Origin of the sequence: Salinimicrobium maris (assembly GCF_049680855.1) — a bacterium.
GTDB lineage: Bacteria > Bacteroidota > Bacteroidia > Flavobacteriales > Flavobacteriaceae > Salinimicrobium.
Genome location: NZ_JBMPGS010000003.1, coordinates 229,812 through 394,055, shown reverse-complemented (window position 1 = coordinate 394,055; position 164,244 = coordinate 229,812). Strand labels below are relative to the sequence as shown.

Here is a 164,244-nt window from a genome sequence, read left to right as displayed (position 1 = left end):
CCGAGGCGGTGTTTAACAGTGAAACAGCCTCAGGCTGGCAGGAGGTATCATTTGCTTCTCCTGTGCCTGTTACGGCCAATACTACATATGTGATTTCATACCACAGTAATAACGGCTTTTATTCCGCAAGTAATTTCTCATTTAGTAATAGCTTTGAAAATTCTCCGCTTACCGGCCTGCGATCAGGACTTGACGGAAACAACGGATTATATAAATACTCGGGAGCACCTGCTTTTCCAGAACAGTCCTATCAAAGCAGCAATTATTGGGTGGATGTAGTGTTCAACACTGTATCATATTCAGGAAATCAGAAACCTCAGATATCTCTTATCTCTCCTTCTGAAAATGCCAGTTTTACCATACCTTCCACCATTAACTTACAAGCTGTTACAAATGATCCGGATGGATCATTGTCAAAAGTTGAGTTTTTCGCGGGAACAGAGAAGCTAGGGGAAGCCCTTAGCAGCCCATTCCATTTAGGCTGGACGGTTACAAAGGGTGGAGCTTATACGTTAACTGCAAGGGCTACAGACAACGAAGGCGCCACAACTACCTCGTCTGTAGTAAATATCTTGGTTTCTGATCCCCAGAACCAGCCTCCAACGATCCAAATTACTGCACCTGGTGACGGGACCGCAATTTCGGCTGGGGAAAATTTAACCATTGCTGCAGAGGCCTATGATGTTAATGGAAATGTCACTAAGGTGGAATTTTTCAGGGAAAATCAGAAGTTGGGTGAAGATCTTACCATTCCCTATACCTACAATTGGAATAATATTCCTGCTGGTACACATTCCATAACTGCCAGGGCCACAGATGACGAAGGAGCCACGACTACATCTCCTATTGTTCTACTCCAGGCGGAGGATTTGGGCTCAGAATGTCCCTGCACCGTATTTGGACCCAGTGATGCCCCTGGCAGTCCGCTGTATAACGATGGCTTGGGCCTCCAGGTGGGAATGAAATTTAGAGCAATAGAAGATGGGGTAATACTGGGGGCGCGTTTTTATAAACAAAGCGGAACAACAGGTACGCACACTGCCCAATTATATACTAGGTCTGGTAATCTTCTGGCGGAGTCTATGTTTCAAAATGAAACTGCTTCGGGATGGCAGGAGGTTTACTTTACGCTACCGGTTTCTATTACCGCCAATACCACTTATGTCATATCGTACCACAGCAGTAATGGCTATTATTCCTCAGACAATCCTTATTTTAATAATCCTGTAATCAATGGTTCTCTGGTAGGGCTGCAAAGTGGGTCTGATGGACCTAATGGAGTATATCGTTACTCCAGTACTCCAACATTTCCAGATCTCAATTTTCAAACCAGCAATTATTGGGTAGATGTTATTTTTGACATACCTGAGGCCATTAAAAATTCTATGGGTCTTACCTTCTCTAATCAAGCCAAACCAGATTTTCAGAAAAGTCTCAATCCTGTAGAGAATCAGTTGAAAATATTTCCTAATCCATTTGAGGACTTTGCTACCCTTTCTTTTGTTCCTAAGGATGAAGGAGAATATATGGTTAGGCTCTATGATTCAAAAGGAACTTTCTTAAGGATAATTGAGCAGGGAAAATCTTTTCCAGGTGTTGAAAAACAAGTAGCGATCAATGGAGAAGGACTCCCTGAAGGTATTTATCTGGTACAGCTTCAAAACTCCAATATACTACAGATGTTTAGGTTGGTTCTAAATAGAAAAATGCAATTCTGAAAGGGCCGGTGAGGTGCCGGCTAATAAATATAAGTAAACATTATTTAATTAATTAAAAATATTTCTTGTGAATGGAATTTTCACGTCTCCCTACACAACAAACTTGTTCAATTTTAAAAGCTTAATTATGAAACGCACTTCATCATTAATTGCACTTTCTACCCTTTTTCACCTGCTGGTAGTAGACGTGACCTTTTTTCTAAACTCGACCAAAGAACCTGGGGTTCTAGTGGCTCTGGCTCTTTACAACCTTATCTGGTTATGGATGTTATTTACTGTTGTCAACCATACTTATAGTACAAAAAAATAAATCAGGTTCTATGAAAATTTCCATTATTACCATAGTTTACAATCGTAAGCACTGTATAGCCGATTGCATCCAGTCTGTTTTAGATCAAACCTACCATGACATTGAACATATTATTATTGATGGTGGTTCAACAGACGGAACCCAGGAAGTGATTGAAAAATTCAGGGATAAAATAGCCTTTTATATTTCTGAAAAGGATGAGGGGGTTTTTGATGCCTATAACAAAGGAATTAAAAATGCTACCGGAGATGTGATCGGGGTACTGAACTCAGATGACTTTTTTTTTGAACCGGAGACGATTCAGAAAATAGCAGAGGCCTTTTCCTTTTCTGGTGCAGATCTGGTATATGCCAAAGGACTTTTTGTAGATCAGGAAGATCTTTCCAAAGTAAGAAGAACATATCCATCCAAGCCTTTTCGAAAGCGGTACCTCTCTTATGGATGGATTCCACTACACACGACCATTTTTGTTCGAAAGGAAGTTTTTAGCAAGAACGGCTTTTATAATCATGGTTATAGAATAGCGAGCGATTATGAAATATCACTTCGCTGGTTCAAAAATGATGATATAAAGAAGTTTTTCTTAAATGAATGGGTGGTCAAAATGAGACTGGGTGGACTTAGCACTTCCGCCAAGTTGCAGCTAAGAAAATCGAGAGAAGATCTCAGAATAATAAAACTTTACCGGTTAGGGGGGCTATTTACCCTCGCGTGTAAGATAGGTAGAAAAATCCCACAATACTTGATTCCGCAGTCAAAGCAATTGATCAGGTTTGAGTGGTTGAAACGGCCTGTTTCTATTAAACATCTTTAGAGAAACAATGATCTATGAAAGGAGATTATTTCATAATACCATTTTCTGTACTGGCTCATGTGGTCACTATAAATGTTACGCTGTACCTGCTCACTCCAGAAACTTACCTCAACCTAGTGGCCGTGATAGGGTATAACGCAGCCTGGTTATTAGCGGCATTGGGGCTTAATTTTTATACCATAGAAAGAAAGGAGCGGTTCATTACCAAATTTCATAAGTTTCTCAAGCATTACTTTATCTTCATTTTAGCTTATTTTGCAGTATTTGCCTTTACAAAAACTCCTTTCTCTACAGGCTATCAGCTCTTTGTATTATCATTCCTCCTCTTTCTGCTTATCTTTTATCGGTGGTTTTTTTTCATAACGAGGAGGTTGTACAGAATTGAGGGAGGTAATTTCGTTAATGTAGTCATAGTTGGCAAGGATAAGAACAGCAAAGCTATCCAGAAGATTTTTGAGGAACCTGACTATGGCTACCGGTACAAAGGGTATTTTAATAACAATAGAGTTGAGGGAGATAAAGATTGTCTGGGAGAAGTTAAGGACTCTTTTGCTTACATTCGGGACAATAGAGTAGAGGAGATCTATTGTATCGCTTCACAGCTCACCAAGAGTGAACTTCACCAGCTCATTGCTTTTGCAGATAACAATCTGTCCCGGCTAAAAATTGTTCCAGATAACAAAGAGATCTTCACTAGGGCTATGCATGTGGACCTCTATGGATCAATTCCGGTTATTAACTTAAGGAACTCTCCACTGGAAAGAAATTATGCTAAATACGGTAAAAGGGTTTTTGATATAATTTTCTCCTCTTTTGTTATCTTGTTTATTCTATCGTGGTCCGTTCCGCTCCTGTTCATCCTCACCCGTTACGAATCTAAAGGAGGACTGTTTTTTCGCCAACTTCGGCATGGATATAATAAAAAATCATTTTACTGCTATAAATTCCGTTCCATGGCCGTAAATCCTGAAGCAAACAGTAAAATGTGTACGAGGAATGATTCAAGGATTACCAAAATTGGAAGAATCCTACGGAAAACGAGTATTGATGAACTGCCACAGTTTTTTAATGTCTTAAGAGGAGAAATGAGTGTGGTTGGGCCGAGACCTCATATGGAGGCGCATACTTTGGAGTATGCTGAAACAGTCGATAAATATCTCGTAAGGCATTTTGCTAAACCGGGAATAACCGGCCTGGCCCAGATTAAAGGGTACCGTGGTGAAATTACCAACAAGTCTGATATAATTAATCGTACCAGGCTGGACATTTTTTACTTAGAAAAGTGGGGTCCTCTCCTCGATATAAAGATTATCTACTATACCATTTATAATGTTCTGTCGGGGGAAAAAAAAGCCTTTTAACCAACAGTCCGATCCTTTCTAATATTAACAACCTAAATCGCTTTTTATGATCTGTTCAATTCTTAACAGAAAGTTTTTGTTCTTTATTTTACTGGTAGTAACTCTGTCTTCCTGTGTGTCCCGAAAAAATATGGTGTATTTCAGAAATGTGGACCAATTGAGAGAAAGTGTGGAGCGCAATCGAAATGATAACCTTCAAATCCAGGCAGATGATGAGCTAACCATAAGGGTTTCGGCTCCTGAACAGGATGCAGCCATTCCATTTAACCTCACGAAATCCATTGCCTCTCAAATGGGAATGGGGGGGGCGGTCGAATTGGAAACCTACCTGGTATCAGACAATGGGACAATTGAATTCCCTGTTATTGGGACGTTAGAAGTAAGCGGACTCACTACTATAGAACTGGCAGAAAAAATTAGAGGACTTATTTTAGAATATGTGAAGGATCCGCTGGTGAACGTCCGTATTCTTAACTTTCAGGTGAGTGTTCTTGGAGAGGTAAACAGGCCGGGAACCTTTTCTATTGATGATGATCATATCAACTTATCCAAAGCCATTGCGATGGCTGGAGATTTAACAATTTTCGGAAAGCGGGAAAACATCTTGATCATGGGAGAAGAGGAGGGGGTGAAAACTTACGCCTATCTTGATCTTACTGATGCCAATGTGGTAAATTCCCCTTATTACAATCTTCGGCAAAACGACGTGATTTACGTGGAGCCAAGGGCTTCCCGTAGACAGTCGGCAGGTTCTACAGGCATAGCAGCTACCTATCTCTCTTTGGCGTCGGTTCTTGCTTCATTAGTTATTCTTTTTACAAAATAAAGTCATGGCCTACAATAACAACAACAACGTTACGAAAAGTGGATTTGAAAAAATAAACTTTAAACAGGAACTTGAAAAATACTTTAGATACTGGCCATGGTTCATTCTTTCCCTGGGTCTGTTTTTATCTCTCGGTTTTTTTTACTTAAGATATACTACGCCCATCTACAGTGCGAAAGCAAGTATTATTATAAAGGATGAATCCTCGGGTAGTGGTGTAGGTACAGCCATCTACAATGAACTTGGAATTGGAGGGATGGGAGCGAACAACTTTGATACCGAATTAGGCATTTTGAAATCAAGAAGCTTAATGGAGGAGGTGGTAAAGTCTCTGAATCTTCAAATACAGTACTTTAAGGAAGGAAAGTTGCGAACTGTAGAAATCTATGATGAAATTCCTTTCAACCTACAGGTGATGCGTTTAAACGAAACTGCCCTAAAAAAGCTGGGCGGTGCGAGCTACGAGATTTTAAAAACAAGTTCCGGATTTCAGGTAAGGAATCTTGAAGAACTTACCGGCAAAAAGGTTCAATCTGGTGCCGTTGTGAACCTTGGCTTTACAGATATCGTACTTTCAGAAAATTCCGTTCCTGAATATGAGAATCTATCCAAAAAAACGATTGTAACCTTTTCTACCATAGAAAATATGGCCACCCGGTATCGCGGCAGTATTCAGGTGGTGCAGGAGGCGAAATCATCTGGTCTGATAAACCTGGAACTAAAGGATCCAGTAAAGCAAAAGGCCAGTGATATACTGGACCAGTTGATCTTTGAATACAACAGAGATGCGATTGAAGATCGAAACCTAATTGCCAGGAATACTGCAAATTTTGTCAATGAGCGTCTGGCCATTATTAACGGGGAACTGGACTCCGTGGAAACTGGAAAGGAAACCTTTAAAGAAAACCACCTTTTAACAGATATTGAGGCGCAATCCCAGATCTTTATTCAAAATGCCAATGACTATAATAAGCAACGTCAGGAGGTGGGCACACAGCTCGAACTGGCAGAAGCAATGCTGGATTATATTGCGTCCAATTCAAAGTCAGATCTATTACCGGCCAACCTGGGCATTGCTGAAAGCGGAGTGAATCAACAGATAAGTGAATACAACAATCTTGTCCTTGAAAGAAACCGAATATTCAGGGGCTCAAGCGAAAAAAACCCGGTCGTGATCAGGTTAAATAATAATATTGATCAGATAAAAAATAATGTGGTGCAGAGTCTTAAAACTATGCATTCTAATCTCGAGATCAGCCAGGAAGATCTGAGGAGACAGGCATTAAGCATTGGACACCAGATTTATGCTGTACCGTCTAAGGAGCGGGAATACAGAGGGATAGAGCGGCAACAGAATATTAAGGAAACGCTATACCTGTTTTTATTACAGAAAAGAGAGGAAAACTCCCTTTCGTTGGCTGTAACAGAACCAAAGGCTAAAATTGTGGACCGGGCTTATTATCAGGATTTTCCGGTGGCACCAAGTTCAAGAAATATCTATTTAGGAACTTTTATTTTAGGTTTTTTCCTGCCCCTTTCTGCTATATATATTAAAGACATGTTCAATGATAAAGTAACTAAAAAAGGAGATATTGAAGGTGAAATCAGGGAAATACCTCTTGCGGGTATGATTCCAAAAATTAAATCAAAAGGAGATGAAATCATTAGAAATAATGATCGTTCAGTCTTAGCGGAATCCTTTAGAATCCTAATTACCAATTTACAGTATCTATTGATCAATACAAAGAATAAGGCCGGAGGTGTGGTTCTCTTCATTACTTCAACTAAAAAAGGAGAGGGAAAGACTTTTACCGCAGTGAATTTAGCTATTACCCTTGCTAATACTGGAAAAAAAGTACTTCTGTTAGGGGCAGATCTCAGAAACCCAAGACTTCAAGCATATAAGGCAAATAACGACAGTCTTTTAGGAGTTAGTGACTATTTGTTAAACGATGACCTTAAGCTTCAATATCTTATAGGTCCTTCCAACCTTCATCAAAAACTGGATGTTCTCAGTTCAGGATCCATTCCGCCCAATCCATATGAGTTGCTGAAGCAGGATAAAGTGGCCCATATGTTTAATGAAGTCGAAGCTATGTATGACTACATTATTGTAGATACTGCTCCGGCTATGCTTGTGGCCGATACTTTTTTAATTGCAAAATTCGCCGATGCAGTTTTATTCCTGTTAAGATCGGGATATACAGAGAAAGAATTACTTGAATTTCCTTTAAGCTCAAAAGAAGAAGGAAAATTGACCAATGTAAGTTTTGTGCTGAATGATATGAAACCAGAAAATTTAGGCTACGGAAGAAAATATGGATATGGATATGGTGAATATAAAAAAAGCAGCTGGGAGAAAAGGAAGAGTCGAAAGCTGTTTCCAGTTTAGAATAGAATAATAAAGACCAAAAAATCCCGCTACAAAAGTTGTAATGGGATTTTTAAATATATGTGCTTAACAATCTAATCCTTAAACCTTCTGTATTTCGCCATCAAGAACATATAAAGTGCATATGCAACTAGTCCCGCAGCGACTAACCCCATTAGCCAGGCACCGTATGAAGAATCCTGAATAAAGGAAAACGCTTCCGAAGTTGATTTTATTTCCGACGGATCGGAACTTATAGCTGCCTGTAGAGCGAAATATCCAATAATTAGTAAAAGAACTCCTCTCGCGCTTAATCCAAATTTAGCTGTTTTGGAAATACTTTCCCTTCGTTTTTCCTCACTCAATGAAGATAGATCAAATTTCTTGGTGTAGTCATTCTTATAAGCTTTATAAAATTGAAAAAAACCAACAATTGCTACTGCGGCACCGCCAATTCCAATAAGAATCAACCCGGTTTCACTCGCAAGAAAAGAGGAGCTTTTTGCGGAAGATCCCGATGAACCCCCAGAACCCCTGGATCCAAACACCCGCAAAATAGAAAGGACTGCAAGTCCTAGATAAAGAAGGCCGCTAATAAAAAATGCTGCCCGCTTCACTTTAGCTTTTGCGTCAGAACCTATGTCTTCGGGGTCTGACACAGATTGAATAAACCTCCACGCGGCATAACATGCTAGACCGAGACCCATGAGGATCAAAAGAGCATTACCAAACGTTTGCTTATCCAAAAACTGCAGAACCTGGAGTTTACCTGCTTTTTGCCCGCCCAGGTTAAATGCTGCCATAAAAGTCAAGATTCCTGTAATTCCATAAACTGTTCCTTTGGCAACAAATCCAGTTCTTGCCATATTTTTTGTTTTACTGTCCACTTTCTTCTATTTTTTGGTTGTTTTACTTAAAAGTAGAAGAAATGAAGCAAAAACCCCAAGCAATTATTAAACCTTTAAGTTTTGATTGGGTAGATCAAAATTTTATTTTAAAATAGTATAAAAACAATTTATTTTAGTTTATCAGCTAAAGCCCTGTTCTCCTTCATCACGGCATAAGCGTGTGCTGTGTTCCCTTTGGAATCTGTAATTTCCTTATCGGCACCGTTTTTTAGCAGTAAATCCACAAATTCTTGTTGATCAAACATAGCAGCAAAGATTAGAGCAGTAGCACCCGTCGAGTTTTGAGCATTCACATCGGCATCGTTATTTAAGAGCAATTCTGCAATGGCCGTATAACCTTTAAAGCTAATTCCCATCAAAGCTGTGTTACCTGCAGCATCCCGGGCATTGACCTCAGCACCATTTTTGATCAAAATATGGGTGACATCATAATGGTTATTATAACTGGCAAGCACTAAAGCAGGGAAACCCTTAGCGTTCTTTTGATGAACCAGTGAAGGTTCTGCTGCAAGAGAACTTTGTATATCTTCTGTTCTACCGAGTCGTATGTTTTCGAAAAAGTCCATTGATTTAATTTTTTTGTTAGTTAATGAAAAGCCAGTTTCCCGATTTTTTTGATTCTTCTAAATCGAAATTTATAGAGTTTAAAGTTACAGTATTTGTAAAGGTTGGTTTTTTACTTTCAAAAGAATTTTTCTAATTAAAAATAGAAAATGTCGATGAGGATGAAATTTTAACTTTTCTGATGATCCCTTTAAAACCATTTGCAATTAATGTAGTTTTTTCTGAAGAAGCTTTTTATTTTTATCCTTTAGAAGACTGGAGAGCAGAAAATATTGGTCAAATGAGAAAGAAAAGTTACGGATTTACTTCCGAAGGGGAAGAAATATTTCAATACACGCTAAAAAGCGTAGCTGGAGCAGAAATTGAAATTATAACTTTTGGTGCACGCATTACCTCCTGCAAAGTGCCCGATAAAAACAAGCGATTTAAAAAAGTGGTTTTGGGCTTTGATTCTTTGAGTGATTACCTGAAGGAAAACCCATATTTTGGAGCCATTGTGGGAAGATTTGGCAACAGGATTGCCAATGGTACCTTTTCTTTGGACGGAAAAGAGTACAGCCTGGCACAAAACAACGGTGGAAATCATCTGCATGGAGGAAATAAAGGCTTTGATAATGTCATTTGGGAAGTTGACGAAGCAAACAGCAGTTCGAATGAGCTGAAACTTAGCTATTTTAGTTACGATATGGAAGAGGGATACCCTGGTAACCTTGAAGTCGATGTAACCTACAGTCTCAAAAATGATAATTCTTTGGAAGTTTCTTATGAAGCCGTTACCGATAAAAAAACTATTGTAAACCTTACCCAGCACTCTTATTTCAATCTCTCCGGAAATTTTTCCGAAGATATTCTGGGTCACGAAGTGAAAATCAATGCAGATAAATTTCTTCCGGTAGACCAGACTCAAATTCCAACAGGAGAAATTCGGGAAGTGGAAAATACCCCTTTTGATTTTAGAAAAGCTAAACTAATAGGAGAAAATATTGAGGACGAAAATGAACAATTAAAAAGGAGCTTTGGTTTTGACCATTGCTGGATACTCAAAAAAGCGGAAAACACTGCTCATTTTGCAGCTTCTTCCTATCACAAGGAAAGTGGCCGATTGTTAGAAGTTTTTACTACAGAACCCGGAGTGCAATTTTACTCCGGAAACTTTTTAGACGGGACCTTGCCTCAAAAAGGTGGAAAAGGGACGTATACCAGGAGAAGCGGATTTTGTTTTGAGACACAACATTTCCCAGATTCCCCAAACCAGCGGCATTTTCCTTCTGTAGAGCTCAACCCGGGAGAAAAATTTTCCTCGAAAACTATCTTTAAATTTTCTGTAAAGTAAAAAACAAATCTTAAAATGTGGATTGGAAAAATAAATTTAAAGGAAAGGTCAGTTCATTTTCCTTTCTAGCTATAGAATGAAATTACAGGTTTATAACCCGGGAATAGTCCCGCTGCTGCTATCTTTGCGTTTCACGGAACCTTGTGGAGGATATGGAGTTTTATTTTTGATCCTGTCGATTTGTTCGGGGTCGAACTGCGGAAGTTGCAGTTCACCTTTTTCTCGCCATTGCTTGACTTTTTCTTCTGCTTTTTGAGATTTTTCTTTTGAAAGTCCGCTGTCCCGTCCAAAATAAATAGTTTGTGAAGGAAATGCAAAGCCGGTACCGCTCTCTTCCACCACGTCCATCATTTGCAGAAGCAGGTCTTCTTTGACTTCGAGAAATTCATCATAAGTGGAGACTAGGATATACGCGAAAACTTCAAGGTTTATGGAGTCGGCTCCCAAACCTCCAAAACGTACCCTGGCAGGATCTGGTGAAACCATTGGATGCGCATATAACACAGCTCTTAATTCTACCAGTAAATATCTTATTTGCTCAGGAGTTGTTTCGTATCTAAGACCAAAAACAGGATGAAACCAAAATTTATCCCGATGAGCATAATTTTCAATGCTTTCTGAAGAAAACTGTCCATTAGGAATGGTAACAATGGTCCTGTCCAGGGTTCTAATCCGCGTAGAACGCATTCCTATTCTTTCTACTGTTCCCAGCGTATTGCCCACCCTGCAAAAATCTCCTACTCTTACCGGTTGATCTGTAACGACGGTTACGCTTCCTACAAAATTCTCTATGGTTTTTTGAGCACCCAATGCGAGAGCAATACCACCAATTCCCAGTGCGGCAAGTCCCGTGGTGACATCTACTCCTATAGCGCCCAAAATGGCAATTATTCCAAATATTACAATTGCAATCTTGGCAGCTCTTTGCAGAAAAAGTACAATTGAAACACCCGAAAGGTGGCCCCGCAAGCTCATTCGTTCTTTACTAAAGGAACTAATAAAATCTGTAAGGCGCCAAAGAAGGATCAAAAATGCCAATAAGCCTAAAATAATAACGACCCCACTAAAACGTTGACGCAAAATAATGGAGATCCCTATTTCCTGGGAAATGGTAACAAATAAAAGTACTGCAAAATAAAGCCGAAAAGGTAAACCCAGAGCATTTATAATTCCGGCAGTAGGTTCAGTAGTAGCTTTTTTCCAAAACTGCCGAATCAAAAATCTTAATATGAAAATGAGGGTCCAGGCTAAAAAATAGGAGAAAACAGCTAAAAATATTGCTGCAATCCATTGCCCTACAGCCACTCCTCCCCATATTATTTCACTTAGGATAGGAGGTAGAACTCTTTCCACCAGCAAAGTGTCTTCCACATTAATGGAAGCTATAATTTCTACGGTTCCTGAAGAAATAAGCCACACCGGGCCGCCTTCCGGACCTTCAGTTCGCTGTAAAAAAAGGTCGATTTCTTCACCATTAGAGGTAACCGAACCTATACGGTCAAATTCAGGTGGCAGGTCATCATCGTCTCGTCCTGTTATTTCATTACTAATCCAGGAATAAGGCATAATGTCTCCACTCCGGTCCAGCAATCTTTGTAGAGTAAGTGCCAGTTCTTCGCCTTCTTCATTAGAGATATTGTCATCCAGGGCAAGAAACCTGCTGGCTTTAGAATAATCCCTGTCTGCTACTGCGCCTATAAACCCACTAAAGGTGCCACGGGGAGTTCTTCGGTCTAAAGGATCCTCAGGCCATTGCGGTTCTGGTTCTTCTGTAGTTTCAGGTTGTGTAGTGGGGAGAATTTGAGCATGGACGCTGATAGAAGATGTCAGGAAAATGATGCAGATAATTATTATCCAATGATACTTTAAAATTGTGTGGTTTATAAATCCTCCCATGACACTAAGATAAAATTTTTTTGATTTCACTTCGGGTTTATAAGACGCGTTTGCTCAAAACCATACGTTAAATAAACCTGTTTTCGTCAGTAATTTGATCACCTTATAAAACCTGAAAGTGTAATGCTAATGTAAAAGCTTCCAAAAAAGGCATTTTGAAATCTCTTTCGTATTTGCGTCTTCAGAAGAGATTAGAATTCCGAAGTTCTTGGGCTGGAAGATACAGTCTCTCCTTTTCGGATTAATAAACTTATGTCTTCCAAAATAAGATAGAGGCAGGGAACGATAACAAGAATAATTGAGGTTGCGAAGACAATTCCAAACCCCAGGGAAATAGCCATTGGAATGAGGTATTGCGCCTGTCCCGAAGTTTCCAGGATGATTGGTGTAAGGCCACCAAAAGTGGTGAGGGTAGTGAGCATGATTGGCCTAAAACGTCTAAGGCCGGCCTCATGAATGGCTTCATAAACCGAAAGTTCCTCACGTTTTTTATTTGCATAATCAATCATGATCAATGAATCATTGACCACAACTCCAGAAAGAGCAATTACACCCATTAAACTCACCAGAGAAAGATCGTAGCCAAGCAAAATATGCCCAATAACCGCTCCTACGATACCAAAAGGAATAGCAGAGAGAACAATGATGGGTTGAGTGTAACTGCTAAAAGCCATTGCTAGCAGTGCATATATGAGAAGCATTGCAATCGAAAATCCGCTCCACAGGGAATTTGTAGATTCCCTCATGTCAGCCTGGCTACCTTCAAAGGTCCAGGTGATACCAGGAAAATCGGCTTTTATTTGTGGCAGTACATCCTGCTGCACAGAAGCAAGAACTCTTGTGACTGCGTTTGAGGGTTCCACATCCATCCCTACATTCACCACCCGCCGGCCATCGCGGCGGTTAATACTGGTAAAAGCTTCCCTTTGTTCCACTTCTACCACATCCATAAGCGGGACTTCTATTCCCTCCGGAGTACGAATTAAGAAGTTTTCGAGGTTCTGGATGTCGCGACGTTCTTCAAGAGGAAGTTTAACACGTATCTCAATTTCATTTGTACCTCGCAATTGTCTCATCGCCAATGCTCCAAAAAAGGCATCCCGCACCTGTCTTCCCACCTCATTTGACGTTAGTCCAAGATTTCGGCCCTCGGGCAACAGTTTAAAATCATACTGCATTTTACCCCTGTTGTAGTTGTCATTTATATCCCGGGTATTTTCATAGGTTTCCATTCGTTCCATAAAGGCTTTGCTGGCTCTTTCAAGGGTATTGATATTAGAATGACTCAGGTCTACACTAATATCCTGTTGGTAGCCACCAGGACCTCTTTCTGCTTCAAAGGTAATTTGATCAACTCCTTCAATGTCACCTATATTATCCCGCCAGAGTGCGATAAGCTCCCGTGCCGTCATATCCCGTTGATCTGGAGGGAGCATTACGATTTCCACATCTATAAAATTCTGTCCGCGCACATTTGTTTTAATTCCCTCAGCGACTTCGTACAGGTTATTTTCTTCAAACATTCGTTGCGTGGATCGTGTAATCTCTTTAGCTACCTTTGCGGCCTGTACGGGTGTGGTTCCCACAGGTAGTCTCACTCCTGCCTCTATTTCATCTGCAGCCACTTCGGGCATCATAATCATTCCCATATGATCACTATAGCCATAGCCACCTACCATAAGAAGAAGTGCGATGGCAGCGCTTAAAGTGATGTAACGGTACTTGAGGCATAGGTCAAGCATTGGCCGATAATACGTGTCGATCATTCTATTAAACCAATCCGCAAAGCCTTCCTGCCAGCTTTCGAGCTTAGCAACCCAGCCTTTTTTCTTTTTTTCAGAAAGATGCGCTAAATGCGCCGGTAGAATAAATAGTGCTTCTAATAGTGATACGGCCAGTATGAGAATCACTACGGCAGGAAGTGGCCACCAGAACTTACCTGTTTCTCCTGGCATAAAAAGTAAGGGAACAAAAGCAATTATCGTGGTTAAAATACTAAAAACGACGGGTTTTGATACGTCTTTGGTTCCCGCTATGGCTGCATCAAGGAATCCTAATCCTTTTTGTCGATGTTCAAACACATTTTCTCCCACTACAATTGCGTCATCTACTACGATCCCAAGCACCACCAGAAATCCGAACATTGAGATCATATTGATACTTACGCCAATAAGTGGCAGAAGGATGACTCCGCCAATAAAGGAAATAGTCATTCCCATCATCACCCAAAACGCCAGCCGGTATTCAAGGAAGAGTGTTAGGATTATTAAAACAATACCAATAGCCATTAAACCATTTTCGGTAAGTAAGGAGAGCCGTTCCCTGTAATCTTCGGCCTGGTTGCTGTCAATTCGGTAATTCACCCCGGGTGGCAGTTGGAAATCTTCAATGATCCCTTTTACGGTCTCCTCAATTTCTAAAGGTGATTGATCACCTACTCTAAAGATCTCAAGACCAATGGAAGTCATTTGGTTAAATTGTCCATAAAAGCCTACTTCCTCAAAACCATCGGTAATCTTGGCGATGTCCCCGAGATTCACCTTGGCACCGGAGGCTGAAGTAATAATAGTAATGTCAGCAAATTCCTCTGCCCATTGTTTTCTTTCCTGCATTCTCAGTAAAATCTCTCCAGCATTTGTTTCAACTGCTCCGGCTGGAACATCTTCGCTGGATACGGCTATGATATCTGCCACCTCACCGAGGGTGAGACCGTACTTCCTCAGGTTGTCTCGCGGAATTTCAATATGTGTCATATAATCTGGTACATAACCAAATTCCACTACAGTAACATTGGGATTGCTAAGAAGTTCATTGCGAAGTCTTTCGGCTACGTTTCGCATGGTCCAGAAATCTACTTCTCCATAGAGCGAGACTTCCATGACATCCCGCTGTCGTACCTGTAAATTTACTTCGGGCTCTTCGATGTCATCGGGAAAGGTGCGAATGCGGCCAACTGCCTGGTCTATATCCTGAAAAACCTGCATCCTGTTGGTGCCGGAGACCAGTTCGATAAGAATATTTCCCGACCCCTCGCTGGCGGTGGATGTTATTTCCTTTATTCCCTGTATTCCTCTTACCGCTTCTTCCACGGGCAACAGAATTCCCTGTTCTACCTCTGCCGGGGCTGCACCTGGATAAACCACATTGACCTCTACATAATCGAGCTGAAATTCAGGAAATACTTCTTTCTGAATACTGAACATGGTATAGATGCCGCCTGCAATCAGGATGATCATAAGGAGATTTGCAGCAATAGAATTGCGTGCCATATATCCAATGGCTCCCTCTCTGCGCGGCTTTTTTTCTTTCGGCTCTTCCATAGCAGTTATTCATGATTTTCCTGCTCCCGGTTTGCAGGTGCTGTTTCCTCTTTACTCTGGCTTGCAGAACCTGTCCTCAGAGCAATACCATTGGTGACGGTACTTAAATTCGTGGTTATCACCTGGTCTCCATCTTCAAGTCCGGTGTTTATATAAGCATAATTTGTATCCGTAAGTAGTATTTCTACATCGCGAATGGAAAGTTTTCCTTCTTCCATCACCCAAACGGTATTATTACTGCGAACATAGTCCCGGTTCAATCGTACCACCTCTTTCACTTCCCGCGCCGGTATATGTCCTTCCACAAAAGTTCCTATCATAAGCTCAGGTTTATCCTCATCTTCCTGTGCCAGAGGATCGGGTAGGCGCACCACTATACGTGCCAGCCGCGTCTGTTCATCCAGTGCACCAACGCGGCTGTCGAGATAGCCTTGGCGAAAGGTGTTTTGCGGCCAGGCGGAGTTATTTCTTATCTTGACTTCTGTACCCTGTTCTTCCCCATTTTTCGGAAAAGTGAGCCATTGAAGTTTGGAAACCGGCAAGGTAAGAATGGCCCAGTAGCTGTTCGTCCCTACGAGGCGCCCTAGATCGTCACCGGGAGAAACCTGTGATCCTACGGTAACATTTTGCAAAAGTACATGGGCGTCAAAAGGAGCTCGTACAGTAGTGCGGGCGAGGTTTATTTCAGCCTGTCTTACGGCCGCTTCTGCGGCACGCACCATACCTTTGGCTGCTTCCAGTTGCGGTTGGCGAAGTACAAGTGATTTATTTTGTTCTGAAAGAGTATCACCTCCTACCAATGCTAAATCCTGTTCTGCAACCGTTTGTCTTCCCATTTCCATGTCTAGATCGGTTTGTGCCTGGAGAAGCTCACTTCTTCTAAGCTCTAAAGTATTCCGATAATCAGAGGGATCAATCTGAAGCAGTACATCCCCTTTTTGAACAAAACCTCCCGGCACAAATCCGGAAGCACGGCGTACCACCTGGCCACCTACCTGTGCACTCAACATAACATCTTCTACAGGCTGCACTGTTCCGTTTGCTACAATAGTGGGCCGGTAGTTCCCACTTTTAACCTGTTCTACATTTACGAGCATGGCAGTTTGTCGTGTTGCAGATTCAGATTGAGCTGTAGGTTCTGTCATAAAAATGAGGGCAGTAATTGTTCCGGCTATTACGAGGATACCGATACAAATCCAAACAATTTTTTTGGTACTCATTTATTTTTTCATTTATGGGGTTGCAGATCGTTCTGTCTCAAAACCGCCGGCCAGTGCACGGTACAGTCCAATCCTTATTTCCAGTTGTACTTGTTTGGCTTCAATTAGTTCTCTTTGTAATTGCTGTTCCTGGTCCAGGGAAAGCAGCACGTCCAGATATTCAGAAATGCCATTTAAAAATTCATTTTTTAATTGTCTGTTAGTCTTCTCAAAAAGCTCTAGTCTTCGTTCCAGTAATTCTATTCTTTCCTGTTGTTTTTCGGCTCTTATCATGGCATCTTCTACTTCCTGAAAGGAAATTAGAACAGTCTGTCCATAATTATAAAGCAGTTGATTTTTAAAAGCCTCTGCCTGATCTATCTGCGCCCGAATCCGCGCGCCGTAGAGCAGTGGTGCGATGATGTTTCCTGCCAGGGAATATGCCCAGTCCTGGAACAAGGAATTGTAATTATTTGATCTCATCTGTCCCGAAAGTTCCAGGGAAATAACCGGATACTTGCTGCGAACTGCCTCTGCCATATCCCGGTCTGCAGCCAAAACCAGTTGATATGCCTGCTGTACATCTGGGCGTCGCCGAATAAGTTCCAGTGGTAATCCTGTTTGCGGTAAGGGTGGAAGCTTGGGAAAATAGATTTCAGGAAAATCAACCATATTTTGTGGTGGTCTTCCCAGTAGAACAGCCAGCTGGTTTTCCAGTAATGCTACCTGAGTTTCGAAGAAGATTCGTTCATTGCGTGTGCTTTCCAATAGTTGTTCCTGCCTAAGGATATCCACGGCACGAATTTGCCCGCTGGTAAATCTGGCTCTTATGAGCCTCATAATATCTTCATTAGTATTTATCTGTTCATCGACGAGCTGAAGTTGCTTCTTAGCTGTTACCAGCTGGTACCAGGTTACACTTATTTCTGCGGAAAGAGACATGGCGGCGGCCTGGTAATCAAAAAATGTCGCCTGCGCCCTGAACTCTTCAGCTTCCACACCTGCGCGAATACGTCCCCAGAGATCCAGCTCATAGGATGCGGATAGACCCAATTGCAGGTTTTCACCTCCTGCAAAATCTGGTTGTGGCCTGCTTCTCGCAGTTTGGGCAGAAGCACCTATCTGCGGCCAAAGAAATGAGGATTGAATTCTTACCGCTGCCAATGCTGCCTGAAATTGCTCCCAGTTTGCCGCCAAATTCAAATTGGTGTCGAGTCCTCTTTCAACTAAGCTGTCCAGTGTAGGATCCTCAAAAGCGGTCCACCATTCTTCGGGTAGAATTGCACTGCCGGTATAATTGAAGGGTTCCGGTTCCTCAATAGGAGCATTAACATGATCCATTTTTGGTGCACAACCTTTTAGAAGAAACAATGAAATGGACAAAAAGGACAGCAAATAAATGCGTCTAAAAAAAGATCTGCCGGCTACTGCCAAATTATTTGATGATGGATAAATGGTCTTATAATATTAAAAACAGGTGATGAATCCTTACTGCGATTACATGCTTGTGTTAACCTGTTAAAGTTTCAACAGTCTCATTCTTAGCACTTCTTTAAAGTTACTTTTTTTTTGGAAACCTGCAACCAGGATATTATTCTTATAATGCAACCTGTTTCAAATGGAGCTTTCTCATTATGGCTTATACAATGAGTAAGAAGATTCAAGCATTGCCAGAAAGTATATCCGAAAATGCTATTTTTGACGTCTTTTTTTTATTTCAGAAAGATTGCTACATTTGTATCCCTAACACTGTTAGGGAAAATTTATAAATGGGAATAGTAGAACGCAAAGAACGAAAGAAAGCAGAGATGCGTAAGGCAATCCTGGAGGCTTCGTGGGAGCTGGTGCTCCGGCAGGGCTGGCAGGCGCTTTCCATTCGTAAAATTGCGGATGCTATTGAGTACAGCGTACCGGTAATTTACGATCACTTCGCAAACAAAGAAGCAATTTTGCTTGAGCTAACGAGAAGAGGTTTTCAAAACCTGAACGACCGACTCCTGGAAGCACGTGCGAAAAGTGAGACTCCCGAAGGACAAATTGAAGCTATGGCTGCAGCATACTGGAAATTTGCCTTTGAGAATGAAGCTTATTATCAGGTGATGTATGGTCTTGGTATACCCTCCTGTGAAACAGTCAATAGGATAGCGGAGCTAGGAGTGTTTACAGACCTTATTCTTGAACCTATTAAAAAGCTGATCAACGCCGGCTCAAAACCCCAAACAGATCCTTTTTTGAAGCTGCATACTTTTTGGTCTATGCTTCACGGGCTGGTTTCCATCAACATGATGGGCACCGGGGAGAAGAAAGAAGAAATGAACCAGAGAGTGCTTCAGGATTTTATCTGTAGTTTTTTGTTGGGCTTTAAAGGCTAAAAAAATTTGTCTTTATCGCTAACAGTGTTAGAATTAATAACAATGTAAATAACTGAAATTAAAAATTTAAATTTATGGCTACAACAAAGTGGGTACTGGACCCAACACACAGTGAACTAGGATTCAAGATCAGACACCTTATGATCTCAAACGTAACTGGAAAATTTAAAACTTTTGATGCGCAGGCAGAAACTGAAGGGGATGATTTTTCAAACGCAAATCTCTCTGCAGAAGTTGAAGTGGCGTCTATTGATACCAACAACATTGACCGGGATGCACACCTTAAAAATGCCGATTTCTTTGAAGTGGAATCTTATCCTAAAATGCATTTTCAGTCAACCGAAGTAGAAAAGGTGGATGATGATGAATTCATTATTCATGGAAATCTAACCATCAAAGAAACTACAAAACCGGTAAAACTGAAATCAGAATTTAACGGAATCGTGCAGGATCCTTACGGAAACACGAAAGCCGGATTTTCTTTAGGCGGAAAGATCAACCGCAAAGACTGGGGCATCAATTATAATGCAGCGCTGGAAACAGGCGGTGTAATGTTGGGAGAGGAATTAAAGATCCAGGGAGAGGTACAGCTGGTAAAGCAGTAGTATTTTAGAAAAATTTGGTTAGTAGAGGCTGTCTGCGAAGTATGTTTACGTCAACCTGAACTTGTTTCAGGTTCTTATAAATTCTGAACATCGGATTACAAGATTCTGAAATAATTTCAGAATGACGCTTTCATTCACTTTGTAGGCAGCCTCTTTTTTATACCTTTCATCCAAAATCCATTCTGCTTATTATCAAATTTTTTAAAAGTAGTTTTTCCTTTCCCCGATTAAGATTACCTTTGCAAGGTGAAATTTCTTGCCGTTATATTATCAATCTACTTCCTGGCCTTAAATTTAATGCCTTGTGAAGACAATTCTGTGTCACAACAGGAAACGGCAGAATTTGAACAAATACAGCAGGGGGAGCAGCATGCTCCAGCAGAGGCAGATAGTTGCACGCCCTTTTGCCAGTGCCACTGCTGTCATGTACACGTAGTGAATATAAATTTGGAAAATTTCACTGCTATTGAACCTGCAATTTCTACTTTAATTATTCAAAAAGGGGAAATATCTGGTGAAGAAATTCCCGATTTCCACTTTCAGCCACCGCGCGTTTAATTCAGAAATGAGGATAGCTATGTCCTCTCGTCAGTGACTTTTAAGTCATTCATTTTTTTTCTGAATTAATTACAAATTTATGTTAGACAAAATCATTGATTTTTCGATCAATAATAAATTTATTATTGGTCTGCTCACTGTGGTCCTAATTGGAGCCGGAATCTGGAGTATGACCAAAGTTCCGGTTGATGCACAACCGGATATTACCAATAACCAGGTGCAGGTGATCACCCAGGCGCCTAATCTTGCGACTGAAGATATTGAACAATTTGTGACCTATCCCGTAGAGGTCGCGATGAGTAATCTTCCCGGCGTGCTGGAAATTCGTTCCGTATCCCGTTTCGGACTTTCAGTAGTGACCATCGTTTTTGAAGACGATATGGGAACATATCTTCCGCGGCAATTGGTTTCTGAAAAATTACAGGCCGTGGAGGAGGAAATTCCCGAAGGATTTGGGGACACTTTTATGGGCCCTATTTCCACCGGACTGGGGGAAATTTACCAGTACACTTTAGAGGTGGAAGATGAGTACAAAGAGGAGTATAGCCTTACCGAACTTAGAACCATTCAGGATTGGATTGTGCGCCGGCAAATGGCCATGGTTCCAGGTGTTGTTGAAGTGAACGGCGTTGGCGGAAGGATTAAACAGTACGAAGTTGCCGTCGATCCCGATGAACTCCGCGCAATCGGTCTCAGTATTTCGGATGTTTTTAACGCGCTGGAGAGGAATAATCAGAATACAGGAGGTGCTTATATAGAAAAAGACCATCAGGCGAATTTTATTCGAGGGGAAGGTCTTGCAAGGAGTGTAGAAGATATTGAAGACATTGTTATAACCACTACTAATGGTATTCCTGTCACCATAGAAGACGTTGCAACTGTACAAACCGGAAGCGCAGTAAGCTACGGAGCTTTAACCAAGGATGGAGAAGGCGAAGCCGTGGGAGGAATGGTTATGATGCTTAAAGGTGCTAACTCCAATGAAGTCATAGAAAATGTAAAAGGTAGAATTTCGGAAATACAGAAATCTCTTCCCGAAGGCGTCTCTATAGTACCTTTTTTAGACAGGAGCAAATTAATTGCTGAAACCACCGGCACCATTACAGAGAATCTAATGATTGGGGGGCTAATCGTAATTTTTGTCCTGGTCTTACTGCTTGGGAATTGGCGCGGCGGCCTAATTGTTGCCTCCACCATCCCGTTGTCACTGCTTTTCGCCTTTATTTTAATGAACGTCTTCGACGTATGGGCCAACTTAATGAGCCTTGGAGCGATTGACTTTGGGATTATTGTAGATGGAGCGGTAATTATAGTTGAAAGTACCGTATATACTATACATCAACGCATGAAGAAAAGACGTGAGTTGGGAGCTGTTGAAAAAGATGAAATCGCTTCCTCTTCTGCCAAAAAGATGATGAATTCTGCATTTTTTGGGCAGCTTATCATTTTGATCGTGTTTCTACCAATTCTGGCCCTGGAAGGGGTCGAAGGAAAGATGTTCAAGCCAATGGCCCTCACCTTTATCTTCGCAATGCTGGGCGCAATGATCCTGTGTCTTACCTATGTACCAATGATCTCGGCTTTATTTCTGAAGGCTCCCAAAAAGGAGAGCAAGACCTGGGGCGACAAAATAGTACTCTGGCTTCAGGATAAATATGAACCCCTGCTGAACAGATCTCTCAAAAAGGGTAAATATGTGATCGGTTTTGGAGTGGCCCTTTTTGCACTTGCTGTATTCGCTTTCGCCCGAATGGGAGGGGAATTCGTACCGCAGCTCGATGAAGGAGAAATTGCCTTCCATATTATCATGAAGCCCGGGAGTTCCCTTACTGAAGGTACAGAAACAGCGACAAAGATTGAGCGCCTCTTGTTAAGCGAATACCCGGAGATTCTCCAGGTCGTGAGCCGCTTTGGAGTTTCAGATGTGCCTACAGATCCAATGCCAATGGATCTTGCCGATAGTTTTGTGATCCTGAAACCTCGTTCTGAATGGACTTCTGCCGATTCAAAAGAAGAATTGATCGAGAAGATGAAGGAGACCTTAAGCATTATTCCGGGAGTGGGTTATGAATTTACGCAGCCGGTAGAGATGAGGTTCAATGAATTGCTTACCGGTGTACGAGAGGATGTCGCCATTAAGTTATATGGAGAGGATCTTGATCTTCTTGCCAGTAAGGCAGAGGAGCTGGGAAGCATCATTGCTGATGTTCCCGGCGTAGCAGATATGAAAGTGGAGGCCACGGCAGGATTGCCTCAAATCACTGTAAATTACAACCGGAACAAGATCGCCCAGTATGGCCTAAGCGTTAGCGAACTCAATTCATTGATCCAGTCGGCATTTGCAGGAGGTAAGGCCGGAGTGATCTTTGAAGGAGAGCGAAGATTTGATCTGGTAGTGCGGCTTGAGGAGGAACATCGTACAAATATTGATAACCTTAGAAACCTATACGTGACGCTGCCTTCAGGGGCGCAAATTCCGCTGCGAGAAGTCGCTGAGGTGAGTTATGAACCTGGCCCGATGCAGATTAGCCGGGACAATACCAACAGAAGAGTGAACGTGGGAGTGAACATCAGGAACCGCGATGTGAAGTCGGTAGTGGAAGATATTCAGAACAAACTGGACGCAGAATTTGATCTTCCTGCAGGATACTATATCAGGTACGGTGGAGCCTTTGAAAATCTCGAAAGAGCCAGCAGCCGATTAAAAATTGTAGTCCCCATTGCTTTGCTGCTCATCTTTATCTTAATCTTTTTTGCACTAAAATCATTTAAGCAAACCACAATGATCTACGTCGCCATTCCGTTGGCGACTATTGGTGGAGTTTATGCGCTCTGGTTGAGAGATATGCCATTCAGCATTTCGGCAGGCGTTGGTTTTATTGTACTTTTTGGAGTGGCAGTATTAAACGGGCTGGTTTTGATAAGTGGGTTTAATGAGTTAAAAGAAGAAGGAGTGACGAATTTACAGGAAAGGATCAGCCGCGGAACACGAAGAAGAATACGACCTATCCTCCTCACAGCCCTTACAGATGTACTCGGATTTCTTCCCATGGCCATTTCTACATCGGCGGGAGCCGAGGTACAGCGGCCACTGGCAACAGTAGTTATTGGAGGCTTGCTCACGTCTACTTTCTTAACCTTATTTGTACTGCCAATCCTTTATAAATGGACAGAAGAACGTGCAGGTGGTAGCTTCGGAAGAAAAACCATAACAGCTACAGCTTTTCTTGCACTGCTTATAGGCTTACCGGCAACGACTTTCGCTCAGGAAACCGAACCTATGAATACGCTCCATCGAGAAGAGGCCGTTGCCATGGCAAAGGAGTATTTTCCATTGCTGAAAAATAAGCAACTGCAGGTCGAGCAGCAGGAAGCTTTGAAAAAGACAGCCTGGGATTTTGGTACTTCAGGGATCTATACTTCCGGCGAGGAAATTAACGATGAAAGGGGAATCTATACCACCTTTGGAGTGCAACAGGATGGGATTGATCTTTTCGGGATCATTCCAGGGCGGCGATTGCAGAAGAAAAGAATCCGGTTGGCGGAAGAAGCTTTTGATCTTTCAGAACTGGAACTGGTGCAGGAGGTAAATTCTGCCTGGACCGAAGCTTTTATCGCGAAGAGAGAATTTCAGCTTTTTTCGGAATTAGATTCGATTTACAAAGGATTTGAACGCGCTGTTTCCCTGCGCTATGAAGTGGAAGCGATTTCCCGATTACAGATGTTGACAGCTCAAAGCGAAGTGAGCCAGATTGAACTTCAGAAGCAGCAGGCGCAAAGCCAATATATAGTAGCCCTTCAGAAATTGAACCTGTGGTTGGGGCAGCAGGAATTTTATACTGTTCCTTCGGAAGCAACTTCAGAAATCCTTTTGCCTGAACTACTACTACCGGAAGAACTTCAGGAACACCCTGCTTTAAACCTTATTGAACAGCAGACAGAAGTAGCCGTAGCAGAATATAAAGTTGCAAAAGCAGAATTTCTTCCGAAGTTGAACTTGAAATATGGAATGCAGGAAGTGAATGGAAGCACCGGTTTTTACAGCTACCAGGCGGGATTAAGTATTCCCATACTTTCAGGAGAAACCTATGGCCGCGCAAAAGCTGCCAGGATAGATGTTGAAATAGCAGAACGCACAGCAGAGTTCCAAAAAAGGGAGTTACAGAGCGAATTTTTAAGAGCTGTAGAAAACTACAAAAAGTGGAAAACTTCCTGGGAATACTACGAAGCAAAGGCCTTGCCTTTAACTGCAGAACAAAGAACGGGAGCGCTTCTTGCCTTTAACGAAGGTGCAATAGAATATGTCGCATTCATTCAAATCCTGGATGACGTGGTGCAAACAGAACTGAAGGCGCTTGAGGCGCTTCATCAAACCCTCGAAGCTGCGAACCGGCTTCAATTTTTCCTTAACAATAAATAAAACAAGATGAAAATAAGATCAAAAATTATAATATATGGCCTGGCGCTTTTCACTTTTGCCGGTTTTGTTTCCTGTAAAGATGCAGAAAATGAGGACGCACATACAGATGAACATGGAACTCATGAGGAAGAAGGGCACGAGGAAGAAGAAGGACACGGAGAGGAGGCAATGCTCACACAGCAGCAGTATGAAGCCCTGGATATGAAAATTGATAGTCTGCAGCAACGCAACATGTCGGGCTTTGTAGAAGCAAACGGGCAACTGGAAGTGCCGCCGCAAAATGAGGCTACAATTACTACAGTGATTGGTGCAAATGTTGTGGATATTAGGGTAATTGAAGGAGATCAGGTTCAAAAAGGGCAGGTTTTAGCATACATTTCCCATCCTGACATTGTAAGGATGCAGACAGAATTCTTGAATGCTTCCAATCAACTCAATTTTCAGGAAAAGGAATTCAACCGCCAGGAGAAATTGTATAATGCAGGAGTTGGTTCCGGAGAAACTTTTCAAAGAGCCGAAGCTGAGCTCCAGAATGCAAAAGGAAACTTACAGGGCCTACGTTCTCAACTACAACTTTTGAACGTGAATCCCGAAAATGTCCTTAATGGCAATGTCACAGAGCGAATCCCGGTGAGAAGTCCCATTGCAGGAGCTGTTGAGGATGTAAATGTTAAGACAGGACAGTTTGTACAGGCCCAGGATGTTATGTTTGAGATCGTAAATACAGAGCATGTTCACGCAGATCTAATGGTGTTTGAAAAAGATGTTTCTAAAGTAAAGGTAGGTCAGAACGTAAATTTTAGTGTAGAATCTTTGCCGGGAACCGAGCTTAAAGCTAAAATTATTTCTGTAAGCCAGACTTTTGAACGGGATCCAAAAGCAGTACATGTGCATGCTGAAATTGATGAGAAACCAGAAAATCTTATTCCCGGGATGTATGTTAGAGGAAAAATTTTAGTTGATGAAACAAAGATGAAGGCTTTGCCACAAGACGCTGTTGGCAGAGACGGAGATAAATTTTATGTTTTTAGAGCAGAAAGAGAAGGGGAAGGCTGGAGTTTTAAACCAGTAGAGGTAAGTACCGGTGCCAGTGACGGGGAATGGATCGCCATTAATTTCCTGGGTGAAGCTCAACCTGCAGATCTTTTTGCTTACAATAACGCCTATTATCTTATGGCTCAAATGAAAAAAGGGGAAGGCGGACACGCACATTAATCATTATTAAAATCTACTTTTATGGAAACGGAAACACATACCATGACCAGTCAAAGATCAAAAAAGTTATTGCATTACGCTTTGATTTTAAGCGCGATCACTGTGGGTTACAATATCATAGAAGGAGTTGTTTCGGTGTTTTTTGGTGCCAGTGATGAAACTTTGGCATTGTTTGGTTTTGGCCTTGACAGCTTTGCCGAAGTGCTTTCGGGAATTGGTATAGCGCATATGATCTTTCGTATGAAGGGAAACGCCGTCAATGAACGAGATAAATTTGAAATTACTGCTTTAAAGATCACAGGAACTGCTTTATATATCTTAACCGCCGGACTTATAATGGGCGCCGGAATTGCCATTTTTAATAAATCCAATCCCCATACAACTGTCGCCGGAATTGTCATAGCAGCGATCTCCATCTTGACGATGTACTTTCTTTACCAACAAAAGCTGAAGGTAGGAAATGAAATGGGAAGTAAACCAATCATTTTAGATGCGAAATGTACCAAGACCTGCTTTTATCTTTCTTTTATTCTCCTTGCTTCCAGTTTGATCTATGAATTATGGGAAATCCCGTACATCGACGCCATTGGTAGTCTTGGAATTGCCTGGTACGCCTGGAAAGAAGGCAAAGAAGCTTTTGAAAATGCCAGGTCGAAGAGCCTTTCCTGTGCAAGCGATTGTTGTTAAAATTGGCCAGGTGTTCTTCCAAATAAAAAGACGTATAAAGATTACCTACGGAATATTCAAAAATGGGATCTTTTGCCTTCTTTCTATACGTGAAACTGTTTTTACTGGTCATCACTCCCTGCCTCTGTAACCTGCACCTGAGTGGTTGGGGTAGGGGTGCTTTCTGGTTGAAGCTGTACCAGTACATTTTTATCACTGGCTTGTACCATTTTAAACATTTCTTTGACTTGTGGAGAGAAATTTTCCCAAATTTCAAACACGCCTTTCTTACTCTTTACGACCATTTTTACAATGCCATGGTCAATTTTGGTGCTAACATCCTTTACTCCCTTCATTTCTTTCAGCTCATTGAATACAAGAGAAAGTTTTTCATCACCAAATTGAAGTCCGGCGAAAGCAATAACCGTTTCTTTCTTATTCTTCCCGCTTCCAAAAATGCCTCCAAAGGTGTTTTTTAGAGTATTTACAGTATTCTGTGTAGTTTTAATGGTTGTATCTAAGGCCATTGCCTGTTCATTCATTTCAGTCGCTTCGGCATTGGCTTTTTTCACATCTTCTGCCTGGGCAAAAGTGTGAAAACCTATAAATAATACCCCTGCCAAAAAAATGTTTTTTAAAATTTTCATAATCTCATGTTTTATGGGTTTAACAAATTTACGAGAGGAGCTGGCAATTTTTAAAAAGGGGGAGTCAAGCTTAAAAATATGAAGCTTTATTCTTCTTTGCCAATGCTTTTTATTTACTGCGTTCTTCCATTATTTAATGTAAAGAATCAATTATTTGTTGAAAAATTCTTAATTTCATGATCTCCCTAAAATTTCTCTTTCCCCTGTAGGAGAATAAGTTACCCTCACTGGTAATTGCTTCAGAAGAAGCTATCTCTGAATATCTGTTTGTACAACTAGAGCGGACAGTGATAGAAAAATTCGTTGAAACACTTTTTTCATGATTAGAGCAATCATCATAGATGACGAAGAACCATCCATTGACCGATTAAAGAGTTTTATGGAAAGCAGTGCACTACCCATTGAGCTATATGGAAGCTTTGCCTTGATCAATGACGCCATAAAGAAATTAGACGAACTTCAAGTAGATGTTGTATTTCTAGATATAGAAGTAGGGGAGGAAAATAGTTTTGATTTTCTGAAGAAGATGAAAAACAGGAATTTCGAAGTCATTTTTACAACGGCTTTTCTAAAGTACGCTATTCAGGCTTTAAAGATTAGTGCGGTAGATTACCTGTTGAAGCCGGTGAAGCGAGAGGATTTTGATGAGGCCATCTTTAGACTGCAGGAAAGATTGTCTCTAAAAGGAAATGCAGAAAAGATTGAAATGCTGCTACATAACTTGGCCAGTCAAAATCTTCACAAAAAAATAAGCCTTCCTACTGCTGAAGGCTATACCTTTCTTGATATCCAGGACATTGTTCGCTGTGAAGCCGATGTCAATTACACTCACATCTTTTTAATTACAGGGCAAAGGATCACCGTGTCAAAAAGTCTCAAATATTTTGATGGACTTCTTAGCAATTTCAACTTTTCGAGGATCCACAATTCTCACCTTATCAATTTATCTTATGTCAAAAAATATACAAAGGGTAAAGGAGGTTACGTTACTATGACAGATAATTCTAAAATCATGGTTTCCACTCGTAGAAAGGAAAAGTTCCTGAACCTATTAAAGTAAACCATTCAAAAAAGGTATTTTTGAGAGTCAAAATAAACTACAATTAAATGAGCGTAAAAACCTCTTTTTCCAACTACAGAAGACAAGGACCTTTTCTATAGATAAGACATTGCCCCTCTTCCCGGTTCTTCACTAAAAATCTTATCTTGCAAGCGTAAACCGTGGCCCACAGCAGCAGAAAAAGAACAGCTTATCAAACTTCAAAATTTCAAACAACTCTTTCCCTTCGGAAAAAAATATCCTTACCATGTAGGAATCACATTAAGTGGAGGCAGTGCACGTGGCTACGCCCATGTGGGTGTTTTGCAGGCCTTGCATGAATATGGTATTGAGCCGCAGATAATTTCAGGAACCAGTATGGGTGCCGTGGTGGGCGTTTTGTACGCAGCAGGTCATTCTCCTGAAGAAATCAAAGAAATACTCGTAAAAGAAACTTTTAAAAAAATGACCGGCTTTTCCTGGCGCCGCACAGGGCTTTATAAACTTGAAAAAATGAAGCTGGCCCTTCAAAAGTATATTCCGGAAGATGATTTTTCGGGCCTGGAAAAGCCATTTTTTCTTGGTCTTTCCAATCTTAATGATGCTTGTGGCGAGATTCGCAGCAGCGGGAATTTGTTTGATTATGTAGTTGCAAGCTGCTCGGTTCCCGGTTTTTTTGCTCCCATCGTCCTGGATGAAATAAGTTGGGTTGACGGCGGACTCCTTTGCAATTTACCTGCTTCGGCTATAAGGGATAAATGCAAGTTTCTTATTGGTTCTCACGTGAATTTCCCCGGAAAAAAGTCTGATTTTACAGGTCCTAAAGGTATCATGGAACGTTCTATAAACCTGGGGATCACACAAAACACCAAGCCTGAAATGGAATTGTGCGATTTTGTTATTGATCCTCCGGGAATGCAGCAATATTCTTTATTTGATTTCCGCAGGATTGAAGAAATCATTAATGTAGGATATGAACATACTGTGCACATGATTAAAGCAGGTGAGCTGCCGGTACATAAACTTTCAGGCAAAAAGTAGTACGAAAAATGCCATTTTTCAATGGTGATTATTTCAATAGTTAATTAATAATCCATCAAGAAACTTCTGTCTGCTAAGAGGCTGAGATGGATTTGAAAAAATAGAATTTTCTCTTTTCCCATATAAACTATAAATTTTTTTCTTTCCATCTATTGATTTTTCCAATGGTATCAGGAAAGTCATAAGTGTTAATTATTGTATTTTTATGTAAATTATTCATCAAAAATTTTTTACAATGGAAAATAATAACCCTCACGAAAAGCCCGGAAATCATAAGGTCTGGGAAGTAAACGAATCCAGCAGATGTCCTTTTATGGGTGGCGCACTCGATAAAACTGCCGGCAGCGGTACTTCTAACCGTGACTGGTGGCCAAACATGCTCAATTTGAGTATTCTGCGGCAACATTCTAATCTCTCCGATCCCATGGATGAAGGATTTGATTATGCTGAAGAATTTAAAAGTCTTGATCTTGCCGCTGTAAAGAAAGATCTTCATGAACTTATGACTGATTCCCAGGATTGGTGGCCGGCAGATTACGGTCATTATGGAGGATTGTTCATTCGTATGGCCTGGCACAGTGCAGGAACTTATCGTATTGGCGATGGTCGTGGTGGGGCCAGTACAGCCGGACAAAGATTTGCCCCGTTGAACAGCTGGCCAGATAACGCGAACCTGGATAAGGCACGCCTTCTCCTTTGGCCTATCAAACAAAAATATGGACGAAAGATATCCTGGGCAGATCTTTTGATCCTTACAGGAAATGTGGCTCTGGAATCTATGGGACTAAAGCCGTTTGGATTTGCAGGTGGCCGTGAAGATATTTGGGAGCCTGAGGAAGATATCTATTGGGGTTCTGAAGGTGAATGGTTGGGAAATAAAGAACGCTACGCAGAAGGTGATAGCCTTGAGCAACCGCTGGGAGCTTCTCACATGGGGCTCATCTACGTAAATCCGGAAGGCCCTAATGGTAACCCAGATCCCATTGGATCTGCACGTGACATACGGGAAACCTTTGGCCGTATGGCGATGAATGATTATGAAACGGTAGCACTTATCGCGGGAGGACATACCTTTGGAAAAACCCACGGTGCTGCAGATCCTATAGAGAATGTAGGAGCAGAACCTGCAGGCGCATCTATTGAAGAAATGGGATTGGGCTGGAAAAACAAGTTTGGTACGGGTAATGCCGGCAGCACCATTACAAGTGGTATTGAAGGAGCATGGACCAATACACCAACAAAATGGAGTAATGGCTTTTTTGATAACTTATTCGGTTACGAATGGGAATGCCATAAGGGTCCCGGTGGCGCCTATCAATGGAGACCGAAAAATGGTGCAGGAGAGGAGACTATCCCAGATGCACATGATCCCGAGAAGAAACACGCTCCTTTTATGCTGACTTCTGATATTGCTTTGAGAGAAGATCCCGAATACGGAAAAATCTCCAAGCATTTTCATGAAAATCCTGAAGAATTCGCAGAGGCCTTTTCCAGAGCATGGTATAAATTAACACATAGAGATATGGGCCCTGTTTCCCGTTATCTTGGGCCTGAAGTACCTTCAGAAGAACTTATTTGGCAGGATCCAATTCCTAAAGTAGATCATGAATTGATTGATCGTGATGATATCGCCGTTCTGGAGAAAATGATCTTCAATGAAGATCTTTCCGTTTCACAGCTGGTCAAAACTGCTTGGGGATCTGCCGTGACCTTCCGTAATTCAGATAAGCGTGGTGGAGCTAATGGTGCCCGCATTCGGCTGGAGCCACAAAGGCATTGGGAAGTAAACAATCCATCACAATTGCAGGAGGTTTTGATGAAATTGGAAAAGGTTCAGAAAGAGTTTAATGATGCTCAAAAAGGGAATAAAAGAGTATCACTTGCAGATCTTATTGTGCTTGGAGGATCTTTAGCCGTTAAAAAAGCAGCCAAAGATGCAGGTTTTGATATAGGTGTACCATTCGCGCCAGGACGTATGGATGCGACGGAAGAGCAAACCGATGCCGAAATGTTTGATCCGTTAGAGCCCATCGGTGACGGATTCAGAAATTACGTGAAAAAAGGGAACAGCCTGGCGGCTTCGGCTGAAGAGTTGCTGGTAGACAGAGCACAATTGCTAAGCCTTACACCTCCAGAAATGACGGTTTTAATCGGGGGTATGCGTGCATTGGCAGCCAATTATGACGGTTCTAAACATGGAGTATTTACAGATCGTCCAGGGCAGCTAACCAACGATTTCTTTGTGAATCTGCTGGATATGAATACCACGTGGAAAGCAACTTCTGAAGCTCAGGATGAGTTTGAGGGTCGTGATCGCGCTACAAATGAAGTGAAGTGGACTGCAACGAGGGTAGATCTTATTTTTGGTTCGAATTCCGAATTACGTGCACTTGCTGAGGTATATGCCTGCAGCGATTCTAAAGAGAAGTTTGTGAAGGATTTTGTAAAAGCCTGGGATAAGGTGATGAATCTGGACCGGTTTGATCTTAAAAATTAAAATTTAAATATCTTAATCTAAAAGAGGTTGTCTCAATGACAGCCTCTTTTTTCATTTAAAATATTTAAGCCTGCCATTTTTACTTCTGAAAATTTTAAGAACAGGAGGGAAAAATGCCATTTCTGAAGATCTTTTTTAGTTGTAATTTTTTAGCAGGTTTTAGTTCTTTAGGAATTGGCGGAATCTTTTTTCATTGGAGTTTCCTGCATAACCAAAAGTAAATTCACCTGTTCTGCTACAGCAAAAGATGTTAGTTGAGGTGAATATCACCCGTCACTCTATCCATGCTTCGCCAATTTTTGGTTCCCGGAGATATAGGATGCATTTCCTGTCCCACAAATATATTTTTCTTCTGTATCTAAGGATGGGCGTGGGCATAAATTACACATATCAGTGTTTTATAAATTAAACCCTCAGGAGCCCCCTAAATCCTCTTACAGCGTAGTAGGAATCAGCACCGTTGTGATAAATGAACATCTGCCCGTAGCGGAAATCTCCAAAAATGGCCCCTCCCAGTTCTCTTATTTCGGTGGGCGTTTTAATCCAGCTGGAAGTTTTCGTGTCAAAATTACCGAGCTGTTGCAATTGCCGGTACTGTTGCTCGCTAAGCAGCTCAATTCCCATGGCAGCAGCCGTGTCTAATACATTATTCTCGGGTTTATATTTTTTCCTGGATTCCAGCGCCTCTCGGTCATAACAGGTGCTTCTGCGACCTTTAGGACTTTCGGGAGAACAGTCGTAAAAAATATATTCTTCAGTCTTCTTATCAAAGTCAACTACATCGGGTTCCCCATGGGTTCTTTCCATCTCGTTAAGAGAAAATAGTTTTTCATCATTTGTTTCCAACTTTGCCTGAATTTTATCCCATTCCAGATTTTTGTGACGGTTCATATGTTTTTCAAAACGATCTTTAAGGGTATTTAGCAGTAGTTGGCGTTGATCTTTAGAGAGGGTTCTATTTTTACTTATAAACGAATTTTTTGAGGATCCTATACATATAGTTTGTTCAAATAATTATGCATCAATCCTTGTGATGTTGTATTTATTGCGGTACTGCACAGGAGAGATACCAGTGACTTTTCGAAAGGTGCTCCGGAAAGCTTTTTCATCTGAATAGCCTACATCATACATTACCTCGCTCACATTTTGACGGGAAGTTTCAAACTTCCGTTTTGCGGCCTCTATCTTTACCCGTTGCAGGTATTCAATAATGGTATTGTTTGTAGCCTTTTTAAAGCGCCGTTCCAGGCTCCTGCGGCTAATGGCAAATTTTTCGGCTATCTGCGCTACTACAATGGAGTTTTCAAAATGCTGCTCAAGAAACTCCTGCACTTGTTTTATTAAAAGATCCTCGTGATCTTTTTGTCCGCGGAACATGATAAACTGTGATTGGCTGTATTTGTCAATATCGTTCATAAAGGTTTTGGCGCTTATTATTGCCATTTCCCTACCGGCATATTTTTCCACGAGATACAACAGGAGATTGAGATAGGAATAGGCGCCGCCGCTGGTGTAAATTCCATCATCCTCGGTCATTATCTGGTCGTCCACCAGGTTGACTTTTGGAAACATTCTGCGAAACTCTGAAGCATGGATCCAGTGAGTAGAGCACTGCTTCCCGTTCAAAAGACCTGTGGAAGCAAGGTAAAAGGCGGCGACGCAAAGACTGGCGATTTCGGCGCCTTGCTTATACTGCTTTTGAAGCCAGGGTGTAAATTCCTGATTTTGCTGAAAAGTCCTCTTGAAATCATCATGTATGGCAGGAATTATAATAAGATGGGTGTGTGAAATCTCATCAATATGTTTTTCTGGATTGACAGAAAAGAGTCCGTTGGTTTGGAGGGTAGGCTTTTCCAGCCCTACCAGCTCCACCTTAAAAATGGGAGGCTTTCCCTGTTCCTTTAAAAAGCCATTCACCTGATTGAATAATTGATGTGTCCCCACAATATTTACCAGGCTGCTATGCCCTTTCGGTATTAATATAGAAACGTGCTTTTCCATAAGCCGGGAATTAAGAGAAACTAAAAATACAGAATTTTAATAAATTAGGGGTTTTGACCTTAGAAATATCTCTATGCGTATTGGTCTTCAAAAAAGGATTTTGGCGTAATTGCCCCCATGGCTTGTCGTATTCAACCCTCACCAAAATCTGCCAGTTGTACTAAATTTACAATATGTCTATGACAAAGGTTTCAAAGGTTCATAAAATGGATTTAATGAATGATGGGAAAAACGGAATTTTGTGAAAAGTTCAATGTGGCTTAGCCCGGAATGGCCTGGATTTTATCCTGGAAAATGTTACCGGCGCTGTTCAATGGTAAAATAAAAGCAAAGAAACCTTCAGGTAAATTAAAATCCTTTGTCTTTTGCGAAATCTATGAATCTCAAAGCACAACAACCAAAAAGATCAAGGAAATAGCTTTGTATGTAATGTCCTTGAAGTAAACATGCATTTTAATATTCAGGTTATGAAAAATAATATTCAGAAGATCATTCCCCACCTGTGGTTTGATAGCCAGGCAGAGGAAGCAGTTCAATTCTACACATCTATATTTAAAAATTCTGCGATGGGTGCCCGTACACACTATTCCGAAGCCGGTAAAGAATTTCATCAAAGAGAACCCGGTTCACTAATGACCCTTGGCTTTCAACTTGAAGATTTTAAATTAATTGCTTTGAATGGCGGACCTCATTTTCAGTTTAATCCTTCTGTTTCTCTTTTGGTACGCTGTGAAACTGAAGAAGAAACCGAACGGCTGTGGAAATTACTATCCAAAAATGCCAAAATAATGATGCCTTTAAACTCTTATGACTGGAGCCCAAAATATGGGTGGCTGCAGGATCGCTACGGATTGAGCTGGCAAATTATGTTTGAAAAATCATCAAGCTCCCATAAGATTGTGCCGCTGCTGTTCTTTACAGGAGAAAGGCATGGAAAGGCGGAAGAGGCTATGAACTTTTATACTTCCATCTTCAAAAATTCCCGTACAGAAGGAATTACATATTATGGAGAAGAAAACCAGTATGCGCAGGGAATGGTCATGCATGCACATTTTGAGCTAGACGGGCAAAAAATGATGGTAATGGATAGTGGAGTGGAAAATGACTTTCCCTTTAACGAAGCAGTTTCGTTTATAGTGGAGTGTAAGGATCAAGCGGAGATCGATTATTACTGGAATAAACTAACTGCAGGAGGAGATCCTGCTGCACAGCAATGCGGTTGGCTAAAAGATAAATTTGGAGTCTCGTGGCAGGTGGTGCCTCATGGAATGGAGGAAATGTTGAATGCTACCGATAAGAGAAAGTCCCTGAAGGCGATGGAAGCTATGATGCAGATGAAGAAAATCAATTTGGCAAAACTGGAGAAAGCTTTCCAGGCAGAGCCACTAAAATCCTAGAGAATGAAAAAATTGAAATTTATTTTCTGGCTTACAACAGGATTTTTATTCCTGTTTCAGGGAGTGATGCCGGCTTTAACCGGCCATACAGAAATGGCTAAAGAAGGGATAAGGCATTTAGGTTATCCTGAATACTTTGGAATGGCCTTAACCATTTTTAAGGTATTAGGTGCGCTAATACTCATTTTACCGCAAATTCCAAAGCGCCTGAAGGAATGGGGCTATGCCGGTTTCACCTTTGACTTTATTTTTGCATTTATCAGTTTATGGGCCGTAGATGGTTTTGGATTAAATATTCTGCCACCCATAATATTAATGGCAATTCTGGCGATTTCCTATTTCAGTTTTCACAAGTTAAGCAACTGGGAACCCACGGGAACTTTTGAGCGCAAAGCCCGACCTGTTTAAATCTTTCAGTCTCTGGATACAGGTAGTTTTATAAGTTAGGTATGAACAATAATCACGTTTCCTCTTTTGTGCCCTGTTTCTATATATTGATGTGCTTCTGAAAGTAATTCTAAGGGAAACTGCCGGTCAATAACGGTTTTGAGCTTTCCCGATTTATAAATGTCAAGAACAGCATTTAATAGGAAGCGCAGCTTATCATCACTCTTTGTTCCAGTGGCCTGAAAAATGGCTTTTTTCTTATGATATTTTGAGGTTTTCAGCATTTGGATAAGGAGAGATAATTTTAGCACCGGGGAAAGATAAACACCATTATCAGAAAGAACTTTACGGCATTTCCCGAAAGAGCTTTTTCCTACGCTATCATAGATAATATCATATTTTAATTTAGATTTTGTGAAATCTTCCTGATTATAATCTATAACTTTATCTGCACCCAAAGATTTCACCAATTCAGCGTTTTTGCCACTACATACTGCGGTGACATAACTTCCAAAATATTTGGCTAATTGTATTGCAGAAGTGCCTAAAGCTCCAGAAGCACCATTTATCAAAATTTTATCGCCAGCCCGTATTTTTGCTACTTCTTTGAGAAAGTTAAAAGAGGTTAAATGACCATCACCGAAGCTTGCAGCTTCTGTGTATTCCATTGCTTTGGGCATAGAAAGAATTACCCCATTTTGAGGAACCGTTAGAAATTCGGCATTGGCACTAAAACCCAGAGTGGTTTCTCCAAAAACGCGCTCTCCAACTGTAAATCTGGAGACTTTAGAACCCACCTCTTCGACTGTACCGGCAAACCCCGTTCCTGGTACGGGATGTTTGGGCCTCTTTAACCCCAGAAATAACCTGGCGAAGTAAGGCTTTCCCTGCCGCATCAAAGTGTCTGCAGTTGTAGCCGAAGAAACCTTTATTTTAACCAGTACTTCATCAGCACCGGGTTTGGGAATTTCTATCTCTTTAAGCTCAAGCACACTTGGTGCACCGTATCCTTTTGTAATCATTGCTTTCATTCCTTAATCTTTTATTTATTATTCTGATATTATAACACATGGATGAAATAGATAGGAATGGGGAAAAAATACACAAAAAAATTTATGGTCTACGACAACACCTAATACTATGCTTAAGTTGGTGTGCACCTATATTTCAAAACTGAAGGAGCAGATATGTCTTTCACGCTAATTATAATATAAATAGAATCAGAAAGATATTATGATCTGCAAAGGTCATACAGGAAAAAATCGATTCAGGAACCTAAAATACTTTTTGTTAGAGAAAAAACAAGACTCTAATAAATCAAAACAATTTATAATGAATTCAAGGGCAATGGTTTGCGAAAGTGTTTCTATTGATACTTTGAAGTGGAGGGAGTAAGTTAAATTAAATGCAGGCTTAGAACAATATTGATTAACTGTGGATTTGTTCTTGCACCAAACTCTTCCCTTAGATCTTTAAGTTTCTTTTCTATCGAGCTTTTGCTGAATGGAGCCATTCCTTTTGTTCTAAAATGATTGCTTATCTCTTCCTGTGTACAGCCTTGGGCCAAATGTTTTAAAAGTGATAAATCATATACAGATAATTCTGTGATATTTTTATTTTGAAGTGTTTGCTGAATATCCGGAGACAGATAAGTTTTTCCCTCGTAAACAGTTTCTACAGCTTGTTTCAGGTAATTCATACCGTTACGTCCTTTACAAACGTAGGCATCTACATAAGCCATTATTTTCTTAACACGTGCAGGTTGATCCTCTATGGAGTGAATGATAACTTTAACGGTTGGCATTTCTCTTTTTATAATAAATGCAAGTTCTTCTCCAGAGGCAATCTTTTCAGTCCTGTGATCCTGTCGGAATGAGAGATCGCAAATAAGCAGATCATATGGGGTGTTTTCCAAAGCGGCCTTCTTACTTTTCACATAAGCTTCATCACAATACTGCGAATAAACCACTTCCTTGACACCCATTTTTAAAAGGAATCCCGGTAATGCAGTATTTACAGCATCTACATCTTCTGCGATAAGAACTTTTTTGAACATTCTAGAAAGGAATTAATAGTTGTATGGAAATACCGGTGCTTTTTTCAATGGGGAAATTAAAAGAACCTCCAATAGAAACAATACGGTTTTCCACATTTTTGAGTCCGTTGCCATTTTTTAATTCAGTTGAAGAGAATCCTCTGCCATTGTCGTTGTAGTTAACTTGCAGTATAGAAGATTGCTCCTGGAAATTTAAGCTAACCATAGAGGCATTACTGTGTTTCTTCATGTTTACCATCAATTCCTGCAGGATACGGTGGAGGACTATTTTAGATTCCGAACTTATTTCTAACCAGGAAATGCTGTCATATCCAACCAGGTACAGCTTTACATCCTTTGGGACGCTTTGAGATAACATGTTATGTAGATCATCTTTAAAATTCACACCTGTCAGTTTTTCTTCAATGTTTTCTGTTTCTTTACTCTTCTCGTAAAGATAAGTGGCATGATCCTTTCCCTGTTCCCTGATTTCTTTTTCCGGATTATTTTGACAAGAGATAAGAAGAATCACCAGTCCAAGTACTTGAAAAAGGTTCTTTATCATGGCGCAAAAATAGGAAACCCTGTCAATTTCAGTGAATTTCAAAAAAGTAAAATTATCTGCCGTTGCTTATTAGGCATTTTTGAAATTTCCGGTTTTGCTGAAAAGGGTCTACCATCAAAAAATGCCATTTTTGAAGATGGTTATTGTAGAAAAGAATATCCCAGATAAGTTTCTTTTTTTGAAGCAAATGCATTTCGTTTATGGCAAGAATTCAAATCTAAATGGGTGGAGAAGATTTTCAGAAATATAATTTTCATGTGAAATGTGAAATTCTGGTGGAAAGATTGAATACTGTTTTTAAAATATACCTAAAAAAGGGGATTTCTTTAGGTTGTTTTGGTTTATACATTTCCAAAGTTATTCAGAAGCCATAGAAAAGCTTTCTGAACATAATTAAATTCAATTTTTAAACCTGACTTATGAAATGTAATTTCTTCAATTCCAACAGAACAAGAAAAAATTTTAATTTTCTGTCACTCCTGTTTTTGGCTTCGCTATTATTTAGCTGTTCGCCGGAGGATGACGACACGCCAGTTGACCCGGGGGGAGAGGAGACTGTACAAACTGGAGTCTTCATAGATTCGGAAGTGGCAGGATTAAATTATACCACTCCTACTCAATCGGGAACTACGAATTCTAAAGGAGAATTTAAATATTTGGATGGGGAGTTGGTAACCTTTTCTGTAGGTGATATTGCATTGGGGAGTGCCGAAGCATCTTCAGTGATGAGTCCTGTCAAGATTGCTTCCACATCAAATGCTTCTGTAGCTTCTTTGGAAGTTTTAAATATTGCTGCATTTTTACAAAGTCTTGATGCAGACAATGACCCCTCTAATGGAATCACCATTGAAGCTGGGGTAGCCGATGCAATATCGGTGGCACAAATTGATTTCACTCAGTCCATTACAAAGATTCTGGGCGATATTGTGGCTGAGGTCAATGAAGCAACCGGTTCAAATCTCGTACCTGTTTACCCCAACGATGCAGGAGAGCATCTTTCCGAATCTTTAGGAGAACCGTATGAATCTCAGGATTTCGCATTTGAATATTTTATTCCCACCCTGGAGACCTACAATAGTATTCCAAGAACAGCAATATACTGGGTGCATGAAACTGATGAGTCAGGAAAACTTTTAAAGTCATACAAGTATGAAAGACGCCCCAACAGGTTAATTCATGAGATTACTTACCACACCTATAATGAATTTGGCCAGCCTACAAGTTTTGATCGTGTCTATTCAGAAAACGGAGTCATAATTCAATCTGTTCGGGTTCAGGTAGCCTATGCTGAAGATCACCAGATCGAGGCGTTTTCCTATCATGCTCCTGCCGACGGACCTGCCTCATCTACAGAAGAATTTGTGGCCTTTGATGAAGAAAACAGGGTGACAGAAATGCATTACTATGACCATAATGGAAATTTTATTTTGAGAGAAGTATATGTCTTAAATGAAGCAGGAAACAAAATTTCCGAAACTCGCTACAGTACTAAAACGGGTACGAATGAGGAGGACGTTTTGGTTCATATGCAATATGAATACAATGAGGCAGGGGAGATTAAAAAGCAATATGGAACGGACGCACGAGGATATCAGGAATTTGACTTTTTCTACCGGGCAGATCATACCCTCGAGAAATCTGTTCGAATTCTGGTAAAAAACGATGGAAACCAAAGGGAAGATATTTATTTTTATGATGAAAATGAAGAGGTTACCCGACTTGAAATAACTGAAGGCGATTACGTTAGCGAGTATATTTCCTTTTTCGAAAATGGAGATCCTCATGTGGTAGAAACTTATTATAAAGAATTTTTATATGAAATAATCACCTTTTCTGAAGATGGATCTTCCATTTGGAAAACCATTTCAGAAGATGACAATTCTTATAAACTGGAATACAAAGATGCAGACGGGAATATCTATAAAACCGAATTTTATGATGCCAATGGCAATCTCTTAAGCACTACGTAAACTCAGGTAGCTTGAAAAATGGGCCGCCTAAGGTGTCAAAAATGGCATTTCTAGGCGGCTTTTTAAATCAATTTATTCTTCTTGAGCTAAAATTGGGATTGGAAAGATTTCGAAGGCTTTTTTATAAGTATGAGAAGCAAAAAATAATTGGTAAGAGGCTTCAAAAAGTCATTTTTGGTGAAGAAAGCTATTCTTTTCTGTTGAAAATGTGAAAATGCACACAAATTTTGCTTTTTACCTGCTGTTCATTTGTTTAACCCCAACAATTTTATTTTCACTATCAAAAATGATCTTCAAATACTCTTTTTCAAATTCCGAACTGTCGGTTTTATAACCCAGGGTGAAAGTTGCCCAGCCGCTTCCGTCAGGTCCGGGATAATTATTTATGGACATGATGCCAGTCTCGTGGGTGCTGTCCAGGTTGTTCATTAATGTCTTTACCTGTTTGTCTGTCAACATTCTTCGGACTGAATCTGAGAAGAAGAATTTTGCATCCTCCATGTTTCCTTCCTTTAATACCTGCAAAAATTCGTATGATAGGTTATATAAAATGTCGAATCTATTCTCCTCTTGCTTTTTGGAAGGATTCCACATGTGAAGCCGCATTTTTTGAGACGGCTCTATCTTTAATAATCCCGTTCGTTTCAATAGTTCTGTAGATAAAATGATTTTGGTACTGTCATTTGGATGCCACTCAATTTTCTTTTTATAAGCCGCTTTGGCACCTGATTGAATGTGCCGGGAGAGCTTTTCTTCCACATCGGGTTCTCCATATAATGCTGTCATTGATTTTTCCAGATCCTTAAACTTTTCTATAATAACCTTTTGAAAGCTCTTGCGCTTTCTTTCATTAAAAGTCGCTTTTTTAGAATGTCTCATTTCATCCCATTCATAAATAACATCGGTCAACGTAGAGTCACTGGCTCTATAAGAATAAGTTGAAAGTATTTCAAGGCCGCTTTTGTCTTCTCGAAGAAACTGGATTGGAGGTGCATGTCCTGTAATACTAACGAATTTAAAAGGTTCAGGGATTCTTACGCTTTCCATTTCTTCTTCTGCCTGAATATATTCTGCTAAAGAGGTATGATGAATATCTAATAATTCCTGCCCAAAGATAGAAGATCCAAGAAGTAACAATAAAAGGTGCATTTTTCGTCTCATGAAATTTTTTTGAAAAAGAAATGTATGTAAATATAATTTATACAATTTGGTTGTGCCTACCTTTTTGTTGTTTCTTCCTGATCTTCTGAAATTTCAGGATTTGTAGATTACCTAAAAGATATGCTTTCTGTGCAGGAAATGGCCGTTATAGAGATGAATAAGGGGCAAGGTTCTGGGATATGAATTCAGCATTTATTTTCGTGATTTTTTTCATGATATGACTGGGGTTTAAATCCTAAAACCTGTTAAAGCACTTTCTGGGATTACTCAATTTATTAATCTTTGTAATTGGTTTTGTTTGATTTTCAGAAGAAGTAGCAGGACAATTGTCTTTGGTTAAGCCTGAATCTCTCACATAATACAGAAAACATCCTCATGTTTGGAATAAGTGATATCCCCAAGTTTTTTCTTGCCTTTTTTCTGGTAATGCCGTTGATCTCTATTCTTCATGAAGGGGGGCACGTATTCTTTGCCTGGCTAATGGGTGGCAAAAATATAAAGGTAAGTATTGGTACAGGAAAACCAATTTTCAGCTGGGGAATGCTCGAGGTGCGTAAATATTATTTTTGGTATGGACTCTGTACTTTTGAAAACCTTAAAGTAAAAAGAAAATGGGCAAATATACTTATTTTTGGAGGTGGTAGCCTTTTTAACTTGATAAGCGTACTTGCTGTAATGATGCTGGTGGAACAACAATTAATAGAAACAAATATTTTCACCTATCAATTCACTTATTTTTCCCTCTATTACATTTTTTTTGCACTTCTCCCCATGCCATATCCAGATGGTAATTACAGCGATGGAAAAATTATGCTCGATTTATTAAGGGGTAAACATTCCATTATCACCGAAAAAACCTTCCGCGTGCAATGGAATGCTGAAAAAGAAGAATGGCATGTTCTTAATCACGAAAGTGAATTTATCCAGGGCTTCCGGGATGAGGAGGAAGCTTTTGATAAAGCGAAAGAAATTGCTCAGTACTCAAGGCCCAGTAGAATTATAAATATTAAGGACGGAAAGGAAAGGGAAGTGCATAATTACCCCAGAATTCCACTTTAGTTCTATTTTGTTACCCACAAAGGCACCCCAAAGTTTGCATTAAAGATTTCTTCTGTAACGCTTCCAACCGCAAAAGGGGAGAAGGTATTACCACCTTTATCTGATATCACTAGCAGGTCTGCATCTGATTTTTTGATGTTGGCAATCAATTTTTGTGCAGCACCAGACTCTCTTCCTAAGAATGTCAAAGGTTCAATAGGTCCTGTGTAGTTCACTTTTTTAATATACTTTTCTATTTTCTCTTTCACATGTTTTTCTACTCTGGGAGCCATCGACTCAGGTGAAACATATGGAGAGAATTGCACCGGTACACTGTAAACATGAGCTAATTTCAATGATGTACCGTCTTGTTCCTGCAAGACCCTGGTAACATTAAAAACCTTTCGAGATTCGGGAGAAAAATCTGTTCCTGCCCAGATTTCTTCAATTCTTGGCTTCGCGGCTCGTGGCACTGCTAAAAGATCACACCTCAAAAGGCGTAGTAGCTTGCTGCTTACTAAACCTGTACCTTTTTCATGTTTTTTATTTCCAACTATGGCTAGTTGAATGAGGTATTTATCAACTACATATTTGATCAGGGATTCACTGTATGGATCTTCAGAAATTAAAACTTCCCATTCTACATTAGCTTTAAAATGCTCCTGAACCTTTTCATTAAGCTCATCACCTATGGCTTCATCAAGATTAACGTCCTTAAGTTGTTCTTCAAAAAGTTCTGAAATTTCATATTTTTTGATGTTATGGACAAAATATACTTTTTCGGCTTTTAATCTATCTGCAATGAAAGAAGCATATTTAATGAGTACTTCATCAAGATCTGAAAGGTCTAGTGCAACAAGTATGTTTTTATATGTTTTCATAGGTGTAAATTATTGATTAGGATTGGATTTTCCGGTGCCACGTTTTTTGATGATGTCTGCCACCCTTTCCTCGTAACTTTCCCATTCCTTTTGGGCTTTACGTTCTTCAAATTGCTGATGTTCGTCCCGCAGGGCAGTATAAAGGGAGTAACACATGAACAGAAGAATAAAGGCAAAGGGAAGTCCTGTTGCTATAGAGGCCGTCTGCAAAGCCTGTAGACCTCCGCCAATGAGCAAAACCGCCGCCACCGTACCTTCGGCAACAGCCCAGAATATTCTTTGTCCTACAGGTGCATCGATTTTCCCTCCAGAAGTAAGACTATCCACCACCAGCGAACCGGAATCTGAGGAGGTAACGAAAAATCCTGCGATAAGAATCACCCCTATAACATTAAGTACCACGGCAAAAGGATAATCTTCAAGAAAAACGAACAAGGCCGTCGCTACATTATCATCTACTGCATTAAATACAGCCTGATCTCCTAATAAAGCCTGTTGAATTGAAGTACTTCCGAAGGCAGTAATCCAGAAAAAAGTGATAAGAGAAGGGACGATAAGCACCCCGAGGATAAATTCTTTAATGCTGCGTCCTTTTGAAATACGGGCAATGAACATTCCCACAAATGGAGACCAGGCGATCCACCAGCCCCAGTAAAAAACTGTCCACGCATTTTGCCAGTTATCCCCAGTATAACTTTCTGTCCAGGTCGAAATTTGCAAAAAGCTATAAAAGTAATTCCCTGTGTTTTGAACAAAGGACTGAAATATAAATATAGTAGGTCCCAGAAGAACTACCAGTAGCAATAATAATACTGCTATTCGCATATTCCATTCACTTAAAAACTTTACCCCTTTATCTACACCCAGTACTACTGAAGCTGTGGCAATTAGAGTAATTCCCGCTATTAAAGAGACTTGTGTGACAATTCCACTGCTTAGGCCAAAAACATGGGCCAGACCTGCGGCTATTTGCTGTACTCCCAGCCCCAGCGATGTTGCTAATCCAAAAAGGGTTGCCAGAACTGCAAAAATATCAATAATGTCTCCTCTCTTCCCGTAGATCTTATCGCCGAGGAGTGGATAGAATACCGAACGAATGGTCAATGGGAGTCCGTGGGAGTAAGTGAAATAAGCAAGGGAAAGACCGACAAGAGCATAAACTCCCCAGGCGTGAAATCCCCAATGCAAAAAGGTGAAATTCATGGCCTCCTGCGCTGCAAGAGGAGTTCCTCCCTCTGTTAAAGGTGGATTCATAAAATGCGTTACCGGTTCTGCTATACTCCAAAACAATAATCCAATTCCCATTCCCGCACTAAAAAGCATCGCAAACCACGAGAGGGTTTTAAATTCCGGGCGAGCGTCTTTTCCGCCTATCCTAATATTGCCATACTTGCTAAACGCGAGATAAAGAACGAATATGAGAAAGACATTTACACACAGCACGAAGAACCAGCCCACTGTGTTAGAAATGAAATCCTGAATTTCATTGAAGTAATTTTCAGCCTGTTCCTCGAAAATAAGAGTGAGAGCAATACTAATTATTATGAAAATGGAAGAAGTAAAGAACACCGGTCCATTCACATCCAATCCCATGATGGATTTTCTTTCGTCGCTTCTAACAATTTTTTTGGCCATAAAATGTGTTTTTAATTCTAAGTAGTTCTTTGTGATTTTTAAAAATAATACCCAATATTAATATTGAACCTTGCCTCCCAATTCGCACCTGGAGTTCCACGGCTAAAATCATCCACATAATTTCCGCCCAACCAGGAATGGTTAAAACCGGCAGCATAATCAATATAAGTGTATATATTCCCTGCAGTTACAAGTATGCCGGTCACATTCATCGCAGAATCTTCAAAATCTTCTACTTCTTTCTGCATATATCCAAAATCATTGTAAAACTGCAGCGCTGAAACCGGACCCCACTTTACAGGTACAGCTCTTGAAAGAGTAAGAGTATACATATTGAAGTCTGCTGCAACTTCATAGGGTGCTCCATAAGCTGCCATTAAAATTACCTCCCGGGAAGCGCCGGTTGTATTAATGGGATTGTGGGCGATGTTCATAAATTCCGCTTTAAGATTCCATTTTTGATAAGTAGCTTCGTAGTGCAGAGCTAATCCATGGTGGTCCCCCTTTTCTTTAGTATCGAGGTTGTAAAGGCTTCCGTATTGACCGGAAATTCCTAATCTTTGCTGGAAGTTTTCCCCGAATTTGAAAATAAACTTTCCATTAAATTGATTAATCTCTTTATTTCTGCCTGCCACGTCATAAGAATATCTGGCAGGAGAAATTTCTGAAATATTCCCAAAACTCAATTCTTCTGCATTTTTGAAAAAGCCCAGGTGGTATTCTGTTTTTTCTCCCAGGTGAATATATTTGATCCCCATATCGTGATCATCCTCCAGCCCTACATAATAGGAGAGATTAAAAAACCAGTTATTGGAATTATACTGCTGAATTCCAAATGGCACCTGCGTAAGCCCCAGTTGTATTTCATCAATTTCGCTAAAGCGATATCCAAACCAGCCCTGTTTTAGCATTCCTCCACCAAAAGCCTCAGAATAGAAACGGTATTCAGCGTTCAGGTAAATCCCTTGATAAGCTGCATTGGCATTGATCCTAAACATATCATATCCAAAGTCTCCACCTCTTGTTTTCTGCTCCGGCTTCCAGGAGGAAAGGTTATAGTTAAAGCGAAGGGCACCACCAACCGAAACTTGTGGGGCTTCCTGAGCATTGACCTCATCTATAAATACTGCTCCTGTAATAAGAAGGAATAAGATAAGCAGATGTTTAATTTCTAAATCCATACCTAATCAATTGGTATTTTAAAATTAGGATTTAAGAATGGGAAGTCATTTTATATTGTGATAAAATAATGTTAAGTGGTTTTGCCCATCTTGTCAAGTATTCAAAACTTAACCTTTAATTCGCTTTGGCTCTTAAAAATTCAAGGTTGAAAATTTGGACATGAAAACCGTGATTTAGCAAGAAACACGGTAAAAATTATGGAAAATTTAAGAAAATAGCCTAATGAGCATTTGAAATGTTAAAGGAGTTATAAGATTGGTTGGTCTCTTCATAAAATGGAAATTTGATGTTCTATCTTTAATCTTTGGATTCAAGATTTTAAGTTAATAGTTAGGATTATTTATTCCGTTCTGTATAGAAAATAATGGAAAAGGATATGAAACAAGTAGCGGGGAAAAGGGAAAGTAGACATGTTAACTTTAAGCAAATGTTTGAAGATTCTCCTGTTGCATTTTACACTTGTGAAGCCGATGGTATCATAACCTACTATAATAAAGCGGCAGCGGAACTTTGGGGCAGGAAGCCCATTGTAGGTAAGGAACTTTGGTGTGGCTCCTGGAAAATGTATTATCCCGATGGTACTCCCATGCCCGTGGAAGAAAGTCCCGTGGCTAAGACTTTGAAAACTGGAATTGCTCAGAAAAATATCTCTATTCGAATTGAGAAATCCGGCGGTGGTTTTAGAACCCTTCTGGTTTTTCCGCAACCACAGTTTAATGAGAGGCATGAATTAACCGGTAGCTGCAACACTCTTGTAGATATAACCGAGCAACAGCAGGATTATGTGAAGCAGGCTACACTTTCAGCTATCGTGGAATCTTCAGATGATGCCATTATAAGTAAAAATTTAAATGGAATTATTACCAGCTGGAATCATGGAGCCGAACGCATCTTCGGCTATTCCGAATGTGAAGCACTTGGTCAACATATCACTCTCTTAATTCCAAAAAACCGTTTGGGTGAAGAAAAGGATATTATTTCCAACATTAGAAATGGGAAAAGGGTAGATCATATAGATACTATTCGTATTGACAAAAGTGGCCGGGAAATTCCTATTTCTGTAAGCGTATCACCTATCAAAGATGCTCATGGGAAGATCGTGGGAGCATCAAAGGTAGCAAGAGATATTACAGACAGGTTAAATGTAGAAGAAAAGCAGGCGATGCTTTCGGCTATAGTTGAATCGTCGGATGATGCCATCGTTAGTAAAAATTTAGAAGGTATCATCATGAGTTGGAACCGAGGAGCGGAACAGATATTTGGCTATTCTGAAGAAGAAGCTATAGGAAGATCTATTACGATGCTTATTCCCGAGGAAAGACTGATGGAAGAAGATGTAATTCTCGGCCGAATAAGGAGTGGAAGTAAAATTGATCATTTTGAAACGATCCGACGTCATAAATCTGGTAAAGAAATACCTGTTTCCATCACTGTTTCTCCAATAAAAGATAGGCGGGGTAATATCATTGGTGCCTCAAAAGTAGCCAGGGATATTTCAGCACAGGTGGAATCACAGATTGCTATGGAAAGTTATATTAAAAACCTGGAGACTTTAAATACCATAGGGAAAAGTATTTCTGAGCATCTGGATGTTAAAGGAATTCTACAACGGGTGACAGATGCCACTACTACATTAACCGGTGCAGCTTATGGTGCTTTTTATTATAACAATGTAGATGATAATGGAGACAGCTTTGAGCTATTCACACTTGCCGGGTTGCCGCCTGAGACTATTGCGAATATGAAAAAGCTCGGTCAAACTGAAGTAATTAGACGCACACTGGTAGATAAGCAGGTAATTCGCCTAAGTGATATTACAAAAACTTCGAGTCCTGATGAGAATAATATCTACGATGGAACGCCAAAAGAATCTTCCGGTATGAGGAGTTATCTGGCCGTACCAGTAGTTTCAAAGTCTGGAGCGGTCATTGGAGGACTAGTATATGAACATCCTGATCAAGGAATGTTCACTGAAGAACACGAATTAATGGTTGTGAACATTGCTGCGCAAGCCGCAGTTTCTCTTGATAATTCCAGGCTTTTTGAGCAGGTAAAGTCCCTAAGTGATAAAAAAGATGAATTTATAGCACTGGCGAGCCATGAGCTAAAAACACCTCTTACGACAATCAAAGGTTATTTGCAGGTGCTGGCGAAAACAGAAAAGGAAAAGATGTCGGCACTTTTTCTAAAAAAATCACTTTATCAAGTCGATAAATTAAATACTCTTGTAGAAGATTTGCTCAATATGTCCAGAATAGAAGCCGGAAGATTGGACTTTTCTCTGGAGGTGTTTGATCTTAAAGAAATGCTACAGGAGATTATTGAAACTTTCAGGTACTCCACAAAAACCCACAAAATCGTAGAAACTTTAGGAGGCACCACTGCTTATATTGAAGGAGATAAGCAGCGTATTGAACAGGCGATCTTGAATTTCTTAACCAATGCGATAAAGTATTCCCCCAAAGCAGATGCAATTTATGTCAATTTAGAAGTAGTAGGTAATAACGTGACTGTGCGTGTAAGAGACAAGGGGATAGGTCTTACAGAGGAGCAAAAGAACCAGCTGTTCACTCGGTTTTATCGTGCAGAAAATACTCAGGGGATAAGTGGGTTAGGATTGGGATTATATCTTACCAAGCAAATCATTGATCGTCATAACGGGGTTATTGAAGTGAGCAGTGAATATGGCAAGGGATCTGAATTCTATTTCACCCTACCTATGAGCGCAGAAAAGCATAAAGAAATAAAAGGCAATCTAGAAGTATCAGGGTAGGGGGTGTGACAATTCAAAAATAATTATATGAAAGAAATTTTTATAGTTGAAGATGATGAGGGAATTCGGGAATTGATAGAGTTCCTGCTGGTGAGTCATAATTATTCAGTAAAAACTTTCCCCTCTGCCAGGTCTTTTCAGAAAATAGTTCCTCAAGAAATTCCCGACCTGTTTTTGCTAGACATAATGCTGCCCGACGGCAACGGACTGGATCTTTGCAAAGACCTGAAGAAAAAAGAAGTCACCAAAAAAATTCCGGTGCTACTAATGTCTGCCCATGCAAATATTAATAAATTAGAAGGAGCCGATGATTTTATAGCCAAACCCTTTGATATTGAAGAATTACTGCAGCGTATAAGGAAACAATTAGATTAATTATTACGCAAAGAAAATCCTTTTGAATTTTGAAAGATTGAGCTTCAATTTTTTATAATGAGAAAGCTCCTTGAAATCCTGATTACAAAATAAATTAAAAGTAAGGGTAAAAGGAATAGGAAGGGCAATAGTAGTGACAAAATAAGATTTCATAGCTACCGCATTGGTCTCGCTTCAATTTTTAACTTTGGATTAGAAGCAAAATGGTTGCGATGGATTATAATTCAATTTGTTGCCCATTTAGAGAGGACTGGTTCAATTTTTCAATATAGCAGAATTCACCTCCGTTAGTGTTATCTTACCTTATAAAGCGTAGTTACTAACACTCCTTTAAAACCAAAAGATGGAACAGATAGTAATTGTTTTTCTTCTTTGACTTTGAAGTTAAATGGTGAAGCGTTAAGAATTACTCCACTTTGCTTTTTTAGTCGGGTACCCTGTCCGGAAATAATATCCTTATTGGGTTCAAAATCTTCTGTCGGCAAATGTTCGGTTAAAATTACATACCTAAAATCATACAATTTTTCCACTACTCTTTGAATTTCCACGTTGGATAGATGTTGCAAAACCTGCCTTATCAATGCGCAATCACCAGAAGGCAATTTATCCTTTGAAATGTCTAAAGCATAGAATTCCAAATTGGCGGCTCTAAATTTTTTTCGATTATGCGCTATAAGATTTGGAACTATATCTAGTGCGATGTATTTATTAGCGTACTTTACCAGTTCTTTGCCAATGTTGAAATCTCCACAACCCAAATCGCAAACTACCGGGGGAGTTTTAAAATTTCTTAAAAAATCGGATATTACAGCTATATATGGATTTACTGTTTCAGGATGATGTGAGCCAAGGCCAGAGTAAAATTGAGATTTTTTACCACCCCACAGGTTATTTTCATATATCTGCACCATAGCATCTTTAGTCGGCCACGGCTTCTTTAATTGTCTGTTTTTTGTCATCTTTTATGAGGAGGGTGTAAGATAAAGCCCCTATGAAACAAAAACAAATCATCAAGAACAAAAATATATCTGCTCATTACTACTGTTTAAAATCCATTTTATCCACTTTGCAATATTTCGGTGCTCAAAATAATTATAAAAATATAAACCCGGAAGATCAAAAAGTAAATCTAGCCGAAAAGTGGGTGCCAGAAATGCCATTTTTTAAGGGTATTATTGAAAAAAATTAATTCGTGACTTTGTCTCCAAGGAAAGCAGAAATGCTTTTACTCAAGAAGAGAAATCCCAACTTTGAGGACCATTCCTTTAGGGAAATTGAATGGTATTCTACCGGAAAAGGAAAAAAATCTTACTTTCAGGAGTAAATTTGTTTTCCCTGTGAAAAAAGCGAAGAAGAAGTACATCAAATATTTTCCTATTCTGGGTTGTATTTCCACCGGCCTCATTTATATGGCCATAGGTGTAATTGCTATTCTTTCCCTGTTAAGACTTAAAGAGGGCGGCGCTTCCAAAAACAGCCTACTAGCCTATGTACAGGAACTGCCGGGGGGTGAAATTATCATCTGGGCCATACTGTTGGGAATGCTCTGTTATATTGCCTGGCGAATCTATGAATCATTTAGCGATCCCTACCAATATGGAAATAGCTGGAAAGGAATTACCCGTCGTACCGGGATAGGTCTCAGCTCTTTTGCCGATGCACTTATCGCATACTCTGCGCTGGTAGTTTTATTGGGGACAGCAAATTATTCTGAACAGTCCTGAGCAGAAGAGGGAAATGACGGCTAACATTTTAAATTACGGTTGGGGCAAATGGCTAATTGTGGGGGTAGGTGCTTTCATAGCTTTGATTGCTGCAGTGCAATTATTTTACGGAATTACCCGTGGGTATCGGGAGCGTTTAGATATTGTAGAATTTGGCAGGAAAAAAAAGTCCGTCATCTTTTTTCTTGGATTCACCGGCTATGTTGCCCGTGGGGTGATTTTAGGTATTATTGGCTTCTTTTTTATCAAATCGGGTATACTTAAAGATCCTAGTTATGTCGTTAATACAGATAAAGCCTTTAATTTTATAGGCGATCACATTGGAAAGATTCCCTTTGCCATAGTTGCCTTCGGAATTATTTGCTACGGACTTTTTATGTTCGTCCTCGGTATCACCTATGATTTAGATAATGATCCTTCAGATCCGAATTTCCATCCGCAGAAAGGTTAAAGTTAATCACAATATGATTCTGCTTTGTCGTGGAAAAAGCTGTTCCTCGAAAAGGGCAAATAAACTTTATAAAAAATGAAAAACCCCGTAAATCCTAGGATTCCGGGGTTTTTGATTGAGTTTGATACTCAAAAAGTGGAGTCGGAGGGGTTCGAACCCTCGTCCAAACAAGCAACTCAATTGCTTTCTACACGTTTAGTTTTCACTTGGTTGTCGATGCAAAGCCGGCCGAAAACCACCAACTTTACACGTATCCTCGCTTAAAGTTCAGAATCTTATCAAGGCCCTAAGATCCCTATATTTACTTTACCGGTGCCTCTGGTGTGGACGCCGTAAATCAAGGCTTCCACGAGACATCTTGGCTCCCTGCCTTGCAGGGACTAAGTATAACCTACTATAATTCGGTTATGCAGCCAAGGCGTAGTTATTCTCGCCGTTTAAAAAAGTGTGAAAAATGAGATTTACGAGCTGTTTCCCAGCGCTCGACGTGCTTACAACTCAGTTAGACTCGCTGTCAAAACCAAGTCGACCCCATTATGTAAAGAACTTATATATTTAATTATTTCCGCGAAGATTGTATTGCATTTTTCATGCCAGGTTTGTAGGCGTTCCCACTTCAGTCAAAACTTCAAATTCAATCAATCCCCACCGCAAAAATACTTCAAAAAAGTAGCAGCCGTTCAGGGCTGCCAAAACAAAGATACAGTTTTAAATTCATATCTTTGAAAGACAACAAATAAAAAGTAAACGCTGTTCCCATATGATCAAATTTGGAATTATTAAAGAGAGAAAAAGTCCGCCGGACAAAAGAGTGGTGTTCTCCCCGGAAAAGCTGAAGGAAGCTGCAAAAAGATTTCCGGAGGCCCAATTCAAAGTAGAAAGTTCAGACATCAGGATCTTTTCTGATAAAGCCTATGAAGAAGCCGGTTTTGAAGTTTCCGAAGATATGTCAGATTGTGATGTACTATTAGGAGTAAAAGAAGTGCCGGTTCCTTTTTTAATTCCAAATAAAAAATATTTCTTCTTTTCACACACCATAAAAAAGCAGCCTTACAATCGGGATCTTTTAAGGGAAATTCTTGAAAAGAACATAGAACTATATGATCATGAGGTTATTGTAAATGAACGAGGAGGCAGGTTGATTGGTTTTGGAAGATATGCAGGCCTTGTAGGGACTTACAATGGGTTAAGGGGGATTGGCTTGAAAGAAGGGACTTTTTCGCTGCCAAAAGCCAGTGAACTGCCAGATCTTGATTTTATGCTTAGGGAACTTGACAAAATAGAAGTTCCGCCAATTAAGATAGTCCTTACCGGAAGCGGAAAAGTCGCTGGTGGTGCAAAAGAGATCCTGGATCACCTCAAGATCAAAAAGCTGCCCGTAAATGCCTTTTTGGAGGGTTCGTATGATGAGCCCGTATATTGCCACATAGATGTGCTGGATTACAACAAGCGTAAAGATGGAAAACCGGGAACGGTGCAGGATTTTTTCGATAATCCGCAGGATTATGAATCAAATTTTGCCAGGTTTGCCAAAATAGCAGATCTTTTCGTGGCAGGCCATTTTTACGGCCAGGGAGCACCTAATTTCTACACTTCTGAAGAATTAAAATCACCCGATTTCAGAATAAAATATGTAGCTGATATTTCCTGTGATATCAATGGTCCTGTGGCAACCACTATTCGGCCTTCTACTATTGCAGAACCTTTTTATGGAATCGATCCTCAAAAAGGTATAGAAGTAGATTTTAGGGAAAAAAATGCCATACTTGTCATGGCTGTAGACAATCTGCCATGTGAATTACCTAAAGATGCCAGTGAAGGTTTTGGAGAAATGTTCCTGGAAAATGTTCTGTCTGCCTTTTTTAATGATGACAAAGATGCTGTTCTTGAAAGGGCCAGGATGACCAAAAATGGCAAATTGACGCCTCGTTTTAATTATCTGCAGGAATATGTAACCAAAAGTAAGCTTCATGAAAACAGTTAATTTCTACCTTTTAATACTCTTTTTCACTATGACAAGTGTTACAATGATGGCGCAAATGAGTGTCATGTCCTATAATATCAAGTATGCAAATGAGAAGGATGGAGAAAATTCCTGGTCTCAACGAAAAGAACATTTGACGAACCAAATAAAGTTTTATGAACCTGATATCTTTGGTGTTCAGGAGGCTGTACTTAAACAGTTGGAGCATTTTCAGCAAAATTTAGAAGGTTATGATTATGTGGGAGTAGGACGTGATGATGGCAAGAAAAAGGGAGAATTTAGTGCTGTTTTTTATAAGAAAGATCAGTTTGAGCTTCTGGAAGAAGACACTTTCTGGCTTTCTGAAACTCCCCGGAAACCTTCTAAAGGCTGGGATGCCGCTTACCCAAGAGTTTGTACCCTGGCCTTGTTTGAAAAAAAGGATTCCGGAGAGAAGTTTTATGTTTTTAACACGCATTTCGATCACGTGGGGGAGGAAGCGAGGGAGCAGAGTGCTCAATTAATTATCAAGGAAATAGAGAGGATCAATGACGAGGATCTTCCTGTGGTTTTAATGGGAGATTTGAACCTGGAACCGGAGGCAAAACCAATTCAGTACCTTTCAGGTCAAATGAATGATAGTAAAAAAACTGCTGAAAAATTAGTTTTTGGGCCTGAAGGCACCTTTAATGGGTATAATTTCAAGGAGCCGGTAAACCGCCGGATAGATTATATTTTTACGACCGATGACTTTCAGGTGCAAAAATATGCTGTGTTGAGCGACTCAAAAAATTTAAAATATCCTTCAGATCATTTACCTGTCCTGGTAACGCTTCATTTGAAAAATTAAAGCAGTTATTTCCGAAGAAAAGTAACAGGAAGATAATTTAGAAATTTATGGCTGCTGAAAAGTCCGCATTCCAGGTGATGTCTTATAACATCAAGTTTGCGACCGAAGAGGATGGCGAGAATTCCTGGTCCAGGCGAAAAAGTCATTTAAAAGATTTAATTGCCTCTTACACTCCCGATGTCCTTGGGGTGCAGGAGGCACGGTTAGAGCAACTGCAATTCCTGAAAAATAAGCTAAAGATCTACGAATATTTTGGGACAGGCAGAGATGGCGGTAAAAAAGGACTTTATAACGCTATTTTTTATAAAGCAGCGATATTCTCAATTTCGGAAGAATCTACTTTCTGGTTATCAGAAACTCCGGGAGAACCTTCAATGGGTTGGGATGCGGCTTATCCACGCGTCTGTACTTATGCGCTGTTTACTAATAAGCAAACCGGGAAAAAGTGCTGGATATTTAATACCCACTTTGATCACCAGGGAGAGGAGGCGGTGGAAAAGAGTGCTGCGCTTATTTTACAACGCATTAAAGCGGTTAATGATGAATATTATCCGGTAATTTTAATGGGAGATTTTAATCTTGAGCCTGAAGATCGACCCATTCAGTTTCTGGCAAAGAATTTAAACGATAGCAGGAAAATAGCAGCAAAAGTTGCTGCAGGTCCCGAAGAAACTTTCAATGCTTACGAATTTCAAGAACCGCCCATAGGGAGATTTGATTACATTTTTGTAAATGATAGTGTGGAGGTATTGAGATATGCTGTCCTTACCGATTCAAGAGAAGAGAAATATCCCTCAGATCATTTTCCGGTGCTTGTAGAAATTAGGTTGTAAAATACCTTTTTTAAGACTTTATAAGTCGGCTACAGCACCCTTTCAATATATTCAATTTTTTTTCTGTTTTTGCTGCTTAAAAAGTTTTTAGACCTTGAAAAATTCTAAAAAATGATCTTGATTCAAGGCTAACAAAAGGACGAGGAGAAATGTTAAATCTCAATTAATTTTTTCAACATGCATTAGTTAATAAGAATCGTATTCCAAAGGTTTAAAAAGTGAAATATTGAAATAACTTTACACTTCTTTCTTATTAAAAAATATTAGCTGCCATGGTTGAAGAACTATTTAGTACCCAGACGTATACCTATGATGAAGTGTTGAAGGAATCCCTCAAATACTTTAAGAATGATGAACTTGCTGCCACTACCTGGATCAATAAATATGCGGTCAAGGACAAAGATGGAAACTACCTTGAATTGACGCCGAACGATATGCACCGCAGGATGGCAAAAGAATTTGCTCGTGTGGAAGCAAAATATGCCGACAGGTCTTCGGGAGTAGAAAATTTATCGGAGTACGGGCAGGTGCGTGAATCACTTACAGAAGAGCGTATCTATGAATTGTTCAAAGACTTCAAGTATAGCATTCCGCAGGGAAGTGTCATGGCCGCTTTGGGGAATGAGCAAATGATCGCCTCTTTATCGAACTGTGTGGTTGTGCCACCGGTTTACGATTCTTACGGCGGAATTCTTTATACAGATCAACAACTTGTACAACTCTTCAAAAGACGTTGTGGAGTGGGAGTGGATCTTAGCGGACTTCGACCAAAAGACGCGCTGGTTTCTAATGCTGCAGGAACCACTACCGGGGCGGTTTCTTTTATGGAGCGTTTTTCCAACACCACGCGTGAAGTTGCTCAAAACGGAAGAAGAGGTGCATTAATGCTAACTATTGACATAGCGCATCCAGATGTAGAAGATTTTATCACCATTAAGCAGGATCTTAAAAAAGTGACCGGTGCAAACATTTCTGTACGTCTTTCAGATGAATTTATGCAAGCGGTCGTTGAAGACAATGATTTTACATTACGTTGGCCAATTGAAAGCCCAGAGCCAAAATACACCAAAACCGTTCGCGCAAAAGAGCTTTGGGAAAGCATCATAAAATGTGCGCATAATACAGCCGAGCCCGGATTGATCTTCTGGGACAAGCAGCATACGTATTCCACTTCCTCGTATTATCCAGGGTTTAAGAACAGTTCGACGAATCCTTGCTCAGAAATTGCGATGCAGGGAGGAGATTCCTGTCGCTTGATTGCAGTGAATCTGTACAGTTTCGTGGATGAACCATTCACCGAAAATGCCACTTTTAACCATGAAAAATTCTACAAAGTGATCTACGAAACCCAGCGTTTGATGGATGACCTTGTAGATCTTGAACTGGAAGCTGTTGATCGCATCCTCGGAAAAATTTCCAACGATAAGGAACCGGATTTTATCAAAAAGAATGAAATTGATACCTGGAAGCTTCTTGCTGAAAATGGTAAGAACGGAAGGCGTACCGGCTTAGGTTTTACTGCCCTTGCCGATGCTGTTGCTGCACTTGGGATCAAATTAGATACCGATGAAGCTCTTACGGAAATCGACAAGATCATGCAGACCAAACTTAAAGGTGAGTTTGACAGTAGTATTGATATGGCCATCACCCGCGAACCGTTCAAAGTTTTTGATCCCGCAATTGAGGAACAATCAGATTTTGTGCAAATGCTGAAAAATGAATTTCCGGAGATCTATGGAAGAATGATGCAGCACGGGCGAAGAAATATTTCCATTAGTACTGTGGCACCAACCGGAAGCTTGAGCATGCTTGCGCAAACTTCTTCAGGAATTGAGCCGGTTTTCATGCTATCCTATAAAAGAAGAAGAAAAGTAAACCCTTCAGAAAAGAATGCGAAAGTGGCATTTGTGGATGATACGGGAGATGCTTTTGAAGAATTCACCGTGTACCATCCAAAGGTGAAGACCTGGATGCAAGCTACCGGTAAAGAAGATATCAGCCAAAGCGCCTATGCCGGCGCGACCGCTTCAGAAATTAACTGGCAAAAACGAGTTGAAATGCAGGCCCTGGTGCAAAAATACACCACGCACTCTATTAGCTCGACCATTAACCTTGCAAGCGATGTGACTACAGATAAGGTCAGCGATATCTATATTGAATCCTGGAGACAGGGACTAAAAGGAATCACCGTTTATCGCGACGGATCGAGAAGCGGAATTCTTGTTTCCTCTGAAGATAAAAAGGAGAAGAAGGAAGGAAGTCCGGCAACACAGGAATCTGTTTTTTCTGAAACTTTTGCTCCAAAACGACCTAAGAAATTGGAAGCTAAGATCGTTCGCTTCAACAACGAAAAAGAGAAATGGCTGGCAGTAGTTGGATTGCTTCATAACCGTCCATACGAGATCTTCACCGGGAAAATGGAAGATGTGTTTAATCTTCCAAACTGGGTAGCCGATGGCTGGGTGCTTAAAAATCGTGATGAAGACGGCAGGTCAAGATATGATTTCCAGTTCTGTGATAAACATGGATATAAAGTTACCATTGAAGGGCTATCAAGATCTTTCAATGAAGAATACTGGAACTATGCGAAACTGATCTCCGGAGTACTTCGCCACGGAATGCCGATTCCTTACGTGGTTGACCTGATCAACAACCTGAACCTGCTCGATGAAAATATCAACACCTGGAAAGCGGGAGTAGTTCGTGCTTTAAAACAGTTCGTTCCAAATGGAACACCTGCAGCCGACAAGAAATGTGAAGAATGTGGTGATCCTGAAGGAATACACTTTTCTGAAGGTTGCCTGGAGTGTAAAAGCTGTGGGTATTCTAAATGTGGATAAAAAAGAGCTAGTTCGTGACTCAAAAAAAACCGCCGGTCTCACCGGCGGGTTTTTTGTTTTTGAGGAATCGAAAAAAACTTTATTTATTCGACGTTTATTTTTCCTCCTTATGCAGCCACGAAACCTTTTGTTCCGGATTATTTTCTTTAGACAGTATCTCTCTGTACAGGTTAGGTCTCCTGGCCTTGGTATATCTGTTCCCTCCGGCTTGTTTCAAATGCTGAGGGAAAAGCATGGTTGAGGTGATATCATTACCCAGTGTCCTGCATTCTGCAATGACATCTCCAAAAGGATCAACGATCATGGAACAGCCATTTTTTAGTTGGTCATCATCCATGCCTATGGGATTGGAGAAGACAGCATAAACAGCATTGTCATAAGCTCTCGCAGGCAGCCATTTCATTAACCATTGCCTTCCTTTCATCCCGTCAAATTCCAGCCTTAATGAAGTGGGATCTTCCTCCTTATTTTTCCAAAGTTGAGGATCAACAAATCCCGCGCCGGGACGGGTAGAGGGAGTACACATGGTGACATGGGGCATAAAAATGATATCTGCACCCAATAGTTTTGTGGCCCGTACATTTTCAATAACGTTATTGTCATAGCATATCAGGATTCCGCATTTCCATCCGTAGAGATCAAAGATGCAATATTCGTTTCCCGGGAGGATGTGAGGATTGATGAACGGATGTAATTTTCTGAATTTAGCTACAATACCAGTATTGTCAACGCATACGTGGGCTTTAAAAAGATTGTCATCCTCATCTTTTTCAAAAAGTCCGGCGAGGATTGCAATTTCATATCGGCCTGCAATTTCAATCAACTTTTGAATACTGGCACTTTCAGGAATATATTCAGCGACTTCCAGTAACTGTTCTCTGGAAAGGTGGCGGGCGAAGGAATATCCGGTTATGGAACATTCATGGAAGGCGATCACCTGGCATCCTTCCGCGGCGGCTTTCGCTGTCAATTTTTCTATAACAGAGAGGTTGTATTCTTTGTCGTTACTTCTATTCTCGAACTGGGCAGTGGCTATTTTTAATTTTTCCATGTAATAGATGAACTGTTTTCACCATCAAGATAGAAATTTTTCAAGATAACCAATGAAACTTTCAAACGGGCCGTGGTGAAGATAGTCAAAAGTAGTCAGCAGTAATCGTTCGGAAATAAAAAGCCTTCACCCATGCTGCCATGGATGAAGGCTTAATTCTCGTAATTTTAGCCTAGTGCTTTAGAATTGATTTATTGTTTTTCTAATGGCTGTCAAATTACTTAGTAAATTCTCTAAATATTTTATATCCAACATGTTGGCGGCATCACTTTTAGCAATGGAAAGGTCAAAATGAGTTTCAATGAAAATTCCGTCTGCTCCTGCTGCAATTCCGGCGCGTGCGATGGTACCTATCATGTCTGGTCTTCCTCCCGTAACTCCGCTGCTTTGGTTAGGTTGCTGCAAAGAATGTGTTACATCTAAAACTGTGGGGGCAAACTGTTTCATGGTAGGAATTCCTCTAAAGTCTACTATCATATCCTGGTAGCCGAACATCGTTCCGCGGTCCGTAACCATCACCTGTTCGTTATTGCACTCCTCGACTTTATTTACGGCGTGCTTCATACTCTCTGGACTCATGAACTGTCCTTTTTTCAGGTTCACGACTTTTCCGGTTTCGGCGGCAGCGACCACAAGATCTGTCTGGCGTACCAGGAAAGCTGGAATCTGCAGTACATCTACATATTCTGCAGCCATAGAAGCATCGCTTACTTCATGAATATCTGTTACTGTTGGGATATTGAAGGTTTCTGAAACCTTCCGAAGTATTTTTAGTGCTTTTTCATCTCCAATGCCGGTGAAACTGTCCATGCGGCTTCTGTTGGCTTTTTTGAAAGAGCCTTTAAAGATGTAAGGAATTTCCAGTTTATTCGTAATCTCTACAACGGTTTCAGCAATGCGCAGTGCCATATCTTCGCCTTCAATAGCGCAGGGGCCTGCTAGTAGGAAAAAGTTGTTGGAATCTAAATGTTTTAACTGTGGTATTTTCTTCAGGTTCATAAAAGCAATATTTGGAGCAAAGATACCTATTTTCTATTTCGGAAATTCCTTTGCCACAAATTGTATCCAAAAATGCCATTTTTAATAGCCCTCATCGGGATCTAATTCGTTTTCCTCGTCCTCGTCCTCTACCGGCGGACTGATAGCATAACCCAGTGCTCTTATAATTTTCATATTGTCATAATAGAAATGAACTTCGCTTACAAGGTTGTTTTCTAATTTCATGGACACGTGAAAGGGAAAGCTAATGTTTTCACCATTCTTATAGGTAAGCGTATTGTTTCCCCAATACAAAACCCAATTTCCCGCTTTAGGTCCTTCACTAAAAGAAACCGGAAGCCAGATGCCATTTTTCGATAGGGTAGGAGCGGCATCATCGCGGCCACGGCTCCAATAAGTGATGGTCTCGTCAACATCAAGGCTGTCTGTATTCCCCAGGCCGTAGATCTTTGCATCTGGAGATAACATAGATCTAAGCTCGTCCCAGTCTCCGGCTTCATAAGCCATTACCGTTGCTTCTGCAATTTCTAGATCATCTTCAGCGGCGGGATAATTAATATTCGCGCTGTTGTTGGTTTGTGCATAGGACGTAAAGTGGAGGAACAGTAATATCATCCCTGTTAATGCAAAAACCGCTGTGTTTTTAAATGCCCTGGTTTTCATGCTTTATGATATTAAGGATTAACTGTAAAATGTTGTGAATGAAATATTTAAATATACAAAAAACATGACCTTCTTTAGCCTTATCGCTTGATTTTATTTAAAAGGTTCTAAAAATGTCATTTTTGAAGCTCTTTTACAGCCTTTGCTGGAACTGTAGAAGCATAAAAAGATTATAAGTATTCAATGAATTGAAAATCAATAAGATAAATTTAATTTTTGTTTCAAAAGATTTCAGTAAGGGGTTGTTTTTTTCGAAAAAAATAAACGTACCTTTGCAGCCTTAAAAATCAGGCGTTTATATGACATCTATTAAAAACATTGCGATTATCGCACACGTTGACCACGGAAAAACCACATTGGTAGATAAGATAATGTACCATTGTCAGCTTTTCAGGGAAAACGAAAATACCGGAGACTTGATCCTTGACAACAATGACCTGGAAAGGGAAAGAGGGATCACCATTACATCTAAGAACGTTTCCGTAGTTTACAAAGACACAAAAATTAATATCATTGATACTCCCGGTCACGCCGACTTTGGTGGTGAAGTAGAGCGGGTATTGAATATGGCAGATGGGGTTCTTCTTTTGGTAGATGCTTTTGAAGGTCCCATGCCGCAAACGCGATTTGTACTGCAAAAGGCGATTGACCTTGGGTTGAAGCCTTGCGTGGTGGTAAATAAAGTAGATAAGGAGAACTGTACTCCTGAAGAAGTTCACGAAAAGGTATTTGACCTTATGTTTGAACTTGGTGCCGAAGAGTGGCAGCTTGATTTTCCTACCGTCTATGGTTCTGCAAAGAACAACTGGATGAGCGACGACTGGAGAAACCAGACAGAGAATATTGAGCCGCTACTGGATATGGTTATCGAGCACATTCCATCGCCTAAGATTGAGCAGGGAAGTCCGCAGATGTTAATCACTTCTTTAGACTTTTCTTCTTTTACAGGAAGGATCGCTATTGGACGTCTTCAAAGAGGAACGCTTAAAGAAAATATGCAGGTGTCACTTGTAAAAAGAGACGGTACTGTTAAGAAAACAAGGATTAAGGAACTTCATACCTTTGAAGGTCTTGGTCGTAGAAAGATCGAAGAAGTTCAGGCAGGAGATATATGTGCGATCGTAGGTCTTGAAGGATTTGAAATTGGTGATACTGTTGCCGATATCGAGAATCCTGAAGGACTTAAGACCATCGCGATTGACGAACCTACCATGAGCATGTTGTTCACGATTAACGATTCACCTTTCTTCGGAAAAGACGGAAAGTTCGTTACTTCCCGTCACATTAAGGATCGTTTAATGAAGGAGCTTGAAAAGAACCTGGCGCTTCGAGTAAATGAAACTGACAGTGCCGATAAATTCCTGGTTTTTGGACGGGGTGTACTTCACCTTTCGGTTTTGATCGAAACGATGAGAAGAGAAGGTTACGAACTTCAAATCGGGCAGCCACAGGTAATCATCAAGGAAATTGATGGTGTGAAATGTGAGCCGGTAGAAGAATTGACCATTGACCTTCCTGAAGATGTTTCAGGAAAGGCGGTTGAGATGGTGACCATGCGAAAAGGTGAAATGTTGAGCATGGAAGGAAAAGGAGATAGAATGGTGATACAGTTCATGATCCCTTCCCGCGGAATTATTGGTCTTCGTAACCAGTTATTGACGGCAACAGCTGGTGAAGCTATTATGGCCCACAGGTTTAAAGAGTACCAGCCGCTTAAAGGAGGAATTCCAGAGCGCCAAAACGGTTCTTTAGTTTCTATGGAAAAAGGAAAAGCAATTCCTTATTCTATTGATAAACTTCAGGACAGAGGGAAGTTCTTTGTAGATCCGGGAGAAGATATTTATGAAGGTCAGGTAATTGGTGAGAATTCACGCCAGGATGATATGGTGGTGAACATTACCAAAACCAAGAAACTTTCTAACGTACGTTCTTCGGGGGCAGATGACAAAGCTAAAATTGTTCCTGCAATTAAATTCTCTCTTGAAGAGGCGTTGGAATATATTCAGAAAGACGAATACGTGGAGGTTACACCAAACCATCTTCGCCTTCGTAAGATCTATCTTACCGAAAACGACCGAAAGAGAAATAAAATAATGTAATTTCTTATAATATCATTAATAAGCTGCCTCGAAGATTATTTTGAGGCAGCTTTTTTGTGTGGGAAAGTCATATGTTTTAAAATTATCTTCTTCATTTTCACCTGTTGCTGGTCATTGGCCTATACTTGCCTGTAGAATGTAGCGATAAAATTTTAAGAGCATAATGGAAAATAGAGATCCATGTCAACACCCAAAAAATGTATAGGAAATGGACATTTCCATTATTTAATTTTTCACAAAACAATTATTACCTAAGAATTTTGCTATGAATAAATCTGTGTTCAAAGGTGCCATTCTGGTTGCTATTGGCGCCAGTAGCTACGGAATGCTGACCACTTTTGTTAAAATGGCTTATGCTGAAGGTTATACTTCTTACGAGGTAACTTTTTCTCAAATGCTACTGGGGCTGCTGGGTCTTTTGTTTATCAACATTTTCTTCGGAAAAAAGAAAACAAAAAAAGACGTTAAGCCGGGTTCAATGAGTAAATTGAAACTCATTGCTGCCGGTACAACGCTGGGACTCACCAGCACATTTTACTATCTCGCGGTGAAGTATATCCCAGTTTCCATTGGGATTGTATTATTAATGCAAAGTGTATGGATGGGCGTGGTTTTGGAAGCTGTGCTGCAACAAAAGAGGCCGGGTTTAAAAAAGATCCTGGCAGTCTTAGCTATCTTTGCCGGTACTATTATGGCTACCAATGTGCTGAATGATGCCTTCGTTCTGGACTGGAGAGGAATTGGTTGGGGAATGCTGGCAGCCATGTCATATACAGGTACTATTTACTGCTCGAACACAGTTTCCCTTGATATGCCTTCGCTGCGGCGGAGTTTTTGGATGATGCTGGGCGGTTTTTTAGTAGTAAGTGCAATTTCCCTGCCTCATCTTATCAATGAATTTCGATTTGATATTCTTATCAAATGGGGATTGATTCTTGCTCTTTTTGGGACAATTTTGCCGCCGCTGTTGTACACTGCCGGGATGCCTAAAATTGAAGTGGGCCTTGGAGCTATAATCTCTTCAATTGAGTTGCCTGCCGCTGTCCTCATGGCGTACTTCCTGCTGAATGAACAGGTGGATATCATGCAATGGCTGGGAATTGCTCTAATTCTTTTGGCGGTAGTTCAAATGAATCTAAAGAAAAGAAAACGAACTGCGAAGGTGTGATCCGTAAACTCTGATACTTCTTCTTGCAAAGCGTCCTGAATTTTTTGGAAGAAGTATGATAATTGAAATATAAAATAAAGAGAGCCTCAAAAATGTCATATTTGAGGCTCTATCTATTCGTATGCCACTCTAAAATTTATAGAAAGGCGCTGATAAACGAAATACTGAAAGCTTCGTTCTGCACAGCATGGCTTAATTACGGATTTTTAAACGGTTTTCTGCACCACCTCAAATACTTTTTGGCCATCGCATTTCAAAGTTTTTGAAGGGTATTTTAAAAGTAAGGCGTAGTCATGGGTGGCCATTAGAATGGTTTTGCCGTTGTTGCTAATGTTTTGAAGTACTTCCATCACCTCTACAGACGTTTGGGGATCCAGGTTTCCGGTAGGTTCATCTGCTAAAATAAGCTCGGGGTCGTTCAAAAGGGCACGTGCAATGGCAATTCGCTGTTGTTCTCCTCCCGAAAGCTGGAACGGGTTTTTAAATCCTTTGGTAGACATTCCCACTTTTTTAAGCACTTCCTCGATCTTCTGGTCCATCGCGGCTTTATCTTTCCAGCCGGTGGCTTTTAATACAAAAAGCAGGTTTTCGTTGACATTTCGATCATTCAGTAATTTAAAATCCTGAAACACCACGCCCAGTTTCCGGCGAAGAAAAGGAATGTCTTTTTCCTTCAATTTCCGAAGATCATAATCCACAATGGAGCCTTCACCTTCGGTTAAAGGAAGGTCGCCATAAAGGGTTTTCATAAAACTACTTTTCCCTGTTCCGGTTTTCCCAATAAGATAAACGAATTCCCCTTTTTTGATCTCTATATCAACTTCAGAAAGAATAAGGGTCTCCCGTTGATAAATGGAAGCGTCTTTTAAGCGTAGTACCGTCTCGGCCATGAAGTATCTTTTTGTGAGGTAAAAGTAAGAAAGTGAACGAAAATATATCCGTTTGTGTTGTCTTTCTTTAGGAAAAATTATCCTCAAAAATGTCATTTTTGGAATTTTATCTCACGTATAATTTATTCAGTAGGAGAGACGTTATAAGAGAGAGTTTCTTTTATCTTTGAATCATCAACAAATCCAACCACGAATGAAACATAGCAAAACCTTCTTATTTGTTGCTTTTATCTTCTTTTCGATTTCGGTTTTTCCACAACAATCTGCCATTCATACCAATGAGCTGGTAGATTACAACAGGGCACTTGAGCTTTACAATAACCGCCAGTACCTGGCGGCTCAAAAGCTGTTTGAAGATGTTCTGGAGGAAGTGAATGATGAAAAGATCAAAGCGAACGCTGCTTATTATATTGCAAATGCGGCCATTAGGCTTAACCAGCGTGGTGCCGATGCACTTATGGAAGACTTTGTAGAGCAATACCCTACCAGTACAAAGAGAAATTCTGCCTTTTCTGATGTGGCAAATTTCTATTTTGATAAAGGCAGTTACTCTCTTGCCCGCAAGTGGTATGATATGGTAGATCAAAGCAGTTTGAGTCGAAAGGAACTCCGCCGGTTCTACTTCAATAATGGTTACGCCTATTTTAAAGGAAATGATTACGACCAGGCACGCAATTATCTAAATCGGGTAAAGGATTCTGAAGAATACGGTTCGCAGGCAACTTATTATTTAGGATTTATGGCCTATGAGGGCGATAATTATTTTGAAGCAAAAGAGCTTTTTGAAGAGGTGAAAGAAGATTCGCGTTACCAGGAAGACATGTCTTACTTCCAGAGTGACATGAATTTTAAGAGCGGAAATTTCCAGGAAGCCATTAATTCTGCTTTGGAGCAACTGCCGCGTGCCAACCGACTAGAAAAATCTGAATTGAATAAGATCATTGGCGAAAGTTATTTTAACCTTGGTCAGTACGAAGAAGCCATTCCTTATTTAAAGGAATACAACGGCCAGCGCGGCAAATGGAACAACACCGATTATTACCAGCTGGGTTATGCTTATTTCCAACAGGGAAATTATGAAGGCGCTATTTCTGAATTCAACAAGATCATAGACGGGAAAGATGAAGTTGCCCAAAATGCATATTACCACCTGGCGCAGTCTTACCTTAAAATGGATCAAAAGCAACAGGCGCTGAATGCATTTAAAAATGCCAGTGAAATGGAGTTTAACCAGGATATCAAGGCAGATGCAGCTTTAAATTATGCAAAATTGAGCTACGAGATAGGGAATAGTTATGCCAGCGTGCCGCAGGTACTTATGGATTATATGGAGGATTATCCCAACTCGCCTGCAAATGATGAGATAAGAGAATTATTGATCGACTCTTTTATTACTACCCGAAATTTTGAGGAGGCCATGCGCCTGCTCCAGGGGAACAGAGATTTTCAGAACAATGTAGTGTATCAAAAAGTGGCTTTTTACCGCGGGCTTGAGCTTTTCGAAGAAGGAGATTATCGGGCCGCAAATGATATGTTCGAGAAATCTTTAAGTCAGCGACGAGATCCAAAATTCACAGCGCTGGCTACTTTCTGGAAAGCCGAAAGTGATTTCAATTTGAACCGCCACCAGGAGGCGCTTATTGGTTACCGCGAATTCGCCGGAATGAGCGGGGCACAGGGCGTTTCAGAAAAACAAAATCTTGATTATAACATTGGTTACGCATATTTCAAACAGCGCGATTATGATCGTGCCATTGAATATTTCAAAAGATATGCTGAAAATGCTTCAAATGATAAAAATCGTAGAAACGATGCTTTTGTAAGGTTGGGAGACAGCTATTTTGTAAACAGTAGTTACTGGCCGGCAATGGAGGCATATAACCAGGCGGTATCAATGGGAGGTGCAGACAGTGATTATGCAGCTTTTCAAAAAGCCATTAGTTACGGATTCGTAGATCGTACAGAAACGAAAATTGAAGCACTGCAGCAGTTCATGAATAATTTCCCGAGATCGCCTTATCGCGATGACGCTTTGTATGAGTTGGGGAACACATATGTGGCCATGAATCGTACAGCGGAAGGATTGCAAGCCTATGACAAGCTTATTAGTCAGGTTCCCGGCAGCTCTTATGTGCCTAAAGCTTTGTTGAAACAGGGGCTTATTTACTACAATACGGACAGGGGAAACCAGGCGCTTGAAAAAATGAAGCGTGTGGTAAGCGAATATCCCAATTCTCCTGAAGCAGTTCAAGGGGTAGAGACCGCTAGACTCATCTATATAGATCTTGAACGTACCGATGAGTACGCAGCCTGGGTGAAAAACATCGATTTTGTAGAGGTGACCGATGCAGACCTTGATAATACCACTTATGAAGCTGCCGAAAACCAATACCTGCAAAATAACAACGACCAGGCGATCCGCGGATTTGAAAAATATCTTTCTTCTTTCCCTAATGGAATACACGCACTAAAGGGCAATTTCTATTTGGCGCAGCTTTATTTCAGGGAAGGAAATAAGCAGGAGGCAATTCCTCATTACAAATTTGTTGTCAACAAAGAAAGAAGCGAGTATACAGAAAAGGCTTTGGCAAAACTTTCGCAGATTTATCTTGAAGACAGAAAATATTCCGAAGCGCTTCCTGTGCTGGAGAAGCTGGCATCCCAGGCTGAAAATCAGCAGAACAGAATTTTTGCTCTTTCCAACCTCATGAAAGCTAACCTGGAATTGAATAATCTTGCGCAGGCTGAAAAATATGCGCAACAGGTGCTTCAAAATCCTCAAACAGAGGCAGCAGTTAAAAATGATGCACAGGTGATCATTGCCCGTGTGGCAATAAAATCGGGTAACGAGGCCAAAGCCCGAAATGCCTATGCCGAGATAAGAAAAACAGCCACTGGAGAACTGGCGGCAGAAGCTTTGTATTACGATGCTTATTTTAAGAATAAAGATGCCAATTACGAGGCTTCTAATGAGGCGATCCAAAAACTCACAAAGGAATATTCAGGATATAAACAATATGGTGTAAAAGGGCTGTTGCTTATGGCAAAGAATTTTTACCAGCTGGGAGATGCTTACCAGGCCACTTACATCCTTGAAAATGTCATCCAGAACTTTAAATCTTATCCAGATGTGGTAGCCGAAGCCAGGCAGGAACTAGCCAGGATCAAAGCCGAGGAGGCAAAAACCAATGCTTCTGTACAACAAAATAACTAATCAATTTTCTGTAAAAATTAAGTCTAACCCTATGCGAAATATGTCAATAAGGAACAGCGTATTTTTAGTGCTTTTTATGATCACGGGAGCTGTTTTTTCTCAGGATCTGGGCAGCGAAACGGTGGTGGTGGTCAAGCCTTATACCCCCAGTGTAAACGATGCCTTCAAAATAAGAGAAACTCCGGTAATCAATGATTCTCTAAGTCTCGAGAAAAAACCGGTGCAATACAGCATATTTTCGGTGCCTGTGGCATCCACTTTTTCACCAGCAAAAGGTCGCGCGACATCCGTAGAGCGGGAGCGCCTGCCCGAGGTGTATGAAAATTATGCAACTCTGGCCTTTGGAAGCTACACAAATGCGCTGGCCGAGTTCTACAGCAATCTTGAAGTAAACCGTACAGATAACTTCGGAATTTTTCTCACTCATAATTCTTCCCAGGGAGGAATTGAAGAAGTAAATTTTGATGATAAATATTATGAAACCCAGGTAGACCTCAATTATTCCTCCAGGCAAAGAAATATGAGCTGGAATACAGATTTTGGACTGGAACACCGGCTGTTTAACTGGTATGGAATTCCTGTAGGTTATCAAGCTCAAACTTTGGGAGAGGATTTCACCCAGAATTACTTTAGCGCCTATCTTGGTGGTGAAATGAACTTTGAAGACTCCTTCTTTGACGGGATGAAGGCTAAATACAGGTACTTTGGAGATTCTTTCAGCTCTGCTGAACATCATTTGACTGCACGTCCGGAATTGGAACTTCCTATCGCGGGAGAAATCTTTAAGACAAACATCATTTTTGACTATGTTACGGGCAGTTTTGAAAAAGGTTTTTCTTCAGAAGAAGAGATCAATTATGGTTTCATGAATATTGGGCTGAGTTCGGGCTTAGTGGTTCTAAGAGACGATCTAACTTTAAATTTAGGCGCTGCGCTTTATTACAGTCACGATACGAACGGCGATAACAGTGGAGTATATTTGTACCCAAGAATCAATGCTAGTTATCGTTTGGCCGGGGAATATTTTGTCGCTTACGCAGGACTTGAAGGGGAATTAAAACAGAATTCTTACTACAGCCTTTCGCAAGAGAACTGGTTTGTTTCACCTACCTTGGAAATCCAGCCCACAGATCAGCAATTTGATCTATATGTGGGAGGAAAAGGGAAGCTATCCAATTCGGTTGGCTACGATGTAAGGGCGCGATATATAGCAGAAAATTACAAGCCGTTGTTTATAAAAAACCCTGTAGTGATAGGTGCCGATGAAATGGAAGATTACGCCTATGGAAATTCTTTTGGAGTGGTTTACGACCGCGTGAATACGATTTCAGGATTCGGGGAACTTAACTTAGACCTTAGCCGTAAGTTCAACCTAAGGATTAATGGTGAGTATTACATTTATGATACAGATGAGCAGGAGGAAGCCTGGAACCTCCCGGACTTTAAAGTTTCCTTACTGGGGGATTACCAGATTACCGAAAAATGGTATGCAGGGGCTAATTTCTTTATAGTTGGTGAGCGCAAAGATTTTTTCTCATTGTATTCTGAAGCACTTATTCAGCAGACGTCAGAAGAGGTAACTCTTGATGGTTTTGTAGATCTAAATGCCAACCTTGGCTATCGCTTTAATGAACAACTTTCTGCCTTTGTAAGGGGGAACAACCTTCTGGGGAATAATTATGAACGTTATATGGATTTTCCTGTGTTAGGTTTACAGGTGATGGGCGGGATTACCTACAAGTTCAATTATTAGATCAGGTCAGGATATAAATTAAAAAGCTGCTTGAAAATGACATTTTCAAGCAGCTTTTTAATTATGGGGATTACATTTCTTTACCTCAAGTTTTTCATTTCTTAATGTAGACTTAACAATAAAACAATGTTGTATGTCTTAATAATAAAATAAAAGTATTTATTATTGCTGCCCTTAAAATGAGGTTGAAGAACCTGATTTTCAATAATTATTAAATTGTTTTACATCTAGAATTAATGGCAAAACCTAAGAAGTTTACACGAATTAAAAGGAACAGGCCTTATTTGAACGTCCTGGATTTCATGGTCCAGGAAAAAACTTTCCTCGCAATTGTTATTGTGGGTCTTGTTTTGGCGGGAGTTTTAACGGGTTACGGACAGGCCGGGATGTGGCTCGGCTTCTTCTTTGCAGCCTACGCTACTGTGGCCAATGACAGTATCCAATCCTTGGGAACTTTTATTGAAAGTAATAAAACGAAGAAATGGTGGACCATGTGGTTGTTTATTGGCTCCATTTTTCTTGCGGTAGTCACCTTTAGCTGGTTTTATTTTGACGGGGATGTGACGTATCAGCGACTGCTCAATCCCGATGGTACAACCAAATATCCTCATCCTGAGAATTTTAGTTTCTTCCAGATTATAGCGCCGCTCGTGCTCTTGATCCTCACCAGGATGAGAATGCCGGTTTCCACTACTTTTTTGATCCTGAGTGTTTTTAGTGCAGATACCTCCGGAATCACTTCTGTAGTATTTAAGAGTTGGACGGGTTACATCATGGCCTTTATTCTTTCATTCCTGGTGTGGTACTTCTCCTATAATCTTATAAAGAAATACTTTAAAAGCCGAAAGTTTAATAAGAGCTGGAACATTGTCCAATGGATAGTGAGTGGTACCTTGTGGGGTGTATGGGTGATGCAGGATGGAGCCAACATTGCCGTATTCCTTCCGAGGCAGCTGGACGTTTTTCAATTCATCATTTTTGCTGTAACTATTTTCGTTGGTCTGGGACTATTGTTTTACTTGAGAGGTGACAAGATCCAGGAAGTAGTAAGCGAAAAGGCCAGAATATCTGATGTACGGGCAGCCACTTTAATTGATGCTACTTATGTAATCCTTCTTATTTATAAACTCTTCATAAGCACAGTTCCCATGAGTACCACCTGGGTATTCCTTGGGGTGATAGGTGGACGGGAGATTGCCGTGAGCCTTGCAAGAACCAAGAAAGGAAAGAAACACCGTAAGAAAGCCGGGAAAATGATCTTTAGGGATTTTGCTTATGCCATGATTGGTCTGTTTGTTTCCATTGCACTTGCTGCCGGAGCCAACAGAGACATACGTGCGGCTATTGGTGACGCAGTGATGGGCTGGTTCTAAAATTTTATAAAATGATATATCAAAAATGCGCCTGTAGTTAGGGCGCATTTTCTATTTTTGAATATCTTAAAATAATAATGATGAAAAATTTCTTTTTTGCACTCCTGGCTGTTCTTATGCTTTCTTCCTGTGAAGAGCGTGAGGAGATCGACCTCCTGGTTTTAAATGCAAATGTTTATACAGTTGACAGTACTTTTTCTCAAGCCGAAGCTTTTGCGGTACATAAAGGCCGATTTGTGGCGGTGGGATCTATAGATGAACTGAAGGAGAAATATGATGCTGCCCGTACTTTGGATGCCGAAGGAAAAACAATTGTTCCTGGTTTGATCGATGCGCATGCACATTTTTACCGTTATGGATTGCAACTGCAAACAGTAGATCTTACCGGTACCAAAAGTTTTGAAGAAGTAGTGAAGCGTATTGTGGAATTCCAAAAGGAAAAGAATGCAGATTTTATCACAGGCCGGGGCTGGGATCAGAATGATTGGGAAGTGAAAGAATTTCCTGTAAAGGATACCTTAGACGTTCTTTTTCCTGATACTCCAGTGGCCATGACGAGAATAGACGGGCATGCCCTTTTGGTAAATCAGGCTGCGCTAGATGCTGCAAATATCACTGCTGAAACTCCTGTGGAAGGTGGCGATATAGAAGTCAAAAATGGCAAATTGACCGGTATTTTAATTGACAACCCTATGGAGCTTATCAGTAAGATAATTCCTGAACCTACTTTGGAAGAACAGGTCACTGCTCTTTTAGATGCTCAAAAAGAGGCTTTTAGTTATGGTCTTACTACTATAAACGATGCCGGTATTGATAGGGCAACTATTGAATTGATCGACAGTCTTCATCGAGATGGAAATCTTGATATTAGGCTGTACGCCATGATAAGTAATAACAAGGAAAATCTGGATTATTATCTTGAAAAAGGGCCCTATAAGACCGACAAGTTGAACGTTCGTTCGGTTAAGTTTTATGGAGATGGTGCGCTTGGGTCACGAGGCGCGGCATTAAAAGAACCATACTCCGACAGGCATGGACATTATGGGGCTTTATTATCTTCTGTAGAAGATTTCAAGGAGACAGCAGCAAGAATAGCAGCTTCAGAATTTCAAATGAATACTCACGCGATTGGGGATTCTGCAAATGTAGTTGTTCTGAAAACTTACGATTCCCTCATAGGTGATGCTGATGATCGCCGTTGGAAAGTGGAGCATTCTCAGATCATCGATGAGCAGGATTTCAAATATTTTAGTAAGAATATTATTCCGTCTGTACAGCCAACTCATGCAACCAGTGATATGTACTGGGCCGGAGATAGGTTGGGCGAAGAAAGAGAAAAAGGCGCTTATGCTTATAAGAAATTACTTGATCAAGCCGGAATTATCGCGCTGGGAACAGATTTCCCGGTAGAACAGGTGAGTCCGTTCTTGACTTTTCATGCAGCAGTGGCCAGGAAAGATACAGAGAATTTTCCTGAAGGAGGTTATATGAAAGAACAGGCGTTATCTCGTGAAGAAACCCTTCGTGGAATGACCATTTGGGCTGCATACAGTAATTTCGAAGATGCTGAAAAAGGAAGTATAGAAGCCGGTAAATTTGCCGATTTTATTATTCTCGACCACAATATAATGGAAGTTCCTGAAGAACAGATTCCGGAAATTAAAGTTCTTGAAACCTATTTAGGCGGAAAAAAGGTTTATTAGAAATGATTGATTGTTAATGTCCGGCCAAAAACCGGGTTTTTCCCTCTGTTTATCCTGGAAAAGACCATTCAAAAGGATTGTACATGAAATAGATTTTAAATTGTATGTTTGGACTATTAATATTTATGTCAATTGTTTACTTCTTCGCTCTTTAGATTTAAAGTTCTGGTTCTATTCTGGACTTGTGGGATACTAATTCCAAATTCAGGGTATGGACAGAGTAACAATGCTGAGGCCGCACTGTACAATATAGGTATTGGATCTGTCTTCAGTGGTATTTGTGCATTATTCAATAAAGAACCTGAAGAAAGGTTTGGCAGGGTATTATTAAAAGGAATAGCGCAAGGAGCTTTAGGAGGTTATATAGTGTACGAAAGTAAAATTCTGGTTGGTGAAATTGCAAAACAAGAAAGACAGGAAATTAATTGGGCGGCAAAACTGGTGAATTCTGCAGGAATTTCGATTATTGAAAATGCAAGTTCCAATCGCAATTTTTGGGAACAATGGAATCTGTGTATTGGCTTTAATAGGATCGAATTTCATACCAATAAAGACTTCAAAATTAAGTACAGAATTATGCCCACTGCATTTCTCTTGACAGCTTATTCTGCAATAGGAAATAAGTTTGAAATCAAAAAAAGCCTCCAAACAGGAGAATTTATCTTCTCCGGTTACCAAATACCTTATCGAAATGATGGATTTAGTGCAGGCTCAGCTGTTGGCCCGGCAATAATATTAAACCCTCACTCCCTTAACGACTATCGTTTGTTTTCTCATGAATTAATACATGTCTATCAATATCAGGACTATAACTTTATTAATGCGTATTTCAAAAAACCATTGAATGAATTGGGTAAAAAATCTGCTTTTCTAAATAAATTGAATAATATTTTTTATTACGATGTGCAGGCTCCATTCGGAAGAGGATTATATTTACTGGAGAATCTTTCAGGAGATAATTACTATGACAACTTCATTGAGCATGAAGCATACTATTACAGTAATTGATGTAATTTACCTTCCGCCGTTTGCCTGAAGATCTTTTCTGCAGCTGGCATCAAATCCTGTAACCGCTTGCTTTTGCATCATTTTCACGGCACCAGATCCAAATTCAATGGCGGCGACCATGAGGCAGCCTTCCACATTACAATGAGATTTACTCTCCCCGTCCTCATGTTGAGATTGTGCAGGAGAACCATTATCTACAAGGCCGAAAAGATGCCCGAATTCATGTTTTATGGTAGTGGCTTCAATTTCATCTTTAGAAATCCCAGTGGTTTCAGCCAGGTGTGAGGTGGTTTGGGAAAAGATCACCATAGAAGTATTCTTATAAGCCGTTCCTAAAATTAGTTTATTGTTTTTCTGATTCTCACTTTTTCCATCCACAAAAAGTATTAGAACCGAAATTTCGTCACCGGCATTAAAACTGCTTCGATAGTCCGTTTCTATTTTTTTAACTTCCGAAATGGTGAAGATATCTTTATCTATGGGGTCTATCATTCTTGGAGAAATCGAAATTCCATTAGGTTTAAATGTATGTTCTTTCAGAAATTTCTTTACCTCCTGAAGCGTTGCAGCTGCGGGTTCTGCATTCGGGGTATAAAGCACTTCCACTTGCATAGAAGTAAATTTCTCCTCACTTAATAAGTCATTGGCCGACATCCCAAGAGAGAGGTTATTACCTGTATTTTTTGAATCGTCATCATTGGTATCTTGGGAACAGCCTGTAAGGACCAGGAGTATCAGCAATATCCAAAAAGGCTTTATTTGTAGACTAATTTTCATTTACCGCAGAATTCAGACTAAGTTTTGCCAGGTAATCATAGTGTGCTCCTTCTTCAATAAGGTCACATGCGAAACCGTTTTTAGAAGCTGCTAAAGATAATGAATTAAAATCCAGGTACAACCAATCAAAAGTTTCTGAGGACTCGCCGCCATAGCTTAATTTATATTGAAGTTCACCATAGTATCCATTTGCGGCATCAACCCAGATTCCGCCATCTTCATCGGGATCAAAAAGATAACTTAAGTCTGAGGAATCTATCAAAACCTGTCCGTTTGGGTTTAGAAGCTCTTTCAATTTGGAAAAGAAGTCGTCCAGCCGGTTGAGGCGCCCCACAATTCCGGTGCCGTTCATAAGAAGAATGATGGTGTCATACTTTTCATCATTAAGCTCATGAAATGCCATTTTTCGAACATCTTTCAGTCCCCTCAACCTGCAGACTTCTACAGCACCTTCAGAAGTGTCTATCGCAGTAACCTTTAGTTTTTTCTCTTCCTGCAGGTACAGCGAATGACTCCCGGCACCGCAACCAACATCCAGGATCTTTCCGCGGCACAAATGGAGCGCCTTTTTTTCCAGCGCAGGCATTTCTTTATAATTTCGGAATAAATAAGGGACCGGGATGACATCATCATCAAAATCTGGAGAATGTACAATGATCTCTTCTTCATGACCCTTTAGAAAATAGGCTCTCATGGCATTCCCGAAGACATCTGCATTGTTTTTATCGTTGTTCACGCGTTTGTTCTTTTTATCTTTGCGGCATGCAGGAAGAAATAAATGGGCTCCCGCAAAGGGCCAAAGATAGGCATAAGGAAAATAAAAAGTTTTTTTCAAAGCTTAAAAAGAAGCCGCCCCGGCATTTAGACCGGGAAATGCAGGAATTGCATGAGGAAGAGTTTGAACGCACCAACTGCCTTAAATGTGCCAATTGTTGTAAAACTACAGGCCCTTTATTTACGAATAAAGATATTGAAAGAATATCCAAATATTTCAGGCTGAAGCCACAGCAGTTCATTGATCAATACCTAAGGATCGATGAAGAAAATGACTATGTGCTGCAGGAGGTGCCCTGTACTTTTTTAGGTGCAGATAATTATTGCAGTATTTACGATGTGCGACCAAAAGCCTGTGCAGAATTCCCGCACACTAATCGAAAAAATTTCCACAAGATATCAAATCTCACCTTAAAAAATGTAGCTATCTGCCCGGCAGCATTTAATATTGTGGAAGAAATGAAGAAGAGGATCTCTTTGCGGTAATTGTAAATGTTCCACGTTGCGCGTTCCCTGTTCTTCTATGAAAATAGAATAACCTTTAGTTCATTCCATTGTAATAAAGATTAACTTGTAACCCGCAATCTGCTACCAGGAATTCGCAACATTTATTCGTACATCAAATAGTTCTCTCTGACCGCTGCGTATTCTTCCAGCCCTTCTTGCCAGGTGGCTCTTATTTCTTCGGAAGACATTCCCGCTTCTATTTGCTTCTGAAGTTTTGCTGTTCCTGCAAGTTTCGTGAAGAAGGCATTGAAAAATGTGTTTTTATCAGCAGTATTTTCATAAGCTTCAATGAGCCATTCCAAGTTGATTTGCGAAAGTCTCGGCGCATCTGTAAGATTTTTTCCGAAGCAGGTTTTTCCAAGGTGTTTTGGATTTTTAGCGCCTTCATTTGACTGCGGAACATAGGAATAACTAAATTGATCTTTGTCAAGAAAGGGAGAGCCAAAAACCTGAAACTGGTGATGTGTACCACGACCGGCATTTACATTGGTTCCTTCAAAGAAACACAGGCTCGGGTAAAGGTTAATAGCTGTTAAATTTGGAAGGTTTGGCGAGGGTTTTATTGGAAGATCATAGGGGAGGTTGTGGTTGTAATTTTCCATTTCCACCACCGTAAGATCTACCTGAATTCCATTTTCCAGAAAGTGCTCTCCATTTATCATTTTTGCGTATTCCCCAATGGTAAGTCCGTGTACTACGGGGATCTCGTGCATGCCCACAAAACTTTTGTTCTCCGGTTCAAGGATTGGGCCATCAATATAATGTCCGTTTGGATTGGGACGGTCCAGAACGATAACTTGAATATCGTTTTCGGCACTGGCTTCCATGACATAATGCAGCGTGGAAATATAGGTGTAGAACCTGGTTCCCACATCCTGTATGTCAAATATGAGAACATCTATATCCTTAAGTTGGTCTGGAGATGGTTTTTTATTGCTTCCGTAGAGCGAAATAATGGGAAGTCCCGTTTTAAGATCTTTTCCGTCTTTAATTACTTCCCCTGCATCTGCAGTTCCACGAAAACCATGTTCGGGAGCAAAAACTTTTACTACATTAACACCCAAAGATACCAGGGAATCTACTAAATGAATTTTTTTAGTATTGGATGTATCGTCTGTGTACGTAGTAGTGATAATACTGGTTTGGTTTCCTACGATTCCCACTCTTTTATTTTCCAGCATGGGAAGGTAAATATCTGTACGTGCTGCACCAAGAATAATGTCTTCCTGTATCTCAATTTCAGGGGCATGACTTTCTTGGTTTAAAGATTGTGGTTTTTCCTGGCGGGAATTGTTTCCGCAGGAAACAATCGCTATAAGTACGAATAATAATGTACTTTTGAATAATTTAAAAATCATAAGCTACTCTTGAATTTAGAATTTTTTATTGCCCGACGTCTTATAGGTGCAAAACAGCACAAAAGTAGCATTTCGGCTCCAATAATTAAAATTGCCATTATAGCCATTGCCATAGGTGTTATCATGATGTTAATAGCATTTGCTACAGGTATTGGTTTGCAGGAAAAGATACGGGAAAAAATGTCTGCTTTTACGGGGCATATTAGTATCACCAATTACGATAATAATAATTCTGAAGTTTCTTTAGTGCCAGTTTCCAAAAATCAGGATTTTTATCCAGATTTTTCTATGGTAGAAGGAGTGCGGCATGTGCAGGCAACCGCTTATAAAGCAGGGGTGATTCGAACTGCTACAGATTTTGAAGGAGTAGTGGTAAAAGGCGTGGGTGAGGATTATGACTGGAGCTATTTTGATGAATTTCTTGTTGCGGGTGAGCTGCCAAATTTTTCAGAAGATTTAAATGCCCAGGTTCTAATTTCTGAATATTTAGCCAACAGGCTTGGCTTTAAAATAGGAGATAAGGTAATCACCTATTTTCTACGGCAGGAAAACTATGAAAGAACGCGTCTGGTGGCTTTTGAGGTGGCAGGGATTTATAGCTCAGGTTTTCAGGAATTTGATGAATTGTACATGCTGGCAGATCTTCGCCAAATTCAAAGGCTCAATAATTGGAAAAGTGATGAAGTGGGCGGTTTTGAGGTGTTTATTGATGATTTTGGCCAACTGGAGGAAAAGGGGCAGGAAATTTATGAAAACACCAGTTCCTTCCTCGATACACAAACGATAAAACAGAAATACTTCAACATTTTTGAATGGTTGTCCCTGTTCGATTTTAATATCGCATTAATCATTGGGATCATGATCCTGGTGGCAGGAATTAACATGATTACAGCTCTGCTCGTTTTGATCCTTGAGCGTACCCAAATGATTGGGATTCTTAAGGCCTTAGGCAGTGTGGACTGGAGCGTTCGTAAAATTTTTCTATACAACGCAGGTTATCTTATCATGCTTGGATTGTTTTGGGGAAATCTTATTGGTCTCGGACTTTTATTCGCTCAAAAATACCTGAAATTAATTCCTTTAAATCCGGAAACCTATTATGTTACCGAGGCTCCGGTTTTTATTGGCTGGGAGTACATTCTTGCCGTGAATCTTGGAACGCTCATTCTCTGTATGATCATGTTGATCGTTCCTTCTTATATTATTACCAAGATTTCTCCTGTTAAAGCTATGAAATTTGAATAAAATGCAGCTTTAAAGCTATTGTAAAGAGCTATGGGCTTAAAAGGCCGGGCGGATTTTTTTCTTACCTTTGCAGCCTTAAAATTTTGATATGGAATACGCTGAAAATATATTAGGTACAATAGGAAATACGCCGCTGGTTAAGATCAATAAATTAGCAGAGGAGATTGATGCGCTGGTGCTGGCAAAGTACGAAACATTCAACCCCGGGAATTCGGTTAAAGATCGTATGGCGCTTAAGATGATAGAAGATGCCGAAGAACGTGGCTTAATAAAACCGGGAGGAACCATTATCGAAGGAACTTCAGGGAACACAGGAATGGGGCTTGCCCTGGCTGCCATTGTTAAAGGTTACAAAATGGTTTGTGTACTGTCTGACAAACAATCGAAGGAGAAAATGGATATTTTAAGGGCTGTTGGAAGTGAAGTAGTGGTTTGCCCTACAGACGTTGCGCCCGATGATCCAAAAAGTTACTATTCTACCTCCAAAAGACTTTCAGAAGAAACACCGAATTCCTGGTATGTGAATCAATACGACAATTTAGCCAATACAAAAGCACATTATGAGACTACGGGGCCTGAAATCTGGAAACAAACAGACGGAAAGGTGACTCATTTTGTAGTAGGAGTTGGAACCGGAGGCACAATTTCTGGGGTTGGGAAGTATCTTAAGGAGCAAAACCCCGATATTAAAGTTTGGGGTATTGATACCTATGGTTCTGTTTTTAAAAAATACCATGAAACTGGCATTTTTGACGAGAAAGAAATTTATCCATACGTTACAGAAGGAATTGGAGAAGATATACTTCCAAAAAATGTGAATTTTGATGTTATTGACGGTTTTACAAAAGTGACAGATAAAGATGCGGCTATTTACACGCAGCGACTGGCCAAGGAAGAAGGAATGTTTCTTGGGAACAGCGCAGGTGCAGCCATGAAAGGTCTTTTGCAATTGAAAGATAAATTTAAAAAAGACGATGTCGTAGTTGTTTTATTTCACGACCATGGTAGTCGATACGTTGGGAAAATGTTTAACGATGAATGGATGCGAAAAATGGGATATATTGAATAAATTTTTGTAACATAATATAATAAGAACCGGCGAAAGCCGGTTTTTTTGTTCCAGCTTGGTTGTATTTTCAGAATGCTCTCCTGAAATGAATTTAAAATTTATTCGTTGAAAATTTTTTTTTCCTGGACAAGGTAAAAAAGCAGTGCACCTGAAAAATACATGAGCACATCAAGAAAATCTGCTGTATATCGGGAGTGAAATTCAGGTAAAATGGTTTCAAAGTATAAGGAGTAAAACGTGGTAAGCGAGAAAACTGTAATAATAGACAACCTGATGTTTGGATCTTTCTTTAAAAACTGCATTACCACTAAACAGATTGTTAGTACCATTGGCATACAGATGAAATCTTTGCCATAGAACAACATCCATTGGGGAAGATCAATTCCCAGAACGCTGCGGAACTCTATAAGCAGGAAAACCGTGGTGAAGATCACGAAAAGGACCTGTAAGATTTTCATAAAAGCAAGATTGAAGCAATAAATGCCAGCGCCGCACCAACTATCATAACCCCCAGCCACACTGAAAATCCAATCTTCTTAAGCTTTTTTAAAAAAGGAGAATCTTGTTTCTCCTCCTCATTTTTGTTCGGTTTAGGTTGTAATTTATCATTCCCATCTTCCTGCGGCTGTTCATTAGAAGTTTTTCTGTTTTCGGAATTTGGTTCCCTGTTAGTTTTCATTTGTACTTCATTTAATCACTTGATTTTCCCAAAAGTTAAATAATTTGACCGATAATTTTTCCTGAAAGCTTTAATTTAACCGGGAATTAGGAAATACCTTCAGAAGAAAAATTGAAATGGGGAATACAGGAGAAGGGCTCTTTCCTTCCAAATTCTGGTAGAATTAGTTACATTAGATTTAAAGTTTCAAAAATGATGAAAATTACTTCCTTTCTACTGCTATTTTTAATTGTGATAGGCTGCAATAGCTCTTCGGAAAAAACTGTTCCCGATGAAATGACACCCGATGTACCCGATTTGACGTACCTGGCGCTCGGTGATTCCTATACAATAGGAGAAAGCGTAGAGGAAATGGGGCGATGGCCGGTGCAGCTTGTTGATAGTCTAAGAAAGCAGGGGTTTGAAATGGAGGATGCCAAGATCATTGCGCGTACAGGCTGGACGACAGGAAACCTTTTGCAGGCGATGGATGATCAACTATCGGGAAATGAGCAATATGATCTTGTTTCTGTGCTAATAGGTGTGAATAATCAGTACCAGGGCAGATCTATTGACGATTTCGAAGAAGATCTTAATACGATTTTTACACGCGCGATTGCGCTTTCAAAAGAGGGGAGTGAGGATGTTTTCGTAGTAAGCATTCCTGATTATGGGGTTACTCCTTTTGGAGCTTCAAATAGTGAAGAAATAAGCCGGCAGATAGTTGAATTCAATGATGTTTTAAAGCGGGTGGCCGCAGCGTATGATCTCGATTTTTATAATATTACTCCCATTTCAAAACGGGCAAAAGATGAACCAGATCTTATAGCTGATGACGGACTTCACCCCAGCGAAGAGATGTACCGCCTATGGGTGCAGGAATTTTTTGAAGAGATAGCCCAAAAATTAGAAGAATAATCTCGTAAAATTCACTTTAATTTTAACTTTTTAATCTTCTGTCGTTCAGAAATGTAAGTGGTTTTGTACTACTTTTATTTCATGCAAGAAGATTTTCTCCATTATGTATGGCAGTTCAAGAAATTCAATCTCAGCAGTGCTGAGACGGTTTCTGGTTTACCCTTAAATATTCTTCACTTTGGAACACCTAATGCACTTTCCGGCCCCGATTTTTTTAACGCGCGACTGGAAATCGGCGAACAGCAGTGGGCGGGAAATGTGGAAATTCACATCAATTCTTCGGACTGGTACGTGCATGGCCATGAAGTCGATCCTGCTTATGACAACGTCATCTTACATGTAGTTTGGAACCATGATATAGAGGTTTTTAGGAAAGATAATACCGTGGTACCCGTACTGGAGCTTAAAAATATTGTTCACAATTGCTCTTTTTCAAAGTATGAGAGTCTTATGAACGGGAAATCGACAAAATGGATTAACTGTGAAAGAGATTTTTCTGCTTTTTCAGATTTTGAGATGGATCATTGGCTCGAACGGTTGTATGTGGAGCGACTGCAGGAAAGATCGGATATTATCCATAAAATGCTACAGGTTTCTAGTAATAACTGGGAGGAAGTGCTTTTTAGGATGATTGCAAAGAGTTTTGGGCTCAATGTCAACGCAGGTTCGTTTCTCGATATGGCTAATTCACTCCCGTTTTCTGTACTTAGAAAGCTAAGAGATCAAAAGAAGCTGGAAGCATTGTTTCTGGGGCAGGTTGGTTTGCTGGAGCAGGAATCAGAGGATGTTTATTACCAGGAATTAAAGCAGGAATACGCTTTTTTGAAACATAAATATCATTTGGACAGGAGCGGCGTAGCTCCGGTTAAATTCTTCAGGCTGCGGCCAGATAATTTTCCCACCATAAGACTGGCGCAGCTGGCAGCTCTGTACACGCGAAGGGAACATCTTTTTTCAGAAGTAATTAATACCAGAAGCCTGCATGAAATGTATGATCTCTTCCATGTGCAGCTAAGTGAATTTTGGGAAACACACTATACTTTTCAGAAAGTTCATAAGAGAAGGAAAAAGCAGCTAACCAGGAATTTTATTGATCTATTGGTAATTAACACCTTGATTCCTTTAAAATTTTGTTTTGCTCAAAAGCAGGGGCAGGAAAATCTTGAGGAGGTTTTTGAGTTAATTTCAAATATTGAAAAGGAGGCAAATCAAACCATTCATCACTTTGAGATGCTAAGGCCCATGGTGGCAAGTAATGCGTTGAAGTCACAGGCGTTGCTTCATTTAAAAAGGGAGTTTTGCGATAAAAACAAATGTCTTAAATGTGGTTTGGGAATCAAATTACTACAGGGAAAAGTATAAAATTCATATCTTTGAACATGCTTAATACAATTCATAAAATAAGACACTTTTTTGAGCGTCACGGTTTTTATGTTTCTTCACGTTTTGCAGATAAGCTAGGTATGCGGGCTAAAAATGTGCGGTTATTTTTTATATATCTCTCTTTTGCGACTTTTGGAATCGGATTTGTGTTTTACCTTATTCTGGCATTCTTGCTGAAATTTAAAGATATGGTGTATGCAAAGAGAACATCTGTCTTTGATCTTTAAAATGGGCAGCAGGAACCGTCAAAATTCTTCTTAACTCGCTTGTGGCTTAACGTTTTGTTTACAATTTAACTTCATAAAATTTGAAAACGTTAATATTTTTAGCATCTTGCTTCGCCGAATATAATCCTTACTAAAACAATTAATCCAAACTTATGAGAAAGTACTTGCTTTCATTTTTATTTACTATTTCATTTTTCACAATATATGCGCAGGAGTTGCAGGTGAATGCAGACGTAGTAAACCCTTCCAATATAATTAATAATGGATATGTTGAATTAAATGTTGAAGGAGGAACGCCTCCTTATATGTACAAGTGGTCTAACCAGAACACTCCTTTAGATTCTCCAAGATCTGAAGGCCTCGTGGAAGGTGTAGAATATTCGGTTACAGTGACAGATGCCGCCGGGAATGAATTTAGAGAAGTTTATACTGTACCAGCAGAAGCTATTACAGAACATTTCAATGGAACGTTTGCACCTATCGTTGAAAGTATGGGATCTGTACTGTTCTGGGATCCTTTTTCTGCCGTGGGAATTTATGATCCAGTAGTTTATGCCGATCTTAAAAGAGTGCCTGCACCGGGATGGTCTGCTACTGAAGAAGCAAAATATACCCTTCAGGAATGGATGCTTCCGGAAGGGAGCAGTGTTAATGAAGGAGATCTTATAGCTGTTATTTCTAAAGATGGCGAGGAAATCAATGCCTATGCAAATGCAAATGGTACCCTTGAATATCTTGTGGAAGAAGGTGGCGTGATCTACAACTCTGAAAATAAGGAGCATGTGATCGAGCAAGGAGCGCAATACCTGGCGGCAATTGCTTATGAACAGCCGGTCCCGCTGGTGCATCCTAATGGTGATCCACAGACCAAAGATATTCCTTTTATTGTTGTGTGGCTTGTGCTTGGTGCATTGTTCTTTACGCTACGATTAGGTTTTATAAATATCCGAGGATTTAAACATTCTCTTGAACTTGCCCGTGGAAAATATGATGATCCCAACGCTCCAGGGCAGGTTACTCACTTCCAGGCTTTGGCAACAGCAGTTTCAGGAACTGTAGGACTTGGAAATATTGCCGGGGTGGCAGTAGCGGTTTCTCTTGGAGGTGCCGGTGCTACTTTGTGGATGATCATTGCCGGACTGTTAGGTATGTCTTCAAAATTTGTGGAATGTACTTTAGGAGTAAAGTATAGATTCATTAATAGTGAAGGCCGTGTTTTTGGAGGTCCAATGAACTACCTGCGATATGGTCTTGAAAAAAGAGGTAAAGGAGGTTTAGGAAAAGTCCTTGCGGTTCTTTTTGCAATCCTGGCTATTGGTGCTTCTTTTGGTGGTGGGAACATGTTTCAGGCCAACCAGTCGTTCGTAATTCTTGCCGGTGAATTTCCTGCACTTGTAGGAAATGGTTTTTGGTTTGGATTGGTTGTGGCTGTTCTTGTTGGAGTTGTGATCATTGGAGGAATTAGCAGTATTGCTAAAGTGACTGGTAAAATAGTCCCAATTATGGCTGCAGTTTATATTGTTGGTGCTTTGGTTGTAATTGGTGTGAACATTGAAAATATTGGTCCTGCTTTTGCTGCCATCTGGGATGGAGCTTTTAGTCCAAGTGCATTGAAAGGTGGAGTTATAGGGGTACTAATTGTAGGTTTCCAGAGAGCTGCTTTCTCAAATGAGGCCGGGGTTGGTTCTGCAGCAATTGCGCACAGTGCGGCTAAAACTAACAATCCGCCATCTGAAGGTTTTGTTGCGTTATTGGAGCCATTTATTGACACCGTAGTGGTTTGTACATTGACAGCCTTAGTGCTTATATTTACAGGAATGCATGAGGTGCAGGGAGTTGGAGGAGTGGAACTTACTTCAAGTGCCTTTGAGAGTGTGATTTCCTGGTTCCCTTATGTTCTTGCAACAGCAGTATTTCTATTTGCTTTTTCTACGATGATCTCTTGGTCTTACTACGGAATGAGAGCCTGGACTTACCTTTTTGGAAAAAGTAAAAAAATTGAAGTAGCTTATAAGATCTTGTTCCTTGTTTTTGTTGTGGTTGGTGCTTCCGTGAGCCTTGGAGCGGTTCTGGATTTCTCAGATATGATGATCCTGGCCATGTCTTTCCCTAATATCATTGGATTATATATAATGTCTGGCGAAGTCAAGTCAGATCTTAAGGAATATATTAGAAAATTAAAAGCGGGCGAATTATTTCACAAATCAGGTAAAAATGATGTGAAGAAAGCTTCTTAGATCCCGGAAAAAATGACCGGTTTTAAATCCCATTTCGTTTTCAGTAGAAGTCAGCGGAATGGGATTTTTCTTTTGGTACTCATCATAATTTTTCTTCAAATAGGCTATTTCTTTGTAGAATTTTCTGGTAATTCAACTATTTCTGTAGAAGAGCAGGAAAGAATAGCTGCCTTTCAGAAAAAAATTGATTCTATTAAAAACAGTACAACCATAAAGGAAACTGTACAGCCTCCTTTTAACCCGAATTATATTACCGATTTTAATGGATACACCCTTGGATTAACCCTGGAAGAGATCGACCGGTTGCACGCTTATCGTTCGCAGGATAAATGGATAAATTCTGCTGAAGAATTCCAGCAGGTAACGCAGGTTTCAGATTCTTTGCTTCAGGAAATCTCGCCACTATTTCGTTTTCCGGAATGGGTGCATAGCAGGCCTGCTGCCAGAGATTATGAAATTCAGAAGCCTGAGGTTTATGAGAAACAAGATCTTAATATTGCCACCTCAGAAGAGCTTCGGGAAGTAAAGGGAATAGGCGAAGTTCTTTCTTCCCGAATTATTAAATATCGCAGCAGCCTTAAAGGCTTTAATCACGAAATTCAGCTTAAAGATGTCTATGGACTCTCTCCAGAAGTGCTGGAAAGATTGTTGAAAAAGTATCATGTACCGCAACCTTCGCGTCAAAAAGAGGATTTAAACAGTATTTCTTTAATGGGCTTATCTGAGCTGCCCTATATGAATTACGAGCTTGCCCGAAAGATAATTTCCTATAGGGAAAAGAATCAGAGAATACATACTTTTGAGGAATTGCTGGAGATAAAGGGATTTGAGGAAGAGAAATTAGATAGAATTAAATTATATTTGAGCATTAAATAATTATTAGGAATAATTGGATCGTTTGTTGTTATTTTTCGATTCTATTATTCGCAGAAAAAGTGAAAAAAGATATACAATATATGAGCAATAGGTATTTTACAGAGGAGCATGAACTTTTTAGAAAGAGTTTTCAGGAATTCCTGCAGAAAGAAGTTGTGCCACATATCGAAAAATGGGAAAAAACAGGGACAATTGAGAGGTTCATCTGGAAGAAGTTTGGAAAAATGGGGTATTTTGGATTGAATTATCCCGAGCAATACGGTGGCATGGGACTGGATATATTTTATACAGTCATTTTTCTTGAAGAACTTCAGAAGATAAACTCCGGCGGATTCGCTGCAGCCATGTGGGCGCATTCTTATTTAGCAATGACACATTTAAATGCTGAAGGAGATGAAAGGATCAAAGAGGAATATTTGGCGCCAAGTATTGAAGGAGATAAAATAGGATGCTTGTGTATTACAGAGCCTTTTGGAGGAAGCGATGTTGCGGGAATGAAAACTACAGCAGTAAAAAAGGGCGATAAATATGTCATTAATGGGTCTAAAACCTTTATTACCAATGGTGTCTATTCCGATTATTTAGTGGTTGCGGCCAAAACTAATCCAGAGAAGCATAATAAAGGAATGAGTATTTTTGTCATGGATAGGGATACTCCCGGAATATCGGCAACGAAACTGAATAAACTGGGCTGGAGAGCTTCAGATACTGCAGAGATTGCCTTTGATAATGTTGAGATCCCGACGGATAATTTAATGGGAGAAGAAGGGAAAGGGTTTCCTTATATCATGCAGCATTTCGCGTTCGAGCGGTTGATTATGGGAATTAATGGCCATGCTCGTTCTGAATATGCGCTTGATTATACGATGAACTACATGTCTGAAAGAGTTGCTTTTGGAAAAACCATTGATAAATTCCAGGCGTTAAGACATTCAGTAGCAGATATGGCGAGTGAAGTGGAAATGTGCAAGGAATTCAATTATTCGGTAGCCGATAGATTAGGAAAAGGGGAGTACGTGGTGAAAGAAGCCAGTATGTCAAAATTACTTTCCACAAAGATCGCCGATAACGTCATTTATCAATGTCTACAATTCCTGGGCGGTTACGGCTATATGGAGGATTATCCATTAGCAAGGATGTCCAGAGATAGCAGACTGGGGCCTATTGGAGGCGGAACTTCAGAAATTTTGCGAGAGGTGATCGCAAAAATGGTGATTGATAAAAAAGAGTATAAGCCGGCGGCCCAGTAGTTCCGGAAAAATAAAATAATTGAAATAAAGAGAAATAAGTTGTGAGATTGAAGAATTGATCTATCTTTGCAGCTCGAAAATAATTTTTAAAGAAAGGAGGTGACACTATGTTAATTATACCAGTTAAAGACGGAGAGAATATTGATAGAGCGCTGAAGCGTTTCAAGCGTAAATTTGATCGCACAGGAACAATGCGTCAGTTGAGAGATCGTCAAGCATTTACAAAACCGTCAGTAGAACGTAGAGCTCAAGTCCAAAAAGCGCAGTACATTCAGCACTTAAGAGATCAGGAAGAGATCTAAAATCTATTCCTAAGCATACGTTCTTAGGTATACAATATATTAACTGTTGGTAAGCTAAAGTTTAATAACTTTGTTTATCAACAGTTTTTTTATGCCCTTATCTCACTTTTTGGAATACCTAAAATATGAAAAGAAATGTTCTGCTCATACTTTTAAAGCTTACCAGGCAGATCTTTCAGCATTTTCAGCATTTATTCTTTCTGAATACGAGCAGGAAGAAATTGCAACGGTGCATTATCCACAAATTCGCACCTGGATCATTCGACTAGTTGAAAAAGGGATTTCTAATAGGAGTATTAACCGCAAGATATCTTCCCTTAAAGCTTACTACAACTTTCTTCAGAAGACAAAGCAGCTGGAGATCTCACCTTTGGCAAAACACACCTCCTTAAAAACCTCAAAGGAGGTGCAGGTTCCTTTTTCTGAAAAGGAAGTAGAGCAGGTACTCGAAAATTTTGAATCCAATACTTTTGAAGGGCTTCGGGATCGTCTTATTATTGAATTATTCTATTCTACCGGCATTCGGCGTCGTGAACTAATTGAAATAAAACTTCAAAACCTGGATTTACCTGCAAATTTGCTTAAAGTGAAGGGAAAGAGGAATAAAGAACGCTATGTTCCGCTTCTTGAATCCGTGAAGGAGACATTAAAGAAATACCTGCAGGATAGAAAGGCAGTCGAAAATGCCATTTCTGAAGACTATTTATTTTTGACCCTGAAAGGCGTTAAAATGAACGAAACTTTTGTGTATAGGCTAATTAATAATTATTTTAGAGGGGTCTCGAGTAAGGTAAAGAAGAGTCCGCACATCCTTCGGCACTCTTTTGCCACTCACTTGTTGAACCAGGGAGCAGACCTTAATGCGGTTAAAGAACTTTTAGGGCATTCCAGTCTTGCTGCTACGCAAATTTATACGCATAGCAGCATGGCAGAACTTAGCAAGGTTTATAAAAACGCACATCCCCGGAGCAAGAAGAAATGATGCTGAAATTATTGTTCAATTAAACTTCAATTATTATGAAAGTGAATTTTCAATCCGTCAACTTTAGCGCAGATCAAAAGCTCGTTAATTTTATTCAGGAAAAACTCAACAAGCTTGAAAGCCATTATGACAATGTGATCCATGCCAATGTCTATTTAAAAGTTGATAATACGAGTGGTAAAGAGAATAAGATTTCAGAAATTTTACTTAGTATTCCAGGGGAAGGGGTGATATGTAAAAAAAGGGCTAAACGTTTTGAAGTAGGTGTGGATGAATGTGTTAGTTCTTTGGAGCGACAGCTTCAAAAAAGGAAGAAAAAATTTAATGCTGAAGTTGCCTGATTTTTTTATTTAAAAAGTTTTGCAAACTAAAATTAATTTATACATTTGCAGTCCGTTTGAAAAGGCGGACTTTTTTGTAAGAAAAAGTGAGGTTTAGGCCGATGTAGCTCAGCTGGCTAGAGCAGCTGATTTGTAATCAGCAGGTCGTGGGTTCGAGTCCCTCCATCGGCTCTGAAATATTGAAATGAAAAGTTTTTTTTTGTTGTGGCATATTGATTTCTAGAGCTTTAAAAAATAATTTCAAAAATGTGAAAAAATGCTTTGGATGGCGCTGTAATTTTCAGTTAATTTGCAGCCGTTAAAATCATCATAAAGCAAGTTGTCATTAAGACAGCGGTTCTATGAAATATTGAAACAAAACCAAGGGGAGATACTCAAGCGGCCAACGAGGACAGACTGTAAATCTGTTGTTTTTTAACTTCGCAGGTTCGAATCCTGCTCTCCCCACCAAAGAAATTCCAAAATACAAATTCCAAATACCAGGTTGGGGTTTGGTGCTTGAAAATGGAATTTTGATTTGCGGGAGTAGCTCAGTTGGTAGAGCGTCAGCCTTCCAAGCTGAATGTCGCCGGTTCGAACCCGGTCTCCCGCTCTAAGTCTTTCCAAAATAATAGTGTGAAATAAATTTTATTCTGTTAAGTGTTTGAAAGGCTATTGAGTGCCAGCTTTGGTTGGAGGAAATTGGGTGTAGGGCTTGACTTTGAATTTGAGTCTCATCTTGCTTAATCAAATATCGTTAAAATATAACGAATATTCTAATTAAATATCATGTCCATTGATGTGGTATTGGATTTTAGAAGTGCAGTGGAATTGTTCTCTGCGAACCTCTCCGGAAAGCCTGGCTTTTTAGGAGAAAACTTTTTTGCCGACGTAGCTCAGGGGTAGAGCGTTTCCTTGGTAAGGAAGAGGTCACGAGTTCAATTCTCGTCGTTGGCTCTAGTTTTGTATAAAATTGAACACTAATATATAACTAAGATTAAATAAGTATTAATTATGGCAAAGGAAACTTATGATCGTTCCAAACCGCACCTTAACATAGGTACAATTGGACACGTAGATCACGGAAAAACAACTTTAACAGCAGCGATTACTAAGGTGATGGCTGATGCCGGTTATTCAGCAGCGAGTGCTTTTGATCAAATTGACAATGCTCCTGAGGAGAAGGAAAGAGGTATTACTATTAACTCTTCGCACGTAGAGTATGCGACGGCTAACCGTCACTACGCACACGTTGACTGTCCAGGTCACGCCGATTACGTGAAGAACATGGTTACTGGTGCTGCTCAAATGGACGGTGCTATCCTTGTGGTTGCAGCGACCGATGGTCCAATGCCGCAAACTCGTGAGCACATCCTATTAGGGCGTCAGGTTGGTATTCCAAGAATCGTTGTGTTCTTGAACAAAGTTGACCTTGTTGATGATGAGGAATTGTTGGAACTTGTTGAAATGGAAGTAAGAGATCTTCTTTCTTTCTATGAATATGATGGTGACAATGGTCCTGTTATTTCTGGTTCTGCACTTGGAGCTTTAGAAGGTGATGATAAATGGACTCAGTCTGTTCTTGATTTGATGGAAGCTGTTGATAACTGGATCGAATTACCAGAGCGTGATGTTGATAAGCCTTTCTTGATGCCAATTGAGGACGTATTCTCTATTACTGGTCGTGGTACTGTTGCTACTGGTCGTATTGAAACTGGTGTTGCTAATACTGGAGATCCTGTAGAGATCATTGGTATGGGTGCTGGTAAATTGACTTCTACTATTACAGGGGTTGAGATGTTCCGTAAGATATTAGATAGAGGAGAAGCTGGTGATAACGTTGGTATCCTTCTTAGAGGTATTGAGAAAACTCAAATCTCAAGAGGTATGGTAATTACTAAGCCAGGTTCTGTAACTCCACACGCTAAATTCAAAGCTGAGGTATATATCCTTAAGAAAGAAGAAGGTGGACGTCACACTCCATTCCATAATAACTACCGTCCACAGTTCTACGTACGTACAACTGATGTAACAGGTACTATCAACCTTCCTGAAGGAGTTGAGATGGTAATGCCAGGTGATAACCTTACTATTACTGTAGATCTTATCCAGCCTATCGCAATGAATGTAGGTCTTCGTTTTGCTATTCGTGAAGGTGGTAGAACAGTTGGAGCTGGTCAGGTAACTGAAATTCTTGACTAAGAATAAAAGTAGTTTTTAAGTTAAGGTGTTCTGTAAGGAGCACCTTGACTTATATTTACGGGTTTAGCTCAGTTGGTAGAGCACTGGTCTCCAAAACCAGGTGTCGGGAGTTCGAGTCTCTCAACCCGTGCTTTAATCGGGAAATGCTTTAAAAATGGCATTTTTCAAACAATATTAAAATGGCAGGATTAGCAAATTACGTATCAGAGTCCTATAATGAATTAAAAAATCATGTTACCTGGCCAACCTGGCCAGAGGCTCAGAGATTGACAGTGATAGTAGCTGTTTTCTCTATTATATTCTCACTTGTTATATGGGGTGTGGATACTGTCTTTAGTTCTGTGATAGAGCAATATTTTGAATGGATTAAATCATAAAGAGTATTGCAATGGCAGAGGTGAAAGATAAAAAATGGTATGTGGTTCGTGCCGTTAGCGGGCAAGAAAATAAGGTTAAGGAATATATTGAGCGCGAAATTGCTCATGAAGGTCTGGAAGACTTTATAGATCAGGTTCTGGTTCCTACAGAGAAGGTCATTCAAATTAGAAATGGCAAAAAGGTGAATAAGGAGCGTGTTTATTTCCCTGGATATGTTATGATTCTTGCGAACATTGGAGGTGAGGTGACTCATATTATAAAGTCTATAAATGGTGTCATAGGATTCTTAGGAGAGACAAAAGGAGGAGATCCTGTGCCTCTTCGAAGATCTGAAGTGAACCGTATGTTAGGAAAAGTGGATGAATTATCGGTGAAAGCAGATAATGTTGCGATTCCTTTTACCATTGGTGAAACAATAAAAGTGATTGATGGACCTTTTAATGGTTTTAATGGAACTGTTGAAAAAATAAATGAAGAAAAGCGTAAGCTGGAAGTAATGGTAAAGATCTTCGGAAGAAAGACTCCATTGGAGCTCAGCTATATGCAGGTTGAAAAAGTATAATAACTGTTACACACATATTTTCGATAGTTTTAAGTAAGCTTCCACTAACAAAACTATCAACTTAAAATTAGAAAAATGGCAAAAGAAGTAAGTAAGGTTGTTAAGTTACAAGTTCGCGGAGGTGCTGCTAACCCTTCACCACCAGTTGGACCAGCTTTGGGTGCCGCCGGGGTGAATATCATGGAATTCTGTAAGCAGTTTAATGGGAGAACCCAGGATAAGCAAGGTAAGGTTTTGCCTGTTGCTATCACTGTTTATAAAGATAAATCTTTTGATTTCATAATCAAAACTCCACCGGCTGCAGTGCAAATATTGGAAGCTGCAAAAGCTAAAAAAGGATCAGGTGAGCCTAACCGGAAAAAAGTTGCTACTGTTTCTTGGGATCAGGTAAGAGCCATTGCTGAAGATAAGATGCAGGATCTTAATGCATTTACTGTAGAGTCTGCAATGAAAATGGTTGCTGGTACAGCGAGATCTATGGGAATTACTGTAAAAGGACAAGCACCTTTTTAATCCAAAAAGAAATTAGAAATGGCAAAATTGACTAAAAAGCAAAAGGAAGCAGAATCTAAAATTGAAAAGGGTAAGACTTATTCGGTGGCAGACGCTTCAGCTTTAATAAAAGATATTACAAATGTAAACTTTGATGCGTCTGTAGATCTGGCGGTTCGTTTGAACGTAGATCCTCGTAAGGCAAATCAAATGGTACGTGGTGTAGTTACTTTACCACACGGTACAGGTAAAGATGTAAAAGTTTTGGCACTTGTTACTCCAGATAAGGAAGAAGAGGCTAAGAATGCTGGTGCAGATTATGTTGGGCTGGATGAATACCTTGATAAAATTAAAGGAGGATGGACAGATGTTGATGTGATCATCACGATGCCTAGTGTTATGGGTAAGCTTGGACCTTTAGGACGTGTTCTTGGACCAAGAGGTTTAATGCCTAACCCAAAGACCGGTACAGTAACTATGGATGTTGCAAAAGCAGTTTCAGATGTTAAAGCTGGTAAAATTGATTTCAAAGTAGACAAAACTGGTATTGTTCATGCAGGGATAGGGAAAGCATCATTTGATGCAGACAAGATCGCTGGTAATGCGAGAGAATTGTTGACTACTCTGGTTAAACTGAAGCCTCAGGCTGCTAAAGGTGTATATATTAAAAGTATCTACATGTCGAGCACAATGAGTCCCGGTGTAGAAATAGATACTAAAAGGTTCACTGAGCAATAATAATATTAGATTATGACAAGAGAAGAAAAATCAAGAGTAATTGAAGATTTAACTGCCCAGTTAGCTGAAACGAATACTATTTATTTAGCAGATATTTCAGGATTAAATGCCGGAAATACTTCAAACTTACGTCGGGCTTGTTACAAGGCAAACGTAAAGCTTGCGGTAGTTAAAAATACTTTATTGGCAAAAGCCATGGAAAGTTCAGAAAAGGATTTTGGAGAACTTCCTTCTGTTTTGAAAGGAAACACTTCCATTATGTTATCTGAAACCGGGAATGCGCCGGCCAAAGTAATAAAAGAATTCAGAAAAAAGTCTGATAAACCCCTTCTTAAAGGTGCTTTTGTAGAAGAAGCAGTATATGTGGGAGATGATTACCTGGATACCCTGGTGAACATTAAGTCTAAAGAAGAAGTAATTGGGGATATTATTGGATTGTTACAATCACCTGCGAAGAATGTTGTTTCTGCGCTTAAATCTGGTGGCGGTAAAATTGCGGGAATTCTTAAAACTCTTTCTGAAAAGGAGGGATAATCCAAGTACGCACTTTTTAACAAATATAAATTACATTACATTTTAAAAACGATAGAAAATGGCAGATTTAAAAGATTTCGCAGAACAATTGGTTAACTTAACAGTAAAAGAAGTTAATGAGTTAGCTGATATTTTGAAAGAAGAATATGGTATTGAGCCTGCTGCTGCAGCTGTAGCTGTAGCTGGTGGTGCTGCCGGAGGTGGTGAAGATGCTGCTGAAGAGCAAACTGAATTTGACGTAATTCTTAAAGCTCCGGGTGGATCTAAGCTAGCCGTAGTAAAACTAGTAAAAGAACTTACCGGTTTAGGTCTTAAAGACGCTAAAGAATTGGTAGATGGTGCTCCTAAACCAGTAAAAGAAGGAGTTGCAAAAGACGAAGCTGAAGCATTAAAAGCACAGTTAGAAGAAGCAGGAGCTGAGGTTGAGCTTAAGTAAGCGGAACCTACACACTTATATAGGTTTAGACCCGGAGATTAGGTTCTCTGAGGTCTAAACCCTTTTGCGTATATAAACATTTCCTGTTTATTTCGCATCCATTTTTTTATAATAACATAATTCCGTCCATTGATGTTAGCAACGCAAACTGAAAGATTGAATTTCTCTTCTGTAAAGAACAGACCTGATTACCCTGACTTTCTGGATATCCAGATCAAGTCATTTCAGGATTTCTTTCAATTAGAAACGAAATCAGAAGAAAGAGGAAATGAAGGGTTATACAATACCTTCATGGAAAACTTTCCAATTACGGATACCCGTAATCAATTCGTACTAGAATTCTTAGACTATTTTGTGGACCCACCAAGGTATTCCATTCAGGAATGTATTGAGCGTGGTTTAACTTATAGCGTACCGCTTAAAGCACGGTTAAAGCTTTATTGTACAGACCCGGAGCATGAAGATTTTGAAACCATCGTGCAGGACGTATATTTAGGAACCATTCCATACATGACCCCAAGCGGGACATTTTGTATCAATGGTGCAGAACGAGTAGTAGTTTCTCAATTACACCGTTCCCCGGGGGTATTTTTTGGACAGTCTTTCCATGCCAACGGAACTAAGCTTTATTCAGCCCGTGTAATTCCTTTCAAGGGATCATGGATTGAATTTGCAACCGATATCAATAGCGTTATGTACGCTTATATCGACAGAAAGAAAAAGTTACCTGTTACGACTCTTTTCCGTGCCATTGGATTTGAGCGTGATAAAGATATTTTGGAGATCTTCGACCTGGCGGAAGAAGTAAAAGTTTCCAAAACAGGATTGAAGAAAATCCTTGGCCGTAGATTGGCTGCACGTGTATTGAATACCTGGTATGAAGATTTCGTTGATGAGGATACAGGAGAGGTAGTTTCAATTGAACGTAATGAGATCGTTTTGGATCGTGATACTGTTCTTGAAAAGGAACATATTGAAGAAATTGTAGAAACCGGATCTAAGACCATTCTGCTTCACAAGGAGGATAATCAGACTGGAGATTATGCGATTATCCACAACACATTACAAAAAGATCCAACCAACTCCGAAAAAGAGGCGGTTGAGCACATATATCGTCAACTTCGTAATGCAGAACCGCCAGATGAAGAAACTGCACGCGGAATTATTGACAAATTGTTTTTTTCAGATCAGCGTTACAATTTAGGTGAAGTTGGACGTTACAGAATGAACAAAAAATTAGGTCTTGATATCGCTATGGATAAGCAGGTGCTTACCCGGGAGGATATCATTACCATCGTAAAATATCTTATTGAGCTTATCAACTCTAAGGCAGAGATCGATGATATCGACCACTTGTCTAACCGTCGTGTTAGAACAGTAGGAGAGCAGCTTTCTCAGCAGTTTGGTGTTGGTTTGGCTCGTATGGCGCGTACGATTCGTGAGCGTATGAACGTTCGTGATAATGAAGTGTTTACCCCAATTGATTTGATCAACGCGAAGACGTTATCTTCTGTGATCAATTCTTTCTTCGGAACAAACCAGTTGTCTCAGTTCATGGACCAAACGAATCCACTTGCTGAAATTACTCACAAGCGTCGTCTTTCGGCTCTTGGACCTGGCGGACTTTCAAGAGAGAGAGCAGGGTTTGAGGTGCGTGACGTTCACTATACACACTACGGAAGGTTGTGTCCTATTGAAACTCCTGAAGGACCAAATATTGGTTTGATCTCTTCGCTTTCTGTTTATGCAAAAGTAAACGGAATGGGATTCATTGAGACTCCTTATCGTGAGGTTCTTAACGGGAAAGTGAATATTGACGAAGAGCCAAGGTATCTAAGTGCCGAAGAGGAAGAAGAAAAGATGATTGCTCAGGCCAACATTGCAATGGGTGAAGACGGAACCATTCAATCTGACCGGGTTATCGCTAGGGAAGAAGGGGATTTTCCTGTTGTTGAGCCATCGCAGGTTCACTATATGGATGTGGCACCAAACCAAATCGCTTCAATATCGGCCTCATTAATTCCATTTTTGGAACATGATGATGCCAACCGTGCGTTGATGGGATCAAACATGATGCGCCAGGCTGTACCTTTGTTGAGAGTAGACTCTCCAATTGTTGGTACCGGACTGGAAAGACAGGTTGCTACAGATTCCAGAGTATTGATCAATGCTGAAGGAGAAGGAACTGTAGAATATGTAGACGCTCAAAAGATTACTATCAAGTATGACAGAACTGAAGAAGAGCGAATGGTAAGCTTCGATTCAGATTCTAAAACTTATGAGCTTGTAAAATTCAGAAAAACCAACCAGGGTACTTCCATTAACTTAAAGCCTATCGTAAGAGTAGGTGACAGAGTTTCTAAAGGACAGGTACTTTGTCAGGGATATGCTACCGAGGCAGGTGAACTTGCTTTAGGTAGAAACATGAAGGTTGCCTTCATGCCTTGGAAAGGGTATAACTTTGAGGATGCGATCGTGATTTCTGAAAAAGTGGTTAGAGATGATATTTTCACTTCTATTCATATTGACGAATATTCACTGGAAGTAAGGGATACTAAATTGGGTAATGAAGAATTGACCAATGATATTCCAAACGTATCCGAAGAGGCGACTAAAGATCTTGATGAGAATGGAATGATTCGCGTTGGGGCAGAAGTGAAGCCTGGTGATATTTTGATTGGAAAAATTACTCCAAAAGGAGAAAGTGATCCAACTCCTGAAGAAAAACTTCTTAGAGCAATCTTTGGTGATAAGGCGGGTGATGTAAAAGATGCTTCTTTAAAAGCTTCTCCTTCATTGAGCGGAGTGGTAATTAACAAAAAGTTATTTGCCCGTGCAATTAAAGATAAGCGTAAAAGAGCTCAGGATAAAGAAGATGTAGCAGCTCTTGAGAAGAAATATGAAGCAAAATTCGCTGTTCTTAAATCTGAATTGGTTGAAAAGTTATTTGCCATTATTGGAGGAAAAACAGCTCAGGGTGTTCAGAATGATCTAGGAGAAGAAGTTCTTCCAAAAGGTAAGAAGTATACTCAAAAGATGTTACATGCTGTAGATGATTATGCGCATTTAACTCAGGGTACATGGACTACCGATGATCATTTAAATGCTTTGGTTGCAGATCTTCTTCATAATTATAAAATTAAGGAGAATGATCTTCAGGGTAACTTAAGAAGAGAGAAATTTACTATTTCTGTAGGAGATGAATTGCCATCCGGAATTATAAAACTTGCTAAGATCTATATCGCCAAGAAGCGTAAGCTAAAAGTGGGAGATAAAATGGCAGGACGTCACGGGAACAAAGGTATTGTGGCACGTATTGTGCGACAGGAAGATATGCCGTTCCTTGAAGATGGTACTCCTGTTGATATCGTGTTGAACCCTCTTGGGGTACCTTCACGTATGAACATTGGTCAGATTTATGAAACCGTTCTTGGATGGGCCGGTCAAAAATTAGGGAAGAAATACGCGACTCCAATTTTTGATGGTGCTACTATTGACCAGATCAATGAATTGACAGATAGTGCTGGTATCCCTAGATTCGGACATACTCATTTATATGATGGTGGAACTGGAGATAGATTTGACCAGGCGGCAACTGTTGGTGTGATCTACATGCTTAAACTAGGGCATATGATTGACGATAAGATGCACGCACGTTCTATTGGGCCGTACTCATTGATCACACAGCAGCCACTTGGTGGTAAAGCGCAATTTGGTGGTCAACGTTTTGGTGAGATGGAGGTTTGGGCACTTGAAGCATACGGTGCTTCTGCTACCCTGCGTGAAATCTTAACTGTGAAGTCTGATGATGTTATAGGAAGGGCTAAAACTTACGAATCTATCGTAAAAGGAGAGCCTATGCCAGAGCCGGGACTACCTGAATCTTTCAACGTACTTATGCACGAACTGAAAGGTCTGGGATTAGATATTAGATTAGAAGAATAAAAATTCTGCGGTGCGTTGTTCACGCGACGCACTGCAAAATTTACAATAATTAGATAGCACCATTATTATGGCTAGAAACAATGATAAGAATACAGTACAGAGGTTTAACAAGATCTCTATTGGTTTAGCTTCACCTGAGTCTATTTTGGCTGAGTCTCGTGGGGAAGTTTTAAAGCCGGAAACTATCAATTATCGTACACATAAACCTGAGCGTGACGGACTTTTCTGTGAGCGTATTTTTGGTCCTGTAAAGGATTATGAATGTGCTTGTGGTAAATATAAAAGAATCCGTTATAAGGGGATCGTTTGCGATAGGTGTGGTGTAGAGGTAACCGAAAAGAAAGTACGTAGAGACCGCGTGGGGCATATCAACCTGGTAGTTCCTGTTGCGCACATCTGGTATTTCCGTTCGTTACCAAACAAGATTGGATACCTGCTTGGTCTTCCTTCCAAAAAGTTGGATATGATCATATACTACGAAAGATATGTAGTAATTCAGCCGGGTATTGCCAAGAATGAAGAGGGAGAACCTTTAAAGAAAATGGATTTCCTTACTGAAGAAGAATACCTGAATATCCTGGATACTCTTCCGCAGGAAAACCTTTATTTGGATGACAACGATCCAAATAAATTTATCGCAAAAATGGGGGCAGAATGTCTTATTGAAATTCTGCAACGTATAGATCTTGATTCACTTTCTTATGAATTAAGACACAAAGCAAATAACGAAACTTCAAAACAACGTAAGACTGAAGCTCTTAAGAGACTTCAGGTTGTAGAGGCGCTTCGTGATGCAAACAAGAACCGCGAGAACCGTCCGGAATGGATGATTATGAAAGTAATCCCAATCATTCCGCCGGAATTACGTCCTTTGGTGCCACTTGATGGTGGACGTTTCGCAACTTCAGATTTGAACGATCTTTACCGTCGTGTAATTATTCGTAACAACCGTTTGAAGAGATTAATGGAGATCAAAGCTCCTGAAGTAATTCTTCGTAACGAAAAACGTATGCTGCAGGAATCTGTGGATTCGTTGTTCGACAACACAAGAAAATCTTCAGCAGTAAAAACAGATTCAAACAGGCCGCTTAAATCACTTTCAGATTCATTGAAAGGTAAGCAGGGACGTTTCCGTCAAAACTTACTTGGTAAGCGTGTGGATTATTCTGCTCGTTCGGTAATTGTTGTTGGTCCGGAATTAAAATTGTTTGAATGTGGTCTTCCAAAGAACATGGCAGCCGAGCTTTACAAGCCTTTCGTGATCAGAAAGTTGATCGAAAGAGGTATTGTGAAAACTGTAAAATCTGCTAAAAAGATTATAGATAAAAAAGAGCCTGTAGTATGGGATATTCTTGAAAATGTTTTAAAAGGACACCCTGTATTGCTTAACCGTGCTCCTACGCTTCACCGATTGGGTATACAGGCATTCCAGCCTAAACTTATTGAAGGGAAAGCGATACAGTTGCATCCATTGGTTTGTACTGCATTCAACGCCGATTTCGATGGTGACCAGATGGCAGTTCACTTACCTCTTGGACCTGAAGCAATTTTGGAAGCACAGCTTCTAATGTTGGCTTCTCACAACATTTTGAACCCTGCAAACGGATCTCCGGTTACAGTACCATCTCAGGATATGGTTTTGGGTCTTTATTATATGACCAAACCTAGAAAATCTACTCCAGAAGTTCCTGTGAAAGGTGAAGGATTGACTTTTTATTCTGCGGAAGAAGTGAACATCGCTTACAACCAGAAGAAAGTAGATCTTAATGCTATTATCAAGATACGCGCAAAAGATTTTAACGAAGCAGGTGAGCTTGTATATCAAATCATTGAAACTACTGTAGGTAGAGTATTGTTCAACCAGACAGTTCCTGAAAAAGCAGGTTACATTAATGAGGTACTAACCAAAAAGTCACTTCGTGATATTATTGGTAATATCCTGAAAGTAACCAGCGTACCTGAAACTGCAGAATTCCTTGATCAGATCAAAGGACTTGGATATGGATTCGCATTTAGAGGTGGACTGTCTTTCAGCTTAGGTGATATTATTATTCCTGAAGAGAAGCAGTCTATGATTGCTGAAGCCAACGAGCAGGTGGAAGGTATTATAGGAAACTATAATATGGGTCTTATTACCAACAACGAGCGTTACAACCAGGTAATTGATATCTGGACGTCTACCAATGCCGGTCTAACCGAATTGGCAATGAAGCGTATTCGTGAGGATAACCAAGGGTTCAACTCTGTGTATATGATGCTTGACTCCGGTGCGAGGGGATCTAAAGAACAGATCCGTCAGTTAACCGGTATGCGAGGATTGATGGCGAAGCCTAAAAAATCCAACTCTGGTGGAGGGGAAATTATTGAGAACCCGATTCTTTCCAACTTTAAGGAAGGTCTTTCGATTCTTGAATACTTTATCTCTACTCACGGTGCACGTAAAGGTCTTGCCGATACGGCTCTTAAAACTGCCGATGCAGGTTATTTGACCCGTCGTCTCGTAGATGTTTCACAGGATGTAATTGTAAATGAAGAAGATTGTGGAACTTTAAGAGGAGTAGATGTTGCTCCATTGAAAAAGAATGAAGAGATCGTGGAATCTCTTGGAGAGAGAATTCTTGGTAGAACGGCGTTACACGATGTGTACGATCCTATCACCAATGAATTACTTGTTTCTTCGGGAGAGGAGATCGATGAAGATTGTGTTAAGAAAATTACCAACGCCCCAATTGAAAGCGTGGAAGTACGTTCAGCACTTGCATGTGAAGCCAAAAAGGGTATTTGTGTGAAATGTTATGGCCGTAACCTTGCAACCGGTAAAACGGTTCAGAAAGGTGAAGCGGTTGGAGTTGTAGCTGCCCAGTCTATTGGAGAACCGGGTACACAGCTTACCTTGCGTACCTTCCACGTGGGTGGTATTGCAGGAAACATTTCTGAAGAAAATAAATTGATCGCCAAGTTCAACGGGGTTGCAGAGATTGAAGATCTTAAAACCGTTCAGGGAGAAGCTCCCGACGGTGGTGAGGCAGAAATCGTGATCTCCAGGACTTCAGAATTAAAACTGAAAGATCCTAAATCTGGAATCGTGCTGAGTACAAGCAACATTCCATATGGTTCACAACTATTCATCAAGAATGGAGATACTATTTCCAAAGATGACGTTGTTTGCCAATGGGATCCATATAACGGGGTGATCATTTCAGAATTTGCCGGTAAGATCCGTTACGAGAATATCGAACAGGGTGTTACTTACCAGGTAGAAATTGATGAGCAGACAGGATTCCAGGAAAAAGTGATTTCTGAATCTAGAAACAAAAAGCTTATCCCAACTTTACAGATCTTAGGTAAGAAGGATGAAGTGATTCGTTCTTATAACCTTCCGGTTGGAGCTCACCTTATGGTAGACAACGACGAGAAGATCAAGGTAGGGAAGATCCTTGTGAAGATTCCGCGTAAATCATCTAAGTCTGGTGACATTACCGGTGGTCTTCCACGTGTAACCGAGCTATTCGAAGCGCGTAACCCGTCTAACCCTGCTGTAGTAAGTGAAATTGATGGTGTTGTTTCCTTCGGAAAAATCAAGCGTGGTAACCGTGAGATCATCGTTGAATCTAAACTGGGAGAAGTTAAGAAGTATCTTGTGAAACTTTCTAACCAGATCCTGGTTCAGGAGAACGATTATGTTCGTGCAGGTATGCCGCTTTCTGATGGTTCTGTAACTCCTGAAGATATTTTGAGTATCAAAGGACCAAGTGCTGTACAACAGTATCTTGTGAATGAAGTGCAGGAAGTTTACCGACTACAAGGGGTGAAGATCAATGATAAGCACTTTGAAGTAGTGGTGAGACAAATGATGCGTAAAGTAAGAGTGGTAGATCCGGGAGATACTATTTTCCTCGAGAACCAGCTGGTTCATAAATCAGATTTCATCGAAGAAAATGATGCAATTTTTGGAATGAAAGTGGTAGATGACGCCGGTGACTCCGAAAATTTAAAACCTGGACAAATTGTTTCTCCTAGAGAACTAAGAGATGAAAACTCTCTGTTAAGAAGGGAAGACAAGAATCTTGTAACTGCAAGAGACGTGACTGCCGCAACTGCGACACCGGTTCTTCAGGGTATTACAAGAGCGTCACTTCAAACCAAGTCATTTATCTCGGCAGCTTCCTTCCAGGAAACTACAAAAGTACTGAACGAAGCAGCGGTAAGTGGTAAAGTTGATACACTTGAAGGACTTAAAGAAAATGTTATTGTAGGACATAGAATTCCTGCCGGTACCGGTATGAGAGAATATGATGACATCATTGTAGGTTCTAAAGAAGAATTTGACGAAATGCTTGAGAAAAAGCAGGAAGTAAATTATAACTAAGAATAAATCTCAGGGCTGCAATTGTGGCCCTGATTTTTATTAAGGCCTTTAAATCCCGATAATCATCGGGATTTTTCTATTTTTATGAATGAATAAAATATTATACTATTATGAGTGAAGAGAAAAAATCCAAAAAAGGACAGATAAATATAGAACTGGATGAAAAAGTGGCCGAAGGCACCTATTCCAATCTGGCGATCATTAACCATTCAGTTTCCGAATTCGTAGTTGACTTTGTAAGCATCATGCCAGGCACTCCCAAGAGCAAAGTGAAGTCCAGGATCATTCTTACCCCGCAGCACGCCAAAAGGTTGCTAAAAGCCCTTGGGGACAACGTTAAACGTTTTGAAAAAGCACATGGCGAGATAAAAGATTACGAACAGGCTCCATTGCCGTTAAATTTTGGACCTACAGGACAGGCCTAATCTTTCAAAAATGACATTTCACGACTATTTTTTGAAATGTATTTGAAAAGTGACCAGCAACAAACCCGGAAATCTATTTTCGGGTTTTTTCATCTGATTCTGTATGAAAATAAGAAAATACGAAGCTAAAGACCGGCAGGCATTAATAAATATCCTGAGACTAAATACGCCTGAATTCTTTGTTCCTTCCGAAGAACAGGATTTCTTGCAATATTTAGAGCGTGATTCGCAGAATTATTTTATTATTGAAGAAGCTAAGACGATAATTGGTTCAGGCGGATTCAATTACGGCTTTGAAAATGGGAAAACAGCGAGAATTTCCTGGGGAATGATTCATCCCGAATGGCATGGCAAAGGCGTGGGTACAAAACTTACACGTTATAGAATTGGAGAAATAAAAAAGAATTGGGAGATAAGCAAGATCCAGGTAAGAACAACGCAGGTGGTGTACAGGTTCTATGAAAAGCAGGGTTTCCTACTTGAAAAGATTGAAAAAGATTACTGGGCACCGGGATTTGATCTTTATCAAATGAAAATCGATATAGAAAGATCCGAAAGTGCAGAAAATAGATTTTTATAACCATATTTTAAACTAAAACGAAACCAACAAGCCTTATGAAAATTTTTATCAGATTATTTTTTGCTATGTTTCTGCTTTTACAAAGTTGCGCAACCGATCAGGAATGCGAGGATTTGTCATGTACTACCCCGCCAGTTTCTTTCATTTTTGAATTAGTTGACAGTGCTACAGGTGAAAATCTATTTACCAATGGAACCTATACACCCTCACAGATAGAAATCAATAATTTAAATGATGATGACAATATAGCCTATACTTTTATTGATGAAAATGAGGTGAATTTAATTCAAATTGCTTCCATAGGATGGGAATCAGGAGTGACAAATATTGCACTTGAACTGGATTCTGAAAGAATGGTTACATTATACGTTGATGCAGAAAGGGTAACCGACGATTGCTGTAATTTTACGAGATATAATGAGGTAAGAATCGAGACAGAATTTGGACTTGATGAGCAGGATGGGGTTTATAGAATTCTCGTAGATTAAGATGGTACTTTTTATTCGGTGAAATATATATTTTTAGGTTTAGCGTTAATTTTTTGCGGTGGTGCTGTAAATGGCCAATCCATCAAAAACCACTCTTTACAGGATACTGTTCAGTCTGGTGAAATTACGGGATCAAATGAAAAGGATGAGGCTCAAATCATCTTGCATTACAATAACGGCAGAAGATTTGATCAGGCTGAAAAGTACAAGGATGCCATTGCAGAGTATTCAAAAAGCATTGATCACGACACCTTGTTTGTTCAGGGATATTTTGCCAGGGGAACGGCAAAAATAAACGATTCTCAATACGGGTCCGCAATTCAAGATTTTGACAAAGTACTTGAGCTAAAACCTAAGTACGGCAAAGCCTATGTCTACAGGTCCTTTGCCAGGATGAAGAAATATCGAAATTCGAAATCACCTTCAAACACAACTGCGGTTACATTTAAAACAGAATTATACAGAACACCACCCATCGCGTCATACCATGGAAGAAAGCTGACAAAAGCCGAGAAGAAAAAAGTCTGTAAGGATTACGAAAAAGGGCTTTTATTAAGCAAAGAAAAATCTTCTTTGGAGGAAATTCTTCAAGCTCTCTGTTTAGAAGAATGATCAGCAGAAGAAAAACTTCGAAATACTTCTTATTCTGAACAAAAAAGCAAGAAAAGAAGGAGTTTTAAGAAATTGGACAATATTCCTGTATTTATTAGGTTAAATAGAAAGAGTATTTAAAAAATCTATAATTTCAACGCCGCATTAACTTTTTCTAAAATGGCAGATCGCATAAAAACCTACAGCGAATTCTACAAGTTCTACCTCACCGAGCATCAGAATAAAATCAGCCGAATATTACATTTTACAGGAACATTTCTCGTTTTTGTGCTGTTGTTCCTGGCAATTTTTTACGGCTGGGGATGGGAATGGATCTTTTTTCCGCTTGTAGGTTACGGCTTCGCCTGGATAGGTCATGCTTTCTTTGAGAAGAACAAACCTGCCACCTTCCAATATCCACTTTGGAGCCTCATTTCAGATTTTAAATTATTTTTCGAACTCCTCTTCGGAAGGAAAAGTTTTGACTCCCGAAAGGATTAGAAAATGATCAAAAAAGCTTTTCTTCTTTTCTTCCTTGTAGGTAGTATACCATCATTTGCTCAGGAAACCGCGCTTCTAAAGGGAAAAATTCATTCAGATTCTGACCTTTCTGATATTTACATCAATATCATAAATATTACCCGCGAAACCGGAACCGTAAATGCTCCTTCGGGGGAATTTGAAATCGAGGCGGCGGTGAATGACAGTCTGCTGTTTTCTTCGGTGCAGTACGAATCTGTAAAAGTAACAGTTTCAGAAGAAGTCTTTAAAAACGGCTTTTTGAATATCTGGTTGAAGGAGAATGTCAACGAACTGGCTGAAGTAAAGATCAGTAATATTGATCTTTCAGGAAATTTAAAGGAAGATATTTCCAATATTCCTACATTTACGCAGGCAGATATGGGTTTTGGTATGTCTGATAAACCTTTGCCAACTTCCATTGAGCGAAAACTGTTCACAGCTGGCGGGGTACAAAAACGAGGTCAGGTGACGGTAAGCCTTGATGGGATTTTAAATACCCTTAACGGAAAGATCAAGATGCTGCAAAAAGCAAAAGAGAACCAGGATCTGGACAATCTTGTAATTGACGGGATGAATGCTTTACCTGAAAAATTCTTTGTGATAGACCTCAAGATTCCGCAGACAGAAATCAAGAATTTTGTCTATTTCTGTACAGAAACTTCCGGTTTTAAGAACCTGCTTCGGAAGGAAAAACTCCTCGAGCTTATTGAATTTTACCAAAGAAAAGCTCCTGTTTTTCTTGAGGAAAGAATGGGAAAATAAATCCCAAAAATGTCATTTTTGGGACTTATTCCATAAATTATTATAATTATTCCTGTTTAAAATTCTGAAGTAAAATGGAATTTAATAGATGGATATTTCTGTTGCGTCATTTGAAGCGAAAAAGCAGAATCTGCCAAAAATACCAACTGTCCCTGTTTGTCTTTTGCTAAAAATTTGGATTTTACTCTTTTAAAATCTAAAAATTCTTCGTTTTTCGGGTCATTTGGTTCCACCCAGCAGGCTTTATGAACGTTCAGGTTTTCGTAGGTACATTTTGCGCCATATTCGTGCTCCAGCCTGTACTGAATTACCTCAAACTGCAGGGCGCCTACAGTTCCAATCACCTTTCGGCCATTCAATTCCAGAGTAAAAAGCTGCGCGACTCCTTCATCCATTAATTGATCGATCCCTTTTTCCAGTTGTTTGGACTTCATGGGATCGGCGTTGTTAATGTACCGGAAATGTTCCGGTGAAAAACTTGGAATTCCGCGGTATTGCAAATTTTCTCCTTCGGTAAGCGTATCGCCAATTTTAAAGTTACCGGTATCGTGAAGCCCCACGATATCTCCGGGATAAGATACATCTACAATTTCCTTTTTTTCAGCAAAAAAGGCATTTGGGCTGGAGAATTTTAATTTTTTATTGTGACGTACGTGCAGGTAAGGCGTGTTTCTTTCAAATTTTCCGGAAACAATTTTTATAAAAGCCAGCCTGTCCCGGTGTTTAGGATCCATATTTGCGTGGATCTTGAAAACAAAACCGGTAAAATCTTTTTCATCGGGTTGTACCTTTCTCGTGTCACTGTCTTTAGCCCGTGGAGTGGGTGCAATCTTAATGAAGCAATCCAGCAACTCACGTACTCCAAAATTATTAAGCGCAGATCCGAAGAATACCGGTTGCAGATTTCCGTCGAGGTACGCCTGTTTATCAAATTCAGGATAAACTCCCTGCGCCAGCTCCAATTCGTCCCGCAAGGTATCGGCAGCTTTGTTGCCAATCAGCTCATCGAGTTCTTCTGAAGACAGATCTGAAATTTCCACCGTTTCCTCAATATCTTTTCTCGGGTCTCCGGTAAAAAGGTTCACGTTCTGTTCCCAGATGTTGTAGATCCCTTTAAAATCATAACCCATTCCAATTGGGAAGCTTAAAGGAGTAACCGTAAGATTTAATTTTTGTTCTATTTCGTCCAGCAATTCAAAAGCATCTTTTCCCTCACGGTCAAGCTTATTGATAAAAACGATCATGGGAATATTCCGCATGCGGCAGACTTCCACGAGCTTTTCGGTTTGCTCTTCAACCCCTTTTGCAACGTCAATTACCACAATAACGCTGTCAACTGCAGTTAAGGTTCTAAAAGTATCTTCAGCAAAATCCTTGTGACCGGGAGTATCGAGAATGTTGATCTTAATATCCTTGTATTCAAAACCAAGCACCGAAGTTGCAACAGAAATCCCTCTTTGGCGTTCAATCTCCATAAAGTCACTGGTCGCGCCTTTTTTGATCTTGTTAGATTTTACGGCGCCGGCTTCCTGGATCGCCCCTCCAAAGAGCAACAGCTTTTCGGTAAGGGTGGTTTTACCGGCATCAGGGTGAGAGATGATTCCGAAGGTTCGTCTTCGCTTGATTTCTTCTGAAAATTTCATAGTACAATTTAAGGCTGCAAAGATAATTAAATGTAATTGATTTAAGGGTTTCCGTTTAACCGAGATTAGATGGTTTTCATGAATGCCCGTGTGTATAATTCGGCCATGTTTTCGTACTTTTGAGCTTCAAAATTTGAAATGGAAGAAGAAAAAGTTATACTGGTCAACGAGAAAGATGAGCAAATAGGATTAATGCCCAAGATGGAAGCTCATGAAAAGGCGCTGCTGCACAGGGCTTTTTCGGTTTTTGTGTTTAATGAGAATAACGAGCTTATGATCCAGCAAAGGGCGTTGGGGAAATATCATTCCCCCGGCCTCTGGACCAACACCTGCTGCAGCCATCAGCGGGAAGGAGAGAGCAATATTGCTGCCGGAAAAAGAAGGCTGCAGGAAGAAATGGGCTTTTCAACAGATCTTAAGGACACCATTTCCTTTATTTATAAAGCTCCTTTTGATAATGGCCTTACCGAACATGAGTTTGATCACATTCTCGTAGGTAATTTTACCGGGGAACCAAATCTTAATCCCGATGAAGTAGCAGCCTGGAAATGGGTTTCTTTAGAAGACCTGCAGAAGGATATGGCTGAGAATCCTGAGATTTATACCGAATGGTTTAAAATCATTTTTGATAAGTACTATAAACACATTAGCTAATGAAGGTCACCGTAAACAGAAAAGCTCATTTTAATGCCGCGCATCGGCTCTTCCAAAAGGACTGGAGTGATGAAAAGAATATGGAAGTGTTTGGAAAATGCAGTAATCCAAATTATCATGGGCATAATTATGAACTTATAGTTGCTGTTACCGGTGAAATTGATGAGGAAACAGGTTTTGTAATGGATCTAAAGAAGTTAAAAGATCTTATTTACGAAGAGGTGGAAGTTCCTTTTGATCATAAAAACCTGAATGTGGAGGTGCCTGAATTTAGAAATCTTAATCCCACGGCAGAGAATATTTCCATCGTGATTTGGAGAAAGCTAAGGGAAAAGCTGGCAGCACGCCTTGAGCTTGAGGTAACATTATATGAAACGCCACGAAATTTTGTCACTTTTAAAGGCTGAAAAAATTTTTTCCTGAAAGTGTTGTTGAGTCGGGAAAAAACGTAAATTCGCAGCTGATAAAATCTTGCATTGAAAATGGCAAACAGAAGAACACTTAAAAGGGATATCAATTACGTAATGGGTGATATTATTGAAGCAGCTTACCTGCATCAGGTTGCAAACCCAGACGAAGATCCCACAAAATCTGAAGCGATTGTTGATGAAGCAATTTCAGATTTTGATGAGTTGATCGCAAAAATGAATCAAAAAGATGTTGAAAATAAGCAACAACATTTTAAATCAATACAAAAGGAACTGGAAGCTAAAGCCACTGTTTTAGTAGAGAAAGTGAATTCTTTGTAAATAATACTGGCCGATGTAGCTCAGCTGGCTAGAGCAGCTGATTTGTAATCAGCAGGTCGTGGGTTCGAGTCCCTCCATCGGCTCTAAATTAAAAGCTTCCCTTTGGAAGCTTTTTTGTTGACCTGAAACGAGGGACAAGAAGCCAGCAAAAACCCCATTCAAAATACCCTTTTTGGAACCCTGTACATATTCCTCCGCCTCGAGGAAGAATTAGGGTTTGTCTTGTGGATTAGGCCTGTATGTGCTAATGCACGGCCTCCAGCTGTAAAATTTGTGAAGTATCCTTTTGAACGGCAAGAAATTCCTCTTTGTGATTTTCGACATCCTTATTCCAGAAAGGTATCATGTCAGAAAGTTTTTCTTCCCAGTCTTTGCTTTTTAATTTTTCCGGAAACACGATTTCCAGTACGTCCAGCATAATTTTTACTGCTACTGATGCTCCCGGTGAGGCACCAAGAAGTGCTGTTATAGAGCCATCTTTATTATGAATCACATCTGTTCCAAATTCCAGGACACCGCCCTGTTCTTTGTCCCTTTTAATGATTTGTACCCGTTGCCCTGCTACCTGTAGTTCCCAGTCTTCAGGTTTGGCATCTTTAATAAATGCCCGTAGCTCTTCAACCCTGTCTGAGTGGCTCATACTTACCTGCTCAATGAGGTACTTTGTAAGATCAAGATTGTGCCAAAAGACACCCCACATTGAAGGGATGTTCTTTAAATTAATAGATTTTGGAAGATCTGTGCGGGAGCCTTCTTTTAAAAATTTCGTGCTAAAGCCCGCAAAAGGGCCAAACATAAGCTCTTTTTTGCCATTGATGTAGCGAGTATCAAGGTGCGGCACAGACATTGGCGGAGTGCCAACGCCAGCTTTGCTGTAGACCTTTCCGTCGTGCTGCTTTATAATTTCCTCATTCTTGCAGAATAACCACTGTCCGCTAATAGGAAATCCGCCGTAACCGTCTTTTTCGTTGATTTCCACCTTTTGAAGCAGGGGTAGTGCGCCGCCACCGGCACCTATGAATACATGCTCTGCATCATAATACTTTTTATCTCCTGTGTTGCGATCCCTCACTTCCATAAGCCATTCAGCCTGCCTTCCGGGATCAACATCAAGTACTTCGTGCTGAGTTAAAACAGGAACATCAAATTCATTTTTTAATATCTCCAGGTATTGCTTTGTGAGGCTGCCAAAATTGACGCTGGTTCCCAGTTCCATTCGGGTGGCTGCCATTCTTTCACCGCCATCACGATTTTCCATGATGAGTGGAAACCACTTTTTCAGAATTTCATGATCTTCGGAAAATTCCATGTTTTCGAACATAAAATGAGAAGTCATGGCTTCATATCTCTTCTTCAGAAAAATTGAATTTCTTTCTCCCGGAACCCATGCGTGATGCGGATTTGTATGGATAAACGACTGCGGATCCTTGATCATTCCGTTTTTTACCAGGTACGACCAGAATTGTTTTGAAATTTCAAATTCTTCAAAGATCCTTTTTGCCTTGGAGATATCAATACTGCCGTCTTCTTTTTCGGGAGTGTAATTGAGCTCGCAAAAAGCCGAATGTCCCGTTCCTGCATTATTTGGTGCAGCCGAGCTTTCCTGCGCCACTTCATCCAGTCTTTCAAAAATGATGATTTTAAGATTGGGGTCAAGTAGTTTCAGCATTAAAGAAAGCGTGGCACTCATGATGCCACCACCTACGCAAATAAAATCGTATTCCTTATCAATTTTTACTTTTTTGGACATATGCTGGTTTTTTCCCAAATTAGAAAAATCCTCTCCCATATGCTCCTAAGAAAATATTAAACCTTTAGACGGCTGGCATTTGAAAAAAATTATCCCGCGCAAAGGCGGGATATGAAAGTCGCCAAAAATGGCATTTTTTAAAGGTTTTCTTCGGAAGACTCGCTGGAAACTTCATTTAATTTCTCCATCTTCCTTCTTTCCTTCAGGAACTCTGAAAGGCTTTGCCCGTATTTAGAATCTTTAATTTCGGGAGAGAGCGATTTGTAAATGGTGTCCAGGTATTTGATGTTTGCATCGTAAACTTCAGAAATAGCGAGGTATGGAGCTACTTCCATGTCTTTGTTGTTGATGGCAAAATTTACAGTGTATAAATATCTTCTCTTGATGAGGCCTTCATATTCCTCATTTGCGGCCTGCATGGCTTCTTCGTTTTCTTCCTGTTGTGCCTGGAGGTTGGCCTGGATAAGCTCCAGATTCCTGTCGTTGAACCTTTTCATCATTTTGCGGTAATCTGCCAGCTTCTCCTGGTTTTTTGAACCCTCTATAACAGCATCGGCTTCAAAATTCTTTAAGGAAGTATTAATGGTCATCTCATCCGGTTCAGCGAAAAAGGTGATGCGGTCATTATATTCTGATCCATCTACTTTATCGAGGTAAAGGTAATACACCTGCGGACTTTCAATATATGTTTCAAAGTTAAAAACAGGATCTCCTTCCACCTTAACAGAGTCTATTGAAACCAGGGTGGTATCTTCAATTTTTTGAAGGTACAAAGTCCCTTTTTTAAGACCTTCTACTTTTCCATTGATGCTAAGATTTGTCTCTTCGCTTGAACATGCGGCAAGACATAAAATACTAATTAAAAATAAGCTGAATTTTTTCATTTTTTTGAGATAGGTAATCGGGGGCAAATATGACAAAAAAATCTCTTTTTTCACTATGCAGCCGAAGCCATTTGCATTAAAATAGTACATAAGATAGCGCCATAAGTTCCCACGACGTATCCAAATACTGCAAGGAGAACTCCCACGGTGGCGAGAGAAGGGTGAAAAGCTGCTGCTACCACTGGAGCCGAAGCAGCCCCTCCCACGTTGGCCTGGCTTCCCACTGCCAGGAAAAAATAAGGAGCTTTAATAAGCTTGGCAACTCCTATTAGAAGTCCGGCGTGAATGGCCATCCAAACCAAACCTATGGCAATCAAGCCCGGGTTTTCAAAAACCATCTCAAGATCCATTTTCATACCAATGGTGGCGACAAGAATGTATATGAAAATGCTTCCCAGTTTACTGGCACCGGCGCCTTCGTATTCTTTTGCTTTTGTAAAAGAAAGTGCGATCCCAATGGCTGTCGCTATGGTGATCATCCAGAAAAAGGTTGAAGAAAAGGATGACATTGCAGACTTGCTGTCATTGATTGCATCAAAATTAGCAGAAAGGAATGCAGATATAACTTCGGAACCCCAATGTGCGATTCCCACGGCACCAAAAGCAATAGCCAGCATGATCATATAATCTGCAAGGGAGGGATTCCTGGTAACACTTTCAGCATAGGCTGAAACTTTTTCTTTTAATTTTGTAATTGCACTGGTGTCAGATCTTAACCAGTTATCAATTCGATCACTTTTTCCTATTCCCATTAAAACAATGGCCATCCACAGGTTGGCTACTACGATATCTACGAGTACCATACCACCATACCTTTCAGGATTATATTCGTAGATTTCAAGCATGGCTGCCTGGTTGGCACCACCGCCAATCCAGCTTCCGGCAAGGGTAGACAAGCCACGCCATATAGCATTAGGACCAACGCCACCTACTGTTTCAGGAGAAATGGCCGAAATGAGAAGAATGGCTAACGGGCCGCCTATTACGATTCCAATTGTTCCTGTAAAGAACATAATAAGTGCTTTTGGCCCAAGATTGAAAATGGCTTTAAGATCGATACTCAAAGTCATAAGCACCAAAGATGCCGGTAAAAGATAACGACTGGCAACAAAATAAAGTTGAGAAGTAGAATCTGAAATTATGCCAAGGGAATTAAGAATGGCAGGAAGGAGGTAGCACATTAATAGTGCAGGTACGACCTTGTAAAATTTACTCCAGAATCCTGTTTTTTTGGATGATGTGAGAAATACGAAACCCAGTGACAACATTAATAGTCCGAAGACGATTGCATCATTGGTGAATACAGGGGTGCTTTCCATGTTTAATAGCTTAAGAGCGGCAAAATACAATTTTTCTTAAACTCTTATAAGAGGACGGAAAGGTTTAAGAAAGGTCGAATAACTTTTGAAGGCTTTTTGCTACCCCGTCTTCTTTTCCGTGCTGCGTAATCTCTTTGGCAATTTCAAGAATTTCAGGTTTTGCATTTTCAACAGCAATTCCCATTCCCACTGCTTTTAGCATTTCGTAATCATTAAAGTTATCCCCAAAAGCAATAACGTCTTCCAGGTTAAGGTGAAAATGATCATTTAGAAGAATATTTATACCGGTAAGTTTGGAAACTTCTTTGCTGGCAATTTCAAGATATGTAGGTTTGGAGCGGTATAAATGTAATTTTTCGCCGAAATTTTCAGAAAGATAGCGCGAGATTTTGTCTACCTGGTGTTCTTCGCCCATGCACATGATTTTATGAGCGCCCTTTGTTTCCTTTTGCCATTTATCAATTACCTCTACGGCAGGTCGAACTGTGGGAGCAACTTTGGTGTTATTTTTCTCCCGTTCTGCCCAATGATCCATTTTTGGGACATACCATTCATCATTGTGATATAAGCTCACATGACATTCCCCATTTTCATTGAATTTATGAAGCATTTCTACGGTAGACAGAGGAATTTCAGTAGAGTGCACCGTTTGGCCGTTTACTATGACGAGGCCGCCATTGTAACAAATGAGAGGCTGGTGCGCAATTTTAAGCTCATCCTGAAGGTGCCGCATGGCCTTGGGCATCCTGGAGGAGATCAATATAACCGGGACTTCTTTATCTAGTTGGTGAAAGACTTCTTTTGTAAGGGAGGACAGCTCTCTTTCTTTATTGAGTAAAGTACCGTCTATATCAGAAAATATGATTTTGTAACTCATTTTATAGCTGCTGAAGATTTTGAAGCAGAAAAGGACAAAAAAAACAAAATTAAATTATATTTCATGGGCGGTATGATCGTTTTTCCTGTAGCGGCTTATTACTTTTTTGGCTTCATCGGTTTTTTGAGTTCCTATGAGGAATTTTTCTCCACTTTTTAGAACCACCTGGATGCCTTTGTTTCCCGCGACATTGTAGGCTTTGTTGTTACCGCCAATACCCCGAAATCCCCATCCTCCATATTCTGTTAAAGGATCGTAGGTTCTCACATAGATATCTACAATTTCATTCCAGTTGTAATATTTCCTGGTAAAACCGAAAGGCCGGAACCGGGTAAAGACACCTTTTTCATCAATACGTGTTTCCAGTCGTAAAGATAATAATGCAAATACAAGTGGCACAGTAATGATTAAGCTTACGATAGAAACAATGACTGCCGTAGCTTCTTCAGCATTTATTGTAGCATAGTACGCAGTCCCCACTCCAACAACTATTATTGCCAGAATAAACATAAATAGCCACCATCTTTTCACAAATTGTTTTTCAAGGAAGATATCCATAAAGGCAGAATTTGGTTTTATATCAAAAAGAATGGCCTCCAGTAAGATAAAAGCCATTCCTTTTTTAGTTTCTTTTAAAGTTACAAATTTCTTTTTGCTTTAAAAATTGTTCCTCAAAAAGAACGATGGAATAACTTTTGACCGCTCATGTAACGGAGAAAGAAATATAATTGATTCGTTTTATATCTTTGCCGCTCAAAATCTTGAAAAAAATGAAAAATCTGTTTTTAGTTGTTGCCATTCTTATTTCATCATTTTCTTTTGCTTCGGAAGAAGACTGGGGAAGAACCGGCCATCGTGCCACCGGTGAAATTGCTCAACAATACCTTTCAAAAAAGGCCAAAAAGAAGATCAATGAGATTCTTGACGGTGAAAGTCTTGCTTTGGTATCCACCTTTGCCGATGATATTAAGAGCGATCCCCGCTACAGGGAATTCAATCCCTGGCACTATGTGAACCTTGAAAAAGGAGAAACTGAATATTCTAAAGAAAAAGCGAATCCCGCAGGTGACCTGGTACAGGCAATTAAGAAATCAATATCAGTGCTTGAGGATGAAAAATCTTCTAAGGAAGACAAGGCTTTCTATCTAAAGATGCTCGTGCATTTTATTGGAGACCTGCACCAGCCTTTTCATGCTGGCAGGGGAGAAGATAAAGGAGGAAACGACATCCAGGTTCGCTGGTTTGGTGACGGTTCTAACATTCACCGCGTTTGGGACAGTGAAATGATCAATGATTTCCAAATGAGCTATACCGAACTTGCAGAAAATGCAGAGGATCTTTCCAAAAGTGAAGTGAAAGAAATTGCATCAGGTACTATATTGGACTGGATGTATGAATCTAAGGAATTAAGCAAAAAAACCTATGCCTCTGTAGAGATTGGAGAAAAATTGGGGTATGAGTATATGTATGAGTGGTTTCCGGTAGTTCGGGAACAATTGCAGAAAGGTGGAATTAGACTCGCGACAGTTTTAAACGAAGCATTAAAATAATTAGAGTTTTCGAAATGTCAAATTTATTCTCGGCTCCAGTGGCCGGGAAGTTTTAGGGACCTGGTGCAACCAATGGTGTTGCGTAGGTCCTTTCATTAGTAAAAGGCTTCCTGAGGGAAGCCTTATTTTGTAGCGTTCGTTTTTGTCCTTACGGTGTTTGAGGTGAAAGAAGCGTTCCGCGCCCAGGCTCACAGAAGCTATGGCGGGATTTCGACCGAGTTCTTTTTCATCATCTGCATGCCAGCCCATACTGTCCTTCCCCGTGCGGTAAAGATTTGCGAGGCAGGTAGTAAATTCTTCTTCTGTCTCTATTTCAAGTTTTTGTTTTAAGGCCAAAAGATCCTTCGGAAAATCCTGTGGGTACATCGTAATATTTGAATAAGTATATGCTTTTCCATTATTTGAAAATAAGGCAGTAAGTCGTGGCTGTAAATGTGTTTTTCCAAAGATTTTAATGGAATCCTGCTGCCATGGAATATTATTTAGGAGGAAGTTGAAATATGTTTCTGCCACTTCAGCAGCGAGAAAATGAGGATAAAAATATATTTCTGCATCCTTCAGCGGAAGAAGAGCTCTTTTTTCTGATATTATAATTTCCTTCATAGTCGAATGTAAATGTCCGAATCTAAAAAATCCATAAATCTTAAATATTTGGTAAAATTAACTTCTAAAAAATTAAAAATATTTCGGGACTTGCTTTAGATTCGCGAATTGATATACATTAATGTTGTGGATAAATTAAGAAATCATTAACTTTCCCTTCGCCTGTACCCCTGGGCTTGAACTTAATAGTACAAGATTGAGTAAAAAAATTCCTATTCTGCTATGGAGCATCTATTGCTCTTGCCTTGGCTTTTCCCAATCTCAGGAAGCCGGTTACAAAGATAGTATTGTCCATCTTTTTGATCTCTCCACAGAAGCCTTGTATGATTATAAATACCACGAGTCTATTCAATATAGCCTCGATATGATTGATCTGGCAGCACATAATGATGACTACTATCATCTATATCATGGTTACAACAATTTGGGCATTAACTATGATGATTTATATGATACCCTAAGAGCAAAAGATAGTTATGAGAATGCACTTCGCTACGCCAAGCTGAGCGGGAATGATACCCTTCTTTGGTGGGCGTACAATAATTTGGGGAATATGTTTACTGCCAATGATGCTACCATAGAAAGAGGCTTTGAATTCTATGATAAAGCGATACAGATTTCTTCCAATTTAGAAAATCCTCAAAGTAGCGCTACTCCTCTTCTCAACAAAGGCTGGACGCATTTATACCTGGAGGAATATGAAGAGGCTTACCCTTATCTTCTGAAAGTGAAGCATTTTTCAGAAGATATGGATGATAAATATCTTGAGGCACAACTCGCTTCCCTCTTTGGAATGTATTACTCAGGGAAGGGAAAATATGAGGAAGCCAAAAAGCATTTTAAAGAATCCATTGAAATAGCCGAAAAAGATTCCCTGCTCATTGAAGCTGCCACTGCTTATGATGGTTATGCCACTGCGCTCTTCAAAAATGGCGAATTTGAAGAGGCTTATAATGCCTTAAATAAGTATATACTCCTGGATGCCGAGTTGTATGAGAAGGAGAAGCTGGAACAAATGGAAACGGCACAGGCTCGTTTTCAAACAAAGCAGTACCGGGAAAATCTTGAAATTGCTAGGAGGGAACAACACTACAAAGATGCAGTAATTGAAAAGTCCCAGCAAATAACTACCCTAATGGTGATTTCTCTTGTGGTGCTTTTACTGTTCATTTTTCTTCTAATTGGGATTAGCCGAAGCAGGAAACAGCTCATCAGGAAATTAAAAGAGAATAACCAGGAACTTTTACGCTCAAAGGAGGAAGCGGAAAGATTGTCTATGCTAAAAAGTCGTTTTTTCTCTACCGTAAGCCACGAATTAAGAACCCCCCTTTATGGAGTTGTAGGTCTTACTTCTTTGTTGCTGGAAGACAATAAAAACAAAAAGCAGGAAGAAGATTTAAAATCACTTAAATTTTCGGCAGATTATCTCTTGGCACTTATTAACGATGTACTGCAAATGAATAAAATGGAATCCAAACTTGTTCAGTTGGAAAATACTCCATTTAATATAAAAGTTCTTTTGAAAGGGATCATCAAATCATTTGAATTTTCGCGTCATCAAAATAATAATTCTATAGACCTGGAAATTGATGAAAATATTCCAAAGAAGTTAATTGGCGATTCTGTTCGGCTTTCTCAAATTATCATGAACCTGATAGGGAATGCTGTGAAGTTTACTGAAAGAGGGAAGGTTTGGATCAAAGTTAGCTGTAAAACCTGCAGTGACGACAAATGTCTTATTTATTTTGAAGTGGGAGACACAGGAATGGGAATTCCTGAAAGTAAGCAACAGGAGATCTTTGAAGAATTTTCCCAGCTAAAGGCAAACAACTATAATTATCAGGGAACCGGGCTTGGGTTGCCTATTGTGAAGAACCTGCTGCATCTTTTTGGTTCAGAAGTTCAACTGAAAAGTAAGGAAGGTGAGGGTTCGGTCTTTAGCTTTGAGATATGGTTTGAAAAAGGGGAAATAGAGGAAGATTTTTCAGAAGCTGCAGGGGCAAATGTTTCTGAAGAAAATGCTCTAAAGAAAGCTCTTATTGTAGATGATAACAGGATCAACCAGGTGGTGACAAGGAGAATTCTTGAAAAAAGAGATTTCATATGCGATGTTGCCAGCGATGGGTATGAAGCTATTGAAAAGCTGAAAAATGAAGCATTTGGTCTTGTTCTAATGGATGTCAATATGCCCGGAATGAGTGGAATGGAAACTACGCAAAAGATTAGGGAATTTAACCAGGAAGTGCCTGTTATTGCTCTAACAGCGGTCGAAATTCAGGAAATGCGGGAAGAAATCATTTCTTCGGGAATGAATGATATTATTGTTAAACCATATGATATTCCTACTTTCTTTAATACGATCTTCAGGAACATTCTTGCCCCTTCAAGCTAAAAATTCTAATGAATAATTAGCTTTTCCTGAAAATTACTTGCCGGAGTTCCAAAAATGAGGTTTAAGAAGAACTTTCTTAGATAAAAAAACCGCTTCACAATAATGTAGTGAAGCGGTTTTCTAATTAAACAATGGAAACTTATTATTATTTTACCATTTCAAAGCTTCGCTTAATAAAGGCGGTTAACTCTTCTCCTTTCAGAAGATTTTGAGAAAGCCTTGCAAGATCCAGGGACTGCTTAATTAAACGTTCCTGTTTCTTTTCGGTTTTGGTATTTAGAATTTCTGAAATCAGCGCATGATTGGTATTTACTACCAGATTATACATTTCGGGCATGTTACCCATTCCAAACATTCCGCCGCCTCCGGTTTGCTGCATTTCTTTCATTCTGCGCATAAATTCCGGCTGAGTGATGATCAATGGCGCGGCATCGCTGTCCATAGCTTCAAGTTGTACGGTATATTTTTCCTTCGGAACAACTTTTTCAAAATCAGCTTTCAGTTTCTCTTTTTCTTCATCGCTAAGTTTTGAAATTTCCTCGTCTTCTTTCTTGATGAGGTTGTTCACATGATCTGAATCTACCCGAACAAAAGAAAGTTTCTCTTTGGAAGTCTCCAGTTTCTGAAGCAGGTGAGAGACAATTGGTGAATCCAAAAGAAGCACTTTATAACCTTTATCTTTCGCTGCCTGTATGTAACTGTGCTGCTCATCTTCATTAGAAGCGTAAAGCATTACCAGGTTGCCATCTTTATCTGTCTGGTTTTCCTTGATCTTTTCTTCAAGCTCTTCATACGTGTAATATTCTTTATCTACAGTTGGATAAAGGGCAAACTTTTGGGCTTTGTCAAAGAATTTGTCTTCAGAAAGCATTCCGTATTCAATAACGATCTTGATGTCATTCCATTTCTTTTCAAAATCCTCGCGATTATTGTTGAACAATGTGCTTAGCTTATCTGCAACTTTACGCGTGATGTAGCTGGATATCTTTTTTACCGCACCATCGGCCTGAAGGTATGATCTTGAAACGTTCAGCGGAATATCGGGAGAATCAATGACTCCGCGTAGCATGGTAAGGAATTCAGGAACGATTCCTTCTACATTATCGGTCACGAAAACCTGGTTTTGATAAAGCTGGATCTTATCCTTCTGGATGTTCATATCCTGCGTCATCTTTGGGAAGTAAAGAATTCCCGTAAGATTGAAAGGATAATCTACGTTGAGATGTATATGGAATAATGGTTCCTCAAACTGCATAGGGTAAAGTTCCCTGTAGAAGTCTTTGTAATCCTGTTCCTCAAGATCTGTTGGCTGCTTTGTCCATGCAGGATTTGGGTTGTTTATGATGTTATCAACCGTCTTTTTCTCTGGTTCGGCATCTTCAGGCGCATCTTCTGGAAGTGGTAATTCTTCTTCTCTTGTTCCGAATTTGATTGGAACGGGCATGAACTTGTTGTACTTGGTCAAAAGTTCTCTAATACGGCCTTCCTCCAAGAATTCTTTGTCATCTTCATTGATGTGAAGAATCACTTCTGTACCTCTCTCCTGCTTATCGGCTTCTTCCAGGGTAAACTCGGTAGTACCTTCACAAATCCAGTGTGCTGCCGGTTCATCTTTGAAAGATTTTGTGATGATCTCTACTTTGTTGGCCACCATAAAGGCAGAATAAAACCCAAGTCCAAAATGCCCAATGATCCCGCTGTCCTTAGCTGAATCTTTGTACTTTTCAAGGAATTCCTCGGCACCCGAAAATGCCACCTGGTTGATATATTTTTCAACCTCTTCTTTGGTCATCCCAATTCCCTGGTCGCTAATGTGAAGTTTCTTTCCTTCTTTATCGATTTTTACTTCAATAACAGGATTTCCATATTCTACAGAAGCTTCGCCAATACTGGTGAGGTGCTTTAATTTTAAAGTTGCGTCGGTCGCGTTAGAAATAAGTTCACGAAGAAAAATTTCGTGATCACTGTAAAGAAACTTTTTTATAAGAGGAAAAATATTCTCTACAGATACATTAATGTTTCCGGTTGCCATATGATGTATGTGTTTAAATTAATTTTTTATTCTGTACACTCCACAGGTCAAAAAAAATACCAAGTCTGCCCCGCTGACAAACTGACATAATTTTGTAAGGGAATAAAAAATTTTACGTCTAATCGTGAAATGTCAAAAATGATATTTTAATCAACTATTTCTAGTAAATAAATAAAATATGGCCACAGTAAAGCAAAAAGCAGGAGAAAGTGCAAATTTAGATAAGGAGAAACTTATTAGCCTGTACATGGAATATGTGCTGGAGCATGATGCTGCGCCAAACACGATCTATAAATTTTGTAAGGACAATAAAATAAGCGAGGAGGAATTTTATAATTTCTTCGGAAGCTTTGAAGGATTGAAAAAAGGCATTTGGTCTCGGTTTTTTGATCACAGCTTAGAAGTAATTCAAAAAAGCCCCGATTATAATTCCTTCCATACCCGCGAAAAGCTACTTACCTTCTATTTTACCTTTTTTGAAGTGCTTACAGCGAACAGGAGTTATGTTCTTTTTACACTCCAAGAAGAAAACCAGCCTTTACGAAACCTGGAGCAATTAAAAGTACTTCGGAAGAAGATGAAATCTTATGCTTCCCAATTGATTCGTGAAGATAATGAGGAGAAGTCGGCAAAATTTTTAAAGAATTCGGAAATGATATTTTCCGAAGCTGCCTGGGTACAGCTCTTGTTTTTGATCAAATTTTGGAGAGATGATAATTCGCCACGTTTTGAAAGGACAGATGTTGCTATAGAAAAATCGGTAAACACGGCCTTTGATCTTCTTGATAATTCCCCATTAGAACGGGTTCTCGATCTCGGGAAATTTCTTTGGAAAGAGAAAATGGCGTAAGCCACCGTTCAATTCCCGCAGCAGGACGCCCCCTACATCGTTCGCTGCGGGATATTAATTTAAAAACTTCTCATGAAAACAATAGATAAAATCCCCACAGGTAAGATTGGGCGTACCGGTAAAATGGTGCAAACGGGTTTTAAAGTAGGTGGGAATTACCTCAAATATTACAGTAAAAAAGCATTGAATTCTGAACTTACCCGGGAAGAACTGGACCAGGATAATGCGGAAGATATCTACAACGGACTCAAAAGCCTAAAAGGAAGTGCCCTTAAGGTGGCTCAAATGTTAAGTATGGAGAAAAGCCTGCTTCCCGGTGCCTACGTTGAAAAATTTAGCCTGGCACAGTTTAGTGTACCGCCACTTTCGGGGCCGCTGGTACGAAAAACTTTTAAAAAATACCATGGCAAGTTTCCTGAGGAGCTGTACGATACTTTTTCAGCAGAATCTGTAAATGCGGCGAGTATAGGACAGGTGCACAGGGCGACGAAAGACGGGAAAGACCTGGCTATAAAAATCCAGTATCCGGGAGTTGCAGAGAGCATTAGCTCAGATCTTGCGATGGTTAAGCCCATAGCCCTTAAAATGTTCAACCTTCAGGGGAAAGATTCTGAAAAATTTTTTAAGGAAGTTGAAGGGAAGTTGCTGGAAGAGACAGATTATAGACTCGAAGTACAGCAAAGCAAAGAAATTTCCGAAGCCTGCGCGCAACTTCCAAATCTTAGATTTCCCAAATATTACGAGGAGCTGTCTAGTGAAAAGATCATTACGATGGATTGGATGCAAGGCAAACACCTCAGCGAGTTTGCAAAGCAGAATCAGGATCAGGAGAAAGCTAATAAAATAGGACAAACTTTATGGGATTTTTATATGTACCAGATGCATGTGCTAAAAGCGGTGCATGCAGATCCGCACCCTGGAAATTTCCTGGTCAATGAAGAAAATGAATTAATCGCTCTTGATTTTGGTTGCATAAAAAGGCTGCCTCAAGATTTCTACATTCCTTATTTTGAGCTTACTAAAAAGGAAAATTTTGAAGATGAGGATTTCTTCCGAAGCAAACTTTATGAACTGGAAATTTTAAAGAAGAAGGACTCTGAAGGTGAGGTTGCTTATTTTTCAGAATTATATTATCAAATGCTGAGTTTATTTTCGGCACCCCTCAATTCAAAGTATTTTGATTTTGGTGATGATGCATTTCTAGCTTCCATTTCAGAACTGAGCGAAAAATACAGCAGGGATCGCGATCTTAGAAAAATGAATGTGAACCGCGGGAGCGAGCATTTTATCTATATAAGTCGAAGCTTTATGGGGCTTTACACACTACTCAATTCCCTGAATTCAAAAGTAGAGATTAACAATTATAAGGATTTTAAAAGCTTTTCAGAATAGGTTGTGTTATTAAAATCCCAATTTGCGATCGCGTGCTGTTAATAACATTAAAATGCTTTAAATGAGGTATTTGAAGTTTTATATTTGATGGTGTTTATGGATCTAATAAAGAATAAAATGCTGTAAATCCATAAAAGATTGTATAACCAAAAAAAAATAAAACTATGAAAACTTTAAAAAGGAGTCTTGCAATGCTATTTTTGATGATCACATCTTTGGCGTTTTCCCAGGCTTATGATGATTTTGATACAAATATGGATGGTGCAATGGACAAGAATGAATTCAATGATACCTTCTCCAATAATTATGACAACTGGGATCGAAACCAGGATGGTGTAGTTGATGACCGGGAATTCTATGACAACAATTATGACAGGCTGGATACCAATAGAGACGATTCTTTGGATGCCGATGAGTGGGGACGCGGATATAATGATATTTATTCTCCTTATTTGAGCAGCAGCGGTTATGATGATTTTGATACCGACGCTAATAATGAAGTTTCCAGGGATGAGTATTATTCAGGAATGAGAGATACAGATCTTTATAATGAATTTGATGCTGATGGAGATTCTTATATCAATTCCGATGAAATGAACGAAGGTGTATTTAATAGTATGGACGAAAATCGGGATGACAGGATAGATGAAGACGAATACAATAAATTTGGTTCTTATTATCTTGATGCAGAATATTAAGAAATAATATCATTTTTTGAAACCCTGCCGTTCATTTGTATCAGGATGAGTTTAATCCAAAGTACTACATAATAATAACTAGCAGAGATTCGATTAATGGTTCAAGCATAAGAAAGCCCGCAATTTGCGGGCTTTCTTAATAATATGTTTTTCCTAGTTCTTCAGCTCGGTGCCCGATTTTTCCACCGTGCCTTCCGTTTCTTTGTTCTTAACATACTGTTCAAGCCATTGGTCTTGTTCCCATAGTACATGTAAAACAGATTCTTTTGCGCTGTAACCGTGACTTTCCTTAGGTAGCATAACCAGGCGGGCAGTAGCTCCCAAACCTTTAAGCGCGTTGAAGTAGCGTTCGCTTTGCATAGGGTAGGTTCCGGAGTTGTTATCTGCTTCCCCGTGGATCAATAGCAAAGGTGATTTCATTTTATCGGCATGCATGAAAGGAGACATGTTGTAGTAAACTTCAGGTGCTTCCCAATAGCTTCGCTCTTCACTTTGAAAACCAAAGGGGGTGAGAGTACGATTGTAAGCACCACTGCGTGCAATTCCTGCGGCAAAATCATCTGAGTGAGATAAGAGGTTTGCTACCATAAAAGCGCCGTAACTGTGTCCGCCAACAGCAACACGATCGCGGTCCACATAACCTAATTCATCAACAGCATCTATGGCTGCTTTCCCATTGGCTACCAATTGTTTTCTAAAGGAATCATTAGGTTCTTCTTCACCTTCTCCAACGATAGGAAATGAAGCGTCATCCAGCACTACATAACCTCTGGTTACCCAGTATACTGGAGAGCCATAATAAGGATAGGTAAAGTCATTTGCGTTGGAAGTATTCTGTGAAGCAGAACTCTTGTCCTTGTATTCCCTTGGATATGCCCAAACGATCATAGGTAGCTTTTCAGGATTTTCTTTATCATATCCTTCCGGAAGATAGAGGGTGGCATTTAATTCCAAACCGTCTTCACGCTCGTATGTGATTATTTCTTTAGAAACACCTTCCAGGCTTTTAAATGGATTTTCAAAAGAGGTAATTTGATTAAGATCTTCGTCGTTGTCAATATCTCTTATGTAATAATTAGGATATTCTGCCGAAGATTCGATGCGCACCAGGAGTTCCCCTTCTTCCATATCCAAAGCTTCTACAAGAGTTTCTTTTTTATTATTGTACTTAGACTGGTAAAGTCGTTCGGTATCGCCGCTTTCCAAATCTATTTTATCAGCAAAAGGATACTGTCCTTCTTCCGTAAATCCTGCACCAAGCAGGTAAGCGGTATCGCCGTCTAACTGTAGTACATTTTCTCCATATTTGTTTTTAGTGGTAACGAAGTTTCCGGGATCGCTATACCTGTCCTGGTAATTTCGGTCAAAGATGACTTTAGGCTCTTCATCCGGATTTGAGGGGTTGAAGACATAGGTTCTTGTGTTACGGTTGTTCCACCAGTAATCTCGGGCAATGGCAGTATTTTCGTCTCCCCATGTAATCCCGGAATATCGATCTTTTGTTTTAAGGATAGATCTTCCTTCCCCCTTAAATGGTGCGTCAAGTAAAAAAATCTCATCTCGGTATTCTGCTTCATTTTCAGGGTCGCCACCGTCCAGTGCTACTGCATAGACCAGTGTGGCAGGAGCATCGTCCCTCCAGTTCATGCTGCGTTTTCCTTCACGCTCTGCCATAAATCCCTTTGGAAGATCTTCAGTAAGCGGAACATCGTTCACCATGGCTACGCGCTCACCGCCGGCAGTATAAATAACGCTTTCTGAAGGAAACCTGTAATAAGGAACCAGGTAAGAAAAAGGCTTTTTGATGCTTTCTACCATCACGTATTTTCCATCTGGCGAAAAGGAGATATCACTGTACATTTTAGCTTCCATCCATTTTTGGGTGGTACCGTCAAGATTGACCTTTACAATCTCAGATCTTGCGAGTTGCTCAAAATTATACTCATCATTTGGGTCTTTTAATAGATCCTGGTAAGTTCTGTTCTGGGCTTCTTTACCATCACTTACAGATACTGTGGGGCCTGAAGGGATTGCAGTTTCTTCATCTATGAGCTCCTTGCGGTCAGCCGGCAGCATATTGACCAGTAAAGCCGAATTATCTTTGAACCAGTTGGTAGGATTTCCCATATTGGCATTTAAAGTAGCATCTGTAAGTTTTCGCGCCTGTGCAGTTTTAAAATCTACCACCCATAGTTCCACGCCTTTTTCTGTAGTGTGAGTAAAAGCCATCTTAGATTCATCTGGAGACCAGTTGAAATTAGTTAAGCGTGGTGTGGCAGGCAGACCTTTTATCTGCGTGGCTTCTTTATCTCCAATCATCTTCATTTGGAGATTGTTGTAATAGGTCGCGCGGCTGCTAATGTTGGTTACGGGGTTAATACGAAGTCCGCCAAGACGCATTTCTTCTTCGCTTAATTCAGCGATAGATTTAAACTGGTCGCGGTACAGAAAGACCATCATTTCTCCCTTATCATCAATCAATGTGGAAGGAGCCAGGGGAACATCAACTAATTCCAATATTTCCCCGGGTGGTTTCTGGTACGTAAGGTTTTCCTGTGCATAACTATTGGTTATCATAGAAACCAAGAGTAAGATCCAAAAAGTGTTTTTCATATGTGAATTTTAGTGATTAATGAATTCCAGAATTAAAAAAATTAAAGAGTGTTAATCTTTCTTATATTGCGCATCAATTTTTTATTAATTTATTAAATTGAGAAAGTAGAATAAAGAGCTTAAATATAATAAAATGTACCAAACAAAAATAGCCGGGCTTGGAAGTTATGTTCCCGAAAATATAGTTACGAATAATGATCTGTCTAAAGTCATGGATACGAATGATGCCTGGATACAGGAGCGAACAGGTATTAAGGAAAGAAGACATATCAAAAAAGGGGACGGCAATTCTACGGCTGTCATGGGAACAAAAGCGGCAAAAATTGCGCTGGAAAGATCTGGTATTTCTAAAGATGATATTGAATTAATTGTTTTTGCAACTCTTAGCCCAGATTACTATTTTCCCGGTGGTGGGGTGCAGGTGCAGGAAATGCTGGACATTCATACCTGTCCCGCACTTGATGTTAGAAATCAGTGTAGTGGCTTTATCTATGCACTCTCTGTAGCCGATCAATTCATCAAAACCGGAATGTACAAAAACGTGCTGGTGATTGGAAGTGAAAATCATAGTGGCGGACTCGATTTTACGACCCGTGGCCGCGGAGTGTCAGTAATATTTGGAGACGGTGCTGGTGCTGCCGTCCTTACACGCAGCGATCATAACGGGCAGGGTATTCTTTCCACACATCTTCATTCTGAAGGGAAACATGCGCTGGAACTATCATTAAAAGGACCAAGTACCATGCACTGGGTGCCCGAAATCATTGAAGAAAACCCACAGGGAGATGACATTCCGTATTATCCTTATATGAACGGGCAGTTCGTGTTCAAAAATGCAGTGGTTCGATTTTCTGAAGTCATTATGGAAGGACTGCAGGCAAACGGGCTGGAAGTAAAAGATATTGATATGTTGATTCCGCACCAGGCAAACCTCAGGATTTCGCAGTTTATTCAGCAGAAGTTCAAACTTGAGGATGACCAGGTGTACAACAATATCCAGAAATATGGAAATACCACGGCTGCATCTATTCCTATTGCCTTGACCGAAGCCTGGGAAGAAGGAAAAATTAAGGAAGGCAACACGGTGGTGCTTGCAGCATTTGGTAGCGGATTTACCTGGGCAAGTGCGGTACTAAAATGGTAGTCAAAAATGCCATTTTGCAGGGATCATTACAAACAGATTTTCTGACGGCTAAAAAATAATATTACATTAACCTGATCTTGTTTTTAAATTTCCGGGATCTATAGGTTTATATAAAAAAGGTTTCAAAATGTCATTTTTGAAACCTTTTTTACTTTCAGATATAAAATGAAAACCCGCAACGGTTCTCGTCGCGGTTTTTCTGGCTAAACAAACAAAGTGTTAAAACATTCCGCCACCACCGGCAGTATTGTCATCACGTTGTTTTCTTTGAAGGGCTTTGTTCTTTCCTCCCCCAAAGCGGTAGGTGAAAGCTATATTTACTTGCTGCGAATCGGGGTTGAAGTAGGCTGTTTGCCTTACAGGACGATCTGTAGTGATATGCTGCTCGTTTGTATTGAAGACATCGTTAAAGTTTAGGCTTAAAGATGCTTTGTCCTTCAGGAATGAATATCTCACCCCTGTGTTCATGAAATAGAATTCTTCAATGTCAAACTGCAATGTTTTTTGCGGACTTACATACATTCCGAAGAGCTGAAATCTCAGGTTTTTGGTCAGCTTGAATGTGTGGTTCGTCTGGATGCGATAGGTTTCGTTATCTTCTTCAACATAGGTAGTGCCTATATAACCCTCCAGCACCTGACTGTATAAATTAAAATTTGCATTAAAATCCCAGAAGCTCGCAGGTTTTACATTCGCAGAAATTTCTACTCCCGAAGAAGTACTTGTTCCCGCATTGTCAAAACTGAGAATAATTCTTTCTGAATTTAAAGGGTCCTGTTCCATGACCTGCGTAATATTGTCATTGATCATTCTGTGGAAGATTCCTGCAGTAATAGAATTTTTTCCGAGTTTACGGGTGTAGTTTAGTTCAACGGAATTTGTAAACTGCGGCTCCAGTTCAGGATTTCCAATAACAGATAGCCTGGGAGTGGAAATTTGGCGTACAGGATTCACCTGATTAAAGGAAGGACGATCCACGCGGCGGCTGTAACTCAGCTGAAAGCTGTTGTTTTCTCCGGGAGTGTACGAAAGAAAAGCAGAAGGATAGAGCGTGAGGTAATCATCTTCATAATTTTCACTTCCTTCCTGAAGGGCTTCTACATTAAATTTTTCGAGCCTGGCGCCTAGTTGGTAAGCCCATTTGTCAAAATTTTGTCCAAAGGTGGTGTAAAAGGAATGGATGTCACGGTCATAGTCATACAACACATCTTCCAGTGCTGCATTGGTGGATAAATAACTGTTTTCACTTCGTAAAATACGGCTTTCAGCACCCAGTTCAAGTTTTGAACCTTTAGAAAGCGGGAGTACGTAATCCAGGTTTGCAATGGTCTGGCTTCGGGTTTTATCCACGTCATCTGCATAAGGTTGAGCGTTTGTTGCACCTGTATAGGTGAAGTTGGTAATTTCATCATTGCTGTAACGATTGTGATCTACTTCCAGCTCAAGAGTATGATCATCTTCTTCTGAAAAGCTGTGGCGGTACACAACATTATAGGTAGAAGACAGATTTTCTTCTTCTGTATCTGCAAACTGAGTGAAATCAAGCGATTCCTGTTTCGGATAGCGGATGCTCAGACTTCCATCTGCATGCTCATAAAACAAATTCTGTCGGGTGAAAAAGGAGAGGGTATTGCGGTCATTGATATAATAATCCAACCCGATTTTTGCAAGGTAACTTTCATTTCCTCCCAGCATATCAATATACTCACCAGAATTGAGTTCATGGTTGAAAATTTCGCCTTTAAAAACATTTCGGCGCCGGTTGGCTCCCAGGCTTGCGTACAGGTTCATTTTGCCCTCTCGATAGTTAAGGTTGAGGTTCGAGTTTCCACTTAGCTCGCGGCCAAAAGTGAGTCCGCCACTAAAATCTCCGTTGAAACCAAGATTGGTATTTTTATGTAATATGATATTAATGATACCGCTCATTCCTTCAGGATTATATTTGGCCGAAGGATTGGTAATAAGTTCTATTTGTTTGATGGAAGTAGAAGGGATCTGCTTTAATAGCGTTGCAGCATCCATGTTAGTAGGCTGGCCGTCAAGAAGTACCCTTACATTTGAATTTCCGCGTAATGCAATATTTCCATCCTGGTCTACACTCACAGAAGGAACATTGTTCATAATGTCACTGGCAGTAGCACCCATCGTGGTGAGATCTTTTCCAACATTAATGACTTTTCGGTCAATACGCTGTTCGATCGTAGATCGTTCTGCAACCACTTCCACACTATCCAGCTGGGCCACTTCAGCCTCCAGGAAAACTGTTCCAATGTTTATTTTGTTGTTACTGTTAGAGATTTCCACTTCTTTCGAGAACCGCTTATAACCCATAAACTGCACTTCAAAGAGGTAAGTTCCGTCTCTAAGTTTATCAAGAGTAAAAGTCCCATCTATCGTGCTCACGGTTCCTGATACCAGATCTCCTTCCGGAGTTTTTATGGAAATCGTGGCATAAGGGATTGGCTCCTGAAATTCTTTGTCCATTACAGTTCCCGTAATGGAACCCAAATCTGATGGTTTTACTGCATTTGACGCCAGGAGAGGCCCTGCGGCAAATAAAAAGATTAAAATTAACTGTTTCATTTTTTGATTGATTTGATGCTCGCTTTTTATTGCATAATACCTTGTAATACATAACTCAAATGCAAAAGCTTTCCATATTAAAAAGGTCTTATGCTATAAAGACGGAACAGAATCGCCATTGTTACAGGGAAACCTCAAAAAATTCTATAAAAAAGGCCCACATTTTTCATGTGGGCCGGCATTATGACCTTTTAGACACTAACCATCAATGAACGTAAAAAGCCACAATGCGGGAAATATTTCTTATTTTAATGACCATCAATTTTTAGTTTTGTTACACTTATAGAAAAAAGAAAAATGAAGAAGAAAAAAACTTTGGTACTTGGAGCCTCAGAGAATCCCTCCAGATATTCAAACATTGCAATAAACCGGCTGGTTTCTCATAAGCAACCTGTGGTGGCAGTAGGACTTCGCGAAGGAAATGTGGCCGGGGTACCAATACATAAAGGTCCTCAACAGTTCGAGGATGTAGATACGGTAACCTTATACCTGGGGCCGCCCCGGCAGGAGCAATATTATGATTACATCATCTCACTTTCTCCCGAAAGGGTTATTTTCAATCCCGGCACCGAAAACCCAGAATTTTACCGGCTTTTACAACGTGAGAATATTGAAGTAGAGGTGGCGTGTACCCTCGTTCTACTTTCTACGAATCAATATTAATCCCAGGAAAGTAAAAGCTCCGTTAAGAATAAGGAGTTCATAATTAAACACATAACCTCCTAAAAATTCCGGAGGTAAATTTCCAATGGTAAAGGTGATGATGACCGAAAGAATGGCAACCAGCCACACCCAGCGATCCTTGATTTGCATCTTTGTGAAAATTCCGAAGGCGAATAGTCCTAACAATGGTCCGTAAGTGTAAGTTGCAGCTGTGAGCAGCAGGTCAATTACGTTGCTGTCGAGCAGGTATTTAAAAGCAATAATTACAGCGATCAAAAGCACGCTTACGCCCACGTGAACCCGCTGGCGCAGGTTCTTCTGGTTTGCCAATTCCCTTTTTTCGATATTGAGGAAATCAACACAAAAGCTGGTGGTGAGGGAGGTGAGGGCACTGTCTGCACTGGAATAGGCGGCGGCAATAAGCCCCAGGATAAAAATTACCGGCAGTGCCATTCCCATACTTCCGCTAAGGGCAATTTCCGGGAAGAGTAGATCGGTCTTTGCACTTCCATCCATAATGGGAACTGCAATATTGTTTTCTCCGGCGTAAATAAAAAGTAAAGCTCCAAGGAAGAGGAATAGCAGGTTGACAGGGATGAAAACAAAGCTATAAGAGAGCATGTTCTTTTGCGCGTCCTTCAGGTTCTTACAGGTGAGGTTTTTCTGCATCATGTCCTGGTCAAGGCCTGTCATACAAATGGTGATGAACATCCCTCCAAAAAAGGCTTTCCAGAAGTAATTTCTGTCAAGGACACTGTCGAAAAAGAAAGTTTTTGTGTAAGGCTCCAGTCTGGGAGCAGTAAAGAGATCTGCAAATTCCCAGTTTAGTTCTTCGGAAACAAAATAAATTGCCACAGCTACAGAGCCTAGCATGAAAAGGGTTTGAAGCGTATCTGTCCAGACAATGGTTTTAATTCCGGCTCGAGCCGTGTAGAGCCAAATTAATAATATGGAAAGAGTAACGGTTACAAAGAACGGTACATTCCAGGCGTCAAATACGAAGTACTGAAGCACAGTTGCCACCAGGAAAAGCCGGAAAGAAGCTCCCAAAACCCGGGAAATAAAGAAAAAGAAAGCTCCCGTACGATAACTTACATTTCCAAAGCGCTGCTGCAGGTATTGATAGATGGAGGTCACGTTAAGCCTGTAATAGATGGGGAGCAGAATGAAGGTGATCACAAGATAACCTGCAAGATATCCCAGAACCACCTGCATATAACTGAACTGCGAATCTCTTACCCAGCCCGGTACGGAAATAAATGTAACTCCGGAAAGAGAGGCTCCCACCATTCCAAAAGCTACGATGTACCATGGCGATTCTTTATTGGCCTTGAAAAAAGTTTCGTTACTGGCATTCTTACCGGTGAAGTAGGAAATGAGAAGTAGTACACCAAAATAAGCGGCTATAAGGAGCAGGATCGTTAAAGGTTCCATTCAGGATTGAATTGAAGTCGGAGCAATTGGTTGCTTCGGATTAGTGTCTGCTAAACTATAAAATTTGTTGAAACTTCTCTCTTGAATAATTGTACTTTTGCAGCATGGATTTTTCGTCAAAATTATTGGAACAGGCGGTGAATGAAATGTCTCAGCTCCCCGGAATTGGAAAGCGAACAGCTTTACGCCTGGTGTTGCATCTTTTGAAGCAGCCAGAGTCGCAGACGGTGGCTTTGTCCCAATCTTTGGTAGATCTCAAGACCGAAGTGAAATTCTGTAAAAATTGCCATAACATAAGCGATACCGAATTATGTGAGATCTGTGCCAATCCTAACCGGCAAAGTGAAATTGTATGCGTGGTGGAGGACATTCGCGATGTGATGGCCATTGAAAATACGAGCCAGTACAGAGGTTTGTATCACGTGTTAGGCGGAAAAATCAGTCCGATGGATGGAATTGGACCTTCGCAGCTTACTATAAGGGCGCTGGTGGAAAAAGCGAAAGCCGGCGAAATTCAAGAAATTATCTTTGCACTGAGTAGTACTTTGGAAGGAGATACCACAAATTTCTATATTTTTAAGCAGCTTGAAGGAACGGGTATAAAAACCAGCACAATTGCCCGCGGAATTGCAGTAGGTGATGAGCTTGAGTATGCAGATGAGGTGACCCTGGGGAGAAGTATCACCAACAGGATTCCTTTTGAGAATTCACTAAAAAACTGATCTTTAATTTTGCAGAAGTTCTAAAAATGTGCTTTTCGACAGGAATTTTGGAGAGGCGCGGTTCCAAAAAAATTGCTAATACTTTTAGATTGAAGCGGTGAAATTGTAATTTTACGAAGCTTCGGAAAAACAACTGGAGCAAAATAGAAAAGCACCGCTGAAAGTGCGCAATGAACATTTTTTACTCAAAGAGCCGAATTTTTAGTAAATTCGCAGTCAAGACATAATATAAGACCTTCTAGATAAGAATATGGCAAAATTTGAACTTAAATTACCCAAAATGGGGGAAAGTGTTGCGGAAGCAACCATTACAAACTGGTTAAAGGAAGTTGGAGAAACCATTGAAGCGGACGAGCCGGTACTGGAGATCGCTACAGATAAGGTAGACAGTGAAGTGCCCAGTGAAGTGGATGGTGTTTTGGTGGAAAAGCTTTTTGAGGCAGATGATGTAGTACAGGTAGGCCAAACTATTGCTATTATTGAAACTGAAGGTGATGAAGCGCCCCGTGAAACTGCTTTAGACGAAGAAATTCCTTCAGAAGAAGTGCAGGAAGCGGTAGAGGAAGCAGAGAAAAGAGTGACTGAAGCAAAAGAAATTTCCAGCCAGGATTTTTCAGATAGCAGCAGGTTCTATTCTCCGCTGGTAAAGAATATTGCGAAAGAAGAAGGAGTTTCTTTTGATGAACTTGAAAAAATAGAAGGAAGCGGCAAGGATGGAAGAGTGACCAAAAATGACATTTTAGACTACCTTGAGAACAGGACTTCTCAGCCACAGGCCGATAAGCAGCAGGCTGCACCGCAAAAATCAGTTCAGCCGTCTCAGCCTCAGGCTGCGTCAAAAGCGCCGAAAACTATTAGTGTTGGCGGGGAAGATGAGATCATTGAGATGAGCAGGATGGGGAAAATGATCGCCCATCACATGGTAGAAAGCGTTCAAACTTCACCGCACGTACAGTCTTTTATTGAAGTAGATGTTACCAACATCTGGAACTGGAGAAAGAAACACAAAGATGCTTTTGCGAAGCGGGAGGGTGAAAAATTAACTTTTACACCTATCTTTATGGAAGCTGTTGCCAAGGCCATTAAAGATTTCCCACTCATCAATATTTCATTTGATGGTGAAAAGATCATTAAAAGAAAAAATATAAACCTTGGAATGGCGGCCGCTTTACCCGATGGCAACCTTATTGTCCCGGTGATCAAAAACGCCGATCAATTAAACCTTGTGGGGATGGCAAAAGCAGTGAACGATCTCGCTTCAAGAGCGCGTGCCAACAAGCTGAAGCCCGATGATATACAGGGCGGAACCTATACGGTAACCAATGTGGGTACTTTTGGAAGTATCATGGGAACCCCAATTATCAATCAGCCGCAGGTAGCGATTCTTGCCCTTGGTGCTATTAGAAAAGTGCCGGCAGTGATCGAAACACCTGATGGTGATTTCATTGGGATCCGCTATAAAATGATACTTTCTCATAGTTACGATCACCGCGTGGTGAACGGCGCTTTAGGAGGACAATTTGTGCAAAGAGTGGCGCAATACCTTGAAAGTTTTGACAAAGACAGGGACCTGTAAATAACAGCGGCGTTTAAGTAAAACGTTTCAAGCCATAGATCTTCAAAAAGGGGATTTATGGCTTTGATTTTTTACTGTAGGACCGAAGCAAAATACCAAATAAAGACCCAAAATTGTGGAGCACCTGAAGCTCATAAATTATGCTATCTTTACAAAAAATGATTAAGAATTCATGGAGTTAAACCTCAAGAAACCTATCTGTTTTTTTGATCTCGAAACCACCGGGACCAATGTGGCAAAGGACAGGATCGTGGAAATTTCTATTTTAAAAGTTTTTCCAAACGGTAACAGGGAAAGTAAGACCTGGCTGGTAAATCCCGAAATGAATATTCCCAAAGAAGTGATAGCCATTCACGGGATATCCAATGAAAAAGTGGCCAATGAACCTACTTTTAAGCAATTGTCATCGGTAATTTATGACATGATCAAAGGTTGTGATCTTGCGGGTTATAATTCCAACCGTTTTGATATTCCATTACTGGCAGAAGAAATGCTGAGGGCCGATGTTGATTTTGATATGAAGAATATGCTGGCAGTAGATGTGCAGACCATCTTTCATAAAATGGAACAGAGAACGCTTTCTGCAGCCTATAAATTCTACTGCGGAAAAGAACTCGAAGGGGCTCATGGCGCCGAAGCTGATACGATGGCCACCTATGAGGTTTTAAAATCTCAATTGGACCGCTACTCTGAGGATCTTCAGAATGATACCAAATTCTTAGCTGAATTCAGTGCGCGAAAAAATTGTGCAGATTTTGCAGGTTTTATCTCTTTTGATAAAAGTGGTCGCGAGATCTTCTCCTTCGGAAAGCATAAAGGTAAATGTGTGGAGGAGATCCTGGAGCAGGAGCCCGGCTATTTTGGCTGGATTCAGAATTCAGATTTTCCGCTGTACACCAAAAAGGTGCTTACGGCAATCAAACTTAGAAAGCTAAATACAAAACTCAAATAACAACTCTTCGGGACTATGAAGATCATTTGTATAGGCAGAAATTACACCGAGCATATAGCCGAACTGGAGAATGAAAAACCTGAAGATCCGGTAATATTTCTAAAGCCAGATACTTCAGTTTTACTTAAGAAACAGCCGTTTTTTATTCCGCCATTTTCCGAAGATGTGCATTATGAAGTAGAATTGCTGGTGCGAATCAATCGGGTTGGAAAGCACATTCAGCCAAAGTTCGCGCACAAATATTATGAAGAGATTGGGCTGGGGATAGATTTTACGGCGCGTGACCTTCAGAAGAAATTAAAGGAAAAAGGATTGCCCTGGGAAAAAGCAAAATCTTTTGACGGGGCGGCAGTCATTGGCGAAAAATGGCTTAAGAAAGACATTTTTCAGGATGTTAATAATATTCCTTTTTCACTGGAAAGGAACGGTGAGAAAGTGCAGGAAGGGAATACTTCACACATGTTGTGGAAGATTGATGAATTGATCGCTTATATTTCAACTTTTTTCACATTGAAAATTGGCGATATCATTTTTACGGGAACGCCCGCGGGGGTTGGTGCTGTCGCAATTGACGATCAACTTACCGGATTTATAGAAGACAAAGAAATTTTTTCAATACACGTAAAGTAGATGAGCACTTACAACTTAGAAAGCGTAGAAGAAATGGCTGGCGGTGACCAGGACTTTCTTAAAGTCGTGGTACAAACATTTATAGAAGAAATCCCGCCAGACCTGGAGGCTATGAATGAGGCTGTGGCGGCAGACAATGCCGGGATGGCTTACCAGTATGCGCATAAAATGAAACCCAACCTTCAAATGTTTGGACTGGAGTTAATGCCGCAGATCAAGGTCATTGAAGAATGGTCAAAATCTGGAACAGCTAAGGCAGAAGTGGAGGAAGCAGCAGGAATTATTTCTAATAAAGTACGTGCTGCAGAGAGTGAATTAAAGAAAGATTTTGAGCTGTAATGAATGCAGAGATCATAACCATTGGGGATGAGATCCTCATAGGGCAGATTGTGGACAGCAACTCTGCTTTTATGGCGAAAGAATTGAGTGAGATTGGGATTTCGGTGTATCAAATCACTTCGATCCAGGATGACCGGGAACACATTCTTACCGCTTTAAAAGAAGCCTCGCAAAGAGCAGATATTGTGCTCATTACCGGCGGACTTGGACCCACCAAAGACGATGTTACGAAATACACATTTTGTGAATATTTCGAGGACGAACTCGTACTTGACCAGGAAGTTCTAGATCATATTGAGGATCTTTTTTCCAGGTTGAAGAATACACCAATGTCTGACCTTAACAGGGAACAGGCGATGGTGCCATCCAAAGCTCATGTACTTTTCAACGAGTTTGGTACAGCCCCAGGCCTGTGGATGGAGAAAGAGGGGAAAGTGTATGTCGCCATGCCGGGCGTGCCGCATGAAATGAAATCTCTCATGGAGAAAAAAGTGGTGCCAAAGCTGCAGGAGAAGTTCAAGCGTCCTTACATCTACCATAAAACCATTCTTACCAAAGGAATGGGCGAAAGTGCCATTGCCAATAAACTGGCAGACTGGGAAGAGGAACTGCCGGCTTTTTTAAAATTTGCTTACCTGCCAGACCTTGGAACGGTAAGGTTGCGGCTCTCGGCGAAAGGGGAGAATGAAGAAAAATTAAAGTCTGCCGTAGAGCAGGAATTCGAAAAGCTTTATGATATCCTTGGAGATATTATTGCAGATGAACAGGAAGAAGACGAAAAGATTGCTGTACAGATAAGTAAATTACTCACCTCGGAAAAGAAATTCCTTTCTGCAGCCGAAAGTTGTACCGGTGGTGCGCTTGCTGCAGAATTTACCACGCATCCCGGGGCTTCTTCCTGCTTTAAAGGTGGAATTGTTTCCTATGCCACCCAAACAAAAAAGGAAGTATTGAAGATTCCCGAAGAAATAATTGAAAAATATAGTGTGGTAAGTGCTGAGGTAGCCGAAGCTATGGCAAAAAATGCACGGGAGATGTTTAAGACAGATTACGCTCTTTCTACTACCGGAAATGCAGGCCCAACAAAGGGGGACAGTGATGCTGAAGTGGGAACGGTTTATGTTGGCCTCGCCACTCCGGAAAAAGTCTTTTCTAAAAAGTTCCTTTTTGGAAACCAGAGAGACCAGGTAGTCAAAGATGCTGTTTACAAGGCTTTTGAGATGATCCTGCGGGAGATTACTTCAAACAATGAACAGTAAACAATAAACAATTAGCAATAAACAATAAACAGGAAATTAAGACCGCTTCGCTGAAAGAAACAAGAAACAAGACAAGCTTATGGCTTACAGCGTAAAGCCTACAGCCAACAGCCTAAAGCGAAACAAAAAAGTGCTCTTTTTCAGGCGAAGGGATTCTTTTTCTCTACTCATTTTAGGAAACCTGCTCTTTTTCAGAAGAAAGAAAGAACAATATTAATTTCCACATTTCAAAAAAAGGCAAGTTTAAAGAAGTGGGGCTTTAGAAAAAGCTTTAAAACACAAGGGCAGCCGCTGCAAACAAAAAAATGTGCTGCAGGAAAAAATATTTTATCCAGACTGTTGGCAATTAGGTAAAAAAATCGTTAATTTGCAGCCTGTTTTGAAATAACGAGTTAAAGTATAGAGCAATGTCAAGAGTTTGTGAACTTACAGGTAAAAAAGCGATGGTAGGAAACAATGTTTCCCACGCGATGAACAAAACAAAGCGTAAATTTGACGCCAACTTGGTGAAGAAACGTTTTTATATTCCTGAAGAAGATAGATGGATAACTTTAAAAGTTTCTACTTCTGCAATCAAGAACATCAATAAAAAAGGAATCTCTGCTGTTATCAAAGAAGCAAGAGAAAAAGGATTTTTGAATAAGTAATTATCCTCACAATAAAGACGCGGTAAAATGGCAAAGAAAGGAAATAGAGTTCAGGTAATTTTAGAATGTACAGAGCACAAGACCTCTGGAAAACCTGGTACATCAAGATATATTACAACTAAGAATAAAAAGAACACGCCAGATAGAATGGAGTTGAAGAAATTCAACCCTATCCTAAAGAAAATGACGGTTCATAAAGAAATAAAATAATAAGTCATGGCAAAGAAATCAGTAGCATCATTACAGACAGGATCAAAGAGATTAACCAAAGCTATCAAAATGGTGAAATCTCCTAAGAGCGGCGCCTATACTTTTGAGGAAAAAATCATGGCTCCAGAACAGGTAAATGACTTTTTGAATAAGAAATAAGTTATTTCAATAGCATATATATGAGCCGTCTCGATGACAAATCGGGACGGCTTTTTCTTTTTGTGTATATTTACACGCGTAAGAGCTGCATAAGTGCTCTTCAGGATGTGATCAATTCAATAGCATTAGAAAATGAGTTTATTCAAAAGAATTTTTTCCAAAGAGAAGAAGGAGACTTTGGACAAAGGATTAGAGAAATCTAAAAAGAATTTCTTTTCAGAACTGGGAAAAGCGGTTGCCGGAAAGTCTAAAGTAGATGATGAGGTTCTTGATGACCTGGAAAACGTTTTGGTGGCGAGTGATGTGGGAGTTACAACCACCGTTAAGATTATAAATCGCATTGAAGACCGGGTGGCAAAAGACCGCTATTTGGGTACAGATGAGCTGAACAAAATCCTTCGGGAGGAAATCGCTGCTCTTTTGGCTGAAACTAACACGGGGGAAGCGACAGATTTTTATGTTCCTACAGATAAAAAGCCTTACGTGATTATGGTGGTAGGCGTAAATGGCGTGGGAAAAACCACGACCATTGGGAAGCTTGCTTACCAGTTCAAAAAAGAAGGAAAAAAAGTAGTGCTTGGCGCTGCCGATACCTTCAGGGCTGCGGCTATAGACCAGCTGCAGGTTTGGGCAGACAGGGTAGACGTGCCTATCGTAAAGCAACAAATGGGGAGCGATCCTGCTTCCGTGGCTTTTGACAGCGTACAGAGTGCGGTAAAACAGGATGCCGATGTAGTGATCATTGATACCGCCGGCCGTTTGCACAATAAGGTAAACCTCATGAATGAGCTTTCCAAGGTGAAGCGGGTGATGCAGAAAGTCATTGATGATGCGCCTCACGAGGTTTTACTGGTGTTGGATGGTTCTACAGGCCAAAATGCTTTTGAACAGGCGAAACAGTTTACAGCGGCTACCGAGGTGACTTCCCTGGCGGTTACCAAACTTGACGGTACTGCAAAAGGTGGTGTTGTCATAGGAATTAGCGACCAGTTCAAAGTACCGGTGAAGTATATAGGAGTCGGTGAAGGCATTGAAGACCTCCAGGTTTTCAACAAATATGAATTCGTAGATTCCTTTTTCAAATAAAAACAACTTATTCTTTATCTTTTTATGAAGAGAATTTTCCTTCTTTCCGTTATCTCTGTACTTGGATTTTCCTGTAACAATTCTGAAGAAAAAGCCGTCGAACCGGCTGTAATCTGGGAACCTTATGATGAAACTGCCGAGCTTGAGGAGCAGGCTTTGAATGAAAATGAGCGGCTTCAGTTTAAGCTGATCAATTCAAAATTTCTTGATAAGAACACCATCTGGAATGCTTTTGAAGCCGATTTAGCTGAATTTTCTGAAGAAAAATACAATCAGTTGAAGCCTTTGATCCTGGAAAAGAACATTCCGCAGCTTCAGCAAAGTATTAAGGAAGGAAATTTAACTTATACAGATCTTACGTTGTTTTACATTTATCGAATCAGGAAATTCGAGAGCGATAACGATCTTTCGCTAAATGCCGTGATCGCTTTGAATCCAGACGTGGTAAACCAGGCAAGAAAGCTGGATGAAAACGGCATTTCTGAAGAGAATTCTCATTCCATCTATGGAATGCCTGTACTCTTAAAAGACAACATTGATTTTTCGGGAATGAATACAACAGCAGGCGCCATTGCTTTTGCTGAAAATCAGCCGCAGGCAGATGCTTTTATAGTTGATAAACTTCAGGAGAACAATGCCCTTATCCTTGGGAAGGTGAACCTGAGCGAGTGGGCGTATTATTTCTGTGACGGCTGCCCTTTAGGCTACAGCGCGGTAGGCGGACAGACTTTAAATCCCTACGGCAGGAAAGAATTTGAAACCGGCGGTTCCAGCTCCGGAAGTGGCGTAGCCGTGGCTGCCAATTATGCCGTGGCTGCCGTAGGAACCGAAACTGCAGGATCCATCCTTTCCCCGGCCAGTTTGAATTCGGTAGTGGGATTAAAACCCACTGTCGGACTTTTAAGCCGCAGCGGAATTGTCCCTATTTCCAGCACGCTCGATACGCCCGGGCCAATGACAAAGTCGGTGATCGATAATGCTATTTTCCTGAATGCCATGACAGGAAGGGACAGCCGCGATGCTGTTTCTGTGGAAGCAAATAAAGATTATATAAAAGGTCTCGAAAATGCCACTTTGGAAGGCAAAAGAGTAGGAGTAATGAAGAGTTTGCTGCAAGATTCGCTTTACACTGCAGCGGTGGAAAAAATGAAATTGGCCGGCGCGACCGTGATAGAATTTGAGCCACCACAGGTTCCTTTGAATGGTTTTATAACTCTACTCGATGCCGATATGAAACGCGATCTGCCAAACTACATCACCGCCAGTGGAGATAAAGACCTGGAATTTAAAAATGTGAAGGATATTGTGGATTTCAACCTGCAGGACAGCATTGTTCGGGCGCCTTACGGACAGGCCCTTTTCGACGGAATTGTACAGGATACCACTTCTAATGAGGAGCTGGACGAACTGCGAAGCCGACTTAAAGAAAACGGAAGAAGGTTTTTTGATACGCCTATGAACGAGCACGATCTTGACGTGGTCCTTTCCATCAACAACTATCATGCTGCCTATGCGGCCGTGGCAAAATATCCCGCGCTTACGGTGCCTATGGGTTACCAGGCAAGCGGAGAGCCCAAAAGTGCCACTTTTATCGCCAAACCTTTTGAGGAAGATAAGCTACTGCAGCTGGGTGCTGCCTTTGAAAAGGAAACAAAGCAGCGAAGCGCTCCCGTAAACTACAATTAGGTCTATGTCTGAAAGAAATTTGATCATTCTTACCAAGATCGTGCTGTTCTACAGCATTTTCTTTATAGGACTTAAGATCTTTGTCATTTTTGGCGACGGCTGGCTCGTTCCGAATCTTTTACTGGCTCTACCTTTTCTAATTCTGGCCATTCTCGGTGGAATAAGCGTCAAAAAAGGCTCTTTCTCATGGTTTTTTGTAGCTGTAGGCGCAGCCATAATCATCCTGATGCGTATCTACGAAACCCGCTTGCTGTACTGGCTGCAGGAGCAGGTGGGGAGTTAATTTTCTTTATTCTTCTATTCCCTTTTTAAAAAATCTCTTTTCAAAAAAGCTTCGAAAATGCCATTTTGAAGCATTATCTTATACTGTCTTTATTTTCAGTATTTTGTTGATAAAGCTGTGAGTTTCTTTACGCCTTTCCAGAAACTTCTTTAACAAAATTTTAGTAGGTTTACTGAAGCAGCGAAAGCTGTTGTTATCCTGTTGAAATAATGATGAACAATGGTTTTTGTAGTAAAGTAATGGTTGGTTATAACTAAAATAGTAATGAGAAAAAGTAAGATTAAATTTTTTAAAATAAATGGATTATTTGGTGATCGAGATATTGCAATTCCATTTGATAGTGATGTCAAAATATTGATAGGTGAGAACGGACTGGGTAAAACTACGGTCTTGAACATTTTATACTATACCCTAACTAATAAATTATATAAGTTAAATGATTTCGATTTTAAATCAATAGAAATCAAATTTGGGAATAAAAAAACATTACAATTACCTAAGGAAAAGCTTTCAGATATTGAAGAAGACTTTAGTGCTCCAACAGCTATTGTCGATGAATTAAGCCGAACCTTAACTTCTAAACAAATAAGCAATATTTCTAACTTATTCGAAGTAGGTGCTTCTATTGGAGAAATAATTGATCAAGTAAGATTTAGCGGCTTTGGTTATAGAAATGCTATTGGTCGAAAATATCCATCAAGATATTTATATAATTCTTTGAAAATGATTTGTGGATATGGAGAAAGTGATGAACAAATAAAGACAGCTAAGGAATATATTAACGATATAATTTCTGATACTGAAATTTTATATTTTCCTACATTTAGACGTATTGAAGAAGATTTAATTAATCTTGGTTTTAACGAAGACAAATTTGAAATAAGTGATAACGATTCAAGGTTAATTCAATTTGGAATGCGAGATGTAAAGCATAAACTGAATGAAATTAAGAAAGAAATTAATCAACTTTCGAGTAAAGGTTTATCTCAAATTTCAAGTGAAATTCTCAGTCAACTAGTAAAAGGAGTTCCTTCTTTGAAACCCAGTGCTATAGCGAAAATTTCAGTAAAAGATATAGAAATTATTTTAGCTAGGGTTGGGGAAGCAATATCAAAAGCTGATAAAGATAAAATCTTAGAGATTGTATCAGAGAAAGAATTTAAGGAAACTGACGACAAATACCTAGTTTATTTCTTACATAAATTGGTTCAAATATATGAACAACAGAGGTCAATAGATTCTTCAATAGAGAATTTCGTTTCAGTCTGCAACAAATATTTACATAAATCTAATAAGGAAATCCAGTATGAAGCTAGCGAAGTAGAATTCTACTTAGCTTCTACCCTTACAGAAAAAAGAGTTTTATTAAGTAGATTACTTAGTAAATTATCTTCTGGTGAAAAGCAAATAATTTCCCTTTTTTCTAGAATCTATCTGTCTGGAGATACAAATTTCATTGTATTATTTGATGAACCCGAATTGTCTTTATCTATCTTTTGGCAAAAAATGTTACTACCCCATATAGTGGAATCTGATAAATGCAAATTTTTATTGGCCGTTACTCACTCACCTTTCATTTTTGAAAATCACTTAGAAAAAAATGCTATCGGCTTGAACCAATACATTAAAAACTATTAAAAAATGACTGTTGAAGATTTAATTAAAGCAAAAGAGGAAGCCTCTTCTGTTTCATATCAGTCGTTTGTATTGCTTACGAGTACTTCCCCTGATGCTTTATTTTGTTTTTTTGAAGGTAAAGACGCTCCGTATTATCATTTTAGGATTAAGACATTTTGTACAAAACAAACTGAATATATAAGTTGTGGAGGCAAAAAGCAAGTTTTAAAAACAAAGGAAATTATTGATAGTCATCAAGAATATAGGAATTATGCGAAATCTTTTTTTATAGATCTAGATTTTGATGAAAGTCAGAAAGATTTGGACAATTTTCTGTACGAAACTCCCTGCTACTCTATTGAAAATTTTTACTGCTCACCAGATAGCTTCGCTGATATTTTAAAAAGTGAGTTTCTACTTATTAAAGAAGATGAAGGCTATAAAACTGCTTTAGCTCTTTACAAAAAAAGATTAAATGAATTTTCAGACAGTATTCTACTTTTTAATTCTTGGTATTCTTTACAAAAAGAAAAGCAAAGAAAATTAGGAATAAATAATAATGTGAATTTAAGTGACAAACCGCCAAAAGATTTTATCAATATTGAATTAGGTCAAATTAGGGCGAACTATGATCTAAATAAGATCAGACAAAAATTTGACGAAAGCATTCCAGTTATAGATGAGGATGTTGAAAAGCGGATGACTGAATTAAAAAAGGATTGTTTACATCAGAGATTAAGAGGTAAATATTATTTCCATTTTTTGATTCATTTTTTAAGATCAATAATTGATGATGCCAATAATAAAGACAAGCAGAATTATTTAAAGAAGAAAGTGAAATTTAATATTGATCAGATTTCAGCATTATCAACATTATCGTCATATGCAGAAACTCCAAATTGTCTTAGAGAATATTTAATGAGTTTAAATTAATTTGAATAATGCCAAATAATTTAATGTAGTATGGCCGTTACGATAGAAAATTAGCATTTCTTTAAATGAACCGGCTGTTGGTTCCAGTGGGTCTGTCAGGTGTAGGATTCCAGAAAGAAATTCAGATAATTTTAAATTTAATTCCAATTCAAAAATGCCTTCCGTAAATTCGGGAGGCTTTTTTGCAGCAATTATGAAGAACAAGAAGACCTATCCTGCCGAAGTATATTTTAATGATCAATGGCTTAAACCCGAAGAAGCTTTAGTGTCAGTTTTTGACCGTTCTTTTATGTTTGGGGACGGGATCTATGAGGTTACACCGTTTTACAACGGGAAAGCTTTCCGGCTGCAGGATCATGTGGCGCGGGTGAAATACTGCCTGCAGGAAATGAACATAGATTTTGATGCGTCTATCCTGGAAAACCTGATGCTCGAAGCAGTGGAGCGATCCTCTTTTTCCAAAGAAGATGCCGCAGTTTATCTGCAGATCTCCCGCGGTACGGCGCCGCGTTCCCATTTTATCCCCGATGAGATAAAACCCACACTTTTGCTGTACGCCTTCAGGGTGAACCTTTCCAATTTTGAGGACAGGTACTGGAAAGTGGTGGCTTCAGAAGATCTCCGCTGGCACCGCTGCGATATAAAATCCACTGCGCTGTTGGCAAACACGATGGCCAATGATGTTGCAATTTCCGCGGGATATGATGAAAACCTGCTATTCAGAAATGGGGTTTTTACCGAAGGTTCCCACACCACGATTTTCTTCGTCAAAAATAAAACCGTCTACACCCATCCCGAAGGTCGGCAGATCCTCTCGGGCATCACCCGAAAAGTGGTCCTGGAACTCTGCCACGACCTGGACATTCCGGTGAAAGAAGAAGCCTTTCCTGTTTCCGGCTTACCAGAAGCTGATGAGATCTTCCTCACCGGCACCACCACGCAAATCGCACCGGTGTCTTCAGTAACTATTGAAGGAAAGGAATTGTTCACGGCTCAAAAAGGGGAAATTACGGAGTTGTTGCAGCAGGAATTTATCAAGAGAACGAGAAGTCAATGATCAATTAGCAATGAACAGTTATCAATATACAATAAGCATTAAACAATAAACTTTAAACAGTGAATAGTGAACGGTGATCAGTCAACAGAGAACAGAAAACCGTAAACGATAAGCCTTACTTTTTAATCAGCTTACGATCTTTCAATATTTCCAGCACTTTTTCCTTTGGTAAAGCTTCAATCCTCCTACCTTCAAACCCAGTCATCGTCTCTGCCATAAAAAGGGAATTGATGATGGCTTCTTCGGTGGCTTCGATGGCGGCCATAAAGATTGGTGACATGAAGTCATTGGGAACAACTTTTTGTTCCAGTAGATCGGTTTCCATCTGGTAGGGGATACGCACGCCTTCCGCAGTTGAGAAAGCGATGACGTAATCTCCGCTGCCGTTGGAGGCGATGCCACCGGTTTTAGCGAGGCCCATAAATGCCCTTTTTGCGAGGCGTTCCAGGTTGCGGCTGTCTAACGGAGCATCTGTTGCGACCACGATCATGCAGGAGCCGTCCACATTGTTCAGGAGTTTATTGCTGAAACTGAAATGCTTCAGTTCCTTTCCCAGGTTCGCTCCGTTGATCTGCAGTATGCCGCCAAAATTCGTCTGTACCAGTACGCCCACCGTATAACCACCCAAATCTTTAGGAAGAAGTCGGGAAGAAGTGCCAATTCCGCCTTTAAAGCCGAAGGCAATTGTACCGGTGCCGGCGCCAACATTGCCTTCCTGAATATTATTTTCCGAAGCATTTTCTATCGCTGTAATCACATCCTGCTCCGTCACATGCCTTCCGCGGATATCATTGAGATAGCCGTCATTGGTTTCGCCCACCACGGTATTCACCGACCGTACATCCTCATTTTTCTCCTGTTGCAATACATAACTTATGACGCCGTTCATGGCGGTAGGAACGCTCAGCGTGTTCGTAAGGATGATGGGAGTCTCAATATTTCCGAGTTCCACTATCTGGGTGGTCCCGGCTAACTTTCCGAAGCCATTGCCCACATATACGGCTGCGGGGACTTTCTGCTGAAAAATATTTCCGTTGTGGGGAAGAATGGCGGTCACCCCGGTTCTTACAGAATCTCCTTTGACCAGAGTGGTGTGACCAACTTTCACTTCGGAAACATCTGTAATGGCATTTAAAGCCCCCGGCTGCATCACTCCAATCTCAATCCCCAGCTCCCGTGCCCGTTCCTGGCCAAAGCTAAAGCAGCTGATAAAGAAGAAACTAAACAAACAAAAGAACGCGCTTATTTTCATTTTAAAAATTTTTAATCTTCGGGAAGATAAACTTTCTAATTGAAACAAGCTGAAGTTGTTAAGGTAGTTGTCATTTTAGATTGTATCTTTGCACCCGCTTTCAGCAGAGCGACTTCAGGTAAAGAAACCTAACAGGTTTTCAAAACCTGTTAAGTTTGAATGACATTAAGAGCAGGAATATGAGAACGAAGACATTAAAGAAGAATAAAATTAACGTGGTAACCCTTGGTTGCAGCAAGAATGTCTATGACAGTGAGGTGTTGATGGGGCAGCTCAAGGCCAATGGCAAGGAGGTGGTGCACGAGCAGGAAGGGAATATCGTAGTGATCAATACCTGCGGCTTTATTGACAACGCCAAAGAACAGTCTGTAAACACCATTTTGGAGTATGTACAACGAAAAGAGCAGGGGGAAGTGGACAAGGTTTTTGTTACGGGATGTCTTAGCGAGCGCTACAAACCCGATCTTCAAAGTGAAATTCCTGATGTTGATCAATACTTCGGAACTACCGAATTACCCGGATTACTGGAGGCGCTGGATGCAAATTACAAGCACGAACTTGTTGGGGAACGGTTAACGACCACTCCAAAGAATTATGCTTACTTAAAAATTGCTGAAGGCTGTGACCGCCCGTGTTCTTTTTGTGCGATCCCGTTGATGCGTGGAAAACACAGGTCTACGCCGATCGAAGACTTGGTGAAGGAAGCGAAAAACCTTGCTGCCAACGGAGTGAAAGAACTTATTTTGATCGCCCAGGATCTTACCTACTACGGACTTGACCTCTATAAAAAGCGAAATTTAGCCGAACTTTTGGAGAACCTGGTAAAGGTAGAAGGAATCGAGTGGATTCGTTTGCATTATGCATTCCCAACAGGTTTTCCGCTGGATGTGCTTGATGTGATGAAGCGTGAACCTAAGATCTGTAATTATCTGGATATTCCTTTGCAGCATATTTCTGATGATCTTCTGAAATCCATGCGCCGCGGAACCACCCACGAAAAAACCACGAATCTTCTGAAAGAATTCAGAAGCAGGGTGCCGGAAATGGCGATAAGGACCACCCTTATCGTAGGTTATCCCGGTGAAACTGAAGCTCATTACCAGGAGCTTAAAGAATGGGTGAAGGAAATGCGTTTTGAGCGCCTTGGCTGTTTCACCTATTCTCACGAAGAAAACACGCACGCTTACAATCTTGAAGACGATGTGCCACAGGAAGTAAAGCAAGAGCGGGCAAATGAGATCATGGAAATTCAGTCGCAGATCTCCTGGGAACTGAATCAGCAGAAGATAGGGCAGGTTTTTAAAGTGATCATAGATCGCAAGGAAGGAAATTATTTCGTGGGAAGAACAGAATTTGATTCGCCCGATGTTGATAATGAAGTGCTGATCGATGCTACTTCCGTTTACCTGAAAACTGCAGAATATTACGATGTAAAGATCACAGATGCCGCCGACTTTGACCTGTACGGGGAACCGGTAAATGCAAATGTGGAAAAGCCTAAGCGTAAGGAATTAAAAGTCAGGACGGTTTAGATATACGTCATGCTGTCCCGATAGCTATCAGGATATTTCAGCATCTCTATCATGGAACAATAAGACCCTGAAACGAGTTCAGGGTGACGGTGGGAAAAGAAAGCTTGCACTTAAATTAATTTCAGGATACGGAGAGAAATAGCTATAATTGTCTGGTAAACTTTTTTCAATGGTGAAGGTTGTCCGGAAACAGCATTTCTTTAAGCAGTATAAAAACCTAATCCTTGGTGCGCTATGGATTATTGTAGGGCTTTCTTACTTCCTGGTAGCCAAAAATGATGTTTTTTCCATCTTTTCTGTTTTTTATCCGTTGCTGGGGGTAGTATACCTGGTGCTCTACGTCTTTCAGAAGGAGAGAAACCAGGAGTTCATCGCATGGGATGAAGAACAGGTGGTTGTAAGTCAGTGGCAGTATAAATCTGAAAGTTATTCCTTCGAAGACATCAGCAAAATAACGGTTACTAAGGAACACTTTATCATAAATTCAACTGCTGAAGGCAAAGGAAAATCAATGGAGCTTAAGGGCTACAGTGAAAAGGATATGAAACTTCTCAGATCCCGGTTTTCTCCGGAATTAGCTTTATAATCTTATTACGTGATGCTGGTTCCAACAACTATCTGAACCGACATCTTTTTACAGGAGAAAGAGACCCTGAAACAAGTTCAGGGTGACCTTCAGAGGAGAAAAGAAGATCGGCAGATAAAGCTGAATGCCTACAGCCACCAGCCAACAGCCTCAAAAATCACGCAACCGTAATCTCCTTCTCCAAATAAACCTCCTGCACACTTCGCAAAATATCTACACCTTCAGAAAATGGTCTTTGAAAAGCTTTTCTTCCCATGATGAGTCCGCTGCCGCCGGCGCGTTTGTTGATAACAGCTGTCTTCACCGCTTCCTTCACATCAGATTCTCCCTTAGAGCCACCACCGGAATTGATCAACCCGATTTTTCCCATATAACAATTGGCAACCTGTAGTCGGCAAAGATCAATAGGATGATCTGTAGCAAGACTTTCATACATTTCCTCGTCCTGTTTTCCGAAGCCAATTTCCCTGTAACCATAATTGGTGGTTGGAAGTTTTTGCTTGATGATATCGGCTTTGATGGTAACTCCAATATGGTTTGCCTGTCCGGTAAGGTCGGCGGCGGCGTGATAATCTTCCTGATCGGTTTTAAACTGGCTGTTTCTTGTATAACACCACAAAATGGTGGCCATTCCCAATTGATGAGCTTCTTCAAAAGCTGCCGCGATTTCCTGGATTTGCCGCGTACTTTCTTCGGAACCAAAATAAATGGTCGCTCCAATGGCCGTAGCTCCCATGTCCCAGGCTTCGCGAACGCTTCCAAATGGAATCTGGTCATATTTATTTGGGTAAGCCAGTAATTCATTGTGGTTGATCTTAACGATAAATGGAATTTTATGAGCATATTTTCTCGCGTGCAACGCCAGTCCGCCAAAGGTGGAAGCGACCCCGTTACAGCCTGCTTCTATGGCCAGTTTGATGATGTTTTCAGGATCAAAATAATCCTGGTTCTTATAAAAGGAGAAAGCTGCGCTGTGTTCAATTCCCTGGTCTACGGGAAGAATGTTGATATAACCCGTGCCGCCGAGTTCGCCATGATTGTAAAGTTGCGCGAGGCTTTTCAAAACCTGCGGACTGCGGTCACTGTCGGCAAAACTGTCTACTGTTTGCGGTCCGGGAATCATAAGCCTGTCTTTGCTTATCTTCTCACTTTTGTAATCCAGCAGGGAAGCATCGGCTCCCAATACGTCAGAAATCTTATCAATGGTGCTCATAAATTATATAATTTAAAGTGATTGGTTTGCTCGCTTATTGAAAATAGCTTCTATTTAAAGCAAGTAGCTATTTTGACTCTCCAGGCTTTAAGATAATTGTTTTAAAGTGAAGGAGTTAAATGCCGAATTGTAAAAAAATATTAAATCTTAATTGTATTGATAAAAGATCCCTTCGTCAAAAGGTGTCCATAAGCAGGCGCGCAAATCTGCATATTTAAGTCCGTCGTTGATCCAGGTGTTGCAGGTGTAGAAGAAATGCAGCGAGCCTTTCGCGTGAAAGAAAGCATCGTGTTGATTGTAGTGCAGGCCTTTTACCGGCTTGGGCATTTCCGCAGCATCTTTCTGAAAAGCAGTATAGACATAATCCACCAGTTTCTCATACTGCTCTTTTGTAATATCGAGTCTCACGGTTGGTTTGTTTTGCCTTATTGCCGGCTCCATAGTAACGTGCAGGGCAGAAGGACTATTGAGGAAAACCGACTGAAAGGCGACAGGAAATCGCAAATCTGACCATTCTTTTGTTTCCTTATAAAACTCGAGATCGCCCCAGCCAAAAGAAATATACCTGAAAACTGCCATTTTTGAAGGGATAGTTTCGGCAGGGATAACATCTTTCCAATTCATAACTTCGTTCTCAATGGGAAAGATGAAATCTGTATGAACTCCGTTCGTCCTGAGGTAGATCGTGATAGTGCCGTCATTGGGCTGCTTGGTATTTACCGGGATGACAGAACCAATAAGAGCCGCGACCAGGTAAAGCATCGTGACAAACAGGAGAGAGAACAGACCTTTGGCCAGAAATCGAACGACTTTTATGCCAACATCTGCTGCTCCCATCTGTCTTAATTTTACTGTTTCATTTTAAGCTGAAATAAAAAACCGAATGCACTCCTTTAATGCCTTTTTAAAGACATCAATTTCTTCCAGGGTGTTGTAGGGAGCAAAACCAATGCGAATCCATCCTCCGGTTTCCATCACATCAAACACTTCGGCCATGGTAGATGCGTAAAAATGTCCATCGCCAATGCACAGATTAAATTTTTCTGCGAAAAACCTGGTTGCCTCGCGGGAATGAATATGATCAATTTTAAAGGCAAAAGTGGGAGTTTTTGGAACATTTTCGGGAGCACGATAAACGGTAACTTCCGGAAATTCTGCAAGAAAGCTTTCCATTTCTGCTATTAAAGATCGCTCATGGGCTTCAATGCTTTTCATTCCCGAAGCCAGGCGTTGTTTACGATTTTCACCTTCTCCCAAGTTTTCGATAAAGGATATTGCGCCACATAATCCTGCGATCCCTTCATGATTCTGGGTTCCGGTTTCCAGTTTGTACGGAATTTCATTTGGTGCCGGTTCCAGTTTCTGGACAGGAAGTTTTTTGAAAAGTTTGGACTTTATGACTCCAATTCCGAGGTGAGGACCGAAGAATTTATAAGCAGAACAAAAAAGTATATCACAATCCAGCTTTTTAAAATCCACCTTAAAATGCGGTACCGCATGAACGGCATCTAAAATGCTAAACGCATTTACCTTTTTTGCGTGATCAAGAATGCGTTCAACGTCTGAAATTGTTCCCGTGAGATTCGAAGACATTCCTATCGCTACCAATTTTGTTCGGGAAGTAATATTGGAATCAATTTCCGAAAGATCTAAAGTATATGTTTTCCTGTCCACCGGAATGAATTTTACCGTTGCGCCGGTTTCTTTGGCAAGGCTTATCCATGGGTCTACATTGGCGCGGTGATCAAGCTCGGTCACGACGATTTCATCTCCTTCTGTGATAAAGGTTTTCAGGGCATTAGAAATCTGGAATGCAAGGCTGGTCATATTCTGTCCAAAAACGACCTCTTCGGGTTCGCAATTCAGAAGATCGGCTACTGCAGATTTTCCTTCGGCAAGTAACTGGTCGGTTTTTTGACTGGTGGGAAAAGTGCCGTGAAGATTTCCCATTCCCGTGGTGATGTACTCCAGCATTCGGTCAATGCAGGCCTGCACCATTTGCGTTCCGCCCGGGCCGTCAAAATAAATAGGAAAAACCTGGTTTTTATCTTTTATCTGAAGCGCGGGAAACTGTGCTCTTACTTTTTCTATATCAAATGAACTCATGTTTAATTATTTTTCTTTTTTCTCTTTTTATAGTCAAGGTAGACATAGATGGCGTAAAGTACAAATCCTACTCCTCCAACCCAATAGAGCCCTTCTTCCATGCGGTCAAAATCTTTAGAGAAATAACCTACGGCCAAAGATAATGGGATCATACCTGCATAGGTAGCCGTCATGAATTTTTTATAGTTCATGTTGAAAATGCCTGCGATAAAGCTAATGCTGTCATTTGAAAAGAAAGGGGAGATCCTGAAAAGTACAACCGTTCCAAAAAAGATATTTGGTGATCCAGAACTTCATTTTATCAGATTTCTTTTTGCTCATAAAACTTCTGAAAATGGTATTTTCAAGCTTGTCTCCAATGTAGTATCCCAGGGATGAAGCGATGCCAATTCCCACAAGGTTGATCAAAACGCCCCACCAGAAGCCATAAGCCAGTACTGCCACAATAATAGGTAGCCAGGAAGGGAAAATAAGCAGGAACATTTGCAGAATGATAAATACGATAATTGCCACAGGTCCCCAGAAGCCGAAGTCTTTAAAATATTCTTTCGTTTTCTCATGATTTTCGCTCATGAGAATTGACCACGTCTGGTCTACGAAAGCCTGGAAAGGTTCATAGTAGAAGTACGTGCCCACCAACCCTAAAATGATCGCGCCACTGAGAATGAAGGAGAGATATTTCTGAAGAAATTTTTTTATAAATAACAATTTTAGAAAGTCCTGAAGAATTGCCTTTTTAGAATATCCACAAATTATGGCTTTTTTCAATTTCAAACTGTTGTGGCTTTCATAAAATTCCCTTCAGTAAGAATACATATACGTTATAGATCTCATCACCTCATTAAATTTAAAACGCTCCCAAAAGGAGCGTTTTAAAAAAATTATTATCTGTGATTTAAAGTGAAGACCTTAAATCTTTAAAGCTGTAGAGATAATCATTTATTAAGTAGTACAGGTTCTCCCAGTCCAACTTCTTTCAGCCTTTCCAATTGGGTTTCGGCATCACCTACAATCACATAGTACATGTTGTTTGGGTTGAGGTATTTTTGTGCAAGCTCCCTAATTTGTTCCAGGCTTATATTTTTGACAATCTCTTCCTGTTGTTTCACGTAGTCGTTGCTCCAGTCATAGTTACTAATGTTTCTTAGCATTTGCAATTTTGAGGAAAGAGTTTCGAATTCTCGTGCCTGGCTTTTTATCATGAAGCCTTTTGTCACCTCCAGGTCTTCACTGGTGAAACTGTCTGGATATTTCTCTATGATTTCCTTGATAAGGCTAACAGCTTCTAAAGTAACATTTGTACGCACCCCTGTAGAAATGCTGAATGGCCCAGGCAAAGTACTACCACTAAAAGAGGAGCGAATACCATAGGTGTAGCCTTTTCCTTCCCGCAATTCCTGTGTCAATTGTGAGGCAAAACCACCGCCACCAAGCCTGTAGTTCATAATGTTTGCAGGATAAAAATCAGGATGCGTTTCAGCCAGCGCAGGATATCCAAACCTGAATACCGATTGCTTTGCACCCGGTACATCATAAAAATAGATCACCGGTTCTTCGGGTACTTTTGGAGTTGGCAGTTCAGGAAAATCAACTTCTTTTACTTCCCAGTTCTGCACCAGGTCAAGGACTGCCATAGCGGCATCATCCCGTTCCACATCTCCAACAATAAGGTAATTTGCAATATTTGGAGCAAAATTCCGGTTGTAGTAATCTTTTAAATCCTGCAGCTGAATAGTTGCCAAAGAAGCTTCTGTTCCTAAATTGTTGTGCGAAAGAATATGATCTTCTCCATAAATTGCTTTTTTAAATTCATTGGCTGCAATGGCATTTGGCGAACCTTGTTGCTGCTGAATGTCGCTTATAACCTGTTGCTTGCTCAGTGCAAATTCTTCTTCGCTCCATCTTGGTTCCAGGAGGATTTCCTTGACCAAAGCCATGGTCTCTTCATAATTCCTGGCGAGACTGCTGCCTCTTAGCACGATGCTTTCATCTCCTGCATACACATTAATACTGGCACCTAAAAGCTCAATGGCTTCTTCCAGTTCTTGGGGAGTTTTGTTAGCGGTACCTTTGGTCATCATTTCGGCAAGCAGGTTGGAAACCCCAACTTTTTCGGGATTCTCCAGCAAAAGTCCGCCTTTTATCTCCAGTTGAAATTGCACCACAGGCACTTCAGAATTTGTAATTCCGAAGATCTCGAGGCCGCTGTTGGAAAGGCTGTCTTTCCATATCTCAGGGACAGAAATCTGCGGGGCGGGTCCGTATGCCGGCTCTATGCTTCGGTCAAAGGAGGAATGCGTTCTTTCATAGCTCACTGCCGCATCCAGATCAAATTCCTCTTCGGCGCCCATGACAATTTCTTCTTCTTCGATTGCAGCTTCTTTAGAGTTTGCAAGGCTTAATTCCTGTTGGCCCTTTGGGACGAAACTTGTCGCCACATAATTCTTTCCTTTAATGTACTTATTGTAAACCCGCATTACATCTTCCGGAGTGATTGCCAGGATCTTTTCAACTTCTGTGTTAATAAAGTTCGGGTCTTTCGCAAAAATTTGATACTGCGCCAGCTGAAATCCTTTTCCAAGGACGCTGGAAAGACCGTTGTAAAAGTTTGTTTCCTGCCTTGCCTTTATACGCTGCAGGTCTTTTTCTGAAATTCCTTCCTGTTCGAATTTCCTGAAGGTTTCTCCAATGGCGGTATGAACAGAATCAAGATCTTTACCGTCATAGGCTCTTACCTGAACCATCACCTGTCCCGCCAGTTCTGAAGTATAATTGTACATTCTTACATTAGAAGTCAGTTTTTGGTCTGCTACCAGATTCTGGTAGAAAGGTGCATTTTTCCCGTCAGAAAGAAAAGAGGCCAATACCTCCAGGGCATAAGAATCTGGGTGATAAGAATAAACTCCGGGCCAGGCAATGGTTAATTCCGGCAGCTGGGCAAAATTATCTTCATAAAACAATTTTTTAGTGCTCTTGAGCTTAACCGGTTGTTTTTCAAGAGGCGCTATTTTCTGCCCTCTTTGAATCTCTCCAAAATACTTTTCAACCCATTCTTTAGCCTGCGCAGTATCAAAATCTCCGGCAATCGTGAGAATGACATTGTTAGGAACGTACCACTGATTATAAAAATCCTTTACATCCTGTAAAGTGGCATTTTGGAGATCTTCAAGTGAGCCGATGACCTGCCAGTTATAGGGGTGATCTTCAGGATACAGATTTTGATCAATCACAGCCATGGTGTGGCCATAAGGCCTGTTGTCAACCCCCTGGCGTTTTTCATTTTTGACCACCTGCTTTTCCTTGGCTAAAACCGGTTCTGTAACTGTATTTATAAAGAACCCGAGCTTATCGGCTTCTGCCCAGATCATCTTTTCCAAAGCGTCATTTGGAACGGTTTGAAAGTAGTTAGTGCGGTCGCGGCTGGTAGAACCGTTGGCTCCCGAGCCCCCGATGCGAGCACTGAGCTTATCAAGTCCGCCTTTGCCAAGGTTTTCAGATTCCAGAAAGAGCAGGTGCTCAAACAAATGTGCAAAACCTGTGCGACCTTCTTTTTCTCTCGCCGAACCTACGTGGCTGGTTAGTGCCACCGCCACGACAGGATCTGACCTGTCTACGTGGAAAATTACTTTTAGGCCGTTATCCAGCGTAAAAGTCTCATAATCTACTTTAAATCCTTCAGCTGAAGAATTTTGCTGCTGGGCGAAAATTGATCCCGGAAAGATAAGCAGCATCAGGATCCAAAAATGGTGTTTTTTAATCATTTTTTTCAGAGTAATTATTCACGAATATTATACGACGATGAGGTAAGAAACATAAGCTATGNCGAAAATTGATCCCGGAAAGATAAGCAGCATCAGGATCCAAAAATGGTGTTTTTTAATCATTTTTTTCAGAGTAATTATTCACGAATATTATACGACGATGAGGTAAGAAACATAAGCTATGTAAAGCAGGAGCATGAAAATACCTTCCCAACGTTCCAGTTTTCTTCCTTTCCCCGTGAAAATAAATATAAATAGCAGTAAACTAGCACCAATATTGACAAAAATATCAAGAAATGAGCCTTCATTAAGTAGTAGAGGTGAAATTGTTGTGGAAGTTCCTAAAATGAGGAAAATGTTGAAAATATTTGAACCTACGACGTTTCCAATTGCAATATCCACATTTTTTTTGCGTACGGCAATGATAGAAGTAGCAAGTTCGGGCAGGGAAGTTCCAATGGAAACCACGGTTAAGCCAATCACCCTTTCAGAAAACCCAATTACTTCAGCGATGCTCACGGCACTGTCCACAATCAGTCTTCCGCCGAGAATGAGTCCTGCAAGTCCTAAAATGATGAATAATATGGCTTTTCCGGTGGTGTAATCTTTTGTTTCCATCTCTTCCTGCTCCCCGCCGGCTTTTGCGACGGTGAGGTTATAAACAAGAAAAATGGCAAAGAATAAAAGTAGGACGATCCCTTCGGAACGCGTGATCATATTGGAAGTGGCTTCATTGAGGAAAAGATCGGCACCAATGATGAGTATGCAAACAGCAGCCAGTAAACTCAGCGGAATTTCCAGCCAGGTGGTATTGTTCTTTACTGTTAATGGGTAAATAATAGCCGAAATACCCAGTATCCCCAGGATGTTAAAAATGTTACTTCCCAGCACGTTTCCCAACACCATTTCTGTACTGTCGCTTATGGCAGCAAAAACGTTCACCACAAGCTCGGGTGCAGAAGTTCCGAAGGCGACGATGGTAAGACCTATCACAATATTGGGAATTCCGAGTTTTACCGCAACACTCGAAGCAGCGTCCACAAGACTGTTTGCACCTAAAATAAGAGCCACAAAACCGGCCAATAATAAAAGGATGTCTATGATCATTAATGTATAAATAAGGGAGTAAATATACTATTCCCTTCCAGCATTTTTATAAAATTATAGCGGGTATCTAAAAATAGTATTTTGGCATTACATTCTGTAATTATCATTGTTTACAAAAAAGATGGAATTAACGAAAAACAGCTTTCCATTTTCCCAGAAAGCGCGGAACAATGGGTTATCAACCATATAAATGATACTGCCACGCCCCATAGGTTCTTCTCCAAAAACCATGGAGTTGGTTATCTTTTTTTGCGCAGTGCTCCCGGCAAACCCAGAAACTACTTCCGGTTCTCCTTCAATGTAGGCAACATTGTATCCATTATCTAAAAATGCATAGCTGTTGGCACTCAGTTTTAATGAGAAATATTCATTGGGGTAACCAAAAGCCATGGGGTGTGTATGATCTACTTTTGTTTTTATAATACTTCCGGTGATAAGATCTTTTATATTTTCTCTTTCCCTTTCGGCATATGGAAGAAGGTTTTTCTCCTGAAGGCTGTCCTTGGCAGATTCTTTTTTATTTACTTCAAGGTCCAGGCCTTCTTTTCCAGCAAACAAGCCTACCGCATTATCGAGGGCAATTATTTTTCCGCCGCTTCTTACCCAGCTTGTAAGTTTCTTGAATTCATCTTCGGGAAAAATGTCACTATACCTTCCTGAAGGCAAAATGAGTACATCAAAATTGTTGAGGTCAATCCGGTTTAAATATTCTGTATCAATAGAAGTGAGTGGATAGTTTAGTTCCTGTTCAAAAAAGTACCAGATCTCTCCATAATTGAGGGAAGAAGTTCCTTCTCCGCGCAAAACGGCAATTCTTGGTTTGTTAATGATCTTTACACTGGAAGAACCAAAATCGGGCCCCGATGTGGAAAAACCGGTATTAGCAACTGTAAGTCGCCTGTTATGTTGATTCGCGAGTGCTACAAGTCTGGAATCAAAATTTTCCAGGGTACGATTATCACTTTTGGTGATGATAAGGCTGCCGGCATCAAATTTTTCATTTGCATTTTCAACAGCGATTTCTGTAAATCGCACTTTAAAATCCTCTTTTAGAAGGGCAGCAAGAAATTTCGCGTCCTGCATACTGTTCCATTTTGAAATGTAACCTGCTCCCGCAGGATTTGCAGTGTTTTTAACTACAGCCGTTTCCTGAACCGCCTTTCCCGAAATTTTCCTGGTGCTTGCCACCGCGTCAAGTCCGTAAGCGTAGGGAAGGCTCCAGGCTGTAATATCATACGTAAGAGAATCCACCAGTTTTGCAGCAGGTTCCATGAGTACTTTTACCATTTTACCTTTCGGCTGATCTGTATTAATAATTACCGTGTTTTCCGAAGCATTTTGCCTGATTTGCTTTTTGGATGCATAATCAAAACCCCGAAGGCTTGTGCCGGCTCCAGCTTCGTTGTAAGTAATCTCATGCCGGTTTAGCAATTCTTTGAGTGCATCCAATTTGTCGGGATTTCCGCTAAGGGCGTAACTTTTTACTCCCAAGCCGGAGTTATCGTAAAAATTCTGAAATTCAGCATTTAATTTTCCTGCATTTTCCGAAGCCACTTCTACTGTGGAAAGTCCGGCGGCAGTATGGTGTGCAACCCTGTCAACCAATGTAAGCACGTAACCTTCTTCGGTTTCAATGCCCAGACCTGCGCGGCCGTGCCCCGCCTGCTCATAGGTCATTCCAATCGCACCCATGTAGGTGGGGTAGGTGTCGCCATAACTGGGGTACAGAAGGTCAAAACGCTCCCCCGTGAAATACAACCAGCCTTCTTCATCAAAGTAGCGGGCATTGTTGCGGCCAATTTCTGTTTGGAATTCTCGTTGAAATGGGGTAATGATCTCATGAAAAGGCTCGGCGGCTGGCGCAAAATAGTAAGGATCGTTGATTCCCTGTTCGTGAAAATCTACATGAATGTGAGGTAACCACTGGTTATAAATTTCCAGGCGCTGCCTTGTTTCAGTTTGTGTGGCCCAGGCCCAGTCGCGGTTGAGGTCGAAAAGGTAATGATTTGGTCTTCCACCCGGCCAAGGTTCCATGTGTTCTACGGCATCGGGATTTTCATTGTAAGGATTCGCTTTCACCTGATTGTACCAGTTCACGTAGCGGTCGCGCCCATCTGGATTAACGCTTGGATCCATAATAATTACGGTATTTTCAAGCCATTCCTTTTTAGAAGTAAGCAGTTCGTAAGCAGTTTTCATGGCAGCTTCGGTGCTGGAAGCTTCGTTACCATGTACATTGTTGCTTAGCCACACAATTGCTTTTTCAGAATTCTGAGGAGAAATATTACTGTTTCCTTCTGCCTTTTGCAGATGATCATTTCTTATTTGCTCGAGATTTTGCAGGTTTTCTTCCGAAGAAATTACTGCGTAAGTTAAAGGTCTTCCTTCATAGGTTTTTCCGTAGGTATGATATTGTACCAGGGGAGAATTTTCTGCAAGTTGAGTGAAATAATCTATCACCTTGTGATGAGGTGTGAACTGTGTGCCGATTTCGTAACCCAAAAAATCTTCAGGAGAGGGCAGGTTTTGAGAAATTATAAACTGAAAATTGAGAAATAAAATGGAAAGGAAGAACAGTGATTTTTTCATCTAACTTTTTGTTTGTTCCGGGTTAAACGAGTAAAGATAGTACACCGCGGGGAATTAATTAAAATTAGCCAGAGAAAAATATATAACTTCGGTATCTTTACGTTTTCAAAAATTACCTATGCCTACAGACTGTATTTCGTTTTCTGAAACCAATTATTTTATACCGCTTGTTTGCGATTATTTAAAGGAAAAAGAGGAGTTAAAGCCTTTTTATAACCGGTTTCCCAATCTCGAAAATTTTAAAGTTCAGCTGGAGGAAAAAGCAGCTTCTTACAATTCTGAAAAAGGGGAAAAAAGAACCACTTTAGTTAAGGTGCTCCAGGAGCAGTATGAAAATTTAGAGATTTCTGAAGCTACTGCGCAAAATATCCAGTCTCTGGGAGATGACAAAACCTTTACGATCACAACAGGTCACCAACTAAATCTTTTTACGGGGCCACTTTATTTTCTGTACAAGATCATTTCAACAGTCAACCTGGCCGAGCAGCTTAAAAAAGAGTATCCAGAATACCATTTTGTGCCGGTTTACTGGATGGCGACCGAGGATCACGACTTTGAAGAGATCAATTTTTTCTATCTCCACGGAAAAAAGTTCCAGTGGAATCCTTCAAAAAGCAGTAAAACAGGCGGCGCTGTGGGGGAATTACCTACAGATGGCCTGGAAGAAGTATTAAAACTCTTTTCTGCCGAGATTGGTGCCGGGAAAAATGCCGAATACCTGAAAGAACTGTTCAAAAAAGCCTATTTAGAACATTCCAACCTTACCGATGCCACGCGTTACCTCGCAAACGAGCTGTTTAAGGACCAAGGACTCGTGATTTTAGATGCTGCCGACCGGGAATTGAAAAAGTTCTTTATTCCGAAGATGAAAGAGGAATTGCTTTCCAAAAAGTCGCACGAAAACACCATTTTGAAGGCAGAAGCTTTGGCCGGTTTGGGTTACGGTGTACAGGTGAATCCGCGGGAGATCAATTTGTTCTACATGGAGGAAGGTCTACGCGAACGCATTAAAGAGCGGGACGGGAAATATTTTGTTCATGACACCGAAATTGAATGGACGCAGGAAGAGATTCTCGAACTTTTGGAAAAAGAGCCTGAAAAATTTAGTCCTAATGTGATCATGCGGCCGTTGTATGAAGAAATGCTGTTGCCAAACCTATGCTACATTGGTGGTGGCGGAGAGCTCGCTTACTGGTTTGAGCTGAAGGATTACTTTGAGGCTGTAAATATTCCTTTTCCAATTCTTTTGCTTCGGAATTCTGCTTTGATTCAAACTCAAAAGCAGGACGAAAAAAGGAAGAAACTGAAGATTTCAAACAAGGAAATATTCTTGAAGCAGCACGAGCTTATCAATAAAAAAGTGCGCCAAATTTCTAATATAGACATTGATTTTTCACCTCAAAAAGAGCATTTGGTAGACCAGTTTCAGAAAATGTATGAGCTGGCCGAACAAACCGATAAATCGTTTCTTGGCGCTGTGCGGGCGCAGGAGGTGAAGCAGTTGAAAGGCCTTGATAATCTTGAAAAACGGCTGTTAAAAGCGCAGAAGAGGAAGCTGGAAGATGAAGTGACACGCATTACAGACCTGCAAAATCAATTATTTCCAAATCAACGTCTGCAGGAAAGGCATCATAATTTCTCTGAGTTTTACCTGGAGTACGGCGAGAACTTCCTCGCAGAATTATTTAGAGAATTACAGCCGTTAGACCACAATTTTAAAATTATTTCGTTTTGAATAAAATGCATAAAATAGACATGGATCTGGTAGAAATGACTCTTGATGTCATGAAATATACCATAGACCGGATCTCAAATGTCACACCCGAACTGGGTTCTCCAAAAAAGGAAGAAGAACTTTTTGAGTTGGTGGGAGAAACTGTAACACCAAAAGGAATAGGAGGAGAGGTGGCTTTCAAAATGTTTCGTGATATTCTGGTAAAAGCTACTGTGCCTATAGACCATCCGCGGCACCTGGCTTTTGTACCCGCAGCTCCCAGCAGGGCAGCGATCATGTTTGACCTTGTCACTTCGGCGTCGAGTATTCACGGAGCTTACTGGATGGAAGGTGCCGGCGGAATTTTCTGTGAAAATCAGGCCATGAAATGGCTGGTTTCCCTCACCGGGTTGCCAGAAAGTGCCTTTGGTGTATTTACCAGCGGCGGTACAGCTGCAAATCTTTCGGCAATGGTGGCGGCCAGAGAAACATGGCGCTCAAAAAATCATGATAATATTGGCCGAAAAGCCCTCTTGTTAACTTCTAACGGTGCCCATTCCTCTATACAGGCCATGGCGAAAGTGATGGATGTGGATGTCGTGATGATTGATTGCCCCGATGAAAACCTGCGAGGCCACGCTCTTAGAACTGCAGTAGACGAACTTGAAGAAAAGGATAGAAAAAGGCTTTTTGCAGTAGTGGCAACAGGCGGAACTACCAACGCCGGAATCATTGACGAACTTGATTCTATTGCTGAAGTTTGCGAACAGGAAGATCTCTGGTTTCACGTAGATTGTGCCTACGGTGGAGGGGCTCTTGCCGCTCCCTCGGTACGGCATTTATTCAACGGAATTGAAAGAGCAGACAGTATCACCATAGATCCTCATAAATGGCTGTTTTCTCCTTACGATTGTGGCGCAGTGATCTATAAGAACATTGAACTGGCAAAAGATGCGCATTCCCAAAAAGGTTCTTATCTCGAAATCTTCAAAGATGAAGGAGCCGAAGGTTTTAATCCGGCAGACTATCAAATTCAGCTTACGAGAAGGTTGCGGGGGATGCCACTTTGGTTTTCTCTGGCCATGCATGGAACCGATAAATATCGTGATTCCATTGAACGGGGTATTGAACTGGCAAAGATTGCGGCTAAAAAGGTGGAAGACCTGGATTACCTGGAACTGGTGCGGCCGGCAAGTTTATCTGTAGTGCTTTTTAGGAGGAAAGGCTGGAGCGCAGAAGAATATCGCGACTGGACCTATAAAAATCACAAAGAAGGCCTGGCTTTGGTGACGCCTACAAAATGGAAAAAAGAGCAAGGTTTTGAAACCATTTCCCGCTTTTGTTTTATTAATCCTGAAACTACCGAAGAAGACATTGATATTATTTTAAAATCAATGGAATAATTTCATCAGGTTCCAAAAATGACATTTTATGAATGGTTTCTGATTCTTCGGAATTTGGAAACCATTTTTTATTTTATCGTGTTCATTTCTTCCATGGAAACTGTAGAACCTTCCGCCAGAATCACAGATTTTGGGGTTGCAGAAGAAAGAATATTGAATTCGGGTCCAAAAAGAAGGCTAAAATCCACTTTTACGCTGTATTCTTCCACTTCAAAAATGGGCCAATCGGGATGGGAAACTTTGTATTCATTTGTTTCCTCATTATTTCGTTTTCCATAGCCCCAGGGGCGGTCCATAAGAAATTCTTCTTCGCTGTTCTCCTGGAAAGGGGAAGCCACGATGCCGCTTTTTGCTTCTAAATGCTGCCATTCATCTTTGAAACGCCAGCTGTACCTTGCATTTATGGAAGTGTCATCTTCTGAAATATGCTGTTTTGTTACCAGTTTTTGATAATTCTCCTGAAAAAGCACATTTGCGAGTGTGTTTAAAGCTGCTTTATCAGCAATTTGAGAAATAAAAATGACTCCTTTTCGCCATTTTGCACCGTCAAATCGCTTTACATAGAAACGCAGGTTGATTTCTTCAAAATCGTTATTAAATGGGATTTTAAGATTCGCAACCTTGACATTTTTAAACTGAAAACCTACAAGACTGAGATAGCACTTTCCATTATAAAAATCGGGTTTGGTATGGGCAGGAAGATATTTTTCAATTAATTGTGGCGGAACCGTGTAATTCGCAAATACCAGGTTTTTCCATTCGGCGGTAAGCAGGCTCATTTCTCTTAATATTTATTAGCTCGTCTTTAGAACAGTTACAAGATACAAATTAGGAGAAGCGCTAGGTGGTAAAGAATGGTTAAAGCTCTGCTCATTTTATGCTGTTCTCGTTTATTCTATTTCATAATCGAGGCGCATGGTGATGGATGCGGTTTTTTTCTTATCGGCAGTATTGTAGGCTCCGCTCCAGCTGAAATCTTCACCGCTATTTTGTCCCGTGATCTGGAAGACGCCCATATTTGCACTTTTTAGCTCCCCAAGACTTCCACCACTGTTTTCGGCAATTTTTTCGGCTCTAAGGCGGGCATCTTCAGTGGCTTTTGAGATCATTTCAATTTTCAAATCGGCAATTTTAGTATAGTAATATCGGGGCGGAGTAGAGTTGAACTGCACGCCTTTGTTTAGCAGTTCGGTAATTTCCCTGGAAACATTTTCAATGAGTTCCACATCGTTCGATTCTATCTTTACCGATTGAATAAGCTCGTATCCTCTAAAAATACTGCCTACATAGTTGCCATTCTGATACTGATTTTCCCTTTGTTCATTGGTTTGAACTGAGTTGAAAACAATATTTTCCGGTTTGATTCCTTTGTTTAAAAGGTAATTTCGCACCGTCTCCTTATCCTGATTCAGCTCTTTGTAAGCCTGTTCCAGGTTTGGGCTTACTCGGCTAAACTGCCCTTCCCAAACAATGAGGTCTGATGTGAAATTCTCACTACCCGACCCCGTTACGGAAATAACCCCATCGGGATTGGCTCTGCTCACATAAGCGTTTCCTAAAAACCATGCAGCCAAAACAATGGCTATTGCAAAAATTACTGCTCCAATATATTTCATAAGTCGAGGGTTAAACTGAAAACTGAAGGTATAAAATTACAGGTTTGTTATCTTATTATTGCTTCAAATTTCTATTTTTGTGCATGCAAAACAACGTACTCATTTTAGATTTTGGGTCGCAGTATACGCAACTTATTGCGAGAAGAGTGAGAGAGCTCAATATTTTCTGCGAAATTTTTCCCTACAACAATTTACCCGAAGATTTTTCAACTTATAAAGCAGTTATTCTTTCCGGAAGTCCTTTTTCTGTGCGAGCTGAAGATGCACCGCATCCAGATCTTTCAAAAATCAGGAAAAAGCTTCCCCTTTTGGCGGTGTGCTATGGTGCACAATACCTGGCGCATTTTAACGGCGGAAAAGTAGAAGCTTCCGAAATAAGGGAGTATGGAAGGGCAAATCTTTCAGTAATCAAGGATAAGGAGCCGCTTTTTGAAAAGATTACAGAGAATTCTCAGGTGTGGATGAGTCACAGTGATACGATAAAAGACCTTCCGGAGAATGGAATTAGGCTTGCAAGTACACCCGATGTTCTAAATGCAGCCTACAGGATTGATGGTGAAGAAACTTTCGGAATCCAATTCCATCCTGAAGTTTACCATTCTACAGATGGAAAGCAGTTGCTGGAGAACTTTCTGGTACATATCGCCGGAGTGGAACAATCATGGACGCCAGAGGCTTTTGTAGATATGACGGTTGCAGAACTGAAAGAGAAAGTAGGGGATGAAAAGGTTGTATTAGGTTTGAGTGGCGGTGTAGATTCTACGGTAGCTGCTGTTTTGCTTCACAAAGCTATTGGTAAGAACCTGTATT

Annotated in this window: 143 protein-coding genes, 6 tRNA genes and 1 other RNA gene (1 of these 150 cut by a window edge); 101 read left to right on the top strand and 49 right to left on the bottom strand. The window is 40.3% G+C overall.

Annotated elements, in window-relative coordinates; all coding sequences use genetic code 11:
- From ACOV1Q_RS12240 to ACOV1Q_RS12215, 6 genes are all read left to right on the top strand, one after another.
- Nucleotides 1-1,718: DUF4082 domain-containing protein (locus ACOV1Q_RS12240; RefSeq protein ID WP_424494679.1), on the top strand; the 1,718-nt coding region annotated here is incomplete at its 5' end.
- Nucleotides 1,719-1,845: 127 nt separating this feature from the next.
- Nucleotides 1,846-2,028 carry a hypothetical protein gene (locus ACOV1Q_RS12235; protein WP_424494678.1) on the top strand — a complete coding sequence of 61 codons (183 nt, stop codon included), beginning with the start codon at nt 1,846-1,848 and terminating at the stop codon, nt 2,026-2,028.
- A gap of 10 nt (nt 2,029-2,038) precedes the next feature.
- A complete protein-coding gene (locus ACOV1Q_RS12230) occupies nt 2,039-2,842 on the top strand; it encodes a glycosyltransferase family 2 protein (RefSeq protein WP_424494677.1) in 804 nt (267 codons plus the stop codon).
- A gap of 14 nt (nt 2,843-2,856) precedes the next feature.
- Nucleotides 2,857-4,203: an exopolysaccharide biosynthesis polyprenyl glycosylphosphotransferase gene (locus ACOV1Q_RS12225; RefSeq protein WP_424494676.1), complete on the top strand. Its 1,347-nt coding sequence runs from the start codon at nt 2,857-2,859 to the stop codon at nt 4,201-4,203.
- Nucleotides 4,204-4,249: 46 nt separating this feature from the next.
- Nucleotides 4,250-5,029: a polysaccharide biosynthesis/export family protein gene (locus ACOV1Q_RS12220; protein WP_424494675.1), complete on the top strand. Its 780-nt coding sequence runs from the start codon at nt 4,250-4,252 to the stop codon at nt 5,027-5,029.
- Nucleotides 5,030-5,033: 4 nt separating this feature from the next.
- A complete protein-coding gene (locus tag ACOV1Q_RS12215) occupies nt 5,034-7,421 on the top strand; it encodes a GumC family protein (protein WP_424494674.1) in 2,388 nt (795 codons plus the stop codon).
- 74 nt (nt 7,422-7,495) lie between these two features.
- On the opposite strand, the gene ACOV1Q_RS12210 is transcribed toward ACOV1Q_RS12215, so the two are convergent.
- Nucleotides 7,496-8,266, bottom strand: coding sequence for a DUF1206 domain-containing protein (locus ACOV1Q_RS12210; RefSeq protein ID WP_424494673.1), 771 nt, complete (start codon nt 8,264-8,266; stop codon nt 7,496-7,498).
- 149 nt (nt 8,267-8,415) lie between these two features.
- Nucleotides 8,416-8,874: an ankyrin repeat domain-containing protein gene (locus tag ACOV1Q_RS12205; protein ID WP_424494672.1), complete on the bottom strand. Its 459-nt coding sequence runs from the start codon at nt 8,872-8,874 to the stop codon at nt 8,416-8,418.
- A gap of 179 nt (nt 8,875-9,053) precedes the next feature.
- On the opposite strand from ACOV1Q_RS12205, the gene ACOV1Q_RS12200 reads away from it, so the two are divergent.
- On the top strand, nt 9,054-10,205 hold the full coding sequence (locus tag ACOV1Q_RS12200; RefSeq protein WP_424494671.1) for an aldose epimerase family protein: 1,152 nt from the start codon (nt 9,054-9,056) through the stop codon (nt 10,203-10,205).
- Nucleotides 10,206-10,295: 90 nt separating this feature from the next.
- Here ACOV1Q_RS12200 and ACOV1Q_RS12195 read toward each other — a convergent pair whose 3' ends face one another.
- From ACOV1Q_RS12195 to ACOV1Q_RS12180, 4 genes are all read right to left on the bottom strand, one after another.
- On the bottom strand, nt 10,296-12,101 hold the full coding sequence (locus tag ACOV1Q_RS12195) for a mechanosensitive ion channel family protein (protein WP_424494670.1): 1,806 nt from the start codon (nt 12,099-12,101) through the stop codon (nt 10,296-10,298).
- Nucleotides 12,102-12,292: 191 nt separating this feature from the next.
- Nucleotides 12,293-15,421, bottom strand: coding sequence for an efflux RND transporter permease subunit (locus ACOV1Q_RS12190; RefSeq protein ID WP_424494669.1), 3,129 nt, complete (start codon nt 15,419-15,421; stop codon nt 12,293-12,295).
- A gap of 5 nt (nt 15,422-15,426) precedes the next feature.
- Nucleotides 15,427-16,641 carry an efflux RND transporter periplasmic adaptor subunit gene (locus ACOV1Q_RS12185; protein ID WP_424494668.1) on the bottom strand — a complete coding sequence of 405 codons (1,215 nt, stop codon included), beginning with the start codon at nt 16,639-16,641 and terminating at the stop codon, nt 15,427-15,429.
- 12 nt (nt 16,642-16,653) lie between these two features.
- The gene (locus ACOV1Q_RS12180; protein ID WP_424494667.1) at nt 16,654-17,961 is read right to left on the bottom strand and encodes an efflux transporter outer membrane subunit; all 1,308 of its coding nucleotides are present in this window, start codon (nt 17,959-17,961) and stop codon (nt 16,654-16,656) included.
- Nucleotides 17,962-18,389: 428 nt separating this feature from the next.
- Between ACOV1Q_RS12180 and ACOV1Q_RS12175 the strand changes: the two genes are divergently transcribed.
- The 6 genes from ACOV1Q_RS12175 (at nt 18,390) to ACOV1Q_RS12150 (ending at nt 26,477) form a co-directional block, all read left to right on the top strand.
- Nucleotides 18,390-18,992 (top strand): TetR/AcrR family transcriptional regulator, encoded by a 603-nt coding sequence (locus tag ACOV1Q_RS12175; RefSeq protein WP_424494666.1) that lies wholly within the window; start codon nt 18,390-18,392, stop codon nt 18,990-18,992.
- 74 nt (nt 18,993-19,066) lie between these two features.
- On the top strand, nt 19,067-19,597 hold the full coding sequence (locus tag ACOV1Q_RS12170; protein ID WP_424494665.1) for a YceI family protein: 531 nt from the start codon (nt 19,067-19,069) through the stop codon (nt 19,595-19,597).
- A gap of 246 nt (nt 19,598-19,843) precedes the next feature.
- On the top strand, nt 19,844-20,155 hold the full coding sequence (locus tag ACOV1Q_RS12165) for a DUF6660 family protein (protein WP_424494664.1): 312 nt from the start codon (nt 19,844-19,846) through the stop codon (nt 20,153-20,155).
- A gap of 79 nt (nt 20,156-20,234) precedes the next feature.
- Entirely contained in the window at nt 20,235-24,575 is a 4,341-nt protein-coding gene (locus ACOV1Q_RS12160; protein WP_424494663.1) for a CusA/CzcA family heavy metal efflux RND transporter, read from the top strand.
- A 6-nt stretch (nt 24,576-24,581) separates the two neighbouring features.
- Entirely contained in the window at nt 24,582-25,790 is a 1,209-nt protein-coding gene (locus tag ACOV1Q_RS12155; RefSeq protein ID WP_424494662.1) for an efflux RND transporter periplasmic adaptor subunit, read from the top strand.
- Between the two features lie 21 nt (nt 25,791-25,811).
- Entirely contained in the window at nt 25,812-26,477 is a 666-nt protein-coding gene (locus ACOV1Q_RS12150; RefSeq protein WP_424494661.1) for a cation efflux transmembrane domain-containing protein, read from the top strand.
- Nucleotides 26,478-26,578: 101 nt separating this feature from the next.
- On the opposite strand, the gene ACOV1Q_RS12145 is transcribed toward ACOV1Q_RS12150, so the two are convergent.
- Complete coding sequence (locus ACOV1Q_RS12145; RefSeq protein WP_424494660.1) at nt 26,579-27,103, bottom strand: hypothetical protein; 525 nt, start codon at nt 27,101-27,103, stop codon at nt 26,579-26,581.
- Between the two features lie 319 nt (nt 27,104-27,422).
- Between ACOV1Q_RS12145 and ACOV1Q_RS12140 the strand changes: the two genes are divergently transcribed.
- The 3 genes from ACOV1Q_RS12140 (at nt 27,423) to katG (ending at nt 31,680) form a co-directional block, all read left to right on the top strand.
- Nucleotides 27,423-28,163, top strand: a complete 741-nt coding sequence (locus ACOV1Q_RS12140) for a LytR/AlgR family response regulator transcription factor (protein WP_424494659.1) — start codon at nt 27,423-27,425, stop codon at nt 28,161-28,163.
- 108 nt (nt 28,164-28,271) lie between these two features.
- Nucleotides 28,272-29,183: a patatin-like phospholipase family protein gene (locus tag ACOV1Q_RS12135; RefSeq protein WP_424494688.1), complete on the top strand. Its 912-nt coding sequence runs from the start codon at nt 28,272-28,274 to the stop codon at nt 29,181-29,183.
- Nucleotides 29,184-29,418: 235 nt separating this feature from the next.
- Entirely contained in the window at nt 29,419-31,680 is a 2,262-nt protein-coding gene (gene katG, locus ACOV1Q_RS12130; RefSeq protein WP_424494658.1) for a catalase/peroxidase HPI, read from the top strand.
- 405 nt (nt 31,681-32,085) lie between these two features.
- Here katG and ACOV1Q_RS12125 read toward each other — a convergent pair whose 3' ends face one another.
- Nucleotides 32,086-32,649, bottom strand: a complete 564-nt coding sequence (locus ACOV1Q_RS12125; protein ID WP_424494687.1) for a DUF4256 domain-containing protein — start codon at nt 32,647-32,649, stop codon at nt 32,086-32,088.
- A 45-nt stretch (nt 32,650-32,694) separates the two neighbouring features.
- Entirely contained in the window at nt 32,695-33,681 is a 987-nt protein-coding gene (locus ACOV1Q_RS12120) for a GlxA family transcriptional regulator (RefSeq protein WP_424494657.1), read from the bottom strand.
- 270 nt (nt 33,682-33,951) lie between these two features.
- Between ACOV1Q_RS12120 and ACOV1Q_RS12115 the strand changes: the two genes are divergently transcribed.
- The 3 genes from ACOV1Q_RS12115 to ACOV1Q_RS12105 are packed head-to-tail and all read left to right on the top strand — an operon-like array spanning nt 33,952 to nt 35,486.
- Nucleotides 33,952-34,125 (top strand): hypothetical protein, encoded by a 174-nt coding sequence (locus ACOV1Q_RS12115; RefSeq protein ID WP_424494656.1) that lies wholly within the window; start codon nt 33,952-33,954, stop codon nt 34,123-34,125.
- A 23-nt stretch (nt 34,126-34,148) separates the two neighbouring features.
- Complete coding sequence (locus ACOV1Q_RS12110; RefSeq protein ID WP_424494655.1) at nt 34,149-35,078, top strand: VOC family protein; 930 nt, start codon at nt 34,149-34,151, stop codon at nt 35,076-35,078.
- Nucleotides 35,079-35,081: 3 nt separating this feature from the next.
- The gene (locus ACOV1Q_RS12105; protein ID WP_424494654.1) at nt 35,082-35,486 is read left to right on the top strand and encodes a DoxX family protein; all 405 of its coding nucleotides are present in this window, start codon (nt 35,082-35,084) and stop codon (nt 35,484-35,486) included.
- Between the two features lie 35 nt (nt 35,487-35,521).
- Here the strand turns inward: ACOV1Q_RS12105 and ACOV1Q_RS12100 are convergent, their stop codons facing one another.
- From ACOV1Q_RS12100 to ACOV1Q_RS12090, 3 genes are all read right to left on the bottom strand, one after another.
- On the bottom strand, nt 35,522-36,496 hold the full coding sequence (locus tag ACOV1Q_RS12100) for an NAD(P)-dependent alcohol dehydrogenase (protein WP_424494653.1): 975 nt from the start codon (nt 36,494-36,496) through the stop codon (nt 35,522-35,524).
- A 365-nt stretch (nt 36,497-36,861) separates the two neighbouring features.
- Complete coding sequence (locus tag ACOV1Q_RS12095) at nt 36,862-37,521, bottom strand: DNA-binding response regulator (protein WP_424494652.1); 660 nt, start codon at nt 37,519-37,521, stop codon at nt 36,862-36,864.
- Nucleotide 37,522: 1 nt separating this feature from the next.
- Nucleotides 37,523-38,107 carry a sensor histidine kinase gene (locus ACOV1Q_RS12090; RefSeq protein WP_424494651.1) on the bottom strand — a complete coding sequence of 195 codons (585 nt, stop codon included), beginning with the start codon at nt 38,105-38,107 and terminating at the stop codon, nt 37,523-37,525.
- Nucleotides 38,108-38,484: 377 nt separating this feature from the next.
- Between ACOV1Q_RS12090 and ACOV1Q_RS12085 the strand changes: the two genes are divergently transcribed.
- Nucleotides 38,485-40,035 (top strand): hypothetical protein, encoded by a 1,551-nt coding sequence (locus ACOV1Q_RS12085; protein ID WP_424494650.1) that lies wholly within the window; start codon nt 38,485-38,487, stop codon nt 40,033-40,035.
- 234 nt (nt 40,036-40,269) lie between these two features.
- On the opposite strand, the gene ACOV1Q_RS12080 is transcribed toward ACOV1Q_RS12085, so the two are convergent.
- Entirely contained in the window at nt 40,270-41,196 is a 927-nt protein-coding gene (locus ACOV1Q_RS12080) for a hypothetical protein (protein WP_424494649.1), read from the bottom strand.
- Nucleotides 41,197-41,571: 375 nt separating this feature from the next.
- Here ACOV1Q_RS12080 and ACOV1Q_RS12075 point away from each other — a divergent pair, with 375 nt between their 5' ends.
- The gene (locus ACOV1Q_RS12075; RefSeq protein WP_424494648.1) at nt 41,572-42,255 is read left to right on the top strand and encodes a site-2 protease family protein; all 684 of its coding nucleotides are present in this window, start codon (nt 41,572-41,574) and stop codon (nt 42,253-42,255) included.
- Between the two features lie 2 nt (nt 42,256-42,257).
- On the opposite strand, the gene ACOV1Q_RS12070 is transcribed toward ACOV1Q_RS12075, so the two are convergent.
- The 3 genes from ACOV1Q_RS12070 to ACOV1Q_RS12060 are packed head-to-tail and all read right to left on the bottom strand — an operon-like array spanning nt 42,258 to nt 45,931.
- Nucleotides 42,258-43,115: a universal stress protein gene (locus ACOV1Q_RS12070; RefSeq protein WP_424494647.1), complete on the bottom strand. Its 858-nt coding sequence runs from the start codon at nt 43,113-43,115 to the stop codon at nt 42,258-42,260.
- A 9-nt stretch (nt 43,116-43,124) separates the two neighbouring features.
- Nucleotides 43,125-44,750 carry a BCCT family transporter gene (locus ACOV1Q_RS12065; RefSeq protein WP_424494646.1) on the bottom strand — a complete coding sequence of 542 codons (1,626 nt, stop codon included), beginning with the start codon at nt 44,748-44,750 and terminating at the stop codon, nt 43,125-43,127.
- Between the two features lie 38 nt (nt 44,751-44,788).
- Nucleotides 44,789-45,931 carry a hypothetical protein gene (locus tag ACOV1Q_RS12060; protein ID WP_424494645.1) on the bottom strand — a complete coding sequence of 381 codons (1,143 nt, stop codon included), beginning with the start codon at nt 45,929-45,931 and terminating at the stop codon, nt 44,789-44,791.
- Between the two features lie 377 nt (nt 45,932-46,308).
- Between ACOV1Q_RS12060 and ACOV1Q_RS12055 the strand changes: the two genes are divergently transcribed.
- Nucleotides 46,309-48,705: a sensor histidine kinase gene (locus ACOV1Q_RS12055; RefSeq protein WP_424494644.1), complete on the top strand. Its 2,397-nt coding sequence runs from the start codon at nt 46,309-46,311 to the stop codon at nt 48,703-48,705.
- A 27-nt stretch (nt 48,706-48,732) separates the two neighbouring features.
- On the top strand, nt 48,733-49,080 hold the full coding sequence (locus tag ACOV1Q_RS12050; RefSeq protein WP_424494643.1) for a response regulator transcription factor: 348 nt from the start codon (nt 48,733-48,735) through the stop codon (nt 49,078-49,080).
- A 293-nt stretch (nt 49,081-49,373) separates the two neighbouring features.
- On the opposite strand, the gene ACOV1Q_RS12045 is transcribed toward ACOV1Q_RS12050, so the two are convergent.
- On the bottom strand, nt 49,374-50,039 hold the full coding sequence (locus tag ACOV1Q_RS12045) for a class I SAM-dependent methyltransferase (RefSeq protein ID WP_424494642.1): 666 nt from the start codon (nt 50,037-50,039) through the stop codon (nt 49,374-49,376).
- Between the two features lie 32 nt (nt 50,040-50,071).
- Here ACOV1Q_RS12045 and ACOV1Q_RS12040 point away from each other — a divergent pair, with 32 nt between their 5' ends.
- The 3 genes from ACOV1Q_RS12040 to ACOV1Q_RS12030 all read left to right on the top strand — a co-directional run bounded on the left by ACOV1Q_RS12040 (nt 50,072) and on the right by ACOV1Q_RS12030 (nt 51,255).
- A complete protein-coding gene (locus ACOV1Q_RS12040; protein WP_424494641.1) occupies nt 50,072-50,269 on the top strand; it encodes a hypothetical protein in 198 nt (65 codons plus the stop codon).
- Nucleotides 50,270-50,417: 148 nt separating this feature from the next.
- Nucleotides 50,418-50,804, top strand: a complete 387-nt coding sequence (locus ACOV1Q_RS12035) for a DUF1206 domain-containing protein (protein ID WP_424494640.1) — start codon at nt 50,418-50,420, stop codon at nt 50,802-50,804.
- Between the two features lie 13 nt (nt 50,805-50,817).
- Nucleotides 50,818-51,255 carry a DUF1206 domain-containing protein gene (locus tag ACOV1Q_RS12030; RefSeq protein WP_424494639.1) on the top strand — a complete coding sequence of 146 codons (438 nt, stop codon included), beginning with the start codon at nt 50,818-50,820 and terminating at the stop codon, nt 51,253-51,255.
- Between the two features lie 133 nt (nt 51,256-51,388).
- On the opposite strand, the gene ssrA is transcribed toward ACOV1Q_RS12030, so the two are convergent.
- Nucleotides 51,389-51,788, bottom strand: a transfer-messenger RNA (tmRNA) gene (gene ssrA / locus ACOV1Q_RS12025).
- A 227-nt stretch (nt 51,789-52,015) separates the two neighbouring features.
- Here ssrA and ACOV1Q_RS12020 point away from each other — a divergent pair.
- The 4 genes from ACOV1Q_RS12020 to ACOV1Q_RS12005 all read left to right on the top strand — a co-directional run bounded on the left by ACOV1Q_RS12020 (nt 52,016) and on the right by ACOV1Q_RS12005 (nt 57,741).
- Nucleotides 52,016-53,239 (top strand): NAD(P)-dependent oxidoreductase, encoded by a 1,224-nt coding sequence (locus tag ACOV1Q_RS12020; RefSeq protein ID WP_424494638.1) that lies wholly within the window; start codon nt 52,016-52,018, stop codon nt 53,237-53,239.
- A complete protein-coding gene (locus tag ACOV1Q_RS12015; protein WP_424494637.1) occupies nt 53,226-54,068 on the top strand; it encodes an endonuclease/exonuclease/phosphatase family protein in 843 nt (280 codons plus the stop codon). The genes ACOV1Q_RS12020 and ACOV1Q_RS12015 overlap by 14 nt, the downstream gene beginning before the upstream one ends.
- A 47-nt stretch (nt 54,069-54,115) precedes the next feature.
- Nucleotides 54,116-54,901 carry an endonuclease/exonuclease/phosphatase family protein gene (locus ACOV1Q_RS12010; RefSeq protein WP_424494636.1) on the top strand — a complete coding sequence of 262 codons (786 nt, stop codon included), beginning with the start codon at nt 54,116-54,118 and terminating at the stop codon, nt 54,899-54,901.
- Nucleotides 54,902-55,173: 272 nt separating this feature from the next.
- Nucleotides 55,174-57,741 (top strand): adenosylcobalamin-dependent ribonucleoside-diphosphate reductase, encoded by a 2,568-nt coding sequence (locus ACOV1Q_RS12005; RefSeq protein ID WP_424494635.1) that lies wholly within the window; start codon nt 55,174-55,176, stop codon nt 57,739-57,741.
- A gap of 94 nt (nt 57,742-57,835) precedes the next feature.
- Here the strand turns inward: ACOV1Q_RS12005 and ACOV1Q_RS12000 are convergent, their stop codons facing one another.
- The 3 genes from ACOV1Q_RS12000 to ACOV1Q_RS11990 all read right to left on the bottom strand — a co-directional run bounded on the left by ACOV1Q_RS12000 (nt 57,836) and on the right by ACOV1Q_RS11990 (nt 60,454).
- The gene (locus ACOV1Q_RS12000) at nt 57,836-58,792 is read right to left on the bottom strand and encodes a nitrilase family protein (protein ID WP_424494634.1); all 957 of its coding nucleotides are present in this window, start codon (nt 58,790-58,792) and stop codon (nt 57,836-57,838) included.
- 180 nt (nt 58,793-58,972) lie between these two features.
- Nucleotides 58,973-59,791, bottom strand: a complete 819-nt coding sequence (gene kdsA / locus ACOV1Q_RS11995; protein WP_424494633.1) for a 3-deoxy-8-phosphooctulonate synthase — start codon at nt 59,789-59,791, stop codon at nt 58,973-58,975.
- 81 nt (nt 59,792-59,872) lie between these two features.
- Nucleotides 59,873-60,454, bottom strand: a complete 582-nt coding sequence (locus ACOV1Q_RS11990; protein WP_424494632.1) for a nuclear transport factor 2 family protein — start codon at nt 60,452-60,454, stop codon at nt 59,873-59,875.
- Between the two features lie 299 nt (nt 60,455-60,753).
- On the opposite strand from ACOV1Q_RS11990, the gene typA reads away from it, so the two are divergent.
- Together typA and ACOV1Q_RS11980 are read left to right on the top strand one after the other, a co-directional pair.
- On the top strand, nt 60,754-62,553 hold the full coding sequence (gene typA, locus ACOV1Q_RS11985) for a translational GTPase TypA (protein ID WP_424494630.1): 1,800 nt from the start codon (nt 60,754-60,756) through the stop codon (nt 62,551-62,553).
- 265 nt (nt 62,554-62,818) lie between these two features.
- Entirely contained in the window at nt 62,819-63,721 is a 903-nt protein-coding gene (locus tag ACOV1Q_RS11980) for an EamA family transporter (RefSeq protein ID WP_424494629.1), read from the top strand.
- 206 nt (nt 63,722-63,927) lie between these two features.
- Here ACOV1Q_RS11980 and ACOV1Q_RS11975 read toward each other — a convergent pair whose 3' ends face one another.
- Entirely contained in the window at nt 63,928-64,611 is a 684-nt protein-coding gene (locus ACOV1Q_RS11975; protein ID WP_424494628.1) for a cell division ATP-binding protein FtsE, read from the bottom strand.
- Between the two features lie 193 nt (nt 64,612-64,804).
- Between ACOV1Q_RS11975 and ACOV1Q_RS11970 the strand changes: the two genes are divergently transcribed.
- The 5 genes from ACOV1Q_RS11970 to ACOV1Q_RS11950 all read left to right on the top strand — a co-directional run bounded on the left by ACOV1Q_RS11970 (nt 64,805) and on the right by ACOV1Q_RS11950 (nt 73,662).
- Complete coding sequence (locus ACOV1Q_RS11970) at nt 64,805-67,825, top strand: tetratricopeptide repeat protein (RefSeq protein WP_424494627.1); 3,021 nt, start codon at nt 64,805-64,807, stop codon at nt 67,823-67,825.
- 40 nt (nt 67,826-67,865) lie between these two features.
- The gene (locus tag ACOV1Q_RS11965) at nt 67,866-69,578 is read left to right on the top strand and encodes a TonB-dependent receptor (RefSeq protein ID WP_424494626.1); all 1,713 of its coding nucleotides are present in this window, start codon (nt 67,866-67,868) and stop codon (nt 69,576-69,578) included.
- Between the two features lie 236 nt (nt 69,579-69,814).
- A complete protein-coding gene (locus ACOV1Q_RS11960; RefSeq protein WP_424494625.1) occupies nt 69,815-70,951 on the top strand; it encodes a hypothetical protein in 1,137 nt (378 codons plus the stop codon).
- Nucleotides 70,952-71,031: 80 nt separating this feature from the next.
- A complete protein-coding gene (locus ACOV1Q_RS11955) occupies nt 71,032-72,654 on the top strand; it encodes an amidohydrolase (RefSeq protein WP_424494624.1) in 1,623 nt (540 codons plus the stop codon).
- A 132-nt stretch (nt 72,655-72,786) separates the two neighbouring features.
- Complete coding sequence (locus tag ACOV1Q_RS11950) at nt 72,787-73,662, top strand: hypothetical protein (RefSeq protein ID WP_424494623.1); 876 nt, start codon at nt 72,787-72,789, stop codon at nt 73,660-73,662.
- A gap of 6 nt (nt 73,663-73,668) precedes the next feature.
- Here the strand turns inward: ACOV1Q_RS11950 and ACOV1Q_RS11945 are convergent, their stop codons facing one another.
- Nucleotides 73,669-74,439, bottom strand: a complete 771-nt coding sequence (locus ACOV1Q_RS11945; protein WP_424494622.1) for a hypothetical protein — start codon at nt 74,437-74,439, stop codon at nt 73,669-73,671.
- Nucleotides 74,429-75,133 carry a class I SAM-dependent methyltransferase gene (locus tag ACOV1Q_RS11940; protein ID WP_424494686.1) on the bottom strand — a complete coding sequence of 235 codons (705 nt, stop codon included), beginning with the start codon at nt 75,131-75,133 and terminating at the stop codon, nt 74,429-74,431. Before ACOV1Q_RS11940 ends, ACOV1Q_RS11945 begins: the two co-directional genes overlap by 11 nt.
- A 68-nt stretch (nt 75,134-75,201) precedes the next feature.
- Here ACOV1Q_RS11940 and ACOV1Q_RS11935 point away from each other — a divergent pair, with 68 nt between their 5' ends.
- Nucleotides 75,202-75,699 (top strand): YkgJ family cysteine cluster protein, encoded by a 498-nt coding sequence (locus tag ACOV1Q_RS11935; RefSeq protein WP_424494621.1) that lies wholly within the window; start codon nt 75,202-75,204, stop codon nt 75,697-75,699.
- A gap of 122 nt (nt 75,700-75,821) precedes the next feature.
- Here ACOV1Q_RS11935 and ACOV1Q_RS11930 read toward each other — a convergent pair whose 3' ends face one another.
- Nucleotides 75,822-77,078 carry an exo-beta-N-acetylmuramidase NamZ family protein gene (locus tag ACOV1Q_RS11930; RefSeq protein WP_424494620.1) on the bottom strand — a complete coding sequence of 419 codons (1,257 nt, stop codon included), beginning with the start codon at nt 77,076-77,078 and terminating at the stop codon, nt 75,822-75,824.
- Nucleotides 77,079-77,087: 9 nt separating this feature from the next.
- Here ACOV1Q_RS11930 and ACOV1Q_RS11925 point away from each other — a divergent pair, with 9 nt between their 5' ends.
- Entirely contained in the window at nt 77,088-78,323 is a 1,236-nt protein-coding gene (locus ACOV1Q_RS11925; protein WP_424494619.1) for an ABC transporter permease, read from the top strand.
- A gap of 88 nt (nt 78,324-78,411) precedes the next feature.
- A complete protein-coding gene (locus tag ACOV1Q_RS11920) occupies nt 78,412-79,392 on the top strand; it encodes a PLP-dependent cysteine synthase family protein (RefSeq protein ID WP_424494618.1) in 981 nt (326 codons plus the stop codon).
- Between the two features lie 98 nt (nt 79,393-79,490).
- On the opposite strand, the gene ACOV1Q_RS11915 is transcribed toward ACOV1Q_RS11920, so the two are convergent.
- Both ACOV1Q_RS11915 and ACOV1Q_RS11910 read right to left on the bottom strand, forming a co-directional pair.
- Nucleotides 79,491-79,850, bottom strand: a complete 360-nt coding sequence (locus ACOV1Q_RS11915; protein WP_424494617.1) for a hypothetical protein — start codon at nt 79,848-79,850, stop codon at nt 79,491-79,493.
- Nucleotides 79,847-80,071, bottom strand: coding sequence for a hypothetical protein (locus ACOV1Q_RS11910; protein WP_424494616.1), 225 nt, complete (start codon nt 80,069-80,071; stop codon nt 79,847-79,849). Before ACOV1Q_RS11910 ends, ACOV1Q_RS11915 begins: the two co-directional genes overlap by 4 nt.
- Nucleotides 80,072-80,263: 192 nt before the next feature.
- Between ACOV1Q_RS11910 and ACOV1Q_RS11905 the strand changes: the two genes are divergently transcribed.
- The 29 genes from ACOV1Q_RS11905 (at nt 80,264) to ACOV1Q_RS11765 (ending at nt 105,569) form a co-directional block, all read left to right on the top strand.
- The gene (locus ACOV1Q_RS11905) at nt 80,264-80,968 is read left to right on the top strand and encodes an SGNH/GDSL hydrolase family protein (RefSeq protein ID WP_424494615.1); all 705 of its coding nucleotides are present in this window, start codon (nt 80,264-80,266) and stop codon (nt 80,966-80,968) included.
- Between the two features lie 81 nt (nt 80,969-81,049).
- Nucleotides 81,050-82,330, top strand: coding sequence for a DUF2851 family protein (locus ACOV1Q_RS11900; RefSeq protein WP_424494614.1), 1,281 nt, complete (start codon nt 81,050-81,052; stop codon nt 82,328-82,330).
- 17 nt (nt 82,331-82,347) lie between these two features.
- Nucleotides 82,348-82,578, top strand: a complete 231-nt coding sequence (locus tag ACOV1Q_RS11895; RefSeq protein WP_424494613.1) for a PspC domain-containing protein — start codon at nt 82,348-82,350, stop codon at nt 82,576-82,578.
- Nucleotides 82,579-82,730: 152 nt separating this feature from the next.
- Nucleotides 82,731-84,815: an amino acid carrier protein gene (locus ACOV1Q_RS11890; RefSeq protein ID WP_424494612.1), complete on the top strand. Its 2,085-nt coding sequence runs from the start codon at nt 82,731-82,733 to the stop codon at nt 84,813-84,815.
- A 12-nt stretch (nt 84,816-84,827) separates the two neighbouring features.
- Entirely contained in the window at nt 84,828-85,691 is an 864-nt protein-coding gene (locus tag ACOV1Q_RS11885) for a ComEA family DNA-binding protein (RefSeq protein WP_424494611.1), read from the top strand.
- 80 nt (nt 85,692-85,771) lie between these two features.
- On the top strand, nt 85,772-86,941 hold the full coding sequence (locus ACOV1Q_RS11880) for an acyl-CoA dehydrogenase family protein (RefSeq protein ID WP_424494610.1): 1,170 nt from the start codon (nt 85,772-85,774) through the stop codon (nt 86,939-86,941).
- Nucleotides 86,942-87,048: 107 nt separating this feature from the next.
- On the top strand, nt 87,049-87,243 hold the full coding sequence (rpsU, locus tag ACOV1Q_RS11875) for a 30S ribosomal protein S21 (protein WP_424494609.1): 195 nt from the start codon (nt 87,049-87,051) through the stop codon (nt 87,241-87,243).
- 91 nt (nt 87,244-87,334) lie between these two features.
- Complete coding sequence (locus tag ACOV1Q_RS11870; RefSeq protein WP_424494608.1) at nt 87,335-88,225, top strand: tyrosine-type recombinase/integrase; 891 nt, start codon at nt 87,335-87,337, stop codon at nt 88,223-88,225.
- 35 nt (nt 88,226-88,260) lie between these two features.
- Nucleotides 88,261-88,566: a ribosome hibernation-promoting factor, HPF/YfiA family gene (gene hpf / locus ACOV1Q_RS11865; protein WP_424494607.1), complete on the top strand. Its 306-nt coding sequence runs from the start codon at nt 88,261-88,263 to the stop codon at nt 88,564-88,566.
- A 97-nt stretch (nt 88,567-88,663) separates the two neighbouring features.
- Nucleotides 88,664-88,737 (top strand) — tRNA-Thr (locus ACOV1Q_RS11860).
- A gap of 193 nt (nt 88,738-88,930) precedes the next feature.
- Nucleotides 88,931-89,016, top strand: a tRNA-Tyr gene (locus ACOV1Q_RS11855).
- Nucleotides 89,017-89,085: 69 nt separating this feature from the next.
- Nucleotides 89,086-89,158 (top strand) — tRNA-Gly (locus ACOV1Q_RS11850).
- A 272-nt stretch (nt 89,159-89,430) separates the two neighbouring features.
- Nucleotides 89,431-89,502 (top strand) — tRNA-Thr (locus tag ACOV1Q_RS11845).
- Between the two features lie 57 nt (nt 89,503-89,559).
- Complete coding sequence (gene tuf, locus ACOV1Q_RS11840) at nt 89,560-90,747, top strand: elongation factor Tu (RefSeq protein WP_424494606.1); 1,188 nt, start codon at nt 89,560-89,562, stop codon at nt 90,745-90,747.
- 57 nt (nt 90,748-90,804) lie between these two features.
- Nucleotides 90,805-90,877: transfer RNA gene (locus tag ACOV1Q_RS11835), tRNA-Trp, on the top strand.
- 49 nt (nt 90,878-90,926) lie between these two features.
- Nucleotides 90,927-91,124, top strand: a complete 198-nt coding sequence (gene secE, locus ACOV1Q_RS11830; RefSeq protein ID WP_424494605.1) for a preprotein translocase subunit SecE — start codon at nt 90,927-90,929, stop codon at nt 91,122-91,124.
- A gap of 11 nt (nt 91,125-91,135) precedes the next feature.
- Nucleotides 91,136-91,687, top strand: a complete 552-nt coding sequence (gene nusG / locus ACOV1Q_RS11825; protein WP_424494604.1) for a transcription termination/antitermination protein NusG — start codon at nt 91,136-91,138, stop codon at nt 91,685-91,687.
- Nucleotides 91,688-91,762: 75 nt separating this feature from the next.
- Nucleotides 91,763-92,200: a 50S ribosomal protein L11 gene (gene rplK, locus ACOV1Q_RS11820; protein ID WP_424494603.1), complete on the top strand. Its 438-nt coding sequence runs from the start codon at nt 91,763-91,765 to the stop codon at nt 92,198-92,200.
- Nucleotides 92,201-92,218: 18 nt separating this feature from the next.
- Nucleotides 92,219-92,917, top strand: coding sequence for a 50S ribosomal protein L1 (rplA, locus tag ACOV1Q_RS11815; protein ID WP_424494602.1), 699 nt, complete (start codon nt 92,219-92,221; stop codon nt 92,915-92,917).
- A 12-nt stretch (nt 92,918-92,929) separates the two neighbouring features.
- Nucleotides 92,930-93,451 (top strand): 50S ribosomal protein L10, encoded by a 522-nt coding sequence (rplJ, locus tag ACOV1Q_RS11810; RefSeq protein WP_424494601.1) that lies wholly within the window; start codon nt 92,930-92,932, stop codon nt 93,449-93,451.
- 58 nt (nt 93,452-93,509) lie between these two features.
- Complete coding sequence (gene rplL / locus ACOV1Q_RS11805) at nt 93,510-93,887, top strand: 50S ribosomal protein L7/L12 (RefSeq protein ID WP_424494600.1); 378 nt, start codon at nt 93,510-93,512, stop codon at nt 93,885-93,887.
- Nucleotides 93,888-94,019: 132 nt separating this feature from the next.
- On the top strand, nt 94,020-97,832 hold the full coding sequence (gene rpoB, locus ACOV1Q_RS11800) for a DNA-directed RNA polymerase subunit beta (RefSeq protein WP_424494599.1): 3,813 nt from the start codon (nt 94,020-94,022) through the stop codon (nt 97,830-97,832).
- A gap of 67 nt (nt 97,833-97,899) precedes the next feature.
- On the top strand, nt 97,900-102,201 hold the full coding sequence (rpoC, locus tag ACOV1Q_RS11795; protein WP_424494598.1) for a DNA-directed RNA polymerase subunit beta': 4,302 nt from the start codon (nt 97,900-97,902) through the stop codon (nt 102,199-102,201).
- Between the two features lie 110 nt (nt 102,202-102,311).
- Nucleotides 102,312-102,626, top strand: a complete 315-nt coding sequence (locus ACOV1Q_RS11790; protein ID WP_424494597.1) for a DUF3467 domain-containing protein — start codon at nt 102,312-102,314, stop codon at nt 102,624-102,626.
- Between the two features lie 103 nt (nt 102,627-102,729).
- On the top strand, nt 102,730-103,206 hold the full coding sequence (locus ACOV1Q_RS11785; RefSeq protein ID WP_424494596.1) for a GNAT family N-acetyltransferase: 477 nt from the start codon (nt 102,730-102,732) through the stop codon (nt 103,204-103,206).
- A gap of 35 nt (nt 103,207-103,241) precedes the next feature.
- Entirely contained in the window at nt 103,242-103,694 is a 453-nt protein-coding gene (locus tag ACOV1Q_RS11780) for a hypothetical protein (RefSeq protein WP_424494595.1), read from the top strand.
- Between the two features lie 18 nt (nt 103,695-103,712).
- Complete coding sequence (locus tag ACOV1Q_RS11775; RefSeq protein WP_424494594.1) at nt 103,713-104,306, top strand: tetratricopeptide repeat protein; 594 nt, start codon at nt 103,713-103,715, stop codon at nt 104,304-104,306.
- A gap of 159 nt (nt 104,307-104,465) precedes the next feature.
- Entirely contained in the window at nt 104,466-104,786 is a 321-nt protein-coding gene (locus tag ACOV1Q_RS11770) for an Mpo1-like protein (protein WP_424494593.1), read from the top strand.
- A 3-nt stretch (nt 104,787-104,789) separates the two neighbouring features.
- Nucleotides 104,790-105,569, top strand: a complete 780-nt coding sequence (locus tag ACOV1Q_RS11765; RefSeq protein WP_424494592.1) for a hypothetical protein — start codon at nt 104,790-104,792, stop codon at nt 105,567-105,569.
- Nucleotides 105,570-105,625: 56 nt separating this feature from the next.
- On the opposite strand, the gene ACOV1Q_RS11760 is transcribed toward ACOV1Q_RS11765, so the two are convergent.
- Nucleotides 105,626-107,212, bottom strand: coding sequence for a peptide chain release factor 3 (locus tag ACOV1Q_RS11760; RefSeq protein WP_424494591.1), 1,587 nt, complete (start codon nt 107,210-107,212; stop codon nt 105,626-105,628).
- Nucleotides 107,213-107,350: 138 nt separating this feature from the next.
- Here ACOV1Q_RS11760 and idi point away from each other — a divergent pair, with 138 nt between their 5' ends.
- From idi to ACOV1Q_RS11740, 4 genes are all read left to right on the top strand, one after another.
- Nucleotides 107,351-107,866: an isopentenyl-diphosphate Delta-isomerase gene (gene idi / locus ACOV1Q_RS11755; RefSeq protein ID WP_424494590.1), complete on the top strand. Its 516-nt coding sequence runs from the start codon at nt 107,351-107,353 to the stop codon at nt 107,864-107,866.
- Nucleotides 107,866-108,273, top strand: a complete 408-nt coding sequence (locus ACOV1Q_RS11750) for a 6-pyruvoyl trahydropterin synthase family protein (protein ID WP_424494589.1) — start codon at nt 107,866-107,868, stop codon at nt 108,271-108,273. The genes idi and ACOV1Q_RS11750 overlap by 1 nt, the downstream gene beginning before the upstream one ends.
- 75 nt (nt 108,274-108,348) lie before the next feature.
- The gene (locus ACOV1Q_RS11745; RefSeq protein WP_424494588.1) at nt 108,349-108,615 is read left to right on the top strand and encodes a hypothetical protein; all 267 of its coding nucleotides are present in this window, start codon (nt 108,349-108,351) and stop codon (nt 108,613-108,615) included.
- 9 nt (nt 108,616-108,624) lie between these two features.
- Nucleotides 108,625-108,698 (top strand) — tRNA-Thr (locus ACOV1Q_RS11740).
- Between the two features lie 161 nt (nt 108,699-108,859).
- Here ACOV1Q_RS11740 and mqo read toward each other — a convergent pair.
- From mqo to ACOV1Q_RS11715, 5 genes are all read right to left on the bottom strand, one after another.
- Nucleotides 108,860-110,365 carry a malate dehydrogenase (quinone) gene (gene mqo, locus ACOV1Q_RS11735; protein ID WP_424494587.1) on the bottom strand — a complete coding sequence of 502 codons (1,506 nt, stop codon included), beginning with the start codon at nt 110,363-110,365 and terminating at the stop codon, nt 108,860-108,862.
- Nucleotides 110,366-110,502: 137 nt separating this feature from the next.
- A complete protein-coding gene (locus ACOV1Q_RS11730; protein WP_424494586.1) occupies nt 110,503-111,249 on the bottom strand; it encodes a DUF4369 domain-containing protein in 747 nt (248 codons plus the stop codon).
- A gap of 53 nt (nt 111,250-111,302) precedes the next feature.
- Nucleotides 111,303-112,568: a DUF819 family protein gene (locus tag ACOV1Q_RS11725; RefSeq protein ID WP_424494585.1), complete on the bottom strand. Its 1,266-nt coding sequence runs from the start codon at nt 112,566-112,568 to the stop codon at nt 111,303-111,305.
- Nucleotides 112,569-112,632: 64 nt separating this feature from the next.
- Nucleotides 112,633-113,445: an HAD family hydrolase gene (locus ACOV1Q_RS11720; protein WP_424494584.1), complete on the bottom strand. Its 813-nt coding sequence runs from the start codon at nt 113,443-113,445 to the stop codon at nt 112,633-112,635.
- Nucleotides 113,446-113,499: 54 nt separating this feature from the next.
- Nucleotides 113,500-114,060, bottom strand: a complete 561-nt coding sequence (locus tag ACOV1Q_RS11715; protein WP_424494583.1) for a hypothetical protein — start codon at nt 114,058-114,060, stop codon at nt 113,500-113,502.
- A gap of 155 nt (nt 114,061-114,215) precedes the next feature.
- Between ACOV1Q_RS11715 and ACOV1Q_RS11710 the strand changes: the two genes are divergently transcribed.
- On the top strand, nt 114,216-114,995 hold the full coding sequence (locus ACOV1Q_RS11710) for a S1/P1 nuclease (protein WP_424494582.1): 780 nt from the start codon (nt 114,216-114,218) through the stop codon (nt 114,993-114,995).
- On the opposite strand, the gene ACOV1Q_RS11705 is transcribed toward ACOV1Q_RS11710, so the two are convergent.
- Entirely contained in the window at nt 114,996-115,598 is a 603-nt protein-coding gene (locus ACOV1Q_RS11705; RefSeq protein WP_424494581.1) for an alpha-ketoglutarate-dependent dioxygenase AlkB family protein, read from the bottom strand. It abuts the gene before it with no gap.
- A gap of 196 nt (nt 115,599-115,794) precedes the next feature.
- Between ACOV1Q_RS11705 and ACOV1Q_RS11700 the strand changes: the two genes are divergently transcribed.
- Complete coding sequence (locus ACOV1Q_RS11700) at nt 115,795-117,990, top strand: tetratricopeptide repeat-containing hybrid sensor histidine kinase/response regulator (protein ID WP_424494580.1); 2,196 nt, start codon at nt 115,795-115,797, stop codon at nt 117,988-117,990.
- Between the two features lie 145 nt (nt 117,991-118,135).
- On the opposite strand, the gene htpG is transcribed toward ACOV1Q_RS11700, so the two are convergent.
- Nucleotides 118,136-120,022, bottom strand: a complete 1,887-nt coding sequence (htpG, locus tag ACOV1Q_RS11695; RefSeq protein WP_424494579.1) for a molecular chaperone HtpG — start codon at nt 120,020-120,022, stop codon at nt 118,136-118,138.
- A 178-nt stretch (nt 120,023-120,200) separates the two neighbouring features.
- Here htpG and ACOV1Q_RS11690 point away from each other — a divergent pair, with 178 nt between their 5' ends.
- The 3 genes from ACOV1Q_RS11690 (at nt 120,201) to ACOV1Q_RS11680 (ending at nt 122,962) form a co-directional block, all read left to right on the top strand.
- Nucleotides 120,201-120,872 (top strand): TetR family transcriptional regulator C-terminal domain-containing protein, encoded by a 672-nt coding sequence (locus ACOV1Q_RS11690; RefSeq protein ID WP_424494578.1) that lies wholly within the window; start codon nt 120,201-120,203, stop codon nt 120,870-120,872.
- A gap of 72 nt (nt 120,873-120,944) precedes the next feature.
- Entirely contained in the window at nt 120,945-122,264 is a 1,320-nt protein-coding gene (locus ACOV1Q_RS11685; protein WP_424494577.1) for an ABC1 kinase family protein, read from the top strand.
- A 164-nt stretch (nt 122,265-122,428) separates the two neighbouring features.
- Nucleotides 122,429-122,962 (top strand): EF-hand domain-containing protein, encoded by a 534-nt coding sequence (locus ACOV1Q_RS11680; protein ID WP_424494576.1) that lies wholly within the window; start codon nt 122,429-122,431, stop codon nt 122,960-122,962.
- A gap of 153 nt (nt 122,963-123,115) precedes the next feature.
- On the opposite strand, the gene ACOV1Q_RS11675 is transcribed toward ACOV1Q_RS11680, so the two are convergent.
- Entirely contained in the window at nt 123,116-125,575 is a 2,460-nt protein-coding gene (locus tag ACOV1Q_RS11675) for an alpha/beta hydrolase family protein (protein WP_424494575.1), read from the bottom strand.
- Between the two features lie 133 nt (nt 125,576-125,708).
- On the opposite strand from ACOV1Q_RS11675, the gene ACOV1Q_RS11670 reads away from it, so the two are divergent.
- On the top strand, nt 125,709-126,719 hold the full coding sequence (locus ACOV1Q_RS11670) for a 3-oxoacyl-ACP synthase III family protein (protein WP_424494574.1): 1,011 nt from the start codon (nt 125,709-125,711) through the stop codon (nt 126,717-126,719).
- A 219-nt stretch (nt 126,720-126,938) separates the two neighbouring features.
- Here ACOV1Q_RS11670 and ACOV1Q_RS11665 read toward each other — a convergent pair whose 3' ends face one another.
- On the bottom strand, nt 126,939-129,302 hold the full coding sequence (locus ACOV1Q_RS11665) for a TonB-dependent receptor (protein WP_424494573.1): 2,364 nt from the start codon (nt 129,300-129,302) through the stop codon (nt 126,939-126,941).
- Between the two features lie 297 nt (nt 129,303-129,599).
- Between ACOV1Q_RS11665 and ACOV1Q_RS11660 the strand changes: the two genes are divergently transcribed.
- Entirely contained in the window at nt 129,600-129,965 is a 366-nt protein-coding gene (locus ACOV1Q_RS11660) for a CoA-binding protein (RefSeq protein WP_424494572.1), read from the top strand.
- Here the strand turns inward: ACOV1Q_RS11660 and ACOV1Q_RS11655 are convergent.
- Entirely contained in the window at nt 129,942-131,399 is a 1,458-nt protein-coding gene (locus ACOV1Q_RS11655) for a sodium:solute symporter (RefSeq protein WP_424494571.1), read from the bottom strand. The two genes, ACOV1Q_RS11660 and ACOV1Q_RS11655, sit on opposite strands and share 24 nt — an antisense overlap.
- A gap of 104 nt (nt 131,400-131,503) precedes the next feature.
- Here ACOV1Q_RS11655 and recR point away from each other — a divergent pair, with 104 nt between their 5' ends.
- From recR to ACOV1Q_RS11575, 16 genes are all read left to right on the top strand, one after another.
- Nucleotides 131,504-132,121, top strand: coding sequence for a recombination mediator RecR (recR, locus tag ACOV1Q_RS11650; protein ID WP_424494570.1), 618 nt, complete (start codon nt 131,504-131,506; stop codon nt 132,119-132,121).
- 250 nt (nt 132,122-132,371) lie between these two features.
- Nucleotides 132,372-133,697, top strand: a complete 1,326-nt coding sequence (locus ACOV1Q_RS11645; RefSeq protein ID WP_424494569.1) for a dihydrolipoamide acetyltransferase family protein — start codon at nt 132,372-132,374, stop codon at nt 133,695-133,697.
- 172 nt (nt 133,698-133,869) lie between these two features.
- Nucleotides 133,870-134,649 carry an exonuclease domain-containing protein gene (locus tag ACOV1Q_RS11640; RefSeq protein ID WP_424494568.1) on the top strand — a complete coding sequence of 260 codons (780 nt, stop codon included), beginning with the start codon at nt 133,870-133,872 and terminating at the stop codon, nt 134,647-134,649.
- Nucleotides 134,650-134,664: 15 nt separating this feature from the next.
- Complete coding sequence (locus tag ACOV1Q_RS11635) at nt 134,665-135,279, top strand: fumarylacetoacetate hydrolase family protein (protein WP_424494567.1); 615 nt, start codon at nt 134,665-134,667, stop codon at nt 135,277-135,279.
- Complete coding sequence (locus ACOV1Q_RS11630; RefSeq protein WP_424494566.1) at nt 135,280-135,618, top strand: Hpt domain-containing protein; 339 nt, start codon at nt 135,280-135,282, stop codon at nt 135,616-135,618.
- Nucleotides 135,618-136,877 carry a competence/damage-inducible protein A gene (locus ACOV1Q_RS11625; protein WP_424494565.1) on the top strand — a complete coding sequence of 420 codons (1,260 nt, stop codon included), beginning with the start codon at nt 135,618-135,620 and terminating at the stop codon, nt 136,875-136,877. The genes ACOV1Q_RS11630 and ACOV1Q_RS11625 overlap by 1 nt, the downstream gene beginning before the upstream one ends.
- A gap of 407 nt (nt 136,878-137,284) precedes the next feature.
- Nucleotides 137,285-137,524, top strand: coding sequence for a 50S ribosomal protein L28 (gene rpmB / locus ACOV1Q_RS11620; RefSeq protein WP_424494564.1), 240 nt, complete (start codon nt 137,285-137,287; stop codon nt 137,522-137,524).
- Between the two features lie 27 nt (nt 137,525-137,551).
- Nucleotides 137,552-137,734 carry a 50S ribosomal protein L33 gene (gene rpmG, locus ACOV1Q_RS11615; protein WP_029038580.1) on the top strand — a complete coding sequence of 61 codons (183 nt, stop codon included), beginning with the start codon at nt 137,552-137,554 and terminating at the stop codon, nt 137,732-137,734.
- Between the two features lie 6 nt (nt 137,735-137,740).
- On the top strand, nt 137,741-137,893 hold the full coding sequence (locus ACOV1Q_RS11610) for a DUF4295 domain-containing protein (protein WP_424494563.1): 153 nt from the start codon (nt 137,741-137,743) through the stop codon (nt 137,891-137,893).
- 20 nt (nt 137,894-137,913) lie between these two features.
- Nucleotides 137,914-138,096 (top strand): hypothetical protein, encoded by a 183-nt coding sequence (locus ACOV1Q_RS11605; protein WP_424494689.1) that lies wholly within the window; start codon nt 137,914-137,916, stop codon nt 138,094-138,096.
- Entirely contained in the window at nt 138,026-138,979 is a 954-nt protein-coding gene (gene ftsY / locus ACOV1Q_RS11600; protein WP_424494562.1) for a signal recognition particle-docking protein FtsY, read from the top strand. The genes ACOV1Q_RS11605 and ftsY overlap by 71 nt, the downstream gene beginning before the upstream one ends.
- A gap of 24 nt (nt 138,980-139,003) precedes the next feature.
- A complete protein-coding gene (locus ACOV1Q_RS11595) occupies nt 139,004-140,665 on the top strand; it encodes an amidase family protein (RefSeq protein WP_424494561.1) in 1,662 nt (553 codons plus the stop codon).
- A 4-nt stretch (nt 140,666-140,669) separates the two neighbouring features.
- A complete protein-coding gene (locus ACOV1Q_RS11590; protein WP_424494560.1) occupies nt 140,670-140,948 on the top strand; it encodes a hypothetical protein in 279 nt (92 codons plus the stop codon).
- 264 nt (nt 140,949-141,212) lie between these two features.
- The gene (locus ACOV1Q_RS11585) at nt 141,213-142,586 is read left to right on the top strand and encodes an AAA family ATPase (RefSeq protein ID WP_424494559.1); all 1,374 of its coding nucleotides are present in this window, start codon (nt 141,213-141,215) and stop codon (nt 142,584-142,586) included.
- A gap of 3 nt (nt 142,587-142,589) precedes the next feature.
- A complete protein-coding gene (locus tag ACOV1Q_RS11580; RefSeq protein WP_424494558.1) occupies nt 142,590-143,498 on the top strand; it encodes a DUF4435 domain-containing protein in 909 nt (302 codons plus the stop codon).
- A gap of 154 nt (nt 143,499-143,652) precedes the next feature.
- Entirely contained in the window at nt 143,653-144,555 is a 903-nt protein-coding gene (locus ACOV1Q_RS11575) for an aminotransferase class IV (protein ID WP_424494557.1), read from the top strand.
- 115 nt (nt 144,556-144,670) lie between these two features.
- On the opposite strand, the gene ACOV1Q_RS11570 is transcribed toward ACOV1Q_RS11575, so the two are convergent.
- Complete coding sequence (locus tag ACOV1Q_RS11570; RefSeq protein WP_424494556.1) at nt 144,671-145,807, bottom strand: DmpA family aminopeptidase; 1,137 nt, start codon at nt 145,805-145,807, stop codon at nt 144,671-144,673.
- Nucleotides 145,808-145,986: 179 nt separating this feature from the next.
- Here ACOV1Q_RS11570 and rimO point away from each other — a divergent pair, with 179 nt between their 5' ends.
- Nucleotides 145,987-147,339: a 30S ribosomal protein S12 methylthiotransferase RimO gene (gene rimO / locus ACOV1Q_RS11565; protein ID WP_424494555.1), complete on the top strand. Its 1,353-nt coding sequence runs from the start codon at nt 145,987-145,989 to the stop codon at nt 147,337-147,339.
- Nucleotides 147,340-147,508: 169 nt separating this feature from the next.
- Nucleotides 147,509-147,925 (top strand): hypothetical protein, encoded by a 417-nt coding sequence (locus tag ACOV1Q_RS11560; protein ID WP_424494554.1) that lies wholly within the window; start codon nt 147,509-147,511, stop codon nt 147,923-147,925.
- 157 nt (nt 147,926-148,082) lie between these two features.
- On the opposite strand, the gene ACOV1Q_RS11555 is transcribed toward ACOV1Q_RS11560, so the two are convergent.
- The 8 genes from ACOV1Q_RS11555 to ACOV1Q_RS11520 all read right to left on the bottom strand — a co-directional run bounded on the left by ACOV1Q_RS11555 (nt 148,083) and on the right by ACOV1Q_RS11520 (nt 158,701).
- Nucleotides 148,083-149,138 (bottom strand): class I fructose-bisphosphate aldolase, encoded by a 1,056-nt coding sequence (locus ACOV1Q_RS11555; protein WP_424494553.1) that lies wholly within the window; start codon nt 149,136-149,138, stop codon nt 148,083-148,085.
- 147 nt (nt 149,139-149,285) lie between these two features.
- Nucleotides 149,286-149,975, bottom strand: coding sequence for a TIGR02117 family protein (locus ACOV1Q_RS11550; RefSeq protein WP_424494552.1), 690 nt, complete (start codon nt 149,973-149,975; stop codon nt 149,286-149,288).
- Between the two features lie 24 nt (nt 149,976-149,999).
- On the bottom strand, nt 150,000-151,244 hold the full coding sequence (locus tag ACOV1Q_RS11545; RefSeq protein ID WP_424494551.1) for a cysteine desulfurase-like protein: 1,245 nt from the start codon (nt 151,242-151,244) through the stop codon (nt 150,000-150,002).
- A 2-nt stretch (nt 151,245-151,246) separates the two neighbouring features.
- Complete coding sequence (locus ACOV1Q_RS11540; RefSeq protein WP_424494685.1) at nt 151,247-151,453, bottom strand: TVP38/TMEM64 family protein; 207 nt, start codon at nt 151,451-151,453, stop codon at nt 151,247-151,249.
- A 13-nt stretch (nt 151,454-151,466) separates the two neighbouring features.
- Nucleotides 151,467-152,012, bottom strand: coding sequence for a VTT domain-containing protein (locus ACOV1Q_RS11535; RefSeq protein ID WP_424494550.1), 546 nt, complete (start codon nt 152,010-152,012; stop codon nt 151,467-151,469).
- 167 nt (nt 152,013-152,179) lie between these two features.
- Nucleotides 152,180-155,005: a M16 family metallopeptidase gene (locus ACOV1Q_RS11530; protein ID WP_424494549.1), complete on the bottom strand. Its 2,826-nt coding sequence runs from the start codon at nt 155,003-155,005 to the stop codon at nt 152,180-152,182.
- Between the two features lie 150 nt (nt 155,006-155,155).
- Nucleotides 155,156-156,112 (bottom strand): calcium/sodium antiporter, encoded by a 957-nt coding sequence (locus tag ACOV1Q_RS11525; RefSeq protein WP_424494548.1) that lies wholly within the window; start codon nt 156,110-156,112, stop codon nt 155,156-155,158.
- Between the two features lie 87 nt (nt 156,113-156,199).
- Nucleotides 156,200-158,701: a M14 family metallopeptidase gene (locus ACOV1Q_RS11520; RefSeq protein WP_424494547.1), complete on the bottom strand. Its 2,502-nt coding sequence runs from the start codon at nt 158,699-158,701 to the stop codon at nt 156,200-156,202.
- A 118-nt stretch (nt 158,702-158,819) separates the two neighbouring features.
- Between ACOV1Q_RS11520 and bshC the strand changes: the two genes are divergently transcribed.
- A complete protein-coding gene (gene bshC / locus ACOV1Q_RS11515) occupies nt 158,820-160,436 on the top strand; it encodes a bacillithiol biosynthesis cysteine-adding enzyme BshC (protein WP_424494546.1) in 1,617 nt (538 codons plus the stop codon).
- 5 nt (nt 160,437-160,441) lie between these two features.
- Complete coding sequence (locus ACOV1Q_RS11510) at nt 160,442-161,818, top strand: pyridoxal phosphate-dependent decarboxylase family protein (protein WP_424494545.1); 1,377 nt, start codon at nt 160,442-160,444, stop codon at nt 161,816-161,818.
- Nucleotides 161,819-161,886: 68 nt separating this feature from the next.
- Here ACOV1Q_RS11510 and ACOV1Q_RS11505 read toward each other — a convergent pair whose 3' ends face one another.
- Together ACOV1Q_RS11505 and ACOV1Q_RS11500 are read right to left on the bottom strand one after the other, a co-directional pair.
- Nucleotides 161,887-162,597, bottom strand: coding sequence for a YqjF family protein (locus ACOV1Q_RS11505; protein WP_424494544.1), 711 nt, complete (start codon nt 162,595-162,597; stop codon nt 161,887-161,889).
- 111 nt (nt 162,598-162,708) lie between these two features.
- Nucleotides 162,709-163,434: an SIMPL domain-containing protein gene (locus ACOV1Q_RS11500; protein ID WP_424494543.1), complete on the bottom strand. Its 726-nt coding sequence runs from the start codon at nt 163,432-163,434 to the stop codon at nt 162,709-162,711.
- Between the two features lie 83 nt (nt 163,435-163,517).
- On the opposite strand from ACOV1Q_RS11500, the gene guaA reads away from it, so the two are divergent.
- On the top strand, nt 163,518-164,244 hold the beginning of the coding sequence (gene guaA / locus ACOV1Q_RS11495) for a glutamine-hydrolyzing GMP synthase (RefSeq protein ID WP_424494542.1). The gene runs 803 nt beyond the window's last position; only the first 727 of its 1,530 coding nucleotides appear in the window; it begins with the start codon at nt 163,518-163,520; its stop codon lies off the right edge, out of view.

Excerpts from the sequence above, each read along its gene's own strand:
- ACOV1Q_RS11655 (WP_424494571.1), bottom strand. The coding sequence starts at position 131,399 with ATGGAACCTTTAACGATCCTGCTCCTTATAGCCGCTTATTTTGGTGTA.
- ACOV1Q_RS11765 (WP_424494592.1), top strand. The coding sequence starts at position 104,790 with ATGATCAAAAAAGCTTTTCTTCTTTTCTTCCTTGTAGGTAGTATACCA.
- ACOV1Q_RS12195 (WP_424494670.1), bottom strand. The coding sequence starts at position 12,101 with ATGGGAGGATTTATAAACCACACAATTTTAAAGTATCATTGGATAATA.
- rplJ (WP_424494601.1), top strand. The coding sequence starts at position 92,930 with ATGACAAGAGAAGAAAAATCAAGAGTAATTGAAGATTTAACTGCCCAG.
- ACOV1Q_RS11560 (WP_424494554.1), top strand. The coding sequence starts at position 147,509 with ATGGTGAAGGTTGTCCGGAAACAGCATTTCTTTAAGCAGTATAAAAAC.
- nusG (WP_424494604.1), top strand. The coding sequence starts at position 91,136 with ATGGCAGAGGTGAAAGATAAAAAATGGTATGTGGTTCGTGCCGTTAGC.
- ACOV1Q_RS11715 (WP_424494583.1), bottom strand. The coding sequence starts at position 114,060 with ATGGCTTTTATCTTACTGGAGGCCATTCTTTTTGATATAAAACCAAAT.
- ACOV1Q_RS12145 (WP_424494660.1), bottom strand. The coding sequence starts at position 27,103 with ATGAAAATTTTAAAAAACATTTTTTTGGCAGGGGTATTATTTATAGGT.
- ACOV1Q_RS11520 (WP_424494547.1), bottom strand. The coding sequence starts at position 158,701 with ATGAAAAAATCACTGTTCTTCCTTTCCATTTTATTTCTCAATTTTCAG.
- typA (WP_424494630.1), top strand. The coding sequence starts at position 60,754 with ATGACATCTATTAAAAACATTGCGATTATCGCACACGTTGACCACGGA.
- ACOV1Q_RS11780 (WP_424494595.1), top strand. The coding sequence starts at position 103,242 with ATGAAAATTTTTATCAGATTATTTTTTGCTATGTTTCTGCTTTTACAA.
- ACOV1Q_RS12180 (WP_424494667.1), bottom strand. The coding sequence starts at position 17,961 with ATGGATCATGTTAATGCTCCTATTGAGGAACCGGAACCCTTCAATTAT.
- ACOV1Q_RS11675 (WP_424494575.1), bottom strand. The coding sequence starts at position 125,575 with ATGAAAAACACTTTTTGGATCTTACTCTTGGTTTCTATGATAACCAAT.
- ACOV1Q_RS11870 (WP_424494608.1), top strand. The coding sequence starts at position 87,335 with ATGCCCTTATCTCACTTTTTGGAATACCTAAAATATGAAAAGAAATGT.
- ACOV1Q_RS11630 (WP_424494566.1), top strand. The coding sequence starts at position 135,280 with ATGAGCACTTACAACTTAGAAAGCGTAGAAGAAATGGCTGGCGGTGAC.
- ACOV1Q_RS11530 (WP_424494549.1), bottom strand. The coding sequence starts at position 155,005 with ATGATTAAAAAACACCATTTTTGGATCCTGATGCTGCTTATCTTTCCG.
- ACOV1Q_RS11640 (WP_424494568.1), top strand. The coding sequence starts at position 133,870 with ATGGAGTTAAACCTCAAGAAACCTATCTGTTTTTTTGATCTCGAAACC.
- mqo (WP_424494587.1), bottom strand. The coding sequence starts at position 110,365 with ATGTCCAAAAAAGTAAAAATTGATAAGGAATACGATTTTATTTGCGTA.
- ACOV1Q_RS11745 (WP_424494588.1), top strand. The coding sequence starts at position 108,349 with ATGGCAAACAGAAGAACACTTAAAAGGGATATCAATTACGTAATGGGT.
- ACOV1Q_RS11525 (WP_424494548.1), bottom strand. The coding sequence starts at position 156,112 with ATGATCATAGACATCCTTTTATTATTGGCCGGTTTTGTGGCTCTTATT.
- ACOV1Q_RS11880 (WP_424494610.1), top strand. The coding sequence starts at position 85,772 with ATGAGCAATAGGTATTTTACAGAGGAGCATGAACTTTTTAGAAAGAGT.
- ACOV1Q_RS12215 (WP_424494674.1), top strand. The coding sequence starts at position 5,034 with ATGGCCTACAATAACAACAACAACGTTACGAAAAGTGGATTTGAAAAA.
- tuf (WP_424494606.1), top strand. The coding sequence starts at position 89,560 with ATGGCAAAGGAAACTTATGATCGTTCCAAACCGCACCTTAACATAGGT.
- ACOV1Q_RS11935 (WP_424494621.1), top strand. The coding sequence starts at position 75,202 with ATGCAGGAAGAAATAAATGGGCTCCCGCAAAGGGCCAAAGATAGGCAT.
- ACOV1Q_RS12235 (WP_424494678.1), top strand. The coding sequence starts at position 1,846 with ATGAAACGCACTTCATCATTAATTGCACTTTCTACCCTTTTTCACCTG.
- ACOV1Q_RS11770 (WP_424494593.1), top strand. The coding sequence starts at position 104,466 with ATGGCAGATCGCATAAAAACCTACAGCGAATTCTACAAGTTCTACCTC.
- ACOV1Q_RS11670 (WP_424494574.1), top strand. The coding sequence starts at position 125,709 with ATGTACCAAACAAAAATAGCCGGGCTTGGAAGTTATGTTCCCGAAAAT.
- ACOV1Q_RS11685 (WP_424494577.1), top strand. The coding sequence starts at position 120,945 with ATGAAAACAATAGATAAAATCCCCACAGGTAAGATTGGGCGTACCGGT.
- ACOV1Q_RS12170 (WP_424494665.1), top strand. The coding sequence starts at position 19,067 with ATGGCTACAACAAAGTGGGTACTGGACCCAACACACAGTGAACTAGGA.
- ACOV1Q_RS11705 (WP_424494581.1), bottom strand. The coding sequence starts at position 115,598 with ATGAAGGAAATTATAATATCAGAAAAAAGAGCTCTTCTTCCGCTGAAG.
- ACOV1Q_RS11955 (WP_424494624.1), top strand. The coding sequence starts at position 71,032 with ATGAAAAATTTCTTTTTTGCACTCCTGGCTGTTCTTATGCTTTCTTCC.
- recR (WP_424494570.1), top strand. The coding sequence starts at position 131,504 with ATGGATTTTTCGTCAAAATTATTGGAACAGGCGGTGAATGAAATGTCT.
- htpG (WP_424494579.1), bottom strand. The coding sequence starts at position 120,022 with ATGGCAACCGGAAACATTAATGTATCTGTAGAGAATATTTTTCCTCTT.
- rpoB (WP_424494599.1), top strand. The coding sequence starts at position 94,020 with ATGTTAGCAACGCAAACTGAAAGATTGAATTTCTCTTCTGTAAAGAAC.
- ACOV1Q_RS11960 (WP_424494625.1), top strand. The coding sequence starts at position 69,815 with ATGGCAAAACCTAAGAAGTTTACACGAATTAAAAGGAACAGGCCTTAT.
- ACOV1Q_RS12220 (WP_424494675.1), top strand. The coding sequence starts at position 4,250 with ATGATCTGTTCAATTCTTAACAGAAAGTTTTTGTTCTTTATTTTACTG.
- ACOV1Q_RS12230 (WP_424494677.1), top strand. The coding sequence starts at position 2,039 with ATGAAAATTTCCATTATTACCATAGTTTACAATCGTAAGCACTGTATA.
- ACOV1Q_RS12010 (WP_424494636.1), top strand. The coding sequence starts at position 54,116 with ATGGCTGCTGAAAAGTCCGCATTCCAGGTGATGTCTTATAACATCAAG.
- ACOV1Q_RS12075 (WP_424494648.1), top strand. The coding sequence starts at position 41,572 with ATGTTTGGAATAAGTGATATCCCCAAGTTTTTTCTTGCCTTTTTTCTG.
- rpmG (WP_029038580.1), top strand. The coding sequence starts at position 137,552 with ATGGCAAAGAAAGGAAATAGAGTTCAGGTAATTTTAGAATGTACAGAG.
- bshC (WP_424494546.1), top strand. The coding sequence starts at position 158,820 with ATGCCTACAGACTGTATTTCGTTTTCTGAAACCAATTATTTTATACCG.
- rpsU (WP_424494609.1), top strand. The coding sequence starts at position 87,049 with ATGTTAATTATACCAGTTAAAGACGGAGAGAATATTGATAGAGCGCTG.
- ACOV1Q_RS11945 (WP_424494622.1), bottom strand. The coding sequence starts at position 74,439 with ATGAAAATTAGTCTACAAATAAAGCCTTTTTGGATATTGCTGATACTC.
- ACOV1Q_RS11665 (WP_424494573.1), bottom strand. The coding sequence starts at position 129,302 with ATGAAACAGTTAATTTTAATCTTTTTATTTGCCGCAGGGCCTCTCCTG.
- ACOV1Q_RS12155 (WP_424494662.1), top strand. The coding sequence starts at position 24,582 with ATGAAAATAAGATCAAAAATTATAATATATGGCCTGGCGCTTTTCACT.
- ACOV1Q_RS11595 (WP_424494561.1), top strand. The coding sequence starts at position 139,004 with ATGAAGAGAATTTTCCTTCTTTCCGTTATCTCTGTACTTGGATTTTCC.
- ACOV1Q_RS11580 (WP_424494558.1), top strand. The coding sequence starts at position 142,590 with ATGACTGTTGAAGATTTAATTAAAGCAAAAGAGGAAGCCTCTTCTGTT.
- ACOV1Q_RS12175 (WP_424494666.1), top strand. The coding sequence starts at position 18,390 with ATGGGAATAGTAGAACGCAAAGAACGAAAGAAAGCAGAGATGCGTAAG.
- ACOV1Q_RS11725 (WP_424494585.1), bottom strand. The coding sequence starts at position 112,568 with ATGGAAAGCACCCCTGTATTCACCAATGATGCAATCGTCTTCGGACTA.
- ACOV1Q_RS12045 (WP_424494642.1), bottom strand. The coding sequence starts at position 50,039 with ATGACAAAAAACAGACAATTAAAGAAGCCGTGGCCGACTAAAGATGCT.
- rplL (WP_424494600.1), top strand. The coding sequence starts at position 93,510 with ATGGCAGATTTAAAAGATTTCGCAGAACAATTGGTTAACTTAACAGTA.
- ACOV1Q_RS11635 (WP_424494567.1), top strand. The coding sequence starts at position 134,665 with ATGAAGATCATTTGTATAGGCAGAAATTACACCGAGCATATAGCCGAA.
- rplK (WP_424494603.1), top strand. The coding sequence starts at position 91,763 with ATGGCAAAAGAAGTAAGTAAGGTTGTTAAGTTACAAGTTCGCGGAGGT.
- ACOV1Q_RS12015 (WP_424494637.1), top strand. The coding sequence starts at position 53,226 with ATGAAAACAGTTAATTTCTACCTTTTAATACTCTTTTTCACTATGACA.
- ACOV1Q_RS11990 (WP_424494632.1), bottom strand. The coding sequence starts at position 60,454 with ATGAAAACCAGGGCATTTAAAAACACAGCGGTTTTTGCATTAACAGGG.
- ACOV1Q_RS12050 (WP_424494643.1), top strand. The coding sequence starts at position 48,733 with ATGAAAGAAATTTTTATAGTTGAAGATGATGAGGGAATTCGGGAATTG.
- ACOV1Q_RS11660 (WP_424494572.1), top strand. The coding sequence starts at position 129,600 with ATGAAGAAGAAAAAAACTTTGGTACTTGGAGCCTCAGAGAATCCCTCC.
- ACOV1Q_RS11730 (WP_424494586.1), bottom strand. The coding sequence starts at position 111,249 with ATGAAAAAATTCAGCTTATTTTTAATTAGTATTTTATGTCTTGCCGCA.
- ACOV1Q_RS12080 (WP_424494649.1), bottom strand. The coding sequence starts at position 41,196 with ATGAGACGAAAAATGCACCTTTTATTGTTACTTCTTGGATCTTCTATC.
- rpmB (WP_424494564.1), top strand. The coding sequence starts at position 137,285 with ATGTCAAGAGTTTGTGAACTTACAGGTAAAAAAGCGATGGTAGGAAAC.
- ACOV1Q_RS11965 (WP_424494626.1), top strand. The coding sequence starts at position 67,866 with ATGTCAATAAGGAACAGCGTATTTTTAGTGCTTTTTATGATCACGGGA.
- ACOV1Q_RS11500 (WP_424494543.1), bottom strand. The coding sequence starts at position 163,434 with ATGAAATATATTGGAGCAGTAATTTTTGCAATAGCCATTGTTTTGGCT.
- ACOV1Q_RS12150 (WP_424494661.1), top strand. The coding sequence starts at position 25,812 with ATGGAAACGGAAACACATACCATGACCAGTCAAAGATCAAAAAAGTTA.
- ACOV1Q_RS11975 (WP_424494628.1), bottom strand. The coding sequence starts at position 64,611 with ATGGCCGAGACGGTACTACGCTTAAAAGACGCTTCCATTTATCAACGG.
- ACOV1Q_RS11570 (WP_424494556.1), bottom strand. The coding sequence starts at position 145,807 with ATGAAAATAAGCGCGTTCTTTTGTTTGTTTAGTTTCTTCTTTATCAGC.
- ACOV1Q_RS12190 (WP_424494669.1), bottom strand. The coding sequence starts at position 15,421 with ATGGAAGAGCCGAAAGAAAAAAAGCCGCGCAGAGAGGGAGCCATTGGA.
- ACOV1Q_RS12095 (WP_424494652.1), bottom strand. The coding sequence starts at position 37,521 with ATGTTCAAAAAAGTTCTTATCGCAGAAGATGTAGATGCTGTAAATACT.
- ACOV1Q_RS11720 (WP_424494584.1), bottom strand. The coding sequence starts at position 113,445 with ATGAGTTACAAAATCATATTTTCTGATATAGACGGTACTTTACTCAAT.
- ACOV1Q_RS12205 (WP_424494672.1), bottom strand. The coding sequence starts at position 8,874 with ATGGACTTTTTCGAAAACATACGACTCGGTAGAACAGAAGATATACAA.
- ACOV1Q_RS11510 (WP_424494545.1), top strand. The coding sequence starts at position 160,442 with ATGCATAAAATAGACATGGATCTGGTAGAAATGACTCTTGATGTCATG.
- ACOV1Q_RS12005 (WP_424494635.1), top strand. The coding sequence starts at position 55,174 with ATGGTTGAAGAACTATTTAGTACCCAGACGTATACCTATGATGAAGTG.
- katG (WP_424494658.1), top strand. The coding sequence starts at position 29,419 with ATGGAAAATAATAACCCTCACGAAAAGCCCGGAAATCATAAGGTCTGG.
- ACOV1Q_RS12100 (WP_424494653.1), bottom strand. The coding sequence starts at position 36,496 with ATGAAAGCAATGATTACAAAAGGATACGGTGCACCAAGTGTGCTTGAG.
- ACOV1Q_RS12200 (WP_424494671.1), top strand. The coding sequence starts at position 9,054 with ATGATCCCTTTAAAACCATTTGCAATTAATGTAGTTTTTTCTGAAGAA.
- ACOV1Q_RS11555 (WP_424494553.1), bottom strand. The coding sequence starts at position 149,138 with ATGAGCACCATTGATAAGATTTCTGACGTATTGGGAGCCGATGCTTCC.
- ACOV1Q_RS11585 (WP_424494559.1), top strand. The coding sequence starts at position 141,213 with ATGAGAAAAAGTAAGATTAAATTTTTTAAAATAAATGGATTATTTGGT.
- ACOV1Q_RS11505 (WP_424494544.1), bottom strand. The coding sequence starts at position 162,597 with ATGAGCCTGCTTACCGCCGAATGGAAAAACCTGGTATTTGCGAATTAC.
- ACOV1Q_RS12085 (WP_424494650.1), top strand. The coding sequence starts at position 38,485 with ATGAAATGTAATTTCTTCAATTCCAACAGAACAAGAAAAAATTTTAAT.
- ACOV1Q_RS11605 (WP_424494689.1), top strand. The coding sequence starts at position 137,914 with ATGAGCCGTCTCGATGACAAATCGGGACGGCTTTTTCTTTTTGTGTAT.
- ACOV1Q_RS12000 (WP_424494634.1), bottom strand. The coding sequence starts at position 58,792 with ATGGAAAAATTAAAAATAGCCACTGCCCAGTTCGAGAATAGAAGTAAC.
- ACOV1Q_RS11545 (WP_424494551.1), bottom strand. The coding sequence starts at position 151,244 with ATGAGTTCATTTGATATAGAAAAAGTAAGAGCACAGTTTCCCGCGCTT.
- ftsY (WP_424494562.1), top strand. The coding sequence starts at position 138,026 with ATGAGTTTATTCAAAAGAATTTTTTCCAAAGAGAAGAAGGAGACTTTG.
- ACOV1Q_RS12210 (WP_424494673.1), bottom strand. The coding sequence starts at position 8,266 with ATGGCAAGAACTGGATTTGTTGCCAAAGGAACAGTTTATGGAATTACA.
- ACOV1Q_RS11610 (WP_424494563.1), top strand. The coding sequence starts at position 137,741 with ATGGCAAAGAAATCAGTAGCATCATTACAGACAGGATCAAAGAGATTA.
- ACOV1Q_RS12070 (WP_424494647.1), bottom strand. The coding sequence starts at position 43,115 with ATGAAAACATATAAAAACATACTTGTTGCACTAGACCTTTCAGATCTT.
- ACOV1Q_RS11885 (WP_424494611.1), top strand. The coding sequence starts at position 84,828 with ATGACCGGTTTTAAATCCCATTTCGTTTTCAGTAGAAGTCAGCGGAAT.
- rplA (WP_424494602.1), top strand. The coding sequence starts at position 92,219 with ATGGCAAAATTGACTAAAAAGCAAAAGGAAGCAGAATCTAAAATTGAA.
- ACOV1Q_RS11690 (WP_424494578.1), top strand. The coding sequence starts at position 120,201 with ATGGCCACAGTAAAGCAAAAAGCAGGAGAAAGTGCAAATTTAGATAAG.
- ACOV1Q_RS12160 (WP_424494663.1), top strand. The coding sequence starts at position 20,235 with ATGTTAGACAAAATCATTGATTTTTCGATCAATAATAAATTTATTATT.
- ACOV1Q_RS11710 (WP_424494582.1), top strand. The coding sequence starts at position 114,216 with ATGAAAAATCTGTTTTTAGTTGTTGCCATTCTTATTTCATCATTTTCT.
- rimO (WP_424494555.1), top strand. The coding sequence starts at position 145,987 with ATGAGAACGAAGACATTAAAGAAGAATAAAATTAACGTGGTAACCCTT.
- ACOV1Q_RS12140 (WP_424494659.1), top strand. The coding sequence starts at position 27,423 with ATGATTAGAGCAATCATCATAGATGACGAAGAACCATCCATTGACCGA.
- ACOV1Q_RS11750 (WP_424494589.1), top strand. The coding sequence starts at position 107,866 with ATGAAGGTCACCGTAAACAGAAAAGCTCATTTTAATGCCGCGCATCGG.
- ACOV1Q_RS12055 (WP_424494644.1), top strand. The coding sequence starts at position 46,309 with ATGAAACAAGTAGCGGGGAAAAGGGAAAGTAGACATGTTAACTTTAAG.
- ACOV1Q_RS12060 (WP_424494645.1), bottom strand. The coding sequence starts at position 45,931 with ATGGATTTAGAAATTAAACATCTGCTTATCTTATTCCTTCTTATTACA.
- ACOV1Q_RS11915 (WP_424494617.1), bottom strand. The coding sequence starts at position 79,850 with ATGAAAATCTTACAGGTCCTTTTCGTGATCTTCACCACGGTTTTCCTG.
- ACOV1Q_RS11645 (WP_424494569.1), top strand. The coding sequence starts at position 132,372 with ATGGCAAAATTTGAACTTAAATTACCCAAAATGGGGGAAAGTGTTGCG.
- ACOV1Q_RS12185 (WP_424494668.1), bottom strand. The coding sequence starts at position 16,641 with ATGAGTACCAAAAAAATTGTTTGGATTTGTATCGGTATCCTCGTAATA.
- ACOV1Q_RS11785 (WP_424494596.1), top strand. The coding sequence starts at position 102,730 with ATGAAAATAAGAAAATACGAAGCTAAAGACCGGCAGGCATTAATAAAT.
- ACOV1Q_RS12110 (WP_424494655.1), top strand. The coding sequence starts at position 34,149 with ATGAAAAATAATATTCAGAAGATCATTCCCCACCTGTGGTTTGATAGC.
- ACOV1Q_RS12030 (WP_424494639.1), top strand. The coding sequence starts at position 50,818 with ATGACGGCTAACATTTTAAATTACGGTTGGGGCAAATGGCTAATTGTG.
- ACOV1Q_RS11940 (WP_424494686.1), bottom strand. The coding sequence starts at position 75,133 with ATGAGAGCCTATTTTCTAAAGGGTCATGAAGAAGAGATCATTGTACAT.
- ACOV1Q_RS11790 (WP_424494597.1), top strand. The coding sequence starts at position 102,312 with ATGAGTGAAGAGAAAAAATCCAAAAAAGGACAGATAAATATAGAACTG.
- secE (WP_424494605.1), top strand. The coding sequence starts at position 90,927 with ATGGCAGGATTAGCAAATTACGTATCAGAGTCCTATAATGAATTAAAA.
- idi (WP_424494590.1), top strand. The coding sequence starts at position 107,351 with ATGGAAGAAGAAAAAGTTATACTGGTCAACGAGAAAGATGAGCAAATA.
- ACOV1Q_RS11625 (WP_424494565.1), top strand. The coding sequence starts at position 135,618 with ATGAATGCAGAGATCATAACCATTGGGGATGAGATCCTCATAGGGCAG.
- ACOV1Q_RS11970 (WP_424494627.1), top strand. The coding sequence starts at position 64,805 with ATGAAACATAGCAAAACCTTCTTATTTGTTGCTTTTATCTTCTTTTCG.
- ACOV1Q_RS11910 (WP_424494616.1), bottom strand. The coding sequence starts at position 80,071 with ATGAAAACTAACAGGGAACCAAATTCCGAAAACAGAAAAACTTCTAAT.
- ACOV1Q_RS11590 (WP_424494560.1), top strand. The coding sequence starts at position 140,670 with ATGTCTGAAAGAAATTTGATCATTCTTACCAAGATCGTGCTGTTCTAC.
- ACOV1Q_RS11680 (WP_424494576.1), top strand. The coding sequence starts at position 122,429 with ATGAAAACTTTAAAAAGGAGTCTTGCAATGCTATTTTTGATGATCACA.
- ACOV1Q_RS11930 (WP_424494620.1), bottom strand. The coding sequence starts at position 77,078 with ATGATTTTTAAATTATTCAAAAGTACATTATTATTCGTACTTATAGCG.
- ACOV1Q_RS11900 (WP_424494614.1), top strand. The coding sequence starts at position 81,050 with ATGCAAGAAGATTTTCTCCATTATGTATGGCAGTTCAAGAAATTCAAT.
- ACOV1Q_RS12115 (WP_424494656.1), top strand. The coding sequence starts at position 33,952 with ATGGCCTGGATTTTATCCTGGAAAATGTTACCGGCGCTGTTCAATGGT.
- ACOV1Q_RS11895 (WP_424494613.1), top strand. The coding sequence starts at position 82,348 with ATGCTTAATACAATTCATAAAATAAGACACTTTTTTGAGCGTCACGGT.
- ACOV1Q_RS12225 (WP_424494676.1), top strand. The coding sequence starts at position 2,857 with ATGAAAGGAGATTATTTCATAATACCATTTTCTGTACTGGCTCATGTG.
- hpf (WP_424494607.1), top strand. The coding sequence starts at position 88,261 with ATGAAAGTGAATTTTCAATCCGTCAACTTTAGCGCAGATCAAAAGCTC.
- ACOV1Q_RS11575 (WP_424494557.1), top strand. The coding sequence starts at position 143,653 with ATGCCTTCCGTAAATTCGGGAGGCTTTTTTGCAGCAATTATGAAGAAC.
- ACOV1Q_RS11890 (WP_424494612.1), top strand. The coding sequence starts at position 82,731 with ATGAGAAAGTACTTGCTTTCATTTTTATTTACTATTTCATTTTTCACA.
- ACOV1Q_RS11920 (WP_424494618.1), top strand. The coding sequence starts at position 78,412 with ATGGAATACGCTGAAAATATATTAGGTACAATAGGAAATACGCCGCTG.
- kdsA (WP_424494633.1), bottom strand. The coding sequence starts at position 59,791 with ATGAACCTGAAGAAAATACCACAGTTAAAACATTTAGATTCCAACAAC.
- ACOV1Q_RS12040 (WP_424494641.1), top strand. The coding sequence starts at position 50,072 with ATGAAACAAAAACAAATCATCAAGAACAAAAATATATCTGCTCATTAC.
- ACOV1Q_RS12065 (WP_424494646.1), bottom strand. The coding sequence starts at position 44,750 with ATGGCCAAAAAAATTGTTAGAAGCGACGAAAGAAAATCCATCATGGGA.
- ACOV1Q_RS11550 (WP_424494552.1), bottom strand. The coding sequence starts at position 149,975 with ATGGGAGCAGCAGATGTTGGCATAAAAGTCGTTCGATTTCTGGCCAAA.
- ACOV1Q_RS11760 (WP_424494591.1), bottom strand. The coding sequence starts at position 107,212 with ATGAAATTTTCAGAAGAAATCAAGCGAAGACGAACCTTCGGAATCATC.
- ACOV1Q_RS11980 (WP_424494629.1), top strand. The coding sequence starts at position 62,819 with ATGAATAAATCTGTGTTCAAAGGTGCCATTCTGGTTGCTATTGGCGCC.
- ACOV1Q_RS11905 (WP_424494615.1), top strand. The coding sequence starts at position 80,264 with ATGATGAAAATTACTTCCTTTCTACTGCTATTTTTAATTGTGATAGGC.
- ACOV1Q_RS12105 (WP_424494654.1), top strand. The coding sequence starts at position 35,082 with ATGAAAAAATTGAAATTTATTTTCTGGCTTACAACAGGATTTTTATTC.
- ACOV1Q_RS12120 (WP_424494657.1), bottom strand. The coding sequence starts at position 33,681 with ATGGAAAAGCACGTTTCTATATTAATACCGAAAGGGCATAGCAGCCTG.
- rpoC (WP_424494598.1), top strand. The coding sequence starts at position 97,900 with ATGGCTAGAAACAATGATAAGAATACAGTACAGAGGTTTAACAAGATC.
- ACOV1Q_RS12020 (WP_424494638.1), top strand. The coding sequence starts at position 52,016 with ATGATCAAATTTGGAATTATTAAAGAGAGAAAAAGTCCGCCGGACAAA.